The organism is Haloarcula marina, from assembly GCF_024218775.1.
In the GTDB taxonomy this organism is placed as follows: Archaea; Halobacteriota; Halobacteria; order Halobacteriales; family Haloarculaceae; genus Haloarcula; species Haloarcula marina.
This window is the reverse complement of sequence record NZ_CP100404.1, coordinates 2416104-2638361: the sequence shown is the minus strand read 5'-3', so window position 1 is coordinate 2638361 and position 222258 is coordinate 2416104. Positions and strand designations below refer to the sequence as shown.

The 222258-nt window shown below is 65.8% G+C and carries 231 protein-coding genes, 5 tRNA genes and 2 pseudogenes (2 of these 238 running past the window's edge); 108 read left to right on the top strand and 130 right to left on the bottom strand.

Annotated features, from left to right (window positions below; all coding sequences use genetic code 11):
* Nucleotides 1–416, top strand: the 3' portion of a protein-coding gene (locus NJQ44_RS13850; RefSeq protein WP_254271940.1) for a hypothetical protein. The gene continues 130 nt to the left of window position 1, outside the view; 416 of the gene's 546 nt are visible here — the last part of the coding sequence; its start codon lies off the left edge, out of view; it ends in the stop codon at nt 414–416.
* On the opposite strand, the gene NJQ44_RS13845 is transcribed toward NJQ44_RS13850, so the two are convergent.
* From NJQ44_RS13845 to NJQ44_RS13835, 3 genes are read right to left on the bottom strand one after another with little or no spacing between them, the layout of a single operon-like run.
* The gene (locus NJQ44_RS13845) at nt 413–2107 is read right to left on the bottom strand and encodes an ABC1 kinase family protein (protein WP_254271939.1); all 1695 of its coding nucleotides are present in this window, start codon (nt 2105–2107) and stop codon (nt 413–415) included. The two genes, NJQ44_RS13850 and NJQ44_RS13845, sit on opposite strands and share 4 nt — an antisense overlap.
* An 18-nt stretch (nt 2108–2125) precedes the next feature.
* The gene (locus tag NJQ44_RS13840) at nt 2126–2482 is read right to left on the bottom strand and encodes an Hsp20/alpha crystallin family protein (RefSeq protein ID WP_254271938.1); all 357 of its coding nucleotides are present in this window, start codon (nt 2480–2482) and stop codon (nt 2126–2128) included.
* A gap of 48 nt (nt 2483–2530) precedes the next feature.
* Entirely contained in the window at nt 2531–3304 is a 774-nt protein-coding gene (locus tag NJQ44_RS13835; RefSeq protein ID WP_254271937.1) for an E3 ubiquitin ligase family protein, read from the bottom strand.
* Between the two features lie 93 nt (nt 3305–3397).
* Here NJQ44_RS13835 and NJQ44_RS13830 point away from each other — a divergent pair, with 93 nt between their 5' ends.
* From NJQ44_RS13830 to NJQ44_RS13815, 4 genes are all read left to right on the top strand, one after another.
* Nucleotides 3398–4327, top strand: coding sequence for a molybdopterin-binding protein (locus tag NJQ44_RS13830; protein WP_254271936.1), 930 nt, complete (start codon nt 3398–3400; stop codon nt 4325–4327).
* A gap of 303 nt (nt 4328–4630) precedes the next feature.
* On the top strand, nt 4631–6535 hold the full coding sequence (locus NJQ44_RS13825) for a type II/IV secretion system ATPase subunit (RefSeq protein ID WP_254271935.1): 1905 nt from the start codon (nt 4631–4633) through the stop codon (nt 6533–6535).
* 1 nt (nt 6536) lies between these two features.
* Nucleotides 6537–8687 (top strand): type II secretion system F family protein, encoded by a 2151-nt coding sequence (locus NJQ44_RS13820; RefSeq protein ID WP_254271934.1) that lies wholly within the window; start codon nt 6537–6539, stop codon nt 8685–8687.
* 2 nt (nt 8688–8689) lie between these two features.
* Entirely contained in the window at nt 8690–10360 is a 1671-nt protein-coding gene (locus NJQ44_RS13815; protein WP_254271933.1) for an Ig-like domain-containing protein, read from the top strand.
* A 10-nt stretch (nt 10361–10370) separates the two neighbouring features.
* Here the strand turns inward: NJQ44_RS13815 and NJQ44_RS13810 are convergent, their stop codons facing one another.
* From NJQ44_RS13810 to ahbB, 7 genes are all read right to left on the bottom strand, one after another.
* Nucleotides 10371–11000, bottom strand: coding sequence for an HAD family hydrolase (locus tag NJQ44_RS13810; RefSeq protein WP_254271932.1), 630 nt, complete (start codon nt 10998–11000; stop codon nt 10371–10373).
* Nucleotides 11001–11076: 76 nt separating this feature from the next.
* Nucleotides 11077–11466, bottom strand: a complete 390-nt coding sequence (lwrS, locus tag NJQ44_RS13805; RefSeq protein ID WP_254271931.1) for an LWR-salt protein — start codon at nt 11464–11466, stop codon at nt 11077–11079.
* A gap of 3 nt (nt 11467–11469) precedes the next feature.
* Complete coding sequence (locus tag NJQ44_RS13800; protein WP_254271930.1) at nt 11470–11748, bottom strand: 4a-hydroxytetrahydrobiopterin dehydratase; 279 nt, start codon at nt 11746–11748, stop codon at nt 11470–11472.
* A 45-nt stretch (nt 11749–11793) separates the two neighbouring features.
* Nucleotides 11794–12084, bottom strand: coding sequence for a hypothetical protein (locus NJQ44_RS13795; RefSeq protein ID WP_254271929.1), 291 nt, complete (start codon nt 12082–12084; stop codon nt 11794–11796).
* Nucleotides 12085–12091: 7 nt separating this feature from the next.
* Nucleotides 12092–13432, bottom strand: coding sequence for a glutamyl-tRNA reductase (gene hemA, locus NJQ44_RS13790; RefSeq protein ID WP_254271928.1), 1341 nt, complete (start codon nt 13430–13432; stop codon nt 12092–12094).
* On the bottom strand, nt 13429–14076 hold the full coding sequence (locus tag NJQ44_RS13785) for a precorrin-2 dehydrogenase/sirohydrochlorin ferrochelatase family protein (RefSeq protein ID WP_254271927.1): 648 nt from the start codon (nt 14074–14076) through the stop codon (nt 13429–13431). Before NJQ44_RS13785 ends, hemA begins: the two co-directional genes overlap by 4 nt.
* A 3-nt stretch (nt 14077–14079) precedes the next feature.
* The gene (gene ahbB, locus NJQ44_RS13780; RefSeq protein WP_254271926.1) at nt 14080–15135 is read right to left on the bottom strand and encodes a siroheme decarboxylase subunit beta; all 1056 of its coding nucleotides are present in this window, start codon (nt 15133–15135) and stop codon (nt 14080–14082) included.
* A gap of 114 nt (nt 15136–15249) precedes the next feature.
* Between ahbB and NJQ44_RS13775 the strand changes: the two genes are divergently transcribed.
* The gene (locus NJQ44_RS13775; RefSeq protein ID WP_254271925.1) at nt 15250–15534 is read left to right on the top strand and encodes a DUF7577 domain-containing protein; all 285 of its coding nucleotides are present in this window, start codon (nt 15250–15252) and stop codon (nt 15532–15534) included.
* Between the two features lie 33 nt (nt 15535–15567).
* Here NJQ44_RS13775 and NJQ44_RS13770 read toward each other — a convergent pair whose 3' ends face one another.
* A complete protein-coding gene (locus tag NJQ44_RS13770; RefSeq protein WP_254271924.1) occupies nt 15568–15978 on the bottom strand; it encodes a DUF5778 family protein in 411 nt (136 codons plus the stop codon).
* A 111-nt stretch (nt 15979–16089) separates the two neighbouring features.
* On the bottom strand, nt 16090–16284 hold the full coding sequence (locus tag NJQ44_RS13765; RefSeq protein WP_254271923.1) for a cold-shock protein: 195 nt from the start codon (nt 16282–16284) through the stop codon (nt 16090–16092).
* 103 nt (nt 16285–16387) lie between these two features.
* On the opposite strand from NJQ44_RS13765, the gene uppS reads away from it, so the two are divergent.
* On the top strand, nt 16388–17302 hold the full coding sequence (gene uppS / locus NJQ44_RS13760; RefSeq protein ID WP_254271922.1) for a polyprenyl diphosphate synthase: 915 nt from the start codon (nt 16388–16390) through the stop codon (nt 17300–17302).
* Between the two features lie 101 nt (nt 17303–17403).
* Here the strand turns inward: uppS and NJQ44_RS13755 are convergent, their stop codons facing one another.
* On the bottom strand, nt 17404–18012 hold the full coding sequence (locus NJQ44_RS13755; protein ID WP_254271921.1) for an undecaprenyl diphosphate synthase family protein: 609 nt from the start codon (nt 18010–18012) through the stop codon (nt 17404–17406).
* Nucleotides 18013–18114: 102 nt separating this feature from the next.
* On the opposite strand from NJQ44_RS13755, the gene NJQ44_RS13750 reads away from it, so the two are divergent.
* Both NJQ44_RS13750 and NJQ44_RS13745 read left to right on the top strand, forming a co-directional pair.
* Nucleotides 18115–19458, top strand: coding sequence for a DUF92 domain-containing protein (locus NJQ44_RS13750; protein ID WP_254271920.1), 1344 nt, complete (start codon nt 18115–18117; stop codon nt 19456–19458).
* Nucleotide 19459: 1 nt separating this feature from the next.
* Nucleotides 19460–19876: a GNAT family N-acetyltransferase gene (locus NJQ44_RS13745; RefSeq protein ID WP_254271919.1), complete on the top strand. Its 417-nt coding sequence runs from the start codon at nt 19460–19462 to the stop codon at nt 19874–19876.
* 168 nt (nt 19877–20044) lie between these two features.
* Here NJQ44_RS13745 and dnaG read toward each other — a convergent pair whose 3' ends face one another.
* Together dnaG and NJQ44_RS13735 are read right to left on the bottom strand one after the other, a co-directional pair.
* Nucleotides 20045–21301 (bottom strand): DNA primase DnaG, encoded by a 1257-nt coding sequence (gene dnaG / locus NJQ44_RS13740; protein WP_254271918.1) that lies wholly within the window; start codon nt 21299–21301, stop codon nt 20045–20047.
* 127 nt (nt 21302–21428) lie between these two features.
* A complete protein-coding gene (locus tag NJQ44_RS13735; protein WP_254271917.1) occupies nt 21429–22145 on the bottom strand; it encodes a sugar phosphate isomerase/epimerase family protein in 717 nt (238 codons plus the stop codon).
* A gap of 53 nt (nt 22146–22198) precedes the next feature.
* Between NJQ44_RS13735 and NJQ44_RS13730 the strand changes: the two genes are divergently transcribed.
* The 5 genes from NJQ44_RS13730 to NJQ44_RS13710 all read left to right on the top strand — a co-directional run bounded on the left by NJQ44_RS13730 (nt 22199) and on the right by NJQ44_RS13710 (nt 25824).
* Nucleotides 22199–22543 (top strand): tRNA-binding protein, encoded by a 345-nt coding sequence (locus tag NJQ44_RS13730; protein WP_254271916.1) that lies wholly within the window; start codon nt 22199–22201, stop codon nt 22541–22543.
* Between the two features lie 76 nt (nt 22544–22619).
* On the top strand, nt 22620–22829 hold the full coding sequence (locus NJQ44_RS13725) for a DUF3311 domain-containing protein (protein ID WP_254271915.1): 210 nt from the start codon (nt 22620–22622) through the stop codon (nt 22827–22829).
* Nucleotide 22830: 1 nt separating this feature from the next.
* Nucleotides 22831–24327 (top strand): sodium:solute symporter family protein, encoded by a 1497-nt coding sequence (locus NJQ44_RS13720; protein ID WP_254271914.1) that lies wholly within the window; start codon nt 22831–22833, stop codon nt 24325–24327.
* A gap of 106 nt (nt 24328–24433) precedes the next feature.
* Nucleotides 24434–24868: a YgaP-like transmembrane domain gene (locus tag NJQ44_RS13715; protein WP_254271913.1), complete on the top strand. Its 435-nt coding sequence runs from the start codon at nt 24434–24436 to the stop codon at nt 24866–24868.
* 47 nt (nt 24869–24915) lie between these two features.
* Nucleotides 24916–25824, top strand: coding sequence for an HFX_2341 family transcriptional regulator (locus NJQ44_RS13710; protein ID WP_254271912.1), 909 nt, complete (start codon nt 24916–24918; stop codon nt 25822–25824).
* On the opposite strand, the gene NJQ44_RS13705 is transcribed toward NJQ44_RS13710, so the two are convergent.
* Nucleotides 25825–27252 (bottom strand): FAD-binding oxidoreductase, encoded by a 1428-nt coding sequence (locus tag NJQ44_RS13705; protein WP_254271911.1) that lies wholly within the window; start codon nt 27250–27252, stop codon nt 25825–25827.
* A 280-nt stretch (nt 27253–27532) separates the two neighbouring features.
* Between NJQ44_RS13705 and NJQ44_RS13700 the strand changes: the two genes are divergently transcribed.
* A complete protein-coding gene (locus NJQ44_RS13700) occupies nt 27533–30253 on the top strand; it encodes a valine--tRNA ligase (RefSeq protein ID WP_254271910.1) in 2721 nt (906 codons plus the stop codon).
* A gap of 14 nt (nt 30254–30267) precedes the next feature.
* Here NJQ44_RS13700 and NJQ44_RS13695 read toward each other — a convergent pair whose 3' ends face one another.
* Nucleotides 30268–31110: a hypothetical protein gene (locus tag NJQ44_RS13695; RefSeq protein WP_254271909.1), complete on the bottom strand. Its 843-nt coding sequence runs from the start codon at nt 31108–31110 to the stop codon at nt 30268–30270.
* A gap of 104 nt (nt 31111–31214) precedes the next feature.
* On the opposite strand from NJQ44_RS13695, the gene NJQ44_RS13690 reads away from it, so the two are divergent.
* Complete coding sequence (locus NJQ44_RS13690) at nt 31215–31391, top strand: hypothetical protein (protein ID WP_254271908.1); 177 nt, start codon at nt 31215–31217, stop codon at nt 31389–31391.
* A 54-nt stretch (nt 31392–31445) separates the two neighbouring features.
* Entirely contained in the window at nt 31446–31838 is a 393-nt protein-coding gene (locus NJQ44_RS13685; RefSeq protein WP_254271907.1) for a hypothetical protein, read from the top strand.
* 14 nt (nt 31839–31852) lie between these two features.
* On the opposite strand, the gene NJQ44_RS13680 is transcribed toward NJQ44_RS13685, so the two are convergent.
* Entirely contained in the window at nt 31853–32620 is a 768-nt protein-coding gene (locus tag NJQ44_RS13680) for a DUF1405 domain-containing protein (protein WP_254271906.1), read from the bottom strand.
* Nucleotides 32621–32671: 51 nt separating this feature from the next.
* Nucleotides 32672–34159, bottom strand: coding sequence for a hybrid sensor histidine kinase/response regulator (locus NJQ44_RS13675; protein ID WP_254271905.1), 1488 nt, complete (start codon nt 34157–34159; stop codon nt 32672–32674).
* A gap of 144 nt (nt 34160–34303) precedes the next feature.
* On the opposite strand from NJQ44_RS13675, the gene pdxS reads away from it, so the two are divergent.
* Nucleotides 34304–35212 (top strand): pyridoxal 5'-phosphate synthase lyase subunit PdxS, encoded by a 909-nt coding sequence (gene pdxS / locus NJQ44_RS13670; protein WP_254271904.1) that lies wholly within the window; start codon nt 34304–34306, stop codon nt 35210–35212.
* Between the two features lie 73 nt (nt 35213–35285).
* The gene (locus NJQ44_RS13665; protein WP_254271903.1) at nt 35286–36503 is read left to right on the top strand and encodes a mechanosensitive ion channel family protein; all 1218 of its coding nucleotides are present in this window, start codon (nt 35286–35288) and stop codon (nt 36501–36503) included.
* Nucleotides 36504–36523: 20 nt separating this feature from the next.
* Here NJQ44_RS13665 and NJQ44_RS13660 read toward each other — a convergent pair whose 3' ends face one another.
* Entirely contained in the window at nt 36524–36832 is a 309-nt protein-coding gene (locus NJQ44_RS13660; protein WP_254271902.1) for a hypothetical protein, read from the bottom strand.
* A gap of 158 nt (nt 36833–36990) precedes the next feature.
* Here NJQ44_RS13660 and NJQ44_RS13655 point away from each other — a divergent pair, with 158 nt between their 5' ends.
* From NJQ44_RS13655 to NJQ44_RS13645, 3 genes are all read left to right on the top strand, one after another.
* Nucleotides 36991–37572 (top strand): DUF2150 family protein, encoded by a 582-nt coding sequence (locus NJQ44_RS13655; protein ID WP_254271901.1) that lies wholly within the window; start codon nt 36991–36993, stop codon nt 37570–37572.
* A gap of 43 nt (nt 37573–37615) precedes the next feature.
* Nucleotides 37616–40537, top strand: a complete 2922-nt coding sequence (locus NJQ44_RS13650) for a hypothetical protein (RefSeq protein WP_254271900.1) — start codon at nt 37616–37618, stop codon at nt 40535–40537.
* Nucleotides 40538–40608: 71 nt separating this feature from the next.
* The gene (locus NJQ44_RS13645) at nt 40609–41043 is read left to right on the top strand and encodes a hypothetical protein (RefSeq protein ID WP_254271899.1); all 435 of its coding nucleotides are present in this window, start codon (nt 40609–40611) and stop codon (nt 41041–41043) included.
* Here the strand turns inward: NJQ44_RS13645 and artA are convergent.
* Complete coding sequence (artA, locus tag NJQ44_RS13640) at nt 40988–41977, bottom strand: archaeosortase A (protein WP_256557217.1); 990 nt, start codon at nt 41975–41977, stop codon at nt 40988–40990. The two genes, NJQ44_RS13645 and artA, sit on opposite strands and share 56 nt — an antisense overlap.
* 281 nt (nt 41978–42258) lie before the next feature.
* Here artA and hmgB point away from each other — a divergent pair, with 281 nt between their 5' ends.
* The 3 genes from hmgB to NJQ44_RS13625 all read left to right on the top strand — a co-directional run bounded on the left by hmgB (nt 42259) and on the right by NJQ44_RS13625 (nt 46454).
* Nucleotides 42259–43596, top strand: a complete 1338-nt coding sequence (gene hmgB, locus NJQ44_RS13635) for a hydroxymethylglutaryl-CoA synthase (protein ID WP_254271897.1) — start codon at nt 42259–42261, stop codon at nt 43594–43596.
* A 396-nt stretch (nt 43597–43992) separates the two neighbouring features.
* The gene (locus tag NJQ44_RS13630) at nt 43993–45243 is read left to right on the top strand and encodes a multicopper oxidase domain-containing protein (RefSeq protein ID WP_254271896.1); all 1251 of its coding nucleotides are present in this window, start codon (nt 43993–43995) and stop codon (nt 45241–45243) included.
* On the top strand, nt 45240–46454 hold the full coding sequence (locus NJQ44_RS13625; RefSeq protein ID WP_254271895.1) for a ZIP family metal transporter: 1215 nt from the start codon (nt 45240–45242) through the stop codon (nt 46452–46454). The genes NJQ44_RS13630 and NJQ44_RS13625 overlap by 4 nt, the downstream gene beginning before the upstream one ends.
* A gap of 17 nt (nt 46455–46471) precedes the next feature.
* On the opposite strand, the gene NJQ44_RS13620 is transcribed toward NJQ44_RS13625, so the two are convergent.
* Genes NJQ44_RS13620 through NJQ44_RS13610 form a run of 3 tightly spaced genes read right to left on the bottom strand, consistent with a single transcriptional unit; the run spans nt 46472 to nt 48457 of the window.
* Nucleotides 46472–47179: a helix-turn-helix domain-containing protein gene (locus NJQ44_RS13620; protein WP_254271894.1), complete on the bottom strand. Its 708-nt coding sequence runs from the start codon at nt 47177–47179 to the stop codon at nt 46472–46474.
* Nucleotides 47180–47230: 51 nt separating this feature from the next.
* Nucleotides 47231–47845, bottom strand: a complete 615-nt coding sequence (locus NJQ44_RS13615; protein WP_254271893.1) for a type IV pilin domain-containing protein — start codon at nt 47843–47845, stop codon at nt 47231–47233.
* Between the two features lie 45 nt (nt 47846–47890).
* Nucleotides 47891–48457: a DUF7978 family protein gene (locus NJQ44_RS13610; RefSeq protein ID WP_254271892.1), complete on the bottom strand. Its 567-nt coding sequence runs from the start codon at nt 48455–48457 to the stop codon at nt 47891–47893.
* Between the two features lie 177 nt (nt 48458–48634).
* On the opposite strand from NJQ44_RS13610, the gene NJQ44_RS13605 reads away from it, so the two are divergent.
* Nucleotides 48635–50134, top strand: a complete 1500-nt coding sequence (locus NJQ44_RS13605) for a replication factor C large subunit (RefSeq protein ID WP_254271891.1) — start codon at nt 48635–48637, stop codon at nt 50132–50134.
* 24 nt (nt 50135–50158) lie between these two features.
* Here the strand turns inward: NJQ44_RS13605 and NJQ44_RS13600 are convergent, their stop codons facing one another.
* The 5 genes from NJQ44_RS13600 to NJQ44_RS13580 form a co-directional block, all read right to left on the bottom strand.
* Nucleotides 50159–51160 carry an amino acid ABC transporter permease gene (locus tag NJQ44_RS13600; RefSeq protein WP_254271890.1) on the bottom strand — a complete coding sequence of 334 codons (1002 nt, stop codon included), beginning with the start codon at nt 51158–51160 and terminating at the stop codon, nt 50159–50161.
* Complete coding sequence (locus tag NJQ44_RS13595) at nt 51157–51897, bottom strand: amino acid ABC transporter ATP-binding protein (protein WP_254271889.1); 741 nt, start codon at nt 51895–51897, stop codon at nt 51157–51159. Before NJQ44_RS13595 ends, NJQ44_RS13600 begins: the two co-directional genes overlap by 4 nt.
* Nucleotides 51894–52568, bottom strand: a complete 675-nt coding sequence (locus tag NJQ44_RS13590; protein WP_254271888.1) for an amino acid ABC transporter permease — start codon at nt 52566–52568, stop codon at nt 51894–51896. The genes NJQ44_RS13595 and NJQ44_RS13590 overlap by 4 nt, the downstream gene beginning before the upstream one ends.
* 4 nt (nt 52569–52572) lie before the next feature.
* Nucleotides 52573–53355: a basic amino acid ABC transporter substrate-binding protein gene (locus NJQ44_RS13585; protein WP_254271887.1), complete on the bottom strand. Its 783-nt coding sequence runs from the start codon at nt 53353–53355 to the stop codon at nt 52573–52575.
* 89 nt (nt 53356–53444) lie between these two features.
* The gene (locus NJQ44_RS13580) at nt 53445–53954 is read right to left on the bottom strand and encodes a COX15/CtaA family protein (RefSeq protein ID WP_254271886.1); all 510 of its coding nucleotides are present in this window, start codon (nt 53952–53954) and stop codon (nt 53445–53447) included.
* 147 nt (nt 53955–54101) lie between these two features.
* Here NJQ44_RS13580 and NJQ44_RS13575 point away from each other — a divergent pair, with 147 nt between their 5' ends.
* Nucleotides 54102–56354, top strand: a complete 2253-nt coding sequence (locus NJQ44_RS13575) for an NADP-dependent malic enzyme (protein WP_254271885.1) — start codon at nt 54102–54104, stop codon at nt 56352–56354.
* Nucleotides 56355–56395: 41 nt separating this feature from the next.
* On the opposite strand, the gene NJQ44_RS13570 is transcribed toward NJQ44_RS13575, so the two are convergent.
* The 5 genes from NJQ44_RS13570 to NJQ44_RS13550 form a co-directional block, all read right to left on the bottom strand.
* On the bottom strand, nt 56396–56644 hold the full coding sequence (locus NJQ44_RS13570) for a DUF8015 family protein (RefSeq protein ID WP_254271884.1): 249 nt from the start codon (nt 56642–56644) through the stop codon (nt 56396–56398).
* Between the two features lie 132 nt (nt 56645–56776).
* Complete coding sequence (locus NJQ44_RS13565; protein ID WP_254271883.1) at nt 56777–57436, bottom strand: ribonuclease H family protein; 660 nt, start codon at nt 57434–57436, stop codon at nt 56777–56779.
* Nucleotides 57437–57549: 113 nt separating this feature from the next.
* Nucleotides 57550–57792, bottom strand: coding sequence for a DUF8028 family protein (locus tag NJQ44_RS13560; protein WP_254271882.1), 243 nt, complete (start codon nt 57790–57792; stop codon nt 57550–57552).
* 201 nt (nt 57793–57993) lie between these two features.
* Nucleotides 57994–58407 carry a DUF8009 family protein gene (locus NJQ44_RS13555; RefSeq protein WP_254271881.1) on the bottom strand — a complete coding sequence of 138 codons (414 nt, stop codon included), beginning with the start codon at nt 58405–58407 and terminating at the stop codon, nt 57994–57996.
* A 57-nt stretch (nt 58408–58464) separates the two neighbouring features.
* On the bottom strand, nt 58465–58902 hold the full coding sequence (locus NJQ44_RS13550) for a pyridoxamine 5'-phosphate oxidase family protein (protein ID WP_254271880.1): 438 nt from the start codon (nt 58900–58902) through the stop codon (nt 58465–58467).
* A gap of 158 nt (nt 58903–59060) precedes the next feature.
* On the opposite strand from NJQ44_RS13550, the gene NJQ44_RS13545 reads away from it, so the two are divergent.
* Nucleotides 59061–59633: a HalX domain-containing protein gene (locus NJQ44_RS13545; protein WP_254271879.1), complete on the top strand. Its 573-nt coding sequence runs from the start codon at nt 59061–59063 to the stop codon at nt 59631–59633.
* Between the two features lie 148 nt (nt 59634–59781).
* Nucleotides 59782–60162, top strand: a complete 381-nt coding sequence (locus tag NJQ44_RS13540) for a nuclear transport factor 2 family protein (protein ID WP_254271878.1) — start codon at nt 59782–59784, stop codon at nt 60160–60162.
* A gap of 169 nt (nt 60163–60331) precedes the next feature.
* Here NJQ44_RS13540 and NJQ44_RS13535 read toward each other — a convergent pair.
* Nucleotides 60332–60475: transfer RNA gene (locus NJQ44_RS13535), tRNA-Met, on the bottom strand.
* Nucleotides 60476–60608: 133 nt separating this feature from the next.
* On the opposite strand from NJQ44_RS13535, the gene NJQ44_RS13530 reads away from it, so the two are divergent.
* The gene (locus tag NJQ44_RS13530) at nt 60609–61619 is read left to right on the top strand and encodes a DUF7115 domain-containing protein (protein WP_254271877.1); all 1011 of its coding nucleotides are present in this window, start codon (nt 60609–60611) and stop codon (nt 61617–61619) included.
* Between the two features lie 29 nt (nt 61620–61648).
* Here NJQ44_RS13530 and NJQ44_RS13525 read toward each other — a convergent pair whose 3' ends face one another.
* Nucleotides 61649–62023, bottom strand: a complete 375-nt coding sequence (locus NJQ44_RS13525; protein ID WP_254271876.1) for a DUF5830 family protein — start codon at nt 62021–62023, stop codon at nt 61649–61651.
* A 74-nt stretch (nt 62024–62097) separates the two neighbouring features.
* Here NJQ44_RS13525 and NJQ44_RS13520 point away from each other — a divergent pair, with 74 nt between their 5' ends.
* Nucleotides 62098–62760, top strand: a complete 663-nt coding sequence (locus NJQ44_RS13520) for a TVP38/TMEM64 family protein (RefSeq protein WP_254271875.1) — start codon at nt 62098–62100, stop codon at nt 62758–62760.
* On the opposite strand, the gene NJQ44_RS13515 is transcribed toward NJQ44_RS13520, so the two are convergent.
* Nucleotides 62735–65629, bottom strand: a complete 2895-nt coding sequence (locus NJQ44_RS13515; protein ID WP_254271874.1) for a hybrid sensor histidine kinase/response regulator — start codon at nt 65627–65629, stop codon at nt 62735–62737. The two genes, NJQ44_RS13520 and NJQ44_RS13515, sit on opposite strands and share 26 nt — an antisense overlap.
* Before the next feature lie 45 nt (nt 65630–65674).
* Entirely contained in the window at nt 65675–65797 is a 123-nt protein-coding gene (locus tag NJQ44_RS19485; protein WP_256557170.1) for an HVO_2523 family zinc finger protein, read from the bottom strand.
* Nucleotides 65798–65891: 94 nt separating this feature from the next.
* Here NJQ44_RS19485 and NJQ44_RS13510 point away from each other — a divergent pair, with 94 nt between their 5' ends.
* Complete coding sequence (locus NJQ44_RS13510; protein ID WP_254271873.1) at nt 65892–67412, top strand: molybdopterin-dependent oxidoreductase; 1521 nt, start codon at nt 65892–65894, stop codon at nt 67410–67412.
* Nucleotides 67413–67419: 7 nt separating this feature from the next.
* Here NJQ44_RS13510 and NJQ44_RS13505 read toward each other — a convergent pair whose 3' ends face one another.
* Nucleotides 67420–67989, bottom strand: coding sequence for a dihydrofolate reductase family protein (locus NJQ44_RS13505; RefSeq protein WP_254271872.1), 570 nt, complete (start codon nt 67987–67989; stop codon nt 67420–67422).
* 83 nt (nt 67990–68072) lie between these two features.
* On the opposite strand from NJQ44_RS13505, the gene NJQ44_RS13500 reads away from it, so the two are divergent.
* Nucleotides 68073–68357: a DUF7526 family protein gene (locus NJQ44_RS13500; protein WP_254271871.1), complete on the top strand. Its 285-nt coding sequence runs from the start codon at nt 68073–68075 to the stop codon at nt 68355–68357.
* 84 nt (nt 68358–68441) lie between these two features.
* Here NJQ44_RS13500 and NJQ44_RS13495 read toward each other — a convergent pair whose 3' ends face one another.
* On the bottom strand, nt 68442–71591 hold the full coding sequence (locus tag NJQ44_RS13495; protein ID WP_254271870.1) for an adenosylcobalamin-dependent ribonucleoside-diphosphate reductase: 3150 nt from the start codon (nt 71589–71591) through the stop codon (nt 68442–68444).
* Nucleotides 71592–72089: 498 nt separating this feature from the next.
* Here NJQ44_RS13495 and NJQ44_RS13490 point away from each other — a divergent pair, with 498 nt between their 5' ends.
* On the top strand, nt 72090–72281 hold the full coding sequence (locus tag NJQ44_RS13490) for a DUF8029 family protein (protein ID WP_254271869.1): 192 nt from the start codon (nt 72090–72092) through the stop codon (nt 72279–72281).
* Here the strand turns inward: NJQ44_RS13490 and trpG are convergent.
* From trpG to trpD, 4 genes are read right to left on the bottom strand one after another with little or no spacing between them, the layout of a single operon-like run.
* The gene (gene trpG, locus NJQ44_RS13485; RefSeq protein WP_254271868.1) at nt 72278–72910 is read right to left on the bottom strand and encodes an anthranilate synthase component II; all 633 of its coding nucleotides are present in this window, start codon (nt 72908–72910) and stop codon (nt 72278–72280) included. The two genes, NJQ44_RS13490 and trpG, sit on opposite strands and share 4 nt — an antisense overlap.
* Nucleotides 72907–74538 (bottom strand): anthranilate synthase component I, encoded by a 1632-nt coding sequence (gene trpE, locus NJQ44_RS13480; RefSeq protein WP_254271867.1) that lies wholly within the window; start codon nt 74536–74538, stop codon nt 72907–72909. The genes trpG and trpE overlap by 4 nt, the downstream gene beginning before the upstream one ends.
* The gene (locus NJQ44_RS13475) at nt 74535–75182 is read right to left on the bottom strand and encodes a phosphoribosylanthranilate isomerase (protein ID WP_254271866.1); all 648 of its coding nucleotides are present in this window, start codon (nt 75180–75182) and stop codon (nt 74535–74537) included. The genes trpE and NJQ44_RS13475 overlap by 4 nt, the downstream gene beginning before the upstream one ends.
* On the bottom strand, nt 75179–76174 hold the full coding sequence (gene trpD, locus NJQ44_RS13470; RefSeq protein WP_254274341.1) for an anthranilate phosphoribosyltransferase: 996 nt from the start codon (nt 76172–76174) through the stop codon (nt 75179–75181). The genes NJQ44_RS13475 and trpD overlap by 4 nt, the downstream gene beginning before the upstream one ends.
* Nucleotides 76175–76352: 178 nt before the next feature.
* Between trpD and NJQ44_RS13465 the strand changes: the two genes are divergently transcribed.
* The 3 genes from NJQ44_RS13465 to NJQ44_RS13455 all read left to right on the top strand — a co-directional run bounded on the left by NJQ44_RS13465 (nt 76353) and on the right by NJQ44_RS13455 (nt 78222).
* A tRNA-Val gene (locus NJQ44_RS13465) sits at nt 76353–76427 on the top strand.
* A 463-nt stretch (nt 76428–76890) separates the two neighbouring features.
* Nucleotides 76891–77739 carry a hypothetical protein gene (locus NJQ44_RS13460; protein WP_254271865.1) on the top strand — a complete coding sequence of 283 codons (849 nt, stop codon included), beginning with the start codon at nt 76891–76893 and terminating at the stop codon, nt 77737–77739.
* 126 nt (nt 77740–77865) lie between these two features.
* The gene (locus NJQ44_RS13455; RefSeq protein WP_254271864.1) at nt 77866–78222 is read left to right on the top strand and encodes a hypothetical protein; all 357 of its coding nucleotides are present in this window, start codon (nt 77866–77868) and stop codon (nt 78220–78222) included.
* Between the two features lie 11 nt (nt 78223–78233).
* On the opposite strand, the gene NJQ44_RS13450 is transcribed toward NJQ44_RS13455, so the two are convergent.
* Both NJQ44_RS13450 and NJQ44_RS13445 read right to left on the bottom strand, forming a co-directional pair.
* Nucleotides 78234–78725 carry an HTH domain-containing protein gene (locus NJQ44_RS13450; RefSeq protein WP_254271863.1) on the bottom strand — a complete coding sequence of 164 codons (492 nt, stop codon included), beginning with the start codon at nt 78723–78725 and terminating at the stop codon, nt 78234–78236.
* Between the two features lie 176 nt (nt 78726–78901).
* Complete coding sequence (locus NJQ44_RS13445) at nt 78902–79222, bottom strand: lycopene cyclase domain-containing protein (protein WP_254271862.1); 321 nt, start codon at nt 79220–79222, stop codon at nt 78902–78904.
* Between the two features lie 107 nt (nt 79223–79329).
* Between NJQ44_RS13445 and NJQ44_RS13440 the strand changes: the two genes are divergently transcribed.
* Complete coding sequence (locus NJQ44_RS13440) at nt 79330–80472, top strand: CBS domain-containing protein (protein ID WP_254271861.1); 1143 nt, start codon at nt 79330–79332, stop codon at nt 80470–80472.
* A gap of 237 nt (nt 80473–80709) precedes the next feature.
* Nucleotides 80710–80889 (top strand): DUF7317 family protein, encoded by a 180-nt coding sequence (locus tag NJQ44_RS19480; protein ID WP_348533060.1) that lies wholly within the window; start codon nt 80710–80712, stop codon nt 80887–80889.
* A gap of 28 nt (nt 80890–80917) precedes the next feature.
* Here NJQ44_RS19480 and NJQ44_RS13435 read toward each other — a convergent pair whose 3' ends face one another.
* The gene (locus NJQ44_RS13435; RefSeq protein ID WP_254271860.1) at nt 80918–83143 is read right to left on the bottom strand and encodes a CDC48 family AAA ATPase; all 2226 of its coding nucleotides are present in this window, start codon (nt 83141–83143) and stop codon (nt 80918–80920) included.
* A 232-nt stretch (nt 83144–83375) separates the two neighbouring features.
* Here NJQ44_RS13435 and NJQ44_RS13430 point away from each other — a divergent pair, with 232 nt between their 5' ends.
* Entirely contained in the window at nt 83376–83792 is a 417-nt protein-coding gene (locus NJQ44_RS13430; protein WP_254271859.1) for a universal stress protein, read from the top strand.
* Between the two features lie 45 nt (nt 83793–83837).
* On the top strand, nt 83838–85169 hold the full coding sequence (gene larC / locus NJQ44_RS13425) for a nickel pincer cofactor biosynthesis protein LarC (RefSeq protein ID WP_254271858.1): 1332 nt from the start codon (nt 83838–83840) through the stop codon (nt 85167–85169).
* Nucleotide 85170: 1 nt separating this feature from the next.
* On the opposite strand, the gene NJQ44_RS13420 is transcribed toward larC, so the two are convergent.
* Complete coding sequence (locus NJQ44_RS13420) at nt 85171–85947, bottom strand: hypothetical protein (protein WP_254271857.1); 777 nt, start codon at nt 85945–85947, stop codon at nt 85171–85173.
* On the opposite strand from NJQ44_RS13420, the gene NJQ44_RS13415 reads away from it, so the two are divergent.
* From NJQ44_RS13415 to NJQ44_RS13405, 3 genes are all read left to right on the top strand, one after another.
* Entirely contained in the window at nt 85931–86158 is a 228-nt protein-coding gene (locus tag NJQ44_RS13415) for a hypothetical protein (protein WP_254271856.1), read from the top strand. The genes NJQ44_RS13420 and NJQ44_RS13415 overlap by 17 nt on opposite strands.
* Nucleotides 86159–86197: 39 nt before the next feature.
* Nucleotides 86198–86908, top strand: coding sequence for a DNA repair and recombination protein RadB (gene radB, locus NJQ44_RS13410; protein WP_254271855.1), 711 nt, complete (start codon nt 86198–86200; stop codon nt 86906–86908).
* A gap of 84 nt (nt 86909–86992) precedes the next feature.
* Entirely contained in the window at nt 86993–88207 is a 1215-nt protein-coding gene (locus NJQ44_RS13405; protein WP_431357793.1) for a mechanosensitive ion channel family protein, read from the top strand.
* Here NJQ44_RS13405 and phoU read toward each other — a convergent pair.
* On the bottom strand, nt 88201–88881 hold the full coding sequence (phoU, locus tag NJQ44_RS13400) for a phosphate signaling complex protein PhoU (RefSeq protein WP_254271853.1): 681 nt from the start codon (nt 88879–88881) through the stop codon (nt 88201–88203). The genes NJQ44_RS13405 and phoU overlap by 7 nt on opposite strands.
* Nucleotides 88882–89792: 911 nt before the next feature.
* Here phoU and NJQ44_RS13395 point away from each other — a divergent pair.
* Both NJQ44_RS13395 and NJQ44_RS13390 read left to right on the top strand, forming a co-directional pair.
* Complete coding sequence (locus NJQ44_RS13395) at nt 89793–90461, top strand: helix-turn-helix domain-containing protein (protein WP_254271852.1); 669 nt, start codon at nt 89793–89795, stop codon at nt 90459–90461.
* A gap of 159 nt (nt 90462–90620) precedes the next feature.
* Entirely contained in the window at nt 90621–92156 is a 1536-nt protein-coding gene (locus NJQ44_RS13390) for a TrkH family potassium uptake protein (RefSeq protein ID WP_254271851.1), read from the top strand.
* A gap of 5 nt (nt 92157–92161) precedes the next feature.
* Here the strand turns inward: NJQ44_RS13390 and NJQ44_RS13385 are convergent, their stop codons facing one another.
* The 3 genes from NJQ44_RS13385 to trkA are packed head-to-tail and all read right to left on the bottom strand — an operon-like array spanning nt 92162 to nt 95458.
* Entirely contained in the window at nt 92162–92512 is a 351-nt protein-coding gene (locus NJQ44_RS13385; protein WP_254271850.1) for a DUF7344 domain-containing protein, read from the bottom strand.
* A gap of 43 nt (nt 92513–92555) precedes the next feature.
* The gene (locus NJQ44_RS13380; RefSeq protein WP_254271849.1) at nt 92556–94124 is read right to left on the bottom strand and encodes a TrkH family potassium uptake protein; all 1569 of its coding nucleotides are present in this window, start codon (nt 94122–94124) and stop codon (nt 92556–92558) included.
* Between the two features lie 2 nt (nt 94125–94126).
* Nucleotides 94127–95458 carry a Trk system potassium transporter TrkA gene (gene trkA / locus NJQ44_RS13375; RefSeq protein WP_254271848.1) on the bottom strand — a complete coding sequence of 444 codons (1332 nt, stop codon included), beginning with the start codon at nt 95456–95458 and terminating at the stop codon, nt 94127–94129.
* A gap of 188 nt (nt 95459–95646) precedes the next feature.
* Here trkA and NJQ44_RS13370 point away from each other — a divergent pair, with 188 nt between their 5' ends.
* Nucleotides 95647–96126 (top strand): universal stress protein, encoded by a 480-nt coding sequence (locus tag NJQ44_RS13370; protein WP_254271847.1) that lies wholly within the window; start codon nt 95647–95649, stop codon nt 96124–96126.
* Nucleotides 96119–98362 carry an amino acid permease gene (locus tag NJQ44_RS13365; protein WP_254271846.1) on the top strand — a complete coding sequence of 748 codons (2244 nt, stop codon included), beginning with the start codon at nt 96119–96121 and terminating at the stop codon, nt 98360–98362. Before NJQ44_RS13370 ends, NJQ44_RS13365 begins: the two co-directional genes overlap by 8 nt.
* Here the strand turns inward: NJQ44_RS13365 and NJQ44_RS13360 are convergent.
* Nucleotides 98359–99741 (bottom strand): polysaccharide deacetylase family protein, encoded by a 1383-nt coding sequence (locus NJQ44_RS13360; protein WP_254271845.1) that lies wholly within the window; start codon nt 99739–99741, stop codon nt 98359–98361. The two genes, NJQ44_RS13365 and NJQ44_RS13360, sit on opposite strands and share 4 nt — an antisense overlap.
* A gap of 273 nt (nt 99742–100014) precedes the next feature.
* Between NJQ44_RS13360 and NJQ44_RS13355 the strand changes: the two genes are divergently transcribed.
* From NJQ44_RS13355 to NJQ44_RS13340, 4 genes are all read left to right on the top strand, one after another.
* Complete coding sequence (locus NJQ44_RS13355) at nt 100015–102426, top strand: PKD domain-containing protein (RefSeq protein WP_254271844.1); 2412 nt, start codon at nt 100015–100017, stop codon at nt 102424–102426.
* Between the two features lie 46 nt (nt 102427–102472).
* Nucleotides 102473–103426, top strand: coding sequence for a S49 family peptidase (locus tag NJQ44_RS13350; RefSeq protein ID WP_254271843.1), 954 nt, complete (start codon nt 102473–102475; stop codon nt 103424–103426).
* Nucleotides 103419–104486 carry a DUF4350 domain-containing protein gene (locus tag NJQ44_RS13345; protein WP_254271842.1) on the top strand — a complete coding sequence of 356 codons (1068 nt, stop codon included), beginning with the start codon at nt 103419–103421 and terminating at the stop codon, nt 104484–104486. Before NJQ44_RS13350 ends, NJQ44_RS13345 begins: the two co-directional genes overlap by 8 nt.
* Before the next feature lie 141 nt (nt 104487–104627).
* Entirely contained in the window at nt 104628–105086 is a 459-nt protein-coding gene (locus NJQ44_RS13340) for a P-loop nucleotide/nucleoside kinase family protein (protein ID WP_254271841.1), read from the top strand.
* Between the two features lie 39 nt (nt 105087–105125).
* On the opposite strand, the gene secY is transcribed toward NJQ44_RS13340, so the two are convergent.
* Genes secY through NJQ44_RS13215 form a run of 25 tightly spaced genes read right to left on the bottom strand, consistent with a single transcriptional unit; the run spans nt 105126 to nt 119357 of the window.
* Nucleotides 105126–106592 (bottom strand): preprotein translocase subunit SecY, encoded by a 1467-nt coding sequence (secY, locus tag NJQ44_RS13335; RefSeq protein WP_254271840.1) that lies wholly within the window; start codon nt 106590–106592, stop codon nt 105126–105128.
* 6 nt (nt 106593–106598) lie between these two features.
* On the bottom strand, nt 106599–107099 hold the full coding sequence (locus NJQ44_RS13330; protein WP_254271839.1) for an uL15m family ribosomal protein: 501 nt from the start codon (nt 107097–107099) through the stop codon (nt 106599–106601).
* Nucleotides 107099–107563, bottom strand: a complete 465-nt coding sequence (gene rpmD, locus NJQ44_RS13325; protein WP_254271838.1) for a 50S ribosomal protein L30 — start codon at nt 107561–107563, stop codon at nt 107099–107101. Before rpmD ends, NJQ44_RS13330 begins: the two co-directional genes overlap by 1 nt.
* Nucleotides 107563–108201 carry a 30S ribosomal protein S5 gene (locus NJQ44_RS13320; RefSeq protein ID WP_254271837.1) on the bottom strand — a complete coding sequence of 213 codons (639 nt, stop codon included), beginning with the start codon at nt 108199–108201 and terminating at the stop codon, nt 107563–107565. The genes rpmD and NJQ44_RS13320 overlap by 1 nt, the downstream gene beginning before the upstream one ends.
* Nucleotides 108198–108761, bottom strand: coding sequence for a 50S ribosomal protein L18 (locus NJQ44_RS13315; protein WP_254271836.1), 564 nt, complete (start codon nt 108759–108761; stop codon nt 108198–108200). The genes NJQ44_RS13320 and NJQ44_RS13315 overlap by 4 nt, the downstream gene beginning before the upstream one ends.
* The gene (locus tag NJQ44_RS13310) at nt 108761–109210 is read right to left on the bottom strand and encodes a 50S ribosomal protein L19e (RefSeq protein WP_254271835.1); all 450 of its coding nucleotides are present in this window, start codon (nt 109208–109210) and stop codon (nt 108761–108763) included. Before NJQ44_RS13310 ends, NJQ44_RS13315 begins: the two co-directional genes overlap by 1 nt.
* Nucleotides 109210–110061, bottom strand: coding sequence for a 50S ribosomal protein L32e (locus tag NJQ44_RS13305; RefSeq protein WP_256557168.1), 852 nt, complete (start codon nt 110059–110061; stop codon nt 109210–109212). Before NJQ44_RS13305 ends, NJQ44_RS13310 begins: the two co-directional genes overlap by 1 nt.
* Nucleotides 110061–110597 (bottom strand): 50S ribosomal protein L6, encoded by a 537-nt coding sequence (locus NJQ44_RS13300; protein WP_254271834.1) that lies wholly within the window; start codon nt 110595–110597, stop codon nt 110061–110063. Before NJQ44_RS13300 ends, NJQ44_RS13305 begins: the two co-directional genes overlap by 1 nt.
* 2 nt (nt 110598–110599) lie before the next feature.
* Entirely contained in the window at nt 110600–110992 is a 393-nt protein-coding gene (locus tag NJQ44_RS13295; protein ID WP_254271833.1) for a 30S ribosomal protein S8, read from the bottom strand.
* A gap of 2 nt (nt 110993–110994) precedes the next feature.
* Nucleotides 110995–111174, bottom strand: coding sequence for a 30S ribosomal protein S14 (locus NJQ44_RS13290; protein ID WP_254271832.1), 180 nt, complete (start codon nt 111172–111174; stop codon nt 110995–110997).
* Nucleotides 111171–111695 carry a 50S ribosomal protein L5 gene (locus NJQ44_RS13285; RefSeq protein WP_254271831.1) on the bottom strand — a complete coding sequence of 175 codons (525 nt, stop codon included), beginning with the start codon at nt 111693–111695 and terminating at the stop codon, nt 111171–111173. The genes NJQ44_RS13290 and NJQ44_RS13285 overlap by 4 nt, the downstream gene beginning before the upstream one ends.
* Nucleotides 111692–112393, bottom strand: coding sequence for a 30S ribosomal protein S4e (locus NJQ44_RS13280; RefSeq protein WP_254271830.1), 702 nt, complete (start codon nt 112391–112393; stop codon nt 111692–111694). Before NJQ44_RS13280 ends, NJQ44_RS13285 begins: the two co-directional genes overlap by 4 nt.
* Nucleotides 112390–112752 carry a 50S ribosomal protein L24 gene (rplX, locus tag NJQ44_RS13275; protein ID WP_254271829.1) on the bottom strand — a complete coding sequence of 121 codons (363 nt, stop codon included), beginning with the start codon at nt 112750–112752 and terminating at the stop codon, nt 112390–112392. Before rplX ends, NJQ44_RS13280 begins: the two co-directional genes overlap by 4 nt.
* A 4-nt stretch (nt 112753–112756) precedes the next feature.
* Nucleotides 112757–113155 carry a 50S ribosomal protein L14 gene (locus tag NJQ44_RS13270; RefSeq protein WP_166971550.1) on the bottom strand — a complete coding sequence of 133 codons (399 nt, stop codon included), beginning with the start codon at nt 113153–113155 and terminating at the stop codon, nt 112757–112759.
* A complete protein-coding gene (locus tag NJQ44_RS13265) occupies nt 113155–113493 on the bottom strand; it encodes a 30S ribosomal protein S17 (protein WP_254271828.1) in 339 nt (112 codons plus the stop codon). Before NJQ44_RS13265 ends, NJQ44_RS13270 begins: the two co-directional genes overlap by 1 nt.
* Nucleotides 113484–113771, bottom strand: a complete 288-nt coding sequence (locus NJQ44_RS13260) for a ribonuclease P protein component 1 (protein ID WP_254271827.1) — start codon at nt 113769–113771, stop codon at nt 113484–113486. Before NJQ44_RS13260 ends, NJQ44_RS13265 begins: the two co-directional genes overlap by 10 nt.
* Nucleotides 113771–113989 carry a 50S ribosomal protein L29 gene (gene rpmC / locus NJQ44_RS13255; protein ID WP_254271826.1) on the bottom strand — a complete coding sequence of 73 codons (219 nt, stop codon included), beginning with the start codon at nt 113987–113989 and terminating at the stop codon, nt 113771–113773. The genes NJQ44_RS13260 and rpmC overlap by 1 nt, the downstream gene beginning before the upstream one ends.
* Complete coding sequence (locus NJQ44_RS13250) at nt 113986–114885, bottom strand: 30S ribosomal protein S3 (protein ID WP_254271825.1); 900 nt, start codon at nt 114883–114885, stop codon at nt 113986–113988. The genes rpmC and NJQ44_RS13250 overlap by 4 nt, the downstream gene beginning before the upstream one ends.
* Nucleotides 114885–115346: a 50S ribosomal protein L22 gene (locus tag NJQ44_RS13245; RefSeq protein ID WP_254271824.1), complete on the bottom strand. Its 462-nt coding sequence runs from the start codon at nt 115344–115346 to the stop codon at nt 114885–114887. The genes NJQ44_RS13250 and NJQ44_RS13245 overlap by 1 nt, the downstream gene beginning before the upstream one ends.
* A 2-nt stretch (nt 115347–115348) precedes the next feature.
* Nucleotides 115349–115771, bottom strand: a complete 423-nt coding sequence (locus NJQ44_RS13240; protein ID WP_254271823.1) for a 30S ribosomal protein S19 — start codon at nt 115769–115771, stop codon at nt 115349–115351.
* Nucleotides 115768–116490 (bottom strand): 50S ribosomal protein L2, encoded by a 723-nt coding sequence (locus NJQ44_RS13235; RefSeq protein ID WP_254271822.1) that lies wholly within the window; start codon nt 116488–116490, stop codon nt 115768–115770. Before NJQ44_RS13235 ends, NJQ44_RS13240 begins: the two co-directional genes overlap by 4 nt.
* Nucleotides 116491–116492: 2 nt before the next feature.
* Nucleotides 116493–116750, bottom strand: coding sequence for a 50S ribosomal protein L23 (locus tag NJQ44_RS13230; protein ID WP_254271821.1), 258 nt, complete (start codon nt 116748–116750; stop codon nt 116493–116495).
* Nucleotides 116747–117487 (bottom strand): 50S ribosomal protein L4, encoded by a 741-nt coding sequence (gene rpl4p, locus NJQ44_RS13225; RefSeq protein WP_254271820.1) that lies wholly within the window; start codon nt 117485–117487, stop codon nt 116747–116749. The genes NJQ44_RS13230 and rpl4p overlap by 4 nt, the downstream gene beginning before the upstream one ends.
* Nucleotides 117488–117490: 3 nt before the next feature.
* A complete protein-coding gene (gene rpl3p / locus NJQ44_RS13220) occupies nt 117491–118507 on the bottom strand; it encodes a 50S ribosomal protein L3 (protein WP_254271819.1) in 1017 nt (338 codons plus the stop codon).
* A gap of 4 nt (nt 118508–118511) precedes the next feature.
* A complete protein-coding gene (locus NJQ44_RS13215) occupies nt 118512–119357 on the bottom strand; it encodes a putative RNA uridine N3 methyltransferase (RefSeq protein WP_254271818.1) in 846 nt (281 codons plus the stop codon).
* A gap of 289 nt (nt 119358–119646) precedes the next feature.
* Between NJQ44_RS13215 and NJQ44_RS13210 the strand changes: the two genes are divergently transcribed.
* The 6 genes from NJQ44_RS13210 (at nt 119647) to NJQ44_RS13185 (ending at nt 122902) form a co-directional block, all read left to right on the top strand.
* Nucleotides 119647–119717: transfer RNA gene (locus NJQ44_RS13210), tRNA-Gly, on the top strand.
* 285 nt (nt 119718–120002) lie between these two features.
* A complete protein-coding gene (locus tag NJQ44_RS13205; RefSeq protein WP_254271817.1) occupies nt 120003–120374 on the top strand; it encodes a hypothetical protein in 372 nt (123 codons plus the stop codon).
* Nucleotides 120375–120416: 42 nt separating this feature from the next.
* The gene (locus tag NJQ44_RS13200; RefSeq protein WP_254271816.1) at nt 120417–120749 is read left to right on the top strand and encodes an MTH1187 family thiamine-binding protein; all 333 of its coding nucleotides are present in this window, start codon (nt 120417–120419) and stop codon (nt 120747–120749) included.
* 24 nt (nt 120750–120773) lie between these two features.
* On the top strand, nt 120774–121706 hold the full coding sequence (gene mch / locus NJQ44_RS13195) for a methenyltetrahydromethanopterin cyclohydrolase (protein ID WP_254271815.1): 933 nt from the start codon (nt 120774–120776) through the stop codon (nt 121704–121706).
* Complete coding sequence (locus tag NJQ44_RS13190) at nt 121706–122182, top strand: double winged helix-containing putative transcriptional regulator (protein ID WP_254271814.1); 477 nt, start codon at nt 121706–121708, stop codon at nt 122180–122182. The genes mch and NJQ44_RS13190 overlap by 1 nt, the downstream gene beginning before the upstream one ends.
* A 75-nt stretch (nt 122183–122257) precedes the next feature.
* Nucleotides 122258–122902: a class I SAM-dependent methyltransferase gene (locus NJQ44_RS13185; protein ID WP_254271813.1), complete on the top strand. Its 645-nt coding sequence runs from the start codon at nt 122258–122260 to the stop codon at nt 122900–122902.
* Here the strand turns inward: NJQ44_RS13185 and NJQ44_RS13180 are convergent.
* The 4 genes from NJQ44_RS13180 to NJQ44_RS13165 all read right to left on the bottom strand — a co-directional run bounded on the left by NJQ44_RS13180 (nt 122896) and on the right by NJQ44_RS13165 (nt 126595).
* Nucleotides 122896–123510 (bottom strand): NAD(P)-dependent oxidoreductase, encoded by a 615-nt coding sequence (locus NJQ44_RS13180; RefSeq protein ID WP_254271812.1) that lies wholly within the window; start codon nt 123508–123510, stop codon nt 122896–122898. The genes NJQ44_RS13185 and NJQ44_RS13180 overlap by 7 nt on opposite strands.
* Nucleotides 123511–123555: 45 nt before the next feature.
* Nucleotides 123556–125181 (bottom strand): GTPBP1 family GTP-binding protein, encoded by a 1626-nt coding sequence (locus NJQ44_RS13175; protein ID WP_254271811.1) that lies wholly within the window; start codon nt 125179–125181, stop codon nt 123556–123558.
* A gap of 120 nt (nt 125182–125301) precedes the next feature.
* A complete protein-coding gene (locus NJQ44_RS13170) occupies nt 125302–125985 on the bottom strand; it encodes a phosphoglycolate phosphatase (RefSeq protein ID WP_254271810.1) in 684 nt (227 codons plus the stop codon).
* Between the two features lie 43 nt (nt 125986–126028).
* On the bottom strand, nt 126029–126595 hold the full coding sequence (locus tag NJQ44_RS13165) for a J domain-containing protein (protein ID WP_254271809.1): 567 nt from the start codon (nt 126593–126595) through the stop codon (nt 126029–126031).
* A gap of 84 nt (nt 126596–126679) precedes the next feature.
* On the opposite strand from NJQ44_RS13165, the gene NJQ44_RS13160 reads away from it, so the two are divergent.
* Nucleotides 126680–126883 carry a hypothetical protein gene (locus NJQ44_RS13160; protein ID WP_254271808.1) on the top strand — a complete coding sequence of 68 codons (204 nt, stop codon included), beginning with the start codon at nt 126680–126682 and terminating at the stop codon, nt 126881–126883.
* A gap of 4 nt (nt 126884–126887) precedes the next feature.
* Here NJQ44_RS13160 and pyrF read toward each other — a convergent pair whose 3' ends face one another.
* Nucleotides 126888–127715, bottom strand: coding sequence for an orotidine-5'-phosphate decarboxylase (gene pyrF / locus NJQ44_RS13155; RefSeq protein ID WP_254271807.1), 828 nt, complete (start codon nt 127713–127715; stop codon nt 126888–126890).
* 116 nt (nt 127716–127831) lie between these two features.
* Between pyrF and NJQ44_RS13150 the strand changes: the two genes are divergently transcribed.
* Nucleotides 127832–128314: a hypothetical protein gene (locus NJQ44_RS13150; RefSeq protein WP_254271806.1), complete on the top strand. Its 483-nt coding sequence runs from the start codon at nt 127832–127834 to the stop codon at nt 128312–128314.
* A gap of 3 nt (nt 128315–128317) precedes the next feature.
* Here the strand turns inward: NJQ44_RS13150 and NJQ44_RS13145 are convergent, their stop codons facing one another.
* Both NJQ44_RS13145 and NJQ44_RS13140 read right to left on the bottom strand, forming a co-directional pair.
* Nucleotides 128318–128668 (bottom strand): DUF7993 family protein, encoded by a 351-nt coding sequence (locus NJQ44_RS13145; RefSeq protein ID WP_254271805.1) that lies wholly within the window; start codon nt 128666–128668, stop codon nt 128318–128320.
* Complete coding sequence (locus NJQ44_RS13140; protein ID WP_254271804.1) at nt 128668–129108, bottom strand: DUF2240 family protein; 441 nt, start codon at nt 129106–129108, stop codon at nt 128668–128670. The genes NJQ44_RS13145 and NJQ44_RS13140 overlap by 1 nt, the downstream gene beginning before the upstream one ends.
* Before the next feature lie 122 nt (nt 129109–129230).
* Between NJQ44_RS13140 and NJQ44_RS13135 the strand changes: the two genes are divergently transcribed.
* The 3 genes from NJQ44_RS13135 (at nt 129231) to ppk1 (ending at nt 133102) form a co-directional block, all read left to right on the top strand.
* Nucleotides 129231–129602, top strand: coding sequence for a 30S ribosomal protein S8e (locus NJQ44_RS13135; RefSeq protein ID WP_254271803.1), 372 nt, complete (start codon nt 129231–129233; stop codon nt 129600–129602).
* Between the two features lie 324 nt (nt 129603–129926).
* Nucleotides 129927–130634 (top strand): metallophosphoesterase family protein, encoded by a 708-nt coding sequence (locus NJQ44_RS13130; protein WP_254271802.1) that lies wholly within the window; start codon nt 129927–129929, stop codon nt 130632–130634.
* On the top strand, nt 130634–133102 hold the full coding sequence (ppk1, locus tag NJQ44_RS13125) for a polyphosphate kinase 1 (protein ID WP_254271801.1): 2469 nt from the start codon (nt 130634–130636) through the stop codon (nt 133100–133102). The genes NJQ44_RS13130 and ppk1 overlap by 1 nt, the downstream gene beginning before the upstream one ends.
* On the opposite strand, the gene NJQ44_RS13120 is transcribed toward ppk1, so the two are convergent.
* On the bottom strand, nt 133099–134097 hold the full coding sequence (locus tag NJQ44_RS13120; protein WP_254271800.1) for a phosphate uptake regulator PhoU: 999 nt from the start codon (nt 134095–134097) through the stop codon (nt 133099–133101). The two genes, ppk1 and NJQ44_RS13120, sit on opposite strands and share 4 nt — an antisense overlap.
* A 331-nt stretch (nt 134098–134428) precedes the next feature.
* Here NJQ44_RS13120 and NJQ44_RS13115 point away from each other — a divergent pair, with 331 nt between their 5' ends.
* From NJQ44_RS13115 to pstB, 4 genes are all read left to right on the top strand, one after another.
* On the top strand, nt 134429–135463 hold the full coding sequence (locus NJQ44_RS13115; protein ID WP_254271799.1) for a phosphate ABC transporter substrate-binding protein PstS family protein: 1035 nt from the start codon (nt 134429–134431) through the stop codon (nt 135461–135463).
* A 93-nt stretch (nt 135464–135556) separates the two neighbouring features.
* The gene (gene pstC, locus NJQ44_RS13110; RefSeq protein ID WP_254271798.1) at nt 135557–136567 is read left to right on the top strand and encodes a phosphate ABC transporter permease subunit PstC; all 1011 of its coding nucleotides are present in this window, start codon (nt 135557–135559) and stop codon (nt 136565–136567) included.
* A complete protein-coding gene (gene pstA / locus NJQ44_RS13105; protein ID WP_254271797.1) occupies nt 136567–138222 on the top strand; it encodes a phosphate ABC transporter permease PstA in 1656 nt (551 codons plus the stop codon). The genes pstC and pstA overlap by 1 nt, the downstream gene beginning before the upstream one ends.
* A complete protein-coding gene (gene pstB, locus NJQ44_RS13100; RefSeq protein ID WP_254271796.1) occupies nt 138222–139106 on the top strand; it encodes a phosphate ABC transporter ATP-binding protein PstB in 885 nt (294 codons plus the stop codon). Before pstA ends, pstB begins: the two co-directional genes overlap by 1 nt.
* Before the next feature lie 45 nt (nt 139107–139151).
* On the opposite strand, the gene NJQ44_RS13095 is transcribed toward pstB, so the two are convergent.
* Nucleotides 139152–139997 carry a TatD family hydrolase gene (locus tag NJQ44_RS13095; protein WP_254271795.1) on the bottom strand — a complete coding sequence of 282 codons (846 nt, stop codon included), beginning with the start codon at nt 139995–139997 and terminating at the stop codon, nt 139152–139154.
* A gap of 42 nt (nt 139998–140039) precedes the next feature.
* Complete coding sequence (locus NJQ44_RS13090; RefSeq protein ID WP_254271794.1) at nt 140040–140543, bottom strand: NYN domain-containing protein; 504 nt, start codon at nt 140541–140543, stop codon at nt 140040–140042.
* 483 nt (nt 140544–141026) lie between these two features.
* Between NJQ44_RS13090 and NJQ44_RS13085 the strand changes: the two genes are divergently transcribed.
* The 6 genes from NJQ44_RS13085 to NJQ44_RS13060 all read left to right on the top strand — a co-directional run bounded on the left by NJQ44_RS13085 (nt 141027) and on the right by NJQ44_RS13060 (nt 151490).
* A complete protein-coding gene (locus NJQ44_RS13085) occupies nt 141027–142625 on the top strand; it encodes a methyl-accepting chemotaxis protein (protein WP_254271793.1) in 1599 nt (532 codons plus the stop codon).
* Between the two features lie 237 nt (nt 142626–142862).
* Complete coding sequence (gcvT, locus tag NJQ44_RS13080; protein WP_254271792.1) at nt 142863–143954, top strand: glycine cleavage system aminomethyltransferase GcvT; 1092 nt, start codon at nt 142863–142865, stop codon at nt 143952–143954.
* The gene (gene gcvH, locus NJQ44_RS13075; protein WP_254271791.1) at nt 143951–144334 is read left to right on the top strand and encodes a glycine cleavage system protein GcvH; all 384 of its coding nucleotides are present in this window, start codon (nt 143951–143953) and stop codon (nt 144332–144334) included. The genes gcvT and gcvH overlap by 4 nt, the downstream gene beginning before the upstream one ends.
* A gap of 108 nt (nt 144335–144442) precedes the next feature.
* The gene (gcvPA, locus tag NJQ44_RS13070) at nt 144443–145786 is read left to right on the top strand and encodes an aminomethyl-transferring glycine dehydrogenase subunit GcvPA (RefSeq protein ID WP_254271790.1); all 1344 of its coding nucleotides are present in this window, start codon (nt 144443–144445) and stop codon (nt 145784–145786) included.
* The gene (gene gcvPB / locus NJQ44_RS13065; protein ID WP_254271789.1) at nt 145783–147201 is read left to right on the top strand and encodes an aminomethyl-transferring glycine dehydrogenase subunit GcvPB; all 1419 of its coding nucleotides are present in this window, start codon (nt 145783–145785) and stop codon (nt 147199–147201) included. Before gcvPA ends, gcvPB begins: the two co-directional genes overlap by 4 nt.
* A gap of 62 nt (nt 147202–147263) precedes the next feature.
* Nucleotides 147264–151490: a PAS domain S-box protein gene (locus NJQ44_RS13060; RefSeq protein WP_254271788.1), complete on the top strand. Its 4227-nt coding sequence runs from the start codon at nt 147264–147266 to the stop codon at nt 151488–151490.
* On the opposite strand, the gene NJQ44_RS13055 is transcribed toward NJQ44_RS13060, so the two are convergent.
* From NJQ44_RS13055 to NJQ44_RS13045, 3 genes are all read right to left on the bottom strand, one after another.
* A complete protein-coding gene (locus NJQ44_RS13055) occupies nt 151487–151855 on the bottom strand; it encodes a response regulator (protein ID WP_254271787.1) in 369 nt (122 codons plus the stop codon). The two genes, NJQ44_RS13060 and NJQ44_RS13055, sit on opposite strands and share 4 nt — an antisense overlap.
* 38 nt (nt 151856–151893) lie before the next feature.
* Nucleotides 151894–152100, bottom strand: coding sequence for a DUF7511 domain-containing protein (locus NJQ44_RS13050; RefSeq protein ID WP_254271786.1), 207 nt, complete (start codon nt 152098–152100; stop codon nt 151894–151896).
* 73 nt (nt 152101–152173) lie between these two features.
* Nucleotides 152174–152344 carry a DUF7838 family putative zinc beta-ribbon protein gene (locus NJQ44_RS13045; protein ID WP_254271785.1) on the bottom strand — a complete coding sequence of 57 codons (171 nt, stop codon included), beginning with the start codon at nt 152342–152344 and terminating at the stop codon, nt 152174–152176.
* 105 nt (nt 152345–152449) lie between these two features.
* Between NJQ44_RS13045 and msrA the strand changes: the two genes are divergently transcribed.
* The 6 genes and pseudogenes from msrA to NJQ44_RS13015 all read left to right on the top strand — a co-directional run bounded on the left by msrA (nt 152450) and on the right by NJQ44_RS13015 (nt 156682).
* Nucleotides 152450–153118, top strand: coding sequence for a peptide-methionine (S)-S-oxide reductase MsrA (msrA, locus tag NJQ44_RS13040; RefSeq protein WP_254271784.1), 669 nt, complete (start codon nt 152450–152452; stop codon nt 153116–153118).
* A gap of 50 nt (nt 153119–153168) precedes the next feature.
* Nucleotides 153169–153705 (top strand): cob(I)yrinic acid a,c-diamide adenosyltransferase, encoded by a 537-nt coding sequence (locus NJQ44_RS13035; RefSeq protein WP_254271783.1) that lies wholly within the window; start codon nt 153169–153171, stop codon nt 153703–153705.
* 58 nt (nt 153706–153763) lie between these two features.
* Nucleotides 153764–153937, top strand: a pseudogene (locus NJQ44_RS13030) (YegP family protein); the annotation flags it as partial.
* Nucleotides 153938–154000: 63 nt separating this feature from the next.
* A complete protein-coding gene (mvaD, locus tag NJQ44_RS13025; RefSeq protein ID WP_254271781.1) occupies nt 154001–154972 on the top strand; it encodes a phosphomevalonate decarboxylase MvaD in 972 nt (323 codons plus the stop codon).
* 48 nt (nt 154973–155020) lie between these two features.
* Nucleotides 155021–155419: an antirestriction protein gene (locus NJQ44_RS13020; protein ID WP_254271780.1), complete on the top strand. Its 399-nt coding sequence runs from the start codon at nt 155021–155023 to the stop codon at nt 155417–155419.
* A gap of 60 nt (nt 155420–155479) precedes the next feature.
* A complete protein-coding gene (locus tag NJQ44_RS13015; protein ID WP_254271779.1) occupies nt 155480–156682 on the top strand; it encodes an NAD(P)/FAD-dependent oxidoreductase in 1203 nt (400 codons plus the stop codon).
* On the opposite strand, the gene NJQ44_RS13010 is transcribed toward NJQ44_RS13015, so the two are convergent.
* Complete coding sequence (locus NJQ44_RS13010; RefSeq protein WP_254271778.1) at nt 156683–157690, bottom strand: chemotaxis protein CheW; 1008 nt, start codon at nt 157688–157690, stop codon at nt 156683–156685.
* Nucleotides 157687–158580, bottom strand: a complete 894-nt coding sequence (locus tag NJQ44_RS13005) for a ParA family protein (RefSeq protein ID WP_254271777.1) — start codon at nt 158578–158580, stop codon at nt 157687–157689. The genes NJQ44_RS13010 and NJQ44_RS13005 overlap by 4 nt, the downstream gene beginning before the upstream one ends.
* A gap of 172 nt (nt 158581–158752) precedes the next feature.
* Here NJQ44_RS13005 and NJQ44_RS13000 point away from each other — a divergent pair, with 172 nt between their 5' ends.
* Nucleotides 158753–159250, top strand: a complete 498-nt coding sequence (locus NJQ44_RS13000; protein WP_254271776.1) for a FlaD/FlaE family flagellar protein — start codon at nt 158753–158755, stop codon at nt 159248–159250.
* A 73-nt stretch (nt 159251–159323) separates the two neighbouring features.
* Nucleotides 159324–160397 carry an actin-like salactin gene (locus NJQ44_RS12995; RefSeq protein ID WP_254271775.1) on the top strand — a complete coding sequence of 358 codons (1074 nt, stop codon included), beginning with the start codon at nt 159324–159326 and terminating at the stop codon, nt 160395–160397.
* Here the strand turns inward: NJQ44_RS12995 and NJQ44_RS12990 are convergent.
* The gene (locus NJQ44_RS12990) at nt 160394–160579 is read right to left on the bottom strand and encodes a hypothetical protein (RefSeq protein ID WP_254271774.1); all 186 of its coding nucleotides are present in this window, start codon (nt 160577–160579) and stop codon (nt 160394–160396) included. The genes NJQ44_RS12995 and NJQ44_RS12990 overlap by 4 nt on opposite strands.
* Nucleotides 160580–160838: 259 nt before the next feature.
* On the opposite strand from NJQ44_RS12990, the gene NJQ44_RS12985 reads away from it, so the two are divergent.
* Together NJQ44_RS12985 and NJQ44_RS12980 are read left to right on the top strand one after the other, a co-directional pair.
* On the top strand, nt 160839–162644 hold the full coding sequence (locus tag NJQ44_RS12985) for a hypothetical protein (protein ID WP_254271773.1): 1806 nt from the start codon (nt 160839–160841) through the stop codon (nt 162642–162644).
* A 355-nt stretch (nt 162645–162999) separates the two neighbouring features.
* The gene (locus NJQ44_RS12980) at nt 163000–165135 is read left to right on the top strand and encodes a GH32 C-terminal domain-containing protein (protein WP_254271772.1); all 2136 of its coding nucleotides are present in this window, start codon (nt 163000–163002) and stop codon (nt 165133–165135) included.
* Nucleotides 165136–165137: 2 nt separating this feature from the next.
* Here the strand turns inward: NJQ44_RS12980 and NJQ44_RS12975 are convergent, their stop codons facing one another.
* Together NJQ44_RS12975 and NJQ44_RS12970 are read right to left on the bottom strand one after the other, a co-directional pair.
* Nucleotides 165138–166463, bottom strand: coding sequence for a glycoside hydrolase family 68 protein (locus NJQ44_RS12975; RefSeq protein ID WP_254271771.1), 1326 nt, complete (start codon nt 166461–166463; stop codon nt 165138–165140).
* A gap of 104 nt (nt 166464–166567) precedes the next feature.
* Nucleotides 166568–166801, bottom strand: coding sequence for a DUF7996 family protein (locus NJQ44_RS12970; protein WP_254271770.1), 234 nt, complete (start codon nt 166799–166801; stop codon nt 166568–166570).
* 159 nt (nt 166802–166960) lie between these two features.
* Between NJQ44_RS12970 and NJQ44_RS12965 the strand changes: the two genes are divergently transcribed.
* Together NJQ44_RS12965 and NJQ44_RS12960 are read left to right on the top strand one after the other, a co-directional pair.
* Nucleotides 166961–168007 (top strand): phytoene/squalene synthase family protein, encoded by a 1047-nt coding sequence (locus tag NJQ44_RS12965; protein ID WP_254271769.1) that lies wholly within the window; start codon nt 166961–166963, stop codon nt 168005–168007.
* Between the two features lie 101 nt (nt 168008–168108).
* Nucleotides 168109–168486, top strand: a complete 378-nt coding sequence (locus NJQ44_RS12960) for a hypothetical protein (RefSeq protein WP_254271768.1) — start codon at nt 168109–168111, stop codon at nt 168484–168486.
* Nucleotides 168487–168517: 31 nt separating this feature from the next.
* On the opposite strand, the gene NJQ44_RS12955 is transcribed toward NJQ44_RS12960, so the two are convergent.
* Nucleotides 168518–171586, bottom strand: coding sequence for a PKD domain-containing protein (locus tag NJQ44_RS12955; RefSeq protein WP_254271767.1), 3069 nt, complete (start codon nt 171584–171586; stop codon nt 168518–168520).
* A gap of 182 nt (nt 171587–171768) precedes the next feature.
* Here NJQ44_RS12955 and NJQ44_RS19475 point away from each other — a divergent pair, with 182 nt between their 5' ends.
* From NJQ44_RS19475 to NJQ44_RS12935, 5 genes are all read left to right on the top strand, one after another.
* Entirely contained in the window at nt 171769–171891 is a 123-nt protein-coding gene (locus tag NJQ44_RS19475; RefSeq protein WP_256557165.1) for a hypothetical protein, read from the top strand.
* A gap of 50 nt (nt 171892–171941) precedes the next feature.
* The gene (locus tag NJQ44_RS12950; protein ID WP_254271766.1) at nt 171942–172289 is read left to right on the top strand and encodes a TRAM domain-containing protein; all 348 of its coding nucleotides are present in this window, start codon (nt 171942–171944) and stop codon (nt 172287–172289) included.
* Between the two features lie 164 nt (nt 172290–172453).
* The gene (locus NJQ44_RS12945; RefSeq protein ID WP_254271765.1) at nt 172454–172696 is read left to right on the top strand and encodes a hypothetical protein; all 243 of its coding nucleotides are present in this window, start codon (nt 172454–172456) and stop codon (nt 172694–172696) included.
* Nucleotides 172697–172910: 214 nt separating this feature from the next.
* Entirely contained in the window at nt 172911–173918 is a 1008-nt protein-coding gene (locus NJQ44_RS12940; RefSeq protein WP_254271764.1) for a tyrosine-type recombinase/integrase, read from the top strand.
* 288 nt (nt 173919–174206) lie between these two features.
* A complete protein-coding gene (locus NJQ44_RS12935) occupies nt 174207–174734 on the top strand; it encodes a hypothetical protein (RefSeq protein WP_254271763.1) in 528 nt (175 codons plus the stop codon).
* A gap of 307 nt (nt 174735–175041) precedes the next feature.
* On the opposite strand, the gene NJQ44_RS12930 is transcribed toward NJQ44_RS12935, so the two are convergent.
* Nucleotides 175042–175116 (bottom strand) — tRNA-Val (locus NJQ44_RS12930).
* A 48-nt stretch (nt 175117–175164) separates the two neighbouring features.
* On the bottom strand, nt 175165–175431 hold the full coding sequence (locus NJQ44_RS12925) for a DUF7553 family protein (RefSeq protein ID WP_254271762.1): 267 nt from the start codon (nt 175429–175431) through the stop codon (nt 175165–175167).
* 89 nt (nt 175432–175520) lie between these two features.
* Here NJQ44_RS12925 and NJQ44_RS12920 point away from each other — a divergent pair, with 89 nt between their 5' ends.
* Nucleotides 175521–176471, top strand: a complete 951-nt coding sequence (locus NJQ44_RS12920) for an MBL fold metallo-hydrolase (protein WP_254271761.1) — start codon at nt 175521–175523, stop codon at nt 176469–176471.
* On the opposite strand, the gene NJQ44_RS12915 is transcribed toward NJQ44_RS12920, so the two are convergent.
* Genes NJQ44_RS12915 through NJQ44_RS12890 form a run of 6 tightly spaced genes read right to left on the bottom strand, consistent with a single transcriptional unit; the run spans nt 176463 to nt 182619 of the window.
* Nucleotides 176463–178028 carry an NADH-quinone oxidoreductase subunit N gene (locus tag NJQ44_RS12915; RefSeq protein ID WP_254271760.1) on the bottom strand — a complete coding sequence of 522 codons (1566 nt, stop codon included), beginning with the start codon at nt 178026–178028 and terminating at the stop codon, nt 176463–176465. The two genes, NJQ44_RS12920 and NJQ44_RS12915, sit on opposite strands and share 9 nt — an antisense overlap.
* Nucleotides 178029–179558, bottom strand: coding sequence for a complex I subunit 4 family protein (locus NJQ44_RS12910; protein WP_254271759.1), 1530 nt, complete (start codon nt 179556–179558; stop codon nt 178029–178031).
* Entirely contained in the window at nt 179559–181652 is a 2094-nt protein-coding gene (gene nuoL, locus NJQ44_RS12905; protein ID WP_254271758.1) for an NADH-quinone oxidoreductase subunit L, read from the bottom strand.
* A 3-nt stretch (nt 181653–181655) separates the two neighbouring features.
* Nucleotides 181656–181958 carry an NADH-quinone oxidoreductase subunit NuoK gene (nuoK, locus tag NJQ44_RS12900; RefSeq protein ID WP_254271757.1) on the bottom strand — a complete coding sequence of 101 codons (303 nt, stop codon included), beginning with the start codon at nt 181956–181958 and terminating at the stop codon, nt 181656–181658.
* Nucleotides 181955–182353, bottom strand: coding sequence for an NADH-quinone oxidoreductase subunit J family protein (locus tag NJQ44_RS12895; RefSeq protein ID WP_254271756.1), 399 nt, complete (start codon nt 182351–182353; stop codon nt 181955–181957). The genes nuoK and NJQ44_RS12895 overlap by 4 nt, the downstream gene beginning before the upstream one ends.
* Complete coding sequence (locus tag NJQ44_RS12890; protein ID WP_254271755.1) at nt 182350–182619, bottom strand: NADH-quinone oxidoreductase subunit J; 270 nt, start codon at nt 182617–182619, stop codon at nt 182350–182352. Before NJQ44_RS12890 ends, NJQ44_RS12895 begins: the two co-directional genes overlap by 4 nt.
* 163 nt (nt 182620–182782) lie before the next feature.
* Here NJQ44_RS12890 and NJQ44_RS12885 point away from each other — a divergent pair, with 163 nt between their 5' ends.
* Both NJQ44_RS12885 and NJQ44_RS12880 read left to right on the top strand, forming a co-directional pair.
* On the top strand, nt 182783–182956 hold the full coding sequence (locus NJQ44_RS12885; RefSeq protein ID WP_254271754.1) for a hypothetical protein: 174 nt from the start codon (nt 182783–182785) through the stop codon (nt 182954–182956).
* Between the two features lies 1 nt (nt 182957).
* Nucleotides 182958–183947 (top strand): sodium:calcium antiporter, encoded by a 990-nt coding sequence (locus NJQ44_RS12880; protein WP_254271753.1) that lies wholly within the window; start codon nt 182958–182960, stop codon nt 183945–183947.
* A 59-nt stretch (nt 183948–184006) separates the two neighbouring features.
* Here NJQ44_RS12880 and NJQ44_RS12875 read toward each other — a convergent pair.
* From NJQ44_RS12875 to purE, 8 genes and pseudogenes are all read right to left on the bottom strand, one after another.
* Nucleotides 184007–184090 (bottom strand): annotated as a pseudogene (locus NJQ44_RS12875) (NuoI/complex I 23 kDa subunit family protein); the annotation flags it as partial.
* Nucleotides 184091–184214: 124 nt separating this feature from the next.
* Nucleotides 184215–184676, bottom strand: a complete 462-nt coding sequence (locus tag NJQ44_RS12870; RefSeq protein WP_254271752.1) for a NuoI/complex I 23 kDa subunit family protein — start codon at nt 184674–184676, stop codon at nt 184215–184217.
* A gap of 40 nt (nt 184677–184716) precedes the next feature.
* Nucleotides 184717–185763 (bottom strand): complex I subunit 1/NuoH family protein, encoded by a 1047-nt coding sequence (locus NJQ44_RS12865; RefSeq protein ID WP_254271751.1) that lies wholly within the window; start codon nt 185761–185763, stop codon nt 184717–184719.
* On the bottom strand, nt 185763–187445 hold the full coding sequence (locus NJQ44_RS12860; protein WP_254271750.1) for an NADH-quinone oxidoreductase subunit D: 1683 nt from the start codon (nt 187443–187445) through the stop codon (nt 185763–185765). Before NJQ44_RS12860 ends, NJQ44_RS12865 begins: the two co-directional genes overlap by 1 nt.
* On the bottom strand, nt 187442–188134 hold the full coding sequence (locus NJQ44_RS12855) for an NADH-quinone oxidoreductase subunit B (protein ID WP_254271749.1): 693 nt from the start codon (nt 188132–188134) through the stop codon (nt 187442–187444). The genes NJQ44_RS12860 and NJQ44_RS12855 overlap by 4 nt, the downstream gene beginning before the upstream one ends.
* Nucleotides 188127–188540: an NADH-quinone oxidoreductase subunit A gene (locus NJQ44_RS12850; RefSeq protein ID WP_254271748.1), complete on the bottom strand. Its 414-nt coding sequence runs from the start codon at nt 188538–188540 to the stop codon at nt 188127–188129. Before NJQ44_RS12850 ends, NJQ44_RS12855 begins: the two co-directional genes overlap by 8 nt.
* Before the next feature lie 214 nt (nt 188541–188754).
* Complete coding sequence (locus tag NJQ44_RS12845) at nt 188755–189093, bottom strand: hypothetical protein (protein ID WP_254271747.1); 339 nt, start codon at nt 189091–189093, stop codon at nt 188755–188757.
* 49 nt (nt 189094–189142) lie between these two features.
* Nucleotides 189143–189796: a 5-(carboxyamino)imidazole ribonucleotide mutase gene (purE, locus tag NJQ44_RS12840; RefSeq protein WP_254271746.1), complete on the bottom strand. Its 654-nt coding sequence runs from the start codon at nt 189794–189796 to the stop codon at nt 189143–189145.
* A gap of 105 nt (nt 189797–189901) precedes the next feature.
* Here purE and NJQ44_RS12835 point away from each other — a divergent pair, with 105 nt between their 5' ends.
* The gene (locus NJQ44_RS12835; protein WP_254271745.1) at nt 189902–191164 is read left to right on the top strand and encodes a HEAT repeat domain-containing protein; all 1263 of its coding nucleotides are present in this window, start codon (nt 189902–189904) and stop codon (nt 191162–191164) included.
* A 42-nt stretch (nt 191165–191206) separates the two neighbouring features.
* On the top strand, nt 191207–192850 hold the full coding sequence (locus NJQ44_RS12830) for a phospholipase D-like domain-containing protein (RefSeq protein WP_254271744.1): 1644 nt from the start codon (nt 191207–191209) through the stop codon (nt 192848–192850).
* Between the two features lie 18 nt (nt 192851–192868).
* Here the strand turns inward: NJQ44_RS12830 and han are convergent, their stop codons facing one another.
* Nucleotides 192869–194782 (bottom strand): Hef-associated nuclease, encoded by a 1914-nt coding sequence (han, locus tag NJQ44_RS12825; RefSeq protein WP_254271743.1) that lies wholly within the window; start codon nt 194780–194782, stop codon nt 192869–192871.
* Nucleotides 194783–194902: 120 nt separating this feature from the next.
* On the opposite strand from han, the gene NJQ44_RS12820 reads away from it, so the two are divergent.
* Complete coding sequence (locus NJQ44_RS12820; protein WP_254271742.1) at nt 194903–195400, top strand: Mov34/MPN/PAD-1 family protein; 498 nt, start codon at nt 194903–194905, stop codon at nt 195398–195400.
* Nucleotides 195397–195825 carry an FAD synthase family protein gene (locus NJQ44_RS12815; RefSeq protein WP_254271741.1) on the top strand — a complete coding sequence of 143 codons (429 nt, stop codon included), beginning with the start codon at nt 195397–195399 and terminating at the stop codon, nt 195823–195825. The genes NJQ44_RS12820 and NJQ44_RS12815 overlap by 4 nt, the downstream gene beginning before the upstream one ends.
* Before the next feature lie 72 nt (nt 195826–195897).
* On the opposite strand, the gene NJQ44_RS12810 is transcribed toward NJQ44_RS12815, so the two are convergent.
* Both NJQ44_RS12810 and ribH read right to left on the bottom strand, forming a co-directional pair.
* The gene (locus NJQ44_RS12810) at nt 195898–197058 is read right to left on the bottom strand and encodes a pyridoxal phosphate-dependent aminotransferase (protein WP_254271740.1); all 1161 of its coding nucleotides are present in this window, start codon (nt 197056–197058) and stop codon (nt 195898–195900) included.
* Nucleotides 197055–197459, bottom strand: coding sequence for a 6,7-dimethyl-8-ribityllumazine synthase (gene ribH, locus NJQ44_RS12805; protein WP_254271739.1), 405 nt, complete (start codon nt 197457–197459; stop codon nt 197055–197057). The genes NJQ44_RS12810 and ribH overlap by 4 nt, the downstream gene beginning before the upstream one ends.
* A 91-nt stretch (nt 197460–197550) precedes the next feature.
* On the opposite strand from ribH, the gene NJQ44_RS12800 reads away from it, so the two are divergent.
* Nucleotides 197551–199491, top strand: coding sequence for a flippase activity-associated protein Agl23 (locus tag NJQ44_RS12800; protein WP_254271738.1), 1941 nt, complete (start codon nt 197551–197553; stop codon nt 199489–199491).
* A 54-nt stretch (nt 199492–199545) separates the two neighbouring features.
* Nucleotides 199546–200694, top strand: coding sequence for a 5-(carboxyamino)imidazole ribonucleotide synthase (locus NJQ44_RS12795; protein ID WP_254271737.1), 1149 nt, complete (start codon nt 199546–199548; stop codon nt 200692–200694).
* A gap of 55 nt (nt 200695–200749) precedes the next feature.
* Here the strand turns inward: NJQ44_RS12795 and NJQ44_RS12790 are convergent, their stop codons facing one another.
* Nucleotides 200750–201049: a putative quinol monooxygenase gene (locus tag NJQ44_RS12790; RefSeq protein WP_254271736.1), complete on the bottom strand. Its 300-nt coding sequence runs from the start codon at nt 201047–201049 to the stop codon at nt 200750–200752.
* A gap of 138 nt (nt 201050–201187) precedes the next feature.
* Here NJQ44_RS12790 and NJQ44_RS12785 point away from each other — a divergent pair, with 138 nt between their 5' ends.
* A complete protein-coding gene (locus tag NJQ44_RS12785; RefSeq protein WP_254271735.1) occupies nt 201188–201622 on the top strand; it encodes a plastocyanin/azurin family copper-binding protein in 435 nt (144 codons plus the stop codon).
* A 22-nt stretch (nt 201623–201644) separates the two neighbouring features.
* Here NJQ44_RS12785 and NJQ44_RS12780 read toward each other — a convergent pair whose 3' ends face one another.
* The 4 genes from NJQ44_RS12780 to NJQ44_RS12765 are packed head-to-tail and all read right to left on the bottom strand — an operon-like array spanning nt 201645 to nt 204112.
* Nucleotides 201645–202289, bottom strand: a complete 645-nt coding sequence (locus tag NJQ44_RS12780; protein ID WP_254271734.1) for a 30S ribosomal protein S3ae — start codon at nt 202287–202289, stop codon at nt 201645–201647.
* Nucleotides 202282–202527, bottom strand: coding sequence for a KEOPS complex subunit Pcc1 (locus NJQ44_RS12775; protein WP_254271733.1), 246 nt, complete (start codon nt 202525–202527; stop codon nt 202282–202284). The genes NJQ44_RS12780 and NJQ44_RS12775 overlap by 8 nt, the downstream gene beginning before the upstream one ends.
* Nucleotides 202524–203642, bottom strand: coding sequence for a hypothetical protein (locus tag NJQ44_RS12770; RefSeq protein WP_254271732.1), 1119 nt, complete (start codon nt 203640–203642; stop codon nt 202524–202526). The genes NJQ44_RS12775 and NJQ44_RS12770 overlap by 4 nt, the downstream gene beginning before the upstream one ends.
* Nucleotides 203642–204112, bottom strand: a complete 471-nt coding sequence (locus NJQ44_RS12765) for a 30S ribosomal protein S15 (RefSeq protein WP_254271731.1) — start codon at nt 204110–204112, stop codon at nt 203642–203644. The genes NJQ44_RS12770 and NJQ44_RS12765 overlap by 1 nt, the downstream gene beginning before the upstream one ends.
* Before the next feature lie 218 nt (nt 204113–204330).
* Between NJQ44_RS12765 and NJQ44_RS12760 the strand changes: the two genes are divergently transcribed.
* From NJQ44_RS12760 to NJQ44_RS12750, 3 genes are all read left to right on the top strand, one after another.
* Nucleotides 204331–204888 carry a DUF4382 domain-containing protein gene (locus tag NJQ44_RS12760; RefSeq protein ID WP_254271730.1) on the top strand — a complete coding sequence of 186 codons (558 nt, stop codon included), beginning with the start codon at nt 204331–204333 and terminating at the stop codon, nt 204886–204888.
* Between the two features lie 85 nt (nt 204889–204973).
* The gene (locus NJQ44_RS12755) at nt 204974–206722 is read left to right on the top strand and encodes a DUF7289 family protein (protein WP_254271729.1); all 1749 of its coding nucleotides are present in this window, start codon (nt 204974–204976) and stop codon (nt 206720–206722) included.
* Between the two features lie 128 nt (nt 206723–206850).
* Nucleotides 206851–208611 carry a polymer-forming cytoskeletal protein gene (locus NJQ44_RS12750; protein ID WP_254271728.1) on the top strand — a complete coding sequence of 587 codons (1761 nt, stop codon included), beginning with the start codon at nt 206851–206853 and terminating at the stop codon, nt 208609–208611.
* Nucleotides 208612–208624: 13 nt separating this feature from the next.
* Here the strand turns inward: NJQ44_RS12750 and NJQ44_RS12745 are convergent, their stop codons facing one another.
* Genes NJQ44_RS12745 through NJQ44_RS12725 form a run of 5 tightly spaced genes read right to left on the bottom strand, consistent with a single transcriptional unit; the run spans nt 208625 to nt 211986 of the window.
* Entirely contained in the window at nt 208625–209389 is a 765-nt protein-coding gene (locus NJQ44_RS12745) for a DUF7289 family protein (RefSeq protein WP_254271727.1), read from the bottom strand.
* A complete protein-coding gene (locus tag NJQ44_RS12740) occupies nt 209382–209837 on the bottom strand; it encodes a DUF7266 family protein (RefSeq protein ID WP_254271726.1) in 456 nt (151 codons plus the stop codon). Before NJQ44_RS12740 ends, NJQ44_RS12745 begins: the two co-directional genes overlap by 8 nt.
* Entirely contained in the window at nt 209830–210843 is a 1014-nt protein-coding gene (locus tag NJQ44_RS12735) for a DUF7261 family protein (RefSeq protein ID WP_254271725.1), read from the bottom strand. Before NJQ44_RS12735 ends, NJQ44_RS12740 begins: the two co-directional genes overlap by 8 nt.
* Nucleotides 210831–211418: a DUF7288 family protein gene (locus tag NJQ44_RS12730; RefSeq protein ID WP_254271724.1), complete on the bottom strand. Its 588-nt coding sequence runs from the start codon at nt 211416–211418 to the stop codon at nt 210831–210833. The genes NJQ44_RS12735 and NJQ44_RS12730 overlap by 13 nt, the downstream gene beginning before the upstream one ends.
* 1 nt (nt 211419) lies before the next feature.
* Nucleotides 211420–211986, bottom strand: coding sequence for a DUF7287 family protein (locus NJQ44_RS12725; protein ID WP_254271723.1), 567 nt, complete (start codon nt 211984–211986; stop codon nt 211420–211422).
* A gap of 262 nt (nt 211987–212248) precedes the next feature.
* Here NJQ44_RS12725 and NJQ44_RS12720 point away from each other — a divergent pair.
* Nucleotides 212249–212320 (top strand) — tRNA-Ala (locus NJQ44_RS12720).
* Between the two features lie 109 nt (nt 212321–212429).
* On the opposite strand, the gene NJQ44_RS12715 is transcribed toward NJQ44_RS12720, so the two are convergent.
* From NJQ44_RS12715 to NJQ44_RS12700, 4 genes are all read right to left on the bottom strand, one after another.
* Complete coding sequence (locus tag NJQ44_RS12715; protein ID WP_254271722.1) at nt 212430–214469, bottom strand: type II secretion system F family protein; 2040 nt, start codon at nt 214467–214469, stop codon at nt 212430–212432.
* Entirely contained in the window at nt 214466–216973 is a 2508-nt protein-coding gene (locus NJQ44_RS12710) for a type II/IV secretion system ATPase subunit (RefSeq protein ID WP_254271721.1), read from the bottom strand. Before NJQ44_RS12710 ends, NJQ44_RS12715 begins: the two co-directional genes overlap by 4 nt.
* A gap of 170 nt (nt 216974–217143) precedes the next feature.
* Nucleotides 217144–218289 (bottom strand): pyridoxal phosphate-dependent aminotransferase, encoded by a 1146-nt coding sequence (locus NJQ44_RS12705; RefSeq protein ID WP_254271720.1) that lies wholly within the window; start codon nt 218287–218289, stop codon nt 217144–217146.
* Entirely contained in the window at nt 218286–218780 is a 495-nt protein-coding gene (locus NJQ44_RS12700) for an Lrp/AsnC family transcriptional regulator (RefSeq protein ID WP_254271719.1), read from the bottom strand. Before NJQ44_RS12700 ends, NJQ44_RS12705 begins: the two co-directional genes overlap by 4 nt.
* A 124-nt stretch (nt 218781–218904) precedes the next feature.
* Between NJQ44_RS12700 and NJQ44_RS12695 the strand changes: the two genes are divergently transcribed.
* From NJQ44_RS12695 to dhaK, 4 genes are all read left to right on the top strand, one after another.
* Nucleotides 218905–219234 (top strand): hypothetical protein, encoded by a 330-nt coding sequence (locus tag NJQ44_RS12695; protein ID WP_254271718.1) that lies wholly within the window; start codon nt 218905–218907, stop codon nt 219232–219234.
* 100 nt (nt 219235–219334) lie between these two features.
* Nucleotides 219335–220582 (top strand): MFS transporter, encoded by a 1248-nt coding sequence (locus NJQ44_RS12690; protein ID WP_254271717.1) that lies wholly within the window; start codon nt 219335–219337, stop codon nt 220580–220582.
* A gap of 49 nt (nt 220583–220631) precedes the next feature.
* On the top strand, nt 220632–221222 hold the full coding sequence (locus NJQ44_RS12685; protein WP_254271716.1) for a thioredoxin family protein: 591 nt from the start codon (nt 220632–220634) through the stop codon (nt 221220–221222).
* 128 nt (nt 221223–221350) lie between these two features.
* Nucleotides 221351–222258, top strand: partial view of a dihydroxyacetone kinase subunit DhaK gene (gene dhaK / locus NJQ44_RS12680; protein WP_254271715.1) — the 5' portion only. The gene runs 91 nt beyond the window's last position; only the first 908 of its 999 coding nucleotides appear in the window; it begins with the start codon at nt 221351–221353; its stop codon lies off the right edge, out of view.

Sequence of the window (222258 nt, the reverse complement as noted above, 5' to 3'; positions counted from 1 at the left end):
ACTTCGCGCCGACCGTCGAACGCGACGGCGTCGTGCTGGGCGGGCCGCTGACCCAGTTCACGACGGTTCCGGACGCGGCGTACCACGTTGTCGTGGACGCCCACGCACCGCGTTCCGAGGGCGAGACGGACGCCGAGGCGCTCGAACTCGCGGAAGCGAACGCGAGCGCGGCGTTCGACGCGCTCGATTCGGCTCCGGCGGACCCGGCGGCCGTCTTCGTCAACGACGCCACTATCGCACTCCAGGCGGCCCCCGAGAAAACGGAGCGACTGACAGCGTACTGCGACCGGGCCGACGCCGCGGTCGTGAACGCCTTCGAGAGCGACGAACTCGGCGCGGACAATCCAGTGTCGGCGAACGAACGCGCGGCGCTCGACCGCCTCCGAGCGTGGGCCGACCGGGTCCTCGAACGCTAGTTCTCGTCGTCGAAGGATGTCGCGAGTCCGCCCGGACTCTCCTGGCGGTCGCGCATGCTCTGTCGGGTGAACTGCGGTTTCGCTCGCAGGCCCTTCCTCTTGCGGAACGACCACCACAGCGCCCCCGCCAGGACGAGGACGAACGCGCCGGTGACGGCCGCGATTACCGGCGTCGCCTCGGCGTAGAGGAACGCCGTGGAGAAGATGGTACTCGCGAGCATCATGCCCAGAATCAGCCGCTTGGTCATCGTCGCCAGCAGGCGGTCGGAGTCCTCGATGTCCGCCCGGACTTGCAGGTCCTCCCGTTCGACCCTGTCGAGAACGGATTCGAGTTTCGGCGGGATGCGCACGGCCGAGGTGGCGGCGTCCTGCACCTCGGTCGCGCGGTCCTCGACGTAGTTGCGGACGCCAGCGGCGATGAACCCCTCCTCGCGGAGGTACGTCGTCGCCACGGAGATGAAGTCGAACTCTGGGTCTAAGGTGACACAGACGCCCTCCACCACCGTCGCCACGCGCAGGACGAGGGCGAGGTTCGACGGCAGGCGGAGCGGGAACTCGTAGATGGTGTCTTCGACCTGCTGTATTATCTGCTGGACGCGGTACTGCTCGATGTCCTCGCCGCGGGCGTCGGCGATGGCCAGTTCCATCACGTCGCCCATCACCTGCCGGTCGGCCTCGGGACTCAGGGTCCCCATCTCGATGAGGGCGTCGAGAATGGCGTCGATGTTCTGGTCGGCGACGGCGGCGTAGAAGTCGACGATTTTCTCCTGGACGAACGGGTCGACCCGGCCGGACATCCCGAAGTCGTAGAAGACGAGTTTGCCGTCGTCCTGCACGGCGAGGTTCCCGGGATGGGGGTCGGCGTGGAAGACGCCGTCGTCGATAATCATCTGGAGGTACGCGTTCTGGAGCGTCTCCGCGAGTTGGGTGCGGTCGAAGCCGCGTTCGTCCAAGTCCTCGATGTCGTTTATCTTCGTCCCCGGAACGTACTCCATCGTCAGGACGCGCTGGGTGGAGTGGCTGTCGACGACGGCGGGGATGCGGATGCGGTCGTTGCCGACGAAGTTCCCGCGAATCTCGGCGAGCATCCGCGCCTCTCGCTCGTAGTCCATCTCCTCGCGGATGGTCTTCGAGAACTCGTCGGCCAGCGTCTCCAACGAAAAGGAGCGAGTCTCCCCGACGAAGTACATGATGAGCGGGAGCGACCAGCGGATGACCCGCAGGTCCGCCTCCACGAGGTCCTCGATGCCGGGCCGCCGGACCTTCACCGCGACGGTCTCGCCGTCGACTTCGGCCCGGTACACCTGTCCGAGGGAGGCCCCGCTGATGGCTTCGGTGTCGAACGTGGCGAACCGCTCGTCGACCGACCCGAGTTCGCTTTCGAGTACCTGTCGCGCGTCCTCCCAGTCGGCGGGCGGCACGCGGTCCTGCAGTTTCGAGAACTCGTCGATGTACTCCGGCGGGAGGATGTCCGGCCGCGTCGACAGCAACTGCCCGAGTTTGATGAACGTCGGGCCGAGGGTCAACAGCGAGTCCATCAGCGCGGTGGCGCGCTCACGGCGCTGTTCGCTCGTCACCTGTCGCGACGACCCGAACAGGAGAAACCGGTTCCTGTCGCGGGCGTAGGCGAGCAACAGCGGCAGGAACTGGCGCGCGACGACCAGGAACCGCCAGTAGGCGCGGAAGTTCACCGGCAGGGCACCCCGAGGTCAGGCCTCGTCGATGGGGATTGTGGTGCTCGGCGCGGCGCTGGCTTTGGGGAGGGTGAGTTCGAGGACGCCGCGCTCGACCGTCCCTTCGGCACCCTGTCCCGTCGCGTCCGGCGGGAGGGGGAGTTCCGCGTCGAGGAAGACGGAGCGGTCCTCGCGGACGAAGCGGAACTCGCGGGGAACGTCCTTGCTGCGCTGTCCTTCGATGACGAGGCGGCCGCCCTCGACGCTCACGTCGAGTGTCTCCGTCGTCACGCCCGGTAGGTCCAGCACGAGGAGGTACGCCTCCTCGGATTCGAGTACGTCCGCGAACACGGCGTCGGGGAGGTCACGTAACGCCTCACGCAGCGCTGACATGATCACAGGTAGGGGTCGCGGTGCGTTAAACCCGGCGGTATCGGCCAGTTACAGCACGACCGGCGCGACGAAGACGAGGGCGAAGACGAGGAGGACGACGCCGATTCCCGCCCGCCACAGGCCCCCGCGAGCGATGCGCCACGCGGTCCCGCGCTCGGTCGTATCCGAGATGACGAACACGGGCGTCCCCTCGCCGCCGCCGACGACGGCGTCGACGAGGCCGCTCCCCCACTCGGTGGGCGGGCCCCGCCGGGCCGACCCGTAGACGTACACGTCTTCGCCCACGTCGAGGCGGCGCTCGGTGAACCGCTGTTTATTGCCGATGGAGAGTTCGGTGACGAGGAGGTTCACGGTCCTGTCTTGGGCGTCGACCTCGTCCGTCGAGGCGACGTACTCCGCCAGTCTGTCCGGCAGTTCGGTTCCGGGCGGGACCGTCACGGTATGGGATTCGAAGTGGATGTCGGCCCCCGTCGGGTCGACGCGGACGCGGTCGGTGCCGTCGTCGACGACGAAGTCGACGCCGCCCGTCCCCGAATCGAGCGTGTGCCACGACGAACTCTTGCCCGAGGAGCGCAGTTCTTCGACTTCGTAGGTGTAGGCGAGACACCGTGACCCGGTGAACGGTGCGGTGACGGTCCCGTCGTCGCCTTCGCCGGCCGTCCCGACGATTTCGACCGGGCCGGTGTGGCCGTCCAGTTCGCGGACCGGGAGCGGGTCGTTTCTGAGGATGTGGAACACCGTCTTGAGTTCGCGGCCGCCGGTCACGAGGAGGAACCCGCCGACGGCGAGGAAAGCGAGCGCGACTACCTGCGCGAGGACCATGTAAATCGACTGGGACGTGGACGAGCCATAAGGATTCAGGGTGTCGGGCGTGCGGACTCTGGGACTTTTGCCTCGCCAGTCCCAACCGGCGGTATGGCCGGGGCTTCGCCGACGGATACCGACGAGTGCAGTCTGGAGACCGCCCGCCGACAACTGGGGAGTTACGCCGTCCCCGTCGACCGCACCGACCGCATCCCGCTCTCGGTCGCCGTCGGGCGCGTGTTGGCGACGGACGCGACGGCCAACGAACGAGTTCCCGGGGCGGCCATCGACGCGGACGAACCGGTGTTCGAGCGCGGTCACCAACTCCGGCCCGCCGACGTGGGCCTGTTGAAAGCCGCTGGCGTCAACGAACTGTTGGTCCGCCAGCGCCCGCAGGTGGGCATCGTCCCGACGGGCGACGAACTCGTCCAACACGACGCCGGGCCGGACCAGCGCATCGAGACGGCGGGGTTCACCCTCGCGCAGTACGTCGACCGCTGGGGCGGCAAAGTCACGTATCGAGACGTGGTCGAGGACGAGACCCCGTCGCTCCGGATGGCCGTCCAGCGGGACCTGACGCGGGACGCCATCGTCGTGACGGGGACGGACCCCGGCGACACCCTCCGAGACGTGGTCCGTGACCTCGGGGACGTGTTCGCCGACCGAGTCGCTATCTCGCCAGGCCGGAAGACGGGACTGGCCGTCGTCGAGAACCGCCCGGTGATACTCTTGCCGTCCTCGCCCGTGGCCGCCCGCGTCGGTGCGGTGCAACTCCTGCGGCCCCTGTTGAAGGCGTTCGCCGACGCGCCGCTTACCGACCACCCGACGACGACGGCGACGCTGGTCGCGGGGGCCGAGGTCGACGCCGACCCGATAACCTACGTACCCGTCGCCCTCGACGACGACGCGGCGACGCCGCTCTCCGGGACTGACATCGGGACGGCGACGCGCGCCGACGGGTGGGTGACCGTCCCCGAAGGGACCGACGCACTCGTCGCCGGAGAGACGGTGGCCGTGGAAGACTGGGACTATCTACCGTAGCCCCGGTCGACGAGCGCGCGCCGCGCCGACCCCGAAACATTGCGCGAGCGATATAGTTTATTACGTACCACATCCTTGTACGGGTAATATCCCGCTTATCGCGGGTAGGTACCAATTGCTCCACGGACGGGGCGAACCGACCGAGCGCGGCGCTCGAAACAGCAGACCGATACCGTTTGGGGGGTGTCGACGGCTACCGGGTTGTCGACCAGCATCGCCGCGTGTCTCCAGACGGACATCGCGTGCGACCGCTTGCGACCACCAGCTGGCAGGACGGCCCTCCGGCCCCGGAGACCTGTGCCGATGGACGACCACGAATCCGACGACCCCCTATCAGACCGCGACAGAGACAGCGACGCCCCGACTGGGCTGTTCGAACGCCGCGCCGCCGAGCGCTCCGGCGTCTCCGACCGGCGAGATGCCGACGCAGACGACGCCGACCTCCTCACCGACGTACTCGATATCGACGCCGAGGACCTGAACGGCGACCGTCCGGCGACGGACATCGTCCCGTGGGAGGACCCGCTCGTCACCGACGTTCTCGCCGACGTGGACGAGTACTTCGCGGCCCGCGGCGACGACCTGTTCACCGACGCGCCGTCGGGCGAGTTCGTCGCGACCCGCTTCTTCGACTTCTCGTTCCTCGACACCTACGAGGTGCTGGAGTATCGGTGGGTGAACGAACCGTACGCGTTCGTCGCGGTGGTCTACGACGAGTCCGAGATGGAACGCCGCTATCTCGGCGTCGAACCGACGATGAACAACTTCGAGCAGTACGTCCGGCGGGACCTGGTCGAACTCCTCCGGAACCAACTGATGTACAAGGAGTTCGACGGCGACACCGAGCGCCGCGACCTGTTCGAACGCGAGGCGACGGCGATGATTCTCGACAACGCGGCGACCGTCGAGAAGGGCAGTCTCCACAAACTGCTGTACTACCTGATTCGGGACTTCATCGACTACGGCCCCATCGACCCGATTATGCGGGACCCGGCCGTCGAGGACATCTCCTGTGACGGGACGGACGTGCCCGTGTTCGTCTACCACCGCGAGTACCGCGACCTGAAGTCGAACGTCACCTTCGCGCGGGAGTCGCTCGACTCCTTTACCTCGCGGATGGCCCAGCGGGCGGGCAAGCAACTCACCGTCTCCAGTCCGCTGGTCGACGCGTCGCTCCCGAACGGGTCGCGGGTGCAGATAACCCTCGGCGGCGACATCAGCAGTCGCGGGTCCAACTTCACCATCCGGAAGTTCGCGGACATCCCCTTCACCCCGGTCGACCTCGTTCGCTGGAACACCTTCTCCGCCGAGATGATGGCGTACTTCTGGATCGCCATCCAGAACAACAAGTCGCTCGTCTTCGCTGGCGGAACCGGGTCGGGAAAGACGTCGAGCATGAACGCCATCTCGTTTTTCATCCCGCCCGCGAGCAAAATCGTCTCCATCGAGGACACCCGCGAGATAGACCTGCCCCACGAGAACTGGATTCAGAGCGTCACCCGGAGCGCCCTGACCGCGGAGGGGCGCGGCGAGATAAGCATGTACAGCCTGCTCAAGGCGGCGTTGCGACAGCGGCCGGAGTACCTGCTGGTCGGCGAGATTCGGACCGAGCAGAACGTCGCGCTGACGTTCTTCCAAGCCATGTCGACGGGCCACACCGCGTACACGACGTTCCACGCCGACTCCGTCGAGACGGTCATCTCGCGGATGCAGAACCCGCCGCTCACCGTCCCGACGCAGATGCTACAGGACTTGGACATCATCTCCGTCCAGCGACAGACCTACCTCGACGACAAGCGAGTGCGGCGGAACCACGCCGTCGCGGAGGTGCTGCCACAGGAGTACGACGCCAACGACGTGCGGACCAAGCGGGTGTTCCAGCGCGACTCGCAGACGGACGCCCACGAACGGGTCGCCTCCTCGGAACTGCTCGCGGACATCGCGGCCGACCGCGGGTGGTCCGACGCGGAACTCGACCGCCAACTCGGCGACCGGACGCGCCTCCTCCAGTACCTCGCCGACGCGGGCATCAACGGCTACGCGGAAGTCTCCGCGGCGATTCAACTGTTCGATAAGGACCGCGAGGGGACGATGCGTCGACTGGAGGGCGGGGCGCTCACCGCGTCGTACCTCCGGGACCGCGGCCCCGACGTCGAGGACCTAGAGTCGATGAGTATCGACCTCCGGACGCTCATCGAGGACCAGTGAGATGGGGGCCGACGAGTACCGCCGCGACGACCGGCGACGGGAACAGACCGACGTGGGGTTCCGACAGCACCGCGACGCCGAGGCGGTCAAGCCCGAGGATAGCGACGAGTTCCGCCGTCAGTACGGGCGCCTCCGAAGCTACTACCGCCTCCGACCGAAGCGGTATCAGGACCTCCAGCGATGGCTGAATCAGGCCCGGTTCGGAACGAACTACGACGCCTACCTCGAACGGAGCGCGCTGTACGCCATCGCCGCGGCGGTGTTCGGCGTCGTCGTCGGTATCGTGACGACCACCGCACTCGTCGAGGCGGGGGTCATCGCATCGCTGTCGAACCCGCTCTCGGTCCGCGGTGGGGTGACGGCGTATCTCGGGGCCAACAGGGTGCTGTTCGCGGGCGCGGCGGTCACCATCGTCACCGCGGTGCTGTTCGCCGCTGGGACGTGGTACGCGCGGTACTACTACCCCCGTTCGGTCGTCGGCACCCGCCGCCGGAACATCGACGTGACGCTCCCGCACGCCATCACGTTCATGTACGCCCTCTCCTACGGCGGGATGGACATCGTCGAGGTCATCAAAGTCCTCGGGGAGTCACAGGACACCTACGGCGAGGTGGCAAACGAGTTCCAGATGGTGGTCCGGGACGTGGACCTGTTCGGCAACGACCTCTACACGGCGCTCCAGAACGCCCGGAACCTCGCGCCCAGCGACAACCTCGAACAGTTCGTCGACGACCTGCTGAGCGTCCTCGACGCGGGCGGGGACGTGACCGTCTTCCTCGAAGACCAGACAGACACGTACCTCGAAGAGGCCCGCGACGAGCAGACGGCGTTCATCGAGACGCTGTCGCTGTTGAGCGAGGTGTTCGTCGTGTTGTTCGTCGCCGCACCCCTCTTTCTCATCGTCATCCTCATCGTGATGAGTCTGCTCGGCGCGCAGACGCTCGCGCAGGTGACGGCGCTCGTCTACGCGGTGTTGCCGCTGGCGATGCTCGCCTTCCTCGTCTTGCTCGACGCGTTGTCCTCGCCGTTCACGCAGGCGGCCGTCACCCTCGAAGAGCGACACCACGTGACGACCGACGGCGTCGGTCGACTCATGGTCCTCGTCGTCCGCGACGGTATCCTCGCGGCCGCGGAGCGCGTGTGGGCCGACGTGAGCGCCGTCCTCGAACTGGACGGCTACGACGACGAACCCGACGAGGAAGCGCGGATAGCCGCCCAACGGACCGCCTATCTCCGTCACCGCCGCCGACAGTACCTCCGCTCGTCCCTCGAATCGCCCTTCGCCGTCTTCGACCGGTCGCCGCCGCTGACGCTGTTGGTGACCGTCCCACTGGCCGCGCTGTGGGTGGCCGCCACCGTGACCACGGGGACGTTCGAACTCTCCCGAGACGCGTTTCTCGCGGCCCCGCGGCGGGCGACGCTGTGGTTGGTCGTCGTGCCGATGTTCCTCCTCACGGTCCCGCTGTCGCTGTTCGTCGAGCGCAAGACCCGCCGCGAACGCCACATCGCCAGGCAGTTCCCCGATACGATGAACGCGCTGTCGAGCGCGAACAAGATGGGCGTCCCCACGACCGAAGCCCTCGGACTGGTCGCGAAGTGGTCGAGCGGCCCCATCGAGCGGGAACTCCGAAAGGTCCGCAACGACATCGAGTGGAACCACGACACCTCACGGGCGCTCCGGGCGTTCGCCGACCGACTGCGCGTCCCGCAACTCTCGCGGGCGATGAAACTCATCGCCGAGGGGATGCGGTCGAGCAGCGACCTCGCGCGCGTCCTCAGCATCGCCGCCGACGACACGCGAAACCGCTTCAGAATCGAGCAACAGCGCCGCCGCGAACTCAGTTCGTACGTGGCAGTCGTGATAATCGGCTTTCTGGTGTACCTGCTGGTGGTGACGATGCTCACCCGGAGTTACCTCCAACCGGTCGCCGAGGCGTCCGGCGCGGCCACCGGAGTCGACGTGGAAGCGCCGATAAGCATCTCGAACCTGCCGGTGTCGGCCTACGAGACGCTCTTTTTCCACTCCGCGATCATCCAAGCGTTCGGGTCCGGTCTGCTGGCTGGCAAACTCGTCGACAACAACGCGTTCGGGGGGTTGAAGTACGGTATCCTGCTGGTGTTGGTCTCGACCGCCGCGTTCCTCCTCATCTGACAATGACGCCGAAACCACATCCCCCGTCGACCGGTCGTCCTCGTCGCCCGACGCCGTGGCTCCGCCGATTCGCCACGGTCGGGCGGTCGCTCCGCCGCGACGACCGCGGGGTCTCGGAAGTCCTCGGCGCGATTCTCATGTTCGGCCTGCTGGTCTCCTTGCTCGTCTTGGTGCAGGTCAACGCCGTGCCCGCCCAGAACCAACAGGTGGAGTTCGAACACAGCCAGCGCGTCCAGCAGGACATGCTGGCGCTCGACGGGGCGCTCTTGCGGGCCGGGACGGAGAACGTCCCGGCGTCGACCCAAATCGAGTTGGCGGCCCGATACCCCTCGCGGTTCTTCCTCGTGAACCCCGGCGTCGGCGCGGGGTCCATCGAGACGCTGGCACCGGGGACAGTGACGGTGTCGAACGCCCGCGCGCCGTCGGCGTCGGCCTACTGGGACGGGACCGACCGGACGTTCGACACGCGAGTCCTCCGCTACCGGCCGAACTACAACGAGTACCGGAACGCGCCGACGACGGTGTACGAACACAATGCGCTCACCAACGCGTTCCAGAGCGGCGCGACGGTTCCGGTCGACTCGGGCAGTTTCATCGAGGGCGACCAGGTGATGCTGTTGCTCGTGGACGGCCAGTTGTCGACGGCGAGCACGCGGGCCGTCGGCGTCGAGACGACGCCGCTGTCCAGCCCCGCCCGCCCGCTGACGGTGACGAACGACACGGCGAGCGGTATCACGCTCACGCTGCCGACGACGCTCTCTGCGGGCGACTGGGAGGCGATTCTCGCGGACGAACGGGTCGCGAACGGCGGCCACGTCTCGGGCATCGCGGTCAGTGACGGGACGCCGTACAACACGCTCACGGTGACGCTCGAACCGGGTCGCTACCGCTTCCGGATGGCCCGCGTGGGGGTCGGCAGCGACGTGGACGACACGGTCCTCGGACCGCACTACGTGACGCCGGTCGAGGAGGGCGCGAGCGAGAGCATCCGCGCCGACGAGTCCGCGCGGGTGAGCGTCCGGATACGCGACCGCTACAACAACCCTGCCGCGGGGCGGGTGACGTTCACGGCCACGGGCGGCGAGTTCCGCCTGTCGAACGGGACCCGCGTCGCGTCGCTCACGAAACCGAGCAACGGCACCGGGACTGTCTCGGCGGTGTTCTCACCCGACAGCGGGTTCGAGGGGACGGCCGTGGTCACCGCACAGCGGGATTTCGACGAGAGCGGGACCGTCGAGGCCCGAGAGCGAACGACGTTTTCCGTCCCGGTCACCGACGGCACTGATGAGGACACCGACGAGGACGTCTCGGGACTCAATCCGTGGTTCAGCGAGAGCATCCGCCTCGAATCCGTCCAGAACGCGGGACCGAACCGCGTCTCGGTAGTCCTCTACAACAACGGGTCGGTCGACCGGAAGATGAACCGCGTCCGACTGCTGTTTTACTCCGCTAACAGCGGTCAACCGGCGGATTGGGGCAAACTGAACGGCGACGACGCCGACCAGTTCTTCCGCTTCGGCAACTGGGAACCGGTCGACCAGAGCGTGGTCGTGCGGTCGAAACAGCCCGAGACGATAACGCTCGAATTCGACGACGCCGGGAACAAGGACTTCTTCGGCCTCGCCGTGGAGTACAATGGCACGTCGGCGAACTACTTCGTCCAGATTCCGTGAGTCGGGTCGGTCAGACGAGGTCCGTGAACGACGTGACGCGGTGGTCGCCGCGGACACACCGGTCGGTCGGGCCCGGCCGGCGCTCGACGTGGACGCCGTCTAAGCCAGCGTTCCACGCCGCGCCGATGTCGCTGGGATTGTCCCCGACCAGCACCCCGGCGTGGCCGTTGTGACCGACGCCCATCTCGTCCATCGCGCGGTGGACGGGCGCGGGGTCCGGTTTCCACCCGATGTCGTCGTCGCAGCAGACCACCGTCTCGAACCAGTCGGCGATGTCCAACTGTTCGAGGACCGGGCCGGTGAGGTAGTCCTGACAGTGGGTCACGAGGCCCATCGGCTCGGTGCGGTCGGCGAGGAACCGCTCTGCGTCCTCGTAGAGGAACGCCGCCTTCGCTCGGTCAGTCGGGCGCTCCTCCTCGTGGAACACCGTCCAGAACGCTTCGGGGTCGATGTCCCGCGCCGCCAGCAGGTCGGCGCGGGCGTCGCCCTCGCCGTACCACAGCGTCGCCGCCTCCTCCTCGCTGAAGCCGTGGCCGAGTCTGTCGCCGACCCGAGACATGACTGTCACCGGATACGACGGCTCTACGTCGATGAGCGTGCCGTCGAGGTCGAACAGCCAGAAGTCGTAGTCTCGGGTCATGGGGAACAACGGTAGGGGAGTGTCGGGTAAAGTCTTTCTGTCCCTAATACCGCCGTAGGCGCTATCTAACTTCGCGTTAGTCTGCTTCTACGCGGATGGAACTCCCGAGGTACTTCCGCAGAACCTCCGTCACGCTCTCGGCGTTGAACTCGGGCAGATTCTCGGCGATTTCGGCCTTCAGGTCGGCCAGATACGCCTCGGTGGTCTGGAGTTCGCTGAACGACACCGACTCGACGGGGACGCCGAGCGCTTCCTCGGTCAGTCGGCGGAAGTGCGCCTCGTCGGCGAGGTCACCTCGCCAGCAGTTGTCCCGGAAGAACAGCCACCCGTCCTCGCCCGGCGGGTCGGCGGCCCGGTACAGCACCGTCTCGAAGCGGTTCGGCTCCGCGACGAGGCCCGATTTCGGGTCGAGGCGGAACCGGACGCGAAAGACGTACCGCGCCGGAGCGTCGGCCGGGTCGGCCACGCGTTACTCGTAGATGCCGTTCAGTCGCTCGGCCAGTTCCATGTCGTTGTCGGTGATGCCGCCCGCGTCGTGGGTCGTCAGTCGCACCTCGACTTCCCCCCAGCGAACGGTCATCTCGGGATGGTGCCACGCGTCCTCGGCGAGGCCAGCGGCGGCGCTCAGGAACCCCGACGCGTCCAGATACGCGTCGAACTCGAACGTGCGGACGATTTCGTCGCCGTCGCGGTCCCAGCCGTCGGGGAGGCGGTCGGCTATCTCGTCGTCAGAGAGCAGGTCTGCCATACGAGAACCGTCGGTTGCCAGTCGCAAAACAGTTGTGTCGCCCCGTCAGTCCCGAAGGCCCAGCCGTTTCCTGAGCCGTCGTTGGACGAGGACGACGGCGAGGACGGAGACGGTGAGCGCCGCGAACAGCCACGTCGGAATCCCGGTGTTCCGGAGGCCGAGCCACGCCGCGACCAGTCCGAGAACGAGGACGAGCAGACTCCCGAACGTGTACGCCTGCACCAAGCGGCGCTCCTCGCGGCGCTGTGACTCGGTGTACTCGGTCACTTCGTAGAGGCCGCCGACGGCGGCGGCGACGAAGCCGACGCCGACGAGAAACGGGAGGAGACTGACCATCGGGGGGTCAGTCGTCGGCCAACTGGTCGAGGACGGCGGGGGGAATCTCCTCGCGCATCCCCTCGGGGATGTCCTCGATAGCCATGTCTTCCACGAACGCTGGCGGACCGCCACTGCCCGGGCCGAAATCGGGGTCGAACAGTTCGAGCGCCGTCTGGATGGTCGACCAGTCGTCGTCTTCGGCGGCGTCCCGGAGGCTCCGGGTCGGCGCGGCCAGCAGTTGCGAGACGATGGCGTCGGCCATCGACTCGACGATTTCGCGCTGGTCCTCGTCGAAGTCGGCCCCGGCCATCGCCGTGTTGAGTTCGGCCGCCTTGACCTGTTCGGCGCTCTCGTACATCGCCGAGATGACGCGGTCGGCGCGCTTTCGCTTGTACTGGGTCAGGAGGTGGCCGAACTCCTCGTCGACGAGGCGCTCGACTTCCGCGGCGGCACGGCGGCGCTTGGCGCGCGTCTCGTCGGTCACCGACTCCAGCGCGTCGAGGTCGTAGACGGTCACGCCCGCGATGTCGGCGGCTTCCGCGGGCACGTCTCGGGGCTGGGCGATGTCGACGACGTACGTCTCGCCCGCTCCGTCGAAGGTGGCCGCGTCGAAGACGTGGCCGCTACTGCCCGTCGCGGTGACGACGATGCGGGCCGACTCGACGGCCGCCGAGACGGCGTCAAGTGCGACGGCGCTGGCCTCGGCGTCGATGGTCTCGGCGACGTGTTCGGCGTGCGGGACGGTCCGGTTGGCGACGATGACACGCTCGACGTGTTCCGAGAGGGCCTTCGCCGCCAGTTGCCCCATCTCGCCAGCGCCGACGACCAGCGCCGTTTCGCCGGTGAGCGAGCACTCGCGGTCGACGAGGCGGACGGCCGCAGAGGCCAGCGAGACGACGCCCTCGTTGATACCCGTCTCGTTGCGGGCGCGTTCGCCGACGTGGATGGCCTTCGTCACGCCGTCTTCTAAGAGCCGACCGATGCCGCCGACGCCGCGGGCGTCCTCGTAGGCGTCGCGCAACTGGCCGAGAATCTGGTCCTCGCCGAGGACGATGGACTCCAGTCCGGCGGCCACTCGCAGGAGGTGGCGCAGACTTTCCTCGTGGTCCATCTCGACCACCACGTCCTCTGGCACGCCGTGGGTGAACAGCGAGAGGGCGTCGCGGCCGGTTTCGTCGTCGGAGACGACGACGTATCCCTCGGTCCGGTTGCACGTCTGGAGCGCCAGCGCCTCCTCGACGCCCGGTCGGGAGAGCAGCGTCTCGACGGCGTGGCGCTGGCTCTCGACCGCTGCGGCCTCTAATTCGTCGACCGACGCGCATTCGTGGGAGACGCGGACGCCCACGATGGAGCCTTGCTCTCTCACGCAGTCTCACCCAGTTGGTCTTCTATCACGGCTGTAGCTACTTGCCGTGCGTTGGACCTGCCACTATCTAAAGCCTTCCAAACCTCGGCGTCTCTGACCACCGCCCGCACCGCCGCCCGGCGGTCGGCGGGTGCGACCCCGTCGGCTTTGAGCGACTCGCGTAATTCGCCCGTCAGTTCGGCCATCGCGCCAGCGCCCGCGAACTCCGCCTCGAACCGCTCGCGGAGGTGTTTCGACAGCGCGGGCGACGTGCCGCCGGTCGCAACCGCCAGCATCACGGGGTCGTCCCGCACCGTCGCGGGCACGACGACGTTGCCGAACGACTGCTCGCCGTGGTCGTCCGCGCGGTTGACGAGCGCACCCCGCTCTCGGGCGGCCTCGGCCGCAGCGTCGTTCACAGACGCGTCGTCCGTCGCGGCGACGACCAGCGCTGGGTCGGTCCGGGCGACCCACTCCCGCACCGCCTCGGCGTCGGGCGCGGCGCGAACGAGTTCCGCATCGCCGAACTCGCGGTCGGCGAAGTCGGGACTCACGACGACGACGCGCGCTTCGCTGGCGAAGCGGCGGGCTTTCCGCGCGCCGACGGGGCCGCCGCCGACGACGAGGACCGTCTCGCCCGTGAAGTCGTGGAGGAGCGGAATCATGGCTCAGGCTGATTCGACGTTGGCTTCGGCCCGGTCGTCCAGTCTGATGCCCGTCTTCTTCAGGATGCGCGTCGAGAACAGCGTGTCCCAGTCGTCGTCGGCCACGTCCCAGTACTCGGTCATCCGGTCGTGGACCTGCTGGATGCGTCGCTCGCTCTCCGCCTCGCTGCGGCCGTGAGTCATCGCGAAGAAGTTGTACGGCCAGACGCCCTCGTGACGGGGCCGCTCGTAGCAGTGCGTGACGAAGTCGAACTCGGCTATGGCGGGTCCCACCTCGTCGATGACGTCGTCGGGCACGTCCCAGACGGTCATCCCGTTCTCCGAGTAGCCCAGCGCGTAGTGGTTCGGGATGGCCCCGACGCGGCGGACCTTCCCCTCCAGATTGAACCGCTTGATGGTCTCGACGACCCACTCGGTGTCCGCGCCGATGGCGTCGGCCACGTCGGCGTAGGGCGTCTCCGTAATCGGCAGGCCGCCCTGAATCTCCAGGACGAGGTCCAGTTCCGCGGGGGTCAGCGACTGCCGGTCGGTCGGCGTCACGTCCGGCCCGGCGTCCGAACAGTCGACGGCCTGCGTCTGCGGTCCCTCGACGGGGAACTTCGCGCCGACGTGGAACTCCTGCTGTTTCGGGAGGTTGTACGTCGGTTCGCCCGTCTCGGCCTCGATTTCGGCCAGTACCTCCTCGACGCGGCCTTCCTCGACCACGGAGAGGACGAACCACATGTTCAGGTAGGGGTGTTCGCGCTCGTAGTTGTGGGCCACCTCGGGGTGGGCGTTGACCATCTCGACGTGGTCGTCGTAGGTGTCCTCGGGGGCGTGCGTCGCCACGAGCGTCGCCGTCCCACCGATTGCCTCGGCGTTGATGAGTGCGCCGAAGCGAGAGAGAACGCCCTCCTCGTCCAGTCGCTTGACGCGTTCGAGCAGTTCGGCCCCGCTCACCTCGACGCCGTGGTCGGCGAGCGCCGCGGCCGCCGGTTCGAAGGGGCGTTCGACGACCGGGAACCCGCCCTGAAACGCGTTGAGAATCGCGCTGTCGACCGTCCCGAGGTCTTCGCTCATACCAACTGGTCGGGACTCGGCGAATAAAAGTAGCGCGGGACGGCCGGGCGGGGAGCGGGCGCGCGGCGCCGTTCCTGCCAGTGTGCTTTAGCGCGTCGGGCCCCTACGTATCGCGTGACCATCACGACGGCGGAACTGGCGGTGCGGTTGGGGGTGTACCTGTTCGTACTGGTGGGTGCGCCGCTGTTTTTCGTCGTCATGTTCCGCCTCATGGACTACGCCGCGAAAGACACGCTCGTCGAGCAGTTCAGCGGCCAACGGGCGGGACTCGACACCGGGCAGTTGAACGCCTACTTCGAGCGCGCGGGCGTCGACGCGCGGACCTGCCGGTTCTGCGGGTCGGCGAACGGACCGAACTACACCTACTGTCACAACTGTCAGGAGCGACTGGCGGACTAGCGGGCCGTCGACGCCCTTCGTCGGACCAGCGGCTCAGTCGCCGCGGACGCCCGTGACTTCGAAGCCGTGCTCCTCGATGGCGTCCAAGATGGCCTCGTGGTCGGCGCTGGCCTCGTAGTAGAAGACGAGGTCGAACGACCCGTTGCGGAGCAGTTGCTGGCACTCCCAGACGAACTCCTCGCCGTCGAGGGTGAGGCCCTGGTGCTGGTTCGAGGCGAAGTTCGAGTCGTCGCTCCCCGAGTAGACGAACGTGTCCGTCGGGTCCATGCCGTACCCCTCGGCGATAATCTCGCCCACGTCGATGGTGGCCTGCATCATCTCTATCTCGTCGCTCCCGTCGTATTCGGTGTGGACGACGGCCCCGTTCAGTTGAATCTCGCCGGGTTCGAGTAGCTGTTTGGTCCGTCGATAGAGGTCCTCGTCGAGTGCGTCAGCGTCGCTCATACCGGACGCTCCGCTCGCGCGTCGTTAATGTACTTCGGATTACGGCCGCGAGCGCTGTCGCTCGCGACCGTCGGACACGCTCGAAGAACGGACTCGAGCGTGTTAGTTCGCTTACAGCCGTTTGACGTTCTCGGCACGCGGACCCTTGTCCGCCTGCACGATGTCGAACTCCACTTCCTGCCCTTCCTCTAGGTCGGGACCGCCGACGTCCTCCATGTGGAAGAAGACGTCCTCGTCAGAGTCCTCGGTGTCGATGAAGCCGTAACCGCCCGTGTCGTTGAAGAAGTCTACCGTACCGGTCGCCATTGCATGTTCCTGTAAGCGCTCCGAGTATTAAAACCATGCGGCGAACTCACATACGCGCTCGGAGCCACAAACGCCTTATCGGTTCGTTGATATGCTACGTGTGATGCGAGAGCGGGTCCGCCGTCTCGGCTACGCCGCCTACGAACGCCTCCTTCGCTCGGAACTGTCCGGTGCGCCGAGCCACGTCGCCGTCATTCAGGACGGCAATCGGCGCTACGCCCGGAAGAAGGGTGCAGACACGAGCGACGGCCACCGCGAGGGCGCCGAGACGACAGAAGCACTGCTCGACTGGTGCGACGAACTCGGCGTCCGCGAGGTGACGCTGTACGCCTTCTCGACGGAGAACTTCAACCGCCCCGAGGAGGAGCGCGAACACATCTTCGACCTCGTAGAGCAGAAGTTACGGACCTTCGCCGACGCCGACCGGGTCCACGACGCCGGGGTCTGCATCCGCGCCATCGGCGAAACGTCGATGCTCCCCGACCGCGTACAGGACGCCATCGACTACGCGGAGGGCCGGACCGCTCAGTACGACCGCCTGAACCTCAACGTGGCGCTGGCGTACGGCGGGCGCGCGGAACTGCTCGGCGCGGCCCGCGACGTGGCCGCGGCCGTCGACGCGGGCGAACTCTCGCCCGAGGACGTTTCGGTGGACACCGTCGAACAGCGACTCTACGAGGGGCCGACCCGCGACGTGGACCTCATCATCCGCACCGGCGGCGACGAGCGAACCTCGAACTTCCTGCCGTGGCACGCCAACGGTAACGAGGCCGCGACGTTCTTCTGTACGCCCTACTGGCCGGAGTTTCGCAAGATAGACTTCCTGCGCGCCATCCGGGTCTACCAGAACCGCGAGGACTCGTGGCGGACGACCCGCGCCCGGCGCGCGCTGGCGCTGGTCAGCGCCGTCGAGGACGCCGAGGTGCCCCAGGCCCGCCAAATCCTCGGCCGGTTCCGCGACGCCCTGCCGAACAGCGAACGGGCCGCCGTCGACGACGAGTACGACGCCGCCGACTGACCGCTCACCTTCCGGTCGGACTCACCGCGTTCGTTCGGCAGGATTCGTTCTATCGGCCGAACTTCCGAACGACTCGCTGTGGTCGTCTTTCGGCGTTCGCCCTACCGGCCGAATCGACGCTGCCGCTCCTGATAATCCCGCAACGCCCGCAGATAGTCCCGTCGGCGGAAGTTCTGCCAGTTCACGTCGGTGAAGTACAGTTCGGAGTAGACCGATTGCCAAATCATGAAGTCCGAGAGCCGTTCCGCGCCGGTCTTGATGACGAGGTCCGGGTTCGTCGGGAAGACGAGGTGCTCCTCGACGGCGGCCTCGTCGATGTCCTCGGGCGTCAACTCGCCGTCGTCGACGCTCTCGGCGAGTTTCTGGACGGCGGTGGCGAACTCCGACTGGCCGCCGAGGCCGATGGAGATTTGGATAGGCGCGTCGGCTACCGTCTCGTCGTCGGGGCCCCGGACGGCGACCGATTTCGGGGCGCGAATCGACGACAGTTCGCGCCGGAGCGTCGGCACGACCTCCTCGTCTAAGACGCTGACGTAGACGACGACGGTGTCGGCCTCGTACTGCACCGCCCAGTCGAAAAACCGCTCTAAGGTCGTGTACGCGCCGTCGCTCAGGAGGTCGCGTTCGGTGATGACCAGTGCGACTGTCTCGGGGAGGGTGGCGTCGCTCATCCGCAGGCGCGTCGCGAGATAGCGGTCGTACAGACCCACGCCGACGGGTACAGCCAGCGTTCGCCTAAACCTCACGGTCCGAAGACTGGAGTCCTCGGTCGTTCGGAAAGAGTAAGTGGCTCTCGGGGATACCGGCGGAACGTGACTTCGACAGTCCGCCGTGCCGGGGCCTTCGCCGTGGTGGGGACGCTCGCGTTTCTCGTGCCACTGGCGACGGGCCTCGACTCACCCGCCCTCGCGACTGTCGCCGCGACCGGTCCGTTCGTGCTGGTCGCGGTCCTCGCGATGACCGCCATCGACCAAGGGAGCGCCCTGTTCGAGTTGTTCGCCCGCCCCGGCGACTACGAGGACGGGAAGCTCTACGGTCTGACGGCCTTCTCACTGGCCGCGGCCGGACTGGCGCTCATCGCGGTCCAGTTCGAACTGCCGGTGTGGGTGTTCGTCGGCACGGTGCTTCTCGTCGCCTACGGCAACCTCGGCCAGCGACTCGCGCGACAGGTGAACACCGACGAGGTGTTCGGAGCCGCCGGGTTCGTCGTCGTCGGCTTCCTCGCCAGCGCCGCCGGGCAGTTGGGTGCCGCGGCGATTCAGGGACTCTCGATACCGACCGGCGACGTGCTGTTTCTGGCCGCGACCGGCGCGCTCGTCGCCGCCCTCCTCCGGTCGGTACTGTTCGAGCGCGACGACCCGCTGGTGATGCTCTCGGTCGGCCTCCTGTTGTGGCTGTTCTTCGAACTCGACCCGACCGTCGCCACACAGCGGGTGTTCGTCGCGCTCGGCATCTCGGCCGTCCTCGGCTACGTCGCCTACGCGCTCGACACCGCCTCGCTCCCGGGGATGCTCACCGGTGTCCTCCTCTCGCTCCTCACTATCGTCCTCGGCGGCTACGGCTGGTTCGCCATGCTCATCACGTTCTTCGGCCTCGGCGGCCTCTCGACGAAGTACCGCTACGAGGAGAAACAGGACCGCGGCATCGCCGAGGAGAACGAGGGGGCGCGCGGGAGCGGGAACGTCCTCGCGAACTCCATCGTCGCCCTCGTCGCCGTCCTCGCGTGGGCGGCCAGTCCCAGCCACATCGCCGTCGACCCGGACCTGTTCCTGTACGCGTTCGCCGGGGCCGTCGCCGCCGCGATGACGGACACGTTCTCCAGCGAGTTCGGCGGCCTCTACGACAACCCGCGACTCATCACGACGCTCAAGCCGGTCGAACCGGGCACCGACGGCGGCGTCACGTGGCAGGGCGTCGTCGCTGGTCTCGTCGGCGCGGCCATCATCGCCGGTATCGCCGCGCTCACGCTCGACAGCGTCGGGTCCGTCGGCGGGGCGGTCGTCCTCTGTTGCGGGTTCGTCGGAATGACCGTCGACAGCCTCCTCGGCGCGACGGTGGAGGGAACCGTCGTCGGTAATCAGGGCGTCAACACGCTGGCGACGTTCGCTGCGGCGCTGACCGGCGTCGGCATCGTTCTCGCCGCCGGTCTCGTCTGAGATGATTCGCGAAGCCCGTCCCGACGATGCCGACCGACTCGGCGCCATCCAGACGGCCGCCCTCGACGAACCGTGGCCGGGACTGCTCGACGTGGCCATCGACGGCCCGCCGCTGGTGCTCGTTACGGACATCGGCGGCCCCATCGCCTACGCGCTCGTCGTCCCGGACCATCCGGTCGCGTACGTCGCGGAGTTCGCCGTCGTCCCGGCGATGCAGGGGCAGGGCCACGGGACGGCGCTGATGACGGCGCTGTTGGAACGCCTCCGGGCGGGCGGATTCGAGACGGTTCGACTCACCGCCCGTGAAGACGACGAGCGGGCGCGGTCGTTCTACGACGGGTTCGAGTACACCGTCGCCGAGCGCATCCCCGACCACTACGAGGACGGCGACGGCGTGCTACTTGTTCGAGAGCTGTGAGTGTGGGCCGTTTCGGAGACTCATAGCGGGTTCCACGAGCATTCGCGCGACACGGAGCGTCGCGGTTTCTCGTTAGAGCGTAGCACTGACGTGCCTGTCGTCGCTGCGCTCCGACAGATACCGGAATCGCCGTCGGCGATTCTGGCCTTTTTAGCGTAAAAAGGGACTCTAGCCGATTGTCCGGACCTGCACGCTCGTCGGTTGCTTGACGTAGTCGCCGTCACCGGTGGCGACGACCACGTCGACGCCGCGCTGGGCGGCCACGTCGAGGACCTTCTGCGAGCAGGTATCGTCCAGCACGATGGTCGTCGGCGTCCCCGACGCCTCGGCGACGAGCGACACCACGTCCTCGGCGTCGCCCTCGGCGAGGACGGTCAGGTCGCTGTCTAAGAGTCGGACGGTCCCGCTCTCGGCGCGGATGACCGCGTCGACGTGGTCCGAGAGCGTCACCGGGTCGTCGGTCTGCCCGTCCGCGGCGGCTTCCGCCGGTTCTCCCGGGCTTGCGTCGGCCGGGTCGGAGCCTGTCTCGGTGGCGTCGCCGCTCGGGACCTGGGCCTGCGCGGCGGCCACCTCGCTCCCGTCGGCGCGGGCCGCTTCCTCGTGGATGGCCTCGACGGAGTCGGCGTCGGCGAACACGTCGTAGGGGACCTTATCGCGGAGCGCCGTCATCGCCTCGCGGCGGGAGAGTTCCTCGACCGACCGGCCGCGGGGCGCGACGGCGACGTGGTCCACCTCGCCGACCTGCGCGAGTTCCTTCAGGATGAGGTCGCCGCCGCGGTCGCCGTCCAAGAAGGCGGTCACGGTTCGCTCTTTCGTCAGGTTCGCGACGGCCTCGGGGATGTCGGTGCCTTCGACCGCGATGGCGTTCTTGACGCCGTACTTCAGGAGTTGGAGCACGTCGGCCCGACCCTCGACGACGACGATGGCGTCCGAATCCTCGACACGGGGACCGGCGGGCAGGCCCTCGTACTCGGAGATGTCCTCGACGCGGGCGCGCTGGCGCACCGTCTCGACGATGTCTTCGGTCTGGACGGAGTGGGCTTCGAACTCGGCGAGCAGTTCCGTCGCCCGGTCGACGACTTCGCGGCGCTTCGCGCTCCGTACGTCCTCGATGTCCGAGACGGCTATCTCGGCCCGGCAGGGGCCGACCTGTTCGATGGTCTCTAAGGCGGCCGCGAGGATGGCCGTCTCGACCCTGTCGAGGCCGCTGGCGACCGTAATCTGGCCGAAGGACTGGCCGCCCTCAGAGCGTATTTCCACGTCGATACGACCGACTTTCTTCGAGTCTTGGAGGTCCCGGAGGTCCAACTCCTCGCCGAGCAGACCCTCGGTCTGACCGAACACCGCACCGACCACGTCGCTTCGCTCGACGACGCCGGCGGCGGTGATGTCCGCGTGTATCAGGTATTTGGCTGTGTCGTGCATGGTTCCAGAGCGGTCGGTCCGTCGGGGAACGGCGGGCGACAGACCGCTGTCACTATGTTTCGATAGGCGAGGACGAGCCAAATAAGCTTGGCGTCACCGACATCGTTCCGCCGTCGTGAGGGCGGTCTCAGCCGTCGTCGAGCAGTCGGTCCATCACCTCGATGCCCCGTTCCATCGACGCGAGGGGGTCCTCGGGGTCGTCGTGCTCGAAGACGAGCCACTCGGTCCCGGCGTCGCGGGCGGCCTCGACCACCGCGGGGAGGTCCACGACGCCGTCGCCGAGGTCGGTGGGTTCCCCGTCGGGGGTCATGTCTTTCAGGTGAACGACGGGGACGCGGCCGTCGAGGTCCGCGAGGAGGGCGACGGGGTCCCGTCCCGCGGCGTGTGCCCAGCCCGCGTCGAGTTCGATGCCGACGGTCGTCTCGCTGACGAGTCGGTCGAACGCCGTCTCGGTTCCGACCGGGACGAACTCGTGGTCGTGGTTGTGATACAGCAGCGGCCGGTCCATCGCGAGTGCGAGGTCGTCGAGCATCGCCGCCGTCTCGTCGACGGCCGCCGCGTCGGCGAAGTGGTCCGAATCGAGGTAGGGAACGACGACGTAGGGTACCGATAGCGTCGACAGTTCCTCGGCGATAGCGTCCGGGTCGGCCCGGAGTTCGTCCGCTCCGACGTGTGCGCCCGCCGCGAGCAGTCCGGCGTCGTCCATCCCCCGCGCCGTCTCGAAGGGGTCGTCGACGCCCGCGAACTCGACGCCGTCGTATCCGGCGTCGGCGATGGCTCCAAACAGGTCCGTCTGCGGCGTATCGAGGTCTCGGAGGGTCCACAACTGAATTGCTGTGCGCATACCACGGAGTCCGACCGCGACGGTGAAATAACCGTTCCCCCGAACAGACGTGTATGGGATTCGACGAAGCCCGAATCGACCCAGCCAGGTTCCTCGAAGACGTGGAGATGCGCGTCGGCGAAGTCGTCGCCGTCGAGGACTTCCCCGAGGCCCGCAAGGACGTGTACAAACTCGACGTGGACTTCGGCGAGGAGACGCTTCAGTCGGCCGCGGGCCTGACCGACGTGTACGACCGCGACGACCTCCTCGGCGCACAGGTCGTCGCCGTCGTCAACCTCGGGACCGTCTCCATCGCCGGATTCGAGAGCGAGTGTCTGGTCACCGGCGTCGACGGCGACGAGGGCGTCGTCCACCTCACGACCGAACGCGACGTGGAACCGGGGACCCGCGTGTACTGAAGACGAAAGTTCTTCAGAACTCGCCTGTGAAGGTTCGACACCTCTTAGTACGCGGAGTATCTAGCAAACGTCACACATGAGCGTCACGCGAACCGTCGGCTGGGCCGTCGTCGGCCTCGTGCTGACGGTGCTGGCCGTGCCGTGGTTCCTCTGGGATAGCGCGACTGTCGCCGCCGGACTGCCGCTGTGGCTCTGGTGGCACATCGGCTGGATGGTGCTGGCGAGCGTCGTCTTCGCCGTCTTCGCGCGGACTGACTGGGGAGTCGGCGTCGAGGAGGTGTACTGAGATGGCGAACACCGCGCTGCAACTCGGTATCGTCGGCGCGTACATGGTCGTCGCGCTGGTAGTCGGCGTCCTCGCGTACCGCCTGACCGACCGAACGGCGGAGGACTACTACCTCGCGAGTCGGACGCTCGGCACCGTCGTCCTCCTCTTTACCACGTTCGCGACGTTGCTGTCGGCCTTTACCTTCTTCGGCGGGCCGAACGTCGCCTTTGCGGCCGGACCGGAGTGGATTCTCGTGATGGGCGTGATGGACGGCATCATCTTCGCTATCCTCTGGTACGTACTCGGCTACAAGCAGTGGCTCGTCGGCAAGCGCCACGGCTACGTCACGCTCGGCGAGATGCTCGGGGACCGCTTCGGGTCGACGCTTCTCCGCGTCGTCGTCGCCGTCGTCAGCCTCGTCTGGCTGTTTCCCTACGTGATGCTCCAGCAGAAGGGGGCGGGACAGGCCATCGTCGGCCTCACGGAGGGCGCGGTCCCGTTCTGGGTCGGCGCGGGCGGCATCACCCTGTTCATGATTGCCTACGTCGCCGTCTCGGGGATGCGCGGCGTCGCGTGGACCGACACCATCCAAGGGCTGTTCATGCTCTCGCTGGTGTGGGCCGCCGTCGCGTGGCTCCTGAGTTCCGTCGGTGGGGCGGGACAGGCCACCGCGGCGCTCGCCGAGACGAACCCCGAGTTCCTGGCGCTCGGCGGGGGCCTCTACACGCCGCAGTACATCATCTCGACGGCGGTGAGCATCGCCTTCGGCGTGACGATGTTCCCGCAGATCAACCAGCGCTTTTTCGCCGCCGGGTCGAAGAAAGTCCTCAAGCGGACGTTCGCGCTGTGGCCCGTCCTCGTGCTCTTGCTGTTCGTCCCGGCGTTCATGCTCGGGTCGTGGGCGGCCGGACTGGGCGTGACGGTTCCGGAGGGCGGGAACGTCGTTCCCGCACTGCTCGCCGAGTACACGCCCGTGTGGTTCGCGGCGCTGGTCATCGCGGGGGCGATGGCCGCCATGATGTCCTCCAGCGACTCGATGCTGCTGTCGGGGTCGTCGTACCTCACTCGTGACGTGTACCGGCCGCTGAAGCGGGTCTTCGGCGAGGGCGACGCCGACACGGGAGACGCACGGGAGGCGCTGGTCGCCCGCGTGGGCGTCGTCGTCTTCGCCACGCTGTCGTTCGTCGCCAGCCTCTACTCACCGGGCACGCTCGTCCAAATCGGCGACACCGCGTTCAGCGGGTTCGCGCAGTTGACCGTCCCCGTCGCGCTGGCGCTGTACTGGGGCGGGACGACCCGCTACGGGATGTACGCTGGCGTCGTCGGGACGCAGGTGTTCTACGGCGCGACGGTGTTCTTCGTCCCGAACGCGGCGCAGTACTTCATGGGTTGGTCGCCGGGCATCGTCGGCATCGTCCTCGGACTCCTGTTGACCGTCGGCGTCTCGCTTGTCACGTCGGCCGCGCCCGAGGAGAACCGCGCCGCCTACCGTATCGACCCCGCCGACGCGGACTGACGCGGCCACACAGTCCTTGCGGGCACTCGCGCGTCGGGCGGACTGCCCGCGCGTCAGAACGTCCGGTACGTCAACCTACAAGAGTCTCCGGGCCGACAGAACACGTATGGACGTCACTGAGAACGTCGGCGGTCGTGACCGTCTCGCTCGCGCAGTCCTCGCGGTAATTCTCACTATCGCGGCGATTCGCTCGCTCCGGAACGGCAAGCGCTTCCGCGGTCTCCTCGCCGCCGCTGGTGCGGTCGCGTTCGGATACACCGCGAGCACGAAGTACTGCGGCGTCAACGACGCCCTCGGCGTTGACACGAGCGCTGGCGACGACGATGTCGAGGTCGCCGAGATAGACGCCGACACGACGGACGATGCCGGAGACAGCGAGACGGCGGACGCCGACTCGGAGCCCGTGGTAATCGAAACGGACGCCGGAGCAGACTCCCGCAGTAACTGGCTGACCTGTGCCGCCTGCGGCGACCCCATCCGCTCGGGGCAGTCCCGCGGCCCGAACGCCGACGGCGACATCGTTCACGACGACTGCAACTGAGTGCGGAGTCTGGTTGTTTTTATACTGCGGGGGACGGTGTGGTACGTATGCAGACCCACATCGTCCCGGTCGGCTTCGACTACGACCGGCTTATCGCGCCGCTGGTGCGCGAGCGCCTCGACGTGGACCGCGTCATCCTCTTGGAGGGGGCGGTCGGGTCGGAAGCCAACGTCGAGTACTCGCGGAACCTCGCCGAGAAGTTGGAGAAAGACTACAGCAACCTGCTGGGGGCCGAGACGGAACGGGTCGTCGTCGCCGACGTGTACGACTACGACGAGGCGTTCGAGCAGGCCTTCGAACTCATCAACGCCGAACTCGACGCGGGTGGCGAAGTGTGGGTCAACGTCTCCGCGATGCCGCGGACCGTCTCCTTCGCGTTCGCGACGGCGGCCCACTCCATCATGGTCGAGCGCGAGGGCGACCGGGACCGCATCCACACCTACTACACCGTCCCCGAGAAGTATCTGGAGACAGAACTCGCGGAGGAACTGCGCAAGCAGGTCGCACTGCTCGAAGACCTGCGGGCGGGCGACGGCGTGGACGACCGGGTGGACGGCCGACTGGACGCGGCGCTGGACCTCTTAGACGAGTTCGACGAGCGCGGGACCACCATCGGCGCGAAGGAGATTGACGGGTCGCACATCGTCGAACTCCCGGTCGCCTCCTTCTCGAACGTCAAGCCGTTCGAGGAGGTCATCCTGTTCACGCTGGGCGAACACGGGGAGTTCGAGTCCGTCTCGGAACTGGCCCAAGAACTGGCCCGCGACATGGGCGAGGAGTACACCGACTCGTTCCGCTCGAAGGTCATCTACAACGTCGACCGACTCGGCCCCGGCGGGAAGGGCTACATCGAACAGGAGGAACACGGGAAGTCCTACCGCACCCGCCTCTCGCGCATCGGCGAGTTGTGGGTCCGGGCGCACTCTGCGGAGGACCGCGGCCACGACCTGCGCTAGCTAGCTGTCCCCGCCCTCTTCCCAGCCCCGCGGCGCGATGTTCTGGTTCAGACGGAACAGGTTCTCGGGGTCGTACTCCGTCTTCACGTCGACCAGTCGCTCGTAGTTATCGCCGAACAGCATCGTCGCCGGGTCGTCCGCGAACCCCGGGAAGTTCCCGTAGCGGCCCGAGGCGATGTCGAGCGACTCCAGCGCGGCGAACCCCTCGCGCGCCCACTCGATGTTGGCGTCGTCGTCTTCGGGGTCCTCCCAGTTGGCCTCGAAGGTGACCATGAACGGCTTATCGCGGTGATAGAACGCCGTCGCGTCCTGCGGGCGGTCGGCGACGGCGCCGCCGAGGTGCCAGAGGTCGACGGTCGAGAGGTCGGAGGGAGCCGACTCGTTGTACTCGACCATGATGTCGAACACCTCGTCGCTCGCCTCGGCGACGAAGATGGACTTCCAGTAGTAACGCATGCCGTCCGGGTAGTCCTCGTCGAGCATCGACTGGAGGTCGACGAAGTTCATCGGTCCGCTGAGGTCCGCGAGCGGCGTCGCGCGCTCCAGTATCGGTTCGTACACCACGGGGGCCTGCGAAAAGTCGTCGCCGCGGTACGCGCCGAGGAGCGCGACGGCCGGTTCGCCCCACGCGGCCTCCGGGAACTCCTCGAGTTCGGGCACGTGTGCGACGAACGGGATGGCGCTCGCGTGTCGCGGCGCGTCTTCGGTCCACTCGCGGAACCCCTCTAAGACGGTCCGCGCGTCGTCCCCGTGGAACCACGGGAAGAAGCCGTACACTTCGGGGCCGATATCGTGGAGTCGGAACTGGAAGGCGGTGACGACGCCGAAGTTCCCGCCGCCGCCGCGAATCGCCCAGAACAGGTCCTCGTTGGTGTCTTCGCTCGCGATTCGGACCGCGCCGTCGGCGGTCACCACCTGTGCCGAGACGACGTTGTCGGCGGCCAGACCGAACTCCCGCGACAGGTGGCCGTAGCCGCCGTTGAGCGTCAGTCCGGCGACGCCCGTCTCCGAGACGACGCCCAGCGGGGCCGCGAGGTCGAACAGTTGCGTCTCGCTGTCGATGTCGCCCAGCGTCGCCCCGCCGCCGACCCACGCCGTCCGTGCCGCCGGGTCGACGAACACGCCGTCCATCGGCGAGAGGTCCAGCATCAGGCCGCCGTCGGTGACCGCGTTGCCCGCGGCGTTGTGGCCGCCGCCGTGAATCGACAGTTCCAGTCCGGCCTCCCGCGCGAAGTCGACGGCCGCGACCACGTCGGCGGTGCCGGTCGCCCGCGTGATGACCGCGGGTCTGCGGTCTATCATGCCGTTCCACACCGACCGCACTTCCTCGTACCCCTCGTCGTCGGGACGCAGAATTTCGCCCCGGAACGCCGCCCGGAGGTCGTCGATGCGCTCGGTCAGTTCGCTGTCGTCGAGTCGTTGGGACATCTATTATCAATCTAACACTTCTACACTCTCAGCGATAACGCTTGATACATATTTGTCATCACGTACTCGTTCGATAGCGCCCGGCGCGAGACTCGCAAACGACCGCCGCCGAGCGACGGCAAACCGAAGTCGTTTAGCCCCCGGTTGGCCCACGTATAGGTAATGGCGCGTCGAGCAGTCTCCCGACCCGTTCTCGGACCCGTAGTAGGGGTCTCCACGCCCCACTAATCCCCACCGCCGACGCGCGCACCGTTTTCGACCGACCCGCCACAGTCTACACATGAGTGACACACAGGACCCGCCGACCGACGAATCGCCCGCCGACCAGCAGTCCCTCGACGGGGAGTACGACCCCGCCGAGATAGAACCGAAGTGGCAAGACCACTGGGTGACCGCGGACACCTACGCCTACGACGGCGACGCCGACACCCGATTCAGCATCGACACGCCGCCGCCGACGGTGTCGGGCAACCTGCACATGGGCCACCTCTACCAGTTCACCCTGCAGGACTTCGTCGCCCGCTACCACCGGATGGCCGACGACACCGTCTACTTCCCCTTCGGCTACGACGACAACGGCATCGCCTCCGAGCGCCTGACCGAGCGCGAACTGGGCATCCGGCATCAGGACTTCGAGCGCCGCGAGTTCCAGGAGAAGTGCCGCGCCGTCTGCACGGAGTACGAGGACGAGTTCACCGAGGACGTGCAGTCGCTCGCGATTTCGGTCGACTGGGACAACACCTACAAGACCATCGAACCGCGCGTCCAGCGCATCTCCCAACTCTCCTTCCTCGACCTGTACGAACAGGGTCGGGAGTACCGCCAGCGCGCGCCGACCATCTGGTGTCCGGACTGCGAGACGGCCATCTCGCAGGTCGAACAGGAAGACGAGGACAAACACACGAAGTTCAACGACATCGCCTTCGACCTCGTGGAAGACGCGAACGGCCCCGTCGAGGACGAGACGTTCACCATCTCGACGACGCGCCCGGAACTCCTCCCGGCGTGTGTCTCCGTGTTCGTCCACCCGGACGACGACGAGAACCAGCACCTCGTCGGCGGCACCGCGAAGGTCCCGCTGTTCGGCCAAGAGGTCCCCATCATCGCCGACGAACGCGTCGACATGGAGACCGGTAGCGGCCTCGTCATGTGCTGTACGTTCGGCGACCAGAACGACATCGAGTGGTATCAGGCCCACGACCTGGACCTCCGTCTGGCTATCGACGAGTCCGCGACGATGACCGAAGTCGCGGGCGACTACGAGGGCATGAGCACGACGCAGGCCCGCGCCGCCATCATCGAGGACTTGGACGTCGAGGGGTACCTGCTGGAATCGCGCGACCACGAGCACACCGTGCAGGTCCACGAGCGCTGCGGCGTCGAAGTCGAGTACCTCGTCACCGAGCAGTGGTACATCAAACTGCTCGACAAGAAGGAAGAGTACCTGCAGGCCGGTCGGGACATGGAGTGGTTCCCGGAGAAGATGTACAGCCGGTATCAACACTGGATAGAGGGGCTTGAGTGGGACTGGTGTATCTCCCGACAGCGCGACTCGGGCATCCCGATTCCGGTCTGGTACTGCGACGACTGCGGCGACCCGGTCCTCGCCGAACCCGACCAACTGCCCGCCGACCCGCTCTCGGACGACCCGCCGGTCGAGAACTGTCCGTCCTGTGGCCACGACACGTTCACGCCCGAGGAGGACGTCTTCGACACGTGGGCCACCTCCTCGCTCACGCCGCTGGTCAACGCCGGGTGGGAGTGGACCGCGGACGACGCCACCGACAGCGACGAGGACGAACCCCAGTCCATCACCGACGGCGCTTTCGAGATGGCGATGGACGAACTGTACCCGTTCGACCTGCGCCCGCAGGGCCACGACATCATCTCCTTCTGGCTGTTCCACACCGTCGTCAAGTGCTACGAGCACACCGACGAGGTGCCCTTCGAGAACGTCATGGTCAACGGGATGGTCCTCGACGAGAACCGCGAGGCGATGTCGAAGTCCAAGGGCAACGTCATCCCGCCCAGCGAGGTGCTGGAGAACTTCCCGGTCGACGCCGCCCGTTACTGGGCCGCCGGGACCTCCATCGGCGACGACTTCCCGTACAAGGAGGGCGACCTCGAAGCGGGCGAGCGCCTGCTCCAGAAGCTCTGGAACGCCTCCCGCCTCGTCGACCAACTCACGCCCGCCCACGACGCCGTCGGCGACGTGGCCGACGAGGACCTCTCGGCCGTCGACCGCTGGCTACTGGCCGAACTCGACGCGACCATCGACTCGGTCACGGCGAAGTTCGAGGACTACGCGTTCTCGAAGGCCCGTAACGAACTGCGCTCGTTCTTCTGGAACACGTTCTGTGACGACTACCTCGAAATCGCGAAACAGCGACTCTCGGACGGCGGCGACGCCTCGACGGAGTACACGCTCCTCACCGCCCACCGCACCTTCCTGAAACTGTTCGCGCCGTTCCTCCCGCACATCACGGAGGAACTGTGGGACCGCATCTACGACGAATCCGAGTCGGTCCACACCACCGACTGGCCAGTCGCGGGCGGCTACGAGGCCGACCTCGACGCGGGCGAGACGGCGATGGAAGTCGTCTCCGCGCTCCGCCGCTACAAGACCGAGAACGGCCTGCCGCTGAACGCGGACCTCGAACACGTCGAGGTGTACGGCCACGTCGACGGGTTCGCCGCGGCCATCGCCGAGGCGATGCACGTCGACACGCTGGAGACGTTCGCGGACGCCCCGGACATCACCACCGAAGTCAGCGACATCGACCTCGACTACTCCGTCGTCGGGCCGGAGTTCGGGAGTTCCGTCGGCGACATCGACGCCGCCATCGCCGAGGGCGACTACGAAATCGACGGCGACACGCTGGTCGTCGCCGGTGGCGAGTTCGAACTCGACGCGGAGATGTTCGCCGTCGAAGAGTCACGCACCTACTCCGGCGAGGGCGAGATGACCGAGACGGAGAACGCCGTCGTCGTCGTCCGGTAAGCGACCGGTCGCGCCTATTCTGCGGTCGGTGTTTCGGAGGCGGCACGCCTGACCAGCGTCCGTTCCGCGACCACCAACACGAACAGGGCGAATCCCGCCATCGCCAACAGCGGAACCTGCGGCGTCTCGAAGGCCGCCAACTGCCCGCTCGCGGCCAGGGCCTGCGTGACGCCGAACAGCGCCTGCGTGTTGTGAAAGACCAGCGCGCCGTACAGCGTCCGGCCGCCGAAGTAGACGAGGCTGGTTCCGAGGCCGACGACGGTGAGCAGACCGACCATCGCTGGCGTGTTGAACGGTGGGCTGTGGGCGACGTGATAGACGCCGAAAGCGGCGCTGGCGAGCAGGGACGCGCCGACCGTCGCGACGCGCTGGTCGGTCCGTTCCGACAGCGCCCACTCGACCGTTCCGCCGAGCAGGACCCAGCAGACCACGACTTCGGCGATAGAGACGACGAGGACCTGTGCGAACGCGTTCGTCACCACGACCACGTCCGTCGACGGCGGGCCTTGAAGCACAAAGAGGCCGCCGCCCAGCGCCCCCGCGACGACGACGGCAAGCGCCGTCCGGCGGGCGGAGCGGAGGCCGAGACGTTCGGGCGAGAGGTGACCCGCGAGGACTACCCAGCGGGTGACCCAGAGAGCCAGCACCGTACCCACGAGGACGTTCGCGACGAGAGCGTAGGTGACGCGGTCGAACGCGGCTTCGGGACGCAGAAGCGTTCGCAGTCGGCCTTCGAGGAGGTACGTGACGGCGGTCCAGAGGACGAACGTCCCGACGGCGGCGGCCATCGCTCGCGCAGGCCGCCGCGGCGCTACCGCGGTGGGCTGTCCGTCGGCGGCCGTCGCGTTGGGAGCCACTGTCGAAGTGTCTGTTCGGCTGTCAGGTATATGGCTGTTCGCCGCGTCCCCGCGGCCATCGCCGCGACCAGTACCGTCAATGTTGATGCGCCGCTAGACCCTGTATGCAGGACGAATCGGCGATTCGCGACCGCATCGAGGCGCTTCGAGCCGAGTACGACAGCCACGACCCGCCCTCCTCGGAACTGGAAGACGAGGCGGAGGTGGCGATACTGCGCGCCATCGAGGAACTGGAGTGGGTCCTCGAACAGCGCGAGGAAGACGACCCCTTCACTATCTGAGACGGCGACTGACCGCCACGTACTTTTTTGCTGGCCCGTCGTGTGGGTCCGCCAGTGTTACAGTCGCTTTCTGACCCGCTCTTTGCCGTCCCGTTCCTGTCGGCGCTCGGGGGCGGACTCCTCGGCGTCGCCGTCGGCACCGGCTACGGGTGGCTGTTCCGTCGGCGGGCCGAGTCCCGCACCGAACGACTGTCGGCCCGCGTCGGCGGCGTCGGCCTCGCGGGTATCGGCGTCGCGAGCGTCGCCTTCGGGTTCGACTACGCCGGGACGCAGGCCCGCCTGCTGGACAGGACGGGCGTCGAACCGTCGGTGCTCGGTCGCATCGGCCGGTCGTTCCCGTGGGACGTGGCAGCGGCCGCCGTCGGCGTCGGCGCGCTCGTCTGCGTGTTCGTGGCAATGGGGCTATCTATCCACGCAAAACGGTCGACGGCCGACGCCGAGAACTGAGGCTGTGCGGTCGGTCAGCGTCGCTTCACCTTCTCGATGCGCGTCGAGAGAGCGAGAAACGTCGCGAGAATCGTCAGGACGACAGCCCATCCCGCCGCGAGGTCGTGGGCGAGGACGGTGTGGTCGAACTGGTAGGCGGCGACGACGGGTTCGCCGCGGAGCCAGGTGTGATGTGGGCCGCCCAGCACCGGCACGAAGTAGTCGACCACGTCGTTGAAGCCGTACCAGACGACGGCGACGGCCACCGCGGGAACCGAAAAGCTCGCGTAGCGGTGGATGAGGAACGCCTCGACGGCCATCGCCATGTGCGAGAGGACGAGGAACCAGTAGAGCCACAGCGGAATCGAGCCGACGCCGTTGACGACCAACTGGACGAACGGCGTCCACAGGCCGAGTTTGATACAGCCGAAGAAGGCGAGCATGTGGAGCCACTGGGCGTCCCAGTCGAGTTTCCACGCGACGAACGAGAGGCCGATGAACATCGTCGCCACGGGCGAGTCGGGGATGAGCGGATACGCCAGCACCGGGGCCGCCCCGAGTTGCCCCTCGACGAGCGGCGGCGCGAGGTTCAGCGGTCGGCCCGCGTAGTACCAGAAGCCGAAGAGCGTCCCGAGGAGGTTGACGATGGCGATGGGCCACGCCAGTCGGAGGCCGACGTTCTCCAGCCATCGCGGGAGCGGTGCGACGTACCGCGGCAGTCCCTCCGGCGCGGGCAACCGGTCGTCGAACACCCGTGCGACGAGCGCCTCGATGCGCGCGCCGACGCCCTCCTCTGTAGCCATGTCCGAGCGGTAGAGTGGGGCGGCCAAAACGGTAGCGGTCGGGCGACTCCTTCAGACGTGTATCTCGAAGCGCGCGCCGCCGTCCTCGCTGTCGGTGACCGATACCGTCCAGTCGTGGCGGTCGGCGACGGTGTCGACGATTGCGAGGCCGAGTCCGGTTCCGTCGGCGGCGGTGGTGTAGCCAGTCTCGAACACGGTCGCGCGTTCGTCCGCCGGGACGCCGGGGCCGTCGTCGGCGACGTAGAACCCGCCGCCGTCGATGGGGCCGACCGTCACCGCCGCCTCCGTCCCCGCGTGGTCGATGGCGTTGTCGACGAGGTTGTCGACCAACCGTCGCAGTTCGGTCCGGTCGGCCTCCACCGTCGGGAGGTCCCCGACCGTGAGGGTCGCCTCGTCGGTGGCGTGACTGGCCCACGCGTCCGCGACCATCTCGTTCAGGTCGACCGGTTCGGGCGTGGGTTCCACGTCGCCGTGGCGGGCGAAGTTCGCGAGTTCGTCGGCCAGCGCGGCGATGCGGTCGTGATTCCGCTCGATAGCGTCCAGTCTATCGCGTGCGTCGTCGCCGTCCACGTCGTCGCGGAGCAACGCGGCGTTGGCACTGGCGACCTGTAGCGGCGAGCGGACGTCGTGGGCCACCTCGGCGAGGAACTGTTCGAGTCGCTCGGTGTGGCGTTCGAGGGACTGTTCGTAGTGTTTCTGGTCGCTGATGTCGAGGGTGATGCCGATGAGGCCGACGATGTCTCCGTCCTCGTCGCGCCACGGGACCTTCGAGGTGAGCACCCACTCGTTGTACCGCTGTTTGTCGGTGACGACATCCTTCTCGTAGTTGTCGTAGAGGTTGTCGAAACTGTACGTCTTGCTGACCTCCGCGATGGTCTGCTCTTCCTTGTGGATTATCGGGTCCCCTTCCTCGATAACCTGCATATCGTCCCTGTAGGTGTCCTCGGCGTGGATTTCGGGGTACATCTCGGTGTCGGTCTTGCCGATGACGGCAGCGGGGTCGTCGACGTGGGCCTCGCTGACGCGGAGGTGCCGCCCCTCGGCGTCTTTGACGTACATGTGGTGGGGAATCCGCTCGAATATCGTGTCGAGGAGACTGCTCTGGTAGGCGAGTCGCTGTTCGGTGCGGGCGTGGTCGACGGCGTTCTCGATGCGGTTGTACAGCATCTCGAACGTCTCGTTGTCGCCGCTCTTCTGGACGTAATCGGTGACGCCCGCGGAGATGGCCTCGCTGGCGACTTCCTCGCTCCCTTTCCCGGTAAAGAGAATGAACGGGAGGTCGGGGTACTCGTCGCGAACCGTCCGAAGGAGTTCGAGGCCGTCCAGCGGCGTCATATCGTAGTCCGAGACGATGCAGTCGACCCGCGCCTCCGAGAGGCGGTCGGTGACGCTCGCCGGGTCGTCGACGGGGACCACGTTCAACTCGTCGGCCTGTCGGGCCAGCATCGCCGTCGCCACGTCTAGAAAATCACTGTTGTCGTCGACGTGGAGGACGCGTATCTGTTCGTCCCACTCCCGCGGCGGCCACTCCCATCCCATTGCCGCACAATCATCGGTAGACGATAAAAGTCCACTGGCAGTTGACGCGGCGTCGTTCGGGGCGTCAAACGGGCCGACGACGGCCCCGCCTCGCGTTCCGGCCAAGGACACGGGTTAAGTAAATCCAGTCCCAAGCGGCGAGTAATGTCCGAAGCTACTGATTTAGAGGACCTCCGCCGCGGCACTGACCTCGTGAAACGCGGGTTCGCGAAGATGCAGAAGGGCGGCGTCATCATGGACGTCGTCACGGCCGAACAGGCCCGCATCGCTGAGGACGTGGGCGCGGTGGCCGTCATGAACCTCGAAGCGGTCCCCGCCGACATCCGAAAGCGGGGCGGCGTCGCGCGGATGGCGGACCCCGCCTCCCTGCAGTCGGTCATCGACGAGGTGTCCATTCCGGTGATGGGCAAGGCCCGCATCGGCCACGTCAAAGAGGCCGAAATCCTCGAAGCCGCGGGGGCGGACATGCTGGACGAGAGCGAGGTGCTGACACCCGCCGACGACCGCTACCACATCGACAAGCGCGAGTTCACCGCCCCGTTCGTCTGCGGCGCACGCAACCTCCAAGAGGCGCTCCGCCGCATCGACGAGGGCGCGGCGATGATTCGGACGAAAGGCGAGGCGGGGACCGGCGACGTGAATCAGGCCGTCCACCACCAGCGCAACATCAAGGGTGCGATTCGGAAACTGGCGGGCATGAACTACGAGGAACGCGAGAAGTGGGCGCGCGAACACGAAGCCCCCGCGGACCTCGTCCACGAGACGGCCGATATGGGTCGCCTCCCGGTTGTCAACTTCGCCGCTGGCGGCATCGCCACGCCCGCCGACGCCGCCCTGATGATGCACCACGGGTGTGACGGCATCTTCGTCGGGTCGGGTATCTTCGGCGCGGAGGACCCCGAGGCCATGGGGACCGCCATCGTCGAAGCCGTGAACAACTGGGACGACGCCGAGAAACTGACCGAAATCAGCAAGAACGTCGGCAAGGGGATGAAAGGCGACGCGAACGCCGACCTCCCCGAAGAGGAGAAACTGCAGGGCCGCGGCGTCTGAACGGCGACGACTTCTCTGACCGACGGCGACCTGAGAACGAAGACACAAGTCGATACGGCGAGGAGTACGTAGCGTGCAGGGGACAGCGACACCCAGCGGTGGCGGGTCCGGTGAAGTGTTCCTCGACTTCGTTCGAGGACTCCAGCGGTTCCTCGAAGAGTTGGCGGCCTCACAGGGGCAAGTCGTCGCGACGGCGATTCTCCTGGGCGTGTTGGTCGGGGCCGTCTTCGTCGTCCCCGCGCTCCTCTCCAGACTGCGGCGGGTCGCGGCGCGGAGCGTCGAGTCGGGACGGGCGGGCGACTGGTTGGCGGCACTGGCCCGGTACACGCCCACCTCGTTTCAGGGCGTCCTGCTCCGGACCATCCAGTTGGTCGTGTTGTTCCTCGTCGTCGGGTCGTTCCTCGTCGTCTGGGGCGTTACCGACTTCGCGGCGCTGTTAGACCCGTACGTACAAGACCGCAGTCCGACGCTGATCAACGCGGTGCAGACGGCGTTTCTCGTGACTATCGCGTTCGTCCTCTCCGACCAGTTACAGCGGGCCATCGACCGCCTGACGCTGGCGCTCGACGACTTCACCGAGCACCAGGAGGAGATTCTGCTCCGCCTCGGACAGGTGACTATCTTCGTCGCCCTCGGCGCGACCATCCTCTCGGTGTGGGGCATCAACGTCGGCGGCCTCCTCGTCGGCGCGGGCTTTCTCGGCATCGTCGTCGGGTTCGCCGCGCGACAGACGCTGGGGTCGCTCATCGCCGGGTTCGTCCTGATGTTCTCCCGGCCCTTTACCATCGGCGACTGGGTGGTCATCGGCGACGAACAGGGCATCGTCACCGACATCACCATCTTCAACACCCGACTGGAGAACTTCGACGGCGAGTTCGTCATCATCCCGAACGACCGAGTGAGCGACCGCTCCATCACGAACCGGAGTCGGAAGGGCTTGCTCCGGTTGACGCTGGACGTGGGCGTCGACTACGACACCGACATCGACACCGCGATGGACCTCGCGCGGACGGCCATGAGCGGCGTCGACGATATCGTGGACACGCCGCCGCCGCAAGTGATTCCGAAATCGTTCGGCGACTCCGCAATCGTCCTCGAACTCCGGTTCTGGATAGACCACCCGACGCCGCCGCGGAAGTGGCGCGCCGTCTCGGCCGTCGTCCGCGAAGTCAAGTCCGCCTTCGACGAGGAGGGCGTCTCCATCCCGTTCCCGCAGCGGACCCTCAAAACCCGGGACGGGACAGTCTCCGACGAGGCGGTCCGGTCGATGACGGCCGACGGCGACGAGTAACAGACGCGATTTCACCGGTCTCAGTCGAACAGGCCGTCCAGCAGGAGGCCGACGCCGAGGACCCAACAGCCAGCCAGCAAGCCGAGCGTTCCGACGTGGAACAACAACTGGGTGCCATGCTGGCCGAAGACGGGCGCGTCCATGACGCCCAGTGCCGCCGTGAACGCGGCTTCGACCGTCGGCGCGTCGGCGGCGATACCCGCGAGCGTTCCGACGACCAGCGGGAGTGCCGCCGCGACCAGCGCCAAGCCGACGCGCGTCGCTCGCCGACCCACGACGGCCGGGTCGAGCGTGTCGCCGACGGTGACGGTCGAACGCCGCTGTGACATGGTGTGACATAGCCAGTGCAGGGACATAAATCCCCGAGACGGGAACGAACGGCCGGGTCCGAGCGTGCGATAGCGGTGCTGGCACCGACGTTCGGGGGACGCCGGGTATCGCATCGCCTGTTCGAAGCTATTATCCCCGGCCGCACGAACGGAGGTGTATGAGCACTCCGCCGGGGGAGTATTACACCGACGAACGCTGGCAGAACTGGCTTGACCGCATCGAAGAAGAGGGCGTCGACCCTGAGGACGAAGACTCCGCGCGCCTTCTGTTGAACCTGCAGGACGATGCCGCTATCGCCGTCGCGAAGATACTCACGGACTACGAAGACGACACGCTCGACCGAGAGACGACCCTCGAAGAACTCGCGGGCGTCCGCGAAATCGTCCTCGACGACATCGACATCGACGACGAGGAGACGCTGATGCTGATTGACGGCGTCCAGACCTCGCTGGTCTGTGTCTTCTACGCCGCCGAGGAGTACGTCGCGGAGGGCGTCGCCGACGACGCGACGGTCGCCGACTACGTCGGTGCGGCCGCCGACGCCGAGGCGGAGGAAGACCTCGACGCGGCCCTCGGCTACTGCGTGCAGGCCGGGACCAAAATCATCGACGACGAGGAACTCCCGATGGATGTCGTCGAAAATCTGGAGTACGGCCTCGTCTCGGAGTGGGTCAACGGCCTCGACAGCCTCCAGACCGCGATGCGGGACCCCGAAGTCGTCGAAGAAGACGACGAGTGAGCCGTCGGACAGGTTTTTAACGGCTACTACGTAACTACCCTGCATGGATTTGGTCGGGGACCAACGAGCACAGTCTGTCCAGATCGGTGCTGTGCTGTTGTTCGCCGTCCTCATCGTCGCGTTCTCGACGTATCAGGCGTTCGTGGTCCCCGACCAGAATCGACGGGTGGAGTTCAATCACAATCAGGGGGTGCAGTCGCAACTACAGGAACTCCGGAACGCCGTCGTCTCGCAGGTCGGCGGCGGGTCACAGACGGCGGTGTCGGTGGCCCTCGGAACGACCTATCCGAGTCGGGCCGTCGCAGTCAATCCCGGTCCGCCGTCAGGATCGCTTCGGACCAACGGGACCGTCGACACGGGCAAGCAGTTGACGGTCAGCAACGCCGTCGCCGACGGGGAAACCGGCGACTACTGGACTGGAAATCCCCGTCGGTACAACACGGGCACGCTGGTGTACGAACCGAACTACAACGTCTACGACGGAGCGCCGACGACCTACTACGAGCACTCGGTCGCGTACAACAGATTCCGGGCGGGGACGGTCGCGCTGTCTGGACAGACCTTCGTCGACGGCCGGGAGATATCACTGGTCGCGCTCAACGGGTCGCTCAGTCGCTCGTCGAGCGGTACGACCACCGTCGACGTGGACCCGGTGAGCCAGTCCGAGCGGACCGTCACGGTCACTGACGACGGTACGGACCCGGTCTCCGTCTCGTTCCTGACGCGACTGACCGAGACGGAAGTCGAGGGCATCCTCTCGGAGGACGGCGAGTACGACCCGACGGGGAGCCAAGCCGACGCGTACGTCGCCGCCGTCGACAAGACGGGCGAGAACGGTCCGTTCAACAACATCACGGTCACGTTCGAGTCCGGCGCTGACTACCGACTCCAGATGGCGAAAGTCGGTGTTGGCTCCCGCGTGACGACGGAACCGGATGCGTACGTCACGGTGGTGGAGTCGGTGTCCGGGTCGCTTGCCCGCGACGAACAGACGGAAATCACGCTCGAAGTGCGGGACGCGTACAACAACCCCGTCAGCGACGTGACCGTCGAGGCCAGCGACAACAGTTCCAGTCCAGGGACGTTCGCGGCGGCCGGAGGGACCCGTGACACTGACGAGGACGGGCGCGTGACGTTCGTCTATAGCGCGGACTCGACGACCGCCACGACGCCACACCAACTCAACTTCACCACGAAGGAGACGATTACGGGCGACCCCGCGGTGTCGCCCGACCGCGTCGACTTCGATTCGACGACGCCCCGAAACGTCACTCGCACGGTGACGGTGACGCCGTCGCCCGCGACCGGTCCGAGCGGGTCCGTGACGCTCTCGACGGCGCGGGCGAGAGACGACGACGACGCCGACGGCGACGGTGACTCGAACTCGGTCCCGGGCGGCGTCGAACTCACGTTCCAGAACCGCTACGGACAGGACATCGAAGTCACCGAGATAGGCCTTCGACCGACGGACACGACCATCGACGCCCTCGCCGACGCCTCCGGGGGGAGCGGTCCGACCGAGAACGAGTACTACGTCCAGGGCGACCTCCGAGACGGTTACGCGGACTTCAGCCAGTTTTCGTCCGGGTTTTCGAGCACAGACGGCGTGTCGCTCCCGCGCGAGACGGACCTGGACATCGAGGGGCGAATCAACGGCGACAACGCCCGCGTCTCCGACGGGGCGACGTTCACCGTCTACCTCTACGAGTTCTATCGATACGACGAAGGGGCCGGGACCGCGACGAACGTGGACATGCGCGGCGAGTCGGTCCGCGTCTCGGTGACCTACACCGTCGGCGGCAGCGTCTACGAGACGACACAGACGGTGACGCCGACCGGTGCGGGCGGGTCGTTCAGCAGCACTCGTGCGACCGGTCTCGTCCCGAACGCCCAGCAAGAACAGACCATCTCGTTCACGCCGGGGTCGACGCTCCCCGCGGGGACGACGGTCACCGTCAACCTCGACGAACCGCAGAAGACGAGCCCGCTACAGGTCGACTACGGCTCTGCGTCCATCGCCTCGGCTGGCGGCGGGTCCGCCAGTTGGGTCTCTCAGGCCGACAACGAGCAGACGCGCATCGAGTACACGCCGTCGAGCGACGTCGCCGCGGGGACGCGGGTGAACATCCGTCTCACCGACGTCATCGCTGGCGACCAGTCCGGCCAGTCGAACCCCTACACGGTACCGTTCACCCGCGCCGACACCGGCAACACCGTCACCGACGACTTCTCGGTCACTCGCGGGGACGGAGCGTCCGGACTGGACAGCGTCACAATCGACAACCTCGACCCCAACAGCGGCGGACAGACCCAGCAGATAACCCTCTCGCCAGCGACCGGGACGACGCTCCCGAACGGCGAGTCGGTCTACATCGACCTCTCTGACGCGCAGGGGGCCGACGACGTGCAGTACGGCAGCGCGAGCGTGTCGGTCGTTGGCGGCGGTGGCTCCGCGCAGTTCCTCGAACAGGGGAGCGACGTGGTCGTCCGCTACACCTCCGACGGCGCGGCGGACGGGGACACCATCACGCTCGAACTGACCGGCGTCAGCACCGGGTCGGGCGCGAACTCGCCGTACACCGTCGGCCTGAGTCGGGCCGACGAGGACACCGCCGGCGCGACGTTCGAGGTGACGGCGGCGAACCGAGCGCCGACCGTCTCTATCGACCAAGTGACGACGAGCATCGGTGGCAGCGGGCGGTCCGGCGACGTCACCGTCGAGTTCACCGGGACCGACCCAGACAACAATCTCGCGAGTTACACTGTCGAACTGTACGACTCGTCGGCACAGAGCAACCGCCTCGACGTGGTGACGAACAACGGATACAGCGGCGGGACGGCGACCGAAACCGTCAGCGACACCGACAACTCGAACAGCCCCAACGGCGGCGAACCGCCGTACTACGTCGTGGTGACGGTCACCGACGGCCCGGGCCAGAGCGACACCGCCGAGCAGTCGACCTGACGAACGCGGCGGTATCACGACGCGTAACCGCGCGAAAGTATCATACCCGTGCTTCACCCAGGTCCTAACAGATGGGTGGACGACGGGCGCAGGCGGACACGGTGGGGACTGTCTTTTTCGTGGGTGTCGTCGTCGCGACGGTCGCCGTCGGCGGCGGTGCCCTCCTCACGGACGGTTCCATCGGGGACGAACTGTCGGGGGCAGTACAGACACCACTCGCGGACCTTTCGGTCTCGGTGACGCCGGTCGACCTGTCGGTGACACACGAGGGCGGCGACGCGATACCGCTCGACCCGCTGGCGGTCGTCGCCCGGAGCGGCGGGACGACCGAACGCTATCCGATTGCGAGCGCGAACGTGACCGACGTGAACGGCGACGGCGCGTTCGGGCCGAGCGACGACTACGAACGAGGACACGGGCTGACCGGCGCGACGGCGACGGTGATGGGACCTACGACGCGACGTTCCCCGCGGGTCCGGTTCTCAGTGACGGTCCACCGCAGGTGACCGTACAAGCGAGAGACGCCTCGGGGACCCTCGGGACGGCCACGACCGGCGCGGTGACGGCCGACGGAACGCCGCCCGCCATCGCGTCGCCGGTGCTCTCTGACGGGGACGGTGACGGCGTCGTCGGGCCTGGTTCGGACGTGACGGTGACGGTGACGGACGCCACGACAACTGTCCAGACCGTGACGGTCGATGCCGAAGACTTCGACGCAGGAACGGTGGCCCTGACCGACGGAAACGTCGACGGGAGGTACGACGCGACGTTCGTGGTGGGGTCGTCGTCGGCGAGTCGTTGGACGCTCGGGAGTTGGCGGACGACGGCGGCGTACACGCCCAGCAACACGAGGACGACGAGCAGTTGCACGAGCAGGTACTCGGCGAAGTAAAACGAGACGAGTACGGGTCGTTCGACGCCGAACAGCACCGTGGTGAGCGGTGCGGTGGCGGCGAACCACGGTCCGCCGATTGCACCGCCGACGATGACCGTCCGGAGAATGTTCATACAGTAGACGAACCCGAAGGTGGCGAGAGCCACGCCGACCCGGCGTTTCAGCGGTGCGTCGGCGGCCCCTATCAGCCCCGCGAACAGCGTGGTCGCGCTGATACCGGTACACGCGGAGATGATGTTGTAGCGGAGGTACCGGGCCGCGGGGAACCGGAGCGCGGTCGGCTGTCCGGTCACACCGACCTCGACCGTCGGGGCGAAGCCCAACATCGAGAGGCCCCACACGGTGTGTGCGGTGACGAGTCGGAGGGCGCCGTGAAAGACGGGGAGGAGGAATTGGTACGGAACGAACAGGAGGCCCATGATGGCAAACGCCGTAGTGAGTCGTCGATAGGGGGCCTTCCGGCGGAGTGCGAGGGTCGCGGCGTACGCGCTGAGAAGCGCTGTCAGCCCGCTCACCGCCCCGAGGAAGGCTCGACTGTGGGCGATACGTCTCGGCCGAAACGGTCCAGAACGCGGCGAACCCGACCCAACCGAGGGTGAGGACGAGGTGGCCGGGCGTGTCAGCGCGGCGACGACCGAGAAGCGTCCCGCCCACGAAACACGCGACGCTCCAGATAAAGAGAACGTCGGGCGGCGTCAGCGGCTTCAACAGCGACACTGCTGTGGTGTCTGCGACCGGGACAGATGAATGTTCGCCGACGCGTGTTTCGACGGTCGTCGAACGTCTAGTCGACAAGCCCTTATACGTCGGTAGTGACCGTTTCTCCATGACCGAAGTCGGTATCGACGCCATCGAGATACGGACAGGAAAGCTCAAACTCGACCTCGCGGAGACGTTCGCGCCCGCCCAAGGCGACGACCCTGGGAAGTACACGAAGGGACTGGGCCTGCACGCCTCGTCGTTCCCGGACGTCTACGAGGACATCGTGACGATGGCGGCCAACGCCGCGCACCGACTGATGGAGCGGAAGGGACTCGAACCGGACGACATCGGCCGCATCGACGTGGCCACCGAGTCCTCCTTCGACAACTCCAAGCCCGTTTCGACGTACGTCGCTGGCTGTCTCGAACAGGTGTACGACGGCGACTTCCACCACGCCAACAAGGGCGAACGGAAGTTCGCCTGTATCGCTGGCACGCAGAGCCTCGACGACGCCTACAACTGGATTCGCGCCGGTCGCAACCGCGGTCGGGCTGCCATCGTCATCGCCACCGACACGGCGCTGTACGCCCGCGACGACCCGGGCGAGGCGACCCAGGGGGCCGGTGCCGTCGCGATGCTCGTCGACGAGGACCCGAGTCTGGTCGAGCTCTCGCCCGAACAGGGCTTCGGCAGCGCCGACGAGACGGATTTCCTCAAGCCCAACCAGCAGTTCCCTTCCGTCGACGGCAAGCGCTCGGTGAACGTCTACCTCGCTCGGATGCGCGAGGCGCTGGACGACTTCGCAGCGGTGGCCGGTGAGATTCACCCGGAGGACTACGAACTCATCCCGTTCCACACGCCGTTCCCGGGCATGGTCCGGAAGGCCGCCGCACTCGGCTACCGACACATCATCCGCGGTACCGACGTGGAGGAAGCTGTCGCCGCCGAAATCGGCCATCAACCGATGCGCGAGGACTTCGAGAGCGACGACGCCTTCCGCGATGCCATCCGCGAGTACACCGACGCGCTGACCGAGACGGAGCGGTACAAGGACTGGTACGCGGACACCATCGACCCGACGCTGGAACTCTCCCGGCACGTCGGTAACTGGTACACTGGGTCGGTCCACATCGCCCGCGTCGCCGGGCTGAAACACGCCCGCGAGCACGGCCGTGACTTGGACGAGAAACAACTGCTCGTCGCCTCGTACGGGTCGGGCGCGCAGGCGGAAGTCCACGCGGAGACGGTAGTCCCGGGCTGGGAGGAGGAAATCGCCCAGTTGAACATCGACGAACAGAACCGCAACCGGTACGACCTCTCGTTCGAGGAGTACGAGCAGATTCACGACGTGCACAACCACGATACGGAGGCGGACGTGGAGGAGTTCACCGCGCCGGAAGCGGAGTTCGTGTTCGACGGATGGGGGCGGATGGGCGAGCGGAAGTATCGGTACGTGGAGTAGCGAGGGGCGCGTGAAGCGCGGCCCTCGAAGCGACGCGATAACCGACGGGAAACCGTGAGCAGTAGCGAGACGCCGACCGAAGCGAGGGTCTCGAATGGTGAACGGGAAGCAGTAGCGACCCCGTGAGAAGTAGCGAATTTCTGACCGAAGGAAAGAACCTCGTACCGGAACGGCGAGGTTTCATTTTCGAACCGTTCTATCCTACCGCTGACTGACGAGATACTGGTGACGCTTGCGTAGAACCGGTATTATTGTCGGTCTAGCGGTCGAACACGACCAGTCTCCCTACCGGTACATTTTTACTTTAGATGCATCTAAATATAGATATGCAATTGTCTAAAAACGCCACTCTGTCGAGTGCGCTCGGTGGACCGGTTCCGAGGACGGTGCGGAGTGATGTCTGACGAAGGGTCGCGGGCGACCGGCGAACGTGAAGACGCCGCAGAACTCACCGAATCGCTCACCGACCGACTCGTCGCCGCGGTCGAAAACGATGCGGCAGTCAGTCGACGGGCCGTGCTCGGTGGCCTCGGGGTCGCGGGAGCGAGTGCGGTGGGTCTCTCCGGGGGGGCCAGCGCGTCCGGTGACCATGGCGACACCTCCCCACACGGTCGCGCTGGCGTCGTCGGGGAGTTCCAGTCGGCGGATTTCGACCCCCACGAGTACCTCCGCGAGTTCAGGACCGGGACGGTGAAGATGGAAGGCGGCCAGCGAGTCCGCGAGTTCGAGTTGAACGCGACCCTTCGGGAAATCGAAATCGCGCCCGGGGTAACGTTCCCTGCGTGGACATACAACGGGCAAGTGCCCGGCCCGACGCTCCGCGCCGTCGAAGGCGAACTCATCCGGATTCGGTTCTCGAACGGGCAGGAACACCCGCACACCATCCACCCGCACTTGAAGAACGTCAACCCGCGGATGGACGGGATTCCGCAGAACGGCCCGGGAGTCATCGAACAGGGTGAACGATTCGTCTACGAGTGGAAGGCCCAACCCGCGGGCTGTCACTTCTATCACTGCCACTCGATGCCGCTGAAAGAGCACATCCATCGCGGTCTCTACGGGGCGATGATTATCGACCCCGACCCCGAACGCGTCCGGCAGAACCCCCGCGAGTACGTCAACTACCACGGGCCGATGACGGACGACCTGCGCGCGGAACTGGTCGAGGAAGCCGAGTTGCGCAACCACGAGTACCGCGCCGACGAAGTCGACGAGATGGTGATGGTGATGAACGGCTTCGACACCAACTTCGACGGCGACAACGAGGTGTACGCCGCGAACACGCGCGCCTTCGCCTACGGTGTCGGGTCGACCGACGCCGAGAACGGTGAGTGGTCGGCGGGCGAGACGGTCAAGCCGATACAGATTCAGCGCGACCAGCGACAGCGGGTGTACCTCATCAACGCCATCGAGTTCGACCTCGTCAACTCGTTCCACTCCCATTCGCAGTTCTTCGACTACTACGACCACGGAACGACGCTCATGCCCACGCACAAGACGATCGACACCATCATGCAGTGTCAGGCACAGCGCGGCATCGTCGAACTGGACTACTCCGACCACGACCCGGGGTTGTACATGTTCCACGCGCACCAGTCGGAGTTCGCCGAACTGGGCTGGATGAGTTTCTTCGAGGTGCAAGCATGAGCGACCGACGGACGGACGGCGGCGAGGCCGTCTCTCGGACGGGGATGCCGTTCGGCCTCCCGCGGTGGGTCGGTGCCGTCACGCCGCTGGTGTTGCTCGGGGTGGTCGTCGCCGGATTCGTCCTGCTCAACCCCTTCGCCGGACTGGCGACGGGCGGTGCGCTCCCCGACGTCACGGTGACCCACACGTCGCTCCCGAACGACGAGACAGTCGTCCTCCACGTGACGAACAACGGCCCGGACCCGGTGACGGTCAGCCAGGTACTCGTCAACGACGCGTACTGGGACTTCACGATGTTCGCGGGTGGCGAAGCGACGAACACGCTCGCCCCGATGGAGAGCGGCCGAATCGTCGTCCCGTACCACTGGACGCCGACGTGGGACATCCACACTGCCCTCGTCCTCAGTGACGGCGCGACGTTCGGGCACACCATCGTCGCGCCGCAGGTGTCCCCTGGACTGACCGGTGAACTGCTGGGTCTGCTCGCAGTCGTCGGCCTGTTCGTCGGCGTCATCCCCGTCGCGCTGGGAATGCTGTGGTTCCCGGTCATGCGGGACATGAGCGACCGCTCCCTGCACGCCATCTTGCTGTTCGCCGTCGGCGTCCTCGGATTCTTGGCGTTCGACGCCGGGTTCGAGGCGTTCGAGTTGGCGGCGGAAGTTCCCGGCGCCTTCGAGGGCAATCTGCTAGTGGTTCTCGGAATCCTCGGTGCGCTGTTGCTGGTACAGGCCGTCTCGGAGTGGAACAGTGCCGGAGATGTGCGGCCGCTGGGACTCGCCTATCTCGTCGCCCTCTCTATCGGCCTGCACAACCTCGCCGAAGGCTTGGCAATCGGGAGTTCGGTGGCGCTCGGGCACGTCTCGCTTGGTGCGTTCCTCGTCGTCGGCTTCATGATTCACAACGTCACCGAGGGTCCGGCGGTGGTCGCGCCCGTCGCCGAGGGCGAGCGGCCGTCGCTCTGGCACTTCGTCGCACTCGGTACGCTCGCCGGCGCACCAGTCATCTTCGGCGGGTGGATAGGGAGCGCCGCCTACTCACCGACGCTCGGCGCGCTCTTTCTCGCCATCGGCGTCGGAGCCATCCTGCAGGTGAACTGGGAAATCGGGCGGATGGTTCGCCGTCGCGGGTCGCTCGTCACGCCAGCGAACCTCCTCGCGTTCTTCGCGGGGCTCGCGGTGATGTACGCGACGGACCTGCTGGTCACGCTCTGAACGCCGTCCCCTACTTCTTACGGCAGGCCGCGCAATCCGTCGAGCACGTCCGCTAAATCGGCGTTCGTCACCGCGAGCGAGAAGTCGTCGATTCGGGCGAGGTCCGCGGCGCGGTCCCACACGGCGTCCCCGTCGAGGCCGTGGAGGATGACGGCGTTCGGAGTCGGCGAGACGACTCGGAGAGCGACCAGCGGCGACTCGCCGCGGGTGACGTTCGTGAACACCAACGCGCGGTTGGTCGACTGGCCGTACAGTTGGTAGAACTCGTCGGAGGAGAGGCGGGTGATGGCGGCGATGGAGTTGATGACGGTGTGACCCGCGACGGTGTCGGTGCCGCCCCGGTGGAGTTCCTCGGCGTCGATGGCGTCGTACACCCGGTCGACGGGGACGTTGGCGCTGTACTCGCGCAGGTCGTGGACCACGTCGCTGTCGAACCCGGAGGAGAGGACGCGGGCGTGTTGGCGGATGTGGTCGCCGCCGCGCTCCTCGTCGATGTCCAGGAGGGCCACGACGAGTCGACGGACGACGCCGATACCCGGATTGTCTCGGCGGCCGCTCTCGTAGTCCGAGACCACCGAGGGGGACACGTCGAGTCGCTCGGCCAGTTCCGTCTGGGCGACGCCGAAGTCGGTGCGCCACTTCCGCAGGGTCGCACCTGGGGCGTCGCTCAGCGCGACTTCGCCTGCTATCTTCTCGGCGAGTTCTCCGCGCGCGCCGCCTGTCATTGATTGACAAGGTGGCGACACCGGAATAAAAACGTACCGAAACGGTGGGCTTCAGCGTGACCCGGAACGGACTCGAATCGTCTCCGCCACGAGTACCGCGTTCGTCGGCGCGTGGACGACGCGAACGGTCAGGCGGTCGCCGTCGCGGAGCGGGCAGTCACCGCTCGCGAGGCGGAACTGGGCCGTCTCGCCGGCGCTCCACTCGCCGTCGTCGTCCACGTCGCCCGTGCCTATCGGTCCTTCGACGGCGTTGTACGAGTTGTCGAACACGTCGTCGCCGCGGACGTACCGCTCGGTCGGAACGGGGTCGTCGCCCGCGATGGGGACGTTCACGAGGCGACCGACCTTCCCGCAGGCGTCGCTCGCGTCCACGACGAGTTCGAGGTCGGCGACGGTCAGCGTGTCTCCGGCGAGGTGCGTGAGGCGAATCACGTGGTCGGCGTAGCGGCCGCCGCCCGCGGCGTACCGTTCGTACTCGGCGGCGGACTGCGAGACGGTCGGTGCGCGCTCGCGCAACTCGGCGGCGTAGCCGACGCTCGCGGCGGTTACCGAGGCGGCGAGAACGACCGTGAGGCCGACCAGTAGGACGACGGCGACGAGTGGTGTAACCGCTCTGTTCACACCGCTTTCGTCCCCCGGGAGGTCGGTCAGACGTGGCGATACCACGACCGGGGTTGGTCCGGTCCTGTCTGATAAACGCTCGGTCGGGCGTCAGTCGCCGGAGACTGCCGTGGCGACGGTGGCCCCGAGCGTCCCGAACACGACGGGATAGACGACCCCGGCGAGGACGACGGCGGTCAGGATGTCGGGAGCGCCACCGCTCCCCTCGCCGACGCTGACGGTGAACAGGAACGCGCCGACGACGGCGAGCGGAAGGTAGCCCAGGGCGACCGACGGCCCGACGCGGAGCGCTCGTGCGGTCTCCACGGTGCCGTCGAGACGCGCGACGGCGATGCCTGCGACAGTCAATAGCGCCGGGGGAATCAGGTACAGGACCGGCGACAACGCGTCGCTCTCGTTGATGAGATTCACCGCCTCGGTGCCGCCGACGAGCGGCAGGTCGACGGTGATAGTCGTCGTGACGAACTGGGCGTTGAAGAACACCCAGCCGACGATTTTCCACGCGGCGTTCTCGTCGCCAAAGGCCTCCGCGAGGCCCGTCAGCATCGATTCTCGCACGACCGAGATGGTCATCGCGTACACGAGTACGTACGCGATGACGAACGCGGCGACGCCGACGACCGCACCGGAAACGTAGCTGCGGCTGTCTTCGTTCATGGCGAGTCACACGGCGACGGCGCTCGGTATATGCTTTCGGGCCACTCGCAACGTTATAACAACAAGTGTGCGGTGCGAAACTGTGGGTTCATGCCGCGCGAACGTGGCGACGCGCGGACCGCCGAGGCCCGTAGCGCTCCGCAACCACTAAACGCGTCACGCGCCTGCCTCTCAGCAATGGACTGGACGGAGAAGTACCGCCCGAGCACGCTCTCGGAGGTGCGGGGCAACAACAAGGCCCGCGACGCCCTCAAGGAGTGGGCCGACACGTGGGAGAGTCACCGCGAGGCGGTCGTCCTCCACGGCACGCCGGGCGTCGGGAAAACGTCGGCGGCGCACGCGCTGGCGAACGACATGGGCTGGCCGACCATCGAACTCAACGCCAGCGACTCCCGAACGAAGGACGTCATCGAACGGGTCGCTGGCGAAGCGGCCAAGTCGGGAACGCTCACCGCTGGCGGGTCGGGCCGCCGTCTCGTCGTCATGGACGAGGCCGACAACATCCACGGCAACGCTGACCGCGGCGGTGCGCGGGCCGTCACCTCGCTCGTCAAAGAGGCCAGCCAGCCGATGATACTCATCGCCAACGAGTACTACGAGATGTCCAACGGCCTCCGCAACAACTGTCAGGATATCGAGTTCTCTGGCGTCCAGAAGCGCTCTATCGTCCCGGTCTTACGGGACATCTGCCGCAAGGAGGGTATCGAGTACACCGACGCGGTCATCGAGGACATCGCCGAGCAGAACACCGGCGACCTGCGCGGGGCCATCAAGGACCTGCAAGCGACCGCCGAGGGCCGCGACCGAATCGAGGCCGACGACTACGTCTCGGGCGAACGCGACACCTCAGAAGGCATCTTCGAGTACCTCGACATCGTCCTGAAGGAAGGGTCGGCCGAGGAGTCACTGAAGGCCAGTTACGACGTGGACGAGACGCCGGACGACCTGATCAACTGGATAGAGGACAACATGCCCAAAGACTACGAGGGCGCGGAACTCGTGCGGGCCTACGAGTTCCTCTCGAACGCCGATAAGTGGCTCGGCCGGGTCCGAGCCACGCAGAACTACTCCTTTTGGCGGTACGCGGGCGACAACATGACTGCCGGGGTCGCCGCGGCCCGCGACGGAAAGAAGGGCGGGTGGACCCGCTACGGCCCGCCCAGTTACTGGTCGAAACTCGGTCGCTCGAAGGGCGCGCGCAACACCCGCGACTACATCGCCCAGCAGATTGCGGCCGTCGACGGCGTCTCGATGCGAACGGCGCGGCGCGAAATCATGCCGTTCCTCGCGACGATGACTCACCACTGTACGAACCGCGAGTTGACCGTGGCGATGGCGGCCACCTACGAACTCGACGCGGGCCACCTCTCTTTCATCACCGGGTCCGGCGAGAACACGAACAAGGTCCAGTCAATCGTCGAGGACGCCGAACGACTCCAGGAGGAGGCCGCCGTGGAACACTCGGGCGGCGCGTTCGAAGGAGCGTCCGCTGGCGGTGCCGAAGCGAGTGAGAGCGATACGGGGGACGGCTCTGAGGACGGCGACGATTCACAGGCCACGCTCGGCGGTACGTCGGACGACGACGCGGACGACGAAGGCGAAGACGAAGACGAGGTGCCCGACAGCGACGCCGCCGAGGAGGACGACCAGCAGTCTGGCCTGTCGGACTTCATGTAGGCCGGTGGCGGGCGACGGGCCGTCTCAGGCCTGTCGCTTGCCGCCGAGGCCGGGAATCGCGGTGCGCGCTTCGACCTGATTCATCAGCAGCGACGCCGAGACGACCAGCGCGAGGTAAAAGAGCGCGGCGAGGACGAACAGTTCCGTGTAGCGGAACGTGTCGTTGGCGATGGATTCGGCCTGGAAGAACAGTTCTCGCACCGTGATGAAGGCCGCGAGCGAGGAGTACTTGATGAGGTAGACGAACTCGTTCGACCACCCGGGGATGGCGTAGCGAAGCCCCTGCGGCAGGACGATGTAGCGGATGCTCTCCAGTTGCGAGAGGCCGATGGCCCGCCCGGCGGTCAACTGCCCGGCGTCGACGGACTCCAGCGCCGACCGGATGTACTCGGCCTGATACGCGGCGCTGTTGAGCGTGAAGCCGATGATGGCGACCCAGACAGCCGTCCCGGGGACGAACCCGACGCCCACGCCCGGTAGCTCCCGGATTATCTGGGTCAGCGGCAGGCCGAAGTACAGCACGAACAGTTGGGCCAACAGCGGCGTCCCGCGGATGAGTTCGGTGTACGACAGCGAGAGCCACCGCAGGCCGCGGCCGCCGTAGACGCGAGCGACCGACAGCGGGACGGCGAGGACGAACCCCAGCGCGATACCCGCCACGGTGAGGACGATGGTGAGCCACGCGCCGCGGGCCAACGCCGGGAGCGAGGGAATCGCCCCGGCGACGAAGTTCAAAAGCCCGGCCACGAAGTCGAGCGGCGCGCCGACGACGCCGAGCGAGGCGGCGACGGACCCGACGGACTCGGCGGCGGCGGCGAACGGTGCGGCCGGGAAGAACGACTGGTCGCTGGGAAACGCTATCGCGTCGGGGAGCAGGAAGTCGTTCGTCCACCGGACGAGCAACCAGCCCCAGAACACCGCCAGGCCGAGGAGCGCCCACGGTTGGTCGGTGTCGACGGTGACGGTGGTGCGGACTTCGTCGGCGACGGTCGGTTCGTCGGTGACGGACGGTTCCTCGGCGCTCATTGGTGGTTCGTCTGGAGGCCGGTGAGGAACTCGGTCGTCCGGTCGTGCTCGGGGTTCTCGAACAGTTTCTCGGGCGACCCGGACTCGACGACGCGGCCGTCGTCGAGGAAGTGAATCGTCTCGGCGGCCGACTGGGCGAAGCCCATCTCGTGGGTGACGACGAGCATCGTCATCCCGCCTTCGGCGAGGTCACGCATCACGTCGACGACTTCGCCGACGAGTTCCGGGTCGAGGGCGCTTGTCGGTTCGTCGAACAGCATCAGTTTCGGCTCCATCGCCAGCGCGCGGGCGATGCCGACGCGCTGTTGCTGGCCGCCCGAGAGTTCCGCGGGGTAGGAATCGGCTTGCGCGGCCAGTCCCACTCGCGAGAGGTGCTCCGCCGCGCGCTCTTCGGCTTCGGCCCCGCTCATTCCGCGGACGCGCTTCAGCCCCAGCGTGATGTTCTCCAACGCCGTGAGATGGGCGAAGAGGTTGAATCCCTGAAACACCATTCCGATATCCTGCCGGAGTTTGTTCACGTCCGTCTCGGGGGCGTAGACCGAGGTGTCGTCCAACCAGATTTCGCCGCTGTCTATCTCGGTCAGACGGTTGATACAGCGTAACATCGTGGACTTCCCGCTGCCGCTGGGACCCATCAGCACGTCTACGTCCCCCTTGCCCATCTCGAAACTGACGCCTTTCAGTACCTCCTCCGCGTCGTAGGACTTGTGTACGTCCTCCACTCGTAGCAGTGTCATGAATTCTCACCCGACGGAATCGCGTAGTACTCGGCGAGTCGGTCCAACCCGCGGTTCGTCGCGAAGGTCAGCACGAAGTAGATGGCGCTGATGGCGAGGAACACCTCCAAGACGGCCGTCGACCGGCCGCTCTGGGTGAACAGGTCGTAACCCCGGGTCAGTAATTCCGCGAGACCGATAGCGAAGGCGATGCTCGTGTCTTTCAGGACGATGGTGAACTCGTTCTGAAAGCCCGGCATCGACCGGCGGAGCGCCTGCGGGACGACGACGTAGCGGATGCCTTCGAGCCGACTCATCCCGACGGCGCGGGCGGCCTCCATCTGCCCGTCGTCGACGCTCTGGAGCGCGCCGCGGAAAATCTGTGACTGGTAGGCGGCACTCCGCAGGCCGAGTCCCACCGTCGCCGTCACGAACGCCGACTTCGAGATGGAGACCACGAAAAAGAGCACGAGCATGATGACGACGATGGGCGTCCCGCGGAGAATCACCCCGGCGGTACTCACCACTCGTCGCAGGAGGCCGTCGCCGTACACCTCGATAGCGCCCGCCGGGAAGCCGACGAGAAAGCCCAGCAGGAGGCTGGCGACCGTGAGGCCGACCGTGACGGCCGCGCCGGTCAGCAGGTAATCGAGGTTGTCGAGGACGAACGCCCAGTCGGTCGCCTGCAGCATGGGCTTACTCGCCGAACCACTTCTGCGCTAACTCGTCGTACGTGCCGTTCTCCTGCACCGCCGACAGTCCCTCGTTGAGTGCGGTCTGTCGGGCGTCGTCGTCCGTTCGGACGCCGAAGCCGAAGCGCTCGCCCGTCTCGTAGGTAAAGGCGACTTCGACGGGACGGTTGGCGGCGAAGGTGTTGGCGACCGGCACGTCTATCATGACGGCGTCGACGTTGCCGTTCTCCAAGTCCTGAATCGCCAGCACGTAACTGTCGTAGGCGTTGTACTGATTCTCGGTGATTTCGTCACCGATGAGTTCGTCCTGCACGACGCCTTCCCCGGTCGTCCCCTTCTGCGCGCCGATGGGGCGGTCGGAGAGGTCCGAGAGGCTACCCGGCGAGAAGCTACCGTCCCCGCGGACGACGATGGCCTGGTCCGAGGAGTAGTACGGGTCGGTGAAGTCGATGGTCTCGTCGCGTTCGTCGTTGATGGTCATCCCGGCGGCGATGACGTCGATGTTGTCGTTGGTCAGCGCGGGGATGAGCGAGTCGAACTCGAACTCCTCCCAGCCCTCGAAGGAGTAGTCCGTCTGTTCGACGACCGCTTCGAGGAGGTCGATGTCGAAGCCGACCAGGTCGCCGCCCTCTTTCATCTCGAACGGCGGGAAGCCGGGTGCGGTCCCTGCAACGATGGTCTGACTGTTACCGCCGCCGTTGCCGGAACATCCGGCGACGGAGAGCGCGACGGTGGCCCCACCGACAGTCGTGAGGTACTGGCGTCGTGAGAGTCCTTCGTCTGACATACGCGATAAATCAACGCACGCCGGGATTAGTGTTACGAAGGGGCTACTACTTGCGTTGTAGTCTCTCGCGTGAGAAGGACGGTCGGCGTTCAGTCGGACCCGGGACTCGCGTCGGCGTCGGCCGCCGTGTCGGCGGTGGCCGTCTCCGTCGCCGTCTCGGCGGCCGTCGTCGCCCCGTCGAATGCCCACGCCGTCGCCGCGACCATCGCGGTCAGAATCGTCAGCGCCGCGGCGTGGTGGAGGACTTGGGCCGTCGCGCCGAAGTTGATGATGGTGTTCGCGCCCAGCAGAATCTGGACCGGCAGGACGACGGTGGCGACGCCGGTGGCGTACTTGATGCGCGTCGAGTAGTCACCGCGCCACGCGGCGATGGTCGACCCGAGGATGGCAAAGCCGGTAATCATCGCCACGAAGCGGTGGAACCACTCGACGAAACTCGCCCAGTTCGCGGGGAACAGGCCCATCCATCCGTCACACAGCGGCCACCGTGCGCCGCAGGTCAGTCCCGCACCGATAGCGCCCGTGTACACGCCCAGCAGGATGAGGCCGAAGGTCAGCCCCGTCGTCACCCCGAGCAGTCGACGGAAACGGTCGGTCATACTCCAGTGTTGGGGCGCTCGTATTTAGGCTCTCTTTTCCCCGTTGGTGGTCCGCCATCGGTCGAAAAATTGTGTACTAACGTCGATAATCACGTCGTCATTTGACGCGAAACTCGCCTTTTTTATGGTGGGGAATCTCCCTACTGTATGGGATTAGACGAGGACGCGCTCGACTATCACAGCCGGGACCCCCCGGGCAAGATAGAGATAGCTACGACGAAACCGACGAACACACAGCGAGACCTCTCGCTGGCGTACTCGCCGGGCGTCGCCGCCCCGTGTGAAGCAATCGCCGAGAACCCCGAAGACGTGTTCACGTACACCGCGAAGGGGAATCTCGTCGGCGTCGTCTCCGACGGGTCGGCGGTGCTCGGACTGGGCGACATCGGCCCGGAAGCCGGAAAGCCAGTCATGGAGGGCAAGGGCGTCCTGTTCAAGCGCTTCGCCGACATCGACGTGTTCGACATCGAACTCGACGCCGACGACGTGGACACGATGATCAACAGCATCCGGGCGATGGAACCGACCTTCGGAGGCATCAACTTAGAGGACATCGCCGCGCCCGAGTGCTTCGAAATCGAGCGCCGTCTCCGCGAAGAGATGGATATCCCGGTCTTCCACGACGACCAGCACGGGACCGCCATCATCTCCGGGGCGGCACTCGTCAACGCCGCCGACATCGCGGGTAAAGACCTCGCGGACCTCGACATCGTGTTCTCCGGAGCGGGCGCGAGCGCCGTCGCCACGGCCCGATTCTACGTCTCGCTCGGCGCGTCAATAGAGAACATCACGATGTGTGACTCTTCGGGCATCATCACCGAGACGCGCGCCCAACACGAGGACTTGAACAAGTTCAAACAGGAGTTCGCCCGCGACGTGCCGGAGGGCGACCTCGCCGACGCCATGGACGGCGCCGACGTGTTCGTCGGCCTCTCGGTCGGCGGTATCGTCGACGAGGCGATGGTCCAGTCGATGGCCAGCGACCCCGCCATCTTCGCGATGGCGAACCCGGACCCGGAAATCGACTACGAGACGGCCAAGCAGGCCCGCGACGACACGGTCATCATGGCGACCGGGCGCTCCGATTACCCGAATCAGGTCAACAACGTCCTCGGGTTCCCGTTCATTTTCCGGGGCGCACTGGACGCACGCGCGACCGAAATCAACGAGGCGATGAAAGTCGCCGCGGCCGAAGCACTGGCGGAACTCACCCGGCAGGACGTGCCCGACGCCGTCGTCAAAGCCTACGGCGACCAACCGCTCCAGTTCGGCCCCGAGTACATCATCCCGAAACCGCTGGACCCGCGGGTGCTGTTCGAGGTGACGCCCGCCGTCGCGAAGGCCGCGATGGACAGCGGCGCGGCCCGGAAGGACCTCGACTTGGACGCCTACACCGAACGCCTCGAAGCGCGCCTCGGGAAGTCCCGCGAGATGATGCGCGTCGTCCTCAACAAGGCGAAAAGCGACCCCAAGCGCGTCGTCCTCGCGGAGGGCGACGACGAGAAGATGATTCGCGCCGCGTACCAACTCGTCGAACAGGGCATCGCCGAACCCGTGTTGCTCGGCGACGCCGACGAGATAGAGGCGACTCGCCGTCGGTTCGGACTGGAGTTCGACCCCATCGTCGTCGACCCGGAGACGGCCGACGTGGAGGCGTACGCCGACCGTCTGTACGAACTCCGCCAGCGCAAGGGCATCACCCGGCGCGAAGCGGAGGAACTGGTTCGGGACGGCAACTACCTCGGGAGCGTGATGGTGGAGATGGGCGACGCCGACGCGATGCTGACCGGCCTGACCCACCACTACCCGTCGGCGCTGCGCCCGCCGCTACAGGTCATCGGCACCGCCGAAGACGCCGAGTACGCCGCTGGCGTCTACATGCTGACGTTCAAGAACCGCGTCATCTTCTGCGCGGACGCGACGGTCAATCAGGACCCCAACGCCGACGTGTTGGCCGAAGTGACCCGCCACACCGCCGACCTCGCCCGGCGGTTCAACGTCGAACCGCGGGCGGCGATGCTGTCGTACTCGAACTTCGGGAGCGTCGATACGGTCGGGACTCGCAAACCGCGCGAGGCCGTCGCCAAACTGCAGGCGGACGACCGCGTGGACTTCCCCGTCGACGGGGAGATGCAGGCCGACACCGCCGTCGTCGAGGAGATACTGAACACTACCTACGAGTTCTCGGAACTGGACGACCCGGCGAACATCCTCGTGTTCCCGAACCTCGAAGCCGGGAACATCGGCTACAAACTGCTCCAGCGACTCGGCGGCGCGGAGGCCATCGGCCCGATGCTCGTCGGCATGGACAAACCCGTCCACGTCATCCAACGCGGCGACGAAGTGAAAGACATCGTCAACCTCGCAGGCGTCGCTGTCGTGGACGCCCAGCAGGAGTAGGACGGCCACGGGCGCGACGACGGCTATCGACCGCGTCTCGCTCACCGCCGACGGCCGTCGGTCGGCGGGTGCAGGAAGAGCGCGTCAAGGACGGCCGTCAGGGCGAGCGCGGACCCGGCGGTCAGCGCCATCGTCGTCGGCACACCGACCAGTCCGGCCGCAACGACCGTCAGCAGGAGCGCCGCGGGGATGAGCGCGAGGACGAGGTCGTCTCGTGACACCGGCCGCGGGGCGGACCAGTCGCGATGCTGTGCGTCGGTCCCGTGAGTCCTGCTGCTACTGGTACTCATCTGTGTTGCACCTCCAAACGAAGACTATCTATCCGACCCCACTTAAAATTTGAGTCGTGTGCCATCTGGGGAACGTTCCCGTCGGTTCGACATAACTTATCCAGCAGGGGGCGCGACAGTCGCCGGGGGCCGTCAGTCCGACGCGCCGCCGCGTTCGGCCCGCGACGGCGGCGGGACGCGCTCCTCGGTGGTCGTCGTCTTCGGGAGCACGCAGCGGTCGGGTTCGCCGTTGACGTGGGCGTACTGGTGGGGCGCGTTGGCGAGGGAGTGGGCCGGGTTCCGGTCGCTGGAGATGCGGGCGGCCCGGACCTCGCCGAAGCCGTTGACGCGGGCTTGGATGCCCCGCCAGTGGAGGCCCGTCCCGCGTGGGACGGAGACGCCGTGCGGGGGGTCGTAGGCCGACCCGTGTGTCGCCAGCACTTCGGCGTTGACGTTCTCGGCGAGTTGGTCGTGGTCGATGAGGAGTCCGACGCGGGCGTCCGCTGGCGCGCGACTGGCGAGTACGTCCAGTCCGAGGTGGAGCGCGCGATACTCCGCGACGTTGTTGTCAGGCGCGGTGTCGGGTACGGAAAGCCTGACGACGCGCTCACCGTCGAACGTCTCGACGACGACGCCCAACCCGCCCCGCTCCGGCGGACCCTCATCGCCGACGGGACCGCCGCTGTGGGGTCTGAAAGAACCGTCTGTAGCGATGTAGAAGTCTCGATGGTGACTCCGCGGCGGATGCGCGATGTGCGGGGTCGGTGATTCGTCGAACAAATCTCGTAGGGTCGGCCGACCGTAAGCGGCCATACGTTTGCATAGACCAGCGGGATAATAAATATGTGTCCCCGTTCGCGCCAGATTCGCCGTGCGTGTCCACTATTCGGCCACGGAACCGTCGGTAAACGCCTTCTAACGGCAGTTCACTCGCGGGCGTGAGGGTGGCCGACCAGCAGCGCGACGGCGTTGCAGGCGACCATCGCCGCGAAGGCCGTCCGGACGGACGGCGACTGGAGGCCAGAAGCCAGCAGGGGCACGTAGAGGAACGGGAGGACGATGGCCGTCCAGAACGCGACACCGCGGACGGGTGCCATGACTGACCGACGGAGGTGGGGGACCGATTCGTCGAGGCGGGCGAACAGTTCGTGTGCTGACGAACTCGACATTGGGACCTGAGCATACGTACGTCAGACGGTATCTTATAACCGCGAGAGAGTTCGGTCGATTTCGTGCCGTTTTACGAAATAAGGGTCCATCTGCTGGACGTTTCACGAACGATGCAGCGGCGCGTAAACCTTTTAGAAACCGCTCTGGGTGCGTGAGAGTGACCGCGCTCAATCGACGATATCGGGGCTGTCACCGGCGCGTCAGGGGCCGAGCAGCGAGACGGTCACCTCGTGGTCCGTCGAGGGCAGCGTCACCGCGTCGACGATGTGGTCCAGCACCGCCTCGCGCCACGTCTCGACGCGCCGCTCGTGGTAGGTTCGGTGGCGGTCGACGGTGTACGTCTCGTCCTCACGCTCGCGCAGTTCGTCGGCCGTTTCGTCGGGCGTCGGATACGACGGGACCGCGTCGGTCACGAGTTCCGCGGGCGGCAGATGGAGCGTCTCGTCGTCCTCGCCGGGTTGAACGACGTGTAGCCGCGCCCGCATCCGGCCGCTGTACGGCGGCGTGACCCGTAGGACCGTGGTCGGCCCGTCGCGGGCGTCGGCCTCCAGCGCTGCGAGGAGGTCTTCGGCACTGATTGCCAGCGAGCGAACGGCCGACGGGTCGGGAGCCATCGGTCGGCGATAAGTCGGCGAGACACATAGCCCCGGCGTCTCTCGCGTGCCGCGTCGCTACATCCGGTCGCTGTAGTCCCACGAGTGTAGTCGGTCTGGAGTTATCGTTATCTGTACTTCTCGGCGGTCCGGTGCAAGCAGTCGCTTCGCCAGCGGCGTGTCGACCCCGTCGAGATAGCGCTCGACGAGGGCGCGGAGGACAGTCTTCTCCTCGTCGGGTACGACGGTTGCCCTGCCGTTCCCCCTGACGCCTCGGTACGGCGGTTCGTTCGTGGACACTTCGAAACTGACGGCGTCGTCGTGGTCCAGATAGCTGACCACGTCGGCGTCGGCGGCCGTCGCACACTGGAGCGTGCCGTCGACGTAGCGGTACCACAGCGACAGCATCCACGGGTCCCCGCCCGGTCGGCGACAGCCCAGGCGAAGCGGGACGGCCGTCGTCTCGAAGAAGCGGGCAACGTCGTCTTCGGACCATGCGCCCGTGACGTTCACCATTGCCCCGACATACGTGTCCCGGGGTAAACTGTGCTTGGGTGAGCGGTCTGACCTAATTCGATATTCAATTGTGATAATACGGTGGGTGGATTTATATTACGCATCTGGTAAGGTGACAGTCGAAGCGGCCCGCAGGGACCGGGAACGAGGGAGGATACGTGCAACTGAGTCAAGAAACTGATACGGCGACGGTGCTCGTCGTCGACGACGAACGCGACGTAGCCGAACTGTACACTACGTGGCTCGGGGCGGAACACGACGTGGAGAGTGCCTACGACGGGGAGACGGCACTCGAGATGGTCGACGAATCCGTCGACGTGGTGTTTCTGGACCGGCAGATGCCCGGCGTCTCGGGCGACGACGTTCTCGCCAGTCTCGACGAGCGGAATCTGGACTGCCGCGTCGTGATGGTGACCGCAGTCGACCCGGACTTCGACATCGTGGAGATGCCGTTCGACGACTACCTCACGAAACCAGTCGGCCGGGCGGACCTACTGGGAATGGTCGAGGAGATGCTCACGCGCACGACGTACGACGACCACATCCAGCAGTACTACGCCGTCGCCGCGAAGAAGGCAACCCTCGAAGCCGAGAAGAGCCACGCCGAACTGGCGACCCGCGAAGAGTACGAGGAGATTAGCCACCGCGTCGAGCGACTCCGTCAGCAGGCCGACGACGCCGTCACCGAGTTCGACGACTTCCGGAGCGCCTTCGAGAGCCTCGGCGAGTAACCGTTCGGCCTCGCTCCCGGATTCGGTACGTTTTCGACGGTACTCTCGTCGTGTTCCCGGTAGCGTGCGGCGCGCAACCGTCGGAATTCGACCGGCCGGTGAAAACCCGCCCCCACAGGGGTAAGTCCCTCCGGTGGCTACCGGGGCTATGGACGCGAGAGCGACGGTCCAAGACTACTACGACTCGCTTCGGCAGGGCGCGCCGCTGGATACCTTCTTCGCCGACGACCGGGCGGCGGACGACCCAATCGTGAAGTTCGGGGTCTCCGAGCGACTCGTCGGAGCCGACGCGATTCAGGAGGGCCTGCGGGACCAGACGGCCTCGACCAGTGACTGGACCGTCGAGAGCGACGCGCTCCGCGTCACCGAGCGCAAGTCCGTCGCGTGGTTCAGCGACGACGTGGCGCTCTCGTGGACAGCGGGCGAGACGCGCTACGAGTTCGAGACGCGGTGGAGCGGGACGCTCGAACACCGCGAGGACGGGTGGCGGTTCGTCGGGATGCACGTCAGCGTCGCGACGGCCCTGTGAGCGGCACCCGGATTCCACCACTTCTCGGCCATGTCGGGGACGGAACGAGCGGCGACTGAGCACGTCTCGAGGGCGACCCACCGGTGGCTATCGCTCACCGATTCGTGACCGTCGGGAGCCACCAGCGCGGTCGAGCAGTCGCTCGCCGACGTGAGCGACGGATAAAGTATGCCCGGGGAGGGCTCCGAACCCTCGATCTCCGCATAACCCAGGTCCGGGATGTGACGAGCATCCCTCGGGTCATGCCGGTTGGTACCGCATGAGTCAAAAGACCCTATGAGTGCGGCGCTATGTCCAGCTAAGCCACCCGGGCGCGGGTGCATACGGTCGTTGGCCGCTTGCCGTCTTGAAGGTTCTCATCTCCCTCGGGGCTGTGGATTCCTCTCATGGCAACGAGTTGTCGGGGGGCCCACGGATTTAAGTCATCACGTTAGTATGCACCCAACATGGATATTCCAGACCTCGTCCAAGACGAACTTGGGGACGAGGAGATTCGGGCCGGCGTCAATCTCGGCGACGAAGACGCCGTCTGCTTTACGCCGACCCGGACCCTCGTCTACCGGGGCGAGGGGTTGCTCAGCGACGAGAAAGTCACTGCCTACCCCCACGACTTCGAGCGACTGACCATCTCCGAGGGCCGTCGCAAGATAAAGTTCACCCTGTACTACACCGACGAGAAGCGCGATTTAACCGTCCCCGGCGGCCGCGGCGAGGCCGTCCTCGAACGGCTACTGGAGGGGAAACTGACCGTCTCGAACGTCATCGAGAGCGAGGAGTCTGTGGCAGGCGTGTTCCGATTCAGCGAACTCACGCTGGTCGTCACCGACAGCCAACTCCTCCGTCACCTCGGCGGCGTCACGTGGGACGCCGACTTCGAGGCGTACGCGTTCGAGGACGTGACGGGACTCGACTTCGAGGAGGGGAGCGTCGCGACGGCCATCGTCCTCTCGGTCAACGACCGCCCGGAGCGAATCAAGGCCCCGGCGGAGGACGCCCCGCGGCTGAAACAGGTGCTACAGGACGCGCTGTTCGCGTTCCACGACGTGTCCTCGCTCGCGGACCTGAACGCGAAACTGTCGCCGGAATCCGAGGAGTCCGACGAATCGGACGACGGATTGGGGCTGGACGCGGGCATCGACCCGCTGGTCAGTGGGGACACAGAGAGCGAACAACGCGAGGAGACACCGACGCAGTCGGCGACCGACAACGGCGGCGGCCAAGCGAACGCGGCGGCCCCGACGACGGGGAGCGCCCAGTCGGCGACCCAGCAGGCGGCCATCGACGAGGTCGAAACGAGCACCGACACCGACACCGACACCGACGCAGACCCCGACATCGCGGCGCTCGAACAGCAGGTCGCGGACCTCACAGCCGTAATCGAGCGGCAGAACGAGCGGCTGGACCGGCAGGAACAGACGATACAGACGCTCATCAAAGAGCTTCGGCAGGGTCGCTGAACTCCCGTCGGCGCACTTTTTCAGACGCGCTACTCTCGGCCGAGCACTTTCCTGATGCACGTCGACCCGAACGGCCCCAACTCGCCGCCGTCGAACTGGACGAAGTGGCCGGTCGAGATGCCCGCGCCGCAGCGCTCACACGAGAAGTCGCCGTCCTTGACGACCACGTCCGCCTCGAAACTCACGTAGGTCCCGCGAGAGCGCGGTCGAACGAGTCCGTCTTCGCGGTCGATGATGCCACGCATGGCCGCGGTGTCGAGAATCTCGCGCTGGAGGCCGGGGTTCGTGGTCACCGTCTCGATTCGGTCCATCGCCTCGGCGACCGACAGCGAGTCGTGTTCGAGGTGCGCGAGCAGTTCGACCCCGAGTTCGACGGGGTCGCGGTCCGAGTCGGCGTCGTCCACGCCGGTGGGTCGTCGGCCACCGGATTAATCCTTACCACAAGAGGTTTGCCCGTCCGGGTCGCTCTCACGGACAGATGGACCGCCTCGTAAAGCACCAACTGGTGGGTACGAGCGCGCTCGCCGTCGTTCTCGCCGTCGCGGCTCTGTTTCTCTCACCGGCGCGACTCATCCACGAGGCGATGCACCTCGCCGACCATCCCGTGTACATGGCGGCCCTCATCGTTTTTCTGTACCTGATTCGGCCGCTGTTCGCGTGGCCGACGATGCCGCTCTCGGCGTTCGTCGGATTCGTCCTCGGCGTCGAGTACGGCATCCCGGTGGCGCTGATGGGGGCGCTCGTCACCTGCCTCATCCCGTATCGGTTCGCCCTGCGGGCGGGCGAGCAGGGCGGCGTGTTCGGTCGGCTCAGCGACTCGGGACAGCGCATCATCGAAGTCACGGGCGAGACGCGCGGCGTCCTCGCGGCACGGCTCTCGCCGGTCCCGGCGGACCCGGTGTCCTACGGGGCTGGCTTCGCGGACGTGTCGACGCGGGCGTTCGTCGTGGGGACCTTCGTTGGCGAGATTCCGTGGGTCGTCGTCGAAGTGCTCGCCGGGGCGTCGATGCGGTCGCTGACGCTGACGGGCCTCTCGATAGACGCGCTCCCGCACCTGCTGGCGCTGTTCGGCGCGATGGCGGTGCTGGTGTTGGCTGGGCCGACGTACCGACACTTCAGCGGTCGGCCGGAGTCGTCCTGAACTCGAAGCGCGCGCCGCCGTCGTCGCTCACCGTCACCGCGGGCGTCCACCCGTGCGCCTCCGCGATGTCTTCGACGATGGCGAGTCCGAATCCGGTCCCGTTCTCGCTGGTCGTGTACCCGCGCTCGAACACGCGGTCACGGTCTGCTTCGGGGATGCCGGGGCCGTCGTCGGCGACGTAGAAGCCCGCGAACTCGTCCAACAATCCGACCGTGACGACCACGTCTTCGGCCCCGTGGTCGGTCGCGTTCCGAAACAGGTTCTCGAACAGTTCCCGAAGACGGTCTGGGTCGGCCTCGATGGTGTCTGTCGCCCCCGAGACGAGGGCCGCTTCTTCCGTCTGGACGCTGGCCCACGCTCGCTCCGCGACGGTGGCGATGTCGACTGTCTCCGTCGTCCCGACGCTCTGGCCCTGTCGCGCCAGCGTCAGCAGGTCGTCGATGAGTTGCTCCATCCGCTCGGCGGCGGCCGATGCGTCGCCGAGGTGGCCGGTGTCGCCGGTCTGCTGGGCCAGCGAGAGGCGGCCCTGCACGACGTTGAGCGGATTTCTGAGGTCGTGGCTGACGACCGAGGCGAACTCCGAGAGGCGCTGTTCGCGCTCCTTTCGCTCGGCGATGTCGCGGATGACGCCCGCCGTCCCGGTGAACTCGCCGTCGGCCGACGGGAGGAGCGCGAGGTTGTTCTCGCAGGGAATCGTCTCGCCCCAGCGCGTGACGAGGTGCATCTCCAACGTGCCGGTGTCGGTTTCGGGGTCGTCCAGCAGTTCCTGGATGAGGTCGTCCCCGCGCTCGACGTCCTCGTCGGTCATGATGATGTCGATGCGCTGACCGACGAGTTCGTCCCGGCCGTACCCGGTCATCGGTTCCATGGCCTCGTTGACGAAGGTGAACACGCCGTCGTCGTCCAGCGCGTAGACGGGGTCGCCGACGGCTTCGACTATCGTCTCGTACCGCTCTAAGTCACGTTCGCGCTCCCGCCGGTCGGTGATGTCGCGGATGACGCCCACCGACCCGACGAACTCGCCGTCCCCGTCGAACAGGGGCGCGACCTTGTCCTCGTTGACGACTCGGTTCCCGTCGACGTCGATGGTCTCCATCTCGAAGGTGTCCCACGTCCGGTCCGGGTCGTCGACCAACTGTTGGATGCGGTCGCTCGCCGTCCGCACGTCCTCGGGTGACATGAACCGCGTCGGGTCCGAGCCGACGATTTCCTCGCGGTCGTACCCCAGATGGGCCGCCATGGCGTCGTTGACCATCCGTATCGTCCCATCGGCGTCGAGGACGTACATCGCGTCGCCGACGTTCTCGACGAGCGTCTCGTACTGTTCGAGTTTGCGCTCCCGGGCCGTCCGGTCGGTGATGTCGCGGACGACGCCGACCGACCCGGTGAGTCGCCCGTCGTCGTCGGTCAGCACGGCCAGTTTGTTCTCGGCCCGGCGGGTTTCCCCGTCGGCCGTCGTCACCGTCATTTCGTAGGTGACCCACGACTCGTCGGGGTTCGAGAAGAGGCGGTCGACGAGTTCCGTACCCCGTTCGTGGTCCGGGTCGGCGATGTACTTCCGTGCTGGCGTCCCGAGGAGTTCCCCGCGTTCCGTGCCGAGATACGCCGCCATCTCTCGGTTCGCCATCTCGATACGCCCCGTCTCGTCGAGCACGTACATCGGGTCGCCGACGTTCTCGACGAGCGTCTCGTACTCTCTCAGTTTCCGTTCACGGGCCTTCCGTTCCGTGACATCCCGCGCGATACCGGCGATACCCAGCACGCCCCCGTCGGCGTCTTCGATGAGCGACCCGCGGAACTCGTAGGGGATGTGCTCGCCCGCCTTCGTCTCGATGGGAACTTCGAACTTCGTGTGACCGGTGTCCAACGTATCGGCGATGGCGTCGGTGATACGGTCGTGACACTCCTCGGGGACGAAATCGAGGGTGTTCATCGACGTGATTTCCTCGTGGCCGTACCCGGTCACCGCCGCGACGGTGTCGTTCCAGCGAATCAGTTCGCCGTCGGGGTCGATGACGTAGAACGCGTCGTCGATGGCGTCGATGAGGGTCTCGGTGAACCGGCGTTCCCGGTCGACTTCGTGCTCGCGTTCCCGGCGCGCGGTGATGTCGGTGATGAACCCCTCCAGCAGTTCGATGCCGTCGTCCGTATCGACGACCCGTCCGCGTTCCCAGACCCATCGCGTCTCGCCGTCGGCGGTCTCGACGGCGTAGGTGACCTCGAACGGTTCGTCGGCCGCGATACACGTCTGGACCTGTTCCCAGAGGCGGTCGGCGTCGTCGTCGTCGACGAGGCTTCCCCACGACACCTCGCCAGATTCGATGGCGGCGGCGTCGTAGCCGACGAGGTCCGCGGCTCCCTCGCTGACGAACTCCATGGGCCATCCGGATTCGTTGCGGGCGCGGTAGACCATGCCGGGGAGGTTCGAGATGAGCGTCGAGAGCTGTCGCTCGGATTCCTCTAAGGCGGCTTTCGCCCGCTTCTCGCCCACCGCTCGCCTGATTCGATTCGCGAGGACGGTGTACTGGTCGGTCCCGACGCCCTTCTGGAGATACTCGGTCACGCCCGCCGAGATGGCGTCGCTGGCTATCTCCTCGTTTCCCTTCCCGGTAAAGAGGACGAACGGGAGTTCTTGGAACTCCGCACGAACGGCTTTCAGAAACTCCAGTCCGTTCATCTCGGGCATGTCGTGGTCGCTCACGACGCAGTCGATGGACTCGGAACGGAGACGGTCCAGGCCGTCGTAGGCGTTCGGTTCAGTCACCAGGGAGATGTCGTCGTCGACACGTTCCAGGTGCAGTGCGGCGATCTCCGCGAACTCCGTGTCGTCGTCGACGTGGAGGACGCGAATCTCGCCATCCCTACTCATTGTTCCAAGAGATGCGGTTCAACCACAATAAATCCGCGACACCGCTCAGTAGAACGTGTCAGCGCAGTCGTATACGACGCCGTGTTCGGGGCAGACGTACTTACAGTGGCGGTGGTACATCGGGCGGTCACACATCGGACACGGCCGCCCGCCGGTATCGTCGCTCATACCCGGTGTTCGGCGGCGGCCGCTTTCGCTCTTTGGGGGGAATTTGGTACTCCGTTGGAACAACGCCTTTTGCCGGGTAGCGCCTCACTCTCGTATGGGACAGGACTTGCTGGATTCACGAGGTGGGCAGTTGCTCGTCGCCGTCGCCGCGGGATTGGCGGGCCTCGCGGGGTCGTACGCCGTCACGGGATACACCCCGGCCTTTCTCGCATCGCCGGTCGAGCGGACGCTGGCGCGGCAGATGCCCGGCGTGGTCGTCTCCTTCGCCATCACGACGCTGGGGAGCGTGGGCCAGCAGTTGAATCTGCTGACCGCCGTCGCCATCGTCGGCCTGTTCATCGCACTCGCGGCGCGGGCGGCCATCCTCGTCGGGCAGGAGGCCAACAACCGCCTGCTTCCCGGCGTCGGCACGGCGCTCCTCACGTGGGTCGTCGGCGTCGCGCTGACGGGCGAACTCGTCCTCGCGGCGGGCGCGGCGCTCCCCGCGGCCGCCGTCGTCGTCCTCGCGCAGGGACTCGACGCCCTCGGGAAGACGACCCCGCCAATCTCCTCGAAACGCCGTCGAGCCCTCTCGACCATCGGCGTCGCCCTCGGTGCGACGGCGCTCGGCTACAGCGTCGGAACGCGTCGGACGCCCACCGCGACCGCCAGAGACGCGCCGAGACTCACGGCCCCGGGCGCCGACCGCGAAGATATCGAGGCGAAACTCGACGTGGCCGCCGAACGGTCGCTGGACCTGGACGGACTGGACCCGCTGGTCAGCGAGCGCTTCTTCGAGGTGGACATCAACTCCATCGACCCGGAGGTCGACGCCGATTCGTGGACGCTCTCGGTGACCGGCGCGGTCGAACGGGAACTCACGCTCGACTACGACGAACTCCGGGAGATGCCCGCCGAGAACCAGTTCTCGACGCTTCGGTGCGTCGGCGAGAAACTCAACGGCAAGAAGATGGACACGGCGCTGTGGACCGGCGTTCCCGTCGACCAGTTGCTCGACGAGGCCGGGATACAGAGCGGGTGTGAGTGCGTGATGCTCCGGGCGGCCGACGGCTACTTCGAGGAGTTCCCCATCGACGCGCTTCGGGGCGGGATGCTCGTCTACGGCATGAACGGGACGGTCCTCCCGCGGGGCCACGGCTACCCCGTCCGCGCGCTGGTGCCCGGCCACTGGGGCGAGGTCAACGTCAAGTGGCTCACCGAAATCGAGATTCTCGACCGGGAGGCGGAGGGCTATTGGGAGAAACGCGGCTGGCAGGGTACCGGACCCGTGAACCCGGTCGCCAAACTCCACTACCGCGAGGACACCGACGACGGCCGTCGACGCCTCGGCGGGCACGCCTACGGCGGCCTCGACGGCGTCTCCAGCGTCGAGGTGTCTACCGACGGCGGTGTGACGTGGACCGAGGCGTCCCTCTCCGAACCGCTCCCGAGCGTCGACGGCGAGGGCGTCGCCGCGGACGCGTGGCGGCAGTGGGAATACGCGTACGCCGCTCCGAGCGGCGGCCACACCGTCGTCGTCCGGATGGTCGACGACGAGGGTCGGGTCCAACCCGAGACGGAGTCGAAGGCCTATCCCAGCGGGCCGTCGGGGTGGGTCAGACAGGAGTTCGCCTGAGTTCGCGTTACTCGGTTCCCACGTCGTAGCACAGTTCGACGATACCACTGGGATAGCGCGTCGTCTCGACGAGGTCCAGCGACCGACGCGGTCCGTCGCCGAACAGCGGGATACCGTCGCCCAGCAGTAGCGGGACGACGTTCAGCCGTATCTGGTCGACGACCCCCTCGCGGAGGAACGACTGTGCGAGTGCCGCGCCGCCGACGAGCCACACAGTGTCGTACTCGCGTCGGAGGCAACCGGCGAGTTCGGCCACGTCGCCGTCGACCAGTTCGACGTGGTCGGTCGCCCGCGGCAGGTCCCGACTGGTCGCGACGTACGTCGGCCGGTCGGCGTAGGGCCAGTCGCCGAAGCCCAGTACCTGCTCGTAGGTCCGCGACCCCACGACGAGACAGTCCACGTCGGCGAAGAACGCGTCGTAGCCGCCCCGTTCGTCGTCGTCACCGGTCTCCTCGTCACCGCCGCCCGCGCGCTCGCTCGTGTCGAACTCGTCTAACCACGCTACGCCCCCGTCTGGCGTCGCGACGTACCCGTCCAAACTCGTGGCGACGTAGAGGACGATAGTTCCGGGCGGCATACTCCACCTTCGACCCGTGACAGCATAGCGGTGCTGTCGCCGTCAGAGACAACACACATCCTTCTCGCCCACCAGACGCCGGTATGACCGAGACGATAGTTGGCGAGGTCATCCACGTCGTCGCGCCCGCGGACGCCGACGAGTACGAGTTAGACCCCGACCTCCGCTCGCTCGCCGAGTCGCGCTACATCCTCGTCTGCCGGAAGGGCGGCCGCCCCTCGTGGTTCGAACGCGTCGTCGCCTTCCTCCGACGCGAGCCAATCGAACCGGTGACGCTCGTCGCCGAGACGGCCGCCGAGGAAGGTGAGGAACTGTCCGTGACCGTCCGCGAGACGAGCGTCTCGGGCGTCTACGAAGTCGTCGAGTGAAAAATCGAACCGCGCGCAGTCGGGCGAAACGGGCTCCGGTGTCACACGCTCCGTCTGGCCGCGGGGAGTCGGTTCGTCAGCGATTCAGCACTCGGACCAGCCACAGGACTCGCAGGTCTTGCAGCCCTCCGAGTAGTACAGCGAGAGCGACCCGCAGTCGGGACACTCGGGGCTCTCGCCGGCGTCGATGAGTTCCTGCTGGTCACCGGCCGTCGCGGACCCGGCGTCCGGACCAGCGTCGGCGTTCGGACTCTCGGCGGCCTGCGGACCGCCGTCGGTCTGGGTGGACGCGGACGCGCCGCGTTCCGCCTCGTCCTCTTCGTCCTCGGCCGTCTCTTCGAGCGTGACCTGTTGCGGGTAGGCCTTGTCGACTTCGCCGTCGAGATAGCGGCGCAGGGCCGTGCCGATGGCGTCGGGGATGGACTGAATCTGTTCGCCCTTGTCCCACGCGACTTTCGGCGAGCGGATGCCCTGTAGTTCGTCGGCTATCTCCTCGGGGTCGACGCCCGACCGGAGCGCCGTCGAGATGGTCTTCGCCAGCGCCTCGGTGAACGAGGCGGTGAAGCCACCGGAGTTGCCGATGTTGGCGAACAGTTCGAACGGTCGCTCTGCCTCGGGGTCCTCGTTGATGTTGACGTACAGTTTCCCGTAGCCGGTGTCGATGCGCTGGGTGACGCCGTGGAGCACGTCCGGACGGTTGGCCTTGCGGGCGAACTCGCTCTGCTCGCCGTCGGCGACCGACAGCATCTCCTCGACGGACTCGTCGAGCGCCGCCTGCACGGCGTCGTCTTCGAGGAAGCCTTCGATGCCGCCGAACATCTCCTCTATCTGGGCGACCATCTCCTCGGCGTCCATGTCCGCGAACTCGGCGTTCTGGGCGCGCGTGGTCAGCACCTGCTTCGAGCGCGTGCCGTCGCGGTAGTAGGTGACGCCCTTGCCGCCGTGGTCGTAGATGTACTCGAACACTTCGGCGGCGTCCTCGACGGTGGAGTCGTTCGGGGCGTTCACCGTCTTCGAGATGGCGGAGTCGACGCCCTCTTGACAGGCGACCTGCACGCCCGCGTGGTCCTGCGCGGAGAGGTCGCCGGTCGTGACGAACAGTTCGCCGATGGCGTCCGGCACCGTCGAGAGACCGGTGACGCCGTCGAACTCGTTGTTCGCCATCTGCTCTTGGGCCTCTTCTTTGACGGCGTCGACGTCGATGCCGTTCTCCTCTAAGGCGCGGAGGAAGTAGTCGTCGAACTCGACGAGCATCTCGTCGCCCTGCACGTCGTCGGAGACGTTCTTGTAGTAGGCGACGTTGTAGATGGGTTCACACCCGCCGGTGGTGTTCCCGATCATCGAGGTGGTGCCGGTCGGCGCGATGGTCGTCGTGTTGTGGTTGCGGATGGGGTAGCCGTCGGCCCAGTCGTCGGCGTCCTCGCCGGTCTGCTTCTCGAACCACTCCCGGTACTCGGTCGGGTTGGCGTACTTGGAGTTGTCCCACTCATCGAAGGTGCCGCGCTCCTCTGCGAGTTGGCGGCTGGCGGCCTTCGAGCCGTGGTTTATGTGGCGCATGACCTGTCGGGCGATTTCGTTGGCCTCGTCGGAGCCGTACTCGACGCCCAACTGGATGTAGAGTTGTGCCAGTCCCATGATGCCCAGCCCGATTTTGCGCATCTCGCGGACCTTCTCCTCGATTTTCTCGACGGGGAAGTCGGACATCGTGACGACGTTCTCGAGGAAGTTCGTCCCGAGTTCGATGCGGTGGTCGAACTCGTCCCAGTCGAGTGCCTCGTCGAGGAACGCGTCGATAGCGGCCGCCTGCGTGGGGTACTCGTCGGCGTGTTCCTCGGCCCAGACCCGGTAGTCCGGAGCGTCCGTCGCGGCGAGCGTCGAGAGGTTGATGTGACCGAGGTTACAGGCCTCGTACTCCTCCAACGGCTGTTCGCCGCACGGATTGGTCGCGAGAATCTGGTGGTCGGGGTGTTTCTCCACGTCGAAGGAGTGCTGCTTGTTGACGCGTTCGAGATAGATGACGCCCGGTTCGCCGTTCTCGTGGGCGCCTTCGACGATGCGCTCCCAGAGTTTGTCGGCGGGGATGGAGAGGATTTCACCGGCCTCGACGTACTCGCCGAGGTCGAACATCTCGTACAGTTCCTCCGTCTCAGGGGTGGCGACGTGGGGTTCCTCGGTGCGCGGGTTGGTGAACGTGAACTCCTCGCCGTTCTGGAGGGCATCCATGAAGCCGTCGGTGATACCGACAGAGATGTTGAAGTTCGACAGGTGGCCCTCGACGGCGTTCCGGAGGTGCTTGGGCACCTTCCCGTCCTCGTCGATGAGTTCGCGGGCCTCTTCCAGCGCTTCGGCGAAGGAGTTGTGGGTGAAGTCGTCGGGGTCGTTCAGGCGGAGCGTCTCCGCCAGCGAGACGTCCTTGTTCTTCGCGTGGATGAACTGGATGACGTCGGGGTGGGAGACGCGCATGACGCCCATCTGGGCACCGCGGCGTGCGCCACCCTGCGCGATGGTCTCGCACATCTGGTCGTAGGTCCGCATGAACGTGATAGGGCCGGAGGCGATGCCGCCCGTAGAGCCGACGGGGTCGCCGTACGGGCGAAGCTTCCAGAACGCGTAGCCCATTCCGCCGCCGGACTGGAACACCTGTGCGGCTTCCTTGGCGGTCTGGTGGATGTCGTCGATATCGTCGCCGGGCGAGTCGACGAAACAGGCCGAGAGCTGTTGGAGTTCGTCGCCGGCGTTCATCAGCGTCGGCGAGTTCGGCATGAAGGAGAGCTGTTCCATCTGCGACTGGAACGCGTCGGCCATCTCCTCGACGTGGTCCCGTACGTCCGCGGGGAGTTCGGGGACGACGGTGTCGTAGGCGAACTTGTTGACGTTGTACACCGAGAGGGTCGTTTCGGCGTCGTCCTCGGCCGTGGTCCCCTTCCCGAACACTTCGGCGGCGAGTTCGTCACGTCGCGGGTGGTCGGGCTTGAGTTGGTCCGGCGTGACCGTCACGTCGATGTCGTGCTGGTTGGCCTCGAAGACGGCCTCGGCGAGGGCGATGTTCTTCGCGACTCGTTCGAAGAGGTCCTCCGGCGCTTCGACGAGGTCGCCGTTGGAGTCCTTCCGGAGATAGCGAGCGGGCAGGATGTTGTTGTAGGCGTTGCCCGTCAGTCGGTCTTCGAGGGTCTCCCCGTCGGTGCGCTTTATCGGGAGTGTGAGTTCGTCGGCGGAAAAGTCCGCGTCGCTCATTCCTCGGTCCTCCCGCCGACAGCGTCCGTCTGTCGGTCGATACCCCATCTATCGGCTGGCCGTAATCCGGTCATTTGTGGCGGCGAATACGTATTCATGGCTGGCGTATATGGTCTTCCATTCAATCGCTGTGGATGGCCGCAGGTGCCGGAGAGTGGCAACTACGGTAGTTGATGGTTCGGTTCCGGTGACACGTCACGTACCGCTCGTGTACGAACACTAGCAACGCCGGTCGATTCTTAATGGTGAGTAAACCGTAGTGAAAGTGAAACACCGGCCCCCTGAACCGACAGACGACGGCGCGAAATCCAGTAGAAATAACCGGGGGTTTCGGATGGAGATGTCGGCCGCGCCACCGAAATATTTGCCGCAAAACTCGCCTGTCAGACGTACTGCCGTCTGGCGGTTTTCGGGCCATTCGACCGCCGTCTTGCGGTGCGGGTGAGACGCGCCGCTCTGGCCACGAAATATATGTGCCTGTCCGCCGAAATCAAATGTATGTTCTCGTTGTTACAACTCGGCGCCCTCGGAAACCCGCCCGCGCTACTACTCGGGTTGATTCTGGTCGCTCTCGTGTTGCTCGTCGGCCGAGTCGTGATGAAGTTCGCGTGGCGACTCGTCCTCCTCGCCATCATCGCCGTAACGGTACTGTGGGTGCTCGGAATCCTGGGGTTCAACGTCGCGTTCTAAACGCCGTCGAGGAAGTTCCGAATCACGTCGTGGCCCACCGAAGTCAGGACCGACTCGGGGTGGAACTGCACCGCTTCGATGGGGTACTCGCGGTGGCGCACGCCCATCACTAACTCCGTCCCCTCGTCGGTGGTCGTCGTCGCCGATACCTCGAACTCGTCAGGCACCTCGGTCGCGACCAGCGAGTGGTAGCGGCCGCCCTGAAAGCCCTGTTCGAGGCCCGCGAAGACGCCCTCGCCGTCGTGGTCGATGGGGAACGCCTTCCCGTGGATGGGTTCGGGTGCGCGACCGATGGTGCCCCCGTAGGCGTAGACGGCCGCTTCGAGGCCCAGACAGACGCCGAGCGTCGGTACCTCGGGGCTGACCTCTCGAAGTACGTCCATCGTCACGCCCACGTCGCGGTCGTTCTTCGGATGGCCGGGGCCGGGCGAGAGGACGATGGCGTCGGGGTCGAACGCCCGCACGTCGTCGAGCGTCGCGGTGTTCCGGACGACTTCGGTGTCGGCGTGTTCGGAGACGTACTCGACGAGGTTGTAGGTGAACGAATCGAAGTTGTCGACGAAGAGCACGCGCTTGCGGTCGCTCGCTCGCGTCGTCTCGCGGTCCGGTGCTGTCTGTTCGGCGCTCATCGCTCCACCTCCGCTTCCGCCCCGGTACCCGCCGTCTCAGGGGCGGCCGTCTCGATTCGTTCGACGGCCGCCAACACGCCGTCCATCTTCTGTTCGGTCTCGACGTACTCGCTCTCGGGGTCCGAATCCGCGACGATGCCCGCACCCGCCTGCACCGTGATTCGGTCGTACGCCGGGTCGTCGCCCTGGGGGAGCGAGACGCCGTTTTCGACGGTCGCAGAGCGGATGACGATGGCGAAGTCGGTGTCGCCGCCCCAGTCGAAGTAGCCGACGCCGCCGCCGTAGGGTCCCCGCGGCGAGCGTTCGAGTTCGTCGATTATCTCCATCGCCCGAATCTTCGGCGCGCCCGAGAGCGTCCCGGCGGGGAACGTCGCCCGCGCGGCGTCGAAGGCGTCACAGTCGTCGGCGAGGGTCCCGGTCACCGTCGACTCGATGTGCTGGACGTGGCTGTACTTCAGGACGTTCATGAACTCCTCGACGCGGACGGACCCGGGGTCGGCGACCCGGCGCACGTCGTTTCGCGCGAGGTCGACGAGCATCGTGTGCTCGGCCCGTTCCTTCCCGTCGGCGAGCATCTCGCCCGCGAGGCGGCGGTCCTCCACGGGGGAGTTGCCCCGCGAACAGGTGCCCGCGATGGGGTTCGAGACGACGCGGTCACCGGCGACGGAGACCAGCGTCTCGGGACTCGCGCCGACGATGGTCAGGTCGTCGTGCCCAAGGAGGTACATGTACGGCGAGGGGTTGACCGCTCGCAGGGCCTCGTACAGGCCGAGGGGGTCCACGTCGCCGTACAGTTCCCGCGTCCGGGAGATGACGCCCTGATAGATGTCTCCCGAGAGGACGTACTCCTTGGCGCGTTCGACGGCTTCCTCGTACTCGTCCTGCGGCCCGGCAACCTCGGCTTCGCGGGTGAACCCACCCGTCGAGAGTGTGTCGGCGTCGCCGAGTGCCGCTTCGATGCGGTCGACTTCCGCGAGGAGGTCATCGTAGCGCTGTCCGGCATCCTCACCGACACGCAGTACGGGCGTGAAGACGAGTTCGACGCTCTCTTCTGCGTGGTCGAACCGCAGGGTCGCCGTCGTCAGGACGAACTGGGCGTCCGGGAATCGCGAGTCCGGGCGGTCCAGTCCGACCTCGTCCAACCAGAGGTCGTAGACGGCGTCGTAGGACAGGAAGCCGACGAGGCCGCCGTCGAGGTGCTGGCGGTCCATATCGGGGAACCCGCGCAGTTCCACGTCCGGCATCGCCGCCCGTAGGTCGTCGACCACGTCGCCGCCGTTCGTCGTCACGAGGTCGGCATAGCGGTCGTCGAACACCTCCACGTCGGTCTCCTCGCCTCTGACCGTCACGACCGCTCGCGGGTCGTACCCGACGAACGAGAAGCGGGCGTGCCGGTCGTCCGTCTCGGGGGCGAACGCGCCGTCCGGGTCGCTGGAAGCGACCTTCTCGGCGCTCTCTAAGAGGAACGTGTAGTCGCTGGCGGCCACGTCGCTGGTCCGCCCGGCGAGGGCGGCGTAGGCCGCCAGCGGTTCCACGTCCACGTCCAGTTCCGCGGCGGCGCGGACGACGACCGGTCGGTCGGCCTCGGCGTACTCGACGAACTGCTCGCGGGAGACGTCGAGGCTCACGCCGACACCTCCACGTCGGTGGCCGTCGCGTTGGCGACGAACTGCCGAACCGCATCGTGGTCCTTCACGCCGCCCGACCGCTCGACGCCGCTGGCAGTGTCGACGGCGAACGGTCGGACCGTCTCGACGGCCTCGGCGACGTTCTCGGGCGTGAGGCCGCCCGCGAGAATCACGGGCGCGTCGACCGAGTCGACCAGTTCACGGGTTCGCTCCCAATCGTGGGTCTCGCCGGTGCCGCCCGCGCCCTCGGCGTCGAGCGAGTCGACCAGCAGGGCGTCGGCGTGGTCGGCGTACGCCTCGATGTCGTCCGCCTCGGCGTCGACGACGGCGACCACCTGCTGGGTCACGCGGCGGGAGAGCGCGCCCAGTTCCGCCGGCGACAGGCCGTCGTGGACCTGCACCACGTCCGGGTCCACGTCGTCGACGCGGACGACCGCCTGCTGGACTGTGGTCGGCATCGTCACCAGCACGCTCGATACGAGCGGTGGGACGCCGTCCACGATGTCCGCGGCGGCGTCGGCGTCGACTTCGCGCGGCGTGTCGACGGGGACGCCGTGGATGACGCCCACGGCGTCGGCCCCCGCGGACACCACTGCGTCGCGGTCTTCGGGGGTGGTTACGCCACAAATCTTCACGCGCGTCATGCCTCTATCAGGTCCTCCAACTTCTGGGCGGCCGCGCCGGATTCGATGGCCTCGCGGGCGAGTTCGACGCCCTCGGCGTGCGTCTCGGCGACGCCAGCGACGTAGATGGCCGCGCCCGCGTTCGCGAGGATGATGTCGCGTTTCGCGCCGGTGACCTCGCCGGAGACGATGCCGCGGAGGTCCGCGGCGTTCTCCTCGGGCGACCCGCCAGCGACGGCCTCGATGTCGTGCGTTTCCAGTCCGATATCCTCGGGGGTGATGGCGTACTCGGAGATGGAGTCGCCAGTCACCTCGGCGACGGTGGTCTCACCGTGGATGGCGATTTCGTCGAGTCCGTCGCCGTGGACCACGAGCGCTCGGTCCACGTCCAGACGGGCCAGCGCTTCGGCCATCACGGGCACGAGGTCGGGGTCGTAGACGCCCAGCACCTGTGCGCGTGCCCCGGCGGGGTTCGTCAGCGGCCCGAGGATGTTGAAGACGGTCCGCATCCCGAGTTCCTTGCGCGGACCGATGACGGCCTTCATCGCCGGGTGGAACACCGGCGCGAGCATGAAGCCGATGCCCTCGCGTTCGATGGTCTCCTCGACGGCGGGCGGTTCGGCGTCCACGTCGACGCCCGCAACCTCCAGCACGTCGGCGCTTCCCGAGGAGGAGGACACCGAGTAGTTACCGTGTTTCGCGATGGGGACGCCTGCGCCCGCGGCGACGATAGCGCTCGTCGTCGAGACGTTGATGGTGTCGTAGTCGTCGCCGCCGGTCCCGCAGGTGTCGACCAGTCCCTCGCGGTCGGGTTCGATGGTCCGGGCGGCGTCGCGCATCCCCTGTGCGAATCCGGCGATTTCGCTCTCCGTCTCGCCTTTCGCCCGGAGTGCGGCCAACAGCGCGCCGATTTGGGCCTCGGTGGCCTCCTCGAAGACCAGCGTCGCCACCTCGCGTGCCTCTTCCTGTGTCAAATCCTCGCCGTCTGTGACGCGTTCGATGTACTCCTGCATAATGTTCTCCAATGGATTGTTCCGTGTTGTAATGTACAAATCCGTACAATGGCTTAAGGCTGTCGGAGGATGCTGTCGCTCCGGCCGGTGTGCGCACAATCAACAGACGCCGTGCGGGTATCGAATTCGAAACCTTCAATTATATCCCCCGGCAACAGAGAGATGCACGAGGCAGCGAGGGTTCGTGGTCTAGGTCGGTTATGACACCTCCTTGACATGGAGGAGGCCGGCGGTTCAAATCCGCCCGAACCCACTCTTTTGTCGCGAACAAACCCATGAGCGACGAAATCGTTCGTGGGGGCGGTTTGAAGTAGACGAGACGAGCGGGGCGAGTCTCGGCGTGGTTCACAATCCGCCCGAACCCATTTCTGACGACGCTACCGACGAGCGCAGCGAGTCGCGTTCGTCGTCTGAATGGTCGACGGAGATTTGAACCCTGGAAGACGCGCGCAACGAAGTGAGCACGTCTTCCTTCGGTTCACAATCCGCCCGAACCCATCTGCATTCTCTCGACGCTCATTTTCTAGCTCCGCGTATCGAGGACGTCCAGTGGTGTTGCACTTTGGGCGGGGACTGCAACGAACCAGCGCGCAGTCGTTCAGCGTGCACGGATATCGCGGCCGGTGTTCGGGAGACGTGTGGCACTCGCAGGTGGTTCGATGGATATGTTATGTTTGGCTAACAATTTTCACCGACCAACCCCTATACTCCGTCTGATGGGAAAGATGGGGTCGTTCTATCGAATCTATAAAGAACAGACAATCTCGGACGCGCTCTCCTCGACGGCGACCTATCTCGTTAGTCGGTTTCTGACGGCGGTACCTCGGTACTACGCTCTCCAGAAACGCTATCACATGCTCGTGTCCACCACAGATGTCGAACACTACAGTTCGCCCGTCGATCCGTACAAGATAGTGCGCATCCCTGCGGGGGACATCGACAAAATGACGAGACGCGACATCCCCGTCAGAGACGGGTTTTCGAACTTCGGTTCCGTCGTCGGCGGCGATTGGGATATAAAAGAGGCTATCGGCTACAATCCTTCGCTGTCGGAAGATATGCGCTGGTGCTTCGATCTAATTCACGATGTAACACTCGAGAAAACGGAGCTTTACCGTTCTTTTCGCGACCATTTCGTACACGGCACGAACTGGGAGGATACGAGGTACGTGTCCGAACTCGCTGACGGAATCGCACGCGGGAGAGACTGCTGGTACGAAACACAGTCAGAACTACTGCGCGAACATCGAAAATACGACCTGCTGTACCACGAGGTGGCCGAGAACGGACTGTGCTGTCAAAGGCAGTATCGGAACGAACCGTTTCCGAAATCCATGCGCCGCGAAGTTAGAATCGACATCGGTAGGGACGGGGATCCACTACTGGCAGAGGGACGGCACCGAGTGGTAATCGCGAAACTACTCGGTGTCGACGTTCCCGTCGTCGTGATGGTCAGGCATCCAGAATGGACGGCGTATCGAGATGCGGTGTACGAGTTTGACTTGAACGTCTCACATCCCAACTTTTCCGAATTCGGGGCGTCTCGGAACGACGCCACGGCGTGAACACGCGCCATTCGTGGCGAAAAGGGGCCTGTACGATGTGGGTCCCGACGCACCCGGTGAGCGGGACAGAGCCAACTCTGTAGAACGTTCCAGTAGTTTCTTACAGTCGCCGACGTAGCGAGGCGTATGGACGAGACGCTTCGGTCGTTGCAGTCGTTCGAACAGTTCGTGTTGCTGAGCGTGGTGGAGCTGTCGCAGGCCGAGCAGACGCCCGCACACTCCTATGACGTGACGGAGGTGGCGAAAGCCCACCTCGACGACGTGGACCGGGACCCGTTCGGCGGCGTCGAACGGCAGTCGGTCATCAACGCCTTGCGAACGCTCGCCGATGAAGGACTACTCGCGAAAGACCAGACGGAGTCCGCGACAGGGAAGGGACGACCAGCCTACGGGTTAGCGGTCGACGCGGACGACGTGCTCGACGAACTCTCGGGGGCTGAAGAAGTCGGTGGGTACGCCGAGACGCTTCGAGCGTCGGCCTGAGTGCGGTCGGTTTAGACGATGCTGACGTCGGCGGCCGTCTGCTCGATAGCCGGGGGTTCGCCCGCTTCGATGCGGTCGAGTCGGTCGACGATGCTGTGGACCACGTCGCCGTCGGTACATGGCGCGACGTGGGCGAGTTCGCTCTCGTGGTACTCCGCCAGTCCCATCACCGGCAGGACCATGGCGCGGTAGGCGTCGTCGGTGGCCTCCGAATCCACGTCCGTCGTCTGGTAGAACGACTCCAGCGAAACGTTGTTCGAGAGCGCCCACTGGCGGAACTCGGCGACGCGGTTGAGGATGTACTTCCCTTCCTCGGTGTTGGCGGCGGCCGATTCGGGGGCGATTTGCTTGCCCCAGACGATGACGTTGTAGCCGGCGATTTCGTCCTCGCGGTCGAGGCGTTCGAGTCGGTCGAGGACGGCCTCCTGCCGGTCGTGAGCGCCGTCGGGGAGCAGCGAGCGAACGTACAGTTCGATATGGGGGGTCGGAGCGTCTTCGGTCATAGCTATCGAAATCATACTGGCGGAGCTACATATGCGTTCTGTGGGTAGTGTATGCACATCTCGGAACGATATATATTCCTAATAACCGCAAGCAGGCGGCGTGATTCGGGGAATCTATTTTCCAGTGTTTGACCAAACCCACCGATCCTTTACCACTCTATATGTTAGAAAGTCCATCAAAAATCCCCCTGCGGCTGGTCACGCAGTCGGAGGTTCTCGTGGATGCCGAGGACGAGTGCGGGGACGACGACCATGAAGATGTGTTCTTCGATAGGGATACCCAGCAGGTCGACGCCCGTCCGAAGGACGATGTCGAACACGCCGACTTCGAGGGTGTACCAGTCCCAGACGTACGCGATGGGATAGAGGACGACGATGGTCCGCCCCGCGAGGCGGAGGGCGTCGGCCCGCACGAGGAGCACCAGCGCGATGGCTCCCCAAACGACCTCGGTCACGAGGTACGTGTAGGGACCGAACACGGTAATGTCCGGGAACATATCCGACAGACGGCCCGGGTGTTCTAAACGTTGTCCCCACTCCCGGAACACGGGAACTAAACCAACCTTGATAACCCTTCACGTAGTATCTGCGGACGTGAAGCACGATGGACATTGCTGACATCGCCACCAAAGAGTTTGTCGAGGTCGACGCCAACAAGCGCCTCGGGAAGGTGCGCTCTATCTTCGAGCGCGAGAACCCGAAGGGCATCATCGTCACCGAGGACGGTGAGTACGCTGGCGTCATCACGCAGAAGCAGTTGGTCCAGTCCCACGTCGAGGACGACGCGAAGGCGGGGGCGATGACGCGCTCGGCCCCGAAGGTCGAGCGGACCGACAACGTGCGGGACGTCGCCCGCGTGCTGGTCGAGGGCGGCGTCAAAATCGCCCCGGTGTTCCAGGGTGACGCCCTCTGGGGCATCGTCACCGAGGACGCCATCCTCGAAGCCGTCCTCGAAAATCTGGACGCTCTGACTATCGACCAGATTTACACGGAGGACGTCATCACGATTCGGGAGGACACGAACGTCGGGCAGGTCGTCAACCTCCTCCGTAAGCACGGTATCTCCCGACTTCCGGTGCTCGACGACACCGAGGGCCTGACGGGGATGGTCACCCGTCACGACGTCGTCGACGTGGTCGTCCGGGACATGAACAAAGCCACCCGCGGCGACAGGGCCGGTGAGATAGAGCGCGTCCTCGACATGCCGGTGTACGACGTGATGAACAGTCCCGTCGAAACCGCGAAACTCGGAGATTCGGTGCGCGACGCCGTCGAGCGGATGCTCGAAAACGACTTCGCGGGGCTGGTCGTCACCGACGGGGACGACGACAGCCACGTCATCGGCATCGTCACGAAGACGGACGTACTCCGGGCGCTGACCTACACCGAGGAGGACCACATGGACGTGCAGATAACCAACATCAACCTACTCGACACCATCTCCCGCGACGACATCCGCGCGGACATCAGCCAAGTGGTGGACAAGTACCAGGCGATGCAGGTCCAACACGCCCACGTTCGGTTCCACGAACACAAGGAGAAACTCCGCGGGACGCCGCTCATCCAGTGTCAGATTCGCCTCCGGACCAACAAGGGGCAGGCCGCCGGGTCCGGCGAGGGCTACGGCGCGGAGATGGCGTTCAACGTCGCCCTCGACAAACTCGAGCGGAACGTTCTCGAACTGAAAGGCGTGCAGGCCGACGAGGAGTACCGCGGTCAGTTGCTCCGAAAACTCGGCGAACTGTAGCGCGCCCGCTCACCGACTTCGAACCGATTTTTCGCTCGCGTCCGGCCCGCGACGACACCAGCGGTAGCGCCGTGGTAACACACTGTATTTTCGGGAACTCTGGAACGAATACATTCGACCACAAATACTATGGAAATGTGCTCAAACGTCTTGTTATAGGGCATCTACTGAGTGCATCGTTGTCATAGGGCCTGCGAATCTTTAATATCTAGTGCGAACGAGTGGCTGATGGGAGCCATGTCATACAGGTCCCTCACCACAGCACTGACGCTCTATCGTAGTCGGACACTCACGTTGGAACAGGCCGCGCGGCACGGCGGCGTTTCGACGGGAAAAATCGCTGCTGCGGCGCGGTCACGCGGGATTCCGGTTCGCGAAGAGGAAGCGGAGGCCATCGAGACGAACGTCGCCGAATAAGCCGCCCGCAGTCCCCGAGTTTCGGTCCTTACTGGAAGCCGATGCGACCGCTGCTTCCGGCCTGTCGCTGCGGGCTGGACCCGCCCTTGAACTCTTCTTGCATCTGCTCGTAGTACTCGCGGATATCGTCCGTAATCGTCGGGCGGACGTTGTCCATCGCCTTTCGGAAGTGTCGCATCTCGACTTCCTCGGCGTCGTCGGCCTCGCGGAGCGCCTCGATTGCGGCCTCGCGGGCGATAGATTCGAGGTCGGAGCCGACGAATCCGCTGGACCGTTCGGCCAGTTCACGCAGGCTCACGTCCGGCGCAAGCGGCGTGTCGTCGGTGTGAATCTTCAGAATCTGCTCGCGGCCCTCGACGTCCGGTTCGCCGATCATGACGAGGCGGTCGAACCGGCCCGAACGGATGAGCGCGGGGTCTATCATGTCCGGGCGGTTGGTCGCGCCGATGACCATCACGTCCTCCATCTCCTCCAGTCCATCGAGTTCGGTCAGGAGTTGGTTGACGACGCGTTCGGACACGTTCGACCCCATGTCGCCGCCCCGTCCCGGCGCGAGCGAGTCGAGTTCGTCGAAGAAGATGACCGTCGGGGCCACCTGTCGGGCTTTCCGGAAGGTCTGGCGGATGGCCTTCTCCGACTCGCCGACCCACTTGCTAAGCAGTTGCGGGCCGCGGACGCTGATGAAGTTGGCGTCCGTCTCGTTGGCGACGGCCTTCGCCATCAGCGTCTTCCCGGTGCCGGGCGGGCCGTACAGCAGGACGCCCGAGGGCGGCGTGACGCCCATCCGGTCGAACTTCTCGGGACTATTCATCGGCCACTCGACGGCCTCTTGGACCTGCTGTTTGGCGTCGTTGAGGCCGCCGACGCTGTCCCAGGACATCTTGGGCAACTCGACGAGGACCTCCCGCATCGCGCTGGGGCTGACCTCGTTGAGCGCTCCCTTGAAGTCCTCGCGCTTGATTATCATGCGGTCGATGAGGCTCGGCGGGATGTCCTCCTCGTCCAAGTCGATTTCGGGGAGGTAGCGCCGCAGAGCCTTCATCGCGGCCTCTTTGGTCAGGCTCTCGATGTCCGCGCCGACGAACCCGTGCGTCTCGGTCGCCATCTTCGCGAGGTTGACGTCGTCCGAGAGGGGCATCCCGCGGGTGTGAATCTGGAGAATCTCCTCGCGGCCCACCTCGTCGGGGACGCCGATTTCGATTTCGCGGTCGAACCGACCCGGGCGACGGAGCGCGGGGTCGACCGAATCGACGCGGTTGGTGGCGGCGATGACGATGACCTGTCCGCGAGATTCGAGGCCGTCCATCATCGTGAGCAACTGGGCGACGACGCGGCGCTCGACTTCGCCGGTCACGTCTTCGCGCTTGGGCGCGATGGAGTCGAGTTCGTCGATGAAGATGATGGCGGGGGACTCCTCGCTGGCGTCCTCGAATATCTCCCGTAACTGCTGCTCGGACTCGCCGTAGTACTTCGAGATAATCTCCGGCCCGGCGATAGAGAAGAAACTGGCGGAGGTCTCGTTGGCGACGGCCTTCGCGAGCAGGGTCTTTCCCGTCCCCGGCGGACCGTGCAGCAGGACCCCCTGCGGCGGCTCGATGCCGAGTTTCTTGAATATCTGGGGGTGCTTCATCGGCAGTTCGACCATCTCGCGGACCCGCTGAATCTCGTTTTGCAGGCCGCCGATGTCCTCGTACGTGATGCCGCCGCCGGTCTTCTCGAAGCCCGAAATCGGCTCCTCTCGCAGTTCGACTTCGGTGTCTTCGGTGATGAGGCAGACGCCCTCTGGCTCGGTTTCGACGGCGATGAGCGGAATCGCCTGCCCGGGCGAGCGCATGAAGGGGTGGTTCGTCGAGGACATCACGGGGACGATGTCGCGCTCGACGACGGGCCGCTTCAGAATCTGCCGCTTGACCATGCCCGCGGCGTCGGAGCCGAACTGCACCGACGCCTCCTCGGGCGGGGCGAGCACCAGTTTGTCGGCCTTCTCCGCTTCGGCTTTCCGAATCGTCACGCGTTCGCCGATGCCCACGTCGGCATTCTGACGCGTGAAGCCGTCGATGCGGACGGTGTCGGTGTTCCAGTCTTGTCGGTCGGCACGCCAGACTTTCGCCGCCGTCGTATCGCTCCCCTCTATCTCGATGATGTCGCCGGGCGAGAGCTTGAGATGGAGCAACGTGTCGGGGTCCAGACGGGCGATGCCGCGCCCCGAGTCGTTCGGGTACGCCTTCGCCACTTCCAGTTGCACTTCGTTCATAGTAGAGTCGCGCTACAGAGAACTGGGGTAGCCCGAGAGATATGCTTTATGCTACCGGCGGTCGGAAGGCGGCAGCGACGGGTTTTTATGTGAACTGCTACCACACTACAGCCAGCGCTGTACGGCGCGCCTCTCCTCACGCCACAGTGGCGTCGCTGTGGGGCGTTCGTAGTCCCCGTCCTCCTCTGCCGCCACCGCCGAGTTTGATAAGGATGCACACGATAGCGCCAGTATGGTGTTTCTCGTTCCGTTCGACGGTTCGCCGCTCGCAGAGACCGCCCTCAACCGCGCGGTCACCTACGCCGAGGCACTGGACACTGATGTCGTCGCCGTCAGTCTCATCCCGACCGGGTCGGACTACGCACAGCGGCGCCGCCGGGTCGACCCGCACGAGGACTTCGCCGCGGAAACGGCCGCCAGCGACCTCCGTCGGAAGATAGAGGAGGCCACCGACGACGCGGAACTGCACTACAACGACGTGAGCGCCTACTCCGCGAACGAACTCTCGGAGACGATTCGACAGGTCGCGAAGGACGTGGGGGCGACCGTCGTCTTCCTCGGGAGCGCCGACACGGAAGACGTGGTCGTCCCCATCGCCGACTCCGCAGACGGCAACGACTACGACGTGCACATCGTTCGCCGGGCGTGAGGTCGTTGTAGTAGGCTTTTATCCGGCGGGTGCGACCGTCCGACCATGCGAACACTCGCCTTCGACGGTCGGATGGGTGCCGCCGGGGACATGCTACTCGGAGCGCTCCTCGCCGCTGGCGCCGACCGGTCCGTTCTCGACCCCGTCGAGGAGGCTCTCGACGTGGCGTACGCCGTCTCGACGGTCGACCGCAACGGGGTCAGCGCGACCCGCGTCGAGGTCCTTCTTCGAGACGCGGACGACGGGGCGCACGATGACGACCACGCGCATCACGAGACCGACCACGAGCACAGTCACGGCGACGAGAGCCACGACCACGACCACGACGGCCACACACACGACCACGACCACAGCCACGACCACGACGGCCACACACACGCCGAAGGCCACGGTCCTCAGCGGACTTACGCCGAGGTCGTCGAACTCGTCGAGGATATGGACCTCCCCGATGCGGTCGAGGTCGACGCCCTCGCTATCTTCGAACTTCTCGGCGAGGCGGAGGCGGCGGTCCACGGGACTGACCTCGAGGACACGCACTTCCACGAGGTGGGGGCCGACGACGCCATCGCCGACATCGTCGGTGCGGCGCTTCTCCTCGACGACCTCGGCGTCGACCGCGTCGTGACGACGCCTCTCGCCACGGGCGGCGGGACCGTCGAGATGAGTCACGGGACCTACCCCGTGCCGACGCCCGCGGTGGTCGAAGTCGCCGAACGGGCCGACTGGTCCCTGCGGGGTGGGCCAGTCGACGCCGAACTGCTGACGCCGACGGGGGCGGCCGTCCTCGCCCACTACGCCGAGGGCGTCGACCACCTCCCGCCGCTCCGGGTCGAGGATTCGGGGTACGGCGCTGGCGGATGGACCTTCGCCGACCGGCCGAACGTCCTGCGAGCGATGGTCGGCGAGGGCGAGGGGCAACTCCGGCGCGAGGACATCGTCGTCTTGGAGACGAACCTCGACGACGCCTCGCCGGAACTGCTCGGGGACCTCCAGCGGTCGCTGACGGCCGTCGGCGCGCGGGACGTGTCCGTCGTCCCGACGACGATGAAGAAGGCCCGGCCCGGCCACATCGTGAAGGTCATCTGCAAGTCGGAAGACGCCGAACGGGTGGCCCGCCGACTCGCCGAAGAGACGGGCACGCTCGGCGTCCGCGAACACGGCGTCACCCACCGCTGGGTCGCCGAGCGCGAGTTCGAAACGGTGGCGCTCGCCATCGACGGCGACCGGTACGAAGTGACGGTGAAACTCGCCAGCGACACCGACGGCGACGTGTACGACGTGAGCGCGGAGTACGACGACGCCGCGGCCGTCGCAGACGAGACGGGCCTGCCGGTCCGCGAGATACTCCGGCGGGCCGAACGGATGGTTCAGGAGTGAGTTAGCGCTCGGTGGGGTCGGGGCCGTCCGGTTCGTCTCCGGTTTCGGCGTCGCCCCGGTGTTCGGCCAGCGCCTCTTCGACGGTGAGGTCGCCCTCCGCGACGCGGCGGGCCAGCGCCTCGTCTATCGCGCGGTTCGTCTCGCTGGCCTCGCGCGACCGGTCTTTGATGCGTTGGAGTTCACCCGTCGTCGGTTCGATGTCGCGACTCGAAATCTCCTCGCCCGCCAGATGCGCGATGTTGACCGCGGCCAGTACGTCACCCATCCCGCGCGCACCGCTCCCGAGGTACGGCGTCGTCCCCGTCTCGTCGACCAACTCGACCGGCACGCCCTCGATGTCGTCGACGATTCGGGAGCCGACGAGGCGAGCGCCGTCGCCGATGCGAACGACGGGGTCGACAGCGTCTTCCACCTCGCGGTGGACGACGTCGGCGGCCTCCGCGGCCGGGACCTGAAACGCGGCGACGACCATCTCACCGTGCAAGACGGCGATGCCGGGTCGCTCGCCGGGGTCGATGCCGACGATAGTGCGGCCGGTCTGGCCACGGATGGCGGCGATAGCCTCCTCGACGGCCCGTCGCGGCCGGTCGGGGTCGGCGTCCACGGCGGTGACGCCTTCGGGTGCGTCCACGTCCTCGCCGACGGCGGTGACCACCACTGCCGTCCCCTCGGGCCAGTCGTCGCCGGGTTCGATGGTCGTGAACGCGACGCCGCGGTCCCGGAGGTCAGTGACCACGCCGTGGTACACTTCGAAGTCCTCGGTGGCGACGACTATCACAGACCCGGATTCGTCGGGTGAATACTTACGCCTGCTGGCTTTCGACACCCGCGGTGTCGCGGTCGGTGACGACCTGCCGATGGATGGCGACGACGCCGGCGAGCAGGACTACCGCCCCCGCCGTGTGGACTGCGAGCGCGAGAATGCCGAAAGCCGATTGGACGACACCGTCGACGCGGCACTCTCTGGCCACCTCGACCGCGCGGCGTAGGTGCGAGCGTTTTTACCGAAACGCGACGAATCCGCTCTCGTGAGCGACTACGTCTCGACCGGATGCGACGCGCTGGATTCGTTGCTGGGCGGTGGGTTAGAACGGGGGGCCGTGACACAGGTGTACGGGCCACCGGCCGCCGGGAAGACGAACGTCGCGCTGGCGGCGGCCGTCGAGGTCGCCGCGGGGGGTGACGCGGCGCTCTACATCGACACCGAAGGCCTCTCGGCCGACCGGATGGAGCAAATCGCTCGTGGTCGCACCGACGGGACCGGCCAGACCGTCGACGACATCGCGGGCCGCCTCATCGTCTCGGAAGTGTACGACTACGACGAGCAGACCGAGGCCGTCCAGGACGCCGCGGAGTTCGCCGAGGAGGTCGAACTCGTCGTGCTGGATAGCGCTACCGGGTTCTACCGCCTGCAACGCGACGCCGACGACGGCGGCGAGGCCCTGCGTGACGTGGCCCGGCAGGTCACCCACTTGCTCTCGCTGGCCCGGAAACACGACCTCGCGGTGCTCTTTACGAATCAGGTGTTCACCGACCCGGACAGTGACCGGTCGACGGCGCTGGGCGGCCACACGCTCAACCACTGGTCGGGGGCGATTCTCCGACTCGACCGGTTCCGCGGCGGCAACCGCCGGGCGACGTTGGAGAAACACCGCGCGAAACCCGCCGGTGACACGGCCCAGTTCCGTATCGTCGACGCGGGACTGGTCGGCGACGAGAGTCAGCCACCGTCTCGGTGAGGAATCGGAAATGGCTGTGACAGGCGACGCGCGGCCGCTCTCAGGACTGATAGCGCGACAGTCGCTTTTTTCACACCAAGGTCACTGGTGACGGTCGTGCTAGACTACATCGCCGACCTCCGGGCGTTTCTGGAGGGGTTGGTAACGACGGAGGCGCGTGTCGCAGCGACGGTAATCCTGACGGTCGCGGCGCTGGTGACCGCCATCGTCCTCACGCCGCGGGTGGTGTCGACGGTCCATCGCTCGACGACGTATCTCGTCTTCGGCCACGAGAGGGTCCCGTTCGACCCGCCGGACATCGACTGGCAACTCCCCGTGACTGCGGTCGTCCGAACGCTCCAGTTAGCGGTGTTGCTCGCCGCTGGCTTGGCGGGATTGGTGGTGTGGGGGTTCGTCGACCTCGCCCTCATCGCGGTGGCGACGATGGCGACGTGGATTCCGACGCTGGGGAAGGCGCTGACCACCGTCGCCCTCTTCGGCGGGACGCTCGCGGGTATCGACCTACTGGAGAGTTCTATCGAGCAGTACGCCGACGAGTCGGACGTGCTGAACCAGCACCAGCAGGGCATCGTCTTCCGGGTGCTTCAGGTAGTGGTGCTGGTCGGCGCTGGCATCGTCACGCTCTCGGTGTGGGGCGTGGGACTCGGCAGTCTGGCGGTCGGCGCGGGCTTCGTCGGCATCGTTGTTGGGACGGCCGCCCGGTCGACCATCGGGTCGCTCATCGCCGGGTTCGTGCTGATGTTCGCCCGGCCGTTCGAAATCGGCGACTGGGTCGTCATCAACGACGACGAGGGCATCATCACGGACATCACCATCATCAACACCCGAATGCGAAACGCGTCGGGCGAGGAAATCGTCATCCCGAACGACAACGTGGCGAACGCGACGGTCACCAACCGGACGAGTCTCGACCACCTCCGGCTTTCTGTCGAGGTGGGTATCGACTACGAGGCGGACGTGGAACGGGCCGAAGCGGCCATCGACGACGCACTCGCGGACGTGCCGCAAGTGCTGGCGAACCCGACGCCACAGGTCGTCCCGACCTCACTGGGCGACTCGGCGGTGGTCTTGGCGTGTCGGTTCTGGATAGACCACCCGAGCGCGGCCAAGCGGGCGATGACGAAAGCGGCCGTCGTCCGCGAGGCGAAAGCGGCCCTCGACGACGCGGGCATCAAGATTCCCTACCCGCAGCGAGAACTCCTCGGACGGGAGGAGTCCGGTGGATTCCGGGTCGCGGAAAACGGGGACGCGACGAGAGAGCGACCGACGGCCGAGCAGTTCGAACGGCGCGGTCAGTAGATGAGGTCGTCGTCGTTCTCGACCATGTAGAGGGTGCGGGCGGCGATGTTGACGGCGTGGTCGCCGACCCGTTCGATGTCCCGGATGGTCAACAGCAGTCTGGAGACGTCGGACATCAACTGCTCGATTTCGCCTTCGCTGGATTCGGTGTCTATCTGGCGCTCGATGAGGTCTCGAACGACCGCTTCGGACGCGGACTCACATCGGCTATCGACCTCGTCGTCGGTGTCGGCGATGGTGTAACAGAGGTCGGTGTCCTCGCTGTCGTAGGCCTCCATCGCGTTCTCGACCATCCCGACGACGACTTCCCCGACCTCCTGAATGTCGACCTCCGGGAACACGTCGCGTTCGGCCTCCAGCGAGTACTCGCCGAGGTTGGTGGCGAGGTCGCCGATGCGTTCGAGGTCGGTGATGATTTTGAACGACGCGGCGATGAAGCGGAGGTCGGAGGCCACCGGTTGCTGGAGCGCCAGCAAGTCGATGCAGTCCTGTTCCAAATCGAGATACAACTGGTTGATTTCGTCGTCGCCTTCGATGACTTGCATGGCGGCTTCCTCGTCCTTCTGTTCGAGGGCGCTCAATCCGAGACGCAGACGGTCGAGGACGACTTCAGACATGTAGAGCACGTCCTCGCGGAGCGATTCGAGTAGCTCCTGATACGATTCGCGTGGCATGTTCGGGACTCCCCCGGCCGGGCGTATCAGCCTTTCCCTTCTCTCAATATCTCCCGCTGTCTGTCAATACCGCCGAAGAGACGGGGCCAACAGTCGCGGTCGGACTCGCGAACGACCGGATTCCGGTGGTTTCGCGGTGCGCCAAGAACGGTGCGAGTCGGCGTCGGAAGCGTGATTTCACGCGACTGGTCCCGTCGCACCGCTCAGAATCTGCTAAAAAGTGTACTGGAGAATGTGGGTGTCGGCACCAGTCGGGCGGTGCTCTGGGGGCAAGTGAGAATGGGCCACCTGACGACAGAATAGGTGAAGGGTCAGTGAGTGTTATCTCGTCTGTCGCGAGGTGGAACACACGAGCGTCTCTCGGGCCCTACCCCGTGGGGAGTAGCCGCCCTTTGTACTCGCCTCTCAGTTGTTTTCACCGACCGAGTGCTTCCGGGAGGTATATAAACTGGTTATACGGTTAAGCTAGAAACCGATGCGGTAACGGGTCGTCCGTTCACGTGTATGCCACAACGAAACCGCTCCGACGGTCAGGCTAGTGCCACGCGCTCAAAATTCTATCTCCCCGCAGGGGCCAACCCGTCGTCCCTGACCAGTCAGTTGGAGGGAATCTGGGCGACGCTGTTCAGTCACGGCATTGAAAAACCGAAGTAGCCACCGGCGAATACGGTAACGCAGTGATTTCTGTGGTAATTTCTACGCTTCTCATCCGGTCTGACCCTCGGATATGAGACGTAAGTACTTGGGTAGCCTCGCCGTATGCAGAAACCGTGGGCGTCCGAGTACGATGCCTCACCACGCGGCCACTGCGTGGGCCCAGTACCCGGAAGGGCTATACGGTCTTCGCCGAGCATCTCGAACACCATTCGTTTCACGCTCGATACTGCTAACAGCTATCATGATGACGAACAATGACCGATATTAAAGCCGTCGTCCGGGTCAACCACCCCGACATCGTCCTCACAGAGACCGTCTCTCACGACAGCAGTTCGAAAGTCAGGTCGGTGTCGGAGGCAGGTACCGACCCGACATCTGGAAAGTTCTTCTATCGCATAGAGTCATCTGACTTCCTCCGATTCGAGGAGGGATTACGGAACGACACCACTATCGACGACTTCGAACGGGTGCTCGAAACCAGAGACGGCGAAGCCATCTACAGCTTCGAGTATACGGACAAAGCGAAGATTCTCTCGCCGGTCATCTCGACGGCGAACGGTCTCATACTCGACATGGAGAACGAAGGGGACGCGTGGGTCCTGTCGGTGTGGATGCCCGACCGAGCGGGTCTTGCCGACTTCTGGGACTACGCACAGCAGAACGAGATCGATATCGAATTACTGCGCGTGAACGAATACGCCAGTCCTGCCGATACGGACGCTGGGTTGACCGATAGCCAACGAGAAGCACTCCTCGTCGCGGTCGAAACCGGATACTTCGAAGAGCCACGGAACGCGACTCTCAGCGAGGTCGCCGCCGACCTGGATATCTCCCAACCTGCCGCCAGTGGCCTCCTTCGACGTGGAATCAAGCGACTCGTCGTCTCGTCCCTGATGGGAGAGAACGGAAGGCGAGAGGACTGAAGTCGCGGGTGGACTCTCCCGGTTTTAATACCGTGCCCGCGTCACCACGCTACGTAGGATGACCGGAGAGCAGGCTGGCGGCCCGGTTGGACGGCCGCCGTCGGCACGAGCGGGTCGCACCGGACCGACGAGTTCGACAGCACAGGCGGCGACGGCCCGATGAACACCATCGTCCAGTGGCGGAAGAGCGTCGCCCTCACCGGCAGCGTCGTGAAGTACCTCTCGGTGGCGATGCTCGTCCCGCTGGTCGTCGCGCTGTACTACGGCGAGGACGCGGGCGTCTTCGGCGTCTCCATCGTCGGAACCGTCCTCCTCGGCGTGGCCGTCGAGCGACTGGACCCCGGAACCGACCTCCGCGAGCGAGAGGCGCTGCTGTTCGTCGCGCTCACGTGGTTCGCCGTCGCCGTCGTCGGCGCGGTGCCGTACGTGCTGGCTGGCATGGGAACCGCCTCGACGCTCGCCGACCCCGTCAACGCGCTGTTCGAGTCGATGAGCGGTTTCTCGACGACTGGCGCGACTGTGATGGGCGAGATAAGCACCGACCGCCACTCCCACGCCGTCATGATGTGGCGGCAGTTGACCCAGTGGCTCGGTGGCATGGGTATCATCGTCCTCATGGTCGCTATCCTGCCGGAACTGGCGGTCAACGGGGCGCAACTCATCAGCGAGGAAGCGCCCGGCCCGAGTCTGGAGAAACTGACGCCGCGAATCGCGGAGACGGCGCGCATCCTCTGGCAGGCGTACTTCGCCTTCACCGTCTTGCTCGCGGGCATCCTCTACGGGTTGCATCTCACGGGGTACGCACCGAACATGGACCTCTACAACGCCGTCGCGCACGCGTTCTCGACGCTCCCGACCGGCGGGTTCTCGACGAAAGGCGAGAGCATCGCCGCCTTCTCGGCGGCGGTGCAGTGGGTCATCATCCCGTTCATGGTCGTCGCCGGGACCAACTTCGCGCTGTTCTGGTACCTCTTCGACGGCGACGTGCGCGCGCCGCTGGAGGACACCGAGTTCCGGGCCTACGCAGGTGCGACGGCCGTCTTCACCGCGGTGCTCTTCGGCCTCCTCTTCTCGGGGGCCGCGCCGTCGCTCGCCATCGGCGGCACGACGGAGGGCGTCGTGGAGAACGCACTCCGGCAGGCCGCGTTTCAGGTCGCGTCGTTGATGAACTCGACGGGGTACGCCACGAGCGACTTCGCCCAGTGGACGCCGCACAGCCAGTTGTTGCTTATACTGGTGATGTTCGTCGGCGGGTCGGCAGGGTCAACCGGCGGCGGCATCAAGGTGGTGCGCTGGCTCATTGTCCTGAAGGCGCTCCAGCGGGAACTGTTCCACGCCAGTCACCCGGACGCCGTGCAACCGGTCCGCCTCGGCGACATCGTCGTCGACGAGGAGGCGATTCGGGGCGTCGTCGGCTTCACGCTCCTCTATCTGGTCCTGTTCGCCCTCGCGACGGTGTTCATCTCGCTCGACGCGAGTCGCGTCGGCATCACGCTCACGCCGCTGGAAGCCGTCGGGGCGAGTCTCGCGGCCATCGGCAACATCGGCCCGGCGTTCGGCCGTCTCGGCCCGTTCGGGTCGTATCTGATGCTCCCAGACACCACGAAGGCCCTGATGATTCTACTGATGTGGGCGGGACGCCTCGAAATCATCACGGTCCTCGTCGTGTTCACGCGCTCGTTCTGGAGCCGCTGACCCGCTCAGAGAAAGCCGTCCGGCAGTTCGTGGGCGTTTTCGGCCAACAGCTCTACCACGGGTCGCACCTCGCCGAACGCCGGACCGCGGCTGACGACGCCGCGCTGCCGGTCCCAGTCCACCAGGTCGGCGGCGTCGAGTTTCGGGAGGTGGCTGTGATACAGTTCGATGACGGGGTCCGACCGGTCGCTCGGGAGAACCGGACCTGAGTCTGCCGTGACCGGTTCCTCGATAGCCTCGGTCCGCGTCTGGAATCCCTCGGGAACCGCTATCTCCGGCGAGTCACACAATAACACGAGGGCCTGCCGACGACGCGTAGAAGCGAGTAGCTCGAAGAGGTCGGAGGTATCGTCCACACCACTACACTGAGTTACATCTCCAATAAATGTTTTCGTAGTGTCAAGATTGCCAGTAGGAACGGGTCAGCAGGACGAACACCGGCAGTATCTCGAGTCGCCCGGCCCACATCAGCAGGACCATGTACACCTTGCTCGTCCACGCGAAGTCGGTGTAGCCGTTCATCGGGCCGACCGCCCCGAATCCCGGGCCGACGTTGCCCAGTGTCGCGGCGACGGCGGACATCACTTCGAGGACGCTGAGTTGGTAGTCGATGCGGACGGCGTCGACGAACACGACCGCGACGCTGACGAAGAAGATGACCAGATACAGCAGCGTGAAAGCGTAGATGCCACGAATCGCACGTTCGTCGACGGGGCGCCCGCCGAGTCTGACCGGCGAGACGGCCTCGGGGTGAATCGTGGTGAACAGTTCCCGCTTCAGCGACTTGAGAACGACCAGCCAGCGGACGACCTTTATCGCGCCGCCAGTCGACCCCGCCGACCCGCCGACGAACATCCCGAACAGCAGGAGGTACTTCGCGGGTTCGCTCCACGTGTTGAAGTCCATCGACGCGTATCCGGTCGTCGTCACGATGGACGTGACCTGGAAGGCGGCGTGCCGGATTGCTCGCTCCGTACTTCCGGGAATCGGACGCACTTCGGTCGGAATCGCCGAGAGGCCCGGACCGAGACCCGCGAACAGGAGCCCGGCGACGACGGCCGTCAGGACGCCCATCACGCCCGCGTAGAAGCGGAATTCGCCGTCTTCGGCGAAAACCCGCGGCCGCCCCTGCGTGGCCTTCCACACGAGTGCGAAGTTGGTCCCGGCGACGACCATGAACGGGATGATGACCCACTGCACCGCCGCCGAGAACGCCTCGATGGAGCGCGCGGCGGGCGAGAAGCCACCGGTCGGCATCGTCGTCAGCGGGTGGGCGACGGCGTTGTACAGGCCCATGTTCGGCGCGAACCCGGCGAGGTGAAGCCCATATAAGAGGAGGAATTGGAGGACGGTGAGGCCGAGGTACGCCTGCCAGAGGATGCGGGCCGTCTCGGCGATGCGCGGCGTCAGTTTCTCGATGCCCGGTCCCGGCGCTTCGGCGTCCATCAACTGCGCGCCGCCGACGGAGAGTTCGGGGAGGATGGCGACGGCGAGGACGACGATGCCCATGCCACCGAGCCACTGGGTCAACTGTCGCCACAGCAGCAGTGCGTGCGAGTGTCGCTCGAACCCGATTTGGCCCATCACGGTCGCGCCAGTCGTCGTGAATCCCGACATGGACTCGAACAGCGCGTTGACGGGGTCGGCGAGCGTCGAGGCGGTTCCCATGCCCGCCAGCACGTACGGAACCGCGCCGACGACGGCGACGACCAGCCACGTCAGCGACACCATCAGGAACGCCTCGCGCGCGCCGAGGTCCGGGTCGTCGTCGAGACGTTCGAGCGCGATGCCGAAGAAGACGGTCAGGACGATTGAGACGCCGAAGACGCCCACGTCCTCGCCGTAGTACAGCGCGACGAGCATCGGTGCCAGCATGGCGACAGAGAGGTACTTCACGACGCTGCCGACCAGCGACACCGCCGCTCGCCAGTCGACGCGGACGTCCGCGCGCACCGACGCTCCGAGCATACTCAGAGTGCGGTACTCGCGGCTTCCAGTACCTCGGCGTCGACGAACACGACCACGTGGTCGCCGCGTTCGAGCACCGTGTCACCCCGTGGGATGACGAGGTTGCCGTTCCGGGTGATGGCACCGATGACGACGCCGTCGGGGAGGTCACCAACGGATTCGCGGATGGGGCGGTCGACGAGGACGCTCTCGTCGTCGACTTCGATTTCCAGGACCTCTGCCCGGTCGGACTCGATGATGGCGACGTTCTCGGCCTGATGCTCGCGGGTGAAGCGCGTAATCTCTTCCGCGGTCGCCTCGCGGGGGTTGACGGCCACGTCGACGCCGACGGCCTCGAACAGCGGGACGTACGCGCCCGAATCGACGACTGCGACGGCGCGGTTCGCGCCGAGGCGCTTGGCCAGCAGACTCGCGAGCAGGTTCTTCTCGTCGCTGTCCAGTGCCGCCACGACGATGTCCACGTCGGCGACGTGTTCCCGTTCGAGGAATTCGCGGTCGGTGGCGTCGCTCTCTAACACGGTGGTTCCGGGCAGTTCCTCTGCGAGTTCGCGGGCGCGCTCGTGGTCCTGCTCGACCAGTCGGGGTTTCAACCCGCGTTCTTCGAGGAGTCGTGCGGTGTGGTAGCCAACGTCGCTCCCGCCGACGACGAGGACGTTCCGCGCGCCGTCCACGTCGGGAGCGATTTCGTTGGCGAAGGTGTGGACGCTCTCGGGACTCCCGATGACGATGACGTCGTCGCCGGGTTCGAGGACCGTCTCCCCGCGCGGGATGATAACGTCGTCGTCGCGCAGGACGGCGGCGAACGTCAGCGACTCGTAGCGGTCGGCCTCCCGGACCGTCTGGTTGGCGACCGGACTCGACTCGTCGATTTCGAACTCGGCCATCTGGACGGCCCCGTCGGCGAACGTCTCCACGTCCTGTGCGGCAGGCAGGCCGACGACCCGCGTGATGGTCTCTGCGGTCAGCAGGTTCGTCGCGACCATGTGGTCGACGCCGAAGGCCCGTTCGGACCGTTCCCACGTCCGGAGGAACTTCGCGCTCTTGACCCGCGAGATGGTGAACGTGTCCGTTACCGTCATCGCCGTCCCGCAGGTGACGATGTTCGTCTCGTCGTCGTCCGTGCTGGCGATGAGGATGTCCGCTCTCTCGATTTCGGCGTCTTCGAGCGTCGAGAGGTCCGCGCCGTCGCCCTCGACACCGAGCACGTCCACGTCGTACACCAGTTCCTCTACGCGGTCACCGTCGATGTCGATGACGGCCACGTCGTGGGTGTCGGCGAGGCTGTCGGCGATAGCGGAACCGACTTCGCCAGCACCGACGATTACGACGTACATCAGCGACCCTCCGCGTCGTACATATCGACCCACTTTACTCGGCGGCATGAAGTGTATTTCCATCTCGTGGATTGGGGGAAGACGTGAGGGTTAAGGGCCGCGCGCCTCTGTGTAGGGTATGATTTGGGCAGCCACGGTGACGGAGACGGCGCGCCGACAGCACGGTCCCGTAGCCGGGGGGCAGAGCCATGGCTGACCTGCTGGACCGCGTGTTGGTCCCGGTCGCCAGCGAAGACGACGCTCGAACGTCGGCACGGGCGCTCGCCCGACACGACTTCGGCGAGGCCGTCTTCGTCCACGTCGTCGAGAAGGCCGGTGGCGCCCCCGATAAGGCGGGCGTCGAACAGCGCGAGTTGGAGGCCGAGGAGATGTTCGAGGCCGCGGAAGCCGTCCTCGGCGACGTGGCGACGGACATCTATTACGGGACCGACGTGGTCGAGACGATATTCGACGCGGCCGAGGACATCGACGCCACGGCCGTGGTCCTCACCCCTCGGGGCGGAAACCGACTCCTCCGACTCATCACCGGTGACGTCGCCCTGCGGATGGTGACCGAGAACGAGCGTCCGGTGGTCGTCCTGCCGGACGACGAGGGGGACGCGGACGCTGACGCGGAGACAGCGACGGGCGTGAACACTCCCGACGACGACGAGGACGCCGATGAGTGACGAAGAACTCGCGAAGGACCTCGGACCGCTCGCCGCCCTGACCATCGGGGTCGGGACAATGATAGGCGCGGGCATCTTCGTCCTGCCGGGCGACGCCATCATCAAGGCGGGGTCGATGGCCTCCGTCGCGTTCGTCCTCGGGGGCGTCATCGCCATGTTCACGGCGCTGTCGGCCAGCGAACTCGGGACCGCCATGCCCCGTTCCGGCGGGGCGTACTACTACGTCAACCACGCGCTCGGCCCGCTTTTCGGGTCTATCGCCGGGTGGGCGAACTGGCTGGGACTGGCCTTCGCCAGCGCGTTCTACATGGTCGGCTTCGGGCGCTACATCGCCCGCATCTTCGGCCTCTCCGGGAGCATCGGCGTCGGTCCGCTATCGATGGAGGTCGTCAAACTCGTCGCCCTCGTCGGCGCGGGCCTGTTCGTCCTCATCAACTACGTCGGGGCGAAGGAGACGGGCCGCCTCCAGAACGCTATCGTCGTCCTCCTCGTGGCGATTCTCGCCGTGTTCACCTTACTCGGGACGCTCCGGGCCGACCCGGCGAACCTCCCCGAAGCGAGCAGCGTCGTCACGACCTTGGAGACGACCGGCCTCATCTTCGTCTCGTATCTGGGCTTCGTCCAGATCACGAGCGTCGCCGAGGAGATTAAGGACCCCGGAAAGAACCTCCCGCGGGCGGTCATCGGGAGCGTCGTCATCGTGACGGTCATCTACGCGCTGGTGCTGGTCATCATGAGCGCCGCCGTCCCGCAAGGGTTCATCGAAGAGGTGCTGACCGCCGCCGGGACGAACAACCCCATCGCCGTCGTCGAAGTCGGCCAGTACTTACAAGGGGCCGTGATGGGCGGCGCGTTGCTGTTCGGTGGCCTTCTCGCCACCGCTTCCAGCGCGAACGCCTCCATCCTCGCCTCCTCGCGCATCAACTTCGCGATGGGCCGCGACCGCATCGTCACGCCAGCGCTCAACGAGATTCACCCCCGATTCGGCACGCCCTACCGCGCCATCGCCATCACCGGCGGCCTCATCCTCCTGTTCATCGTCATCGGCGACCTGACGCTGCTGTCGGGCGCGGCGTCGGGCCTGCACCTCATCATCTACGGCCTGCTGAACGCCGCGCTCATCGTGATGCGCTACGTCGCGCCGGAGGAGTACGCGCCGGACTTCACCGTTCCGCTGTTCCCGCTCTTACCGATTCTGGGGGCCGTTCTCTCCTTTGCACTGCTCGGCTTCGTCGAACGGAACGCCCTGCTCCTCTCGTTCGGTATCGCCGCCGCGGCAATCGTCTGGTACGGCCTCTACGCCCGAACCCGAACCGAAAAGCAGGGCATCCTCTCCGAGCACATCCTCTCCCGTTCGGAGGAACTCCCCGACGCCGCCGTCAGCGCCGCCGCTGGCGTCCAACCCGACGGCGGGCGCTACCGCGTGATGGTCCCGCTGGCGAACCCAGAACACGAGAAAGACCTCATCACGCTCGCCAGCGCCGTCGCCAAACAGCGCGGCGGCACCGTCGTCGCCACCCACGTCGTCACCGTGCCGGACCAGACGGCGCTCGCGGGGGCGGCCGAACGCGCGGACGAGATAGACGCCACGTCGGCGCGCCTCCTCGAACGCGCCCGGGAGGACGCCGAGACGTTCGGCGTCGACGTCGAGACCCACACAATCATCTCGCACAAATCCTTCGAGGCCATCTTCGACGCCGCGCGCACGCACACCGCGGACCTCGTCGTGATGGGATGGGGACCGAACGCCCACGGGTCGCCAGGGCGCGCCGAATCCGCGATGGACGAACTCACCGAGGCCGTCCCGTGTGACTTCCTCGTGATGCGTGACCGCGGATTCGACCCGTCGCGTATCCTCCTTCCGACCGCCGGTGGCCCGGACTCGGACCTCTCGGCGTCGGTCGCACAGATGCTCCGTGAGGAGTACGGTTCGGAGGTGACACTGCTGCACGTCGCGAACGACGGCCTCGACGAAGCGACCGAGTTCATCGAGACGTGGGCGGCCGACCACGGACTCGACGACGCCGAGATACGCGTCGAGTCCGGTGACGTGGAGACGACTATCGAGGCCGCGGCCGAGGACGCTACCATGCTGATTATCGGCGCGACCGAGGAGGGACTGCTCCGCCGTCTCGTCTCCGGGTCGATGGTGTTAGACGTGACCGACGACGTGGACTGCTCGGTGTTGCTGGCCGAGAAACACCGCAAGCGGAGTCTACTCGAACGGTTGCTCTAGCGCCCTTCCCACTCGCGAAGGAGAGATTCGAGGGTGTCGTCGTCCATCCGCTTCCCGTTCGTCCTCGGGACGTACTCGTCGCGTTTGTTCAGGTACACCGCGCGCTGTGCGGCCGAGAGGTCGATTTCGCCGTCCGTCGCGATTGCGTCGCGGATTGAGAGCGGTTTCACGCCGTCGACGACGGGGTCCATGAGTTCTGTCAGTATCGACGACGGCCGGATGACCTCCAGACCGCGCCGTTCGATGTCGTCCATCGTCGCGCGGAAGTCGGGTTCGGATATCCATCCGGTGTCCTTGCCGATGTCGTGATAGGCGAGGACGACGGTCTGGTCGTACTTCTCGGCGAGTTCGAGCGTCGCGTCCACGCGGTCTAAGTTCTCGCCGAACACGCGGCCGACGGTCAACGGTCCCGTCAACCGCCCGCCGTGGGGCATGCTCCCGTCGACGAACGCGAGGTAGTGGTAGTCACTGATGATGTCGCGGACCCTCGGCGAGGTAGAACTCCACGGGTAGGTGAACATCGATGCCCCGCGCTCGAAGCCCCGTTCGAGAAGCCACTCTTTGGCGTCGGCGACCTGCTGTCGGACCTCGCTGTCCGAGAGGTCGGTGAGGCGTTCGTGGTCGACGGTGTGGCTCCCGATTTCCCACCCGGCGTCGCGCATTTCGCGCATCTCGTCCTCGCCGAGGTAGTCGCTGTCGTCGGCCCGACCGGGGTTGACGCAGGTCAGTGCCGGGAACCCGTAGTCTTCCACCACCGGAAGCCCGCGCGTGTACTGCGAGATGCCGCCGTCGTCGAACGTGAGGACGACCCGGCCGCCGTCGACCCGTTCGGTCGTCCCGAGCTCGTCGAACCACGCGACCAGCGGGGCGTCGCTGTCCCGGTTGAACCCCATGCGTATCTCCTCGACTTCCGAGAGGTCAGGGTCGCCGGACTCGCTGGTGACGCCGAGGTCTATTCGGAACCACCCGTAGGTCGGGGTGATGGTTCGTCGGTTCATCGTGACGGAGTCGCCGTCTTCGTCCTCGACGGTGACGACTAGCTGTTCGACCTCGGGCGACCCGAGGCGAATCGCTACCGAGAGGTCCTTCTCGGAGAGGTCGAGGCCGTCGAACTCCCGCGTTATCTCGATGATGTCGCCGTCGTCGGGTGTGCTCGTGAGGCAGGCCGACTGCGACCCCTGATAGACCACATCGGTATCCGCGTCGAGAGACCCTCCGTCGACCTCCCAGTCGTCCAAGTCTTCGAAGTCGTCGATGACTTCGTCGGGGTCGGCGTACCGCTCGCTGCTGTCGAATTCGGTTTCGAAGAGCGGATGGCGGGATGCGGCGCGTGCACGGCCGAGACGAGTGCCGCCGAGGGTGACTGCGAGACCCGCCATCCCGCTTTTCAGCACCGCCCGCCGTGAAATCTTCGGAGGGTCCGTCATGCGAGTGTCCCCTAGCGGAGAACGTGGCATTGTTATGGCGAGGTTTTCGACGCAAGTGGGGAGATGGGAGTTGCTACGGGTCGCTGAAATCAGCGCTTACCGGTGCAACCCGGGCATAACAATCACTACAGAGTCCCCGCTTCCCGGTAGCATGGTCCTCCCCCCTCACGCACTGTCTTCCGCCCGTTTGGGTCGGCACTCCACGCGCACGACGGTCCACCACTGATGCGCGAAGCACGTCACGCTGCCGTCGCCGTCGCCCTGTGTCTACTCGCCGTCGCGGTTCCGATAGCCGCTACCGCCGCGCCGGACGACACGGTGGACGTCTCGCAGTCTGTCGAGGACTCCGAACTCTCGCCGGGCGAACGCCTCTCGCTCGAACTCGCTGTCGAGGTCGACGACGCCGACGCACCGGGTCTCAACCTGACGCTGCCGGACAACTGGTCGGCCACCGTCGAGGACGACGACGACGCCCGGCGAAGCGGGTCGGGGTACGAGTGGCTCTGGACGGACGACGACGACCACACCGTTTCGCTCACGGTGCGGGTCCCACGCAACGCCTCGGAGGGCGAGTACGAGATTCGGACGACGGCCTCCGCAATCTACGAGGAGACGGGCGAACGCGCCACCGAGACGACGACCGATACCGTCGAGGTCGGCGCCCCGGTCCAGACGCCGCCACCGACCGCCGTCGCGGGTGATAACCGCACCGTCGACGGCGGTGTGACGGTCGAACTCGACGGGAACGAGTCGACAGTCGCGACCGACGACGTCAGTTATCGGTGGGTGCAGGTGGCCGGGCCGTCCGTCTCGCTGTCGGACGCCGAGACGCCAGTGGCCCGCTTCGAGTCACCGACGCTGGGCGAGAACCGAACGCTGGCGTTCGAACTGCGCGTAACCGACGCTGAGAACCAGACTGCCACCGACCGAGTCGGAGTCACCGTCCGGCGCGTGTACCGCTCGCCGACGGCCGACGCGGGGGCGAACCTGACGACCGACGCGGGCGCGACGGTCCAACTGAACGGGACCGACTCTTCGGACCCCGACGGCGACGCGCTGACGTACGAGTGGACGCAGATCGGCGGACCGAACGTCACGCTGATGGACCCGTCAGACCCGACGCCAACGTTCGAGGCACCCGAAATGGCGGAGGAACAGACAGTTACGTTCACGCTCACCGTCGAGGACAGTACTGAACGGACTGCCACCGACCGAGTCGGAGTCACTGTCCGGCGGGTGAACCGCTCGCCGACGGCCGACGCGGGGGCGAACCTGACGACCGACGCGGGCGCAACGATCCAACTGGACGGGACCGGTTCTTCGGACCCCGACGGTGACGCGCTGACGTACGAGTGGACGCAGACCGGCGGACCGAACGTCACGCTGACGGACCCGTCGGACCCGACGCCGACGTTCGATACCCAGTCCGCTGCCGAGCAGACGACGGTCACGTTCGCGCTCACGGTCACCGACGGCGCGGGCGGGACCGACACCGACCGCACCGCCGTCACGCTCCTCGGAACTGGTCAGAGCGATGATTCCGGTGACGAGGACGGCACTGGGAGCGACGACGACTCGAACTCGGGCGAGAGCGACGGCGGGGACGACGGCTCTGACTCGGGCGGGAACGCCAGTCCCGACGACGGGGGAAGCGGTGGCTCCGACGACGCCAGCGAGCGGCGTAGCGGTGGCGGCGGCGGTTCCTCGCCGCCTGCCCGCTCCGAACCGACGGGACCGCGCGTTTCGGTCGACAGACCGGACGCACAGACCGCTATCGTCAACGTCCTGCGCGCGCCGACCGACGACGCGCTCAGCGTCAGCCCCAACGTTAGCGCCCAGACGCTCACCTACGACCGACTCCGATTCGCACCCGCCCGTGCGCCCGCCATCCTCACTGTGGGTGGTCCCGACGCCGCCCCGTTCACTGACCCGGGCATCCGACCGCTGGGAACCGTGACGACGGACGCCCGAACCGCCGGTCCCGTCACGCTCACCGTCGGCGTCCCGACGTCGGCCGTCGACGCCGAGACGGCGCCGACAGTCACCGCATACCGAACGCGAAACGGGAGCGTGACGCCGATGACGACGACGCTGGTCAACGAGAGCGGCGGCTACTACCGCTATCAGGTCAACGCCACCACGCCGTCACAGGTGACGTTCGGCGTGCCGGTCCCAGCGATTGCCGTCACGGATGTGCGAGCGAACGCCTCTCGCGTCGCCGTCGGTGACCCGGTAGCCCTGACGATGACCGTGGCGAACGAGGGCCGACGCGCTGGCAGTGAGGCGGTCACCCTCGTCGGCGCGGGTGACCCAGTCGAGCGAGCACCCGCGGTCGAGGCCGGTGGCACCGCGACAGAGACGGTCGTCCACCGCTTCGAGTCGCCCGGCACCTACACGGTCAGCGCGGGTGACGCGAACACCACCGTCACCGTCGTTGCCGGGGACAATCTCGCGGAAGACGGAGGTGCGGCAACGGAGGGTGATACCGGCACGCCCGCCACGGCGACGGCCGACAGCGTCACCGGCGACGGTCCCGACCGGACCGAGCGAACCACCGCCGGTGACGGTCCCGGATTCGGCGTCGTCGTCACCATCGTCGCCGTCCTCACCGCCCTGCTGGCGCGGCGGCGTCGCTGATACCCTCACCCAAAGCTATTCGTCCGGTGGCATCGAGTCCACAGACATGTCATCGAGTGTGAACTTGCCGACCGCGACCACGGCGGCGTACGTGGTCGTGGTCACGGCCGCCGTCGTGACAGCGGCCACGGTCGGTCCGGCGGTCTGGAACCTGACAGCGGACGCGGGCGGTGAGCGAGAGAGCGTCGCCGTCGTGACGCTCCGTGGTGGGACGGACGACGCGACGGTCAACGCCGTCGCGCGACAACTCCGCGAGCTACGAGCGAACGACTCGGTGGGGGCCGTCGTCCTCCGGGTCGACAGTCCCGGCGGCCCGGTCGACGCCAGCGAGGAGTTCTACCTCGCGGTCAACCGAACGGCGCGGGAGATGCCGGTCGTCGCCTACGTCGAGGGAACTGCCGCCTCGGGCGGCTACTTCGGCATCGCACCGGCCGACGAAATCGTCGTCAAACCCAGTTCCACCGTCGGGAGCATCGGCGTCATCGTGCAACTCCCCCAGAGCGCCATCGAACAGCAGGCCGAGCAACAGGAGCAGTTCGTCAGGTCCGGTCCCGACAAGGCACAGATAAACCTCGACGACCTCAGAACCGACATCGAGACCCTCCAGCGGGCGTTCGTCGGGACGGTCGTGCGCCATCGCGGCGACAACCTCACGCTCACTCGGAGTGAAGTCGCGAGCGGCCGCACCTACCTCGGCCCGCAGGCCGTCCAGAACGGGTTCGCCGACCGCATCGGTGACCTGGGGACCGCTATCGAACGGGCGGCCGCGCTGTCGTCCACCATCGAAGGGGACCAGTACGACGTGTACTACACCGAGACACAGCGACCGGTCAACGTCGTCGTGTTGGGCGAGTCGGTCCAGCGGGGTAACGGCACCGCCGTCTACGTCGCCGACGAATCCGATTCGGAGAGCGAGTTCCAGCGTCCAGTGCGGTACTACGCCGTCTGGGGCGTCCCGCGCGGAAACGCCTCGGACGGGGAGGTGTACGTCGATGGGTGACGCGTGGGGCATCAAACTGCTGAGCGTCTACATCCTCGTCGCCGTCGGCCTCGCCGTCGTCATTGCACTCGCCGGACTCGTCGTCGGTGGCACCCCCGGAACGCCCGACGGCGCGAGCGTCGAGGGGCAGTCGCCGTCGCAGTTCCAGCCCGACGCCCTCGACATCGCCGTCGACCCCGAAACCGGCGAGATTCCGGTCGACGGGAGCGGCGGCCGCGTCCTCGTCGACACCGAGCACGCGAACCGGCTCACCCGCTCGGAACTCGAACCGCTGGAAGAGGCGCTGTTTCGCGCCGGACACACGCTGAGTTTCGGGGAGGACATCTCCAGCACGCAGGCGTACAACGAGACGCTCGCCGGGACCAACGGCTTGCTCGTCATCCAGCCGACCGACGGTTTCTCCCCCGACGAACGGTCGGTCCTCCGGAACTACACCGACGCGGGCGGCCACGTCGTCGTCCTCGCCGAACCGACACAGACTCGCGTCTCCATCGGTCTCCTCGGCGGGTCGACGACGGTGGTCTCTTTCGACGCGAACAACTTGACCGGCGAATACGGCGTCCGGATGGGCGCGGAATCGCTGTTCAACATCGACGATTCGGCCAACGACAACAACTTCAAGAGCATCTACGCCGCCCCGCGGGGTGACGGGCCGCTGACCGATGGCGTCGAGACGGTGACGTTCGACACCGCTGGCTACGCCGTCGTCCGCCCCGACAGCGACGCCGAAGTGATCTACGCCGCCGCCGAGGGGACACAGACGCTCGGGTCACGGCGGACGGCACAGTATCCGACCGTCGCGCGAACCGAGAACTTCGTCTTCGTCGCGGACACCTCGTTCGTCGACCGCGGCGAACTCTACGACGCGGACAACGAGGTGTTCGTCGGCCGCCTGCTCTCGTTCCTCGCCACGGGAACCGCGCCGGAACGGGTGCCGGGACCGCCAGCCGAACCCTCGTCGGCCGATAACGAGGCCGACGACGCGACCGGCACGCCGACGCCGGAACCGACGCCGGGCAACGAGACGACGCCGACTCCCTCCCCGATGCCCAGCGGGTGACCACCGCTCGTCAACCTGCTGATGGAACCGACTAAGTACGGCCCCGGAGCTCCTTCGAGGTGACTGAGTAGACCGTGTCCGATACAACCGCTTTTCGTGACGCATCGGAACCCCGACTGGTGACCGTCTGCGGTCTCCCCGGTGTCGGGAAGTACGACCGTCGCGGTGGAACTCGCCGCCCGCCTCGACGCCGACTCCGTCCGTACCGACGGTGTCAGGCGGGACGTTCTCGACGAACGGACCTACGCCGACGCGGAGGCGTGGCTGGTCTACGGCGCGGCGCTCGAACGCGCCCGCGCTCGCCTCGCCGACGGCCACACCATCGTCCTCGACGGGACGTTCAAGACGGCGGCCCACCGCTCTCGGGCCGCCGACCTCGGGGCCGCCCACGCGACGGCCGACGTGCTCGTCTGGGTCACCTGCGACGAGGCGGTCGCGCGAACCCGCATCGACGAACGCCGCGACGACCCGAGCGAAGCCGACACCGAGGTGTACGACATCCTCCGCGAGGAGTTCGAACCGCCCGAAGACGCCGACCTCGTCGTCGACAACTCCGACTCCCTCGCGGCGACGGAGAAACAGCTGGACGCGTGGCTCTGAGGCGTCGCTGAAACGAGAAGAAAAGACTGGCGTTCGGGGTTACCCGAACATCTGGCGCATCATCGGGTGCATCTCCATGAGCTGTTCTTCGGCTATCTCCTCGTACAGTTTGTACGTGATGGAGACAGTCAGCAACAGCCCCGTCCCGGAGACGCCGCCGATGGTGCCGAGCATGTTGGCCATGACGGCCAGCAGGCCGACGAGCGCCCCGCCGATGACGGTCACCTGCGGGATGTATCGTTCGAGCACCTTCTCGATGACGCCGACGTTCTGCCGGAAGCCGGGAATCTGCATCCCCGAGTTGTGAATCTGCTTCGCGGTCGCTTCCGGTCCCATGTCGGTCGTCTCGACCCAGAAGATGGCGAAGACGGCGCCACCGACCAGCATGAACGTCAGGTCGACGCCGACGCGGATGAGGATTTGCCACGCCGGTTGGGCCGTCGTCTCCAGCCACCACATCCAGTCACCGGGCGACTGGATGGGCGCGAGGTAGTAGAACAGCCCGCCGGTCGGTTGACCACTGTCGTAGGTCCCCAAGAACGCCGGGAGTGTGCCCAGCTGTGACTGGAGGATGCGGCCGAGGAACTGGATGTTGGCCTGCAGCGCCCGGACGAGAATCATCGGCAGGACGCTGGCGTAGATGAGCTTCACGGGGAAGCGGCCACGCGCGCCCTTCACGCGGGCGTTCGAGAGCGGAATCTCGACGCGCACGGACTCGGCGTAGACGACCACCGAGAAGATGAGCACCGTGGTCAGCAGCGCCAGTAGTTGGCCCTGTCCCATGATGATGGTCTGGAGGCCAGCGGGTGCCAGCACCGGACCGGTCGACTGCGCGCCGGTGATGAACTGGAACCACGTGTAGAGGATACCGCTCTGACTCCCGATGAAGGGCGTCGAGAGCAGGCCACCCAGCAGTCGCTGGCTCACACCGGCGACGATGAACAGGCCGATACCGGAGCCGACGCCCCACTTCGAGATGACCTCGTCCATGAACAGGATGAGGACACCGCCGACGAATATCTGGGCGAAGATGAGCCACTGGACACCGATCTCGCCGATACCCAGCGACTGCGCGACGGCCGTATCCGCCGGCAGGAATCCGCCAGCGAAGACCATCGGCAGCCCGGTCAGACAGATCATCACCAGCACCAGCAGCTTCTGGAGCCCCTGATAGAGAATCTGGTCGCGCGGGTCGTCCTGCGTGTTCAAGCCGAGGAGATTGGCCCCACCGAGCAACTGCAACACGATGGACGCGGTGACGATGGGTCCGATACCCAACTGCATGATGCTCCCCTGACCGGAGGCGAGAATCGACCCGAACCGGCCGAAGACGTTCTGACTCGCGTCGATGTCGAGACCGAACAGCTTGACGTTCGTCAGGAAGAAGTACAGCACCAGCACGCCGCCCGTCCACGCCAGCTTGCGCTTGAAGGGGACGTGGCCCTCCGGTCGGCGGACTGCGGGCATCCGGACGAGCAGCGGTTCGGCGGTGTCCTTCCAGCTCATCGGTCGTTACTCCTCGTCGTCCGCGTCGTCCTCGGCGGCTTCTTCGGCGGCTTCCTGCCGCTCCTCGCCGAGTTCGGTCAGTTCCGTCTCGCCACCGGCCGCCTCGATTTTCTCGACCGCACCGTCCGAGAAGTCGTCGGCGACGACGGTGAGTTCGTTGCGGACCTGTCCGGCACCGAGCACCTTCACCACGTCGGCGTCCTCGGCGTCGTCGAGGGCCTCGCGGACGTCGATGTGGTAGCCGTCGCCGTCTTCCTCGGCGAGGCCGTCGGCGACTAGCAGTGCGGCGTCCTCGTCGAGTTCGCGGACGTCGACCGTCGCGACCTCTTCTTGGACCTTCTCCGGACGCTTGAACCCGCTCTTGCCGAGCGGCTCGTAGTTGTGGAACTCGTGCTTGTCGCGACCGGCGGCCCCGCGACCACCGCGGTGACCGGCGCCGCGTCGGTTCTTGTGCGAGCCGCCGCCGTGCGTGCGGGACCCGCGCTGTCGTCGTTTCTTACTCGTCATTATCGCATCGCCTCCAGGAGTTCGTCGATGTCCTCGGAGTCGTGCTTTCCGAGTTCACCGCCTTCCTTGGTGGGGTGTTTGATGCCGTCGTGGCCGCCGCGCGGCGGGTGCAGACGGAGCGTCGGGGAGAGCCCCTGCTCGTTGAGGGTCGTCTCCTCGTCGACGAGTGCGGCGGCGAGACTGCCGACGTCGTCGTAGTCGGTGTGCTCGGCGACCCACTCGTCGTCGATGTCGGCGTCGCCCTCCGCGGGCTCGCCGCGTCGCTCGATGAGCAGTTCCACCGTCTCCTGGCTCGGCTCGCCGTAGGCGACGAAGTCGTTGACCTTCGTCACCATGCCACGGTACGTGTCCGTCTCCGGGACGAGCGTCGCGTGGTTGACGTGGTGGATGTTCAGCATCTTCAGCGTGTCGTGGATGTCCGTATCCATGTTGACGTCGCCGCGAATCTGAACGAGCGCTTGCATCACTCGATCACCTCACGTTTCTCGAAGGTGCGCTCGGGGACGCGGGCTTCGGCCGTGCCCTTGAGCGCGTTGAACGTCGCCTTCGCGAAGTTGACGGTGGTTCGGGTGTTGCCCGACGAGCGTGTCCAGATGTCCTCGATACCGGCGAGTTCGAGCACCTTGCGGACGGTCTCTCCGCCCGCGAGGCCCAGCCCGCGCGGTGCGGGCTGAAGCTCGACTTCGACGCTCCCGGCCTTGCCCTTGGTGCGCAGCGCGACCGTGTGGGGACGGCCACAGCCACACTCCCAGGACCCGCAGCCGCGGGAGACGTCGATGAGGTTCAGTTTGGCCACCTCGATGGCCTTCTGGATCGCACCGCCGACCTGGTCGTCACGCCCCTCGGCGTAGCCGACGAGGCCGTCGCGGTTACCGACAGCGACGACGCAGCGGAACTTCACTCGTCGTCCGGAGTCGGTCATCCGCTGGACCATGTTGATGTCCAGCACTTCGTCTTCCAGGTCGGGAACGAGCTGGTTGACGACTTCCGATTCTTTCAGGGGAAGCCCCGAGTTCAGCGCCTCCTGCATGGAGTCGATTTCGCCCTCGACAACCTTCTTGCCGAGGCGTGTTCGGGGTTCCCAGCCGTTGTCAGCACTCATAGTTCGATGTCACCTTCCAGTAGGGTCTCCCGTACTTCGTCGAAGTGTTCCGGGAGGTCTTCGGCGTCGAAGTCCCCGCTGTACAGCGGGTCGTCCAGCTGCTCGGCGTACTCGGCGATGTGGGCACCGCGGGTGCGCTGCCAGTCGGCGAGTACGTCGTCGTTGTGGGGGATTTCGAGCCCGGCGTCGATTGCGCCTTCTTGTATTGCGAACACTTTGCTTCCGGGGGTCGGGGAGTTGAGGCCGATGTCGAGCACCGCTTCCTCGACGCCCGCTTCCTGTGCGCGAAGCCCGGCGAGCAGGCCGGTCAGATACGCCGCGGGCATGTTGCCCGTCGGCGCTTCCCAGCCGTACTCTTCGAGGTCGCTCGAGTGAGCGGACGCGAGCGTTCGGTCGCCCTCGCCGCCCAGCGTCACCAGCTGCGCCCTGACGTGCTTGTTGCTCTTTCGAGCAACGAGGCGGGGCTTGCCGGATTTCAGCAGGCGCAACCGCTGATGGTAGTCGGTACGGGCCTCGCGGCGTCGCCGCATCGGCACCTTGTATCGTGGTCCTGTCGCCATTATTCGTCACCGTGGTTTGCGTCGATGTATCGTTCGAGGTCGGCGACGCTGTCGAACTCGCCACCGCCAGCCTTGTCGTACAGGTCGCGGTACTGCGATTTCGTCAGCGTGCCGTCGTCGCGGAGTTCGCGCAACTTCTTTCGCTGTGCGCGGATGCGCGACTGCCAATCCTTCTTCGGGTCTTGGCGTGCGCCAGCCTTGCCCTTCCGGGAACCGGCTCCCTTCTGGTGGCCGTAGGCGCGCTTCTTCTGTCGCTCCCGGGCGCGGCCGCGGGAGTTGCCTTTCTTGTCCTTCGACTGAATTGCGCCCTCGTCGACCAGTTCGCGAACGTCTTCGCGGGTAATCGCGTCCGCGATGTCGCCTTGTCGGTCGGGGTTGAACCAGACGCGGTTCTTCCCGACGTCGAGGACGTCTGCTGCGAGTCGCTTCTGTGCGGAGAGGTCCGTCATTACTCGTTCACCTCGACTTCAACGTAGGTGGGGTTGAGCACGCGGATGCCCGCGTCCTCGGCTTCCTCTTCGATGCGCTCGCGCTTTCGAGCGCCGACCTTCGAGGCGATTCGGACCGCCTCGACGTCGCCGTCGACGCCTTCGAGATCGTCCACGTTGTGGACGCGGACTTCGTCGAAGCCCGAGGGGTGCTTGCCGCGAACCGCCTTCGGCGAGCGGAAGCCCGCCTCGACGGTGTCGCCTTTGCCCTTGATTCCCCGGCGCTGCTTCGATAGCTGGCCGCGGGGGCGGCGCCACGAGGTCGAGACGCGCTTTTTCTTGTGGTGGTCCTGTCGGTTGAACTGCGGCGTGCCGACGCGGTGTCGCTGTGCCAGCAGTCGGGCCGCCTCGTCGTCGAGGTCCGGCGTCTTGTCGGCGTGGCCGCGGGGCTGGAGTTCCGTCTCCACGTCCTCGTCGGCCGCCTCCTCGGCGCCTTCCTCTTCGACTTCGGCTTCGGTCTCGGTGTCGACTTCGAGCCCACCGACGTCGGCTTTGATTCGGGCCGCGAGCGCGTTCCCGATGCCGTTGACCTCCGCGAGTGCGGACTGGTCAGCGGCGCGAACGTCGTCGACGGTCTCGAATCCGGCCTCGCGCAGCGCGTCGGCCTTGGAGTCGCCGACACCGCTGATGTCGGTCAGTTCCATCTCGTCGTCGTCGGCTTCGGCCTCCTCGGCCACTTCGTCGACGTCCTCGGCGGGTTCGCCGTCGAGGGGCTGTTCGGACTCGATGTCTGCTTCGGGCCCGTCGCCCTGCGTCAGCGCCTCTTCGTTGGCGTCGGCGTCACTGCTCTTGTTGTCGGGGTTGTCTGCCATCAGGCGTCACCTCGGCTCGGTTTCTGGGTGATGTACACCCCGTCTTGGAACACGCGCACGTCCTTGTCGTTGATGCGCGTGAGCTGTTCGATGTCCGCGGCGGTCTGGCCGACGGCCTCGATGTTCGAGCCCGTCAGGGTGAGTTCCTCGCCGTCGATCTGGACCTCGGTGTCGCCGTGGACCGTCGTTCGACGGGCGGCCTTCTCGCCGAGGAAGTTCTCGATGACGACTTCGTCACCCTCGACGTTGACCTGCATCGGGAAGTGAGAGTAGAAGACTTCCATCTCGTACTCCCAGCCCTCGGTCACGCCGTGGAACATGTTCTCGATGTGGCTCTGGAAGGTCCCGATTGTCGAGTTCGTCTTCGCGTCCGATTCCTCGGACTCGATGACGACGACGCCGTCCTCGACGGAGACGTCGATGTCGGGGTACCAGAGCCGTCGTGTGACACTGCCGTTGGGACCCTCGACGGTGATGTCGAGATGGTCCTGTTCGGCGGTCACGTCTTCCGGAATTTCCAGTTCTACTCGTGGCATTGTTAGTACACGTACGCGATGACCTGTCCACCAACGCCTTCCTCACGGGCCTCGTAGTGGCTCATGATTCCGTGGCTGGTCGAAACGACGAGGGTCCCGTAGTCACGGGCGGGGAGGAACCGCTTCTCCCACTTCTCGAACTCGTCTGCGCCCGCAGAGTAGCGGGGCTTGACCGGGCCACACTCGTTGATGGCTCCTTTCAGTTCGACCTCGAACTCACCGGCTTTGCCGTCGTCGACGAAGGTGAATCCGTCGACGTACCCGCGGTCGTAGAAGACCTCGAGGACAGCGCCGATTTCGTTCGAGGCGGGCGATACCGTCTGGTCCAGATGCCCGACGCTCTCGGCGTTGTTGATGGCCGACAGCGCGTTGGCGAATGGGTCGTTACCTGTCATGGTTAGCTGTACTTCTTGAAGCCCATTCCCCGAGAAATCTCGCGGAAGCACTGGCGACATAGCCAGATGTCGTACTTGCCGACGAGTCCCTGTTCGCGCCCGCAGCGCTGGCAGGACTCGAGCTGGCCGGTCCGCTCGGACTCGGCGACGTCGGGCTCTTCTGTGGTTTCACTTTCGCTCATTCGCTCACCTCAACATCGAATGTCGACTCGACGAACGCGATAGCGTCCGCGGGATTGAGTCGGTGGTTCGACGGAATCGAGCGCGACGCCTTGTCGCGCTTGGCGACGCGGTAGCCGGGGCGGACGAGGTTGACCGTCACGTCCAGCCCGTAGATTCCGATGGACGGGTCGTACTCCTGGCTCGGGAACTCCGTGTGTTCCTCGACGCCGAAGCTGAAGTTGCCGGTGTCGTCGAACTGCGACCCCTTGAGTTCCGCGAGCGGCAGCGCCGTCTCGAGGAACTCGGCGGCGAGTTCGTCACGCAGCGTGACCTTCGCGCCGATGGGGTCGCCCTCGCGGATGTCGAACTCGCCGACGGTCCGCTTGGCCTTCGTTCGGACGGGCGTCTGGCCCGTAATCTCGCCGAGGATGTCCTCGGCGTTGGCGAGGTCGCGGCCACCGTGACCGATGCCCATGTGGACGACGACCTTCTCGACGCTCGGTTCGCGCATCTCGTGGAAATCCGCGGTCTCCGAGCTCATTCGTCGTCACCCGTGAAGTTCTCGTCGATGACCACGACGTACTCTTCGACCGTTTCGAAGCCGCCGTCGTCCTGCGAGACGAGGACGTTGTTCTGTGCGGACCCGGGCGTGACCTGAATCTCGTCGACTTCGCCGATTTCGCCGGCGTGTGCGCCGTCGACGGCCGTGACGAGTGCGCCCTCTCCGTACTCGAAGTGAGCGACGACCTCGTTGGTCTCGTTGTCGACGACGATGGAGTCACCGGCGTCGTAGGTCTGGTCGTCCTCGACGACGAGCGTCTGCCCGTCGTGGAGGCCCAGTTGCACGTCGCCACCGGGCACGTGAGATTTGCTGACGATTTTGCCGAGTTTGGACTCGGCAGCGTCCGCCTCGATGGCGGTCAGCGCAAGCCGACCGCCCTCGCCGGGGAACACGCGGTAGTACTCTTCGCGCTCGGTGAAGGCGAGGATGTCGAACATCCCGACAGGGCGCTCCTCGTCGGAGACGGCCTTGCCGTTGATGAGGACGTTGTCCTCGTTGAGCGCGTAGCGCGCTTCTTTGCGGTTGTCGGCGTAGCCGAGCACGTCCCGCAGGACGATGAGCAGGGGGACCCCCGACTCACCGTGCGGACCGGCACCGGCCTTGACCGTGAACGTTGCCGTCTTGCGCTCTACGGGCCAACTGTTGGGCACCGAGAGTCGCTTCTGGTGGTTACTCATGCGGAATCATCCTCCGATTCGAGACGCGATTCCCGCTTCTCGTCCTCTAAGTTCAGGTCGGTGACCCGAACGTTCGAGGTGTCGAGCGGTCGCGGGACCTCTTCGCCGTCGGTCTTTTCGAGGGTAACGTCCTCGACGTGGATGACGGCGTCCGTGAGGTCGACTTCGAGCACTTCGCCTTCCTCGCCCGCGAAGTCGCCGCGGAGCACCTCGACGGTGTCGCCGGCGTTGACGCGGACGTTTCGCTGGCCGTACTCCTCGCGGAGGTCGGCCGACAGCGTCGCCCGAACCTGCTTGTGTCGCTCGTGGAGCGGGGCGCGTCGTTGACTCGTTCGCTGTTTGTCTGGTTGCTGACTCATTGTTCTATACGATCATCGTCGCTGCGGAGGCGACACTCCCGAAGCGTTCCGCGACTTCCCGCGAGATGGGGCCTTTCAGCTCGGTCCCGCGCGGGTCCTCGTTCTCGTCCACGATGACGGCCGCGTTGTCTTCGAACTTGACGCGGGTGCCGTCGGGACGGCGGATGGGCTTTCGCTGGCGGACGACCACGGCTTCGAGCACCTGGCGACGCATCTCCGGCGTCCCCTTGGTGACCGAGACCGTGATCTTGTCGCCCAGCCCAGCCTTCGGGTGGCGGCTCTTCGTCCCCGAGTAGCCGTGAACGGAGATGACTTTCAGTTCACGTGCGCCGGTGTTGTCGGCACACGTGATGAGCGAGCCCTTCTCCAGGCCTTGGGTGACGTCTGCGTTGAGCGCCTCCATTAGTTCTCACCGTCCTCGGTGTCGTCGGCAACGCTGACGACGACGTGGTTCTTCGTTTTCGAGAGCGGTCGACACTCTGCTATCGTGACCGTGTCACCGACCGCGAGGTCGAGACAGTCGGGTGCGTGAGCCGGAACGCGGCTCCGCCGCTTCATGAAGCGGTCGTATTTCGGCACCTTCACGTCGTACTCGCGCTCGACGACGACGGTCTTCTCCATATCGGTGGAAGCGACCTCACCGTCCAGCGTCTGACCGCGCACGGAGAGCTCTCCGTGGAACGGGCAGTGCTGGTCGGTACAGGTCGTCTCCGGTTCCTGTACGTTCAGTCCTAGCGCCATTTGGAATCACCTGATTTCTCTGTGCGGCGAGCGGGACGGGCGACGAGTTTCGACCCGTCGACGCGGACTCGCTGTCCGTCGTCGAGGTCGAAGGTGAACGTCGCGCTGTCCTTCGGCACGTGCCACACCCGGTCGGCCCCCTCGATACCCAGTGTCTGGGTCGTCTCGGTGACGACGCGACCGCTGATACCGATAGCGTCCGGATTGGACGCGGCGACGACCTCGACGTCGAGGCCGACGAGTTCGTGACGTGGGAGCGTCGCGGGTGTCAGTGGCATTATTCGTCCTCCTGCTGGAGGTCGCCTGCTTCGCGCTGAATCGTCTTGATTCGCGCGATGGCTTTCTTCAGTTCCTTGATGCGGCCCGGGTTCTCCGGGGCGCCACCCGCCGCCTGCACGGCGCGGGCGTTGAGTAGTTCCGTCTTGAGTTCGTCGAGTTCCGCCTCTCGCTCGGCGGGCGTCATGTCGCGAACTTCCTGGACGTGAAGGACAGTCATTCTTCGTCATCCTCCATCTCGTCCATCAGTTCTTCCGCTTCGGCCTCGACGTCTTCGTCGAGGTCCTCTTCGACGGCTTCCTCGAGTTCGTCGACATCGACGTCCTCGACATCTTCGTCAGTCGGGACCTCGACGTCTTCCTCGACGACTTCTTCGACGACTTCCTCGTCGACCTCGACCTCGTCGGGTTCGTCGTGACCGACTTCGACGGTCTCGGCTTCCTCGTCGCCTTCGGGTTCGCCTTCGAGGAGTTCCTCGACGGACTCGCCCTCGGTGTCGGCGACGTAGTCTTCGACCTCGACGTCCTCGTAAATCTCGAAGTCGTCGGGGAGTTCGGCGTCCGGCGGGATTATCTTGACCTGCACGCCGATGGTGCCGAGTTTCATCACGGCGACGCCGACGCCGCTGTCGACGATTTCTTCGGCGGGTTCGCCGTTGTGCTTGATGTAACCGCGGTTGAACTTCTCGACGCGCGAACGGGCACCGGTAACCTTCCCTGAGAGGACGATTTCGGCACCGAGCGCGCCAGATTCCATGATGCGGTCGATGGTCGTGTGACCGGCCTTGCGGAAGTACCAGCCGCGTTCGAGGGCGTTCCCCAGACGGTCCGCGACGATGCGGGCGTTGAGGTCCGGTTCCTCGACTTCCTGAACGTCGATTTGCGGGTCGTCGAGGTTGAACCGCTCTTCGAGTTCGGTCGTGATCTTGCGGATGTTCTTCCCGCCCTTGCCGATGACCATCCCGGGCTTCTCGGCCTTCAGGACGATTTGGGTCCCCATCGGGGTCTTGGCGACGTCCATGCCGCCGTAGCCCGCACGGCCGAGTTCTTCCGCGAAGAACTCGTCGATTTGGGTCCGCTGGAGGCCGTCCTCGATGAACTGCTGTTCGTCGGCCATTATTCGCTGACCTCCTCGAGGACGAGTTCGACGTCGACCAGCGTGCTGTTCCACGCCGAGGCACGCCCCATCGCGCGGGGCTTGCGACCCTGCTGCTCGCCGACCTTGTGGGCGGCGACGTGCATGATCTCCATGGCTTCACCGTCGAAGCCCTGGTGGTCGGCGTTGCCGACGGCGTTCTCCAGCAGGTCGATGAAGGCCTCGGAGGCCTTCTCCGGGTAGCGACCGGCGTCCCAGCCGTCGACCTTGCTCTTGTGGCCGACGCCCGAGTTGTGCTGCTTGAACGCGACCGGCTGGTCGCCCTCGATGACCGCTTCGAGGAACTCGACGGCGTCGCCCGCCGTCTTGCCCTTGATCTCTCGGGCGATGGCCTTGCTGTGCTTGTGGCTCATCTGCCGCTCCCGAAGCATCGCTTTCGCGGTGGTCTCCGGGTCGGCGTCGACTGAGTAGCTGATTCCCATGATTACTTGAGCGGTACGAACTTCGAGGAGCGTGTCGCCCCGATACCGGCCTGACCGTGTTCGACCGAGGTGCGGGTGAGCTGGAACTCACCGAGGTAGTGCCCGAGCATCTCGGGCTCGACCTTCACGCGCTCGAAGCTCTGGCCGTTGTGGACGGCGAAGGTAAGGTTCACCATCTCCGGCAGCACCGGCATGTCGCGCAGGTGCGTGCGGATCGGGTTGTTCGCCGTCGCCTCCTCTTCGGCCTCGCGGGCCTTTTCGAGGAGTTTCTGCTTTTCCTCGGTCAGACCGCGCTTGATACTTCGCCGCTGGCGTGCGGGGAGCAGTTCCGCGACTTCGTCGAGCTCCATCGCCTGCAGCTCGTCGAGCGTGTGGCCGCGGAAGGAGAACTCTCCTTCGTGGCCGATTTGGTATTCCGAACTCATTCGTCACCACCTCGACCGGTCCGGCTCGAGGCGATGTCCCCGACCTTCCGGCCCGGCGGAGCGTTGCGGGAGATGGACTTCGGCTTGCCCGGGTGCTGTCGGCCACCGCCACCGAAGGGGTGGTCGACGGCGTTCATTGCGACACCACGGACGTTAGGCCACTTCGTCCCGCGAGCTTTCATCTTGTGATACTTGTTCCCGGCTTTGACCATCGGCTTGTCAGTCCGACCGCCACCGGCGACGACGCCGATGGTGGCGCGGCACTGCGGGTCGAGCCGCTTCATCTCCCCGGAGGGGAGCTTGACGACAGCAACCGAGCGGTCGTGGGTCAGCAGGGTCGCGTTGACACCCGACGCGCGGGCGAAGCGCCCGCCGTCGCCGGGGCTGGACTCGACGTTGCAGACCGGAACCCCTTCGGGAATCTCCGCGAGCGGGAGCGTGTTCCCCGGAGCGATTTCGGCGCTGACGCCGACCTGCAGTTCGTCGCCCACGCCGATACCTTCCGGCGCGAGGACGAGTCGGCGGTCCCCGTCCTCGAACTCGACGGCCGCGACGGGCGCCGAGCGGGCGGGGTCGTGTTCGATGTCGACGACTGTGCCTGCGATGACATCGCCGTCTTCGACTTTCCGGTGCTCGAGGTCAGCCTTGTAGCGGTGCGAGGGCGCCCGGAACGTGGACGTCCCGCGACCGCGTCGTTGTCCCTGAATTCGTCGTCCCATCGTTAGAACACCCCGATTCTGGAGGCGACTTCCTGCGCGTCGTCGTCTTCGGAGAGACGCACGACGGCCTTCTTGACGCCGTCCATCGTGTTCTGCGTGTTCACGTCGACGACGGTAACGTCGTACTGGGTCTCGACGGCCTCTGCGACCTCGGGCTTCCCAGCCTCGTCGTCGACGACGAACTGAAGCTTGTTGTCGAAGTCCATGTCGTTCATGGCCTTCTCGGTGACGTGGGGGTACTTGATGACGTCCCAGCTCATCGGTCTGCGACCTCCTCGAGTGCGGACTCGGTGAAGACGGTGAGCCGACCGGGCTGGCCGCCGGGGGCGAGGTCCTCTGCGTTGACCTCGGCCGCCGTGGCGACGGTGGCGCCCGCGAGGTTGCGGGCGGCGCGGGACGGTCCTTCGCTCGTCACGAACAGGATAGAGGAGGGACGGCGGTACTTCCGACCGCGGGCCTTCCCCTGTCCGGCCTTGATCTTCGTGTCGTCGGCGCGCTCGATGTCAGCTTCGACGTCGAGCGCTTCGAGAACGTCGACGACCTCCTGCGTTTTGACGAGGTCCTCGAAGTCGTCGGAGACGACGACGGGAACGTCCTCGCGGTCGAACTCGTGGCCGCGCTCGGCGACGAGTTCGGCGTCCGTCGTGGCGGCGAGCGCCGAACGGATGGCGAGCTGTCGTTCCTTGTCGTTCAGGTCGATAGACCGGTCCTTCTCGGCTTTCGGCGGGTGCGCGCGTCGGCCTTTGACGGCCTGCGGGACGCGTCGGGCGCGGCCGTCCTGCTTCGGGACGTGGGCCTGCCCGCGACCGCTACCGAACGATTCGGCCGGCGTTCGGAGGCCAGCGTACTCGTCGGAGCCGTAGTCTTGCTTCCGGTTTGCCTGGGCGGCGCGAACGGCCTTTCCGATGAGGTCGGTTCGCACGGGCGTCTCGAAGACGTCCGGCAGGTCGACCTCCCCGTCGGCCTCGCCGTCCAGAGTGTAGATAGTTGCCTGCATAGGTTATCCTTGGTTCGATTCTGTGGAGACGTAGCGCACCTCGGGGTCGAGGCGCGGTTGGTCGTTCGGTCGGACCGCCGGGCGGAAGCGCACGAGGCGCTTGTCCGGGCCGGGCACGGACCCCTTCACGAGCGTGTAGGGGCCGTCGACCTCGCCGTAGTTGACGAACCCGCCGTCGACGGTGGGTTCGTCGCCTTCGCCGATGTCGATGAGGCGCTTGTTCAGTTCGGTCCGCTGGTGGTAGCCGGTCTGCCCCTGCTGGGGGACCGTCGAGCGCACGCGGGACGGGTTCCACGGGCCGAGGTTACCGATTCGGCGCCGCCAACCCTGTCGGGCGTGCTTGCCCTTCCGCTTCTGGACGCCCCACCGCTTGACGGGACCCTGGGTCCCTTTGCCCTTGGTGACGCCCGCGATGTCGGTGTACTCACCGGCGCGGAACACGTCGTTCATCGAGTGCTCGCCGCCGTCGGCGACGAGTTCGAGGGCGTGGTCGAGGCGGTCCGAGAGCGAACCACCGCCGACGCGAGTCTCCATCACGTCGGGCTTTTTCTTCGGGACGCTCGGGACGGCGTCGGGGACGGTGTGCGTGATAAGTCGCACGTCCCCGAGGCTCCCGTCTTCGAGCGCCTCGCGTACCTGTTCTTCTGCAGCGTCCGGGTCGTGGCCCTCCGGCAGGTTCAGGGTCCGGTCGAGTTCCCCGTGGAACTCGTCGGTCCAAACTTCCGTCAGCGGACGCTTGCCGTACGGCGTCTCTTCGTACGCTCGCAGGGCGACGGCGCGCATCGGCGGCGTCTCGACGACCGTCACCGGGACGGTCTCTTCGATCCCCTCGCGCGGGGAGTTGGGTTCGTCGTTGACGAGCACGACGTGTGTCATGCCTGCCTTGTAGCCGGCGAACCCTTGGACGCCGGGCTGACCGTCGTCGGACGGCCAGCTATTGAACCGCGGCGTCTCGCTCGTCGAGCGCGTGCGCGGGCCGTAGCCCAGCGAGCCTTTGCGTGGTCTGCTTGATTGTGGCATACGTTTACTCCATGAGGGTTAGACAGGCGAGGGAGGCGAACAGCGCTTCTTCCGTTCGCACGACCTCGCTGCCCTGGTTCGGAACCGTATTCAGCCAGAGGTCGAACCCTGTGGGGTCGTCGTCTGTCTGGTCTCCACCGACGGAGCCCGGGTCCACGTCGAGTATCGACGGTAACCCACGCTCCGGAGCGCCGAAGGCGACTGTCATGCCGCCCTCGGTCTCCCGACGCTCGGCCAGATGGCCGAGACGGCGCGTCGTCACCGACTCACCGTACCTCGACGAGGCGATGGTGAGCCCGGCGTCGTCGCGCGAGAGTGCCGAATCGAGGTCCGCGGAAACCACGTCGAACCCCGGTGTGGGGTGGTCGACGAGTTTCGCCCGGACCGGCCGTCGCGAAGAGACCCTGACGGTCACGCGCTCCCCCTCGCCCACGTCCATACCGTCTGGAACGGGGAGGGAGATCGGGTGTTGCATGCCGCAATTGACCCGGACGCGCCCATCAGCTCCGACCTCGGTCACGATTCCCTGTCTTAACGACCCCGAACCCTCAGATCCGGAGCCGGTCTGTGAACGCACGCGGAGCGGCGGCAAGACGCCGACGTACTCCAGTTCGTCCCGCTTGCCCCACATCTCCTTTCGGAGATGCGGGGGCGTCGCGGCGTACCGTAAGACGGTTTCGACGAACCCGTCCTCCCACTTCCCCTCGCCCGCTGGGTCGGGGAACACTGTCAGCCGGTCGACCCGGAACACCGTGGCCGCGCGGGCCACGTATCCGAGCTTACGAGTCGCCTCACGGCGGTCTTCGGCTTCCCGTGTGAGGGAAGACGGCACGAGTACGCTGGTCGTCATGCCGTGACGCTTCCACGTCGCGCCACTAGACTGTAGCGATACATCCCCAGTCCTACGGTAAAAAGACCCCGCTTCGCGCGTGCGTTGGGACGCGTTCACACGGCCCGTCGACGCTCGTAGGGCGTGAACTGCCCACACGGGCATTGCCGCTTCCGAAAGCTCGGCGTGTGATTCTCACTCACGAATCCGTGGGCGGGTGCGTTGCCTTCACGTCCCACGATTTTCCCGCTAAAACGGAAGGCTTTTTACTGTCACCCTCACCAGTTTGAGATGCAGAGAGGCGCGGTGCGCGCTGGTAGTGTAGTGGTATCACGTGACCTTGCCATGGTCACAACCTGGGTTCAAATCCCAGCCAGCGCATTTCTGTCGATGCAAACCGGCGAGCGGAGCCAGTCGCGTTCCGAGACGAAATCGCACTGGGTTTGAATCAGGGAAGTCGCAGCCCGCGCAGTGAGCGAGTAGGACCGTCTTCCCGTGGTTCAACATCCCAGTCCGCGCATTTCTCCCGACCACGACGCCCGTGCGACTGCTTTGGTGTCACTCGACGCGGTTGGGTCGCCAAACCCGTTTCTGCCGTCCCGGGTAGGCACGGCTTACGCTCGGTTTCGACCGTTTACTTATGACCGTCAGATTGCTCCCTCCGGCGTGTCGATAGCTATCGCCCACTTCGCGGTCGGCGCGACGGCGACGACGGTGCTCGTCGCGCTCCTCGGTCCGAGGGTCCCGTTTCCGCGGACCGTCGTTCTCGCCGGTGGCGGATGGGCCCTGCTCCCCGACGCGCACCAGATTGCACCGTTCGCGCGCGAGACACTGTACGATTTTCACGACTCGGCCGCGGCCGACGTGTTCTGGTTCCACCGGACGCTGGATGTCGTCGACGGTGGCGATTCGCTCCTCGTCGCGGCGCTGTGTCTGTCCGGCCTCGTCCTGACGACGCTGCTCGCGGAACTCTGGGGCTACTGGCGGCCGACCGTCGCGCCGCGACGACAGCGCGCGGAGGCAGACCGAAGCGACTGACCGAGCGCCAGCGTTAGGTCTGTGCCGACGGTAGCCACGCGCATGACCTGTATCGGCTTCCTGTCGGTCGCACCGGTCGTCGAGGAGAGCATGGCCCCCTACGTCGCCGACGCCGTCGCGGCCTTGGACGAGTTCGACGTGGAGTACGAGACGACGCCGATGGGAACCATCATCGAGGCAGACGACAGCGCGGAACTGTTCGCGGCGGCCCACGCCGCCCACGAGGCCGTCGGCGCACAGTCGGACCGCGTGGAGACGTTCCTGAAGATAGACGACAAGCGCGGGGTCGACCAGCGCGCGAGTGAGAAAGTCGACGCCGTCGAGGCCCAGTTGGGCCGGGCGGCCCGGAGCGACTCGGCCGAAGGTGGAGATTAAAAGGCGGGCCGCCAAAGGCCGCGTATGGACACGCTCAATCGGATGGCCACCGAACTCGTCGACGAGGCCATCGACTTCGCCGACGAACTGACGATAGACGTCCACGCGCTGGACGGCGACGCCGCGGTCCTCGACTTCGGCGTCGAGGTTCCGGGGGCCGTCGAGGCCGGACTCGTCCTCGCAGAGATACAGACGGCCGGGTTGGCGACGGTCCAGACGACCATGGACAGCGTCGCCGACGCGCCGTTGACGCACGTCGAACTGTCGACGGACCACCCCGCGCTGGCCCTGCTCTGCTCGCAGAAGGGCGGGTGGGAACTCGCCACCGAGAGTTTCGAGGGCCTGGGGAGTGGCCCGGCCCGTGCTCTCGTGGCCGAGGAGGACGTGTACCAGCGCATCGGCTACCGGGAGGAGGAGGACTTCGCCGTCCTCGCGGTCGAAACCGACCAACTGCCCGACGAAGCGGTCGCGAGTCAGGTCGCCGAGCGCACGGGCGTCCCCGAGACAGGGGTCTTTCTCCCCGCCTTCGCGACGGCGAGCGTCACCGGAAGCGTCGTTGCGGCCGCACGTGCCGCCGAACTCGCCGTCTTCCGCCTCTCGGAGCTCGGGTTCGACCCGGTATCTGTGCTCTCAGCGAACGCGCGCGCACCGGTCGCTCCCGTCGCGGGCGACGAGGCTGCCGCGATGGCCCGCACGACGGACGCGCTGGCCTACGGCGCGGAGGTCCACCTCACGGTCGACGAGTCGTTCGACCGATTCGACGAGGTGCCGTCCGTCGCCGCCGACGAGTACGGCCGACCGCTCGATTCGGTGTTCGAGGACGTGGACTGGGACTTCGGGGAACTCCCGGTGGAACTGTTCGGCCCGGCGAAGGTCACCGTCGACGTCGTCGGCGGCGACACGCACGTCGTCGGCGAGACGAGCGAGGACGTGGTGGCCGAGAGCTTCGGGCTCTGATGCGATACAAAGTCGCGCCGCCCGCCCGGTCGCTCGCCTTTCTGGCGGACGTGCGCGAGGCCGTGCCGCTGGTTCCCGGCGAGGAGGCCGACTGCTGTCGGGCTATCCAACGCGCGACGGACGTGCCCGACAGGGAGACGGCCCGCGAGTCCCTCATCTTCGTCGAAGCGCTGGGCCTCGTCGCGTCGGGCGAGCGCGGGTACTACCGGCGGCAGGGCGACTTCGACCGGGAGGCGCTGGCCGCACAGTTCCGGGCGAACGTCTTCGCCGTCGCGGAACTCCTCGACGCTCTCGACGTGGAACCGAAGACTGTCGACGAGGCGTTCGACGCTGTTCGGTCGGTCGTTCCGCGCTGGGAGCGCGAGCGACGGACCGACTGGGAGGCAGACTGGCGGCGGCGGACGGAACACCTCCTCGAGTGGAGCGCCGTGTTCGGCCTAACGCGCCAGACCGACCGGGGCTACGAGGCGGCGTAAGGTCCGCCGACCGGCGCAGCTTTTTCGGTTCGCCGCTCGTCGTCACCGTATGCGACTGATTCACGAGGCGGTCCCGTGAACGCCCCCTTCTGGCACGGCTACCCGCCGTACCGTCCCGGCGTTCAGCCGGTTTCGGCCCGAGCCTACGGGTTCGACGCGGCCTACTCCGGCGCGCCAGCCTGGGACATCGGACGACCCCAGCGCGCGTTCGTAGCCCTCGCGGAAGCGGGCGAGATTCGCGGCCGCGTCCTCGATATCGGCTGTGGAACCGGCGAGCTATCGCTCTATCTCGCCGACCGGGGCCACGACGTCCTCGGCGTCGACTTCGCGCCCCAAGCCGTCGCGCGGGCACGACAGAAGGCGAGATGGCGGGGTAGCGGCGCCCAGTTTCTGGTGTGGGACGCCCTCGCCGTCGACGCCCTCTCGATGCGGTTCGACACGGTGGTCGATTCGGCGCTGTTTCACTGCCTCGACGACGCGGAACGGGACCGATACGTCGAGGCCGTCCACGCCGCCCTGCGAGATGGGGGTCGGTGCTTCGTCCTCGCCGCGGCCGCTCCGGAACGGTGGGGCCGTCGACCGGGTGGCGTCGCGTACTCGGAGTTCGGGGCGCGATTCGCCGACGGTTGGGACCTCAGTTGGGTCCGTAACGCCGCCTTCGAGAACCGCCAGTACCCCTACCAACACCCGGCGTATCTGGCGAAGGCCACCCGTCAGTAAGCGAGGCCGACGCGCTGGCGGCGGTACTCGTCGCCGACCGCCGTGTCGTAGACGAACGCTGCAACGTCACCCGACGAGATAGACTGTCCGCCTTCCGGGAGGTAGTCGACGGCGGTCCGGTAGTAGTTGGTCGGCGCGCCGTCGGGCATCTGTGCCGGACAGGCCAGCGTCCAGTCGAGCGCGGAGTCGCGGAGGCGCTCGTACACCGTCTTGTGAGCCGTCGCGACGGACCGCAACTGGTCGGGAAACTCGGGCATATCGAGGCAGAGTCGACCTGGCGTCGCCTGCAGGATAGCCGCGGCCGAGACGGCGACGAGTCGGTCGACGCCAGCGGCTTCCATCCCGTCGCTGATGTTCTCGGTCCCGGCCGTGAATGCCGAGGTGTCCGCCTCGGTCTCGGGGCCGAGGGCGCTACAGACGGCGTCCTGGTCGTCTACCGTCTCGGCGACGGTCCGTGCGTCGGTAACGTCGCCCTCGACGACGCGGGCGTCGTCCGGGGCGGAACTGCCCTCGCGGACGAACGCAGTGACGCGGTGGCCGTCGGTAGCGGCGTACGTACAGAGACGGCTACCGACCCGCCCGCTTGCGCCGAAGACGAGTAAATCCATACGTGTCTGAGGGGGTCTGTATATAAATGGGTGGTACCTAACCGCTCAGTCGGTGGTCACGTCTGTGACCGTTCCGACGCCCTTCGACCGGCCCTCGCGGAAGACGAACTTCTGTCCCTCCTCGACGAGGTACGAGCGGAACTTGAACTCGACCGTCGTCCGTCCGGCGTCCCCGGGGAGCAGTTGCCCGCCCTCGGGGTAGAACGCGGCGGCTTCGCTGACGGTTTCGAGGTGGACGACGGGTTCGTACCCTTCACCGATTCGGGTGGGGTGGTTCAACACCATCACTTCCGCCTCGAACGTTTTGACTGGGTTCGGGTCGGCGTCGGCGGGCAAGAGCGCCATTCCGCGGTCGATGTCGGCCTCGCGGACGCCCTTGAGGGCGATGCCGACGATGCGCCCGGCGGTGGCTTCGTCGACGCGGTGGTAGTGCATCTCGATGGAGCGGACCTGCACCTCCCGGAAGGTCCCGTCCTGCATCGGCCCGATGAGGAGGTCGTCACCGGCCTCGACCTCGCCGGATTTGATGGTCCCCGAAGCGACCGGGCCGACGCCTTGGACGTTGTAGGTCCGGTCGACGTACATCCGGAAATCACCGACTTCACCGGCGGTCTTCGGCAGGGCCTCGAACATCGCGTCGAGGTCACCCAGTCCATCGCGGGTCACCGCGCTCGTCGTCATGACGGGAATGACCGTCTCGGAAATCTCCTCGATGGCCGTCTCGACGCCGTGCCGTTCCACGCGGAGCGGTGTCTTGTCCACCTCACGGAGCGCCCGTTCGACCTCGTGTTCGACCTCGCTCACTCGCTCGTCGGTCACGAGGTCGGTCTTCGTGATGGCGACGACTGTCGGCAGGTCCGTCGCCAGCAGGATGCCCAAGTGCTCTCGGGTCGTCGCCGTGACGCCGTCGTCGGCGGCGACGGTGAGCAGACCGTAGTCGAGTTTCTGCCCGACCAGTCCCCGAATCGTGGTTCGGAGCCACGGTTCGTGGCCGACGGTGTCGACGAACGAGACGAGACGGTCGGATTCTTCCACAACGCGTGCGCGGTCACTTTTTCGGTGGGGATTGTCCATCCGGACCGGGCCGTCGTCGTCGAACCCGTAGACGCCGTAGGAGAGGTCCGCCGAGAGGCCGCGCTCGACTTCGTGGGGTTGCACGTCGAGGAACCCGCGGGTGCTCCCTTCGCCGTCGTCGGCCTCACCGGTGACGAGCGAGCCGACGAGGGTGGACTTCCCGTGGTCGACGTGGCCCGCCGTCCCGACGACGATGTGGTCGTCGTCTTCGAGGACGGCACCCTCGCGGATTGTGGCGACGCCGACGATACCGTGGTCGGCGTCCGCGTCGCCGTTGGCAACACCGTCGACGCCCCACGTCTTCACCTCCTCGATGTGCGCGCTCGCTTCCTCGGCCAAGAGGCTCAACACGTCCATCGACTCGGAGAACTCCTCGGGGGAGATACCGGCCAATCCGCCGTCGTCCGTGACGCCGACGACGTAGGTGGCCTCGCCGTCGCCCGAGAGGACGCGGTGGCGGAGTTGTGCGGCCAGCGACTCCAGTCGACCCTCGGAGAGGTGGAGATGCTCGGTGAGCCGTTCTTTGAACTCGACGCTGCCGCCCTCCTGTTCGCCGCGCTCCAGCGCGCGCCGGAGGACAGCCCGGTCGGGGCTCATGACCAGTCGTAACAGAGGGGCGAATAAAAGGTTTCCCCGGGTTTGGGGCCGCTTACCGGTGTTTATCCGACTGTGTGGCTCTATCTCTCACGGTAACGGACCCCCTGTCGAATCCCCCGGTCACGCCGGGCGATACGGTGCGACCGCTTCGAGGAACCCGTCGGCGTACGCGGCGTCGGTCACGCGGTCGGCCCGCGCCGTCGCCGTCGCGTCGGCGTTCGCCACCGCGACGGCCTCGCCCGCCACGTCGAACGCTTCGGCGTCGTTCTCGGAGTCTCCGACCGCCAGAAAGCCGCCGGGAGCGAGTCCCAACTCGTCGCAGACGGCTTCGAGTCCGGTTCCCTTGTCGACGCTCGGGTCGGTGACGTGATAGGCGAATCCGGTGTCGAGGACGACGAGACCGTACTCGTCGGCGAGTCGTTTCAGCGGGGCCAGCGGTTGGTCGAGGCTGACGACCAGTTCCGTCTCCCGCCAGCGGTTCGCCAGGTCGACGACCCCGAACCCGAGTTCGTGGCCCAAGTCGCGGTATGCCTCGCCCACCGCGAGTGCGGCCTCGTGGTCGCCGCGCAACTGGAGTTCGTCCGTCGCTTCGACGAAGACGACGCCGCCGTTCTCCGCGACGACGGTGCGCTCGATGCCCAGAAACTCACAGAGGCCGATGGGGAACGGCATCGCCTTCCCCGTCGCGATGACGACGGGTTCGGGCCATTCTCGGAGGACGGGGAACACGCGCGGGTCGACGGCGCGGGACTCGTCGGTCAGCGTCCCGTCGATATCGACCAGCAGGGGAGGCGTCTCGGTCATACCGAAACTCACGGACCGACGGCTTTGGCGGTTGCGGTCGGCGTCAGTCGTCCGTCAGCGTCTCGTAGGCGGCCTTGACGCGTTTGAACTCCGCTTCGCTCCCGGTGTCGGTGTCGGGATGGACCTCCTTGACGCGTTCTCGGTACGCCTCTTTGACGGCCGTTTGGTCCGCTCCCGCGTCCAGTCCGAGACGGTCGTACGCTTCCCGGACGGTCGGCCCAGAGGACTGCTGGACGGTTCGGCGACGACGCTGTCGCTGTTGCGTGCGTTGCCGTCGCCCGCCGCGTTGTCGGGCCTGTCGTGCCTGTTGGGCGGCCTGCCCGACCCGCGTCCGGCGGCGGTTCTCGCGCGGTCCGGCCCCGAACCCGCCGCGACTGGTGTTGCGTCGTCCGCCAGCGCGACCGCCGCCCGCGGCCCGGCGCTCGACTCGCTCGTACAGGTCAGACGCCATCTTCCCGCTCAGGTGGTAGTACATGAAGTACGTCGACGCGCCGAACATGAGCGCGAGAAAGAGGACGGCCGGATTGACGAGGAGGCCGACCACCGTCAGCGTGGCTGTCAGCACCGCGAACACGGCGGCGACGCCCGTTATGACCCGGTCGTACTGCACGAATCGCCTTTTGGTCCAGAGACAGGTAAGCGTCTCGCCTGTCGGCCCCAAGCCTTCAAGATGATGACTGCACTACAAATTCATATGAGCCTCTCGGGCCTGTGTGCCATCTGCGAACGCCTGAACGTCGACCACGGGTGCGACCGGTGTGGGAAACTCGTCTGTGACCGCCACTGGGACGCCGAGACGGGCCTGTGCGTCGAGTGTCGCGCCGACGTCGACGGCGACCCGAGCAGGCGAGATATCCCTGAGCGGGGTCCCGACGGCGTCGACACCTACCGATTCTGAGCGGTCAGCGGAATCTGTTCAACTGCTCTTTGAGTTGCTTCGCGGACTGTCCCGCCGCCTCGAAGAACTTCTCGGGCGTGCCCCGGTTCGCGGCGTCCTCGCCCGCGAAGATGATGCCCCGCGAGGAGTTGACGAGGCCGACGCCGTCGGCGAGGCCGTGCTCGACGGCCGCTTCGGCGTCGCCGCCCTGTGCGCCCACGCCGGGAACGAGGAACGGGATGTCGGGGACGAGTTCGCGTATCTCCGCCAACTCTTCGGGGGCCGTCGCGCCGACGACGAGGCCGACGTTGCCGTTGTCGTTCCAGAGGTCCGCGAGGTGGACGACTCGCTCGTACAGTTTCTCGCCGGAGGCCAGTTCGAGGTCCTGGAGGTCCGCGCCGCCGGGGTTGGAGGTGCGACCGAGGACGAACACGCCCTTCTCCGCCTGTTGGAGGAACGGTTCCAGCGAGTCGCGGCCGAGGAACGGGTTGACGGTGATGGCGTCGGCGGCGGGGCCGTATTCGTCGTCGAGAATCCGGGCGTACTGGCGGGCGGTGTTGCCGATGTCGCCGCGCTTGGCGTCCAGCAGGACCGGCACGTCCTTGCCGTGGGCGTACGCGATGGTCTCACGGAGCGCCCGCCAGCCGTCGGCGTCCTCGTAGAACGCGGCGTTGGGCTTGTAGCAGGCGGCGTGTTCGTGCGTCGCGTCGATGATGCGGCGGTTGAACTGCCAGCGCGGCAGGTCGGCGTCCCGTACGGTCTCGGGAAGCCTGTCCGGGTCAGGGTCCAGTCCCACCGAAACGACGCTGTCGGCGGTCACGATTCGGTCGTGAAGCCGGTCGAAGAAGTGCATATGTACAGCCGCGATGGGGACGGATACAAGCGTTTCCTTCTGTCGCGCCCCCTCCAGAAATCAAATTTGATAACTGGGTCCGTCGACTATTTCACCGTGGGCGGGCAAGCGACGGTATGGACCGTTCCCTCGACGTCGGGCACGTCGCGGAGACACTCCCCAGTCTCGGCGCGGCGCTCGAGGATTCGCGGCTTCGACCGTTCGGTATCGTCGTCGGCGTCTCACTGCTCGTGGCCGGGGCGCTGCTGTCTCTCATCCCGAGTACGGACCCGCTCGCCTTCTGGGCGAACGCCGTGGCCGCGACGCTCGTCTTCGTCGGCGTCCCGCTGTTCTGTCTCGGCCTGGCGGCCCCGGACCCGCCCGCGCAGTCGCACTTTCACCTCGGCGTGAACCTCTCGACGAAACAACGGCAGGCCGTCGCCGTCGGCGCGTTCTGTATCACGCTCTCGCCAGTGGTGATGGCGCTCGGGTCGCCGCTCGGACTGTCCGTACTGGTGTTGGCGACGGCCGCGACGATGGCGTTCGTCGGGTCGGCGCTCGTCCTCACCGGGTTCATCGCGTGGACGAGCGAGCGACTCTCGAACCCGCAGTCGGCCTGATTCTCACAGCGCGTCGGCCACGGCGTCGACCAGCGCCTTGACAGCGGCCCCGCTGTGTGCGACGACGACCGTCTCTCCGTCCCGTTCGTCCACGGTCACGTCGTCTCTGTCGAACTCGATAGTGAGCGCCGATGCCGTGCGGAACTCCGCCGTCTCGGGCGTGACGTAGACGGCGCCGATTCGCTGTTCGTCGGCCTCGACGCCGTAGGCGAACGCGCCCTCGGCCGTCGGTTCCACGTCGGGGTCGGCGTCGACGACTTCGACCATTCCGAGTGGCCCCCGCCGGAGGCCAGTCAACTCCGAAGCGAGCAACTGCCCGATGCGCGTGCCGTCCGTGACTCGGTCGTCGACCATCAGATGTCCTCCCGTGCCTCGGCCGCGATGCTCTCGACGGCCACGCCCTCGCTGCGGGCGTAGACGACGGCGGCCGCCTCCAGCGTCACGCCGAGTTCGGACTGCAAGCTATTGATGCCGGCCACGGCGTCCTGTTTCTCGACGCCGCTTTCGACGACGGCGTCGAGAACGCGTTCGAACGTCGACCGCGAGCGGAGCACTTCCTCTCCCGGCGCGAAGCCGTCGGGAACGTCGACTCCGGCGGCGTCGAAGGTGACTACCAGCGAATCCCCGTCGTGTTCGACGAGGCCCTCGCTGGCGGCCACGTCGACCAGCGTCTTCGCCTGGTCGGGCGAGAACCAGTTGCGGTCCAGCGAGAGGGCCACGACGAACTCGCTCTCGGCCATGCTGTCGGTCCCGCGCTGGCGAAACGGCGCGGCCACGGCCGTCTTCAGACTCATCGTTGGTGACACCGACTGGCCGTCGGGTAACGATTGCGATTGGCCCCAATGTCCGTCACACAGACACACACCCGCGGTCCGGCATCGAACGGTTCAAGTAGCCGCTGGGACATGCATCGGGTATGAAAGACCAGGGACGCTCCCCTCGCAAGCGGACAGGCGGTCGACGACGCCCGAACCACAAGAAGAAAAAGCACGAACTCGGCCGCGAATCCACCGAGACGCAGGTCGGCGACCGCAAACTGAAGGTCGTCGACGCTCGCGGCAACACCGAGAAGGTCCGCGCGGTCACCACCGACATCGCCACCGTCGCCGACGGCGCCGAGTCCCACGAGGCGACCATCGAGCAAGTCGTCGAGAACCCCTCGAACCCGAACTACGCCCGCCGAAACATCATCACGAAGGGCGCTATCGTCGAGACCTCCGAAGGCAAGGCCCGCGTCACGTCCCGCCCCGGGCAGGACGGGCAGGTCAACGCCGTCGTCGTCGAATAACGCCGCCGCGACGTTCTCTCGGCTTCTCCTCTTCCGTAGAGAGGTCTCACTGCCGATAGTTTCGGAAAACGGCGGCTGGTGCAAGGCCGCCGTGAGGTAGCGTGCAGAATCTGACTGACGAACCTCTGTTTATCGAGGCGCTAGCTGCACGCTACTGATACTACACTATAATTTACTATAAAGTTTGGTGGTTGTTGCCACATACCACGCAGTCGGTCGTTCGAGAGATGCTACATACCGATATATATCTCTAATATAAAATACCTAAGCCGGACGCGGGCATACGTCGAACAAGGACCGCCAGCGAGGTGGCGAACCGCATCCATGGTACCAGAACCGACGCTCAATCCGACTATCGACGCATCGCACCGACGTATCGACAGCACGCAGTGGGACGACATCTTCGTCGTCGGCGACGTCCACGGGTGCCGCGGGACGTTGGAGCGCTTGCTCGACGAACTGGACCCCTCGGCCGACGACCTCGTCGTCTTCGTCGGCGACCTCGTTCGGAAGGGACCGGACAGCAAGGGTGTCGTCGACATCGTGCGCGAACGGGACAACCTCGTCAGCGTTCGCGGCAACAACGAACAGAAACTCGTCGATGGGCGCAAGACCATCGACGCGCTGACCGACGAGGACCTCGCGTTCGTCGAGTCGATGCCCGCCATCATCTCGTGGGACGACGTGCTCGTGGCCCACGGCGGCGTCGACCACCGCAAATCGCTGGTCGAACACTCGCTCACCGAACTGCTGAACAACCGGTCGCTGGTCCCCGACGGGAGCTACGACCGCCCCTACTGGTTCGAGACGCGACGGGAGTTTCCCCGCGTGTTCTTCGGCCACACGGTTCTCGCCGAACCGTTCGTCACCGACCACGCCGTCGGCCTCGACACCGGCTGTGTCTACGGCGGCCAACTGACCGCCTACGACTACCGAAACGACGAACTCGTCGTCGTCGAACCGCCAGAGACCTACGTTTCGCGTTCGTCTGACAGCATCGTCGAACCGCGCCGGGCCGCGCCGGTTCAGTGATGTCGTTCGAGGAACCACTGGACATCCCGCCGTACGACCCCGACGGCGTCGACCTGACCGACCCGGACCTGTATCTGAACCGCGAACTCAGTGAACTCGCCTTCCAGCGTCGGGTCCTGCACGAGGCGCTGGACGAGCGGAATCCGCTCCTCGAACGGGTGCGGTTCCTCTCTATCGTCACCCGCAATTTAGACGAGTTCGTGATGAAGCGGGTCGGCGGCCTCAAACAGCAAGTCGAAGCGGGCATCTCCGAGGAGAGTCCGGATGGTCGAACGCCGCTGGAACAGTGGGAGGAGGTCCACGAGACCCTCGACCCGATGCTCGCCAAGCAGGCGGACTGTTACAGCGACATGCTCCGCCCGGCGCTCGCCGAGGCGGGCATCGACGTGCGCGATTACGAGGACCTGAACGCCAGTCAGCGCTCACGCATGCGCGACTACTTCGAGGAGTCGGTCCTCCCCACGCTGACGCCGCTATCGTTCGACCCCGCCCACCCGTTCCCGTTCATCTCGAATCGGTCGCTTTCGCTCGCGGTGCTGACCCGACGTGCCGACACCGACGGACCGACGTTCACGCGCATCAAGATTCCGCCGAACAGGCCGCGCCTCGTCCAACTCGGCGACGAGGAGACGTACGTTCTCGTCGAGGACGTCATCCGCAACAACCTCGATTTACTCCTGCCGAACGTCGAAGTCGTCGACACCGCGCTGTTCCGTCTCACCCGGAACGCGGAGGTCCGGCGCAACGAGGAGGTCGCCGAAGACCTCATCGACATGATCGAGGAAGTGCTGGAACAGCGCCGCTTCGCCACCGTCGTCCGGATGGAGATAGAGAACGACGCTCATCCGCGGATTCGCGAGACGCTGAAAGACCAACTCGACCTCGCCGAGCGGGAGATATACGACCTGCCGGGACCGCTCGACTACCGGGAGTTCATGTTGCTGACCGACCTCGACCGGCCGGAACTGCAACTCGAACCGTGGACGCCACAGCCACATCCACGACTGCGCGACCGCCGCCCGGCGGCGTTCGAACGCGACGACGAGGAAGACCACCAGCAGAGTGTCTTCGAGGACATCGACGAGGGCGACATCCTCCTCCACCACCCGTACCACGACTTCGGGGACACCGTCCAGCGGTTCCTCGACGAGGCGGCCAACGACCCCGACGTGCTGGCGGTGAAGGCGGCCATCTACCGCACCGCCAGCGACTCCCAAATCATCCAGTCGCTCATCGAAGCGGCGGAGAACGGCAAGCAGGTGGCGGTGATGGTCGAATTGAAGGCCCGATTCGACGAGCAGAACAACTTAGAGTGGGTCCGTCGACTGGAGGAGAACGGCATCCACGTCGCCTACGGGACTATCGGCCTGAAGACGCACACGAAAACGGCGCTCGTGGTCCGCGAGGGAGACGACGGAGTAAATCTCTACTCCCACGTAGGGACCGGTAACTACCACTCAGAGACGGCGAAGGGGTACGTCGACCTCGGCCTGCTGACGGCCGACCGGGACATCGGGCAGGACCTCGTGACGCTGTTCAACTTCTTCACCGGCCCCGGACTTGACGAGCGGTTCCGGAAACTGCTCATCGCGCCGGTGACGATGCGCCGGGAGTTCACGCGGTTCGTCCGTCGCGAGGCCGAACACGCCCGGGAGGGTCGGCCCGCTCGAATCGTCGTGAAGGTCAACGGTCTGGAGGACCCCGCGATGGTCGAGGAACTGTACCGGGCGTCGATGGCGGGCGTGGAGATAGACCTCGTGGTGCGGGACATCTGTCGCCTCCGCCCGGGACTCGACGGTATCAGCGAGAACGTCACGGTCCACTCAGTCGTCGGCCGCTTCCTCGAACACTCGCGCATCTTCTACTTCGAGAACGGCGGCGACCCCGAGTACTACACCGGGAGCGCCGACTGGATGACCCGCAATCTCGATAGCCGCGTCGAGGCGGTCACGCCCGTCGAGGACCCGGAGATACGGCGACAGTTGAAGTTCAACTTGGACCTCATCCTCGCCGACAACTGCAAGCGCTGGACGATGAACGCGGACGGAAGCTACGACCAGCAGTACCCGCGCGACGGCGAGGCCGTCGTCAACACGCAGGCGATTCTGATGCGCGAGACGATGAAGGCCACTCGCCGCGACGATGTGGACAGCGGCATCCCCGCGGACTACCCCGTGGATAGCGGCATCCTCGTCGAGGCGGGCGGAGGCGGGACGAGCGAGACGGGCGAGACGGGCGACATCACGACGGTGACGACGGACGACGAAATGGACCGGCCACCGCGTCCGCAGACCGCTGACGGCGGCACGCGAACTGCGTCGGACGACCCGCTCGAACGCCACGCCGACCGGTGGTACCACCCGGACAGTTCGGTGTACGAGTACACGGTGCGGACGCCCGACGGTGGGCGTCGATACCTGAAGACGAAAGACGGTGCGAGGGCGGCCCTAGAGCGGTTCTACGACTAGGGTCGCGGGGCGGCCTTTTGGAGTGCGCTCTCGGCGATGTTACCGCCGTAGTCGGCGGTCCGCGAGAGGGAGTCGACGACGCGCCCGAGTATCTGGGCGCTCTGGGGGTCGAGTTCCCGGACTTTGCTGTCCACGTCGCGGGCCGTCTCGTCGACGCTGGGGATTCTGCTCCGCGCTTGGTTGGCCTTCTCGACGGCGTCGTCGGAGTCCTCCGCCAGTAACGCGTCCATCGCCGTCTCCGGGACGGTGGTGGCCTCGGATTCGAGTTGGCCGAGGAGTTCGGCCGTTTCGCCGGTAATCTCGCCTATCTCCTGTGAGAGGCCCGCTATCTTCGTCGCGTGGTCGCCGATACGCTCCAGTTGGCGGGCGCTGGACTGGTAGTCGAACACCGTCTCCCGCGGGAAGCCGATTTCGTTGGCCGCCGTCGGGTTCCGGAGGACCGTCCGGAAGACCCGCGAAACCATGTACCAGAGGCGGTCCACATCGTCGTCCCGTTGCATCACGTCCTGTGCGAGGTCGTCGTCGTCCTCGATGAGCGCCTCGACGGCGTCCGAAAGCATCGTCAGCGAGACGAGTCGCATCCGGGTGATGGCGTTGTGGACCGACAGCTCCGAGGAGTCGAGCAGGTCTTGCAGGACGACGCGGTCCGACGTCTCCTCGATGACCTCCAACCCGACCAGCCCTTGCGTGGCGTTCCGGATGGTGCGGCGCTGTTCGGCGGTGATTCGGGGCGCTTCGAGGCGGATGACGTCGAAGCCGCTGACGTACATCGTCATCACCGCGCGCGTGAGTTCGTGTTTGTTCTCCAGTCCGCCCACGTCCAGGGTTCCCTCAACCCGGTCGTCGTCGCGTTTCGGCGCGAGCAACAGCAGGTCGTCCTCGGCGTGGAACTCGACGACGCTACCGGCACTCACGTCGTTTTCGGTCGCCCAGTCTTTCGGAAGCGAGACTGTGTAGGTCGAACCGCCGGTCACCTGCACCTTGCGGGTCTCCATGTAGGCCCGTATCAGTCCCCCCTCATCATAAATCCATCTCTATCTATATATGCCGTGACCTGTCACGGCCCAAAGACCGAAATTACCGGCTTGGGGGACGAACGAGGCCGCTTTCGGGATTCTGAGTTCGACGTGTCTCGCCAACCAGTCGTGCTCGTGGGAAATTGCCGATAGAATGCCTTTGGGGCGTATTTCGGGCGCGTATGGAGTATTTAGCAAACTCATAGCAATATCCATGACACACGCTCTCAACTTTTTACTATATAGTTTAGATAGTAATACGTATTCGACATAGTAGGGTACTTATTCGATTCGGGCATCCGGTCAGGTGATGACAGAATCACCGAACCGCGGCGTCTCGCGTCGTAGTTTCCTGACAAGTACCGGAGCAGTTGGCGCACTCGCACTCGCCGGGTGTACCGAAGGACCCTCCAACGGCGGTTCCGGTGGCGACGGCGGCGGCGGCGGTGACGGTGGGAGTAGCGGCGACGGTTCGTCGGGGGAACTCTCCGGCGAAATCACGATTACGGGCAGTAGCACGGTGTTCCCGGTAGCGACGGCCGTCGCCGAACAGTTCCAGCGGGAACACTCCGGCGTCGACATCAGCGTGAGTTCCACCGGGTCCGGCGGCGGGTTCAGTAACCACTTCTGCGTCGGCAATTCCGACTTCAACAACGCCTCGCGCCCCATCTCGGAAGAGGAACAACAGCTCTGTAGCGAGAACGGCATCGAGTACCACGAGGTCAACATCGCGACGGACGCGCTGACGGTCATCGTCAACACCGACAACGACTGGGTCGACTGCATGACTCCCGACGAACTCAAACAGATTTGGGAGGCCGACGGCGCCTCGAACTGGTCCGACGTCAACAGCGAGTGGCCCGACGAACCCCTCAACCGCTTCGGCGCGGCCGATACCTCCGGCACGTTCGATTACTTCAACGAGGCCATCATCGGCGAGGAGGCCAACCACACGAGCGACTACGAAGCCACCGAGCAGGACAACCTCATCCTGCAGGGCGTCCAGAGCGACCAGTACGCCATCGGCTACTTCGGCTTCGCGTACTACCAGAGCAACACGGACGCGGTCAAGGCCCTGGGCATCGACAACGGCGACGGCTGTGTCGAACCGTCGCTCGAAACCGCGAAGTCCGGGGAGTACCAGCCCCTCTCCCGCCCGCTGTTCACGTACCCCCAGAAGAGCGCACTCGCCGAGGAACACGTCGCCGAGTTCGCCCGCTACTTCGTCGAGCAGAGCGCGAACTCCGACCTCATCGCCGACCAAATCGGCTACGTCCCGAAGACGGAAGAAGACATGCAAGCGGAACTCGACGCCCTCAACAGCGTCATCGACGAAGCCCAGTAACGGGCTACCGACGAGAGTATTGAGACACAATAGCGCTATAGAGACAATCCGGGTACTTTTTCCCGAGATACGGCAAATGACCCAACCACCAAGATGAGCAACGAGGGACAGACCCCGGACCTCTCAGGCGACCGGGGATTCAGGACGGTCCGGGAGTCGACGTATAGATACGCGCTGGCCGGTTGCGCGGTGCTGTCCGTCCTGACGACTGTCAGTATCATCGCGGTACTCGTCCTCGACGCGGCGGATTTCTTCGCCGCGTACCCCATCGCGGACTTCCTCACGGGGACGACGTTCAGTCCCAACCTCGAACCCGTCGAGTTCGGCGTCTTGCCGCTCATCCTCGGGACGTTCCTCATCACCATCGGCGCGGCGGTCATCGCACTGCCGGTCGGTCTGTTGACGGCCATCTACCTCAGCGAGTACGCCACCGAGCGAACCCGGTCGATTCTCAAACCGATGCTCGAAGTGCTCGCGGGCGTCCCCACCGTCGTCTACGGCTACTTCGCTATCGTCTACATCACGCCCGCGCTGAACGTCTTCATCGACGGCGTGAACGGGACACTCGGGATACAACTCCCGAACCTCGGGCTGTTCAACGCGCTGTCGGCGTCCGTCGTCGTCGGCATCATGATTATCCCGATGGTCTCCTCCATCAGCGAGGACGCCATGAGTTCCGTGCCGGACTCGCTCCGACAGGCGGGATACGGCCTCGGCGCGACGAAGTTCAACGTCTCGACTCGTATCGTCGTCCCGGCGGCCGTCTCCGGCATCGCCTCGTCGTTCATCCTCGCCATCTCTCGGGCCATTGGGGAGACGATGGCCGTCGTGCTGGCCGCTGGCTCTCAGCCACCGGACATCCCGGCGGTCCAGCGGGCGTTCGGCATCCCCTACGTCGCGCCGGGCGACCTCGTTTCGCTGTTCACCGAGAGTTCCGCGACGATGACCGTCGCGATGATAGACATCGCGAGCGGGGACATCTCCGGCGGGTCGACGGCCTACAAATCGCTGTTCGCAATCGGGCTGACGCTGTTCGGCATCACGCTGGCGATGAACGTCGTCAGCGACGTAATCGCGAGCCGCTACCGTGAGGAGTACGAATAATGGCGACACAGACACCGACACAGGCGGAGACGACGGAGTTCGGCGAGGTGAGCCGACTCAAAGGCATCGCGTTCAAGTACATCTCCTTCGGCGCGTCCATCGTCGGCATCCTCGCGCTCGGCGTGTTGCTCGCCTACGTCTTCTGGGACGCCCTCGGATTGGAGACGGCTGGGACGACGTGGTACCTCTCCTACACCGCCACGTTGCTCGCCCCACTCCTCGCTTTCATAGTTTACGCGCGCACGCGGCCGACCGTCGCCGCGGGCGCGTTCGAACTGTTCAGCGTGGTCCTCGGTGGGATGATGCTCACTGTGGCGACGGTCATCATCCTCTCGATTATCGCCACGCCGCCGGTGTGGTTCGCGTACTTCCTCACCGTCGTCGGTCCCCTCCTCGCGCTGTACGTCTACGGACAGTACGACCGCAAGGCCACGTGGGTCGGCCTCGCGATGCTCGGCGTCGTCGTCCTCGGTCCCGTCGTCGGAACGGCCGCTCTCGGCGTGCTCGGGTCCCTCGGTGCGATGCTGGGGTCGCCGGGTATCTTCTTCCTCTCGCTCGTGGTCCCCGCCGCCGGACTGGCCGCGTTCCTGGCGTACACGCGACTCGGTCTGTCCCGGCGACAGAGTCTCGGCGTCGGCGTCGGCCTGCCGGTGCTGGCAATCGTCGGTGTCCCCGTCGTCGACACGATTCCGCAAGTGAGTCGGTCGGTGTGGCTCATCGGCCTCGTGATGTTCGGTCTGCCGGTCGGCTACGGCGTCGCCAACACCGCGCGACAGCGCGACCGCTGGGCGGCGTTCGCGCTCCCTGCCATCGTCGTCCTCGGGTTCCTGCTCGGCGAGTTCGTCGTCGGCGCGGTGGGCGCGACCCAACCCTCGCCGTGGCTCGACTGGCAGTACGTGACCAGCGCGCCCTCCATCTCGAACGCCGAGACGGCGGGGCTGTACCCGGCCATCATCGGGTCGGTGTTCCTCATCGTCCTGGTCAGCGTGTTCACGTTCGTCTTCGGCGTCGGAACGGCCATCTACCTCGAAGAGTACGCGCCATCGAGCGGCCCGCTCGGAACAATCACGCGGCTCATCAACGTCAACATCTCGAACCTCGCCGGTGTGCCCTCGGTCGTCTACGGCCTGCTGGGACTGGGCATCTTCGTCAACATCGACGCGCAACTGGGCCCCATCAGCTACGGCGGGTTCGGCGTCGGGACGGTGTTCACCGCGGCGCTGACGCTCTCCTTGCTCATCCTCCCAATCGTGGTCATCTCCGCGCAGGAGGCGCTCCGGTCGGTGCCCGACTCGCTCCGACAGGCCTCGTACGGGATGGGAGCGACGCGGTGGCAGACGATTCGAAACGTCGTCCTCCCCCGGTCGATTCCGGGCATCCTCACGGGGACGATTCTCGCGCTCGGGCGGGCCATCGGCGAGACGGCCCCGCTCATCATGATCGGCGCGGCGACGACGAAGTTCTCGCCGCCGTCGGGACTGTTCACGAAACTCACCGCGATGCCCATGCAGATTTACTCGTGGGCGTTCCTCCCCTCGGAGGACTTCCGCTACGGCGTCGTGGCGGCGGGCGTCGTGACGCTACTCATCGTTATGCTGTCGATGAACAGCGTGGCGATTCTGGTCCGGAACAAATACCAACAGGAGGCACACTAATGACGACAGAGGACATGGCGACCGAAACCGAGGTAGAGGCGGCCGAGACAACCGACGAAGACTCGCTCATCGAGACCGACCCGGGCAAAGGCGGCCTCGACGAGAACGCCGACCGCGGCGGGGTCACCGCGGGTAAGACCATCATTCGCTCACGGAACTTAGACGTGTTCTACGGCGAGACGCAGGCCTTGCAGGGAATCGACCTCGACATCCCCGAAAACCAGGTGACGGCCATGATTGGTCCGTCCGGTTGCGGGAAGTCGACGTTCCTGCGCTGTATCAACCGCATGAACGACCTCATCGACATCGCCCGCGTCGAGGGTGAACTGTCCTTCAAGGGCAAAAACGTCTACGACGCCGACGTGGACCCGGTGGCACTACGCCGCCGAATCGGGATGGTGTTCCAGCACCCCAACCCCTTCCCGAAGAGCATCTACGACAACGTCGCCTACGGTCTGCGAACGCAGGGCAAGACCGACAACATGGACGAGGTCATTGAGGAATCGCTGAAGAAGGCGGCGCTCTGGGACGAGGTGAAAGACCGACTCGACGACTCCGCGCTGGACCTCTCCGGCGGACAACAACAGCGCCTCTGTATCGCCCGCGCCATCGCCGTCGACCCGGAAGTCGTCCTGATGGACGAACCGGCGTCGGCGCTGGACCCCATCGCTACCTCCCAAATCGAAGACCTCATCGAGGAACTCTCCGAGGAGTACACCGTCGTCATCGTCACCCACAACATGCAGCAAGCGGCCCGCATCTCCGATAAGACGGCCGTCTTCCTCACCGGCGGTGAACTCGTCGAGTTCGACGACACGGACAAAATCTTCGAGAACCCCGACAGTCAGCGCGTCGAAGACTACATCACCGGCAAGTTCGGGTAAATCGTCCCGTCCCCGTCGTCCGGTCGTCGCCGTTTCTACGGGTCGCTATTCTGAGAGCGTCGCTTCGGTGTCGATGTCGTACACCGACTTCGGCGTCTCGACGTGGGCAGTCCGTACCGCGTCGTCGTGCCCCTCCTGCAGTAGCCACCGGACCCGACGCGGTACTGTCTTCGGGCCGAGGACCGCACCGGGCCGGTCCGGGTCGTCGATGTAGTCCGTCTCCATGAGGAACGGTTCGCCTTCCTCGATGGCGATTCCGAGTTCGTCCTTGTCGGCCAGCACCGATTTCGTCGGTCCCCGCAACCGCCCGCCAGAGTAGTGTTTGACGACCTGCGTGCGGTCCATCCCGCGCTGTTCGGCCCACTCGGCCACTTCCTCGAAGTCCTCGCCGCCCTCGGTGTGTAGTTGGACGGCGAAATCCCCCTCGGCCGCTAACTCGAAGGCGTGACACATCACGTCGTTCGACGCCTCCCACACAGCGTCGTCCATGTCGTAGTGCGGGCGGCCAGATTTGATGGCGAGTGCCGGGCCGTCGACGACGTACTCGGCGGCCACGTCGAGACCGGTCTGCATGATGTCGCGGGCCTCGGCGGGCGTGTAGCCGTCCTCCACTAATCGAGAGACGAGCGCCGGATGGACGCCGAGGACGGGCCACGCGCGGCCGGGGAGTACGCCCGTGGCATCCTCGACGGCGTCGACGGTCAGGTCGAACGCCTCGCGGAACGTCCCCTCGTCGGCCGCGGCCTCGACGAGGTGCCACGAGGGCTTGTTGAGGACGAGCAAGTGCGTGCCGCCGTGGTCGGCAAACTCCGCCGCGGCCTCCGTGTTCCGACCGTTGACCGGGTCCAGATGCAGGTGGTTGTCCAGTACCGGCGTCTCCTCGATATCCATGTTCGAGGCTCCGTCGCCCGCAGCAAAAGGCGTGGGGATTCCCTACTTCACGTCGGCGTCGAGGGAGAGAGCGTCCTGCGCAGCATTCTGTAAGGCGTCCGAGCGGCCGTGTTCGCCCGGTGCGAGCGCGACGGTGCGGACGCCTTCGCGGGCCGCTATTTCCAGCGCGGGCTTGAAGTCCGTATCGCGCGAGGCGACGACCACCACGTCGATGCGCCCGGCGACGGCGGCCTCGGTCAGGTCGACGGCGAGTTTCACGTCCACGTCGCCGCTCGTCGTCACCACTTCGAATCCTCGGGCTTCGCCCGCCTGAATCAGTCCCGGTGACGCGTTCTCGTCGAGGTACAGTCGCGTCGTCGCCAGCGCCCCGTACGATTCGGCGATGGTCCGCACGTCGTCTAAGTCCACGTCGAACTCCTCGCGGAGGATGTTCGGACCGTCGACGAACAGGCCGACACGAAGTCCGTTCTCGCCGTCGTCGTTCGCCTCATCGGCCTCGTCCGTCTCCTCGTCGCCCTCGTCGCCGAAAAGCCGACTAAACAGCATATACCGCTCTCTCCCCTGCGGTCGGATTTAGGTCTGGTGTTTCGCCTCCCCACGGTCGCGGCGACCTGATATACCAGTGAGCGCTATATCAAACAGTGGCCGTCGCCGCTCTCGATTCACCAAACGCCTCCCGTGGGTTACTCACGGACGTACCGGGGAGCACAGCCTTCGATATTGTCGATACCGCCGGTGGAACAGCGGTGGGGAAAATTGCGCGCGTATCGAATATTTCCTTAACCTGTTAGGTATCATAATTATTACTGCGTATCCGAATAGTCCGTGCATGTGTGAGACCTCAGTTTTCAGCCTCGAACGGAATAGTGAAAACTCTTTAACACCTCTCGAATCGACGGGTGAATCCACGACGCACGCGCACGAGACGGCAGGCATCCATGCGCCGCGAATGCGTGACCGCTTCAGTCTGCTTGGCGACTATCGTGTCCGTCCCATCGTCTCTCTGGACGGTACCGAAGGGCGAGCGACATGAGTCTGAATCCGTTTCGAGGGGTTCGCTCGTGGCTGAACGACGGCGACGCCGAGAGCGACACCATCCGACCCGACGGTGGAAGCACCGCGCCGGCATCGAGCGCCGACGTAGTCGCGGATGACTCGCCGACGGCGGAGACCGGGCCCGAGGAACCGGATAGACAGGAGTTCGAGGTAAGCGAGCAAGTGTTGCTCGATGGGGTCTCACAGGCGTCGTTCATGATCTGCGCCGAGGGCAAGATTAGAGCGTGGAATCACGGCATGGCGGAACTCACCGGTATCTCGGCCGACGAGGCGCTCGAACGCACGGATATCGGGATGCTCCTCTACGATAGCAGCGACGAGACGATGATAGAGCAGGTGCTCGACGCACCCAAGACGGCCGACGATGTCTACGGACTGACGATGGAAGACGAGTCGCGTCACCTCTACGTCAAAGAGGACCGAGTCGCCGACCACACCGGGAACGTCGAGCACTATGCCCGGGTCACGGTGAAACCACTCTACGAGGACGGTGAACTGGTGGGTGCCGTCGAGATGGTGCAGGACTTGACCGAGGAACGCCGTCGACAGGAGGCCACCGAAGCGCTGGTCGACGAGGTATCTGGGACGCTCCGGGCGCTGATGGGCGGCGACTTAGACGCCCGCGCGTCGTTCACGGAGAGCGACGCTATCGATTCGCAACTGCTCGGCGTCGTCGACGAGGTGAACGAGATGGCCGAGGACCTCCAAGACATCGTGGTCCGCGTCGACCAGCAAGCGCACCACCTCGGGGAGTCCGTCGAGCGAGCGGTCACCGCCGCAGACGACATCGCCACGAACGTCGACGAACAGAACGCCTTGCTCGTCGAGAGCGTCGACGAGATGCACTCGTTCTCGGCGAGCATGGAGGAAGTCGCAGCGACCGCCGAAGAGGTCGACACGGCCGCCAAGACGGCACGGGAGGCCGCCAACGAAGGCCTCGACGCGTCCGAGGACGCCCACGTCGCCACCGACGAGGTCACCGAAATCGGCGACGAACTCGTCGAATCCGTCACGGACCTCGGCGAACGGATGGACGACATCGAGAACGTCGTCGAGGTCATCTCCGAGGTGGCCGAACAGACCAACATGCTCGCACTGAACGCCAACATCGAGGCCGCCCGCGCGGGCGAAGACGGCAACGGCTTCGCCGTCGTCGCCGACGAAGTGAAGACGCTCGCCGACGAGACGCGCCAGCACACCGAACAGATAACGGCGAACATCGATAGCCTCCAGGAACAGACCGATTCCACCGTCGCCGCGGCCGAGCAGTCCCACCGGCAGATAGCGACCGCGAGCGACCAAATCGACGACGTGCTGACGGCGTTCGAGGACATCGCGACGGCCATCGACCAAGCGGCCGACGGCATCAGTGACGTGTCGCGCGCGACGGACGACCAAGCGGCCACCGTCGAGGAACTGACCGCGACGCTGGAGACGGCGCGCGAGCACGCGTCGGATACCGCGGACGCCGCCGACAACATCGTGGCGGCGACGGACGACCAGACCGAGGCCATCGCGGAACTGGAGTCTCGGGTTCGACGGCTACGCGACGATACGTCGGGCGGCCGGTAGACCGCCGTACCGGCGGCGTCGAGTCCGCACGGATTCGTCGTCGGGTTCTCCCGTTGTTCTCGTTGCGATTTTCTACGACGACAGTCACACGACTGGCGAGACCGGCGAACGAAGTCCCGGTGCTCTCTGAACGAGGGGATTTGCTATCGCGAAATATAGTTTATCAGTCGGGATATCACCGCCCGCCGACGGCCCCAGAGGCCAAGTAGTAAGGTGGGTGGGCGAGATTTTTCGGCCATGACACTCCGTTCGCCCCCGCTTTCGGGGGTTCACGAGGAAGCGGACGCCCGCTTTACCGACTTCGGCGGGTGGGAGATGCCCGTCGAGTTCGCGTCGATTCGCGAGGAACACGACGCCGTCCGGTCCTCGGCCGGTAAGTTCGACGTTTCGCATATGGGTGAGGTGACCGTCTCAGGGGCCGACGCCGCGGCGCTGACCCAGCGACTGACCACCAACGACGTGACGGCACTGGACCCCGGCGAGGCCCAGTATTCGGCTATCACTGACGAGGACGGGGTCATCCTCGACGACACCGTCGTCTACCGACTGCCCGCGGACGAGGACGAGGAGTTCCTGTTCATCCCGAACGCGCGCCACGACGAGGAGATGACCGAGCGCTGGGTCGCCTATCGGGACGAGTGGGGCCTCGACGCGGCGGTGACCAACCGGACGACGGAGTACGCGATGGTGGCCCTACAAGGACCCGACGCGCCGGATTTGCTGAGGCCGGAAACGGGCGTCGACATCGGGGAGATGGACCGCTTCGACATCGCGTCGGGGGTCGTCGCCGGGGCGGAGTCGCTGGTCGCGCGCACGGGATACACGGGCGAGCGCGGGTTCGAGATACTCTGTCCGTGGGACGAGGCCGAAGCGGTCTGGACCGCGCTGGAGTGCCAGCCCTGCGGCCTCGGCGCGCGCGACACACTCCGACTGGAGATGGGATTTCTCCTCTCTGGACAGGACTTCCACCCCGAAGACGAACCGCGGAACCCCTACGAGGCGGGTATCGGGTGGACGGTCAAACTCGACACGGAGTTCGTCGGCCGGGACGCGCTTGAACGGGCCGACGCGGAGGGCGTCGAACAGCGACTCGTCGGCCTCGAACTCGTCGACCGCGGGGTCCCGCGCCACGGCTACGAGGTGACGACGGGTGACGGGGACCACCTCGGGCACGTCACCAGCGGGACGATGAGTCCGACGCTCGGAGAGCCGATAGCGCTGGCGTACCTCCCGGCGGCGTACCGGGACCCGGGCCGGTCGGTTCGAGTGGTCGTTCGCGGCGAACCGAAGAAGGCACGTACCCGGACGACGCCATTCCTCGATAGATGAGTTTCGACGTTCCCGAGGACTTGCGGTATCTGGAATCGCACGAATGGGTGTCGGTCGACGACGGCGTCGCCCGCATCGGCATCACGGACTTCGCGCAGGACGAACTCGGCGACGTGGTCTTCGTCGAACTGCCCGACGAGGGCGACGACGTGACCGCGGGCGAGGAGTTCGGCGTCGTGGAGTCCATCAAGGCCGTTTCGGACGTGTACGCTCCCGTTTCGGGGACGGTGACGGCGGTCAACGAATCCCTGTTCGACGAACCGGAACTGCTCAACGAGGACCCCTTCGACGCGGGGTGGATGCTCGAAGTCGAACTCGCGGACGAGGGCGAACTCGACGACCTACTCTCGGCCGACGACTACGCCGACCAAATCGCCTGACGCTGTGTGAGAATCGGACACGGGGACCCGCCGAACGGGTAGGCTAATGTACTGGGGGTCGCTAGCTCAAACCATCATGTCCACCCGTGCGGATGGGCGTTTCCACCTATGAGCGAGAGTGACGTATCTACGACCGGCAGTCCGTACGCACCGCACACGCCCGCCGAAACCGCGGCGATGCTCGACGCCCTCGGCGTCGACGATATCGACGCCTTGTTCGACGTTCCGGAGTCCGTCGCCTTCGACGGCGAGTTCGGCATCGAGGCCCGCGGAGAGCGTGAAACACGACGAACCGCCACCCAAATTCTGCGGCGCAACGACTCGCTGACGGAGTTTCTCGGCCGAGGACACTACGAACATTACGTGCCCTCGGTGGTCGACGACCTGTCGAGTCGTTCGGAGTTCCTGACCTCCTACACGCAGTACCAACCCGAGGTCGCACAGGGGTTCTTGCAGGCGCTGTTCGAGTACCAGTCGATGCTCGTCGAACTGACGGGCTTGGGCGTCGCCAACTGTTCGATGTACGACGAGGCGACGGCGCTGGGCGAGGCGGCGACGCTCTCTCAACGGGTCCGCTCTGTGTCGGGCGACCGAATTCTCGTCCCCGAGCAGTTACGAGACGGGAAACGAGCGGTCTTGGAGAACTACGCAGACGGCCCCGGCCTGTCGGTCGAGTCGTACGCGATGGCCGACGGTCAGGCCGACGTGGACGCCCTCGCCGACGCCGCCGACGAGGACGTGGCGATGGTGTACGCCGAGACGCCGACGGTTCGCGGCCTCGTCGAGGAGAACCTCGCCGCTATCGGCGACGTGGCCACGGAGAACGGCGCGCTGTTCTGTCTCGGCTCTGACCCCGTCGCGCTGGCGCTGCTCGAACGCCCGGCAGACGTGGGGGCCGACGTGGTGGTCGGCGACGCCGCCTCGCTGGGGACCGGCACGGCCTACGGATTCGGCCTCGGGATGTTCGTCACGCGCGAGGAGTACCTCCGGCAGATACCCGGCCGACTCGTCGGGGTCAGCGAGGACGCCGCCGGGCGACGCGCGTACACGCTCACGCTCCAGACGCGCGAACAGCACATCCGCAAGGAGCGAGCCACTTCGAACATCTGTACGAATCAGGCGTGGGTGGCGCTTCGAGCGGCGATGCACGCGGCGTGGCTTGGCCCGCAGGGTCTCGTCGACCTCGCGAACGAGAGTGTGACGCGCGCGGAGGGTCTCGCCGCACGACTCGACGAGGTGGTCGGGATACAGGCCCCGGTCCACGACGGTCACCACTTCCGGGAGTTCGTCGCGCACACGGACCAACCCGCACAAGCCGTCGTCGGTGACTTGGCCGACGAGGGCTTCGCCGTCCACGCCATCGACGAACACTTGATTCAGGTGTGCCCGACGGAGGTGACCGCCGACGACGAGGCGGCGTTCGTCGACGCCCTCGCGGAGGTGGCGAAATGATTTACAACCAAGCGCAGTGGGTCGACGACGAGGACGACAAGTACGAACCGCTCCTCTCGGAGAAGGCCGAGCGGACCGTCGACATCGAGGACTCGCCGTTGCCCGAGGGCCTGACGCGGGACTCGCTGTCCCTGCCGGACCCCGCGGAACCGGAACTCGCGCGGCACTACACGCGCCTCTCGCAGATGAACTACGGCGTCGAGAGCGGGCCGTTCCCGCTGGGGTCCTGTACGATGAAGTACAACCCCTCGTTCACCGAGAACGTCGCGGCGCTCCCCGAGGCGGCGGTCCACCCGGACCGACCGGACAGCACGTTACAAGGGACCCTCGAACTCTGCTACCGCTTGCAGGACTACCTCGGCCGAATCGGGGGCATGGACGCCGTGACGCTCCAACCGCCCGCGGGGGCCGCCGGGGAGTTCACGGGCATCCAGATAGCGAAAGCCTACCACCGGCACAACGACGACGAACGCTCGGAGGTCATCATTCCTGACTCGGCTCACGGGACCAACTTCGCGACGGCGGCGATGGCGGGATACGACGTGGTCGAACTCCCCAGCGCCGACGACGGCCGGGTGGACATCGACGCCCTCGAAGCGGCCGTCGGCGAGGAGACGGCGGCGCTGATGCTCACCAACCCGAACACGCTCGGTCTGTTCGAACGCGACATCGAGGAAATCGCGGACATCGTCCACGACGCGGGCGGGCTACTGTACTACGACGGCGCGAACCTGAACGCCCTGCTCGGCCGCGCCCGCCCCGGCGACATGGGCTTCGACGTGATGCACTACAACGTCCACAAGACGTTCGCGACGCCCCACGGCGGGGGCGGGCCGGGCGCTGGTCCCGTCGGCGTCACCGAGGAACTCGGGCAGTTCCTGCCGGACCCGCACGTCAGGGAAGCGAACGGCGGCTACGAGCACTACGCGCCCGACCGCTCTATCGGCAAGGTCCACGGGTACTACGGCAACTGGCCGGTGTTGGTCAAAACGTTCGCTTACATCGCCCGCCTCGGGGATTCGGGGCTGGCCGACGCGAGCGCGAAGGCGGTGCTGAACGCGAACTATCTGGCCGAACAGATACCCTACGACGTGCCGTTCGGGCCGTTCCACCACGAGTTCGTCGCCAGCGCAAGCCCGCAGGACGCCGCCGACGCCGCCAAGCGGATGCTGGACTACGGCGTCCACCCGCCGACGACGAAGTGGCCCGAAATCGTCGACGAGGCGCTGATGACCGAACCGACCGAGGGCGAGAGCAAGCGGTCGCTGGACCAACTCGCGGCGGCCTTCGAGGCCGTTCACGGGGAGGACGACGGGACGCTGGCCGACGCCCCGCAGCGGACGGCCGCAAAGCGTATCGACCAGGTGTCGGCGGCCCGCAGTCCGCGGCTTTCGTGGCAGGCGCTCGATTACTAATTCTGATATTTCAGCCCCTCAGATTATAAGTGGGTGGGACTGGATTACGGTCGTATCATCGAATGTCTGAGCAGACAGTCGTCTTACACGTCCGCCCCACACCGGTGGCCGACGGCGCTCGTTCGCTTTCGCTGACGGCCGACCCCGCCCTCGCCGTGCAGACCGCGACCTCACGTGCCGACGCCCTCGATTCGCTGTCTACGACTGCCGTCGACTACGTCGTCTGCGACCACGCCCCGGACGCGGGCCTGGACGGTCTCGAGATTCTGAAGGCCATCTCCGCGTCTCACCCCGAACTCCCGGTGTTGCTGTGTACCGGGACTCCGGACGGTCGAGTGGCCGCCGAAGCGACGCGTCTCGGCGTGACCGAGTACGTCCCGCGCAGCGAGACGCCCCCGGAAGACCGGATTCGCGCGCTGGAAAGCGACGCGTCGCAGGGGCCGTCGACGGACGCTCGCTCGGATGACCACTCCACTCGGTTGGGCGATTCCTCCGAAGCCATCGCCGGGAGTATCTCCGCGGCGGTCATCACGATAGACTCGGACAGTCACATCGCGTACGTGAACGACCAAGCGATGGCGCTGACCGGGTACGACCGCGAGGAGTTGGTCGGCGAGTCGTTCACGAAACTCATGCCCGATTCGCTACAGGGGCCACACCTCACCGCCGTCAGGGACTATCTCGAAGACCGGGAACGGTCCGTCGACTGGGAGTATCTGGAGTTCCCGCTGGTGAACGCCGACGGCGAGACCATCACGACCGCCGTCTCCTTCGAGGACTTCGAACTCTCCGAGGAGTGGTACTGTACCGGAGTTATCAGGAACATCTCCGAACGCAAGGAGCGCGAACGGCGACTAGAGCGAACGAACCGGCGACTGGACGTGGCGCTGAACGGAACAGACACCGGCGTCTACGAGGTGAACTTGGCGACCGGCGAGGTCATCTGGGACGCCGCGACGGCCGACCTCTTCGAGACGACGCCGGAGGCCTTCGGCGGGTCGACCGAGGACTTCTTCGCGTACGTCCATCCCGAGGACCGAGAGCGGTTGGAGACTCGGTTAGCGGAGGCCCGCGAGCGCGACGAACAGTACGAAGTCGAGTTCCGCGCCACGGTCGGGGGCGAGACGCGGTGGATATACACCAACGGCGTCATCGAGGACCGGGAGGGACACCCCCCTCGTCTCGTGGCCATCGCGACGGATATCACCGACCAGAAACACCGGGAACTGGAGCTTCAGACCAACAACGAGAGCCTCCGGGCGCTGAACCGACTCGCGGCACAGGAGAACCTCTCGCGCGAGGGGGTCTTAGACCGCGTCCTCGAACTCGGCGCGGACCGCCTCGGACTGTCGATAGGGTACCTGAGCCGTATCGACGGCGAAGACTACGAGGTGTTGCAGGTCGTCGGCGACCACCCGGTCATCGAACCCGGTACGTCGACGCACCTCGACAACACCTTCTGTAAGCAAATCGTCGAGGGCGGGGAGACGCTACAGATTCAGGACGCGCAGCGGGAGGGGTGGGGAGACGAGGCGGCCTACCAGACGAGCGGGTTCGCGTGCTACTACGGCGGGGCTATCCACGTCGACGGCGACCTCTACGGGACGCTCTGTTTCGCCGACACGGAACCCCGAACGTCGCCGTTTACCGACGCCCAGCAGACCTTCCTCGAACTGCTCGTCGAGTGGGTCAGCCGGGAACTCGAACGCCGCCAACGGGAGGACGAACTGGAACACTACGAGGACATCATCGAGGCCGTCGACGACGGCGTGTACGCGCTCGACGACGACGGTCGCTTCACGTTCGTCAACGAGGCGATGGCCTCGCTCACGGGCCACGACGAGGCGGCCTTACTCGGCTCACACACCAGTCGCATCAAGACGCCCGACGTGGTCGAGGAGGCCGAATCGCTCGTCCGGGAGATGGTGTTCGAGGACCGCGAGGACGTGGAGACGTTCGACCTCTCGCTCCAGCGGGCGGACGGTGAGAGCTTCCCCGCAGAGGACCACATGACCGCCCTCTGGGACGACGACGGCCGCCTCGAAGGAACCGCGGGCGTCATCCGCGACGTCACGGAACGGCGCGAACGCGAACTCGAACTCCGGGACGCCTACCGCCGCATCGAGCAGATACTCGACCGCATCGGCGCGGCCTTCTTCGCCGTCGACGAGGACTGGACGCTCACTTACTGGAACGCCCGCGCCGAGGAGGTGTTGGGGCGGTCGGCCGACGACGTGATGGGCGAAGACCTCTGGGAGATGTTCCCCGAAGCGGTCGACGCGACGTTCTACGACGCGTACCACGAGGCGATGCGGACGCAGGAACCGGTCACGTTCGAGGAGTACTATCCGCCGGTCGAGCGGTGGTTCCGAGTCAACGCCTATCCCTCGACCGACGGCCTCTCGGTGTACTTCCACGACATCACCGACCAGAGGGAGCGCGACGCGAAACTGTCGGGCCTGCTCGACACCTCGCGGTCGCTGATGCAGGGCCGGTCGAAGACCGACGTGGCCGAAACCGTCGTCGCCGCCGCCGAGTCCGAACTCGGATTCGACCTCAACCTCGTCAGACTACACGACCGCGAATCGGGGGCGCTCGAACCGGTCGCCGGAAGCGAACAGATGCCCGACCGGCCGATGTACGACGACGACGAAGCGTTCCCCGGGACCGCGTTCCAACGCGGTGAGACGGTTCGTGTCGACGACTTCGACGACGTGACGAACTACGACAGTCAGGACGCGACGGCCGCGATGTACGTCCCGATTGGCGACCACGGCATCCTGAGCGTCGCCACGTACGAAGCGGACCCCTTCGACGACGCCGACGTTTCCGTCGCTGAGATTCTCGCCTCGAACGCCGCGGCCGCGCTGGACCGAGTCGAACGCGAACAGGACCTCATGCGGTACGAGACGGTCATGGAGAACGTCCGGGACATGGTGTACGTCTTGGACGAGGAGGGACGGTTCCAACTGGTCACCGAACCGCTGGCCGACTGGCTCGGATTCGAGCGGGGGGCGATGCTCGGCGAGCATCCCCGGGAGGTCCTCGACGACCGGTCCGTGGCCGCCTTCGAGCGGCGCATCCGTGACCTCCGGACCGAGAGAGAGAACGAATCCATCCAGATGGAGACGCACCTCGTCACCGTCGACGGGGAAGAACTCCCGGCGGAAATCGAGGTGTCGCTCATCGACGACCACGTGTTCCGCGGCACGGTCGGCGTCGTCCGCGACCTGACGGAACTGAAGCGGACCCGCGAGGAACTCCGCGACGAGCGCGACCGGTTCTCCTACCTGTTCAATAACCTCCCGGACGCCGTCGTCGAGACGGAACAGGCCGTCGACGCGCCGACGGTGCGGTCGGTCAATCCCGCGTTCACCGAGGTGTTCGGCTACGACCACGAACAGGCGCTCGGCGACCACCTGTCCGCGCTCATCACGCCGCCCGAGGAGGCGGAACACCCGGAGGCCGACCACCTCCTCGATATGGACGCCACCGGCGACACCGTGCAAGCCGAGGTGCGCCGCCGCACCGCCGACGGCTTCCGTGACTTCCTGTTCCGAGGCGTGCCGTACGAACGCGACGACGGCCGCCAGTGGGGCTTCGGCATCTACACCGACATCACCGACCAGAAGGAGCGCGAGCGCCGACTGGAGGTCCTGAACCGCGTCCTCCGGCACAACCTTCGGAACGACCTCACCGTCGTGCTGGGGTTGGCCGACGAACTCGGCGAGCAACTCGAAGACGAGATGCTCCTCTCGCTGGTCGACCGACTCCAGCAGAAAGCCACCGACGTGGCGGCGGTGAGTGACCGTGCGCGCGAAGTCGAGCGCTCCATCCGTCGGGAGGACGCGGGGACGAAACCGGTCGACGCGCCGTCGGCCGTCGAATCACTGGCCGAGACGTACGACGAGACCACCGCGGCCACCGTCGAGACGAGCGTCCCGGAGACGGCGGCCCGCACCGCCGACGGTCGGTTTACGCGCGTCCTCAACGAACTGTTCGAGAACAGCCTCGAACACTCCGGCGACGACCCGACGATACGCGTCGACGTGAGCGTCGGCGACGACCACGTCAGAGTCACGGTCAGCGACGACGGGCCGGGGATTCCCGACCACGAACTCGACGTATTGACCGGCGACGAACCGATAACGCAGTTAAGCCACGGGAGCGGTCTCGGCCTCTGGTTGGTCATCTGGGTGACCGAGGCCTACGGCGGTACAGTTTCGTTCGACGACTCGGCCGCTGGCGGGGCGGCGGTGACGCTCGAACTCCCCCGGACGGACGTTTAAGCCGCGTCCCGGATTCGGTCGGCGAGAACGCCGTACTGCTCGGTTCCCGTTCCTTTCTGGACGAATTCGGTCACGCCCGCCTCGGCGGCCGCGGGTTCGACGTCGTCGGGGTCGCGAGCGCTGAACAGCAAGAAGGGGAACGAGTGACCGCGGTCCCGAATCGCCGTACAGAGTTCCACGCCGTCGAGTCGCGGCATCTTGTAGTCGCTGACGACGGCGTCGTACTCCCCCGTGAGCGCCATTTCGAGGGCGGTCTCCGGGTCCGTCTCGCTCGTCACTTCGAGGTCGTCTTCCTGCCCGAGGAACGTCCCGACGATTTCGAGCACGTCGCGGTCCTCGTCGACTAGTAACACCTCGATACTCATCACCACCGATTCGCTTTCGAACGGTAAAAAACGCACTGTCATCGCATCGTCTCGATGTCGAGAAACGCGTCGGCGTCGGCGCTTATCCACGTCGACATCCGTGCGACGCCGGACGACCCGGGCGGGTAGACGGTGCATCGGTCGGGGCGGTCCGTGTATCGAACGACCGTCGCCGACAGGTCGATGTCTCGGCGCGCGGGTCCGTCGCAGGTGTCGTCGGCAACCCAGTCGGGATGGAGACTCATCGGGTCTATCTGATGGGTCTCCACCCGAGAATAAAACGACTGCTAAGAACTCTCTATACGGCTATTGAGGCGTCTATGCGGTCTGGCCGGTGTCGACTTCGCCGTTGATGCGGACGAACCCGTAGTCACACTCGGGGCAGTGCCACTTGACCTTCGTCCCGAGGTGCATCGTGGTGCTGGCGACTTTCCAGAAGTTCCGGTACTCCTCGCACTCCGGGCAGTAGTGCTCAAGTTCGAGGCTCATACACCCCGTTTCTGGGTCGGTGCAATTGAAGGTCCCGGTTTCGGGCAGTTCGCCCGGCCGAGCGGAGAGCCAAACACGCAAGCCCCGCCGGAACCAATAGCGTGTATGGCACGCTCTGACGCCGACGCGACGGGACTGACGGCGCTCTCCCTGGACGCGGCGGCCCCCGGTCCGGCGGAGACGGCGACGGCCACGTTCGGCATGGGGTGTTTCTGGGGACCCGACGCCCGCTTCGGGGCGATACCGGGGGTCGTTCGGACCCGCGTCGGATACGCTGGCGGGACCGACCCCGACCCCAGTTACTACTCGCTGGGCGACCACACCGAGGTCGTACAGGTCGAGTACGACCCCGAGGAACTCGCCTACGAGGACTTACTGGACGTGTTCTGGGCGAACCACAGTCCGTTTACGACGCCGCACAAACGCCAGTACCGCGGCGTCGTCCTCGCACACGACGACGCCCAACGCGAGGCCGCCGTCGCGTCGAAGGCGGCACTTGAAGAGCGAACCGGGAAGTCGGTCCAGACGGCTATCGAACCGCTCGCGTCGTTCACGCTCGCCGAGGAGTATCACCAGAAGTACGAACTCCAGTCGACGCCGGTGGTCGGCGACGAACTCCAGTCGCTGTACGGTCCGGCGTTCGTCGACTCGACGGCCGCCGCGCGACTCAACGGCTTCGTCGCGGGCCACGGAGACGAACAGGAACGCCGCGAGTTACTCGCACAGTTGGACCTCTCTCCGGCGGCGCTCTCCGAGGTTCGCCGTCGGCTCTGAGTCACCGCGCCGCCCGCGGTTATTTGACCGTGGCACGCTCACTGTCGGATATGACCATCTACACCGGCCGCGGCGACCAGGGGCAGACCGACCTGCGGACGATGGACCGGGTCGCGAAAGACTCCCGGCGCATCGAGGCGTACGGCACCGTCGACGAGGTAAACGCCCTCGTCGGCGTCGTCCGTCCCACCGGGTACGACGACATCGACGAGCACCTCCGCGAGGTCCAGAACCATCTCCACATCGTGCAGGCGGACTTCGCCAACCCCCAACCCGACGAGGACGACCCGCAAATCGACGAGGGACACGTCGACGAAATCGAGGCCGTCATCGACGAGGCCGACGGCGAACTGGACCCCCTCGAATCGTTCATCCTGCCCTCGGGGTCCGAACCGGGCGCGAAACTCCACCACGCCCGCGCGGTGTGTCGCCGGGCCGAACGCCGCGCCGTCTCCCTGGCCGCAGAGGAGGCCGGGGTGAACGAGACGGCCATCGTCTACCTCAATCGCCTCTCGGACGCCCTGTTCACGCTGGCGCGACTCGTCAACAAGCGGGAGGGCGTCCGCGAGGAGAGTCCGCACTACTGACACCGCCTGCAGCCCCAGATATTCTCGCACGTCACTGCCGTTTGACACGGTTGTGAGTGCCACTGGCGAACTGTCCCGCGACGAGGCCGACGACTGGCGGTGGCGACTGCGCCACGCGAACGGGAACATCGTCGCCGCCAGCGGCGAGGGGTACGCGAGCCAAGCGACGGCCAAACAGGGCATCGAGGGGGTGAAATCGAACGCGCCAGCGGCCGAAAGCGAGGACGCCTGAGGTCGTCCGCGGCCGCCGCCGCGGGTTCGTAATAGGGAAGTGACCGGCCCGGAAGGGTGAGGTATGAAAGCGACCGCGAAGGCCCACCCGATTCAGGGCTTGGTCAAGTACCACGGGATGCGCGACGAGGAACTCCGCCTCCCGTACCACGACAGCATCTCCGTCTGTACGGCCCCGAGTCACTCGAAGACGACCGCCGAGTTCGACCCGGACCGCGACGAAGACGTGTACGTCATCGACGGCGAGGCAGTCGAGGGCCGCGGGGCCGAGCGCATCGACGCCGTCGTCGACCACGTCCGCGACCTCGCGGGTATCGACCACGGCGTCCGCTTCGAGTCGACCAACAACTTCCCGACCAACATCGGCTTCGGGTCTTCCTCGTCGGGTTTCGCCGCCGCCGCGATGGCGCTGGTCGAGGCCGCCGGACTGGACATGACTCGGCCCGAAATCTCGACGGTCGCCCGTCGTGGGTCCTCCTCGGCGGCCCGCGCGGTCACTGGGGCGTTCTCGCACCTCCGGACCGGGATGAACGACAAGGACTGCCGGAGCGAACGCATCGAGACCGACCTCGAAGACGACCTGCGCATCGTCGCCGGGATGGTGCCCTCGTACAAGGAGACGGAGGCCGCCCACGCCGAGGCCGCCGACAGTCACATGTTCGAGGCGCGGATGGCCCACATCCACGGCCAGATTTCGGACATGCGCGACGCGCTGTACGACGCCGATTTCGGCCGCGCGTTCGAACTCGCAGAGCACGATTCGCTGTCGCTCGCCGCGACGACGATGACCGGCCCCGCCGGGTGGGTGTACTGGCAACCGCGCACCATCGAGATTTTCAACGCCGTCCGTGAACTGCGCGATGAGGGCGTCCCGGTGTACTTCTCGGTCGACACCGGCGCGAGCGTCTACGTCAACACCACCGAGGAATACGTCGACCGGGTCGAGGCGGCAGTGAACGACTGCGGCGTCGACACCCGCGTCTGGGAGGTCGGCGGCCCCGCACAGGTCTTAGACGAGGACGCCGCGCTGTTCTGACCCGACGGCCGCGAAATATCTTTGACGACTCCGAGAGAGATGCGGACGATGGACCGCGCGCGCCGCCTCCTCGTGCTCCACTTCGGCGTCGGACTCAGCGGACTGGCCTTCTTCGTGAGTCTACGGCCCGAACTCCCGGGAGCGATAGACGCCCTCCTCATCGCTTCGGTGGGTCTCGCCATCGCCGCACTTCAACACCGCTTCGAACACGAGGCGTTGCCGGACCGGGTGTACGCGGTCCGTGACTACGCCGACGACCACCCGCTGTTGCTCGTCGCCGGCATCATGCTCACTGCCGCTGTCGCGGCCCTGCCGATCGTCGTCGAGCGGTCGCTCGTGCGGTGGTACTTCGACGCGATTTTCGGCCTCTACGTCGGTTCCCTCGGATACCGGGTTCTCTACGGTCTCGTCCGACCGGTTCCGGAGGCCGCGCTAGAACGCGTATAAGACGGGACGACCGACCCCGTTGGCACAGGGTTAAACCGCCGTCGACCCTAACTCGACCCCATGCGCGTCGCCGTCCTCGGTGCCGGATACGCCGGACTGACACTCGCTCGAAGGCTCGAACGGACACTGCCCGCCGACGTGGAACTGGTCGTCGTCGACGAGCAACGGGACCACCTCGTGCAACACGAACTCCACCGGGTGGTCCGGCGACCCTCGCTGGCCGACGACATCACCGTCGACCTGCGCGAGGTGCTGGACTGCGAGGTACGGCAGGCTGAGGTCACGGCCGTCGACGCCGACGCCGGGGCCGCGACGCTCGCCACAGACGACGGCGAGGAGACGCTCTCGTACGACGTGGGCGCGGTGTGTCTCGGCGCGGAGACGGCCTACTACGACCTCGGCGGCGTGCGCGAACACGCGACGCCGCTGAAACGCCTCTCGCACGCCCGCGAGATTCGCGACGACTTCCTCGAACTGGACGACGGCGACCGGGTCGTCGTCGGCGGCGCGGGCCTCTCCGGCGTGCAAGTCGCTGGCGAATTGGCCGCCTTGGCCGAGGAGGAGGGCGTGGACGTGGCGGTCTGTCTGCTCGAACAGGAAGCGGTCGTCGCGCCGACGTTCCCCGAGTCGTTCCAGCGGGCCGTTCACGACTCGCTCCTCGATGCGGGCGTCACCGTCCGCACTGGAACTGCTGTCACCTCGGCCGACGGCGACGCGATATCGCTCGTCTCCGGCGAGGAACTAAGCTACGACCAGTTCGTCTGGACCGGCGGGATACAGGGACCCGAAGCGCTGCGCGACGAGCGTCCGGTCGTCCGCGCGGACCTCCGACTCGGCGACGCGACGTTCGCCGTCGGCGACGCCGCCCGCGTGGTCGACAGCGACGGCGAGGCCGTCCCCGCCAGCGCCTCGGCGGCCATTCGAGCGGCCCGCGTCGCGGCCGACAACGTCGGGACGCTGGTCGCACATCTGCGCGACGACGACGGCGGATTCGAACCTCGCCTCACCCGCTACCGGTTCGAAGTACCGGGGTGGCTCGTCTCGGTCGGCGACGACGCCGTCGCGAAGGTCGGACCGACCGTCCTCACCGGTCGTCCGGCGCTGGCGCTGAAGACCACCGTCGGCGCGGGCTACCTCGGAAGCGTCGGTGCGATTCGGAACGCGACGGACCTCGTCCGAGAGGAGTTGGATATCGCGGAGAGAGACGCCATCGATGCCGTGCCCGACGACATCGTCGACGTTTCCGAATCGGAAGAAGAGTAGTCAGTCGTCCTCGGCGGTGGCGGCCGCCAAGGCGTCGTCGGGTTCGACCCAGATGACGAACTGGTCGTGGTCCTCGCGGTCGACGACGCCGTTGATGTACTCAGCGTCGACCGGCGGGTCGTTCACCTCGGACTCGGCCACGGGGACGACCTGTCGGACCTCGTCGACGACCCACCCGACAGCGCCCTGCTCTTCGAACATCTCGGGGTCGAAGACGACGATGAGGCTCTGGTCGCCCGCCTCGTCGATATCCATCATCTCCTTCGGTTCGAGGATGGTCGTAATCTGTCCGCGGAGGTCGACGACGCCGTCGACGTAGTCCGGGGTGTTCGGAACGCGCGTGACGGTCTCGCGCTTGACGATTTCCTCGACGTACTCGATGTCCAGACAGTAGTACTCGTCGCCGAGCGAGAACTCCAAGACGCGGACGAGTTCCTCTTTCTGGGTCGACTCCTCGCCGACGGCGGCGGCGCGGGTCGCGCCCTGTGACCGGGCGGCGTTGCTCGTCGCCATCGCCTCCTCCAGCAGTTGCTGGTCCGGGAGTTCGACGCCGCTCGGGCCTTGCATCGGCGACGCCGTCGCGGAAACGTCCCGCTGTGTCGTGACGCCAGCGGGGTCGCTGTCGTCGGTAATCTGTGCGGCCGCGGCGGCCGCGCGTTCCGCCGCCGCGGTGGCGTCGGCCGCGCTGTCGTCGTCGCCGTCGCCGGTGGATGCCGCCGCCGTCTTGGCGGCCTGTTCGGACGCCTCGTCGGCGGCCGTCTCGACGCTCGCCGCCTCCGCGTCTACGCCTGTCGCGGCGTCGTCGGTCACCGTCTCGTCCGCGTCGTCCGTGGATTCGGCGTCGGCGTCGGCCACCGCGTCGTCGGCCGACTCGGCCGGTTCCGGCGCGTCTGTCGACGAGTCGTCCGCGGACTCGGCGTCCGCCTCGTCCGCGCCGTCGTCGCCTCTGTTCCCCGCGCGCATGTTGCGGATGCGCTCTGCTCGGTCCATACGGTCGTCGTCGCTCATGCTGTTACCTCGTTGTAGCCGAACTGCTCGTCGAACGTCGCGGCGATGTCTGCGAACACGTCGGCCATGTCACAGGCCTCGTCGTGTCCAAAGAGAGAGTTCCCCTGGGTGTACGCACGCTGGAGGGCCACCCGCTTGCGGACCTCCCAGACGGGACTGTCCGGGAACGCGGCGTTGAACCACTCCAGCATCATCTCGTCCTCGGAGGTGGTCTCGATGCGGTTGGCGACCACGCCCAGCGTCTCGACGCTGGTCCCGGTCTGGTGTTCCATCGCGGCCATCTGGTCCATCAGGAGTTCGATGGCTCGCTCGGAGGTAGCCTCCGCGAGCGCCGGGATGAGGATGTGTCCGGCGGCGAAGACGCCCGTGTCGGTCAGTTTCCCGTAGAACGGCGGCGAGTCGATGATGACGTAGTCGTACCCAGACACCGTCTGCAAGGCGCGGTCCAGCGTGTCCAGCGCGTGGTCGCCTCGGACCATCTCGGGCGTGACGTTGATAGCGAACTGCGAGAGGGTCGCCGGGTCGACGGCGGGGCCGCCGGTGCGGACGCGGGCGATGAGGTCCGCGATGGTCAGTTCGTGTTCCGCTTGGAGCATGTCGATGCTCGACGGAATCACGTCCATCTCCTCGTGTTCGACCACGAGGTCACCGAGGAGTTCGGGGCTGCCGGTGAGCGCGTCGAACAGCGTGGGCGGTTGGGCGTCGTACTCGTCGACGAGGCCCAACCCCTCGGTGGCGTTGCCCTGCGGGTCCAAGTCCACGAACAGCACGTCCCGGCCCCTGTCGTTCAACGCACCGGCCACGTTGATAGCTACCGTCGTCTTTCCGGTGCCGCCCTTCGCGTTCGTCACGCAGATACGGGCCGGTCCGGTCGCGGAGTGCCGGTTCATCGTCGAAGTGGGCGAATCTCGGATGCCCCACACTATAAAAATACGCCCCCGATTATCATCCGCGTAATTCGGGGGCTGTCCCGGGATTTCGCCCCAGCGGCCCGGAGACACCGTCTGACGCCCGTCTGACCGAGTGTAAGATTTAACTTGGCGTAGCTGAAACAGAAGTCTCATGACTATCAATCCGCGCGACTACGACTTAGACGAGTTGCGCAAGATGGCGCGTCAGCGCGGTGACCGCAACGGGGGACTCGGCGACGACGAGGAGGTGCCCGACCCCTCGAACCTCGACATCGGACTGGAGGGCGGCGACGACGAAGTGCTCGCAGGCAGTTCCTTCCGCGCGGGCCTGTACCGCGAACTCCTCCCGTTCCTCTCCGGCGAGAGCGCGGAGAAACCCTACCTGGCGTCCCTGCCGGAGACGTACGCCGCGGAGTTCGTCGTCTTCGAGTGGTTGGAGTTCCTGCTGATGCACTCGGGGTATCAGGGGGCCGACCAAGCGCTGGACTACTACGAGTCCATCGACTGGATAACCGAGGACGTGCAGTCGGACCTTTCGGACTACCTCCTCGGCATCGACGAGTCGGCGACGAACGACGACAACGAACTCAGCGTCGACGACCACATGCTGAGCCTCGTCTACGTCGCGAAGTTGACGGCGATGGTCTGACCGCACCGTCGGTATCAGCACTGATTCTTGTCGTAAGGTTATATAGCGAAACAGCGATAAGACGCGACCGTACATGAGTGACGACGACGCCGAGGACGCAACCGAGGGGACGACCGGTGGTGGCCGGTCGGTGCCGGTCGGTGTGAAACTCGGAAGCACCCGGACGGTCATCGCCCTCCCGGACGACCACGGGACCGAGAACCGCATCATCCGAACGCTGACCTGTATGGCGACGTACGAGGACGCCCTCACCGGCGAGGAGAAGGTCCTCTACGGCGAGGAGGCCGCCCGCGAGTACCCCGACCGCGTGCAGTACATGCTCCGCTCGGGCCTGCCCGAGGACGCCGACAGGGCGGAGATGACCAAGCGATTTTTCGAGGCGATTATCGAGGAGAACGACATCCCCGCGGACAGCGGCGTCGTCTACGCCATCCCGACCATCGACAACCCCGCGGGTCTGGACAACCTCCGGTCGGTCATCGAGGACTCCTCCATCGGCCTCTCGATGGTCGAGAGCTACCCCGAGTCGCTGTGCGGGTCGATTCCCGCCTTCGGCGACGACTTAGAGGCCATCGACGAGATTTTCCTCTCGGTCAACATGGGGTCGACGAACCTCGAAGCCTCGGCCTATCGTCGCGGCGAGCAACTCGCACCGTTCACGACCGGCGCGGTCACCGGCAACGAAGTCGACCGTATGATTGCGAACTACGTCGAGGAGGAGACCCAGGGCCGGGTGAACATCGACACCCAGACCGCCCGCGAGTACAAAGAAGAACACGCGGACTTCGTCGAGTTCGAACCCTTTACCGACATCATCCAGCAACCCGGTGGCGGCACCCACGAGTTCACCATCGAGCGCTCGGTGATGGACGCCGTCGACGAGTATCTGGACGACGCCGTCGACGAACTCGCCAACACGTTCCTCCCGGAACTCGCCAACGACTACATGAAGGTGTACCAACTCGCCCTCGACCGCCCCATCGTCCTCACGGGCGGGATGGCCTGCATCCCCGGCATCGTCGAGGAGTTCGAGGACCGACTCAGCGAGGAGCTAAACCGCGAAATCGAGGCGACGGCGGCGGACAAGCCCGACATCGCGCCCACGATCGGCGCACAGCGCATCGCCGCCCGACTCGTCCAGAACTAACCGCTCCAGCAGTCGAGCCACCGTTCGATGGTCGAAGACATCCCTTCGCGTCGCTCGGGGGCATTGCCCGAGAGCACGTCGAACACGTCGGTGTCGATACGGATGTCCAACTCGTTCGTCGACCGGTCGTGGAACTCCGACCGGCCCTCGTGAGCGGAGAGGTCGAGTCGTACGCGTGGCATGCCCAGGACTAGTCGACCATGACACCTAAAGTTCAGTCAGACGCCCGTCTGCCGAGACGGCGGGGCGACCGCGCCTCCTCGTCAAAACCGACAGACGGGGGCCAAATCTCGTCCGAGAGGTTTACAATCGCGACCACCGATCATAATTTCACATCCCGGTATCAGAAATCATGAGTGAATCTCTTGTTCTCCGACGTTGTAGCCGCTGTTGATGGGCAATGTTATCAAAATAGATAATCAGAGGGGCGCGCCGCCGGACGTGCTCACTCGAACCGGTCGGGGTGGGGTCCTGTCCGGGGGATATCTCTGCGACCGGCCAGCAGCGGCCGCCGTCGACGCCGACGAGACGCCGCAGTTCGTCCTGACGAATCGGAAGAACGGCATCGTCGTCGACTCGCACGGCGTCGAGGACCACATCCAACCGGGGAGCGGCTTTCGGACCATCGCCGTCGTGACTGACAAGCGCGTCATCGTTCTGGTGGGGGACAGCGAGGGCGACCGGGAGTTGCTCCTGCCGTTCGCCGAAATCGAAGGCGTCGAGACGACGACAAGCATCCGGACCGGTCGCCTGACGCTCCGGCGCGACGGCGACTCCACGTGGCATCTCTACACCGGGACAGACGGACTCGACGACGTGGCCGAGTACCTCGACGATGCCTCGCAGGCGTGGATACACGTCGAGAACGAACTCGACAGCGTCAAACAGGCGCTGGTGACCGCGACCGAACACCGGGACCGAGGCGACTACGACGCCGCGCTCGAATCGACGCGGACGGCGCGAGACCGCATCGAGACGGCGAGAGCCAGTGCGTTTCGGTTCAGCACGACGCGCCCCGGCGACGCGCTCCGCCGACGGGTCGAACCCGTCGAGGAGCGGTGTGAGCGAACCACCGCCGAGATTCGGGTCGGTCGCGCGCGGCGGGCGACCGACGAAGGCGAGTCCCGTTGGCGCGAGGAGGACTACGAGGCCGCCTACGAGGCGTACGAACGCGCCCGCGAGGAGTACGACGCGGCGCTCGCTCTCGACCACACCCTGCTAGAGGGCGTGGAAGGGATTCGCACCGAGCGAGACCGCCTCGACGACATCGTTGCTCAGTTGTGCCAGTCGCCGCTCCGGAAGGCCGTCGCCGCCGACAACGAGGCGGCCGACGCAGACGACCCCGAGGTAGCCGCAGAACGCTGGCGGGACGCGATGCGTCACTACCGGGCGACGCTGGAACTCGACTGGGGCGCGGAGGACCGGCGGTTCGCTGGCGACCCGGCGAAAATCCGGGACCGACTCGGCACCGTCGCTGAATACCTCACGTCCGCCCGGCGAAACGTCGCCACGGACGCGATGCGGGCCGGGGACTGGTACCGGGACGCCGAGCAGTACCCGGCGGCGCTCGAAGCGTACGAGGACGCCATCGCCGGGTTCGAGACGGCGCTTGCGACGGCGCACGACTGCTACCCCGACGCCGTGCAGCACCTGGAGGCCGACCTCACGGCCGCCGAACAGCGTCTCGAACGGACCGAGGCGATGCGTGACGGCGAGACATTCGACGACCACATCGAGGCGGCACCGGAACCGAACTACGCCGCCTCCGGGACGCTCGGTGACCCGGCCGACGCGGGCGACGCCGACGCGGCCGAGACGGGCATCGATTCGGAGGCGCTGCAAGCCGACGATGTGGAGGGGGCGTCGACGGCGACGGTCGAACATCTCAGAGCGCTGGCGGGGTCGATGCTGACCGACCTCGTCGTCGACGCGTTGTGTGAGACGGTGTGGGACGCGTCGGCCGCGCCAGACGACGACCCGTTCGACGCCGTCGCGAGTCGGGCCGACGACACCGAACTGGGCGTGGTCGTCCACGCGCCCGAGGGAGACGTAACGGCGGCCACCGTCGAAGAGGCCGCCGCGCGACGGACCGGTGACGTGGACGCGGTGTTGCTTGTCGCGAACGGACCGCTCAGCGAGGCGGCCTCCGACCGGGCCGCCGACGCGGACGTTCGCGTCCTCGACGTGGCCGCCCTCGCCGCTATCGTCGAGGCCCAAAACGTTGAAATCCCCGTCTCGACGGCCTGAAATACCGAAACGGCCGAACAAAGGTTTAAGCCGCTGTATCGTGTGTTATTAATTATCATGAACTGTCCGTCCTGCGATTCGCGAATGACGTACAACGACGAGACGACGAAACTGACGGAGTTCGTCTGTCCGCGGTGCCACGAGACGATTATCGACTGGAAACCCGAGGCAAGACAGGCGCGCGTCGCCTGATAGGGAACGGTGTCGACGAGTTTCGGATAGCACTGATTCAGGGTCGGCGCGTACCAACGGGTCGCTACGACACTCGCTCTGCCGTGCGTTCGTTCACGTTCGTTCAGGAATGGACACGAACGATTGCCGAATGTTTTTATGTTTGAGGGGGTGAGTACCGCCAATGGTACAGTCGCTACGTGTCGGCTGCCTCTTCGTCGATTCTCCGTCAGACGAGCAGACGGCAGCGTACGAGTGGTGCGAGACGACGTTCGACGACGTGGAGCGGTGTCCGCTCTCGGCAGTCGACCCGAGTGCGTACGACGTGCTCTGGTGGCATCGTGACGACCCCTCTATCGACGGTGTGCTCTCGGGGGCGCGCGGTGAGGCGTTGTCCACCTACGTCAGGAACGGCGGTCGACTCCTGCTGACGCTCGGTGCGGTGGCGGCGGTCGAACCGCTCGGCTTCGACGCCGTCGGCCCGGACGCGACCGGATGGGAGGAGATTCCCGAACCGACCGGGCCGCTGTGGAAGGTGCTGTACGAGGACCACCCCGTCACCGACGGCTTCGACACGCTCCGGGTCCACACGCGTGGCGGCGGCGTGACAGTCCCGTACGCCCGGTACGAACGCGTCGCCCCGACGGCGGGCGAAGTGCTCGCCAGCACGGCCCGTGGCGGAACCGACGTGGTCAAGCAGATGAGCGTCATCACGTGGCACCCGGGCGACGGCCACGCGCTCGGCATCGGGTCGGCCGTCTCGTTCCTCCAGCCGACGCACGACATCTGTCAGGGCAATCGGCAGACGTTGATTTCGAACGCGCTGACGCACCTCGGCGTGAGCGAAGCGGACCCGCTCACCGACTACCCGAAAGACCTCGGGGCGATGGCGCAGGTCCGCGACCGCCTCTCCGGGGACACGCTCCGGCCGACCTACCACCTCACCTCGCCGGGGAACTGGCTCAACGACCCCAACGGCCTCATCCACTGGAACGACCGGTATCACGTGTTCTACCAGTACAACCCGACCGGGCCGTTCCACAACACCATCCACTGGGGCCACGCCGTCAGCGACGATTTAGTTCACTGGGAGGACCGCCCCGTGGCGCTGTCCCCGTCGCCGGACGGCCCGGACCGCGACGGCTGTTGGTCCGGCTGTGCCGTCGACGACGACGGCGTCGCGACGATTCTGTACACCGGCGGCCGCGAGAAGAAGCAACTGCCGTGTATCGCGACGGCGGCCGACGAGGAGTTGACCGGATGGGTCAAAGACCCCGCGAACCCCATCATCGAGGAGACGCCGACGGAACCGGAAGTCCTCCGCACCGAGGACTGGGAGGGCGAGTTCCGCGACCACTGTGTCTGGCGCGACGACGGCGTCTGGCACCAACTCATCGGCGCGGGCATCGAGGGCGGCGGCGGCGCGGCGCTCCTCTACACTTCGGAGAACCTCCGCGACTGGGAGTACTGCGGCCCGATTCTGACCGGCGACCGGGACACCGCCGGAACCGTCTGGGAGTGCCCGGAACTGTTGGACTTCGGGGACCACCAACTCCTCCACGTCTCGAACTACGAGGACGTGGTCTACTTCCTCGGCACGTACGAGGACGGCGAGTTCAGCGCCGAGCGTCGGGACAAACTCGACCACGGCGACTTCTACGCCCCGCAGTCGATGTGGACCGACAGCGGCCGCATCCTCACGTGGGGCTGGATTCCGGAGGCCCGCGACGTGAGTGCCCAGTGGGACGCCGGATGGTCCGGCGCGATGTCCCTGCCCCGAGAACTGTCGCTGGCTGACGACGGCGGCCTCTGTCAGCGTCCTGCGCCGGAACTGACGGCGCTTCGCGGCGAGAACACCCACCGAGACGAACTCCGTCTCGACGGCGACAGACACCGACTGAACGCCGACAGTCGGCGCTTCGAGTTCCGCGCCACTATCAGACTGGAGGACGCGGAGGCGGTGGAACTCTCGGTGCTGGAGTCGCCCGACAGAGACGAGTACACGCCGATACGGTACACGCGCAACAGCGAGATTACGGTCGACCGCGCGACGGCAAGCGAGGACCCGCAGGCGACCCGCGCCACCCATCGGATGCGCGTGACGCCGTACGACTCGCCGCTGTCGCTGCGCGTGTTCGTCGACGGCTCAATCGTCGAGGTGTTCGCCAACGAGCGGCACTGCCTGACGAGTCGCGTCTATCCGACGAGCGACGATGCGACGGGCATCTCGCTGTCGGCCGAGGACGGCCGCGCGACGATAGCCTCCGTCGACGTTTGGGAGATGGAGTCGGCGTGGGACAGCGAACCGCCGAGTAAGTAGGGTCAGTTCTCGGTGGCGTGATAGCTCGACGCCGCGTCTTCACCGGCGCGCGCTCGGCGAATCAGTTCCCGTTCGGTCGGCGGCAGTGTCTCGCCGCGCATCGGGATGTGCCAGTGGCCGAGTTTGCCGATAATCTTCGTCTTCGTGCCCTCCACGTCGAGTCGGAGCGTCGGCCCCAGCGACCCGCCGAAGCGTCGCATCTGCTCGGACTCCGGGAGATGTGCGATTTCGTCCAGCGTCTCGCCCGCGAAGTCGAAGTAGTTGAAGAAGCTCTGGACCAGCACTTCGTCGTCGTGCGGGAACGCCATCCACGAGTACGACTGGAAGGGGGCGTTCGCGGGGTTCGTCGCGACCAGTCCCGATTCGTTCAGCGGGACGTAGTCGCCGCTGAACTCCTCGGCGACGAAGCCGTACAGTGCGTCGTACCCCTCCAGCCCCGGCGCGAACGTGTGGAGGTGACTGGAGATAAAGAGGTAGTACAGACCGTCCTTGTAGACGATGTGGGGGCGCTCCAGTTCCTGATTGACCCCGACAGCGTCGATGAGCGGGTCTTGGAGTTCCCACTCCAGCGGGTCGCCCGTCGGCGAGTGTGCGAGGCCGACGCTCCCGTTGAATCCTTGCTGTTCGGCGTCCCCGCCGCAGGCGTCGCTCCCCTCCGGGACTGGGGAGTTCGCTTCGAACAGCAGCCACGTCTCGCCCGTCGCGGGGTCTTCGAAGAACCACGGGTCGCGGAAGGTGTAAATCATCGCGCGTGACTGGTCCTCGCGCTCGTAGCGCTCGCCGTCCGGGTGAAGGAGTTCGTGGTGGGTCCACGGACCGTGGATGGCGAACCCGTCGCCGGTGTGGATGGTCCCGCCGCTGGCCCCGACGATTCGCTGGCCGTAGGTGAGTTCTTCGGCGTCGTCCTCCCCCGCGGCGGTGTAGAACAGGTAGACGGACCCGTCGTCGTCGTACAGGGCGGACCCGGCCCACTGGCGCTGGCCCAGCGCTTCGTCGAAGACGGGACCGGCGTTGTGCCAGTTGCGCCCGTCGTCGGAGTAGAAACACCGGATGGTAGCCACGTCGTGGCGCTTACCCGGAAGGAGGTCCGCGGGCGCGGTCAGCGAGAAGCAGACGCGGTAGCCGTTCACCTCGGCGAGCGTTCCGTCGCGCTCGCGGAGGAACCACGTGTCCCAGATGTGGACCTCCGGAATCTGGTCGTCGTCGGGCGGATAGACGATGGGTGCGACGGTGTCGTCAGTCCGTCGTATCTTGGCGGCCTGTTCGCGCGTCCAACCGGCGCGGGCCTTGAACCCGGAGGCCCCCTCGCCGAGTGACTGTTCGCTCATGGCTTCGTGTGTGTTCAGGACGGGGATAAGGGTTTCTGGATGACTACAACTGCTGTTGTATATGCGTTCGTGTTCGTTTTCGTCGGGCGACCGAACCGAAACGCTCAGTCCTTGGCGTCGTCGTCGGGGGCGCGGCCGACCCCTTCGGGCGCGCTGATGTCGAGCGGTCGAATCCACTGATACCAGATGTACACGACGCCGACGCCGTAGCCGAGCGCCCAGACGGCGCTGCCGACCCACGGGTAGCCGTACTGGCTCAGAAACGAGTTCGCGAGGCCGGGGACGATGACGACGGCCGCTATCGTCAGTCCGAGGACGACGGTGTCTGTGCGGTCCATCTACCGCCCCTCCGCGCAGTCGACGGTCATACCGATAGTTCGGGCGTGGCGGATTTAGGGGTGGCGTTTCGGGGCGTGATGTCTGCTGACGTACCACGCGACCGTCGTATCACAGCCGTCCCATTTTTATTACAGTACGCCCTACGCCGGGTGACGGGAATGTCTCAGAACCACACTGGCCGGTCGTCACAAGAAGATATTGAGTGGTGTTACGACGCCGTCCACCGGGTCTCGCGGACGTTTAGTTTGACAATTGCGGAACTCGACGAGCCGATGGCGCGCGACATCTGCGTCGGGTATCTTCTCTGCCGGGTCGCCGACACCGTCGAAGACGCGGGGCACATCCCTCCGGCGGCGCAGGCGGACCTCCTCCGCCTATACAGTCGGGTGTTGGACCCCGCCACCGACGCCTCGGTCCGTGCCTTCGACGAGGCGGCCGCCGAGTGGCTTCCCGAAACCCGGTCGGCCGACTGGGAAGTCGTCGCCAACGCCGCCCGCGCCGTCGGCGTCTTCCGGTCGCTGGAGACCCAGTCGCTCGACGCTATCCGCGGACCGGTCCGCGAACTCGTCGACGGGATGGCGATGTTCGTCGACCGATACGCCGACGAGGGCGGCCTGCGCATTCGGACGCTCGACGAACTCGAAGAGTACTGTTGGTACGCCGCCGGAACCGTCGGAACCCTCGTGACAGGTCTCGTGGCCCCCGACGCGACGGACGCACAGCGCGAGCAGATGGAGGACAACGCGCGGGCGTTCGCCCTCCTGCTCCAGTTGGTCAACGTCGCCAAGGACGCCGCCACGGACATCGAAGAGGAGAACAACGTCTACCTCCCGCTGGAACTGCTGGAAGAACAGGGATTGGACCACGACGACGTGGGCGACACGAACCGCGTCGACGCCCTGGTGCCGGTCATCGAACGGGTCACAGACCGCGCCGAGAGCTACCTCGACGGCGCGCAGCGCTGGCTCGACGCGATGCCGGAGACGCGGGGCAACACGCTCTCGGCGTGGGCCATCCCGTTCTTGCTGGCCGTCGGGACCATCCGCGAACTGCGGGCGCGCCCGGCCGACGTTATCGAAGAGGGGAACGTCAAAATCACTCGCGAGGAGGTCCACGCCGTCTGCCAGCAGTTCGTCGGCGAGGACGACCCGGCCGTCGCGGACCTGCGCGCGAAGATTCGCGAGCGCCCGCTCCACGAGTACTGACGCGGCGACCACCGGACGACCGACCGGTTCGACATTCTCACTTTCGTCTCGGCCGATAGTCGCGCACAACGCTGAAACGGCGTGCGCGCTTCCGTTATGGTATGAGCGACACCCTCGAGCTCCCGAACGGCGACGTGGTCGACCCCGACGACGTGTTCCTGTACAACGACTACCCGTACCGGCTGGTTTGGCTCGACAGCGACAGCCACGCGTTCGCGCTCTCGCCGCTGTACTGGGGCGACAGCGGCATGGACATCCCGTTCCGGGACCGAGGCGCCCTCGTCGACCAGTGGGGCGCGGACTCGCGCGGGACGCTCTCCGACGAGGAGTGGGCGGACTGGCTCGAGTACGCCAGCGAGGACTCGCGGTTCGGCGACGACGAAGTCGCAGACCTCGCCGACGAACTGCCGACGGAGTGGGAACCGCCGCGTCGGGACTCCTCGTCGAGCGGCGGTCTGCGGGACAAACTCGGGCTCTGACCCGAACGCGAAGAAAATAGAGCGAGCGTAGTTACTGCGACGGCCGTCTGCGGGCGAGGAGCGCCCCGCTGACGAGGCCGAGTAGGGCCACGACTGCGCCGAATCCGGGGCCGTCAGCCGTCGTCGTCGGTTCTGCGGCCGTCTGTCCGCCGCTGTCGCCGCCCTCGTCGTCGCTCGACTCGGAACTCGACGAGTCGTCGTCGGAGTCGGTCGGTTCGGGCGTCGGTTCCGGCGTCGCCGTCGGTTCGGGTTCCGAGTCCCCGACATCCTCGGTGGTGTTCGCCGTCGCGTCGTCGGTCTCGGTCACCACCTCGTCGGTAGTGTTGGTCGGTTCGGCGGTGGTGTTCGTCTCGGTATCGTCGGTCGGCGTGGGCGTCTCGGTCGGCGTGGGCGTCACGGTGTCGTCGGTGTCGTCGGTCGATTGCGACGGGTTGACCACCGCGGGGCCGTCACCGTCACCGCTACCGCTCTTCTGCTCGACCGTGACGGTGAGCGTGTCGGTGTCGGTGTTCCCGGCCGCGTCAGTCACGCGTAGCGTGACCGTTTCCGTGCCGCTGCTGCCGAAGGAGTGGGTCACACTCGACCCGGTGGCGTCGTAGGTACCGTCGCCGTCGAAGTCCCACTCGTAGCTGTTGACGCCGACGTTATCGGTCGAGCCAGTCCCGTCGAACGAGACTGTCTCGTCGACCTTCACCGTCTGGTCGTTCCCGGCTTCTGCCGTCGGTGCGGTGGTGTCCTCGACGGTGATGGTCACCGTATCGGTGTCCGTGTTACCCGCGCCGTCGGTCACTTTCAGGGTGACCGTGTAGGTGCCGGGACTGCTGAACGCGTGGGTCGGCGTCGCGCCGGTGGCGTCGTAGGAGCCGTCACCGTCGAAATCCCACTCGTAACTGTCTATCTCGGCGTTGTCCGACGATGCGGTCCCGTCGAAGGTGACCGTCTCGCCGACGCCGACGGTCTGTGCGCTGCCCGCGTCCGCAGTGGGTGCGGTGTTGTCGACGGTGATAGCCGCGTCGCCTTCGGAGTAGTGGACGCTGAAGTCGATTCGCGCACCGCCGTCTTTCGTGCTCGTAATCGTCGACTGGCGGGTCGCGCCCTGGAAGGACCCGCTGAGGGCCGACGCCTCGACGCCCCAGTGGTCCAGCATCGCCGGTGGCAGGTACGCTTCGAAGAACCCGGTGTTGAGCGTCCCGTCGGCGTTGTAGTGCGGCGCACCGAGCGAGAGTTTGACCGAGTCAGTCGGACCGGAGGTGTCGTACTTCGGTTGGCCGAAGCTCTGCGCGTCGGTGATGAACGTCGAACTGTTCAGTCGGTGTTTCCGCTGGGTCTCGAAGACGTCCAAGTCGGTGACGGCGAAGGTCATCGACTGATTGCGCGCGTTCGACGCCGTGTAGTACTCTCCCTCTTTGTCACCCCATTCCGTCGGGGTGCCACCTTCCTCCGTGAAGTAGTACTGCAGTTCGGCGGGCGTCCCGGTAATCGTGACCGTCCACGTTCCGTCGCCGTTGTTGGTTCGCGTCCACGTCACGTCGTGCCCGCTCCCGATGAGCGACCGCGGGACGTAGTCGTCCATCGTCACCGAGATGGTCAGTTCGGTCGTCTCGTCGACGCCGACGCCTTCGAGTTCGTAGCGGTCGTCGAAGCCTTCGGCGGTGTCGTTGATGACCTGCACCTGCAGGAGGTCCGACGAGAAGAACGCGTCCACCGTGATGTCGCTCATCGTCGGTTGCGTGCCGCTCCCGGCGTAACTGATGTCGCTGGAGAGGACCGCCGGCGATGCACCGACGAACACGTTGAGACTCCGCGTCGCGGTGTTTCCGTTGTCGTCGGTGATTCGCAGTTTCGCGTCGTAGGTCCCCTTACTACTGTAGGTGTGGGTGACTGACGAGCCAGTCGCGTCGTAGGTGCCGTCACCGTCGAAGTCCCACTCGTACTTCGTTATCGACCCGTCGCGGTCGAAGGAGTTGGTCGCATCGAAGGTGACCGACTCGCTGACGGCGGCGTAGGCCGACGGGAACTGCGAGGACGAGGGCTGCGTGTAGAACCACGCCACGGGGTCACCGGCGTCCCCGACGGTGATGTCGACGGTTTCGGTGTCGGTGTACCCGTCGTTGTCGGTGACACGGACCGTCGCGGTGTAGAAGTCCACACTGTCGTAGGCGTGCGTGACGGTGGCCGAACTGGTGGTCTGCTCGTACGTGCCGTCGCCGTCGAAGTCCCACTCGTACTGCTCGACGGACCCCTCCGAGTCGGTGGACCCGGAGGCGTCGAAGGTAACCGTCTCGTCGACGGCGGGGTCGGTCGGCGAGGCGGAGAGGGCCGCACTCGGCGCGCCCGGCGCGGACCCGGTCACCTCAGCAGTGGCGAAGTCCCCGCCGTTGTCGTTGTCGAAGACCGTGACGGACGGTTCGAAGGTTCCGGTCTTGTCGACCGTCGCAGTAGTCGTCGCCGACGTGGTGGTCTTGTCGCTCTGCCCGTCACCGTCGAAGTCCCAGATGTACGTCTCGATGGTCCCGTCGGGGTCGGTGGACCCGGAGGCGTCGAAAGTCAGCGTGTCGCCTGCGGTGAACTCGCTGGGCGTCACCGACAGGGACGCCGTCGGGTTGGTGTTCGACGGCGTGTTCCCCGCGGAGACGGTAATCGTCGCCGTGTCGCTGGCACCGGCAATCGGCTGTGGGTCTTCGGGGTTACTGCCGTCGATGACGGTCAGTTTCACTTGGCTGGTCGCGCCGATTGTATCGGCGGGAACCGTCAACGTGACGCCGGTCCCTTTGGCCCCATCCAGTCCCATGATTTGTTTCACGATTTCGTCGCCCGGGGAGCTATCGTTGATCAGACGCAGTCCGAGTTCGCTCCCGGAGAGGCCAGTGTTTTCGACGTTGTACGACACCGGGATGTCCGAATCGCTACTCGGGTCTATCTCGGCATCGGGGACGTCGGCCATCGGCGCGTTCCCGGACTCCGTGTTGCCCACGCTAATCGTGTTGCCCGCCACCGGCGTGGCGGCGAACACCATGGGCGCGAACACGGAGAACACGAGCAGCGCTGAGAGCCACACTGCACGGAGTTTTTCGCGTTGTTCTTCCTGTGATTCGGTCACGGCAACCCACACTCCCCGGTGGCGTGTGGGCCCCGTCGGACGGCCTTGCCGAGGATTTCGACAAGCGCTCCAGATATATGGGGAGTAACCACCATGAGTAGTTGGTACTTTGATTCGGCTAATAAACCCATGTACCCAACTATCAGAGTTTATAATCACCGCAAACGCTCGACGAGCGTACTGTGAACAAGGACCTCCGCGTGGACGCTTCCGAGACGCCCATCGCGGACCTCCGCGAAACCTACGAACTCGCAGGCGAGAGCTTCGAGGCGGCAGTCGCGAAGTACGAAGACGAAGGTGCGTAGGCGCGCGCCGACTCTACAACCTATTTGCCGTCGGACCGTGCAACGCCGCTATGGAACTCATCTGGGTCGGTGCTGGCGCCGGAGCGCTCGTCCTCGTCGGACTGTTCGCACTCCGACGACGACGCTCTGCGGAGGCCCGCCAGTCGAAACAAGCCCACGAGGCCGCACAGAAACGGGACCCACCGGTCGACATCGGCGAGACGTACGAGTTCGGCATCACGGAGTTCACGGACCACCACTCCGGCGACCGGGTCGCCGTCGGGAAAGTCGAGGGCTTCGTCCTCTTCGTCGAGGACGTTCCGTCGTCACTCACGCCCGGTGACGTCGTTCGCGCGAAAGTCCTCTCGTTCAACCGCGGGCACACCTCCGCGGACGCGCGATTCGTCGCCACGCTGTAGGTCGGTAGTCTTGCGCTCCGTCCGGTAGAAGGGTCAGGCCGCCACCACGGACCACCGGAGAGCGCGGGAATGGCTCCTGTGTGGACGTGAAACCCACCACTATCGACCTCGCGTAAGCATAATAGTACTAATATATAACCACTTGAGACGTAGGTTGGTGCGATATGACTTCACCACTCATCCGATTGCTCGTCACGCTCGCCGTCCTCACGGTCACCATCCTCGGCGTCTCGATGCCCGTCGCCGCCGTCCCGTTGGACGGCGACGACGGCGACGAAATCGGGGTGATGCCCGGCGATAACGTGCAGATTCCCGACGGGACTTTTCTGAAAGCGAAGAAGGCCTTCGACGAGAACGTCCCGAAGACCACCGCATGGACCGCTCGGGACCGCCTGTTCGGTGTGTGAGCGTCCGTCTCTGAAGTGGATTAGGGCGACTTCTCACCGACGCGAGCGTCAGTGCGTTCGTCTCGCAGGGTTCGAACTCGTCGGACCATTCCAGTCCTCACGTCCGTTCGTCGCAGAAGTGGGTTGGGGCGGATTCGAACCGCCGACTTGGGTTGGTGGCGAGGCCACCCCAGACCTGTGCCTTGCCTGTATCACGTCTGGCGGATAGATAACCATGACCCGCAAATTCACGCCAGAACAAGCAGTTGAACGGTATCTCAAAGAACGGAAGCCCGAAGTTTCAGCGTCGACCCACAGGAACCACAAGTACGCTCTCCAACGGTTCGTGGAGTGGTCGAACGAATCCGGTCTTGACGATATCTCGAATCTCGATGGCATCCACATCCACGACTTCAAGATTCACCGTCGCGAGAACGGCGGCATCAATGAGGTCACACTTTACAACAATCTTTGCACACTCCGTGTTTTTGTCCGATGGCTGGAAAGCATGGAGGTCGTCGAATCCGACGTAGCGGAGAACATGATTCTCCCGAATCCCGACGACGACACCCGCGACGACAAGATTGACCCGGAGACTGCCGAGGTGATTCTGGAGTATCTGGAGAAATTTGAGTATGCTACTCTGCGACACGCTCTATTTGCCCTCTTGTGGGATACCGGCTTCCGGCTCGGAACCGTTCGAACTCTCGACCTCGGAGACTACCGCTCCGGCGAGCAGTACGTCGAAGTCTTTCATCGCCCCGATAAGGGTACGCCGCTCAAGAACAAAGCTAAAGCCGAGCGAGAAGTGAATCTCCACGTTTGGGTCTGTGAGGTTCTGGACGATTATATTGAGATACACAGGGACGATGTGACGGACGACTACGGACGAGAACCCCTGCTTACGAGTTCGTATGGCCGTCCGGTGGATTCCAATCTTCGGGCGAACATCAACGCACTCACGCGGCCCTGTCACTTCTCCGGCGATTGCCCCCACAGTCGAGACATAGATACGTGCGAAGCCACGACGATGGAACTGGCCCAGCGGTGTCCCTCGTCGGTCCCACCGCACGCACTTCGACGGAGTGCAATTACTGCATGGCTGAACGAGGGTCACAACAAGGAACTGCTCTCCGACCGGATGAACGTCAGCACGAAGACGCTCGAAAAGCATTACGACGCTCGGACTCTGGGTGAAAAACGGGAACTTCGGGCGGAGGCTTTCGAGATGGAGAACAACTAATCTTGCGTAGCACGCCTACGAATATCTGTCTTCGATAAGCCCGCACGCGCTCCGGCGAGGCTACCTCACCGAGGCATTGACATCGGAGAGCCGAAGGAAGTGACTGGGATAGGGTGGATATGACTCACCATATTCGGGTGGACCGCTACGATAAGGTGACGAAAAACATGCAAGTGGTGCGGCGTGAAGATTATCCTCGGGATATTTTAAAGCCGCTGGGCGCGGGACTGAGTGCTAAAAACTTCGCAACAAGCCTTTAAGTTAATAGACTTTTTCGACCTACTTGAGATGATGGGGATTGGGACTGAGACTGCTCTTCGTATTTCTACTGTACTCGTTTCTTTCGTTGTGGTTACTACACCCATCATTTATCCAAAGTACTCATTGTACGTTCGGCGGGCCAACGCCGGACTTGACCGACTTAACGAGGTGAAATTTGAACAAGAGGATGTCCGACAATCATATATCGAAAAGGGGGAAGAGGGATTTGACGAACTTTCAGAAGCGATTGAACTTGTTTTTGGGACAGTCGGTGATATGGAGCGTATCTGTTTTGCTGTCGGGGGACCACCTGAATTGGGAGAGTTCACGGGACTTGGGATGGAGTATGGAGTCGGTGACAATGGTATTCTGTACGCTGACACAAAGAACGGCAACCGTGAACTCTTGAGATGGGAACCGTGGAGTCCCGCAACAACTCTTGAAATGGAGAAATTGAGGAGGGGAATTACTCTACGCGCGAGAGAAAGGAGTCACTTCGTTACAATTGCATTAGCCGTTTTGTGGGCTACACTTTCGATTGTGACTGTAGTTTGAAGTTTCAGGTCTAATTCGTTGGGAGTCTGGTCTGCCTGAATCCCTCGAACGGTCAGATGCGATAAGGTGTCGGGGGATAGTCTTAGACATTCAGTACACTTTGCGTGTAGACATCGCACTTTTCGAACGACGCTTCAAAAAGAGGGAAAGATTCTGTCATCCACGGTGTGTACTTGTTCATGAACCTCGCCACGTTTCCCGGTTCGGACGAAAAAAGGTGCTGACTGCATGGAATCAAATCCGTCCTTGACCCAAAACCGCAGGACTGCTACCCTACGCTGTCCTTCAGAAAATGTAAGAAATAATATGGGTTGGGGCGGATTCGAACCGCCGACTTCCTCCGTGTGAAGGAGGTATCATAACCGGACTAGATCACCAACCCGACGCACCTGTCGCTATTCGACGGGTTACATTAAGAATTGCGTTCCGACTACGCGGTGTCGGACTGTCGGTAGGTGTCGATTTTCGACCGCGCTCCGGTGAGTGCGACTTCGGCGTCGCTACCGACGCGCTGTTGGAGCCCCTTCACGTCCGTCTTCACCTGTTTGAGACGAGTCGATTCTTGCTCGTCTTTCTCGCGTCCGATAGCGGCGCGGGCGCGGTTTTCGAGCGGTGTGAGTTCTTCGCGGACGCCTTTGCCTGCGGTTTCGACGGCGCGCTTGAGGTAGTACCGAGTGTCTTTGAAGTGCCTGTTCATATCTGTTCTTTCGCAGACAACGAATAAATCTCTTGCGGCGCACTCGGCGTGTCCGAACTGTTTTCCTCAACCCGCGGAAAGAGTGTGTCATGTTCACACGGGTGTCGATACCGACGCCGTTTCAGGTCGGGGCGGTCAACGCCTACGTCGCGGGCCGAACCGTCGTCGACCCGGGACCGGACAGCGAGGAGGCGTGGTCCCGACTGCTCGAAACGCTGGAGGCGCGCGAACTCGCGCCCGGTGATATTTCGCAAGTGGTCGTTACCCACCCACACCCCGACCACTTCGGGTTGGCTGCGCGACTGCGCTCCGAGGGCGCGCGTGTCCTCGCGAGTCCCGAGGCAGCAGCCATCATGGAAGATTTCGCCGCGCGTCTGAAGTACGAGCAGTCGTACTTCGCGGACTTCTTCGAACGGTGCGGTATCTCTCGGGAGACGGCCGAGGCGGTCACGCAACTGCCCGAGGCGTTTCTGCCGTACGCACAGAGCGTCGCCACAGACCGAACGGTGGCGGGCGGCGACACGCTCACCGTCGACGACGAGCGCCTGATCGTCGACGAAGTGACGGGTCACGCCGCTGGCGAACTCATATTCTCCTACGACCGGGAGGGTCGCCGCGAGGCTATCGTCGGCGACAACGTGCTGGGCGACATCACGCCGAACCCGTTCCTCCAGCCACCGGAAGACGCTGGGGGGCGACGGCCGCGCGTGCTTCCCGGATTCAACGACTCGCTTCGATGGCTCCGTGAACAGGGCCACGACCGGTTTCTGACGGGGCACCGCGAACCGGTGGAGTCGCCGCGAGAACGTATCGACGACATCCTCGAAGAACACGACCAACGGAGCGAGGAAGTGGCTGACATCGTCAGCGAGGGGCCGAAGACGCCCGCGGACGTGATGACGGCGCTGTTCGGTGACCTCCCGGCGACGGAGTACTTCGCTGGGATGAGCGAGGCCGTCGGGCACTTAGATGTACTGGAAGCACAGGACCGCGTAAAAAAACGAGAGAGCGGCGGCGTGTTCGTCTACGACCTACAGTAGTTCGACGGCGCGGAACGCGAGCGTCGAGACGTAGTCGAATCCGGGGACCAACAGCACCGTCACGACGGCGGCCGCGACGATGGCCGTGTACAGACCCGTCGGGTACGACTCGATGGTACGGTCGGCTTTCGGCTCTTCTATCCACATCGCTTTGACGACGCGGGAGTAGTAGAACAGCGACAGCGCGCTGTTGATGATCAGTGCGGCCGCGAGCGACCACGCGCCCACGTCCAGCGTCGCCGAGAACAGGTAGAACTTCGAGAAGAACCCGCCCCCGATGGGGAGTCCGGCGAGGCTGAACAGGAAGATAGTCATCGCGGCACAAGCCAGCGGGGCCTGCCGACCGAGGCCGTTGTAGTCCTCGAAGCGGCGGCCGATGCCCCAGTACTCGGCGAGCGCGATGAACAGGAACGCGCCGGTGTTCATGAAGCCGTAGACGAGCAGGTGGGCCATCCCGGCGCTCATGCTGAGGCTGAGGCCGTCACCGGAGGCCGACAGCGCGGCGAGGCCGATGAGGACGTAGCCGGCGTGGCCGACGCTGGAGTAGGCCATCATCCGCTTGACCTTCTCTTGGGTCGCGGCGGCGAAGTTCCCGATGAACATCGTCGCGATGGCGAGCACCTGGAAGACGACGAACCAGTTCAGCGCCTCGCCGCTGGAGACGAGCGCGTCGATGGGGAAGGCGACGGCGAACGCGCGGAACGCGAGCACGAACCCGGCGGCCTTCGAGGCCGACGAGAGGAACGCCGAGATGGGTGCGGGTGCGCCCTCGTACGCTTCCGGTGCCCAGAACTGGAACGGGACGGCGGCAATCTTGAACGCGATGCCGCCGATGACCATCATGATACCGACGCCGAGGATGGACATCGGGACGGCGGGCGACCCGGCCTGGGCCTGCACCGTACCGTCGACGACGGTCTGGACGGTGCCGCTCTCGATGGCCGTCGCGACGCCGTCGAAGCGGAGCACGCCGGTCGCGGCGTACACGAGCGAGATGCCGTAGGCGAACACCGCCGACGACACCGCGCCGATGAGGAAGTACTTCAGCCCTGCCTCGACGCTCCCCCGGTTCTGCTTCAGGAACGCGACGAGGGCGTAGGAGGGCAGGGAGACGAGTTCCAGCGCGACGAACGCCGTCGCGAGGCTGTTTGCGGCACTCAGGACGGACATCCCGGTGGCGGCCAGGAGGACCAGCACGTAGAACTCCGCCTGATAGGCGTGTTCGCGCACGTAATCCGTGCTGGCGAGCGTCACGAGCGCAGTGACGCTCGCGACGATGATCATGAAGAACAGCGCCATCTGGTCGACGACTATCTGCCCGTTGAACAGGACGGGCGTGCCGACGCCGCCATTCGATTCGGGGATGCCGGTGCCGCCGAAGATGAACCAGACGGCGAACGCGAGCGAGGCGAGCGACCCGGTGACGGAGATGCCGCCGAGCAGACTCGTGTTGGTCGTATCGGGGTCGACGCTATCGACGAGCAACAGGACCAGCGCCGTCACGGCGAGGGCGAGTGCGGGTGCGAGGCCCGCCCAACTGGGTAGCTGATGGACCATCTACGCACCACCCCCGGTGAGCGGCTCGATTGCGTGTTGAATCATGTCGTAGGAGAGGTCGGGGGCGACACCCAGCGCGATGACCAGCAGGAGCAAGACTGCGAGGGGAGCCACGTCGTGGAACGCCGCGGGACCGACCTCGTAGTCCGTCTCCAGTTTGAAGCCGCCGAACAGGGTGCGCTGCATCGCCCACAACAGGTAGCCGGCGACGACGACGATACCGAACATCGCGGCCGAGGTGAGTAGCGGGGCCGCGCTCCCCAGCGACGGGGCGTTGAACGCGCCCTGGAAGATGAGGAACTCGGCGGCGAATCCGGCCATCAGCGGCAGGCCCATGTAGCCGAAGGCGGCCGCGACGAAGATGCCGACCGTCCACGGCATCCGGTCTGCGAGGCCGGACATGTCGCCGACCATGCGCGTGTGCGTCGTGTTGTAGATGACGCCGACGGTCATGAACATCAGCCCCGAGATGAGGCCGTGGGCGACCATCTGGAACGTCGCCCCGCCCATGCCGTGGGGCGTGAAGGCGACGAGGCCGAGGATGACGTAGCCCATCGAGGAGATGGAGGAGTATGCGACGATGCGTTTCAGGTCGCGCTGGGCCAGCGCGAGCATCGCGCCGTAGATGACGCTGACGACGCCGACGATGGCCAGCGGAATCGCGAGCAGTTCGGCCGTCTCCGCGAGCATCGTGAAGTTGAATCGCAGGAGCGCGTACGTCCCCATCTTCAGGAGGACGCCCGCCAGCATCACCGACACCGGCGTCGGCGCTTCGACGTGGGCGTCCGGCAGCCACGTGTGCAGCGGGAAGACGGGCACTTTCACCGCGAACCCGACGAACATCAGGACGAACGAAATCGTCGCGAGGCTGAACCCGGCGATGGTCGGCAGTCCCGACGCCGACCGGAACGCCTCGGCCATCGCGGGCAGGGCCAGCGACGTGAGGTCCGTGTTGAACACCAGCGCGAACAGGCCCGCGAACATCACGAGCGAGGCGACGTTGGTGTAGACGAAGAACTTGATTGCGGCGTACTTCCGCCGGGGACCGCCCCAGACGCCGATGAGGAAGTACATCGGGATGAGGACGCCCTCCCAGAAGACGAACCAGAGGAAGAAGTCCAGCGCCGCGAAGACGCCGATGAGGCTCGTCTCCATGAACAGCATCAGCCCGTAGAACTGGGACTGGCGCTCGTCGATGGGCGTCCACGCCGAGACGATTGCCAGCGTGGTCAGGATGGTCGTCAGCGCGAGCAGCGGCATGCTGACGCCGTCAAGCCCGACGTAGTAGGAGATGCTGTAGCCCGCGAGGTCTATCCACGGAATCTGCTGGCCGAAGGCCACCTCACCGGGTGACAGCAGCGCGTTGCCCGCGCCGCCGTGCTGGGTGAGGAACACGTAGTACATGTACACCGAGGCCAGCGCGGGGACGGCGCTGATGGCCGCCGCGAGTTTCCCGGCGTAGCGGTTCGGCGACAGCATGACGATACCGCTACCGAGCAGTGTCACCGCCAGGAGCGCAGCGACCCACATTCAGAACCACCCCCCAGCGAGGCCGAAGACGGCCAGTAGGAGGACCAGTCCCAGCGTCAGCAGCATCGCGTAGTTGGAGACGACGCCCGACTGGATGCGGCGGATACGACTCCCGCCGAACAGGCTCACGCTAGAGACGCCGTTGACGACGCCGTCGACGACGCCCTGGTCGAACTTGTCCATCGCGCGGGCGAGCGGCTGCGTCAGCCCCGTCGCCAGCCACACCTGATACTCGTCTTGGTAGTAGTTGTGCATGAGTAGCGTCTTCAGACTGCCCAGCTTGTCCGTGTGCTCGACCGGGTCGGAGCCGCGGTACAGCGCCGTTGCGGCACCCGCACCGGCAAGGGCCAGCAGAAGCGAGACGGCCGCCGACGCGAGCAGCGTCCCGATTGCCCCGAGCGGTTCGCCCGCGGTGACGTGGGACACGTCGTGCAGCAGCGTCTCGTAGTGGTGGAGGTCCGTCGACAGCAGCGCGGGCCAGCCACCCTCCTCCGGGCCGTTGAGCCACTTGTGGAGGAAGTCGATGTGCGCGCCGGTCAGTTCCGCGACGGGCTTCATGTTGATGAATCCGACCGTCGCGGCCAGCACGCCCAGGACCGCCAGCGGTCCCTTCACGTTCCAGCGGACCGGTTCGGGGTCGCGTGCGGTGTCGGAGCGAGCGTCACCGTGGAAGGTGAGGAACACCATCCGGAAGGTGTAGAAGCCGGTGAAGAAGACGGCCAGCAGCCCCATCGCGTACGCGAGGAGGTAGGCCGTCCCGAGGCCGCCCTCGCTGCCGAGGCCGTGGATGAGCGCCTCGTACAGCACTTCGTCTTTCGACCAGAAGCCAGCGAAGGGGAGGATACCGGCCAGCGCCAGCGACCCGGAGAGGAACGCGTAGTAGGTCACGGGCATCTTCTCTTTCAGGCCGCCCATGTCCCACATGTTCTCGTTGTGGTGCATGGCGATGATGACCGACCCCGCGCCGAGGAACAGCAGCGCCTTGAACACGGCGTGGGTGGTCAGGTGGAAGACGGCGGCGATGTAGCCACCGGACCCCAGCGCGAGCATCATGTACCCGTACTGGGAGATGGTGGAGTACGCGAGGACCTGCTTGATTTCCTGTTTGACGAGGCCCATCGTCGCGGCGAACAGGGCCGTGAAGCCGCCGACGAGCGCGATGACAGCCAGCGCCGTCGGGGAGATAGCGTAGAAGCCGTACATCCGCGCGACGAGATAGACGCCCGCGGCGACCATCGTCGCGGCGTGGATGAGCGCGGAGACGGGCGTCGGGCCCTCCATGGCGTCGGGGAGCCACGTGTGGAGCGGGAACTGTGCGGACTTCCCGATGACGCCGCCGAGGACGAGCAGTCCGAGCACCGTGAACCACGCCTGCGGCGAGAGGCCGACGGTGTCGAGCATCGCGATGCCGCCCGTCTCGCCGTCGACGACGGCGTGTTCGGCCAGCACGGGGAAGCTCTGTGCGACCACTTCGCCGTTCTGCGTGATGGGCGCGAAGAGGCCCGTCCCGAAGGTGGCGAAGATGCCGACGACGCCGATGAGGAAGAAGTAGTCACCGAAACGGGTGACGAGGAACGCCTTCTTCGCGGCGCTGGGCGGGCCGTCCTCGCGGAACCAGAACCCGATGAGCAGGTACGAACACAGGCCCACCAGTTCGAAGAACATGAACGCCATCAGGAGGTTGTTGGCGACGACGAACCCGAGCATGCTCGCCGTGAACAGGCCGAGACCGGCGTAGTACCGGGGCAGGCCCGTCTCGCCCTCGTCGTTCATGTAGCCGAGCGAGAAGATGTGGACGAGGAAGGAGATGAGCGTCACGATGAGCAGCATCAACGCCGAGAGCGGGTCGAGCAGGAGGCCGAAGCGGAGCGTGACCGACTGGACGCCCGCGACCCACGTGTAGATGAACTCGTTGTGGACGCCCCCACCGGCGACGGTGAGCGCGACCCAGATAGAGAGCAGGAGGGACCCACCCGTCGCGGTGATGCCAGCGAGCGCGCCGCCTTTCGGCATGCGGTCGCCGGCGAACAGCGCGACGAGGAACGATACGAACGGGAGCAAGACAATCGCCGGAGCGTATGTGAATGCAGCCATCTGTTACCACCTCATCGTCGTCGCCTTCGTCACGTCCACGTCGGTGAAGTTGCGGTACAGCACGAGGATGATGCCGATGCCGACGGCCACTTCCGCGGCGGCCAGCGCCATCCCGAACAGGCTGAACACCTGTCCGGTGAGGTTGCCGTGCTGGAGCGAGAACGCGACGAAGTTGATGTTCGCCGCGTTCAGCATTAGCTCGACGGACATCAGGAAGACGAGCGCGTTCCGTCGAGTCAGGATGCCGAACAGACCGATGCAGAACACGGCCGCCGAGAGCACGAGGTACGCCTCGGCCGGAATCACGCGTCGTCACCTCCCTGTCCGCCGTCGGCGGCGACGGCGGGTTCGTCCGCGTCACCGTCGTCGACGCCGAGGTCGACGATTTCACCGGACTCCTCGCGGCGGGCCAGCATGATTGCGCCGACCAGCGCCGCCACCAGGACGACGTCGATTATTTCGAAGGCGACGAGGAACCCTTCGCCGGGCACGGCGCTCTCGCCCTCACCCATTATGGCACTCGGCGCGATGTCGAACATCGCCGCGCCCAGACTCTTCGTGATAGCGGCGGACTCGCCGAATCCGACCGGCGTCGGGAACGAGACGCCCGCGAACACGGCGGCCAGCACGACGAACAGTGCAACGGCGGCCAGTCCAGCGACGAGGTTGCCCTCGGTGTTGAGTCGTGGTCTGTTACTCATGGTGTCACCTCGATAACGGACTCGTCCTCACGCGTCAGCATCACCGCGAAGGTGATGAGGATGAGGACGCCGCCCACGTACACCAGAATCTGCATCGTTGCGACGAACGCCGCTTGGTTCAGGACATAGAACACGGCGACGCTGACCAACGACACGCCCAGTAACAGCGCCGAATGCCAGACGTCCCGAACTAACACGACGCCTGCCGCACTGCCCACCGTCACCATGGCGAACAGTGCGAACGCGATTATCTCGTACAGTCCCATCTTATTGTGAGACTCTTTGCGGCGTCCCTTTGAAGATTCCTCTTTCGTCTCGCGTAAACGAGGGTGAATCGCCGGGTGAGACGGGTCGATTTCCGAAGTCGACTGGACGTCGGCGGTTACGAGCCTAGACTTTTCTCGTCGGCGGTCGTCTTCGACCGCACGAATGGCAGGCGAACCGACATGTGCCACGCACGCGTGGGCGTCGGTCGGTGTCGTGACGCGCGACGACTCGGTCTGCCGAATCTGGGAGTGTGAGCAGTGTCCGGTCTGGACCACCGAACCGTTCGACCCCGCGTTCGAACTACCGTGGGACGAGACGTGGCTGGCCGAGCGGTGAGATGGCGGTCACAGAAGCCCTGCTGACACAACTCTCGGTCGGTGCCGTCGCGCTCTACACGATGGTGACCGCGGCCAGCAGAGCCATCGACCGCGTTCTCGCGCTCGCCGAGTACTACGACGTGGACGAGGTCCTCGTCGGGATGACCGTCCTCGCCGTCGGAACGAGTCTCCCCGAACTGAGCGCTCACGTCGTGGCCTCGCTGGGCATCGTCTCCGGCGTCCTCGATTACGAAGTCACCTCCGCCGTCGTCCTCGGCGGCAACACCGGGTCCTCGACGGTGCAGCAACTCCTCCTCGTCGGCATCCTCGTCGTCGGGTACGGCCGAGTCCACCTCTCGCGGGCGTTCGTGCGCGAGAGCTATCTCCCGATGCTCGGGGCTATCGCCGCGACACTGGCGCTCGCGTGGGATGGCACCCTCAGCCGTCTCGACGGGGCGGTGTTGTTGGCTCTCTATCTCGCGTACGTCGCCGTCCGATTCACCCGTCGACGGCAGTCACCGACGCTCCGCGAACGTCCCAGCACGAACCCGCGCCGCGACGCGTTGTTTGCCGCCGTCTTTCTCGCCTTGGTGCTTCTCGCCGCGTCGCTCTTGCTGTCGGTCGTCGAAGCCGCCCTCGCGACGCTCACGCTGGGCGGGTCGATGGTCGGCGTCGTGACGCTGGGCGTCGCCGCCGCGCTCCCGGAACTGACGACGGTGATGGACGCCCTCCGGCGACGGTCGCCAAACGTCGCTCTCGGAACGCTGATCGGGAGCAACATCGTGAATCCTCTCGTGGGTATCGGCCTCGGCGGCGTCGTCTCGACGTACTACGTCCCGCCCGCCGTCGTCCTCTGGGACCTCCCGTTCAAACTGCTCGTCGGTGGGGGACTGCTCGGGTGGGTGCTGTATCGCCGCGACGGGGCGATTACGCGCACCGAAGGTGCGTATCTGCTCGGCTTCTACTTCCTGTTCGTCGCGGGGCGGTTGCTACTGTTTCCGGGGCAGTGACGCCACAGTATCGGCTCTCGCCGTCGGCGACTGGAAAAACGAGAGTTCGTCGCAGGTCGTTACTGGTAGTCGACTTCGCCGTCGCCTTCGCCAATCCACGCGCCCCGGTCGGGTTCGCGGGATTCGAGCGGGTCACTATCCTCCACCTTTTTCTACCTCGGGCGTGCTCGCTCCGCTCGCACCCCGCTCGTTGAAAAACGTGGGCGAAAAAGGCCGAGTGCTCCCTGCGGTCGCACTCGGTAAAAACGGACTATGGTGTGGTGTGTCCTACTGATAGTCGACTTCGCCGTCGCCTTCGCCAATCCACGCGCCCCGGTCGGGTTCGCGGGATTCGAGCGGGTCGATGTCCTTGTACCACGGCACGTTCTTGAGTTGCTCTTTGTCGTACGCAAACTCGTCTTTCGTGTCCGCGGTGAACTCGAAGTTCTGGGTCAGCAGGATGGCGTCCGTCGGACAGACCTCCTCGCACAGTCGGCAGTAGATACACTGGCCGATGTGGAGGTTGTACTGTTCCCCGTTTCGCTGGTCGTCCATCACGATGTTGATGGTGTTGTTCGGGCAGACGTTCTCACACTGCCGACACCAGATACATCGCTCCTGACTCCACTTGTGGACGCCGCGGAAGCGGGGGCTCACCTCGGGGGCGACGTCCGGGTACTCCACCGTGAACGTCTCCCCGTCGAGGGCGTGTTTCATCGTCGTCGCCATGGATTTCAGGATGCCAATCATTGGTAGCTACCTCCGATGTACGCAGATTGCGGTGCGGTCATCAGGCAATCACCCCGACGATGACCGCGGTCAGCAGTAGGTTCGCGAGCGAGAGGACCAACATCCCCTTCCAGCCGATTTCGATGAGTTGGTCGATTCGCACGCGCGGCACCGCGGAGCGCGCCCACTGCGTGAACAGGAAGACGCCCCAGATTTTGATGAGGAACCAGACGATTCCGAGGCTCGCCGGTCCCGGCCCGGCCGGGCCACCGAGGAAGATGGTGGCGATGATGGCCCCGCCGAGGAAGATGTGGATGAACTCGCCGAGGTACACCAGCACGAAGTACACCGAAGAGTACTCCGTCTGGTAGCCAGCGACGATTTCGGTCGGCGCTTCGGGAATGTCGAAGGGGTTCCGACCGACTTCCGCGAGGTTCGCAATCATGAACAGCACGAACGCGAAGGGGTTCACGAACGCGTACCACGAGGGAAGCGGCCCGATGAGGGTCTGTTGCTGGGCCGCGACGATTTCGCTCATCTGGAGCGACCCGGCGAAGATGACCACGGACGCCCCGGTGAGGATGAGCGGAATCTCGTACGCGATGTTCTGTGCGACGGCGCGCAACCCGCCGAGGAAGGAGTACTTGTTGTTCGAAGCGTAGCCAGCCATGATGAGACCGACCGAGGCGATAGAGGCCGTCGCGAACACGTAGGCGAGGCCGACCTCGGGGTCGGCGAGGTGAATGCCGCTCCCCATCGGGATGACGGCGAAACCGAGCAGCGCGGAACTCGCGATGACCAACGGCGCGAGGTCCCACGCCGGGCGGTCGACGCCTTCTGGAACGATGAGTTCCTTCGCCAGCAGTCGGACGGCGTCGGCCACGATGATGAACAGGCCGTACGGCCCGATTCGGTCGACGGCGATGCGGTCCGTGAACGCGGCGGTAATCTTCCGCTTGGCCCACGGTCCGGCCAGCGCCGTGTTGGTCATCATCAGCGTCCCGATGAGCGCCGCGCCGATGAGACTCGTCACGATCATGACCGGTGTGCTGTCGGGATTCAGTCCGGCGAGGTTCGCCAGCGTCTCCGGGAGCGGTGCCGACTGCATCAGCGGTCGACCTCCCCGAGGACGATGTCCAGACTACCCAGGGACGCAATCATGTCCGGGATGTACTCGCCTTGGGACATCTCGGGTAGCGTCTGGAGGTTCGAGAAGCACGGACTGCGAATCTTGAAGCGGGCCGGTTTGTCCGTCCCGTCCGACCGGATGTAGATGCCGAGTTCGCCCTTCGCGCCCTCGACGGCCCGGTAAATCTCCGCGTCCGGGTCCGGTCGCAGGGTGCGCGGGACGTTGGCCTGAATCTCGCGCTCGTCTTCGGGCCACTGTTCGAGCAGGTCGACACACTGCTCGATGATGCGGGCCGACTCCTCGACTTCGCGCATGCGGACGAGGACGCGGCTGAAGTTGTCACAGCCCTCCTCGGTGACGACGTTCCAGTCGAGTTCGTCGTAGTAGCCGTAGGGGTCGTCTCGGCGCAGGTCGTAGTCGACACCCGACCCGCGAGCGACGGGCCCGGTCGCGCCGTACTGCTTGACCTGGTCGGGCGAGAGGACGCCCGTGTCGACACACCGCATCTGGAAGATTTCGTTGCCTGTGATGAGGTCGTGGTACTCCTCCAGTTTGTACGGCAGGTCGTCGAGGAAGTCCCGCGTCTTCTCGAAGAACTCCTCGCGGGGTTCCGGCAGGTCCCACGCGACGCCGCCGAGGCGGAGGTAGTTGAACATCAGGCGCTGACCGGTCAGGTCTTCGAGGATGTTCTGCACGACCTCGCGGTCGCGGAACGCGTACTGGAAGATGGCGGTGAAGTCGCCGAAAACGTCCAGCGCGAACGTCCCCAGCGCGAGCATGTGCGCGGCGATTCGGCACAGTTCGGCGCTCATCGTCCGGATGACCTGTGCGTACTCGGGCACCTCGATGTCCGCGAGGTCCTCGGCCGCACGCGCGTACGCCCATTCGTTGAGGATACCGGCCGAGACGTAGTCCCAGCGGTCCGGGTACGGCATAATCTGGTGCCGGTAGGTCCCCTTCTGACACATCTGCTCCTCGCAGCGGTGGAGGTAGCCGATGTCGGGTTCGATGTCGGCGATTTGCTCGCCGTCCAGCACCGTCTTGACGTGCAGGACGCCGTGAGTCGCCGGGTGGTGCGGCCCGATGTTGACGAACATCGTGTCCGGGTCGTCGTCGCTTCGGTGGTCCTCCTGAAGGGGGTTCGCGTTCTCCCGAAGCGTGACGATTTGGGGCTGGTCCTGGTTGTAGTCCTGACTCAGCGGGTGACCCTGCCACGTCTCTGGCAGGAGGATGCGTCGCAGGTCTGGGTGGTCGTCGTAGTTGATGCCGACGAGGTCGTAGGCCTCACGCTCGTGCCAGTCGGCCGTCGAGTAGACGCGGGCGGCCGACTCGCTGTGGGGGGCCTCCTTCGTCGTCGGGACGATTATCGACAGTTCCTGCGTCGGGTCGTCGAACTTCCGCAGGTGGTAGATAGATTCGTAGCGGTCGTCGTACTCCTGTGCGGTGACACAGGCGCAGTGGTCGAAGCCCGCTTCGGTCTTCAGCGTCGAGAGAACGTCCTGCACCTCGTCGGGGCGGATGACGAATCCTTCGGCGTTGAGGTGCGTCTCGCGGTCGAGGACGTGGCCGCCGAGCAAGTCGGCGAGTGCGTCGTAGTCGAGGCCGTCCTCGGTGACGCCGACTTCGGCCGCGGTGTCGGGTGTGGGTTTTTCGAGACTCATGGCGAGTTGTCCCAGTTGTAGCGCATGACGAGGTCCTCTTCGTCGATTTCGGAGGCGAGTTTGTCGACGAGTTCGTCCTGCTCTAAGTCACCGAACTGTTCGAGTTCGTACGGCTTGACCGTCACCGGCGAAGATTCGCCGTTGGCGATGCGCTCCTGCAGTTTGGCGACGCCGTAGACGAGTGCTTCCGGACGCGGCGGGCACCCGGGAACGTGGATGTCGACCGGGATGACCTCTTCCGCGCCCTTGACGACGTTGTACCCCTCCTGGAACGGGCCGCCGGAGATAGTACACGACCCCATCGAGACGACGAACTTCGGTTCGGGCATCTGGTCGTAGACGCGCTTCATCCGCGGGGCGAACTTCGAGACGATGGTCCCCGGGACGATAATCACGTCGGCCTGTCGCGGCGACGCGCGCGGAATCCCTGCCCCGAAGCGGTCGAGGTCGTGTTTGATGGCGTAGGTGTGAATCATCTCGATGCTGCAACAGGCGATACCGAACTGCAGCATGAACATCGAGGAGCCCCGAACCCAGTTCATGAACTTGTCGAACTTGGTCAGGATGAACGGCGTCGACCCGAACGCCTCTCGAAGCGTCGAGTTGAACCGGTCGTCCACGCCCTCGCCCATCCGGGCTTCCTGCGTCGATACGTCTTCGACTGCCGGTGGTGTCTGATCACTACTCATAGATGTCTGCTCCCTTCGTTACGTCCGGGTTGCGAACCCAGCGGACTGCGCCGTTACGCCACGCCCAACCGAGGCCGACGACGAGGACGCCGATGAAGACGACCATCGGCAGCAGCACGCTCGACATCCCCACGGCGCTGACGGCGTCGCGGTAGATGACCGTCCACGGGAAGATGAGGACGGTCTCGATGTCGAAGACGACGAACAGCAGCGCGACCATGTAGTACTGGATATTGAACTTGATCTTCTGGCTGCTGCCAGTCGGCACCTCGCCGGACTCGTAGGTGGCTGTTTTGCCTTGCTCGGGCACGCTCGGCCGCAAGAGGCTCGAAACGACCATCATACTGATGGGGATTGCGAGCCCCACGACCGCGAGCGCGCCGATGGCGATCCATGGATTACTCATTCCGGATTCTCCTATCGTCCGACGGTTAGAAGTACTGGCATATAAGGGTTGATAACCACTACGGCGCCTGTTTTCGGCCGGTTCGGGTGTGTTTAAACCGAACAGTTTTTGCGTGCGTTTCTCCTCGCGACAGACCTCCGAGCGGTCACTGCGTGGCAAGCCCGCGGGGCGAAGTCGGCACGCAGTCGGAGACCACGCGACACCGCGGCCACCCTCACGGACACGCGACGAGGGTCTCGTACCACTCCCCCTCGTAGCGGACGTACCGCACGGAGTAGTTCCACCCGTCGCCGTCCCCCTCGCCGAGGAATATCCGTCGCTGGTCGGCCGGGAGCGCCTCGAACTCGCGGCGAGCGTCCGCGTCGGCGGCCATCGCTCGGTCGGCGGACACCGCGTGTCGCTCGAACGTACAGGGGCCGTAGATGAGCAGTTCCGTCGGTGATTCCGTCTCGGTCGCGGTGGGCGTCTCGGTGGCCGTCCCCGTCGGCGAGACACAACCGGCGAGGACGAGGCTCAGGACGAGCAACCCGGCGAGCGTCTGTCGGAGGACCATGCCCCGACTACACGCTCGGCCGTTGAGTATTTTCTAGTGAGCTAACAGCTTACAACTCGTCCCAGTACTCGTCTTTGAACCCCGGTGTCCCGAGTTCGTGGAGGTCGCGGGACACCTCGCCCACCTCCTCTTGGAGGTCCTCGTGGTACTCCACGAGTCGGTCGCGGAGTTCCTCGTGTTCGCGCGCGAGTACTTGGACGGCCGTGAGCGCGGCGTTGAAGGACTTCCCCGCGTCGACGGCGGTGATTGGCGCGCCCTGTGGCATCCCGATGACGGAATCGACGGACTTCTCTTGAACGGGGACGCCGATGACCGGCAGCGGGTAGGCGATGCTCGCGGTCATGTTCGGCAGGTCGGCGGACTTCCCGCCCGCACCGGCGATGATGACGTCGATGCCGCGGGCCTCGGCCGTCTCTGCGTAGGCGTACATCAGGTCCGGCGTCCGGTGGGCCGAGCAGACGAACGTCTCGAAGGTGAACTCGGCGTCGGGCGCGTCGGTGAAGTCGGTCTGTTCCTCGAAGCCGAGTTCGTCGGCGAGGGCGGCGTACGCGCCCGGCCGCTTTCCCTTGCCACCGGCCATCGTCGGCAGGTCCGAATCCGACCCCATCACGATACCCACGTCCGGCGTCAGGTGGTTGGGGCGGTCCATCTCCGCTTCCTCGTGTAACTGGTCGACGAGCGACTGGACGCTGTCTGCGGTCATACGGACGCCTCCGCCCGGCGGGAGTGTAAGTGTAGGCGGTTTCGCTCGCCGCTCGGCCATGTCGAAAGGAAAACGCTCTTAGCCCGCACCGACACACCACCGTACATGAGCAACGGGGACGACGAGCCCGACGACGACGCCGCGGAGACCGGCGGCGCGAGCGCCGACGAACTCGAAACGCGTCTCGACGAGGCCGCCGACACGCTGGAGGCCGCCGAGACGGAGGCCGACCTCGACGAGGTCGAAACGACCCTCGACGACGTCGAGGCGGACCTCGAAGCCGCCGACCTCCCGGAACCGGACGAGGACGACGAGGACGCGGAAGACCCCCGCGAAGAACTCGAATCGCGGCTCTCGGACCTCCGGGACGACCTCGAATCCCAGCGCGGCCCCTACGCCGATGACGTGATCGATATCCTCGACGCTGCGCAGGGAACCGTCACGGACAGCGAGTGGACCGAAGCGGGCGAACCCGACGCCCACGACGCCGTGGACGCCTTCCTCGCCGCCAGCGAGGAGTACGTCGACCACGACGCCGACGCGGGTTCGGACCTCGACGCCGCGGCCGACGCCCTCGGGACCGTCGCCGACGCCATCGAGAGCGCGGACCTCGATGCCGACGAAGACGCCGAGACCATCGCCGGACTGCTCGAAACGGCCGAGACGCTCGAAGACGCCCTCGAAGCCGCCGAAGTGTGGGACGACCTCACCGTTCAGGAACAGCTCGACGTCAAGGGGTTCTACGACGTCCTCACCAACGAGAACCGCAAGGACTTCCCGGCGGAGTGGAACGCCGCGAAGATTCACGCCAAAGAGGGGAACCTCGATATCGTCCTGTTCGCGCTGGAGACGCTCGGGTCGGAGTACATGGAGGAGTACATCATCGACATCTTCTACCACCTCGGAAGCGAGGCCGAACCCGCCTTCGACGTGATGAACCAGCGCGCACAGAAGCGCGATAAAGGCCCCATCAAGGTGCTCGGGAAAATCGGCGACGAGCGAGCGACCGAGACGCTCCACGACTTCATCGACGGCGACGGCGACCCCGCGCTCCAGAAGGTCACGCTCCGCTCGCTGGGTTCCATCGGCAGCGAGGAGTCGGTCCAACCGGTCGCGAACCGCCTCGACGCCGACAACGCCGAGATTCGCTCCTCGGCGGCCCGCGCCCTCGGGATGCTCGGCGACACCCGGGCCGTCGCCCCCCTCGCGGACGTCCTCGAATCCGACGAGAGCGACGAGGTCCGCGCCTCCGCCGCGTGGGCGCTTCGCCAAATCGGGACCGAGGACGCCCTCGACGAAGCCGCGAAGTACACCGACGACCGGGCCTACCTCGTGCAGGCGGAAGCCGAGAAGGCGAGCGGCGCGTAACCGGACGAACCTTTTTCACCGAAGGGGCGGCCAGCCCCGCCGATGCGGTCCCCCGTCTCCACACGCCACCTCACGCTCGCATTCGCCGTCGCCTGTCTCGTTCTCTCATCGGGAGCCGTCGCCGGAGGAGGCCCTGTCGTCAGCGGGACGGCGGCGCCAGCCAGCGCGGTGACCCCGACGATTCACGCCGTCTATCCCGACCCCGTCGCGGGCGGTGACCGCGGGGAGTTCGTCGTCCTCGATGTTCCCGCGCTGACCGACCTCGGCGCGTACTCGCTCTCGGACGGACACACAACCGTCCCGCTCCCGAACCGGACCGTCCGCGGGCGCGTCGCGCTCACGGCCGACCCCGACCGCGTTCGCGCGCTCACTGATGCGCACGTCTACGGTCTGCGAGGGGACGTGTCGCTGGCGAACGGCGGGGACACCGTCCGTCTCCTGCGAGCGGGACGGACGGTCGACAGCGTTCGCTACCGCGAGACGGAGGAGGGGGAACTCGGCGTCGCCAACGGGTCCGCGATTCGCTGGCGACCGCTGGGCGCCACAGACCGGCCCGTGGTGACCGCCGTGGGCGGCGACGTTCGGGCGTTCACCCTCCCCGACGCGCCGGGGGTCCCGTTGGGGACCATCGAGGACGTCGACGACCGCCTCTACCTCGCTGGCTATACGCTCTCCTCGACGCGAGTTGGCGACGCACTCGTCGCCGCACACCGCCGGGGCGTCGACGTGCGCGTCTTACTGGAGGGTGATCCAGTCGGGGGCCGGACCCGCGGCGAAGCCCGCACGCTCGACAGACTCGTCAACGCGGGCGTCGAGGTCCGACTCGTCGCCGGGCCACACGCCCGGTACGCCTACCACCACGCGAAGTACGCCGTGGCCGACGACCGGGCAGTCGTCCTGACCGAGAACTGGAAGCCCGCGGGGACCGGCGGGAACAGCAGTCGCGGGTGGGGCGTCGTGACGGGGCAACCGGAAGTTGTGGACGGACTGACCGCGACGTTCCGGGCCGACGCCGGGTGGCGCGACGCAGTACAGTGGGGCGAGTACCGGCGCGGGCGGCAGTTCGAGCGCGGCGAGGCGGCGACCACAGCCTATCCATCGCGGTTCGACCCCGAGACGGTCCCGGTGAACCGGACGGACCTGCTGGTCACGCCGGACAACGCACAGCGAGCGCTCCTCGCGGAACTCGACGCGGCGAACGACTCCATCGCCGTCGTCCAACCGACCGTCGGCGGGTGGGACGAACCCTTGATGCGCGCGCTCCGCCGGGCCGCCAATCGTGGCGTCCGCGTTCGCCTCCTCCTGAGTTCGGCGTGGTACGTCCGCGAGGAGAACCAGCGAACCGCCGAGCGGTTCGAAGCGTGGGCCGACCGGACCGACGCGCCGCTGTCGACCCGTCTCGCCGACCCCGCAGGCCGGTTCTCGAAGATACACGCGAAGGGCGCCGTCGTCGACGGCGACCGCGCTATCGTGGGCAGTCTCAACTGGAACGAACAGGCGGCGACGACGAACCGCGAGGTGGTGCTCGTCCTGCACGGCGAGCGAGCGGCCGACTACTTCGGCCGGGTGTTCGAAGCCGATTGGCGCGGCGGCCGCCCGACCGTTCCGCTCGGCCTCGTCGGTGCAGTCGGCGGCGTCCTCGCGGTCGGCGGACTGGCCGCTCGACGGATACGGTTCGCGTCCTAAAAGCGCTGAGAACGGGCGTTAGACTTCCTCGGGCAGCGCCGTCGAACTGCCGAGGTCTTCGTCGATTTCGGCCTCGGCCATCTTCTCCACGAGGGCGTCGATGACGGTGTCGCGCATGCCGGAGACGAACTTGATGGACCCGACGACGAGGTGGCCGCCGCCGGAGACGCCGCCACCGTCGACCTCGTCGGTGAGTTCGGAGACGTAGCGCGGGATGTCCAGTCGGACGCCGTCACTGCGGAGGACGGCGAAGTCGGGGCCGTAGCCGATGGTGATGACGGGGTCCCCCGTCTCGGCGACCTTCTGGTCGTGAATCTCCCCGGTCGTCTTGCCCGGCGCGGGGTAGGTGAAGCGGTGGGCGTGGTTCTCCACGTCGATGCGGTAGAGGTGTGCCCCGTTGTCGAGTCGCTCGTGTTCGACGTGGCTCATGGCGGCGTCGAGTTGGGCCTGCACGTCGCGCTCGGCCTTCTCGGCGAGGAAATCGACGAGTTCGGCGTGGCGCTCGCGGTCATCGCAGTCGACGTTCAGCACGTCGCTGATGAGTTGCTCGCCGGAACTGTAGCGGAGCCAGTGGGTCGCGTAGTCCAGTGCCTCGCCGATGTTCCGAAGGTCGGCCTCGTCGTAGCCCTTCTCGGCGGCGAGGTCGAGGTAGTCGCCCATCGCTTCGCCTTCCGAGCGGTCCGAGAGCCCGGCCACGGCGGGGACGTGCTGGAGGTCCTCGCTGAGGTCGGGGTCTATCATGCGGGCGAGTTCGACGCAGAGCATCCCCGTCGTGATGCGGTAGTCCTCGTCGTGGAGGTAGGGGTTGACGTGCTGTTCGATGAGCGGTTCGACGGCCTCCGGGTCCGGGTGGTGGTGGTCGACGACGACCACGGGGATGTCGTAGTGCCGGAGGTTCCGGTAGGCCGGGGTGTCCTCCTCGGTCGACCCGTTGTCGAGCATCAGGAGGAGCGGGAGCTTCTGCCCGTGGCGCGTGCGGTCCTCCAGCGCGAAGTTGAGGTCGCGGGTCACGTCCTCCATCTCGTAGTAGGGGGCCTTGCTCGGCAGGCGCTTGAGGAGGTGCTGGGGCGCGTCGGCGTCCTCGTAGTGGTCGGCGATGAACCGCTCGAGCGCGACCTGCAGGGGGACGCTGGCACAGAGACCGTCGCCGTCGGCGTGGTGGCGCATCCGGATGGGGCGGCCTTCGAGGACGGTCTTGCGGAGTTCCGTCGCGACTGCGCGGAGGTCGTCCCACAGTTTCTCGAAGGCGTCCCACTCCACGAGCGGTTCCACGTCGGCGGGTTCGGCCGCCGCGGCGAGGGCGTCGTCGAGGTCGGCCTCGACGGCGGTCGCCTCCGCGTCGTCGAGGACGGTCAGCGAGTCGACCTCTATCTGGACGCCGCCGTCGCGTTCCTCGGCCCGGCCGGAGATGCGGACGATGTCGTCCATCTCCACGTCGGGGAACGCGCGGACGCCAGCCTCCTCGAAGGCGGCACAGGGGACGATACCGGTGCCGTCACGAACCTGAAAGACGGTCGGACCGCCCGTCTGCTTTATCTGGACGACTTGGCCCTCGACGACGACGGTGTCGCCGGTCTCGTCGCCGAGGTCGGTCACGTCGGCGGCCGTCCCGTGGGGGACGTGTTGGCTCTCGTAGTCGGTGAGTTGGACCTCCTGGAAACTGAGGTCGCCGTCGGGGCGGACCTCGCCCAACTCGACGACGAGTTCGTCGCCCACGTCGTACGAACCGAGGAGGTTCGAACTGTGGACCAGTCCGGACACTTCCCCCGAGAGGTCGACGAAGACGCCGTAATCGACGACACCGTTGACCGTCGCGTGGTAACGCGACCCTTCTTGGACATCGTCCGTGGTACACTCTGCAGCGAGATCGTAGACGGTGGTCCCCCCGTCGGGAACCTCGGCACCGTCGTCGGTGCCAGTTGGCGAAGACATTTGCCGTCACTTCGGTACTCCCCCGTTTGTACTCTTCGAAATAGTTGGCCAAGTGGCGACTCGGCGTGGATACCGCTCCGAGAGCGCAACCCTTAGAACGCGGCCGACCCGAAAACGCGTATGGGGTTGTTTCGTTCGGGCGGCATCCTCGGCATCGCCGAGTCGGCACTGGACTTCGCACGCGCCGCGTCCGAGGAATCGCACCCGAACGAGTACATGGGACTGCTTCGGGGCGACGACGCGAGCAAACTCGGACTCGACGAGGACGGCACGGTCCTCACCGACGTGTTGGTCATCCCCGGCACGGAGTCGAACCCGGTGAGCGCGACGGTCAAGACGAGCATGGTCCCGAACGATATGCGGGCGGCGGGGTCGATTCACTCGCACCCGAACGGCGTCCTCCGACCGAGCGACGCCGACCTCGCCACCTTCGGCCGCGGCGACGTACACATCATCGTCGGCTACCCGTACGGCCCGGAGGACTGGCAGGCCTTCGACAACGAGGGGCAACCGGTCGACCTGCCGGTCCTCGATGTGGACCCGCCCGAGGAGACGTTCTTCGACTTCGACCAGACGGACATCGACCGGGAACTCCGCGAGGAGGAGTTCGACTCGTGACCCGCGTCGTCGCACAGGGCACGTTCGACATCCTCCACCCCGGACACGTCCACTACCTGCGTGACGCGAAGGCGATGGGCGACGAACTACACGTCATCGTCGCTCGCTCGGTCAACGTCACACACAAGGAACCGCCCGTTGTCCCGGACGAACAGCGCCGGGAGATGGTCGCCGCGCTGAAACCCGTCGACGAGGCGCACTTGGGCCATTCCGAGGACATCTTCGTCCCCATCGAGCGCATCCGCCCGGACGTTATCGCCCTCGGCTACGACCAGCACCACGACGACGAGAAACTCCGCGCGGCGCTGGCCGACCGCGGCATCGACTGCGAGGTTCGCCGGGCGAGTCCGCTGGAACGAGACGCCGACGACAGACTCCTCTCGACCGGCCAAATCATCGACCGCATCCTCGCCGAACGCGACTGACCGTCGGCGACACGCTGTGACGAACGACTGCAGACAGTCGACGGACCGCGAAAAACCGAGTGTCGCCTCGACCTACAGCAGGCCCGCGTCGGCGAGTCGGTCGACCGCTTCCTGAAGCCGTTCCTTGCTGTTGGCGTAGGAGATGCGGGCGTAGCCGGGCGTCCCGAAGGCGCTCCCGGGGACGGTGGCGACCTGCGCCTCCGAGATGGCCTGGTCGCACCACTCGGTGTCGTCGCCGTCCGGCGCGATTTCGGGCATCATGTAGAACGCGCCCTGCGGTTCCGGGACGTGGACGCCGTGCTCTTCGAACAGACCGATGAGGAACTCGCGGCGTTCTGCGAAGGCCTCGCGCATCTCTTCGACGGCGTCGTCGGTGTTGGTCAGCGCCTCGACACCGGCGTGCTGGACGAAGTTGACGGCACAGGAGACGGAGTGGGAGTGAACCTTTCCGGCCTGTTCGACCAGTTCTTCCGGCGCGGCGAAGTAGCCCAGTCGCCACCCAGTCATCGAGTAGGCCTTCGAGAAGCCGTTGAGCGTTATCGTGCGGTCTTCCATCCCGTCGAGCGTGCCCAGCGAGACGGCCTCGACGCCGTCGTAGGTAATCTCCTTGTAAATCTCGTCGGAGATGACAGTGATGTCGTGTTCGACGGCGAGGTCGCGGACGCCTTCGAGCGCGGCTTCCGAGTACACAGCGCCGTGAGGGTTGCCCGGGGAGTTGACGACGAGCAGTTCCGTGTCGTCCGACACCGCTTCGGCGAGGTCGTCGAGCGCACCCTCCAACTGGAAGTCGTGGGCGGCGGTGTCGACGCGGGTGAGCGTGCCGCCGGCGAGTTTCGCCATCGCCTCGTAGGAGACCCACGCGGGGTCCAGCAGGGCGACTTCGTCGCCGTCGTCGATGAGCGTCTGGAAGATTTCGTAGAGGGCCTGCTTGCCACCCGGCGTGACGATGAGGTTCTCGGTGCCGTACTGGGTGAGGCCGTCGTCGTGGAGTTTGTCGACGAGGGCGTCCTTCAGTTCGGGGATGCCGTTCGACGGCGTGTAGCCCGTGTGCCCGGCGTCGAGGGCGTCCTTGGCGGCCTGCTTGATGTTCTCGGGCGTGTCGAAGTCCGGTTCGCCGACGGAGAGGTCGACGACGTCCTTGCCCTCGGCTTCGAGTTCGGCGGCCTTGTTGCTAATCGCGAGTGTCGCGCTCGGTTCTACACGTTCGACGCGGGAAGCGAAGTCCATAGTCATAGGTTTGCGAGTTCGATGGCGCTCGTGACGGCCGAACCGCCCTTCTCGGTGCGGGCTTCGGCTTCGTCTTTGCTCATGCCCGGACCGATGATGCCCAGCGTGACGGGGGTGTCCCGGTCGAGAGACACGTCGGTCAGGCCCTGTGCGGCGGCGTCGGCGATGACCTGGTCGTGGTCGGTGTCGCCTTCGATGATGACGCCCAGCACCGCGACGGCGTCCACGTCCTCCCGACGTGCCAGTCTGTCGGCGGCGAGCGGCGTGTCGTAGGCTCCCGGGACGCTGAGCGTCTCGACGATGTCGGCGTCGTGGTCGGCCGCGGCCTCGCGGGCCGACGCTCGCATCGCGTCGATGACCGCCCCGTGTTTGTCGTACTGAGCGACGACCAGTCCGAGCTGCACCATATCTGTGTGGGTGGTTGTGGTCCCTAAAGAACTACCGTTCCGGCCTCGGCAAACCAGAAGGATTCTAACCCTCGCTGTTCTTCCACCCGACATGACTGCGTCGAGCGGTGTGCTGCCCGCCCTCCAGCGACTCAGACGGCGCGTCGGTTCCTGGACCAGGACCGACGACCACGCGACGGTGAAACTCGTCGTCGGTATCACGCTCTTCGCGCTCGCCCTGCGGCTTATCGGCCTCGGCCAGCGCGTCGCCCACTTCGACGAGGGGCGCGTCGCCTACTGGGCGTGGCACTTCGGCGACACCGGTTCCTTCGCCTACCGCTACATCATCCACGGGCCGTTCATCCAACACGTCGACCGCTGGGTGTTCGCGCTCCTCGGCACCAGCGACTTCGCGATGCGTCTCCCGGTCGCACTCGTCGGCGGCCTCATGCCGCTGACGGCGTTGCTCCTCCGCCGCCACCTCCGCCGGTCCGAAGTCGTCGCCGCGGCGCTGATACTCGCGGTGAACCCCGTCCTGCTGTACTACTCGCGGTTCATGCGCAGCGACATCCTCGTCGCGGCGTTCATGTTCGCGGCCTTCGGCTTCTTCGTTCGGTTCTACGACACGCGGTTGCCGCGGTACCTGTACGCCGCCGCGGCGTTCATGGCGCTCGGGTTCGCCTCGAAGGAGAACGCGCTCGTCTACGTGCTGACGTGGCTCGGCGCGACGGGACTCTTGTTGGCGAAGGTGTTCGTCTTCCCCAGTGGATTCGCGAACGCCGTCGCCTTCATCACGAGCACACCGTCGGGCGGGGAGATATACGACCGCCTCGCCGCCGGAGTGCGCGCCGACATCGACCTCGTCGTCGGGACGGTCCAGTCGTTTCGGGAGCGCCACGAGCGGGCGGGGCTACTACTGGGCGCGTACGCGGGCCACATCGTCCTCGCGGCGACGCTGTTCGGCATTATCTCGCTGTTCTTCTACGCCCCTCGGGGGGCTGGCGTCGCGGGCATCCAGCACCCGCCCGCGCCGCCGTCGGCCGGAAGTATCGGCTTCTGGGAGGGGGTGACCAACCCGGGACGGTTCACCGAACTCCTGCAGGTGACCATCGACCGGGTCGCCGACCAGTGGGGCGAGTGGCTCGACCCCGCCTCGGGGAAGACGTTCTCGGACTACGAGCGCCATTTCGGCGTGTTCGTGAAGGTGCTGGCACTGGCGTCCGCGCCGGTAGCGCTCTTTTCGGGACTGGGCTACGTTCTCGACCGACTGGGGTACACCGCGCCGCGTCACCTCGTCCCGTTCCTGTTTTACGGCGGTTTCGTCTCCATCTTCGGTTACCCGCTGGGGACGGACATCGGCGCGCCGTGGATCGTCGCCCACGCCGTCGTGCCGCTGGCGATTCCCGCTGCGGTGGCGCTCGCGGCGGTGTTCCGCTGGGGGCTTGACGCCCTCTCGGCCGACGACGAAGTCGGCGTCGCGGCCGCGGGTCTCGTCTTCTTCCTCGTGACACTGCTCGTCGCGAACGTCGCGGTGACCGGCGTCTACACGAACACCACGGAGGACAGCAACGAACTCGTCCAGTTCGCCCAACCGGAACAGGCCGTCCGCGAGGAGTTGCAGTCGATGAACCGCATCGCCGCCGCTCACGACGGCGGAACCGACGTGGTCGTCTACCACGGCGAGTCGGGCGACGCGTACGACGAGAACAACGCCTACGTCGAGGAGAGTCAGGAGACGTGGGACGAGGCGTGGTGGAACCTGAAGCCGACCTGCCTCCAGTGGCACAACACGCTCCCGATGCCGTGGTACTTCGCGGCCAGCGACGCCGAGGTGGCCTGCGAGAACCAGCAGTCGGCACTCGGTCTCCGACTGCGACAGAACACGCCGCCGATAGTCATCACGCAGGAGTACGACTCGACGGTCCCGACCGACCGACTCCGCGCGGCGGGGTACTCCGGCGAGAGCTACATGATGCGGACCAGCGGCTACAAGAACTCCTTCACGGTCTGGACCCACGAGTCCTACGCGGCCAACGGGACTGCGGCCAGCTAGCGTCCCTCGTCCCGAAAATCAACGTTTAAGCACGCGCCTGCGAAAGCGCGGCGTATGCCACGCACTTCTCCCGGCCCGACGCTCGGCGTCGTCGGCGGGGGACAACTCGGACGCATGATGGGCGAAGCGGCCGCGCCGCTAGGCGTCGAACTCGTCGTCGCGGACCCGACGCCGGACTGCCCGGCCACACCGGTCACCCGCGAGCAGTTGGTCGGCGGGTTCGAGGACGAGGAGACGTTCCGCAAACTCGCCGAGCGCGCGGACGTGCTCACGTTCGAAATCGAACTCGCGGACCCGGACGTGCTCGAACGGGTCGCCGAGGAGACGGGCACCCCGGTCCACCCCGACCCCGAGACGCTGCGGACCATTCAGGACAAACTCGTCCAGAAGCGCCGCCTCTCGGAGGCAGGCGTTCCAGTCCCCGAATTCCGGGCCGTCGATTCGGCCGACGACCTGCGTGAGGCCTGCGAGGAACTGGGCTACCCGGCGATGCTGAAAGCCCGGACCGGCGGCTACGACGGGCGCGGCAACGTCCCCGTCTCCGGCCCCGAGGACGTTGAGAGGGCCATCGACGACATCGCCGGACCGGCGATGGTCGAGGAGATGGTCGACTTCGAGCGGGAACTCGCGGTGATGGGCTGTCGCGGCGACGACGAACGCGACACTTTCCCGCTGACCGAGACCATCCACGAGGAAGAGATTCTGCGCGAGAGCGTCGCTCCGGCCCGCGCCAGCGACGCCGTCGCCGAACGCGCCCGCGAGGTGGTCCTCGACGTGTTGGACGTGATGGACGGTCGCGGCGTCTTCGGCATCGAACTGTTCCAGACGAGCGACGACGAGATTCTACTGAACGAAATCGCGCCCCGGCCCCACAACTCCGGCCACTGGACCATCGAGGGGTGTCACACCTCGCAGTTCGAACAGCACGTCCGGGCCGTGATGGGGATGCCGTTGGGGTCGACCGAACAGCGGCACCCGAGCGTCTGCACCAACATCCTCGGTGATGTCGAGGAACGACAGGAGGCGACGCTGTACGGCGACGACGCGGTGTTCGCCGCCGACCGCGCACACCTCCACTGGTACGGCAAACACGAGGTGTACGAACTGCGGAAGATGGGGCACGTCACGCTGACCGGCGAGGACACCGAGACGCTCCTCTCGGACGCGCGGGACCTGCGAGACGGACTGACGTTCCGAGACTGACCGACAGCGTCGGCTCGGACCTGTTCGAACGCACAAAAATTCGCCGTGTCTCGCTTCAGGGCGAGGACTGCGTGACCGTCTTCTCTTCGGTCAGTTCGAGGAACCTGATTTCGGGTTCGCCTTTCACGCCTGCCTCTTTCATGATCTCCGGAAGCTCTTCGCTTTCCGAGAACGCACGGGCGTTCTCTTCGCTGTCGTACTCCGCGAGCATCACGATTTCGTTCGGGTTCTCGGCGTCGCGGAACAGGTGATACCCCTGTTGACCGTATTCGAGACGGCGGTCGTCGTCGTCGTCGAAGTACGGTTTCCACTGGTCGTAGTCTGCCACTTCGTGTCGGACTAGTAGGTATGCCATATTATACACCATTTATTATTATAGTTCTCAAATGCCATAAACGCGTGTTGCCGGTTACTCACGGTTACGTTCGTCTACACCCCGACCGGGCGGCCCCGAACCGAGGTGTCTTTGTCCGTCCGACCCTGATTCGCGCGTATGCAACGACGGGCCTTCCTCCGGACAGTCGGGTCGGCCGCGGCAGTGGGTCTCGCGGGGTGTATCGGCGGCAGTGCGAACGTCGACTACGACGTGGGAATGGGCGCGAAGGTGTTCCGTCCGCAGACGCTCCGGGTCGAACCGGGGACGACTGTCACGTGGCTGAACACGAGCAAGCAGGGCCACTCGGTGACGGCCTACGAGGACGGCCTTCCCGACGGCGCGGCCTACTTCGCGTCCGGCGGGTTCGAGAGCGAGCAAGCGGCCCGCGACGCGTGGGGCAACAGCACGAACGGCACGCTGTTCGAGGGGCAGTCGTACGAACACACTTTCGAGGTGCGCGGCGAGTACCCCTACTTCTGTATCCCGCACGAACGCGGCGGGATGGTCGGCACCGTCGTCGTCACTGACGAAGCGGGCACGACCGAAGAATAGAGCGTTCGGGTGCCGAACGGAGTTAGGCGTCCTCGACGTCGATGTCTTCTTCGTCGACGTCGACGGCCGTCTCCTCTTCGGCGGCGACTTCCTCGGGGCGAGCCTCGAGGGTCGTCTTCTGAATCTCGACGCGGCGGAGCGGGTAAATCTCCTTGGCCTCGCCGTAGATGGCGGAGGACAGTCGACCCTCGACGACGCTGTCGACGAGTTCCTCGAAGGTGTGGTCCTTCGCTGTCTCCTCGACGAGGTCGATCATCGTCCGGCGGATGGCCTTCTCCTGTGAGGCGTCGGCCTTCTTCGTCGTGACGGCGACCGGCTGAATCTGGACGCGGTAGTCGTCCGTCGTCAGGACGGTGATGAAGGCTTCGACCTTCGAGGAGCCACGGCGGACGAGCGAGCGCAGGTAGTCCCGCGTCAGTTCGTGCTTGACGAACTCCGTGTACGCGGAGTCGCTGGCGACCTCGTTGATTTTGAAGGTCAGTTTCGTGTTGTTCTCGCTGGCGTCCTTGTTCAGTTCGCCGAGCGTGGTTTCGATGGTGCGACCGAGCACCTTTTCCGGTTCGTCTGCGGTCGTCTCACCGAGTTCCTCGCGGTCGAACTGCTCGGGGGCGAGGACGGTGTACCACCGCTTCTGCTGTTTGCGCTTGGAGACGCTTCGTTCACTCATGTGTCGTGGGTTGTGTTGGTTGGTTAGCTAGCTGTGCTGCGACCCGGAGGTTGACGACGTAGTCGTCGACCGTCGACTGCAGGCCGCTCGTCGAGTCGCGCTCGATAGTCGTGACCACTGCGTCGCCGTCGACGTGCGTAGTCATCTCGCTGGTGTTGTCCGGCCGGAGCGAGCGCGCGATGCGCTCGGCCAGAGCGGGCGAGTCGTGTGTCGTGCGAATCTCGGCCCGCCGAGTCATAGTGCCTCCCGGAACGCTTCGATGAAGTCGGCCGTCGACACGTCGAACCGCGCGGCGGCCCGTTGGCCGTGGCCCGCGCTCTTGCCGCCGACGGCGTCGGCCGCGGTCCGCATCGTCGCGGCCACGTCGCGTTCGTCTGTGGCGTGTGCGGCCGCCTCGCCGTCCGTGACGACGAGCGTCACGGGTTCCGGCGCGCGGAAGTCCGCCACGAGGCGAGCGACGGTGTCGACCGGCATCGCGTCGCCGCGGGCGACGAACAGGCCGTCGTACCGACCCGTCGTGGCCTCGGCGACGGCGCCGTGGGCGCGCGTGGCGTGCGTTCGCCACGCAGACAGGGCGTCCTCGCGGACGCTGTCGTGGCCCAGCGCGAGCGCGATGCCCGTCCCCGGCCGTTCCCGGGCGACGGCATCCAGCACGTCGGCGTAGCCGCCGACCGTCTCGAACGGCCCACCGGCGTAGGGGTGGAGCACGCGACCGAGGGCGTCGGCGGCCCGCGGCGGCGCGGCGTCCGTGCCGGTGACCGCGAGGGCGACCAGCGACGCGACGCGCCGGTGGTCGTCCGCGGTCAGCGGTTCGGGCAGGTCCAGTTCGGCCAGCGTCGCCCGCGCGCGCTCCTCGTCGCCCGAGAACGGGCCGGAGAGGAGCGTCGAGTGGGCGAGGCCGTCCGCGAGGTCTACGACCGGAACCGCGATGCCGGGTCGGCGTTCGAGACCCGCGTGGTCGGCCGCGTCGGCGACCGACCCGTCGATGTTCCCACCGGCGATAGCGCCAGCGAGAGCGAGCGTCGGGGCGGTCGTCCCGCCGAGTTCGCGGGCCACCTCGAAAGCCGTGGCCGCCGGGCGAGTCGACAGCGACACCTCGGCGGTCGAGAGCGACCGACCGACGGCGACGGTCACGTCGGCGTCCGTGGTCCGGTCGGGGTCGGCGAAGGGGCCGACGACGCTCGCCTGAAACGGCGTTCCGGCGTCGTCGAGCGCCCGCGCCAACACGCCGGTCCCGGCCAGCGAGTCGCCGGTCGCATCGCTGACGAGGCGCACGAAGGCGGCCCCGCGCAGCGTCGCGGCGAGGTCACTGGGGGCGGGGGCTGGCGTCGGTTCCCGACCGGTCATGGACATTACTCGTCTTCGAGCAGCGCGACTGCCTTGTCGTAGCTGTACGTGAAGTCCTCGTCGACACCGTCACCGCGGTAGTAGTCGACGAGGCGGCGAATCTTCGACTGCGTGTTCTGGAGCGCACGCTTGTTCTGGTGGTCGCCGGGGTTCTCGTCCATGTGGTCGCGCAGACGCACGGCGCGTTCCATCAGGTTGCGGAGGTCCTCGGGGAGTTCGGGGTCGGCGTCGTTGTCCTCGAGAATCTCGGTGACCTTCTGACCGGTGGCGAGTTTGACGTTCGGGACGGGGGTCCCCTGCACGCCTTCGTCGCGCAGTTTCAGGCCGATTTCGCTGGGCGAGTGGCCCTGTTCGGCGAGTTCGACGACGCGCGCTTCGACGGCGTCGGCGTCGACGTCGCTCCACTCCGGGGGTTCGTCTGCCGCGGGCTTGTCCGAGTCGGACGAGCCACGACGGCGTGTATGCATTCGTGCCATAGGTTGGGTTGGAACTGCACGAACCGCTCGTCGCTAATCGCGAGGCGTTTCGGCGCTACGGCCGAACACGGCCGCAATCCCAAGCCGCGGAAACCCGCGGCGCGTCAGATTTGCGGTCGTGCTGTTCCCGTTGGTTGGTCGATGGTCCCGCAACTAAACCGTTTCCATCTGCTCGGACGGGCCAGCAGACATTTGTATCGGTGTCGCCAGTGGGGTGCATGGACAGACGAGCGTTCCTCCGTCGGGGAGTCGGGAGCGCCACTGCCCTCGGGGTCGGTGCGGGTCTGGGTGGCTGTTCGCAGAACGGCCCGATGGGGACCCTCGCCACCGCTGTCGGCGCTCGTGGCTCGGACTTCGAGGCGTTCGAATCCTTCGTCGTCAGCGTTCGCGAGATACGCGTCCTTCCGGCGGCGTCGGCGACAGCGACAGAGGAACACAGGGCTGACGAACTCGTCTTCGAGGCCGGTGGCAAGACGGTCGACCTCGTCGGTCTGACCGACGGGGAGACCGCTCTGGTCCACGAACAATCCATCGCGTCGGGGCCGTACGCGTACCTGAAACTCACGGTCGGGTCCGTCGACGCGACGCTCGAAGGCGGGAAGATGGCGAAAGTCACCGCGCTGGAGGGCGGTGCGATGAAGTTCAACCGTGCGTTCGAGATTCAGACCCGGGGGACGACGCGTTACGTGACGATGCTTCGTCCCGTCCAGCAGACCGACACCCATCGCTATCGACTGACCGCGCTCGACGTGCCCACGGTGACGTTCGAAGGATAGTCGCGGCCCGTCGCTCGCGACTGCTACCACGATTGATAGCCAGCCCGGTCGATTTATGTTCGCGGCGTCAGAACCTTGTCGGAAGATGGGGTTGGGTCGTGTACTACCAGGGGAACGGGGGCAGAGCGCACCGCTCGGGATGGCGCTGGTCTTCGCGGTGATGATTCTCGGGACGACAGCGGTGCTTGCGCTCGGTGTCGGTGCCATCACGACGACGCAAGCGGGCCTCGAAGACCAGCGGTCACAGAAGGCGATGACCCAACTCGACTCGCAGGCCGCGCTGGTGGCCCTCGGAAACACGGACGCCCAGTCCGTCGTCCTCCCGAGTGCCTCCGGTGCGGACTACGTCGTCGACGAGAGCGCGGGGTCGATTCGCATCGAACACGAGAAGACCGGGACGACGACAACGCTCGTCGACAGGTCGCTGGGGACGGTACAGACCAGCGGAACGTCGACGTCGCTGGCCTATCAGGGCGGCGGCGTCTGGCGCAAGACGGACAACGGGTCGGTGATGGTGTCGCCGCCGGAGTTCCACTACCGGAACGCGACGCTGACGCTTCCGATTATCTCTGTCGAGGGCGACGACTCGCTCAGCGACCGAGCGTCGATTCGACGGACCGCTCACGACAACGTCGACGTGACTAACCCGATTCGCGACGGCACTATCGTCGTCACCGTCGACAGTGCCTACTACAAGGCCTGGGGGCGGTACTTCGAGACACGCACCGACGGCGAGGTGTCCTACGACCACGCCAACGACCGCGTGACTATCGACCTCGTGACGCCAATCGGGCAGACGCGCGTGCAGTCGGCCGTCGCTGGCCTATCCTCCGGTGACCTCTCGGTGCAGGGCAACGGCGGGACGCCCTGTGGCGGTGCCGGCGATAAGATATACACCGACAGCTACAACTCCTCGAAACCGGGCGATTACTGCGCCCAATACCCCGGGTCGACGGGGAACAACGGGAACATCACGTTCGGTGGCGACGTCGACTATCAGGGGAACGCGAACTTCAACGGCGACATCCGTTCGGGCGGCGTGGTGGATATCACGGGTAACGCCGACATCAACGGCGACATCTACTGGACCGACAGTTTCAGCGCCAGCGGCGCTGCCTCGTACGACAGTGCGACCCAGATTTCCGGCGTGCAGACGCAGTCGCGAATCAACGACATCGTGGGCGCCAAAGGCCGCGAAATCGCCGACGACAACGACAACGCCGCCGCGGGGAGCGCCATCACCGGCGGTGACCGTCTCGCCGATGGCGACCACACGCTCACGACCGGGAGCTACCACTTCGCCGACCTCACCGTGGACGAGGACGACACCCTCACACTCGACACCAGCGGCGGTGACGTGACAATCGCCGTCGACGAGTACGTCGACGTTGAGGGGGAAATCGAGGTCACCGGGGACAACGTGGTCCGTCTCTACGTCCGGACGATGGGGGCGAACCCGAGCGACGGGAAGGTGAGCACCGGATGGCGAAACGTGGGGCTCAGAATCCACGACGACGGGGAGGTCGTCGTCCCCGGTAACGACGCCCCGCAACTGCGGGTGTACGGCAACGACACGCTGAACGCCTCCGTCGACGACGGCGAGTTCACCGGTGTTATCTGGGCCCCCGTGGGCGGCGGTGCGCCGGGCGGGTTCGAGGTCACCCACGGCGACGTCTACGGCGGCATCGTCTCCGGCGACGTGTTCATCCGGACGCAGGGGCGAATCCACTACGACCAGGCCCTCGAAGAGGAACAGATAGTGAGCCGAGACGCCAGCGTCGCCCGAATCACGTACGTTCACATCTCTGAGAACGTCATCGAGTTCGAGGACTGACTCTCCCCGCGCTCGATTCAAGAGGACGCTGGCCTTTCAGTTCCCCGTGTCCGAGATGACGGGGTTTGCTGTTTCGCAATTTACACTTGGCCGCCGCATTTATCATATGTGATATCTAACTGTAGACAATGCGTGCGCTTTCGGGTCGGGGTGACGACCAGCGGCAGCAACGGGCGCAGTCGGCCCCGCTGGGACTGTTGCTCGTCTTGAGTCTGGTCATCGTCGGGTCGACGGTCGTAGTCGTTCTCGGAGCGACGGCGCTGACCGACGCCGAGTCCGGCCTCGACAGGTCGCGCTCCGAGAAGGTGATGACCCAACTCGACTCGCAGGCGTCGCTCGTGGCTCTCGGGTCTGCGAGCAACCAGCAGATAGCCCTCTCAGGCACGGAACGGACGAGATACAGCGTCGAACCGGACGCGGGCCGGATGAACATCAGTATCGTCAATACGTCGGTGTCGCCAGCGACGACGACGACGTTGCTGAACGTCTCGCTCGGCGCTATCGTCTACGAGAACGGCGAGGACCGCGTCGTGTATCAGGGCGGGGGCGTCTGGATGCGGTCGGGCGGGGGGACGCTGATGGTGTCGCCGCCGGAGTTCTACTACCGCGACGCGACGCTGACGCTCCCGTTGATTACGGTCCGTGGCGACCGCTCGCTCGGCGACAGGGCCACCGTCTCTGCGAACGGGACGACGCGCCTCTATCCCAACGCCACCGCCGACCGGATGAACCCGTTGGAAAACGGTATCGTCAACGTCAGCGTCACGAGCGAGTACTACCAGTCGTGGGGCCGGTTTTTCGAACAGCGAACCGACGGCAACGCGTACTACGACCACGAGAACGACACGGTGACGACGACGCTCGTGGTTCCCACGGGGCCGCGTGAGGTCGACAGCGCCATCGCCGCGACGTCCGCTGGCGGCGAGATACGCCTCTCCGGGAGCGGGAGCGACCCCGCCCGAACGAACAGCTACAACTCCTCGCAAGGTGACTACGCGAGCACGCTCGGTTCGTCGGGGACGATTACGACCGCTGGCGACATCATCGTCACCGGCAACAGCGAAATCGACGGCTCGCTCACCTCGGGCGACCGCGTCGAGGTGAAAGGTAGCGGTATCGTGACGGGCGACGTGAACTACACCACGAGCAAGAAAATCAAGGGGACGGTGTACGGCAACGTCGACCAGATTAGCGGCGTCGAAGGTGCCAACGCAATCGACGGCTACGTGAGCGGGACAGTCGACAACCTCAGCAGCACCAACGACAACGCGGCCGAGAGCAGCGCCTTCACCGCCGGAAACCGCCTCGAAGACGGCGACCACACCCTCAGTAGCGGCGACTACTACTTCACGGACCTCACTGTGGACGACGACGACACGCTCACGCTGGACACGTCAGGGGGCAACTTGACCATCGGCGTCCGCGACTACGTCCGTATTCAAGAAGGGGCCGACATCGAGGTCATCGGCGACGATACCGTCCGACTGTTCGTCCTCGGCGAGGACGTTCACCCGACGGCGAATGCCCACTTCTCCATCCCGAACTCCGCCGGGAGCGTCGACATCGCGGACGACGAGAACTCCACGCAGTTCTGGATGTACGGCCAGTCGGACTTCACCGCACGTCTCAGTGGATCGGGGTCGCCCCGGCCCCGCTTCGAAGGCGTCATCTACGCCCCGGCCGGACAGACCGGGTCCAGCGAGATATACGTCGGCAAGTCCGAGGTGTTCGGCGGCGTCGTCGCCGGCAGCGTCGAGATGGACAACGGCGCGTTGGTCCACTACGACCTCGCGCTGAAACAGTCCCGCGCCGTCCCGGCGAACACCAACATCATCAGACTGACCTACCTCCACGTCTCGGAGAATCGAATCAACGTGACGAGCAAGTGAGCCGCCCTCCGCGTCAACGGTCGATTGCCACTGCGATGTCGTGGACGACGACGTAGACGCGGTCGATGTTCGTCCCGGTGTTCAGGCCGAACGAACACTCCACCTCGTTCCCGGCGGGGTCGTCACAGACGAACCCCTCCGACTCGAAGTACTGCGCCCACAGCGTCGAGCGGCCGGTGTCAGTGAACGTGACGTTGACTCGCTTGACCTGCCCGGTAGTGTCACGAACCGTCGCGTTCGAGGAGCGACGGTTGGCCCGGACCAGAACCGTGGTTCCGCCGAGGCTCTCGATGTTCGGCGAGTTCAGCGCGACGACGTTGACGAGCATCCGGTCGCCGTTCGCCACCAGCGGCGGGCCGCTGACCACGAGGCCGCCGTCGGGGTTCTGCCGGAAGACTGCGCCCGCCTCGTACGTCAGCGTCCGGTCCTGATTCCCCTCATAGACGAGCGGTCGAATCTTCGTGACGGTCGTGTTCTCCGGAGCGTCGTCGCCGTCGTCCCGATACACGGAGACGTTGACGGTGACGTTATCCCCGGTGCGCAACTGCGCGTCCCCGAGGCTCATCTCGGTCGCGCGACTCGGCGCGCCCCGCTTGTGGAGGTCGGCGACGTTGTCGCTCAGCACGTCGAAGGCCCGTTCGGCGTTTTCCAGTTGTTCCGCGTTCTTCGCGTCTTCGAGGGTCCCGAGGCCGCTCACCGAAACGAGGGCAATCGAACCGACGATGAGGCTGAACACGAGTATGAAACTCAGCACCTCGCTGACGGCGCGCTCAGACATCGCGTATCACCATCCTGTACCCGCCACCGGGGTCGGCGTAGGTTATCTGTATCGTCCCCCCGTCGGCCGTCGAGTCACCGAGGCCGGTGGTGTGTCGGAGCGGGATATCGACCGTTACCTCGGGGTCCACAGAGCGGAGTCGGAGGCGGTCGTTCCCGCTGTCGAGCGTCACCCGGTACTCGCTCCCGGTCACGCGTTCGGGGAAGGTCTGATTCAAATGCACGTCCAGGTCCGACCCGGTGCTGTCGGCGGCGGTCACCAGTCTGTCGACCCGCGTGACGTCGGCCGCCAACTGCTCGCCGATGACGGTGAGTTCGTCCCTGATGACCTGTTCGCGCTGCCCGTCGACGAACCCGGTTCCGGCGATGAGGAGCCCGCTCACCAGTATCGTCGCGATGGTCAGCGAGAGCGTGTAACTCAGCGTCGTCGAGACGGCGCGGCTACTCACGAGGCTCACCCGGGGCGACCCGAACGTCTGTCGCGTACTCCATGGCGTCGGTCGTGTACGTGTAGCGAACGCGCGCGTCGTAGATTGCGGCAACGTGGCGTGGCTGATCCGAGAAGAGCCCCCCGAGACCGCCGAAACTGAGCCCCGATTCGAGGACGACCATCGAGTAGTTGCCGACGGTCGAGGAACCGTTCTCGAAGCTGATGCTGTAACTCGTCGTGGGACTCGCGCCGGTCCCCGCACCGAACCAGAAGTTCGACCCCGTCGCGGTCCGTCGGAGCGCGGAACACGGTTCGCCCTCGACGGTTCCGCTTGTCACGTCGACGTGCACGGACGTGCCGGTGCTCTCGACGGTACATTCTTCTACGGCGACCGTACCGCCGTCGTTGCGGATGGTGCGGACGTGGATGGTCCGGTCGCCCGACGTGTTCCAAACGTTCATGCGCCAGCTATCCTCGTTGCCGGTGGCGAACTCTCGCTGGACGGTCACCTCCAACGCGGACCCGTTCGTTGTGGCGCTGTCGGTGATGTTCATCCGGAACGCACGGGTTCCGTTCCCACCGTTGACGCGCTCGACACCGCTGACGAGCGTGAAGTCGCCGGTGGAGTCAGTCACGTCCAGAAACTGCGACGAGTCGTTCTGCACGATGCGCGCCCCGTCCCTGTGACTGTCGTACGTGACGGTGGTGAGGGCGCCGCTCGTCACCTGCTGGCGCTCCGCCTGTGTACTGACGTTCCTGATACCCGCCCGCAGGCCGTCTTCGAGTTCGGACTCGCTGGAGTCGTTGTAGTAGTTCGTCGCCTCGATTGCCTCGCCGACGTTGGCCTCGGCCATCGCTCTGACCGCCAGCGCGTCGTCGCTCCCGGCCGTCTCGCCCCGACTGGCGAGGTTCTCGGTGAAGATTGCGGAGTTGACGACCAGCGCCAGCGCGACGAACGTCACCGCGAGCGCGAACGCGGCGATGAGGATTATCTGCCCCCGGTCGTCGCCGCTCAGATTCGCCACGCGACCACCTCCACCGACACCGTGTTGAACGTGTTCCGTCCGATGTCCGGCACGGGGTAAGTGATGCCGCCCGAAGTCAGGTTCGTCACGTTCCGGGTCTCGTCGGGGTTGTAGAGGTGGTCGTCGTCGGTGAGCATGACCGTGTGACTTGCCTGGACGGCGTTGTCGCTCGGGACGCCGCTGTAGATGTACCGTCGCGTGAGCATCTCACCGTCGGCGCTCTGAAACCGGAAGTAGACGTTGTACGCGATGCCGCGCTGGTCGAACGACCGCTCCAACATCCGTCCCAGCGTGTTGTTCGGCGGCCCGTTCGTGTAGTACCCGAGGTTCTCGTTCGTGTCGTGGAACTGCGCGGTACTGTTGTTCCAGTACAGCACGGCCGGTTTCAGGCCGTCTTTGGCCGCCGCCGCCGCGAGGACGCCCTGCCCGGTGGCCTCTTGCTGATTCTCGATGTGCTGGCTGGAGGTACTCGCAGATAGCGGCGTCACCGTCGTCATCTGGAGCGCGAACACCAGACTGGCGAGCAACAGCAATCCGGCGACGACGGCTTCCAGCGTGTGTGCTTGCCCTCGCATCTCACCACATCTCCACGTACATCGTCACGTCTTGCCCGTCGAGCAGCGCTACCCGAAGCGCCGTCACGGAATCGTCGTTCGCCGTCGGCGGTGCATCTCCTCTCGTCAGGACGACGTCGTTGCCGTCGTCACAGCCTGCTGGCCCGCTGCCGGTGTCCGTCGCATTGACGAGCGTTCCATCGCCGCCGTCCCAGCAGAGTATCTCGTCCTCGATGCCACCGTCCGTCACGTTCCCCCGGAGAGTGATGTTGACGTTCTGCCGCGCGGCGTCGAGTCCCAATTGGGCCTCGACACTCGACTCGTACGTGAACCGACATCGGTCGGGTGCCGGTGCGGTATGCTCGAAGAACGTCACCGTACAGTGCGTATCGAGCGTCTGCGGCCGCCGCGGCGACCCCAGCATCGACTTCGACAACTGGTCGGCCACGCGATTCGTCGTCACCGTCTCCTCCTGTGCCCCCTCGGTAAACGGCGACAGTAGACCGGGAACGAACAGAAAGACGAACACCAACACCGCGAGAAAGAGACTCATCCCGATAGCGAAATCCAGCGTCGTCTGCCCCCGCATCAGTGCCGCTCCTCCAGCGACGGCGACATCGAGCGGTCACGACGCCGACGCTGATGGCGTCCCAATTGTCCATCGCCTGTGTCCCTACGGTCCATGTTTCCCCTACCGCCGTTCCCTGGGGCGGTACCTGAAGGGGAGTCGCACTGGATACCCTTATCCATTGTGGCAGTTTCCCCGGCAACCGTGAGACGGGAGCGCCTACCACGTCGGTGTCGGTTCGATGGGTTTAAGAAAGGGCGTCGGATACGCTGTATTGCAGCGAGGGCTCGTAGATCAGGGGTAGATCACTCCCTTGGCATGGGAGAGGCCCCGGGTTCAAATCCCGGCGAGTCCATTTGTCTTTTCACGCCGTGGTGAGGGAATCAGCAGTACGCTTCGAGTCCGCCGGTTTCGCACGAGTCGGCTGTCACGGCCCCGGTAGGAAACCCGAGATGGAGTCGCCGTCACCCGACGGCCATCCACACCACGAGGGCGATGGTCGAGAGGATGACGGCGAACTTGACGCCCGCGATTAACTTCACTTCGCGGATGTAGCCCGCGATGAACGACGAGAGGAGCGCTTGGAGGGTGACGGCGTGGAAGAACAGCATCGAGAGGAGTTCCACGTCGACGTTCCCGCCGAAGCTCCCACCGGTCGCACCGGACCCACCCGCGCCCGACGCCTGCGAGGCGAGGCCGGACATCACGTCGAGGAACTGCGTCTTCAGTAGCGCCATCACGCCCAGCAGGGTGAGGTAGGTCATGATGATGATGACCGTCTGCATTCGGGTTCGGGACTTGCGCTCGCGCTCGATGTCGTCCTGATTCTCGGAGGCTTGGGCGGCCGTCGAGAGCACGTCCTGAATCTGACTCGACGCCTCCTGGGCCTCGGCGATGAGCTTCACCGTCCGGGCGAGTCGGGGGACGTGGTACTTGTTGTTGAACTCGCGGAAGGCGTTTTTCAGGCTGGTTCCGTAGTTCACCTTCGCGTGCATCGTCTCGAACTCGTCGGAGAGCTTCCCCGCCGACGTTTCGGAGACGACCTTGATGGACTCCAAGAGGGTCATCCCGGTGTCGTTCGCCGAGGCGAGTTTGCGCAGGTTCTCCGAGAGGTTGCCGATGATGGCCTTCCGCGAGCGGACGTTCCACTCGTAGAAGACGGTCAGCGGGACGAAGTTGATGTACATCGGCACGTACACCCAGAAGAACGTCCCGGACACCGGGTTCGAAATCATCCCGTCGAGCGAGAGCGGGGCCCAACCGAGGACGATGGCGACGACGAGCGCCAGAATCGATAGCGGGACGGTGAGACCGAGGACCAGAAGCGGATGGTCGCGGAAGAACAGGTGGGGCTGTTTCAGAATCTGGACGAGTTCGTAGGTCCCCTCGCGGTTTTTCACGCGGTCGAAGACGCTGTAGGTTCCGGTGTACTGCTCGACCAGTCCGAGGTTGAACACGCCGATGCCCTCGTCGACGACCACTTCGTCTTCGTCGGCGTTCGGCCGGAGGTAGCCGTCGCCGATAGAGTCCTGGGTGACCGTCGACACCAACACCAGGAACGCCATCCCGGTGAGCGGGATGAGGCCGTAGACCGTCCCGTAGATGAGGGTCTGCTGGGCGTTGCCCATCATCGACATGATGACGAGGATGATGATGAGGAGGAGGGGGAACAGCGAGAGGGTCATGTACATCTCGCCGAACAGTTCTAGCGTCTCTAGCATCTTCTCCTGTTCCTGCCGGGCGGTCCGCATGTGCTTCTCCTTCTGGTCTTCGAGGAAGGAGGTCATGTCCCCGCCGGAGTTGATGATGGAGAGCATGTCCGTCAGGAACTGCGAGAGTTCGTCGGAGGGGGTTTCGAGGGCCTGATTCCGCACCGCCGTCCGGTAGTCGGTGTCGAAGTACTCCGTCTCTAAGACGATGGACTGGAACTCCCGGGCCACCTCGCCGTAGGTGTCCTCGGCCTGGGCCATCGACTGGAGAATCTCCAGTTGGTTCAGGCCGCCGACGGAGAGGGCGTACATGAAGGAGATGGCGTCCGAGAGCAGGATGTTTATCTCGCGTTCGCGGGCGCTCGACCGGAAGTACGGAATCGAGACGAGGGACCCGAACCCGATGCCGAAGCCGATAGCGCCGAAGACGATGCCGGTCACGAGAATCAGGAACGGTATCTTCAGCGCGTCGATGACCGACAGCACCGCCTCGTTCTGGATGACGACGCCGATAAACGTCGGCCCTTCCGTCCCCGAAAAGAGGAGACTGACGATGAGATACCCCAGGAGGGTCCCGACAAGCCACAGCGCGAGTCCGGCGATGACGCCGACGGCGAGCGCGCGGGCGAGGAACATCTCGACGTTGTCGGCCATCCGCGCCTCGGCGAGTTTCCGCTCGACGCTGTCGACGAAGTCGCCCTCCTCGTCGAACAGCATCTGGTAGGCCGGGTAGAAGGCGTCACCGAGAGTGCCGCCGCTCCCGAGTTGTTGCTGGCCGGTCGTATCGAGGCTCATCCGCTATCTGCCTCCTTCCCGGCCTTGGGGACGAACTGACCGAAGCCGACGTCGTCGTCGTCGTCGCCCGACTCGGCGACCATATCGCCGTCCATCAGCGCGGAGACGATGTCGGAGGTGTCGCCGCTGGTGAACCGCTCGAAGAGGCGGCCAGCGTTGTCCAGCACCGCCTTCGTCTCCTCGACCATCTCCGGCGGCGCGTCGGGTCGCGGAACCATCTCCTCCTTCTCGGGGTCGATGTTTATCTTGACGGACTCCATCTCCCGCAGGTCTTCGAGCGAGCGCTCGAGTTGGTCGTTGGCGATGAGCGTCAGAATCGTCTCGGGGTCGTTGATGAACGCCTGAATCGTCGCGGCCACCTGCGTGTACGTGTTCAGGCCCTGTTCGATGAGGTACGCGAGGACGACTTTCCGCTTGAACAGTTCCTCGTCGAGTTTCTCCTGGGTCCACCCGCGGTCGAACTTGACCTCTTCGAGGGTGTTGGAGTTGCCCATCTGGATGTACTCGTCCGTCTCGGCGCGCCACTCGTACACGTCACGGACGTTGATTTCGTCGTTCTCGGCGGAGTACTCGTTGATTTCGGTGAGCGACTTGTTCCGCCGGACTTTGTTGCCGTCGACCCGGGTCTGAGTCTGAATCGACACCAAGTCAAGCGCCGTAAAGAGCGTCTTCGAGACGTTGATGGGTTCGGTGGTAAAGCGCTTGATGACCTCGCCGACGGAGTCGGCGTGGAAGGTGGTGTACGTGGTGTGGCCAGTCGACATGACCTGAAACAGGGTGCGCCCTTCCTCGCCGCGAATCTCACCCATGACGATGTAGTCGGGGCGTTGTCGGAGCGCGGCCTCCAGTAAGTCGAACTCGTCGACGTCGCCGGTGTCGTCCTCGCCGAAGGACGGGCGGGTGACGCTCGCGACCCAGTTCCGCTGTGGGAGTTCCACCTCGCGGGTGTCCTCGATGGAGACGATTTTCGAGTTCGAGGGGATGAACAGCGAGACGGCGTTCAGGCTGGTGGTCTTCCCGGACGCCGTGCCGCCCGCGAAGATGAGCGACTTGTGGTTCTCGATACAGAGCCAGAGGAACGCCATCTCGTCGAGCGAGAACGTGTTCCAGTTGATGAGGTCGATGGGCGTAAACGGCACGTCCTTGAACTGGCGGATGGTGTAGTTGGTCCCGTGGTCCGAGACTTCCCGGCCGAGCGTCAACTGGGCGCGTGACCCGTCCGGGAGCGTGGCGTCGACCTGCGGTTGGCGCTTCGAGATACCCTTCCCGGAGCGCTGAGCGAGTTTGACGACGAAGTCGTCGAGTTCCGTCTTCCCGTGTTCGGCGTTGGAGATAATCTGCTCGTAGTCGGTGTGATAGACGAACACGCGGGAGTTGTAGCCGTCACAGGACACGTCCTCGACGTTGATGTCGTGCTTGATGGCGTCGATGCGGGCGTAGCCGATGAAGTCCCGCTTCAGCATGTACAGCAGTTTATCGACCTGATACTCGTTGAGCGTCGAGGGGTCGTCCTCGATGATGGCGGGTTCCGGGCGGGCGGCGATGCCGGTGAGTTGTCCCGCCGCCTCCGGTTCGCTCTGGTCTCCGATGTCCAGCGCGTCCTTCAGTTGGTCGATGATGCCGCCGCCACCGCCGCCACCGCCGCCGACGGTCCCATCGTAGAGGTCGTACCGCGAGAGCAGTTGCTCGGCCTCGCGTTGGATGACCTGCGCGCGGTCGGCGTCGGTGCCTTGAACGATGACGTCGTCCTCGGAGTACTTGATAGCGGTTTTGAGCTTTCCGGAGAGGAACTCCTTCAGGTCGCCCTCGATGGGGTTGAGGTGCGGTTCGACGATGTAGTACTTCTTCTCGTTCTCCTTTCGGGAGTGGAAGATGACGACGCAGGCGTAGGGCTTGTTGACCCAGTAGCGTTCGAGTTCCTTGAAGTGGGTTTTCTTCGTCTGCGGGACGGCCCGCTCCAGGTCGTAGCGGTTGACGACGGTGGTGTGGCCCTCGCGCGTCGAGAAGAACTCGTCTTCGTCCAGTTCTGGGTTGACGTCGACCGTGTGTTCGTCGACGAACGCGTCCAGTTCGCTGGCGATATTTTCCGCGTGAGAGAGTTTGTTCTCTGTGTGGTCGGGGTCGAACCCGAGGTGGTCCTCGGCGTCGAACGGGACGAGTTCGCCCTCGCCGTCGCGGGGCCTACTCCCGTCGTCGTTGTAGTAGTACTCTTGCTTGAAGTGCTCCCACGTGTAGGTGCCCTTCGTGACCGGGGTCGTCGCCGGGTCGAGGTACTCCTCGAACGGCCGGTTCAGCGTCAGCGCGGCGCTGGCCGCGTCTTCCAGTTTCTCGTCGAGTCGCCGCGGCTCGAAGCCGAGGTACTCGCTCCGGTCGAAGCGGCCGCCGTCGTGGAACTCTCGGCGCAGGTCGTCCCACGTGTACTCGCCGACGGCGGCGGACGTGCCGGTCGGTCCCCCACTACCGACCTCCTCACCGCCAGACCCCCCTTGGTCATCAATTGCCATTGGTGTTCATCTGCTTTAGTGCGTGAAAAAGTCTTTTGCCGATACTTGCCCCCGTCGGGTACCGGGGTGTATGCCACATCCCAACATGATTTGCCAGAGCTACAGCATCGTCGGTACTCAAACTTTCGGCGGATACGATGCAGTTGACGACCAGTTTGTTACGTTTCTCGTCAGTCGAGGAACGACTCCATCCGATTCATCGCCTCTTTGAGGTCGTCTAATCCCGTCGCGTAGGAGATGCGGAGGTGGCCCGCGCCGCCCTCGCCGAAGGCCGTCCCGGGGACGACGGCGACGCCCTCGGACTGGAGTAACGCCTCGGCGAACTCGCTCGCGTCGTCCCACGGACACTCGGGGAACGCGTAGAAGGCCCCCGCGGCGGGGAAACACTCCAGACCCATGTCTTCGAACCGCGAGAGGACGTAGTTCCGGCGGCGGTCGTACTGCGTGGTCATCTCTGTCACGTCCTCCCAGCAGTTGTCGAGCGCCTCGATGGCGGCGTGCTGGGCCGTCGTCGGCGCGGAGAGCATCGTGTACTGGTGGATGCGGTTCATCGCGGTAATCGCCTCCGGCGGTCCCATCGCGTAGCCGAGGCGGAACCCGGTCATCGCGAACGCCTTCGAGAAGCCGTTGAACACGACGGTTCGCTCGCGCATCCCGGGTAACGTCGCGATGGAGGTGTGGTCGTGCTCGTACGTGAGGTCCGCGTAAATCTCGTCCGCGAACACGACGAGGTCGTTCTCGCGGCAGAACGCGGCCACGTCCCGGAGTTCCTCGCCGGTCATCGTCGCGCCCGTCGGGTTGTTCGGGTAGCAGTAGACCAGCGCGTCGGCCTCGGCCGCGCCGGATTCCTCCAGCACCTCGCGCGTGAGTTTGAACTCGTCTTCGACGCGGGTGGGCACGTCGACCACGTCGACGCCCGCGAAGATTGCGCCGGGGACGTACGAGACGTAACACGGCTGAGCGACGGCGATGCTGTCGCCGGGGTTCAACAGCGCCCGAAACGCCAAGTCTAGCCCTTCGCTCGCGCCCGCGGTGACCAGAATCTCGTCGTCGGGGTCGTAGGTGAGGTCGTGGCGCGTGTCCTCGTAGCGGGCGATTCGCTCGCGCAGTTCCCGCTTCCCGCGGTTGGCGGTATAGGAGGTCTGGCCGCGTTCGAGCGACGTGATGGCCGCCTCGCGGGCGGCCCACGGCGCGGAGAAGTCCGGTTCCCCGACCCCGAGGGAGATGATGTCGTCCATCTCCTCGGCCAACTCGAAGAAGCGGCGGATACCCGACGGTGGGACCGCGTCGACCCGGTCTGCTGGCTCGAACGTCATGGCGAGACGGAGAGCCTATCGTCGTCGTCGTGGTCGTCGAAGGTCATCCCCTGTTCCTTGTAGGAGTCCATGATGTAGTGGGTCACCGTCTGGGTAATCTCGGGGATGGGGGCGATTTTGTCGCTGATGAAATGCGAGACTTCGCGCATCGAGTCGCCCTCGACTTCGAGGTCGAAGTCGTAGTCGCCGCTGACCAACCGGAGCGACGTGACCTCGGGGAACTTCGCGACGCGGTCGGCGATGTCGCTGTAGTTCGTCTCGCGGTCTAAGGCGACGTTCAACTCGACGGTCGCTCGCACTCGCTCCTCGTCGGTTTCCACCGCGCCCCAGTCGACGACGGCCTGATAGCCGCGGATGACTCCGGCGTCCTCGAACTCCTCGACGATGGCCTCGACTTCGCTCTCGCTGAAGTCGGTCATGTGGGCGAGGTCTTCGGTGGTGTAGCGGGCGTTCTCACGCAACAGGTGCAGAATCTCGCGGCGACTGCTCATACAGTGGTGGCGGGCGGTGGCGGACAAAAGCCTTGCTCAATGGTGGGAGTTAGTACCACACGTCCGCGTTCGGTTCTGGGGCCGACGCGATGATTTAATTGGATGGGGACCTTCGGGGAGCGTGATGTTCGAGGACGTCACGGACGACGCGGAACCGGACACGGGGTGGGCACACGTCGCGTCACACGACGACGCGCCAGCGGTCATCGACGCCGTCCTCCGTCTCGACCCGGCGGAGACGTACACGAAGACGGAACTGAGCGACGAGGCCGGGGTCCCGTTGAAGACGCTGTATCTCGACGGCACGCTGGGCCACCTCGTCGAGATGGGGTTTCTGGAGAAACACGCCGAGGAGGGCGAGGAAGCCGTCTTCAGCGCCGATACGTCGACGGACGTGTATCAGGCCGCGCTGGCGTTCGACGCCGCCGTCGACGCGCGAGTGGGCGAGGAGTGACCGGGACGTGACGGCGGCGCGCGCGGACCGGCGCGTGACTGGCCGGTGACGCACGCGAACCACACCGTTCTTACTCGCGGCGCGTGCACTCGCACCCACTGTGGTCTCTGACGCCCAGTCGCGACTCGTCGTGGGCCTCGTCGGCGGGTCTCACCTCGTGAACCACGCCTACTTCATGCTGCTACCGCCGATTTTCGGGCCGTTGAAGGCCGATATCGGCGTGACCGACGCGCAACTGGGTATCGCACTCGGCGTCGTCGGCGTCGTCGTGACGGCCCTGCAACTCCCGTTCGGGTCGCTGTCGGACTCGCGGAGTCGGACCTCGGTGCTGGCTATCTCGTTGACCTTCGGCGCTGTCGGTGCGATTCTCACCGCCACCGCACAGAGTTTCGCGTGGCTGCTCGCTGCGAGCGTCGTCACGGGCGTCGGCATCGCGGGCCACCACCCCGCGCACTACCCGCTCATCGGTGCGGCGACGACGGAGGACACGCGAGGGCGAGCGTACAGCGTCCACGGATTCACCGGGGCGCTCGGATTCGCCGCGCCACCGGCCGTCGTCGCGACGGCCAGTACCCTCGGCGTGGACTGGCGAGTCGCAATCGGTGGTATCGCCGTCGTCGGCGCGGTGTACGGCGCTGGCTGTCTGCTGGCGTTCGACCGCTACGTCGACGCGGCCATCACGCACCCGACGAACGAGCGGACCCGGGAGTCCGACGAGCCGTTGCCGACCAGAATCCGCCGCGAACTTCGGACGCTGCTGTCTTCGCCGCCCATCGTCGCGCTCACCGTCCTCTGGTTCGTCACGTCGATGGCCGGGTGGGGCATCAAACAGTACACGGCGACGCTGCTCTCCTCGGGCTACTCCCTGCCCGAGGCCACCGCCAACTTCGCCGTCTCGGCGATGCTCGTCACCGGCGCGGTGCTCATCTTCGCCGGTGGCTGGCTCACCGACCGGTACTCGCCGGGACCGGTGCTGGTCGGCGGGTACGCCGCGCTGGTCGCCGTCGCTGGCCTGCTAGCGCTCGGGACGCTCCCGACGCTGGGGGCACTCGCGCTGGTGTTGGTCCTCTCGGCCACCGTCGACGGGAGTCGCCCGGCGCGGGCGTCGCTGGCCGACTCGCTCTCGACGGCGGACTCGGCGGGGAAGAACTTCGGCCTGCTCACCGTCGGCATCTCCGGCGGTGCCGCCGTCGCGCCGCCCGTCCTCGCCGTCGTCGTCGAACGGGCGGGCGTCGAGGCGGCGTTCTGGGCCGTCGCCGCCATCGGCGTGGTCGCTATCGCCCTGACGGCCGGTGTCCTCCATCTCGGGGAGGGCGGGGCGACTGAGACGGTTCAGCCCGGCGACTGACGGGAATTACCGTCCGTGCGCTTTTACCGCCCGACGCCCAACGCCGCATATGGTCGAACTCGATTCGGAATCCAACGTACTGCAACGCGGCGACGCCGCACCGTCGTTCGAACTGCCGGGTGCGGACGGCGAGACGTACGCGCTCGCAGACTTCGCGGACGACTCGGCCCTGCTGGTCGTGTTCACCTGTAACCACTGTCCCTACGCGAAGGCGAAGATTCCGGAACTGAACCGATTGAGCGAGGAGTACGACGACCTCGCCGTCGTGGGTATCAACCCGAACGACGCCGAAGCGTACCCCGACGACTCCTTCGAGCGAATGCGGGAACTCGTCGCCGACGGCACGGTGGGCTACGACGCCTATCTCTACGACGAGGACCAGTCCGTCGCGGCGGCCTACGGGGCGCGCTGTACCCCTGACCCGTTCCTGTTCGAGAACGACGACGGCACGTTCCGACTGGCCTACCACGGCCGACTCGACGACGCGCCGAACCCCGACGACGAACCGAGCGAGCGAGAGATGGCGGGCCACGTCGAGACGCTACTGGCTGGCGGGGAACTGACAGCCACCGAGAAGCCGTCCCGTGGCTGTTCCATCAAGTGGAAAGTCGACAACGAACCGGCGTACTGGAACCAGTAACGCCTCCGGAACGGGTCGAACCGTCGTAGCGACTGATTCTGCCTTCGTGTGAACGAGATGGCGCTCGCGCCGATACTAGTTAGCCGGTCAAACTTTATCAGTCAGTGCGACGACTGTCAACGTGTATCATGAAGAAACTCATCAACGACCCCGACGACGTGGTCGACGAGATGCTCGACGGTATGGTGGCTGCGTATCCGGAGGCGGTACGACGGCTCTCGGATACGAATGTCCTCGTCCGCGCGGACGCCCCGGTCGACGGGAAAGTCGGCGTCGTCAGCGGCGGCGGGAGCGGACACGAACCGACACACGCGGGCTACCTCGGCGACGGGATGCTCGACGGGGCGGCGGCGGGCGAGGTGTTCACGTCGCCGACGGCCGACGAACTGGAGGAGATGGTCGCCGCCGCCGACAGCGGCGAGGGCGTCCTGATGGTCATCAAGAACTACGAGGGCGACGTGATGAACTTCGAGACGGCCGGTGAGATGGTCGAGATGGAGGGAACGAACGTCGCGGAAGTGGTCGTCGACGACGACGTGGCCGTCGAGGACTCGCTGTACACCTCCGGCCGCCGCGGCGTCTGCGGGACGATTCTGGTCCACAAGGCCGCCGGGGCGAAGGCCGCCGAAGGCGCGGACTTAGGGGAAGTCCAGCGCGTCGCTCAGAAGGTCGTCGACAACGTCGGCACGATGGGGATGGCGCTCACTTCGTGTGTCACCCCGGAGAAGGGCGAACCCACCTTCGACCTGGGCGAGGACGAAATCGAACTCGGCATCGGTATCCACGGCGAACCCGGCGTCGAACGGACCGACATCATGGACGCCGACGCCATCACGACGGAACTCACCGAGTCCGTACTGGACGACCTCGAACTCGACGACGGGCAGGAGGTGATGACCATCGTCAACGGCATGGGCGGCACGCCGCTGATGGAACTGTTCGTCGTCAACCGCAAACTGCAGGAGATACTCGGCGACCACGGACTGGAGACGTGGGACTCGTGGGTCGGCGACTACATGACCTCGCTCGACATGGC

Coding starts and splice junctions, on each gene's coding strand:
- NJQ44_RS13240 (WP_254271823.1), bottom strand. CDS start 115,771: ATGAGTTCGGAATACCAAATCGGCCACGAAGGAGAGTTCTCCTTCCGC.
- NJQ44_RS13330 (WP_254271839.1), bottom strand. CDS start 107,099: ATGACGAGTAAGAAACGACGACAGCGCGGGTCCCGCACGCACGGCGGC.
- NJQ44_RS12915 (WP_254271760.1), bottom strand. CDS start 178,028: ATGGTCCATCAGCTACCCAGTTGGGCGGGCCTCGCACCCGCACTCGCC.
- NJQ44_RS12860 (WP_254271750.1), bottom strand. CDS start 187,445: ATGAGTCTCGAAAAACCCACACCCGACACCGCGGCCGAAGTCGGCGTC.
- NJQ44_RS13510 (WP_254271873.1), top strand. CDS start 65,892: ATGGGACAGGACTTGCTGGATTCACGAGGTGGGCAGTTGCTCGTCGCC.
- NJQ44_RS13500 (WP_254271871.1), top strand. CDS start 68,073: ATGACCGAGACGATAGTTGGCGAGGTCATCCACGTCGTCGCGCCCGCG.
- NJQ44_RS13365 (WP_254271846.1), top strand. CDS start 96,119: ATGAGTGACGAAGAACTCGCGAAGGACCTCGGACCGCTCGCCGCCCTG.
- NJQ44_RS13585 (WP_254271887.1), bottom strand. CDS start 53,355: ATGTCAGACGAAGGACTCTCACGACGCCAGTACCTCACGACTGTCGGT.
- NJQ44_RS13145 (WP_254271805.1), bottom strand. CDS start 128,668: ATGGTCGACGACCGAGTCACGGACGGCACGCGCATCGGGCAGTTGCTC.
- NJQ44_RS12910 (WP_254271759.1), bottom strand. CDS start 179,558: ATGTGGGTCGCTGCGCTCCTGGCGGTGACACTGCTCGGTAGCGGTATC.
- NJQ44_RS13445 (WP_254271862.1), bottom strand. CDS start 79,222: ATGTTCCCGGACATTACCGTGTTCGGTCCCTACACGTACCTCGTGACC.
- NJQ44_RS12715 (WP_254271722.1), bottom strand. CDS start 214,469: ATGAGCCTCGATACGACCGGCCAGCAACAACTCGGGAGCGGCGGCACT.
- NJQ44_RS13795 (WP_254271929.1), bottom strand. CDS start 12,084: ATGGTCAGTCTCCTCCCGTTTCTCGTCGGCGTCGGCTTCGTCGCCGCC.
- rplX (WP_254271829.1), bottom strand. CDS start 112,752: ATGAGTCAGCAACCAGACAAACAGCGAACGAGTCAACGACGCGCCCCG.
- NJQ44_RS13570 (WP_254271884.1), bottom strand. CDS start 56,644: ATGAGTACCAGTAGCAGCAGGACTCACGGGACCGACGCACAGCATCGC.
- gcvPA (WP_254271790.1), top strand. CDS start 144,443: ATGAGCGAGAGTGACGTATCTACGACCGGCAGTCCGTACGCACCGCAC.
- NJQ44_RS12745 (WP_254271727.1), bottom strand. CDS start 209,389: ATGTCTGAGCGCGCCGTCAGCGAGGTGCTGAGTTTCATACTCGTGTTC.
- pdxS (WP_254271904.1), top strand. CDS start 34,304: ATGTCCGAAGCTACTGATTTAGAGGACCTCCGCCGCGGCACTGACCTC.
- NJQ44_RS12870 (WP_254271752.1), bottom strand. CDS start 184,676: ATGATTGGCATCCTGAAATCCATGGCGACGACGATGAAACACGCCCTC.
- NJQ44_RS19480 (WP_348533060.1), top strand. CDS start 80,710: ATGTCATACAGGTCCCTCACCACAGCACTGACGCTCTATCGTAGTCGG.
- NJQ44_RS12785 (WP_254271735.1), top strand. CDS start 201,188: ATGCAACGACGGGCCTTCCTCCGGACAGTCGGGTCGGCCGCGGCAGTG.
- NJQ44_RS12965 (WP_254271769.1), top strand. CDS start 166,961: ATGTCTCAGAACCACACTGGCCGGTCGTCACAAGAAGATATTGAGTGG.
- NJQ44_RS13140 (WP_254271804.1), bottom strand. CDS start 129,108: ATGAGTCTGAAGACGGCCGTGGCCGCGCCGTTTCGCCAGCGCGGGACC.
- NJQ44_RS12770 (WP_254271732.1), bottom strand. CDS start 203,642: ATGTCCATGACCGGTCGGGAACCGACGCCAGCCCCCGCCCCCAGTGAC.
- NJQ44_RS13450 (WP_254271863.1), bottom strand. CDS start 78,725: ATGACCGAAGACGCTCCGACCCCCCATATCGAACTGTACGTTCGCTCG.
- NJQ44_RS12865 (WP_254271751.1), bottom strand. CDS start 185,763: ATGCAGTCGGCACCGCTCCCGGAGACGCTGGCGAACCTCGCCGGACTG.
- NJQ44_RS13285 (WP_254271831.1), bottom strand. CDS start 111,695: ATGAGCTCGGAGACCGCGGATTTCCACGAGATGCGCGAACCGAGCGTC.
- rpmC (WP_254271826.1), bottom strand. CDS start 113,989: ATGACTGTCCTTCACGTCCAGGAAGTTCGCGACATGACGCCCGCCGAG.
- NJQ44_RS12775 (WP_254271733.1), bottom strand. CDS start 202,527: ATGACTCGGCGGGCCGAGATTCGCACGACACACGACTCGCCCGCTCTG.
- NJQ44_RS12695 (WP_254271718.1), top strand. CDS start 218,905: ATGTTCGAGGACGTCACGGACGACGCGGAACCGGACACGGGGTGGGCA.
- hmgB (WP_254271897.1), top strand. CDS start 42,259: ATGACCGAAGTCGGTATCGACGCCATCGAGATACGGACAGGAAAGCTC.
- NJQ44_RS13230 (WP_254271821.1), bottom strand. CDS start 116,750: ATGAGCTGGGACGTCATCAAGTACCCCCACGTCACCGAGAAGGCCATG.
- NJQ44_RS13810 (WP_254271932.1), bottom strand. CDS start 11,000: ATGACCCGAGACTACGACTTCTGGCTGTTCGACCTCGACGGCACGCTC.
- ribH (WP_254271739.1), bottom strand. CDS start 197,459: ATGGTGCAGCTCGGACTGGTCGTCGCTCAGTACGACAAACACGGGGCG.
- NJQ44_RS13600 (WP_254271890.1), bottom strand. CDS start 51,160: ATGAGCGCCGAGGAACCGTCCGTCACCGACGAACCGACCGTCGCCGAC.
- NJQ44_RS13550 (WP_254271880.1), bottom strand. CDS start 58,902: ATGGTGAACGTCACGGGCGCATGGTCCGAAGACGACGTTGCCCGCTTC.
- NJQ44_RS13595 (WP_254271889.1), bottom strand. CDS start 51,897: ATGACACTGCTACGAGTGGAGGACGTACACAAGTCCTACGACGCGGAG.
- NJQ44_RS12795 (WP_254271737.1), top strand. CDS start 199,546: ATGCCACGCACTTCTCCCGGCCCGACGCTCGGCGTCGTCGGCGGGGGA.
- NJQ44_RS12710 (WP_254271721.1), bottom strand. CDS start 216,973: ATGGCAATTGATGACCAAGGGGGGTCTGGCGGTGAGGAGGTCGGTAGT.
- NJQ44_RS13010 (WP_254271778.1), bottom strand. CDS start 157,690: ATGAGCGACGACGACCGTATGGACCGAGCAGAGCGCATCCGCAACATG.
- NJQ44_RS13785 (WP_254271927.1), bottom strand. CDS start 14,076: ATGATTCCGCTCCTCCACGACTTCACGGGCGAGACGGTCCTCGTCGTC.
- rpmD (WP_254271838.1), bottom strand. CDS start 107,563: ATGCAAGCGCTCGTTCAGATTCGCGGCGACGTCAACATGGATACGGAC.
- NJQ44_RS12960 (WP_254271768.1), top strand. CDS start 168,109: ATGAGCGACACCCTCGAGCTCCCGAACGGCGACGTGGTCGACCCCGAC.
- NJQ44_RS13715 (WP_254271913.1), top strand. CDS start 24,434: ATGGACGTCACTGAGAACGTCGGCGGTCGTGACCGTCTCGCTCGCGCA.
- NJQ44_RS12880 (WP_254271753.1), top strand. CDS start 182,958: ATGGCGGTCACAGAAGCCCTGCTGACACAACTCTCGGTCGGTGCCGTC.
- NJQ44_RS13620 (WP_254271894.1), bottom strand. CDS start 47,179: ATGACAGGCGGCGCGCGCGGAGAACTCGCCGAGAAGATAGCAGGCGAA.
- uppS (WP_254271922.1), top strand. CDS start 16,388: ATGCGAGAGCGGGTCCGCCGTCTCGGCTACGCCGCCTACGAACGCCTC.
- NJQ44_RS13345 (WP_254271842.1), top strand. CDS start 103,419: ATGGGTGACGCGTGGGGCATCAAACTGCTGAGCGTCTACATCCTCGTC.
- NJQ44_RS13660 (WP_254271902.1), bottom strand. CDS start 36,832: ATGTCACAGCGGCGTTCGACCGTCACCGTCGGCGACACGCTCGACCCG.
- NJQ44_RS13215 (WP_254271818.1), bottom strand. CDS start 119,357: ATGACGACCAGCGTACTCGTGCCGTCTTCCCTCACACGGGAAGCCGAA.
- NJQ44_RS13680 (WP_254271906.1), bottom strand. CDS start 32,620: ATGGCTACAGAGGAGGGCGTCGGCGCGCGCATCGAGGCGCTCGTCGCA.
- NJQ44_RS13310 (WP_254271835.1), bottom strand. CDS start 109,210: ATGACGGACCTCTCCGCACAGAAGCGACTCGCAGCAGACGTCCTCGAC.
- NJQ44_RS13435 (WP_254271860.1), bottom strand. CDS start 83,143: ATGAACGAAGTGCAACTGGAAGTGGCGAAGGCGTACCCGAACGACTCG.
- NJQ44_RS13190 (WP_254271814.1), top strand. CDS start 121,706: ATGCGATACAAAGTCGCGCCGCCCGCCCGGTCGCTCGCCTTTCTGGCG.
- NJQ44_RS13575 (WP_254271885.1), top strand. CDS start 54,102: ATGGGATTAGACGAGGACGCGCTCGACTATCACAGCCGGGACCCCCCG.
- NJQ44_RS13770 (WP_254271924.1), bottom strand. CDS start 15,978: ATGAGCGACGCTGACGCACTCGACGAGGACCTCTATCGACGGACCAAA.
- dnaG (WP_254271918.1), bottom strand. CDS start 21,301: ATGCACGACACAGCCAAATACCTGATACACGCGGACATCACCGCCGCC.
- ahbB (WP_254271926.1), bottom strand. CDS start 15,135: ATGAGCGAAGACCTCGGGACGGTCGACAGCGCGATTCTCAACGCGTTT.
- NJQ44_RS12830 (WP_254271744.1), top strand. CDS start 191,207: ATGCGGTCCCCCGTCTCCACACGCCACCTCACGCTCGCATTCGCCGTC.
- NJQ44_RS13490 (WP_254271869.1), top strand. CDS start 72,090: ATGTTCTCGTTGTTACAACTCGGCGCCCTCGGAAACCCGCCCGCGCTA.
- NJQ44_RS13580 (WP_254271886.1), bottom strand. CDS start 53,954: ATGACCGACCGTTTCCGTCGACTGCTCGGGGTGACGACGGGGCTGACC.
- NJQ44_RS13135 (WP_254271803.1), top strand. CDS start 129,231: ATGAAAGACCAGGGACGCTCCCCTCGCAAGCGGACAGGCGGTCGACGA.
- NJQ44_RS13625 (WP_254271895.1), top strand. CDS start 45,240: ATGAGCGACCGACGGACGGACGGCGGCGAGGCCGTCTCTCGGACGGGG.
- NJQ44_RS12990 (WP_254271774.1), bottom strand. CDS start 160,579: ATGCCACGCGTACGACTCGACCTCTCCGCTCACGAGGGCCGGTCGGAG.
- NJQ44_RS13800 (WP_254271930.1), bottom strand. CDS start 11,748: ATGGCAGACCTGCTCTCTGACGACGAGATAGCCGACCGCCTCCCCGAC.
- gcvT (WP_254271792.1), top strand. CDS start 142,863: ATGACACTCCGTTCGCCCCCGCTTTCGGGGGTTCACGAGGAAGCGGAC.
- ppk1 (WP_254271801.1), top strand. CDS start 130,634: ATGTCGTTCGAGGAACCACTGGACATCCCGCCGTACGACCCCGACGGC.
- NJQ44_RS13380 (WP_254271849.1), bottom strand. CDS start 94,124: ATGCTCGGAGCGTCGGTGCGCGCGGACGTCCGCGTCGACTGGCGAGCG.
- NJQ44_RS13560 (WP_254271882.1), bottom strand. CDS start 57,792: ATGTCGAGTTCGTCAGCACACGAACTGTTCGCCCGCCTCGACGAATCG.
- NJQ44_RS13045 (WP_254271785.1), bottom strand. CDS start 152,344: ATGAGCCTCGAACTTGAGCACTACTGCCCGGAGTGCGAGGAGTACCGG.
- NJQ44_RS13015 (WP_254271779.1), top strand. CDS start 155,480: ATGCGCGTCGCCGTCCTCGGTGCCGGATACGCCGGACTGACACTCGCT.
- han (WP_254271743.1), bottom strand. CDS start 194,782: ATGTCTTCGCCAACTGGCACCGACGACGGTGCCGAGGTTCCCGACGGG.
- NJQ44_RS12950 (WP_254271766.1), top strand. CDS start 171,942: ATGGAACTCATCTGGGTCGGTGCTGGCGCCGGAGCGCTCGTCCTCGTC.
- NJQ44_RS12845 (WP_254271747.1), bottom strand. CDS start 189,093: ATGGTCCTCCGACAGACGCTCGCCGGGTTGCTCGTCCTGAGCCTCGTC.
- NJQ44_RS12980 (WP_254271772.1), top strand. CDS start 163,000: ATGGTACAGTCGCTACGTGTCGGCTGCCTCTTCGTCGATTCTCCGTCA.
- NJQ44_RS13235 (WP_254271822.1), bottom strand. CDS start 116,490: ATGGGACGACGAATTCAGGGACAACGACGCGGTCGCGGGACGTCCACG.
- NJQ44_RS12945 (WP_254271765.1), top strand. CDS start 172,454: ATGACTTCACCACTCATCCGATTGCTCGTCACGCTCGCCGTCCTCACG.
- NJQ44_RS13530 (WP_254271877.1), top strand. CDS start 60,609: ATGGATATTCCAGACCTCGTCCAAGACGAACTTGGGGACGAGGAGATT.
- NJQ44_RS13395 (WP_254271852.1), top strand. CDS start 89,793: ATGACCGATATTAAAGCCGTCGTCCGGGTCAACCACCCCGACATCGTC.
- NJQ44_RS13005 (WP_254271777.1), bottom strand. CDS start 158,580: ATGAACCGGCACTCCGCGACCGGACCGGCCCGTATCTGCGTGACGAAC.
- NJQ44_RS13085 (WP_254271793.1), top strand. CDS start 141,027: ATGAGTCTGAATCCGTTTCGAGGGGTTCGCTCGTGGCTGAACGACGGC.
- NJQ44_RS13090 (WP_254271794.1), bottom strand. CDS start 140,543: ATGCTGTTTAGTCGGCTTTTCGGCGACGAGGGCGACGAGGAGACGGAC.
- pyrF (WP_254271807.1), bottom strand. CDS start 127,715: ATGCACTTCTTCGACCGGCTTCACGACCGAATCGTGACCGCCGACAGC.
- NJQ44_RS13495 (WP_254271870.1), bottom strand. CDS start 71,591: ATGAGCGACGCGGACTTTTCCGCCGACGAACTCACACTCCCGATAAAG.
- NJQ44_RS13725 (WP_254271915.1), top strand. CDS start 22,620: ATGAGCGTCACGCGAACCGTCGGCTGGGCCGTCGTCGGCCTCGTGCTG.
- NJQ44_RS13730 (WP_254271916.1), top strand. CDS start 22,199: ATGGGATTCGACGAAGCCCGAATCGACCCAGCCAGGTTCCTCGAAGAC.
- NJQ44_RS12760 (WP_254271730.1), top strand. CDS start 204,331: ATGGACAGACGAGCGTTCCTCCGTCGGGGAGTCGGGAGCGCCACTGCC.
- NJQ44_RS12895 (WP_254271756.1), bottom strand. CDS start 182,353: ATGAGTAACAGACCACGACTCAACACCGAGGGCAACCTCGTCGCTGGA.
- NJQ44_RS12920 (WP_254271761.1), top strand. CDS start 175,521: ATGTTCACACGGGTGTCGATACCGACGCCGTTTCAGGTCGGGGCGGTC.
- NJQ44_RS13095 (WP_254271795.1), bottom strand. CDS start 139,997: ATGGATATCGAGGAGACGCCGGTACTGGACAACCACCTGCATCTGGAC.
- NJQ44_RS12890 (WP_254271755.1), bottom strand. CDS start 182,619: ATGGGACTGTACGAGATAATCGCGTTCGCACTGTTCGCCATGGTGACG.
- NJQ44_RS13060 (WP_254271788.1), top strand. CDS start 147,264: ATGTCTGAGCAGACAGTCGTCTTACACGTCCGCCCCACACCGGTGGCC.
- NJQ44_RS12925 (WP_254271762.1), bottom strand. CDS start 175,431: ATGAACAGGCACTTCAAAGACACTCGGTACTACCTCAAGCGCGCCGTC.
- NJQ44_RS12725 (WP_254271723.1), bottom strand. CDS start 211,986: ATGCGGGGGCAGACGACGCTGGATTTCGCTATCGGGATGAGTCTCTTT.
- NJQ44_RS13245 (WP_254271824.1), bottom strand. CDS start 115,346: ATGGGAATCAGCTACTCAGTCGACGCCGACCCGGAGACCACCGCGAAA.
- NJQ44_RS12810 (WP_254271740.1), bottom strand. CDS start 197,058: ATGACTATGGACTTCGCTTCCCGCGTCGAACGTGTAGAACCGAGCGCG.
- NJQ44_RS13295 (WP_254271833.1), bottom strand. CDS start 110,992: ATGACAGGTAACGACCCATTCGCCAACGCGCTGTCGGCCATCAACAAC.
- NJQ44_RS12705 (WP_254271720.1), bottom strand. CDS start 218,289: ATGACGTTCGAGCCAGCAGACCGGGTCGACGCGGTCCCACCGTCGGGT.
- NJQ44_RS13540 (WP_254271878.1), top strand. CDS start 59,782: ATGGACGCGAGAGCGACGGTCCAAGACTACTACGACTCGCTTCGGCAG.
- NJQ44_RS13655 (WP_254271901.1), top strand. CDS start 36,991: ATGAGCACTCCGCCGGGGGAGTATTACACCGACGAACGCTGGCAGAAC.
- larC (WP_254271858.1), top strand. CDS start 83,838: ATGCGAACACTCGCCTTCGACGGTCGGATGGGTGCCGCCGGGGACATG.
- NJQ44_RS13675 (WP_254271905.1), bottom strand. CDS start 34,159: ATGGGATGGGAGTGGCCGCCGCGGGAGTGGGACGAACAGATACGCGTC.
- NJQ44_RS12730 (WP_254271724.1), bottom strand. CDS start 211,418: ATGCGAGGGCAAGCACACACGCTGGAAGCCGTCGTCGCCGGATTGCTG.
- trpD (WP_254274341.1), bottom strand. CDS start 76,174: ATGCAGGAGTACATCGAACGCGTCACAGACGGCGAGGATTTGACACAG.
- NJQ44_RS13160 (WP_254271808.1), top strand. CDS start 126,680: ATGAGCCTCTCGGGCCTGTGTGCCATCTGCGAACGCCTGAACGTCGAC.
- NJQ44_RS12835 (WP_254271745.1), top strand. CDS start 189,902: ATGAGCAACGGGGACGACGAGCCCGACGACGACGCCGCGGAGACCGGC.
- NJQ44_RS13475 (WP_254271866.1), bottom strand. CDS start 75,182: ATGACGCGCGTGAAGATTTGTGGCGTAACCACCCCCGAAGACCGCGAC.
- NJQ44_RS13460 (WP_254271865.1), top strand. CDS start 76,891: ATGGGAAAGATGGGGTCGTTCTATCGAATCTATAAAGAACAGACAATC.
- NJQ44_RS13605 (WP_254271891.1), top strand. CDS start 48,635: ATGGACTGGACGGAGAAGTACCGCCCGAGCACGCTCTCGGAGGTGCGG.
- NJQ44_RS12700 (WP_254271719.1), bottom strand. CDS start 218,780: ATGAGCAGTCGCCGCGAGATTCTGCACCTGTTGCGTGAGAACGCCCGC.
- NJQ44_RS13320 (WP_254271837.1), bottom strand. CDS start 108,201: ATGAGTGCTGACAACGGCTGGGAACCCCGAACACGCCTCGGCAAGAAG.
- trpG (WP_254271868.1), bottom strand. CDS start 72,910: ATGAGCGCCGAACAGACAGCACCGGACCGCGAGACGACGCGAGCGAGC.
- NJQ44_RS13690 (WP_254271908.1), top strand. CDS start 31,215: ATGCAGGACGAATCGGCGATTCGCGACCGCATCGAGGCGCTTCGAGCC.
- NJQ44_RS13705 (WP_254271911.1), bottom strand. CDS start 27,252: ATGTCCCAACGACTCGACGACAGCGAACTGACCGAGCGCATCGACGAC.
- NJQ44_RS13360 (WP_254271845.1), bottom strand. CDS start 99,741: ATGGCGGGTCTCGCAGTCACCCTCGGCGGCACTCGTCTCGGCCGTGCA.
- NJQ44_RS13280 (WP_254271830.1), bottom strand. CDS start 112,393: ATGAGTAACCACCAGAAGCGACTCTCGGTGCCCAACAGTTGGCCCGTA.
- NJQ44_RS13745 (WP_254271919.1), top strand. CDS start 19,460: ATGATTCGCGAAGCCCGTCCCGACGATGCCGACCGACTCGGCGCCATC.
- NJQ44_RS13250 (WP_254271825.1), bottom strand. CDS start 114,885: ATGGCCGACGAACAGCAGTTCATCGAGGACGGCCTCCAGCGGACCCAA.
- NJQ44_RS12855 (WP_254271749.1), bottom strand. CDS start 188,134: ATGAGTAGTGATCAGACACCACCGGCAGTCGAAGACGTATCGACGCAG.
- NJQ44_RS13815 (WP_254271933.1), top strand. CDS start 8,690: ATGACGCCGAAACCACATCCCCCGTCGACCGGTCGTCCTCGTCGCCCG.
- NJQ44_RS12995 (WP_254271775.1), top strand. CDS start 159,324: ATGAGTGACGACGACGCCGAGGACGCAACCGAGGGGACGACCGGTGGT.
- NJQ44_RS13350 (WP_254271843.1), top strand. CDS start 102,473: ATGTCATCGAGTGTGAACTTGCCGACCGCGACCACGGCGGCGTACGTG.
- pstB (WP_254271796.1), top strand. CDS start 138,222: ATGACGACAGAGGACATGGCGACCGAAACCGAGGTAGAGGCGGCCGAG.
- NJQ44_RS12790 (WP_254271736.1), bottom strand. CDS start 201,049: ATGGCATACCTACTAGTCCGACACGAAGTGGCAGACTACGACCAGTGG.
- NJQ44_RS13830 (WP_254271936.1), top strand. CDS start 3,398: ATGGCCGGGGCTTCGCCGACGGATACCGACGAGTGCAGTCTGGAGACC.
- NJQ44_RS13515 (WP_254271874.1), bottom strand. CDS start 65,629: ATGAGTAGGGATGGCGAGATTCGCGTCCTCCACGTCGACGACGACACG.
- NJQ44_RS13115 (WP_254271799.1), top strand. CDS start 134,429: ATGACAGAATCACCGAACCGCGGCGTCTCGCGTCGTAGTTTCCTGACA.
- NJQ44_RS13820 (WP_254271934.1), top strand. CDS start 6,537: ATGGGGGCCGACGAGTACCGCCGCGACGACCGGCGACGGGAACAGACC.
- NJQ44_RS13565 (WP_254271883.1), bottom strand. CDS start 57,436: ATGGCCGCTTACGGTCGGCCGACCCTACGAGATTTGTTCGACGAATCA.
- NJQ44_RS13055 (WP_254271787.1), bottom strand. CDS start 151,855: ATGAGTATCGAGGTGTTACTAGTCGACGAGGACCGCGACGTGCTCGAA.
- NJQ44_RS13260 (WP_254271827.1), bottom strand. CDS start 113,771: ATGCCACTGACACCCGCGACGCTCCCACGTCACGAACTCGTCGGCCTC.
- NJQ44_RS13630 (WP_254271896.1), top strand. CDS start 43,993: ATGTCTGACGAAGGGTCGCGGGCGACCGGCGAACGTGAAGACGCCGCA.
- NJQ44_RS13290 (WP_254271832.1), bottom strand. CDS start 111,174: ATGAGCGAAAGTGAAACCACAGAAGAGCCCGACGTCGCCGAGTCCGAG.
- NJQ44_RS13130 (WP_254271802.1), top strand. CDS start 129,927: ATGGTACCAGAACCGACGCTCAATCCGACTATCGACGCATCGCACCGA.
- NJQ44_RS13505 (WP_254271872.1), bottom strand. CDS start 67,989: ATGCCGCCCGGAACTATCGTCCTCTACGTCGCCACGAGTTTGGACGGG.
- gcvH (WP_254271791.1), top strand. CDS start 143,951: ATGAGTTTCGACGTTCCCGAGGACTTGCGGTATCTGGAATCGCACGAA.
- msrA (WP_254271784.1), top strand. CDS start 152,450: ATGGCACGCTCTGACGCCGACGCGACGGGACTGACGGCGCTCTCCCTG.
- NJQ44_RS13370 (WP_254271847.1), top strand. CDS start 95,647: ATGGCTGACCTGCTGGACCGCGTGTTGGTCCCGGTCGCCAGCGAAGAC.
- NJQ44_RS13610 (WP_254271892.1), bottom strand. CDS start 48,457: ATGAACGAAGACAGCCGCAGCTACGTTTCCGGTGCGGTCGTCGGCGTC.
- NJQ44_RS13170 (WP_254271810.1), bottom strand. CDS start 125,985: ATGACCGAGACGCCTCCCCTGCTGGTCGATATCGACGGGACGCTGACC.
- gcvPB (WP_254271789.1), top strand. CDS start 145,783: ATGATTTACAACCAAGCGCAGTGGGTCGACGACGAGGACGACAAGTAC.
- NJQ44_RS19485 (WP_256557170.1), bottom strand. CDS start 65,797: ATGAGCGACGATACCGGCGGGCGGCCGTGTCCGATGTGTGACCGCCCG.
- NJQ44_RS13710 (WP_254271912.1), top strand. CDS start 24,916: ATGCAGACCCACATCGTCCCGGTCGGCTTCGACTACGACCGGCTTATC.
- NJQ44_RS13520 (WP_254271875.1), top strand. CDS start 62,098: ATGGACCGCCTCGTAAAGCACCAACTGGTGGGTACGAGCGCGCTCGCC.
- NJQ44_RS12750 (WP_254271728.1), top strand. CDS start 206,851: ATGCGTGCGCTTTCGGGTCGGGGTGACGACCAGCGGCAGCAACGGGCG.
- NJQ44_RS13650 (WP_254271900.1), top strand. CDS start 37,616: ATGGATTTGGTCGGGGACCAACGAGCACAGTCTGTCCAGATCGGTGCT.
- mvaD (WP_254271781.1), top strand. CDS start 154,001: ATGAAAGCGACCGCGAAGGCCCACCCGATTCAGGGCTTGGTCAAGTAC.
- NJQ44_RS13645 (WP_254271899.1), top strand. CDS start 40,609: ATGGGTGGACGACGGGCGCAGGCGGACACGGTGGGGACTGTCTTTTTC.
- NJQ44_RS12685 (WP_254271716.1), top strand. CDS start 220,632: ATGGTCGAACTCGATTCGGAATCCAACGTACTGCAACGCGGCGACGCC.
- NJQ44_RS12970 (WP_254271770.1), bottom strand. CDS start 166,801: ATGGACCGCACAGACACCGTCGTCCTCGGACTGACGATAGCGGCCGTC.
- NJQ44_RS13315 (WP_254271836.1), bottom strand. CDS start 108,761: ATGGCGACAGGACCACGATACAAGGTGCCGATGCGGCGACGCCGCGAG.
- NJQ44_RS13835 (WP_254271937.1), bottom strand. CDS start 3,304: ATGGTCCTCGCGCAGGTAGTCGCGCTCGCTTTCCTCGCCGTCGGCGGG.
- trkA (WP_254271848.1), bottom strand. CDS start 95,458: ATGTACGTCGTAATCGTCGGTGCTGGCGAAGTCGGTTCCGCTATCGCC.
- NJQ44_RS12940 (WP_254271764.1), top strand. CDS start 172,911: ATGACCCGCAAATTCACGCCAGAACAAGCAGTTGAACGGTATCTCAAA.
- NJQ44_RS13720 (WP_254271914.1), top strand. CDS start 22,831: ATGGCGAACACCGCGCTGCAACTCGGTATCGTCGGCGCGTACATGGTC.
- NJQ44_RS12820 (WP_254271742.1), top strand. CDS start 194,903: ATGGGGTTGTTTCGTTCGGGCGGCATCCTCGGCATCGCCGAGTCGGCA.
- secY (WP_254271840.1), bottom strand. CDS start 106,592: ATGAGCTGGAAGGACACCGCCGAACCGCTGCTCGTCCGGATGCCCGCA.
- NJQ44_RS12800 (WP_254271738.1), top strand. CDS start 197,551: ATGACTGCGTCGAGCGGTGTGCTGCCCGCCCTCCAGCGACTCAGACGG.
- NJQ44_RS12755 (WP_254271729.1), top strand. CDS start 204,974: ATGGGGTTGGGTCGTGTACTACCAGGGGAACGGGGGCAGAGCGCACCG.
- pstC (WP_254271798.1), top strand. CDS start 135,557: ATGAGCAACGAGGGACAGACCCCGGACCTCTCAGGCGACCGGGGATTC.
- purE (WP_254271746.1), bottom strand. CDS start 189,796: ATGACCGCAGACAGCGTCCAGTCGCTCGTCGACCAGTTACACGAGGAA.
- pstA (WP_254271797.1), top strand. CDS start 136,567: ATGGCGACACAGACACCGACACAGGCGGAGACGACGGAGTTCGGCGAG.
- NJQ44_RS13390 (WP_254271851.1), top strand. CDS start 90,621: ATGAACACCATCGTCCAGTGGCGGAAGAGCGTCGCCCTCACCGGCAGC.
- phoU (WP_254271853.1), bottom strand. CDS start 88,881: ATGCCACGCGAATCGTATCAGGAGCTACTCGAATCGCTCCGCGAGGAC.
- NJQ44_RS13355 (WP_254271844.1), top strand. CDS start 100,015: ATGCGCGAAGCACGTCACGCTGCCGTCGCCGTCGCCCTGTGTCTACTC.
- NJQ44_RS13305 (WP_256557168.1), bottom strand. CDS start 110,061: ATGGCAGACAACCCCGACAACAAGAGCAGTGACGCCGACGCCAACGAA.
- rpl3p (WP_254271819.1), bottom strand. CDS start 118,507: ATGCCACAATCAAGCAGACCACGCAAAGGCTCGCTGGGCTACGGCCCG.
- NJQ44_RS13050 (WP_254271786.1), bottom strand. CDS start 152,100: ATGAGTCTCCATCCCGACTGGGTTGCCGACGACACCTGCGACGGACCC.
- NJQ44_RS13430 (WP_254271859.1), top strand. CDS start 83,376: ATGGTGTTTCTCGTTCCGTTCGACGGTTCGCCGCTCGCAGAGACCGCC.
- NJQ44_RS12850 (WP_254271748.1), bottom strand. CDS start 188,540: ATGAGTAATCCATGGATCGCCATCGGCGCGCTCGCGGTCGTGGGGCTC.
- NJQ44_RS12975 (WP_254271771.1), bottom strand. CDS start 166,463: ATGAGCGAACAGTCACTCGGCGAGGGGGCCTCCGGGTTCAAGGCCCGC.
- NJQ44_RS13735 (WP_254271917.1), bottom strand. CDS start 22,145: ATGCGCACAGCAATTCAGTTGTGGACCCTCCGAGACCTCGATACGCCG.
- NJQ44_RS12780 (WP_254271734.1), bottom strand. CDS start 202,289: ATGAGTGAACGAAGCGTCTCCAAGCGCAAACAGCAGAAGCGGTGGTAC.
- nuoL (WP_254271758.1), bottom strand. CDS start 181,652: ATGGCTGCATTCACATACGCTCCGGCGATTGTCTTGCTCCCGTTCGTA.
- NJQ44_RS13700 (WP_254271910.1), top strand. CDS start 27,533: ATGAGTGACACACAGGACCCGCCGACCGACGAATCGCCCGCCGACCAG.
- mch (WP_254271815.1), top strand. CDS start 120,774: ATGGACACGCTCAATCGGATGGCCACCGAACTCGTCGACGAGGCCATC.
- NJQ44_RS13265 (WP_254271828.1), bottom strand. CDS start 113,493: ATGGCGCTAGGACTGAACGTACAGGAACCGGAGACGACCTGTACCGAC.
- NJQ44_RS13825 (WP_254271935.1), top strand. CDS start 4,631: ATGGACGACCACGAATCCGACGACCCCCTATCAGACCGCGACAGAGAC.
- NJQ44_RS13150 (WP_254271806.1), top strand. CDS start 127,832: ATGGACCGTTCCCTCGACGTCGGGCACGTCGCGGAGACACTCCCCAGT.
- NJQ44_RS13200 (WP_254271816.1), top strand. CDS start 120,417: ATGACCTGTATCGGCTTCCTGTCGGTCGCACCGGTCGTCGAGGAGAGC.
- NJQ44_RS13840 (WP_254271938.1), bottom strand. CDS start 2,482: ATGTCAGCGCTGCGTGAGGCGTTACGTGACCTCCCCGACGCCGTGTTC.
- NJQ44_RS13555 (WP_254271881.1), bottom strand. CDS start 58,407: ATGGCTCCCGACCCGTCGGCCGTTCGCTCGCTGGCAATCAGTGCCGAA.
- NJQ44_RS13300 (WP_254271834.1), bottom strand. CDS start 110,597: ATGCCACGAGTAGAACTGGAAATTCCGGAAGACGTGACCGCCGAACAG.
- NJQ44_RS13180 (WP_254271812.1), bottom strand. CDS start 123,510: ATGGATTTACTCGTCTTCGGCGCAAGCGGGCGGGTCGGTAGCCGTCTC.
- NJQ44_RS12765 (WP_254271731.1), bottom strand. CDS start 204,112: ATGGCACGAATGCATACACGCCGTCGTGGCTCGTCCGACTCGGACAAG.
- NJQ44_RS13035 (WP_254271783.1), top strand. CDS start 153,169: ATGACCATCTACACCGGCCGCGGCGACCAGGGGCAGACCGACCTGCGG.
- NJQ44_RS12885 (WP_254271754.1), top strand. CDS start 182,783: ATGGCAGGCGAACCGACATGTGCCACGCACGCGTGGGCGTCGGTCGGT.
- NJQ44_RS13440 (WP_254271861.1), top strand. CDS start 79,330: ATGGACATTGCTGACATCGCCACCAAAGAGTTTGTCGAGGTCGACGCC.
- NJQ44_RS13120 (WP_254271800.1), bottom strand. CDS start 134,097: ATGGAGACCCGCAAGGTGCAGGTGACCGGCGGTTCGACCTACACAGTC.
- NJQ44_RS13455 (WP_254271864.1), top strand. CDS start 77,866: ATGGACGAGACGCTTCGGTCGTTGCAGTCGTTCGAACAGTTCGTGTTG.
- NJQ44_RS13175 (WP_254271811.1), bottom strand. CDS start 125,181: ATGAGCCCCGACCGGGCTGTCCTCCGGCGCGCGCTGGAGCGCGGCGAA.
- rpl4p (WP_254271820.1), bottom strand. CDS start 117,487: ATGCAGGCAACTATCTACACTCTGGACGGCGAGGCCGACGGGGAGGTC.
- NJQ44_RS13020 (WP_254271780.1), top strand. CDS start 155,021: ATGGACCGCGCGCGCCGCCTCCTCGTGCTCCACTTCGGCGTCGGACTC.
- NJQ44_RS13000 (WP_254271776.1), top strand. CDS start 158,753: ATGACTATCAATCCGCGCGACTACGACTTAGACGAGTTGCGCAAGATG.
- NJQ44_RS13765 (WP_254271923.1), bottom strand. CDS start 16,284: ATGGCGACCGGTACGGTAGACTTCTTCAACGACACGGGCGGTTACGGC.
- NJQ44_RS13270 (WP_166971550.1), bottom strand. CDS start 113,155: ATGGAGGCGCTCAACGCAGACGTCACCCAAGGCCTGGAGAAGGGCTCG.
- NJQ44_RS12935 (WP_254271763.1), top strand. CDS start 174,207: ATGATGGGGATTGGGACTGAGACTGCTCTTCGTATTTCTACTGTACTC.
- NJQ44_RS13590 (WP_254271888.1), bottom strand. CDS start 52,568: ATGCTGCAGGCGACCGACTGGGCGTTCGTCCTCGACAACCTCGATTAC.